This is a genomic window from uncultured Pelagimonas sp., from assembly GCF_947498515.1.
In the GTDB taxonomy this organism is placed as follows: domain Bacteria; phylum Pseudomonadota; class Alphaproteobacteria; order Rhodobacterales; family Rhodobacteraceae; genus Pelagimonas.
The window spans coordinates 1-210,135 of sequence record NZ_CANMKO010000009.1; the positions used below are offsets into that span (position 1 = coordinate 1).

Annotated in this window: 215 protein-coding genes; 101 read left to right on the plus strand and 114 right to left on the minus strand. The window is 56.3% G+C overall.

Annotated elements, in window-relative coordinates; genetic code table 11:
- Positions 1 to 1,640 (plus strand): calcium-binding protein (locus Q1A43_RS16670; RefSeq protein ID WP_299937036.1); only part of this gene is annotated, 1,640 nt, incomplete at its 5' end.
- Between the two features lie 109 nt (positions 1,641 to 1,749).
- Positions 1,750 to 2,793, plus strand: a complete 1,044-nt coding sequence (locus Q1A43_RS16675) for a TIGR03032 family protein (RefSeq protein WP_299937038.1) — start codon at positions 1,750 to 1,752, stop codon at positions 2,791 to 2,793.
- Positions 2,794 to 3,135: 342 nt separating this feature from the next.
- Here the strand turns inward: Q1A43_RS16675 and Q1A43_RS16680 are convergent, their stop codons facing one another.
- Entirely contained in the window at positions 3,136 to 3,768 is a 633-nt protein-coding gene (locus Q1A43_RS16680; RefSeq protein ID WP_299937041.1) for a glutathione S-transferase, read from the minus strand.
- Positions 3,769 to 3,774: 6 nt separating this feature from the next.
- Positions 3,775 to 4,701, minus strand: a complete 927-nt coding sequence (locus tag Q1A43_RS16685; RefSeq protein WP_299937042.1) for an MYG1 family protein — start codon at positions 4,699 to 4,701, stop codon at positions 3,775 to 3,777.
- Positions 4,702 to 5,013: 312 nt separating this feature from the next.
- Between Q1A43_RS16685 and Q1A43_RS16690 the strand changes: the two genes are divergently transcribed.
- Positions 5,014 to 5,790, plus strand: a complete 777-nt coding sequence (locus Q1A43_RS16690) for an HpcH/HpaI aldolase/citrate lyase family protein (protein ID WP_299937045.1) — start codon at positions 5,014 to 5,016, stop codon at positions 5,788 to 5,790.
- Here Q1A43_RS16690 and modC read toward each other — a convergent pair.
- Genes modC through modA form a run of 3 tightly spaced genes read right to left on the minus strand, consistent with a single transcriptional unit; the run spans position 5,787 to position 8,341 of the window.
- Positions 5,787 to 6,872 carry a molybdenum ABC transporter ATP-binding protein gene (gene modC, locus Q1A43_RS16695; RefSeq protein WP_299937048.1) on the minus strand — a complete coding sequence of 362 codons (1,086 nt, stop codon included), beginning with the start codon at positions 6,870 to 6,872 and terminating at the stop codon, positions 5,787 to 5,789. The two genes, Q1A43_RS16690 and modC, sit on opposite strands and share 4 nt — an antisense overlap.
- Positions 6,872 to 7,561, minus strand: a complete 690-nt coding sequence (gene modB / locus Q1A43_RS16700; RefSeq protein ID WP_299937050.1) for a molybdate ABC transporter permease subunit — start codon at positions 7,559 to 7,561, stop codon at positions 6,872 to 6,874. Before modB ends, modC begins: the two co-directional genes overlap by 1 nt.
- A gap of 3 nt (positions 7,562 to 7,564) precedes the next feature.
- Positions 7,565 to 8,341 carry a molybdate ABC transporter substrate-binding protein gene (gene modA, locus Q1A43_RS16705; protein ID WP_299937053.1) on the minus strand — a complete coding sequence of 259 codons (777 nt, stop codon included), beginning with the start codon at positions 8,339 to 8,341 and terminating at the stop codon, positions 7,565 to 7,567.
- Positions 8,342 to 8,526: 185 nt separating this feature from the next.
- Here modA and Q1A43_RS16710 point away from each other — a divergent pair, with 185 nt between their 5' ends.
- Positions 8,527 to 9,744: a threonine synthase gene (locus tag Q1A43_RS16710; protein WP_299937056.1), complete on the plus strand. Its 1,218-nt coding sequence runs from the start codon at positions 8,527 to 8,529 to the stop codon at positions 9,742 to 9,744.
- Positions 9,745 to 9,880: 136 nt separating this feature from the next.
- Positions 9,881 to 10,417 carry a hypothetical protein gene (locus Q1A43_RS16715; protein WP_299937059.1) on the plus strand — a complete coding sequence of 179 codons (537 nt, stop codon included), beginning with the start codon at positions 9,881 to 9,883 and terminating at the stop codon, positions 10,415 to 10,417.
- Positions 10,418 to 10,512: 95 nt separating this feature from the next.
- On the opposite strand, the gene ugpC is transcribed toward Q1A43_RS16715, so the two are convergent.
- Positions 10,513 to 11,571, minus strand: coding sequence for a sn-glycerol-3-phosphate ABC transporter ATP-binding protein UgpC (gene ugpC / locus Q1A43_RS16720; RefSeq protein ID WP_299937061.1), 1,059 nt, complete (start codon positions 11,569 to 11,571; stop codon positions 10,513 to 10,515).
- Between the two features lie 16 nt (positions 11,572 to 11,587).
- Positions 11,588 to 12,379: an IclR family transcriptional regulator gene (locus Q1A43_RS16725; protein WP_299937064.1), complete on the minus strand. Its 792-nt coding sequence runs from the start codon at positions 12,377 to 12,379 to the stop codon at positions 11,588 to 11,590.
- A gap of 151 nt (positions 12,380 to 12,530) precedes the next feature.
- On the opposite strand from Q1A43_RS16725, the gene Q1A43_RS16730 reads away from it, so the two are divergent.
- The 8 genes from Q1A43_RS16730 to Q1A43_RS16765 all read left to right on the plus strand — a co-directional run bounded on the left by Q1A43_RS16730 (position 12,531) and on the right by Q1A43_RS16765 (position 21,941).
- Positions 12,531 to 13,781 carry an ABC transporter substrate-binding protein gene (locus Q1A43_RS16730; protein ID WP_299922846.1) on the plus strand — a complete coding sequence of 417 codons (1,251 nt, stop codon included), beginning with the start codon at positions 12,531 to 12,533 and terminating at the stop codon, positions 13,779 to 13,781.
- 102 nt (positions 13,782 to 13,883) lie between these two features.
- Entirely contained in the window at positions 13,884 to 14,789 is a 906-nt protein-coding gene (locus Q1A43_RS16735) for a carbohydrate ABC transporter permease (RefSeq protein ID WP_299922848.1), read from the plus strand.
- A 14-nt stretch (positions 14,790 to 14,803) separates the two neighbouring features.
- Positions 14,804 to 15,652: a carbohydrate ABC transporter permease gene (locus tag Q1A43_RS16740; RefSeq protein ID WP_299922850.1), complete on the plus strand. Its 849-nt coding sequence runs from the start codon at positions 14,804 to 14,806 to the stop codon at positions 15,650 to 15,652.
- Positions 15,649 to 17,697 (plus strand): alpha-galactosidase, encoded by a 2,049-nt coding sequence (locus tag Q1A43_RS16745; RefSeq protein WP_299937066.1) that lies wholly within the window; start codon positions 15,649 to 15,651, stop codon positions 17,695 to 17,697. Before Q1A43_RS16740 ends, Q1A43_RS16745 begins: the two co-directional genes overlap by 4 nt.
- Positions 17,694 to 18,602: a 2-dehydro-3-deoxygalactonokinase gene (locus Q1A43_RS16750; protein ID WP_299937068.1), complete on the plus strand. Its 909-nt coding sequence runs from the start codon at positions 17,694 to 17,696 to the stop codon at positions 18,600 to 18,602. The genes Q1A43_RS16745 and Q1A43_RS16750 overlap by 4 nt, the downstream gene beginning before the upstream one ends.
- Positions 18,599 to 19,204: a 2-dehydro-3-deoxy-6-phosphogalactonate aldolase gene (locus Q1A43_RS16755; protein WP_299937069.1), complete on the plus strand. Its 606-nt coding sequence runs from the start codon at positions 18,599 to 18,601 to the stop codon at positions 19,202 to 19,204. The genes Q1A43_RS16750 and Q1A43_RS16755 overlap by 4 nt, the downstream gene beginning before the upstream one ends.
- Positions 19,201 to 21,135 (plus strand): beta-galactosidase, encoded by a 1,935-nt coding sequence (locus Q1A43_RS16760; RefSeq protein ID WP_299937071.1) that lies wholly within the window; start codon positions 19,201 to 19,203, stop codon positions 21,133 to 21,135. Before Q1A43_RS16755 ends, Q1A43_RS16760 begins: the two co-directional genes overlap by 4 nt.
- Entirely contained in the window at positions 21,132 to 21,941 is an 810-nt protein-coding gene (locus Q1A43_RS16765) for a shikimate dehydrogenase (protein WP_299937073.1), read from the plus strand. Before Q1A43_RS16760 ends, Q1A43_RS16765 begins: the two co-directional genes overlap by 4 nt.
- Here the strand turns inward: Q1A43_RS16765 and rlmN are convergent.
- Positions 21,931 to 23,121, minus strand: coding sequence for a 23S rRNA (adenine(2503)-C(2))-methyltransferase RlmN (rlmN, locus tag Q1A43_RS16770; protein WP_299937074.1), 1,191 nt, complete (start codon positions 23,119 to 23,121; stop codon positions 21,931 to 21,933). The two genes, Q1A43_RS16765 and rlmN, sit on opposite strands and share 11 nt — an antisense overlap.
- Positions 23,122 to 23,260: 139 nt before the next feature.
- On the opposite strand from rlmN, the gene Q1A43_RS16775 reads away from it, so the two are divergent.
- Both Q1A43_RS16775 and Q1A43_RS16780 read left to right on the plus strand, forming a co-directional pair.
- The gene (locus Q1A43_RS16775) at positions 23,261 to 23,566 is read left to right on the plus strand and encodes a hypothetical protein (protein WP_299922863.1); all 306 of its coding nucleotides are present in this window, start codon (positions 23,261 to 23,263) and stop codon (positions 23,564 to 23,566) included.
- Positions 23,567 to 23,573: 7 nt separating this feature from the next.
- Positions 23,574 to 24,278 (plus strand): YafY family protein, encoded by a 705-nt coding sequence (locus tag Q1A43_RS16780; protein WP_299937077.1) that lies wholly within the window; start codon positions 23,574 to 23,576, stop codon positions 24,276 to 24,278.
- A gap of 35 nt (positions 24,279 to 24,313) precedes the next feature.
- On the opposite strand, the gene Q1A43_RS16785 is transcribed toward Q1A43_RS16780, so the two are convergent.
- Entirely contained in the window at positions 24,314 to 24,850 is a 537-nt protein-coding gene (locus Q1A43_RS16785) for an invasion associated locus B family protein (protein ID WP_299922867.1), read from the minus strand.
- A 199-nt stretch (positions 24,851 to 25,049) separates the two neighbouring features.
- On the opposite strand from Q1A43_RS16785, the gene Q1A43_RS16790 reads away from it, so the two are divergent.
- Both Q1A43_RS16790 and Q1A43_RS16795 read left to right on the plus strand, forming a co-directional pair.
- Positions 25,050 to 26,063, plus strand: a complete 1,014-nt coding sequence (locus Q1A43_RS16790; RefSeq protein WP_299937080.1) for an asparaginase — start codon at positions 25,050 to 25,052, stop codon at positions 26,061 to 26,063.
- Between the two features lie 92 nt (positions 26,064 to 26,155).
- A complete protein-coding gene (locus Q1A43_RS16795) occupies positions 26,156 to 26,680 on the plus strand; it encodes a hypothetical protein (RefSeq protein ID WP_299937082.1) in 525 nt (174 codons plus the stop codon).
- 31 nt (positions 26,681 to 26,711) lie between these two features.
- On the opposite strand, the gene serB is transcribed toward Q1A43_RS16795, so the two are convergent.
- Both serB and Q1A43_RS16805 read right to left on the minus strand, forming a co-directional pair.
- A complete protein-coding gene (serB, locus tag Q1A43_RS16800) occupies positions 26,712 to 27,581 on the minus strand; it encodes a phosphoserine phosphatase SerB (protein ID WP_299937085.1) in 870 nt (289 codons plus the stop codon).
- Between the two features lie 139 nt (positions 27,582 to 27,720).
- Complete coding sequence (locus Q1A43_RS16805; protein WP_299937087.1) at positions 27,721 to 29,379, minus strand: DNA polymerase Y family protein; 1,659 nt, start codon at positions 29,377 to 29,379, stop codon at positions 27,721 to 27,723.
- Between the two features lie 100 nt (positions 29,380 to 29,479).
- On the opposite strand from Q1A43_RS16805, the gene Q1A43_RS16810 reads away from it, so the two are divergent.
- Positions 29,480 to 29,917: a cytochrome c gene (locus Q1A43_RS16810; protein WP_299922877.1), complete on the plus strand. Its 438-nt coding sequence runs from the start codon at positions 29,480 to 29,482 to the stop codon at positions 29,915 to 29,917.
- Positions 29,918 to 29,945: 28 nt separating this feature from the next.
- On the opposite strand, the gene Q1A43_RS16815 is transcribed toward Q1A43_RS16810, so the two are convergent.
- Positions 29,946 to 30,803, minus strand: a complete 858-nt coding sequence (locus Q1A43_RS16815) for an SDR family oxidoreductase (RefSeq protein ID WP_299937090.1) — start codon at positions 30,801 to 30,803, stop codon at positions 29,946 to 29,948.
- A gap of 19 nt (positions 30,804 to 30,822) precedes the next feature.
- Positions 30,823 to 31,389 carry a TetR/AcrR family transcriptional regulator gene (locus Q1A43_RS16820; RefSeq protein ID WP_299937092.1) on the minus strand — a complete coding sequence of 189 codons (567 nt, stop codon included), beginning with the start codon at positions 31,387 to 31,389 and terminating at the stop codon, positions 30,823 to 30,825.
- 145 nt (positions 31,390 to 31,534) lie between these two features.
- Between Q1A43_RS16820 and Q1A43_RS16825 the strand changes: the two genes are divergently transcribed.
- Together Q1A43_RS16825 and Q1A43_RS16830 are read left to right on the plus strand one after the other, a co-directional pair.
- Positions 31,535 to 32,647, plus strand: coding sequence for an S-(hydroxymethyl)glutathione dehydrogenase/class III alcohol dehydrogenase (locus tag Q1A43_RS16825; protein ID WP_299922883.1), 1,113 nt, complete (start codon positions 31,535 to 31,537; stop codon positions 32,645 to 32,647).
- 81 nt (positions 32,648 to 32,728) lie between these two features.
- Positions 32,729 to 33,217, plus strand: coding sequence for an N-acetyltransferase (locus tag Q1A43_RS16830; protein ID WP_299922885.1), 489 nt, complete (start codon positions 32,729 to 32,731; stop codon positions 33,215 to 33,217).
- Between the two features lie 3 nt (positions 33,218 to 33,220).
- On the opposite strand, the gene Q1A43_RS16835 is transcribed toward Q1A43_RS16830, so the two are convergent.
- Positions 33,221 to 34,198, minus strand: a complete 978-nt coding sequence (locus tag Q1A43_RS16835) for a DUF3137 domain-containing protein (RefSeq protein WP_299937095.1) — start codon at positions 34,196 to 34,198, stop codon at positions 33,221 to 33,223.
- Positions 34,199 to 34,279: 81 nt separating this feature from the next.
- A complete protein-coding gene (locus Q1A43_RS16840; protein WP_299922889.1) occupies positions 34,280 to 35,206 on the minus strand; it encodes an AEC family transporter in 927 nt (308 codons plus the stop codon).
- 110 nt (positions 35,207 to 35,316) lie between these two features.
- On the opposite strand from Q1A43_RS16840, the gene Q1A43_RS16845 reads away from it, so the two are divergent.
- The 6 genes from Q1A43_RS16845 to Q1A43_RS16870 all read left to right on the plus strand — a co-directional run bounded on the left by Q1A43_RS16845 (position 35,317) and on the right by Q1A43_RS16870 (position 40,658).
- A complete protein-coding gene (locus Q1A43_RS16845; protein ID WP_299937098.1) occupies positions 35,317 to 36,207 on the plus strand; it encodes a CPBP family intramembrane glutamic endopeptidase in 891 nt (296 codons plus the stop codon).
- A 76-nt stretch (positions 36,208 to 36,283) separates the two neighbouring features.
- Entirely contained in the window at positions 36,284 to 37,204 is a 921-nt protein-coding gene (gene accD, locus Q1A43_RS16850) for an acetyl-CoA carboxylase, carboxyltransferase subunit beta (RefSeq protein WP_299922893.1), read from the plus strand.
- Positions 37,201 to 38,475 (plus strand): folylpolyglutamate synthase/dihydrofolate synthase family protein, encoded by a 1,275-nt coding sequence (locus tag Q1A43_RS16855; RefSeq protein ID WP_299937101.1) that lies wholly within the window; start codon positions 37,201 to 37,203, stop codon positions 38,473 to 38,475. Before accD ends, Q1A43_RS16855 begins: the two co-directional genes overlap by 4 nt.
- Positions 38,476 to 38,605: 130 nt before the next feature.
- Positions 38,606 to 39,178: a rhodanese-like domain-containing protein gene (locus Q1A43_RS16860; RefSeq protein WP_299922896.1), complete on the plus strand. Its 573-nt coding sequence runs from the start codon at positions 38,606 to 38,608 to the stop codon at positions 39,176 to 39,178.
- A 16-nt stretch (positions 39,179 to 39,194) separates the two neighbouring features.
- Entirely contained in the window at positions 39,195 to 39,773 is a 579-nt protein-coding gene (locus tag Q1A43_RS16865) for a LysM peptidoglycan-binding domain-containing protein (RefSeq protein ID WP_299937103.1), read from the plus strand.
- Between the two features lie 207 nt (positions 39,774 to 39,980).
- A complete protein-coding gene (locus tag Q1A43_RS16870) occupies positions 39,981 to 40,658 on the plus strand; it encodes a LysM peptidoglycan-binding domain-containing protein (RefSeq protein WP_299922900.1) in 678 nt (225 codons plus the stop codon).
- 88 nt (positions 40,659 to 40,746) lie between these two features.
- On the opposite strand, the gene zapE is transcribed toward Q1A43_RS16870, so the two are convergent.
- Positions 40,747 to 41,817 (minus strand): cell division protein ZapE, encoded by a 1,071-nt coding sequence (gene zapE, locus Q1A43_RS16875; RefSeq protein WP_299937105.1) that lies wholly within the window; start codon positions 41,815 to 41,817, stop codon positions 40,747 to 40,749.
- 139 nt (positions 41,818 to 41,956) lie between these two features.
- Here zapE and Q1A43_RS16880 point away from each other — a divergent pair, with 139 nt between their 5' ends.
- Entirely contained in the window at positions 41,957 to 43,195 is a 1,239-nt protein-coding gene (locus Q1A43_RS16880; RefSeq protein WP_299937361.1) for an MFS transporter, read from the plus strand.
- Here Q1A43_RS16880 and Q1A43_RS16885 read toward each other — a convergent pair.
- The 6 genes from Q1A43_RS16885 to Q1A43_RS16910 all read right to left on the minus strand — a co-directional run bounded on the left by Q1A43_RS16885 (position 43,192) and on the right by Q1A43_RS16910 (position 47,637).
- The gene (locus tag Q1A43_RS16885; RefSeq protein WP_299937107.1) at positions 43,192 to 44,097 is read right to left on the minus strand and encodes an alpha/beta hydrolase; all 906 of its coding nucleotides are present in this window, start codon (positions 44,095 to 44,097) and stop codon (positions 43,192 to 43,194) included. The two genes, Q1A43_RS16880 and Q1A43_RS16885, sit on opposite strands and share 4 nt — an antisense overlap.
- Positions 44,094 to 45,002, minus strand: coding sequence for an ornithine cyclodeaminase (locus Q1A43_RS16890; RefSeq protein ID WP_299937110.1), 909 nt, complete (start codon positions 45,000 to 45,002; stop codon positions 44,094 to 44,096). The genes Q1A43_RS16885 and Q1A43_RS16890 overlap by 4 nt, the downstream gene beginning before the upstream one ends.
- Positions 44,999 to 45,619: an HAD family phosphatase gene (locus Q1A43_RS16895; protein WP_299922908.1), complete on the minus strand. Its 621-nt coding sequence runs from the start codon at positions 45,617 to 45,619 to the stop codon at positions 44,999 to 45,001. The genes Q1A43_RS16890 and Q1A43_RS16895 overlap by 4 nt, the downstream gene beginning before the upstream one ends.
- Positions 45,616 to 46,083, minus strand: a complete 468-nt coding sequence (locus tag Q1A43_RS16900) for a YaiI/YqxD family protein (protein WP_299922910.1) — start codon at positions 46,081 to 46,083, stop codon at positions 45,616 to 45,618. Before Q1A43_RS16900 ends, Q1A43_RS16895 begins: the two co-directional genes overlap by 4 nt.
- 66 nt (positions 46,084 to 46,149) lie before the next feature.
- Positions 46,150 to 46,980 carry an S-formylglutathione hydrolase gene (gene fghA / locus Q1A43_RS16905; RefSeq protein WP_299937113.1) on the minus strand — a complete coding sequence of 277 codons (831 nt, stop codon included), beginning with the start codon at positions 46,978 to 46,980 and terminating at the stop codon, positions 46,150 to 46,152.
- Positions 46,981 to 47,022: 42 nt separating this feature from the next.
- Complete coding sequence (locus Q1A43_RS16910; protein WP_299922914.1) at positions 47,023 to 47,637, minus strand: TetR/AcrR family transcriptional regulator; 615 nt, start codon at positions 47,635 to 47,637, stop codon at positions 47,023 to 47,025.
- Positions 47,638 to 48,016: 379 nt separating this feature from the next.
- On the opposite strand from Q1A43_RS16910, the gene mbfA reads away from it, so the two are divergent.
- Positions 48,017 to 48,988, plus strand: a complete 972-nt coding sequence (gene mbfA / locus Q1A43_RS16915) for an iron exporter MbfA (protein WP_299937116.1) — start codon at positions 48,017 to 48,019, stop codon at positions 48,986 to 48,988.
- Here the strand turns inward: mbfA and Q1A43_RS16920 are convergent.
- From Q1A43_RS16920 to Q1A43_RS16955, 8 genes are all read right to left on the minus strand, one after another.
- A complete protein-coding gene (locus Q1A43_RS16920) occupies positions 48,985 to 49,893 on the minus strand; it encodes a LysR family transcriptional regulator (RefSeq protein ID WP_299937119.1) in 909 nt (302 codons plus the stop codon). The two genes, mbfA and Q1A43_RS16920, sit on opposite strands and share 4 nt — an antisense overlap.
- A gap of 101 nt (positions 49,894 to 49,994) precedes the next feature.
- Entirely contained in the window at positions 49,995 to 50,468 is a 474-nt protein-coding gene (locus Q1A43_RS16925) for an Hsp20 family protein (RefSeq protein WP_299922920.1), read from the minus strand.
- Between the two features lie 128 nt (positions 50,469 to 50,596).
- Positions 50,597 to 51,331, minus strand: a complete 735-nt coding sequence (locus tag Q1A43_RS16930; protein WP_299922922.1) for a trypsin-like serine protease — start codon at positions 51,329 to 51,331, stop codon at positions 50,597 to 50,599.
- Positions 51,332 to 51,396: 65 nt separating this feature from the next.
- Positions 51,397 to 52,140, minus strand: a complete 744-nt coding sequence (locus Q1A43_RS16935) for a trypsin-like serine protease (protein WP_299937121.1) — start codon at positions 52,138 to 52,140, stop codon at positions 51,397 to 51,399.
- Between the two features lie 165 nt (positions 52,141 to 52,305).
- Complete coding sequence (glcF, locus tag Q1A43_RS16940) at positions 52,306 to 53,589, minus strand: glycolate oxidase subunit GlcF (protein ID WP_299937124.1); 1,284 nt, start codon at positions 53,587 to 53,589, stop codon at positions 52,306 to 52,308.
- A 1-nt stretch (position 53,590) separates the two neighbouring features.
- Positions 53,591 to 53,938 carry a hypothetical protein gene (locus tag Q1A43_RS16945; RefSeq protein WP_299922928.1) on the minus strand — a complete coding sequence of 116 codons (348 nt, stop codon included), beginning with the start codon at positions 53,936 to 53,938 and terminating at the stop codon, positions 53,591 to 53,593.
- A complete protein-coding gene (locus Q1A43_RS16950; protein WP_299937364.1) occupies positions 53,938 to 55,059 on the minus strand; it encodes an FAD-binding protein in 1,122 nt (373 codons plus the stop codon). The genes Q1A43_RS16945 and Q1A43_RS16950 overlap by 1 nt, the downstream gene beginning before the upstream one ends.
- Positions 55,060 to 55,121: 62 nt before the next feature.
- Positions 55,122 to 56,570, minus strand: coding sequence for an FAD-linked oxidase C-terminal domain-containing protein (locus tag Q1A43_RS16955; protein WP_299937127.1), 1,449 nt, complete (start codon positions 56,568 to 56,570; stop codon positions 55,122 to 55,124).
- A 119-nt stretch (positions 56,571 to 56,689) separates the two neighbouring features.
- On the opposite strand from Q1A43_RS16955, the gene Q1A43_RS16960 reads away from it, so the two are divergent.
- The 3 genes from Q1A43_RS16960 to Q1A43_RS16970 are packed head-to-tail and all read left to right on the plus strand — an operon-like array spanning position 56,690 to position 58,186.
- A complete protein-coding gene (locus Q1A43_RS16960) occupies positions 56,690 to 57,100 on the plus strand; it encodes a CopD family protein (RefSeq protein ID WP_299937129.1) in 411 nt (136 codons plus the stop codon).
- Positions 57,101 to 57,811 (plus strand): DUF599 domain-containing protein, encoded by a 711-nt coding sequence (locus tag Q1A43_RS16965; RefSeq protein ID WP_299937132.1) that lies wholly within the window; start codon positions 57,101 to 57,103, stop codon positions 57,809 to 57,811.
- Positions 57,812 to 57,847: 36 nt separating this feature from the next.
- On the plus strand, positions 57,848 to 58,186 hold the full coding sequence (locus Q1A43_RS16970) for a hypothetical protein (RefSeq protein ID WP_299937135.1): 339 nt from the start codon (positions 57,848 to 57,850) through the stop codon (positions 58,184 to 58,186).
- 10 nt (positions 58,187 to 58,196) lie between these two features.
- Here Q1A43_RS16970 and Q1A43_RS16975 read toward each other — a convergent pair whose 3' ends face one another.
- From Q1A43_RS16975 to Q1A43_RS16990, 4 genes are read right to left on the minus strand one after another with little or no spacing between them, the layout of a single operon-like run.
- Positions 58,197 to 60,236: a glutamine amidotransferase gene (locus tag Q1A43_RS16975; protein ID WP_299937137.1), complete on the minus strand. Its 2,040-nt coding sequence runs from the start codon at positions 60,234 to 60,236 to the stop codon at positions 58,197 to 58,199.
- Entirely contained in the window at positions 60,233 to 62,992 is a 2,760-nt protein-coding gene (locus Q1A43_RS16980) for a DUF4159 domain-containing protein (protein ID WP_299937140.1), read from the minus strand. The genes Q1A43_RS16975 and Q1A43_RS16980 overlap by 4 nt, the downstream gene beginning before the upstream one ends.
- Positions 62,989 to 63,867 (minus strand): DUF58 domain-containing protein, encoded by an 879-nt coding sequence (locus tag Q1A43_RS16985; RefSeq protein WP_299937143.1) that lies wholly within the window; start codon positions 63,865 to 63,867, stop codon positions 62,989 to 62,991. The genes Q1A43_RS16980 and Q1A43_RS16985 overlap by 4 nt, the downstream gene beginning before the upstream one ends.
- A complete protein-coding gene (locus Q1A43_RS16990; RefSeq protein WP_299937146.1) occupies positions 63,864 to 64,871 on the minus strand; it encodes a MoxR family ATPase in 1,008 nt (335 codons plus the stop codon). The genes Q1A43_RS16985 and Q1A43_RS16990 overlap by 4 nt, the downstream gene beginning before the upstream one ends.
- A 69-nt stretch (positions 64,872 to 64,940) precedes the next feature.
- Between Q1A43_RS16990 and Q1A43_RS16995 the strand changes: the two genes are divergently transcribed.
- Positions 64,941 to 65,522 (plus strand): DUF1285 domain-containing protein, encoded by a 582-nt coding sequence (locus tag Q1A43_RS16995; RefSeq protein WP_299937148.1) that lies wholly within the window; start codon positions 64,941 to 64,943, stop codon positions 65,520 to 65,522.
- On the opposite strand, the gene Q1A43_RS17000 is transcribed toward Q1A43_RS16995, so the two are convergent.
- Both Q1A43_RS17000 and Q1A43_RS17005 read right to left on the minus strand, forming a co-directional pair.
- Positions 65,519 to 66,445, minus strand: a complete 927-nt coding sequence (locus Q1A43_RS17000; protein ID WP_299937150.1) for a DMT family transporter — start codon at positions 66,443 to 66,445, stop codon at positions 65,519 to 65,521. The two genes, Q1A43_RS16995 and Q1A43_RS17000, sit on opposite strands and share 4 nt — an antisense overlap.
- A gap of 144 nt (positions 66,446 to 66,589) precedes the next feature.
- Entirely contained in the window at positions 66,590 to 67,348 is a 759-nt protein-coding gene (locus Q1A43_RS17005; protein WP_299937152.1) for an SDR family NAD(P)-dependent oxidoreductase, read from the minus strand.
- Between the two features lie 82 nt (positions 67,349 to 67,430).
- Between Q1A43_RS17005 and Q1A43_RS17010 the strand changes: the two genes are divergently transcribed.
- Positions 67,431 to 68,024 (plus strand): TetR/AcrR family transcriptional regulator, encoded by a 594-nt coding sequence (locus Q1A43_RS17010; protein ID WP_299922947.1) that lies wholly within the window; start codon positions 67,431 to 67,433, stop codon positions 68,022 to 68,024.
- A gap of 8 nt (positions 68,025 to 68,032) precedes the next feature.
- Here Q1A43_RS17010 and Q1A43_RS17015 read toward each other — a convergent pair whose 3' ends face one another.
- On the minus strand, positions 68,033 to 68,851 hold the full coding sequence (locus tag Q1A43_RS17015) for a sulfotransferase family protein (RefSeq protein ID WP_299937155.1): 819 nt from the start codon (positions 68,849 to 68,851) through the stop codon (positions 68,033 to 68,035).
- A 142-nt stretch (positions 68,852 to 68,993) separates the two neighbouring features.
- Between Q1A43_RS17015 and Q1A43_RS17020 the strand changes: the two genes are divergently transcribed.
- Positions 68,994 to 70,571 (plus strand): DUF5928 domain-containing protein, encoded by a 1,578-nt coding sequence (locus tag Q1A43_RS17020; protein ID WP_299937158.1) that lies wholly within the window; start codon positions 68,994 to 68,996, stop codon positions 70,569 to 70,571.
- A 64-nt stretch (positions 70,572 to 70,635) separates the two neighbouring features.
- Complete coding sequence (locus Q1A43_RS17025) at positions 70,636 to 71,010, plus strand: histidine triad nucleotide-binding protein (protein WP_299937161.1); 375 nt, start codon at positions 70,636 to 70,638, stop codon at positions 71,008 to 71,010.
- A gap of 147 nt (positions 71,011 to 71,157) precedes the next feature.
- On the opposite strand, the gene Q1A43_RS17030 is transcribed toward Q1A43_RS17025, so the two are convergent.
- The gene (locus Q1A43_RS17030; RefSeq protein ID WP_299937164.1) at positions 71,158 to 72,075 is read right to left on the minus strand and encodes an ABC transporter ATP-binding protein; all 918 of its coding nucleotides are present in this window, start codon (positions 72,073 to 72,075) and stop codon (positions 71,158 to 71,160) included.
- 76 nt (positions 72,076 to 72,151) lie between these two features.
- On the opposite strand from Q1A43_RS17030, the gene Q1A43_RS17035 reads away from it, so the two are divergent.
- Complete coding sequence (locus Q1A43_RS17035) at positions 72,152 to 72,331, plus strand: zinc-finger domain-containing protein (protein ID WP_299922957.1); 180 nt, start codon at positions 72,152 to 72,154, stop codon at positions 72,329 to 72,331.
- 134 nt (positions 72,332 to 72,465) lie between these two features.
- Positions 72,466 to 75,261 carry a DNA polymerase I gene (gene polA / locus Q1A43_RS17040; RefSeq protein WP_299937167.1) on the plus strand — a complete coding sequence of 932 codons (2,796 nt, stop codon included), beginning with the start codon at positions 72,466 to 72,468 and terminating at the stop codon, positions 75,259 to 75,261.
- Between the two features lie 163 nt (positions 75,262 to 75,424).
- Here polA and Q1A43_RS17045 read toward each other — a convergent pair whose 3' ends face one another.
- A complete protein-coding gene (locus Q1A43_RS17045; RefSeq protein ID WP_299937169.1) occupies positions 75,425 to 76,423 on the minus strand; it encodes an adenosine kinase in 999 nt (332 codons plus the stop codon).
- Entirely contained in the window at positions 76,420 to 77,064 is a 645-nt protein-coding gene (gene nth / locus Q1A43_RS17050; protein ID WP_299937172.1) for an endonuclease III, read from the minus strand. Before nth ends, Q1A43_RS17045 begins: the two co-directional genes overlap by 4 nt.
- A gap of 211 nt (positions 77,065 to 77,275) precedes the next feature.
- Between nth and Q1A43_RS17055 the strand changes: the two genes are divergently transcribed.
- The 4 genes from Q1A43_RS17055 to Q1A43_RS17070 all read left to right on the plus strand — a co-directional run bounded on the left by Q1A43_RS17055 (position 77,276) and on the right by Q1A43_RS17070 (position 80,548).
- Entirely contained in the window at positions 77,276 to 78,187 is a 912-nt protein-coding gene (locus Q1A43_RS17055) for a Hint domain-containing protein (RefSeq protein WP_299937174.1), read from the plus strand.
- A 74-nt stretch (positions 78,188 to 78,261) separates the two neighbouring features.
- The gene (locus Q1A43_RS17060; RefSeq protein ID WP_299922962.1) at positions 78,262 to 79,107 is read left to right on the plus strand and encodes a bifunctional helix-turn-helix domain-containing protein/methylated-DNA--[protein]-cysteine S-methyltransferase; all 846 of its coding nucleotides are present in this window, start codon (positions 78,262 to 78,264) and stop codon (positions 79,105 to 79,107) included.
- 125 nt (positions 79,108 to 79,232) lie between these two features.
- Entirely contained in the window at positions 79,233 to 79,889 is a 657-nt protein-coding gene (locus Q1A43_RS17065) for an OmpA family protein (protein WP_299922964.1), read from the plus strand.
- Between the two features lie 113 nt (positions 79,890 to 80,002).
- Positions 80,003 to 80,548 carry an NADPH-dependent FMN reductase gene (locus tag Q1A43_RS17070; protein ID WP_299937176.1) on the plus strand — a complete coding sequence of 182 codons (546 nt, stop codon included), beginning with the start codon at positions 80,003 to 80,005 and terminating at the stop codon, positions 80,546 to 80,548.
- Here Q1A43_RS17070 and Q1A43_RS17075 read toward each other — a convergent pair.
- Together Q1A43_RS17075 and Q1A43_RS17080 are read right to left on the minus strand one after the other, a co-directional pair.
- The gene (locus tag Q1A43_RS17075; protein WP_299937179.1) at positions 80,545 to 80,943 is read right to left on the minus strand and encodes a VOC family protein; all 399 of its coding nucleotides are present in this window, start codon (positions 80,941 to 80,943) and stop codon (positions 80,545 to 80,547) included. The two genes, Q1A43_RS17070 and Q1A43_RS17075, sit on opposite strands and share 4 nt — an antisense overlap.
- A 107-nt stretch (positions 80,944 to 81,050) precedes the next feature.
- A complete protein-coding gene (locus tag Q1A43_RS17080; protein ID WP_299937181.1) occupies positions 81,051 to 81,740 on the minus strand; it encodes a sugar transferase in 690 nt (229 codons plus the stop codon).
- 967 nt (positions 81,741 to 82,707) lie between these two features.
- On the opposite strand from Q1A43_RS17080, the gene Q1A43_RS17085 reads away from it, so the two are divergent.
- The 6 genes from Q1A43_RS17085 (at position 82,708) to Q1A43_RS17110 (ending at position 86,533) form a co-directional block, all read left to right on the plus strand.
- Complete coding sequence (locus Q1A43_RS17085; protein ID WP_299922971.1) at positions 82,708 to 83,322, plus strand: ribonuclease H-like domain-containing protein; 615 nt, start codon at positions 82,708 to 82,710, stop codon at positions 83,320 to 83,322.
- Positions 83,323 to 83,341: 19 nt separating this feature from the next.
- On the plus strand, positions 83,342 to 83,947 hold the full coding sequence (lptC, locus tag Q1A43_RS17090; RefSeq protein WP_299937183.1) for an LPS export ABC transporter periplasmic protein LptC: 606 nt from the start codon (positions 83,342 to 83,344) through the stop codon (positions 83,945 to 83,947).
- Positions 83,948 to 84,005: 58 nt separating this feature from the next.
- The gene (gene lptA, locus Q1A43_RS17095; RefSeq protein WP_299937185.1) at positions 84,006 to 84,440 is read left to right on the plus strand and encodes a lipopolysaccharide transport periplasmic protein LptA; all 435 of its coding nucleotides are present in this window, start codon (positions 84,006 to 84,008) and stop codon (positions 84,438 to 84,440) included.
- On the plus strand, positions 84,440 to 85,198 hold the full coding sequence (gene lptB, locus Q1A43_RS17100) for an LPS export ABC transporter ATP-binding protein (protein ID WP_299922977.1): 759 nt from the start codon (positions 84,440 to 84,442) through the stop codon (positions 85,196 to 85,198). The genes lptA and lptB overlap by 1 nt, the downstream gene beginning before the upstream one ends.
- 265 nt (positions 85,199 to 85,463) lie before the next feature.
- Positions 85,464 to 86,027 carry a ribosome-associated translation inhibitor RaiA gene (raiA, locus tag Q1A43_RS17105; RefSeq protein WP_299922979.1) on the plus strand — a complete coding sequence of 188 codons (564 nt, stop codon included), beginning with the start codon at positions 85,464 to 85,466 and terminating at the stop codon, positions 86,025 to 86,027.
- 41 nt (positions 86,028 to 86,068) lie between these two features.
- Entirely contained in the window at positions 86,069 to 86,533 is a 465-nt protein-coding gene (locus Q1A43_RS17110; RefSeq protein WP_299922981.1) for a PTS sugar transporter subunit IIA, read from the plus strand.
- Positions 86,534 to 86,600: 67 nt separating this feature from the next.
- Here Q1A43_RS17110 and Q1A43_RS17115 read toward each other — a convergent pair whose 3' ends face one another.
- The 8 genes from Q1A43_RS17115 to cysQ form a co-directional block, all read right to left on the minus strand.
- Positions 86,601 to 88,031: a sulfotransferase family 2 domain-containing protein gene (locus Q1A43_RS17115; RefSeq protein WP_299937188.1), complete on the minus strand. Its 1,431-nt coding sequence runs from the start codon at positions 88,029 to 88,031 to the stop codon at positions 86,601 to 86,603.
- Positions 88,032 to 88,040: 9 nt separating this feature from the next.
- On the minus strand, positions 88,041 to 89,741 hold the full coding sequence (locus tag Q1A43_RS17120; protein WP_299937192.1) for a beta-1,6-N-acetylglucosaminyltransferase: 1,701 nt from the start codon (positions 89,739 to 89,741) through the stop codon (positions 88,041 to 88,043).
- Positions 89,738 to 90,748 carry a glycosyltransferase family 2 protein gene (locus tag Q1A43_RS17125; RefSeq protein WP_299937366.1) on the minus strand — a complete coding sequence of 337 codons (1,011 nt, stop codon included), beginning with the start codon at positions 90,746 to 90,748 and terminating at the stop codon, positions 89,738 to 89,740. Before Q1A43_RS17125 ends, Q1A43_RS17120 begins: the two co-directional genes overlap by 4 nt.
- A 54-nt stretch (positions 90,749 to 90,802) precedes the next feature.
- Positions 90,803 to 91,984, minus strand: a complete 1,182-nt coding sequence (locus Q1A43_RS17130) for a glycosyltransferase family 1 protein (RefSeq protein ID WP_299937194.1) — start codon at positions 91,982 to 91,984, stop codon at positions 90,803 to 90,805.
- Positions 91,965 to 92,948, minus strand: a complete 984-nt coding sequence (galE, locus tag Q1A43_RS17135; RefSeq protein WP_299922990.1) for a UDP-glucose 4-epimerase GalE — start codon at positions 92,946 to 92,948, stop codon at positions 91,965 to 91,967. The genes Q1A43_RS17130 and galE overlap by 20 nt, the downstream gene beginning before the upstream one ends.
- A 4-nt stretch (positions 92,949 to 92,952) precedes the next feature.
- Positions 92,953 to 93,846, minus strand: a complete 894-nt coding sequence (gene galU / locus Q1A43_RS17140) for a UTP--glucose-1-phosphate uridylyltransferase GalU (protein WP_299922991.1) — start codon at positions 93,844 to 93,846, stop codon at positions 92,953 to 92,955.
- Positions 93,847 to 93,993: 147 nt separating this feature from the next.
- Complete coding sequence (locus tag Q1A43_RS17145) at positions 93,994 to 95,217, minus strand: glycosyltransferase (RefSeq protein WP_299937197.1); 1,224 nt, start codon at positions 95,215 to 95,217, stop codon at positions 93,994 to 93,996.
- A 3-nt stretch (positions 95,218 to 95,220) separates the two neighbouring features.
- Positions 95,221 to 96,018, minus strand: coding sequence for a 3'(2'),5'-bisphosphate nucleotidase CysQ (gene cysQ / locus Q1A43_RS17150; RefSeq protein ID WP_299937200.1), 798 nt, complete (start codon positions 96,016 to 96,018; stop codon positions 95,221 to 95,223).
- Between the two features lie 126 nt (positions 96,019 to 96,144).
- Between cysQ and Q1A43_RS17155 the strand changes: the two genes are divergently transcribed.
- From Q1A43_RS17155 to Q1A43_RS17165, 3 genes are all read left to right on the plus strand, one after another.
- Complete coding sequence (locus Q1A43_RS17155) at positions 96,145 to 96,975, plus strand: ABC transporter permease (protein ID WP_299922996.1); 831 nt, start codon at positions 96,145 to 96,147, stop codon at positions 96,973 to 96,975.
- Between the two features lie 90 nt (positions 96,976 to 97,065).
- Positions 97,066 to 97,665 carry an SH3 domain-containing protein gene (locus Q1A43_RS17160; RefSeq protein WP_299922999.1) on the plus strand — a complete coding sequence of 200 codons (600 nt, stop codon included), beginning with the start codon at positions 97,066 to 97,068 and terminating at the stop codon, positions 97,663 to 97,665.
- Positions 97,666 to 97,670: 5 nt separating this feature from the next.
- Complete coding sequence (locus tag Q1A43_RS17165; protein ID WP_299937203.1) at positions 97,671 to 98,288, plus strand: SH3 domain-containing protein; 618 nt, start codon at positions 97,671 to 97,673, stop codon at positions 98,286 to 98,288.
- Positions 98,289 to 98,302: 14 nt separating this feature from the next.
- Here Q1A43_RS17165 and Q1A43_RS17170 read toward each other — a convergent pair whose 3' ends face one another.
- Positions 98,303 to 98,932 carry an alpha-ketoglutarate-dependent dioxygenase AlkB gene (locus tag Q1A43_RS17170; protein ID WP_299937205.1) on the minus strand — a complete coding sequence of 210 codons (630 nt, stop codon included), beginning with the start codon at positions 98,930 to 98,932 and terminating at the stop codon, positions 98,303 to 98,305.
- Between the two features lie 206 nt (positions 98,933 to 99,138).
- On the opposite strand from Q1A43_RS17170, the gene dnaK reads away from it, so the two are divergent.
- The 3 genes from dnaK to radC all read left to right on the plus strand — a co-directional run bounded on the left by dnaK (position 99,139) and on the right by radC (position 103,196).
- Positions 99,139 to 101,064 carry a molecular chaperone DnaK gene (gene dnaK / locus Q1A43_RS17175; protein ID WP_299923005.1) on the plus strand — a complete coding sequence of 642 codons (1,926 nt, stop codon included), beginning with the start codon at positions 99,139 to 99,141 and terminating at the stop codon, positions 101,062 to 101,064.
- Positions 101,065 to 101,142: 78 nt separating this feature from the next.
- Complete coding sequence (gene dnaJ, locus Q1A43_RS17180; protein WP_299923007.1) at positions 101,143 to 102,303, plus strand: molecular chaperone DnaJ; 1,161 nt, start codon at positions 101,143 to 101,145, stop codon at positions 102,301 to 102,303.
- A 128-nt stretch (positions 102,304 to 102,431) separates the two neighbouring features.
- Positions 102,432 to 103,196, plus strand: coding sequence for a DNA repair protein RadC (gene radC, locus Q1A43_RS17185; RefSeq protein ID WP_299937208.1), 765 nt, complete (start codon positions 102,432 to 102,434; stop codon positions 103,194 to 103,196).
- Positions 103,197 to 103,236: 40 nt separating this feature from the next.
- On the opposite strand, the gene Q1A43_RS17190 is transcribed toward radC, so the two are convergent.
- The 3 genes from Q1A43_RS17190 to secA form a co-directional block, all read right to left on the minus strand.
- A complete protein-coding gene (locus Q1A43_RS17190) occupies positions 103,237 to 104,796 on the minus strand; it encodes a phosphate ABC transporter substrate-binding/OmpA family protein (RefSeq protein WP_299937211.1) in 1,560 nt (519 codons plus the stop codon).
- Positions 104,797 to 104,818: 22 nt separating this feature from the next.
- Positions 104,819 to 105,790, minus strand: coding sequence for a translocase (locus tag Q1A43_RS17195; protein ID WP_299923013.1), 972 nt, complete (start codon positions 105,788 to 105,790; stop codon positions 104,819 to 104,821).
- A gap of 129 nt (positions 105,791 to 105,919) precedes the next feature.
- A complete protein-coding gene (gene secA / locus Q1A43_RS17200; RefSeq protein WP_299937213.1) occupies positions 105,920 to 108,634 on the minus strand; it encodes a preprotein translocase subunit SecA in 2,715 nt (904 codons plus the stop codon).
- A gap of 174 nt (positions 108,635 to 108,808) precedes the next feature.
- Here secA and Q1A43_RS17205 point away from each other — a divergent pair, with 174 nt between their 5' ends.
- The 3 genes from Q1A43_RS17205 (at position 108,809) to mutT (ending at position 111,340) form a co-directional block, all read left to right on the plus strand.
- A complete protein-coding gene (locus tag Q1A43_RS17205; RefSeq protein WP_299923016.1) occupies positions 108,809 to 109,657 on the plus strand; it encodes a peptidylprolyl isomerase in 849 nt (282 codons plus the stop codon).
- Complete coding sequence (argJ, locus tag Q1A43_RS17210) at positions 109,658 to 110,878, plus strand: bifunctional glutamate N-acetyltransferase/amino-acid acetyltransferase ArgJ (RefSeq protein ID WP_299937215.1); 1,221 nt, start codon at positions 109,658 to 109,660, stop codon at positions 110,876 to 110,878. It abuts the gene before it with no gap.
- Between the two features lie 63 nt (positions 110,879 to 110,941).
- On the plus strand, positions 110,942 to 111,340 hold the full coding sequence (mutT, locus tag Q1A43_RS17215) for an 8-oxo-dGTP diphosphatase MutT (RefSeq protein ID WP_299937217.1): 399 nt from the start codon (positions 110,942 to 110,944) through the stop codon (positions 111,338 to 111,340).
- 348 nt (positions 111,341 to 111,688) lie between these two features.
- Here mutT and infB read toward each other — a convergent pair whose 3' ends face one another.
- The 6 genes from infB to Q1A43_RS17245 all read right to left on the minus strand — a co-directional run bounded on the left by infB (position 111,689) and on the right by Q1A43_RS17245 (position 118,307).
- On the minus strand, positions 111,689 to 114,178 hold the full coding sequence (infB, locus tag Q1A43_RS17220) for a translation initiation factor IF-2 (RefSeq protein WP_299923022.1): 2,490 nt from the start codon (positions 114,176 to 114,178) through the stop codon (positions 111,689 to 111,691).
- An 8-nt stretch (positions 114,179 to 114,186) separates the two neighbouring features.
- Entirely contained in the window at positions 114,187 to 114,837 is a 651-nt protein-coding gene (locus Q1A43_RS17225; RefSeq protein ID WP_299923024.1) for an RNA-binding protein, read from the minus strand.
- Between the two features lie 5 nt (positions 114,838 to 114,842).
- Positions 114,843 to 116,465 (minus strand): transcription termination factor NusA, encoded by a 1,623-nt coding sequence (gene nusA / locus Q1A43_RS17230; RefSeq protein ID WP_299937220.1) that lies wholly within the window; start codon positions 116,463 to 116,465, stop codon positions 114,843 to 114,845.
- A 2-nt stretch (positions 116,466 to 116,467) separates the two neighbouring features.
- Positions 116,468 to 117,049, minus strand: a complete 582-nt coding sequence (gene rimP / locus Q1A43_RS17235; protein WP_299923028.1) for a ribosome maturation factor RimP — start codon at positions 117,047 to 117,049, stop codon at positions 116,468 to 116,470.
- A gap of 297 nt (positions 117,050 to 117,346) precedes the next feature.
- Positions 117,347 to 118,051: a hypothetical protein gene (locus Q1A43_RS17240; protein WP_299923030.1), complete on the minus strand. Its 705-nt coding sequence runs from the start codon at positions 118,049 to 118,051 to the stop codon at positions 117,347 to 117,349.
- On the minus strand, positions 118,023 to 118,307 hold the full coding sequence (locus Q1A43_RS17245; RefSeq protein ID WP_299937222.1) for a hypothetical protein: 285 nt from the start codon (positions 118,305 to 118,307) through the stop codon (positions 118,023 to 118,025). The genes Q1A43_RS17240 and Q1A43_RS17245 overlap by 29 nt, the downstream gene beginning before the upstream one ends.
- Before the next feature lie 178 nt (positions 118,308 to 118,485).
- Here Q1A43_RS17245 and Q1A43_RS17250 point away from each other — a divergent pair, with 178 nt between their 5' ends.
- Complete coding sequence (locus tag Q1A43_RS17250) at positions 118,486 to 118,950, plus strand: hypothetical protein (protein WP_299923034.1); 465 nt, start codon at positions 118,486 to 118,488, stop codon at positions 118,948 to 118,950.
- 98 nt (positions 118,951 to 119,048) lie between these two features.
- On the opposite strand, the gene Q1A43_RS17255 is transcribed toward Q1A43_RS17250, so the two are convergent.
- From Q1A43_RS17255 to puuE, 4 genes are all read right to left on the minus strand, one after another.
- The gene (locus tag Q1A43_RS17255) at positions 119,049 to 120,407 is read right to left on the minus strand and encodes a nucleobase:cation symporter-2 family protein (protein WP_299923050.1); all 1,359 of its coding nucleotides are present in this window, start codon (positions 120,405 to 120,407) and stop codon (positions 119,049 to 119,051) included.
- Positions 120,408 to 120,468: 61 nt separating this feature from the next.
- Positions 120,469 to 120,954 (minus strand): ureidoglycolate lyase, encoded by a 486-nt coding sequence (locus tag Q1A43_RS17260; protein WP_299937224.1) that lies wholly within the window; start codon positions 120,952 to 120,954, stop codon positions 120,469 to 120,471.
- A gap of 50 nt (positions 120,955 to 121,004) precedes the next feature.
- Positions 121,005 to 121,823, minus strand: a complete 819-nt coding sequence (locus tag Q1A43_RS17265; RefSeq protein ID WP_299937226.1) for a bifunctional allantoicase/(S)-ureidoglycine aminohydrolase — start codon at positions 121,821 to 121,823, stop codon at positions 121,005 to 121,007.
- Positions 121,820 to 123,232: an allantoinase PuuE gene (puuE, locus tag Q1A43_RS17270; RefSeq protein ID WP_299937228.1), complete on the minus strand. Its 1,413-nt coding sequence runs from the start codon at positions 123,230 to 123,232 to the stop codon at positions 121,820 to 121,822. Before puuE ends, Q1A43_RS17265 begins: the two co-directional genes overlap by 4 nt.
- Before the next feature lie 149 nt (positions 123,233 to 123,381).
- On the opposite strand from puuE, the gene uraH reads away from it, so the two are divergent.
- Together uraH and Q1A43_RS17280 are read left to right on the plus strand one after the other, a co-directional pair.
- Complete coding sequence (uraH, locus tag Q1A43_RS17275) at positions 123,382 to 123,741, plus strand: hydroxyisourate hydrolase (RefSeq protein WP_299923058.1); 360 nt, start codon at positions 123,382 to 123,384, stop codon at positions 123,739 to 123,741.
- A gap of 79 nt (positions 123,742 to 123,820) precedes the next feature.
- Positions 123,821 to 124,009, plus strand: coding sequence for a hypothetical protein (locus Q1A43_RS17280; protein ID WP_299923059.1), 189 nt, complete (start codon positions 123,821 to 123,823; stop codon positions 124,007 to 124,009).
- A 27-nt stretch (positions 124,010 to 124,036) separates the two neighbouring features.
- On the opposite strand, the gene Q1A43_RS17285 is transcribed toward Q1A43_RS17280, so the two are convergent.
- The gene (locus tag Q1A43_RS17285) at positions 124,037 to 124,510 is read right to left on the minus strand and encodes a VOC family protein (RefSeq protein WP_299937230.1); all 474 of its coding nucleotides are present in this window, start codon (positions 124,508 to 124,510) and stop codon (positions 124,037 to 124,039) included.
- A gap of 51 nt (positions 124,511 to 124,561) precedes the next feature.
- Here Q1A43_RS17285 and smpB point away from each other — a divergent pair, with 51 nt between their 5' ends.
- The 4 genes from smpB (at position 124,562) to Q1A43_RS17305 (ending at position 127,564) form a co-directional block, all read left to right on the plus strand.
- Entirely contained in the window at positions 124,562 to 125,035 is a 474-nt protein-coding gene (gene smpB / locus Q1A43_RS17290) for an SsrA-binding protein SmpB (RefSeq protein ID WP_299923061.1), read from the plus strand.
- 103 nt (positions 125,036 to 125,138) lie between these two features.
- Complete coding sequence (locus tag Q1A43_RS17295; RefSeq protein WP_299923063.1) at positions 125,139 to 125,429, plus strand: hypothetical protein; 291 nt, start codon at positions 125,139 to 125,141, stop codon at positions 125,427 to 125,429.
- Positions 125,430 to 125,522: 93 nt separating this feature from the next.
- Positions 125,523 to 126,380 carry a 3-mercaptopyruvate sulfurtransferase gene (sseA, locus tag Q1A43_RS17300; RefSeq protein WP_299923065.1) on the plus strand — a complete coding sequence of 286 codons (858 nt, stop codon included), beginning with the start codon at positions 125,523 to 125,525 and terminating at the stop codon, positions 126,378 to 126,380.
- Complete coding sequence (locus tag Q1A43_RS17305) at positions 126,380 to 127,564, plus strand: amino acid aminotransferase (protein WP_299937232.1); 1,185 nt, start codon at positions 126,380 to 126,382, stop codon at positions 127,562 to 127,564. Before sseA ends, Q1A43_RS17305 begins: the two co-directional genes overlap by 1 nt.
- A 216-nt stretch (positions 127,565 to 127,780) precedes the next feature.
- On the opposite strand, the gene Q1A43_RS17310 is transcribed toward Q1A43_RS17305, so the two are convergent.
- The 5 genes from Q1A43_RS17310 to Q1A43_RS17330 form a co-directional block, all read right to left on the minus strand.
- The gene (locus Q1A43_RS17310; protein WP_299937234.1) at positions 127,781 to 130,726 is read right to left on the minus strand and encodes an error-prone DNA polymerase; all 2,946 of its coding nucleotides are present in this window, start codon (positions 130,724 to 130,726) and stop codon (positions 127,781 to 127,783) included.
- A 128-nt stretch (positions 130,727 to 130,854) separates the two neighbouring features.
- On the minus strand, positions 130,855 to 131,760 hold the full coding sequence (locus Q1A43_RS17315; protein ID WP_299937236.1) for a metal ABC transporter permease: 906 nt from the start codon (positions 131,758 to 131,760) through the stop codon (positions 130,855 to 130,857).
- On the minus strand, positions 131,760 to 132,956 hold the full coding sequence (locus tag Q1A43_RS17320) for a metal ABC transporter permease (RefSeq protein WP_299937240.1): 1,197 nt from the start codon (positions 132,954 to 132,956) through the stop codon (positions 131,760 to 131,762). Before Q1A43_RS17320 ends, Q1A43_RS17315 begins: the two co-directional genes overlap by 1 nt.
- Before the next feature lie 6 nt (positions 132,957 to 132,962).
- Positions 132,963 to 133,757 (minus strand): zinc ABC transporter ATP-binding protein AztA, encoded by a 795-nt coding sequence (gene aztA / locus Q1A43_RS17325; protein ID WP_299937242.1) that lies wholly within the window; start codon positions 133,755 to 133,757, stop codon positions 132,963 to 132,965.
- Between the two features lie 3 nt (positions 133,758 to 133,760).
- Positions 133,761 to 134,717: a zinc ABC transporter substrate-binding protein gene (locus Q1A43_RS17330; protein ID WP_299937244.1), complete on the minus strand. Its 957-nt coding sequence runs from the start codon at positions 134,715 to 134,717 to the stop codon at positions 133,761 to 133,763.
- Positions 134,718 to 134,936: 219 nt separating this feature from the next.
- Here Q1A43_RS17330 and deoC point away from each other — a divergent pair, with 219 nt between their 5' ends.
- From deoC to rlmH, 5 genes are all read left to right on the plus strand, one after another.
- Positions 134,937 to 135,941, plus strand: a complete 1,005-nt coding sequence (gene deoC / locus Q1A43_RS17335) for a deoxyribose-phosphate aldolase (protein WP_299937246.1) — start codon at positions 134,937 to 134,939, stop codon at positions 135,939 to 135,941.
- Positions 135,942 to 136,162: 221 nt separating this feature from the next.
- A complete protein-coding gene (locus tag Q1A43_RS17340) occupies positions 136,163 to 138,505 on the plus strand; it encodes an aldehyde dehydrogenase family protein (protein WP_299937248.1) in 2,343 nt (780 codons plus the stop codon).
- Positions 138,506 to 138,642: 137 nt separating this feature from the next.
- Positions 138,643 to 139,170 (plus strand): hypothetical protein, encoded by a 528-nt coding sequence (locus tag Q1A43_RS17345; protein ID WP_299923082.1) that lies wholly within the window; start codon positions 138,643 to 138,645, stop codon positions 139,168 to 139,170.
- Between the two features lie 155 nt (positions 139,171 to 139,325).
- Positions 139,326 to 139,700, plus strand: coding sequence for a ribosome silencing factor (gene rsfS, locus Q1A43_RS17350; RefSeq protein ID WP_299923084.1), 375 nt, complete (start codon positions 139,326 to 139,328; stop codon positions 139,698 to 139,700).
- Entirely contained in the window at positions 139,701 to 140,171 is a 471-nt protein-coding gene (rlmH, locus tag Q1A43_RS17355) for a 23S rRNA (pseudouridine(1915)-N(3))-methyltransferase RlmH (RefSeq protein WP_299937250.1), read from the plus strand.
- A 64-nt stretch (positions 140,172 to 140,235) separates the two neighbouring features.
- Here rlmH and Q1A43_RS17360 read toward each other — a convergent pair whose 3' ends face one another.
- On the minus strand, positions 140,236 to 141,039 hold the full coding sequence (locus Q1A43_RS17360) for an undecaprenyl-diphosphate phosphatase (RefSeq protein WP_299923088.1): 804 nt from the start codon (positions 141,037 to 141,039) through the stop codon (positions 140,236 to 140,238).
- Between the two features lie 226 nt (positions 141,040 to 141,265).
- Between Q1A43_RS17360 and Q1A43_RS17365 the strand changes: the two genes are divergently transcribed.
- The 4 genes from Q1A43_RS17365 to gltB all read left to right on the plus strand — a co-directional run bounded on the left by Q1A43_RS17365 (position 141,266) and on the right by gltB (position 148,587).
- Entirely contained in the window at positions 141,266 to 142,702 is a 1,437-nt protein-coding gene (locus Q1A43_RS17365; RefSeq protein ID WP_299937252.1) for an NAD(P)-dependent oxidoreductase, read from the plus strand.
- 234 nt (positions 142,703 to 142,936) lie between these two features.
- The gene (locus Q1A43_RS17370; protein ID WP_299937254.1) at positions 142,937 to 143,380 is read left to right on the plus strand and encodes a GFA family protein; all 444 of its coding nucleotides are present in this window, start codon (positions 142,937 to 142,939) and stop codon (positions 143,378 to 143,380) included.
- 225 nt (positions 143,381 to 143,605) lie between these two features.
- Complete coding sequence (locus Q1A43_RS17375) at positions 143,606 to 144,055, plus strand: GFA family protein (protein WP_299937256.1); 450 nt, start codon at positions 143,606 to 143,608, stop codon at positions 144,053 to 144,055.
- Entirely contained in the window at positions 144,052 to 148,587 is a 4,536-nt protein-coding gene (gene gltB / locus Q1A43_RS17380) for a glutamate synthase large subunit (protein ID WP_299937258.1), read from the plus strand. The genes Q1A43_RS17375 and gltB overlap by 4 nt, the downstream gene beginning before the upstream one ends.
- A gap of 359 nt (positions 148,588 to 148,946) precedes the next feature.
- Here gltB and Q1A43_RS17385 read toward each other — a convergent pair whose 3' ends face one another.
- The gene (locus Q1A43_RS17385; protein ID WP_299923098.1) at positions 148,947 to 149,168 is read right to left on the minus strand and encodes a hypothetical protein; all 222 of its coding nucleotides are present in this window, start codon (positions 149,166 to 149,168) and stop codon (positions 148,947 to 148,949) included.
- Here Q1A43_RS17385 and mtgA point away from each other — a divergent pair.
- The gene (gene mtgA, locus Q1A43_RS17390) at positions 149,167 to 149,784 is read left to right on the plus strand and encodes a monofunctional biosynthetic peptidoglycan transglycosylase (protein WP_299923100.1); all 618 of its coding nucleotides are present in this window, start codon (positions 149,167 to 149,169) and stop codon (positions 149,782 to 149,784) included. The genes Q1A43_RS17385 and mtgA overlap by 2 nt on opposite strands.
- A gap of 87 nt (positions 149,785 to 149,871) precedes the next feature.
- Positions 149,872 to 150,477, plus strand: coding sequence for a hypothetical protein (locus Q1A43_RS17395; RefSeq protein ID WP_299937260.1), 606 nt, complete (start codon positions 149,872 to 149,874; stop codon positions 150,475 to 150,477).
- 179 nt (positions 150,478 to 150,656) lie between these two features.
- Here Q1A43_RS17395 and Q1A43_RS17400 read toward each other — a convergent pair whose 3' ends face one another.
- Positions 150,657 to 151,388 carry a WYL domain-containing protein gene (locus Q1A43_RS17400; protein WP_299937262.1) on the minus strand — a complete coding sequence of 244 codons (732 nt, stop codon included), beginning with the start codon at positions 151,386 to 151,388 and terminating at the stop codon, positions 150,657 to 150,659.
- Positions 151,389 to 151,458: 70 nt separating this feature from the next.
- Between Q1A43_RS17400 and Q1A43_RS17405 the strand changes: the two genes are divergently transcribed.
- Complete coding sequence (locus Q1A43_RS17405) at positions 151,459 to 151,791, plus strand: hypothetical protein (protein WP_299937264.1); 333 nt, start codon at positions 151,459 to 151,461, stop codon at positions 151,789 to 151,791.
- Between the two features lie 97 nt (positions 151,792 to 151,888).
- Here Q1A43_RS17405 and tmpT read toward each other — a convergent pair whose 3' ends face one another.
- Positions 151,889 to 152,527, minus strand: a complete 639-nt coding sequence (gene tmpT, locus Q1A43_RS17410; protein WP_299937266.1) for a thiopurine S-methyltransferase — start codon at positions 152,525 to 152,527, stop codon at positions 151,889 to 151,891.
- Positions 152,528 to 152,696: 169 nt separating this feature from the next.
- Here tmpT and Q1A43_RS17415 point away from each other — a divergent pair, with 169 nt between their 5' ends.
- The 4 genes from Q1A43_RS17415 to msrA all read left to right on the plus strand — a co-directional run bounded on the left by Q1A43_RS17415 (position 152,697) and on the right by msrA (position 155,647).
- Positions 152,697 to 153,362, plus strand: a complete 666-nt coding sequence (locus Q1A43_RS17415; RefSeq protein ID WP_299923111.1) for a glutathione S-transferase family protein — start codon at positions 152,697 to 152,699, stop codon at positions 153,360 to 153,362.
- Positions 153,363 to 153,442: 80 nt separating this feature from the next.
- Positions 153,443 to 154,510 carry a tRNA epoxyqueuosine(34) reductase QueG gene (queG, locus tag Q1A43_RS17420; protein WP_299937267.1) on the plus strand — a complete coding sequence of 356 codons (1,068 nt, stop codon included), beginning with the start codon at positions 153,443 to 153,445 and terminating at the stop codon, positions 154,508 to 154,510.
- 193 nt (positions 154,511 to 154,703) lie between these two features.
- The gene (gene msrB, locus Q1A43_RS17425) at positions 154,704 to 155,153 is read left to right on the plus strand and encodes a peptide-methionine (R)-S-oxide reductase MsrB (protein ID WP_299923115.1); all 450 of its coding nucleotides are present in this window, start codon (positions 154,704 to 154,706) and stop codon (positions 155,151 to 155,153) included.
- Positions 155,150 to 155,647: a peptide-methionine (S)-S-oxide reductase MsrA gene (gene msrA / locus Q1A43_RS17430; protein WP_299923117.1), complete on the plus strand. Its 498-nt coding sequence runs from the start codon at positions 155,150 to 155,152 to the stop codon at positions 155,645 to 155,647. Before msrB ends, msrA begins: the two co-directional genes overlap by 4 nt.
- A 1,053-nt stretch (positions 155,648 to 156,700) precedes the next feature.
- Here the strand turns inward: msrA and Q1A43_RS17435 are convergent.
- Positions 156,701 to 158,734 carry an NADPH-dependent 2,4-dienoyl-CoA reductase gene (locus tag Q1A43_RS17435; protein ID WP_299937270.1) on the minus strand — a complete coding sequence of 678 codons (2,034 nt, stop codon included), beginning with the start codon at positions 158,732 to 158,734 and terminating at the stop codon, positions 156,701 to 156,703.
- A 274-nt stretch (positions 158,735 to 159,008) separates the two neighbouring features.
- Here Q1A43_RS17435 and Q1A43_RS17440 point away from each other — a divergent pair, with 274 nt between their 5' ends.
- Positions 159,009 to 159,419, plus strand: a complete 411-nt coding sequence (locus Q1A43_RS17440; protein ID WP_299937272.1) for a hypothetical protein — start codon at positions 159,009 to 159,011, stop codon at positions 159,417 to 159,419.
- On the opposite strand, the gene Q1A43_RS17445 is transcribed toward Q1A43_RS17440, so the two are convergent.
- On the minus strand, positions 159,391 to 160,008 hold the full coding sequence (locus Q1A43_RS17445; protein ID WP_299937273.1) for a class I SAM-dependent methyltransferase: 618 nt from the start codon (positions 160,006 to 160,008) through the stop codon (positions 159,391 to 159,393). The genes Q1A43_RS17440 and Q1A43_RS17445 overlap by 29 nt on opposite strands.
- A gap of 237 nt (positions 160,009 to 160,245) precedes the next feature.
- On the opposite strand from Q1A43_RS17445, the gene Q1A43_RS17450 reads away from it, so the two are divergent.
- Positions 160,246 to 161,478 (plus strand): lytic murein transglycosylase, encoded by a 1,233-nt coding sequence (locus Q1A43_RS17450; RefSeq protein WP_299923125.1) that lies wholly within the window; start codon positions 160,246 to 160,248, stop codon positions 161,476 to 161,478.
- Between the two features lie 151 nt (positions 161,479 to 161,629).
- Here Q1A43_RS17450 and Q1A43_RS17455 read toward each other — a convergent pair whose 3' ends face one another.
- Positions 161,630 to 161,932, minus strand: a complete 303-nt coding sequence (locus Q1A43_RS17455; protein ID WP_299937276.1) for an SH3 domain-containing protein — start codon at positions 161,930 to 161,932, stop codon at positions 161,630 to 161,632.
- A gap of 273 nt (positions 161,933 to 162,205) precedes the next feature.
- On the opposite strand from Q1A43_RS17455, the gene Q1A43_RS17460 reads away from it, so the two are divergent.
- Positions 162,206 to 163,339 (plus strand): ferredoxin--NADP reductase, encoded by a 1,134-nt coding sequence (locus Q1A43_RS17460; RefSeq protein WP_299937279.1) that lies wholly within the window; start codon positions 162,206 to 162,208, stop codon positions 163,337 to 163,339.
- Between the two features lie 123 nt (positions 163,340 to 163,462).
- On the opposite strand, the gene Q1A43_RS17465 is transcribed toward Q1A43_RS17460, so the two are convergent.
- A complete protein-coding gene (locus tag Q1A43_RS17465) occupies positions 163,463 to 163,894 on the minus strand; it encodes a MarR family transcriptional regulator (protein WP_299923130.1) in 432 nt (143 codons plus the stop codon).
- Between the two features lie 222 nt (positions 163,895 to 164,116).
- The gene (locus Q1A43_RS17470; RefSeq protein WP_299923132.1) at positions 164,117 to 164,356 is read right to left on the minus strand and encodes a hypothetical protein; all 240 of its coding nucleotides are present in this window, start codon (positions 164,354 to 164,356) and stop codon (positions 164,117 to 164,119) included.
- A 318-nt stretch (positions 164,357 to 164,674) separates the two neighbouring features.
- On the opposite strand from Q1A43_RS17470, the gene creD reads away from it, so the two are divergent.
- A complete protein-coding gene (creD, locus tag Q1A43_RS17475) occupies positions 164,675 to 166,159 on the plus strand; it encodes a cell envelope integrity protein CreD (RefSeq protein ID WP_299937282.1) in 1,485 nt (494 codons plus the stop codon).
- A 75-nt stretch (positions 166,160 to 166,234) separates the two neighbouring features.
- Positions 166,235 to 166,933, plus strand: a complete 699-nt coding sequence (locus tag Q1A43_RS17480; protein WP_299923136.1) for a hypothetical protein — start codon at positions 166,235 to 166,237, stop codon at positions 166,931 to 166,933.
- Between the two features lie 35 nt (positions 166,934 to 166,968).
- On the opposite strand, the gene Q1A43_RS17485 is transcribed toward Q1A43_RS17480, so the two are convergent.
- Positions 166,969 to 167,415: a DUF4399 domain-containing protein gene (locus tag Q1A43_RS17485; RefSeq protein WP_299923139.1), complete on the minus strand. Its 447-nt coding sequence runs from the start codon at positions 167,413 to 167,415 to the stop codon at positions 166,969 to 166,971.
- Between the two features lie 177 nt (positions 167,416 to 167,592).
- Between Q1A43_RS17485 and Q1A43_RS17490 the strand changes: the two genes are divergently transcribed.
- Positions 167,593 to 168,504, plus strand: a complete 912-nt coding sequence (locus Q1A43_RS17490; protein WP_299937284.1) for an AEC family transporter — start codon at positions 167,593 to 167,595, stop codon at positions 168,502 to 168,504.
- A 4-nt stretch (positions 168,505 to 168,508) separates the two neighbouring features.
- Positions 168,509 to 169,042, plus strand: a complete 534-nt coding sequence (locus tag Q1A43_RS17495; RefSeq protein ID WP_299937286.1) for a hypothetical protein — start codon at positions 168,509 to 168,511, stop codon at positions 169,040 to 169,042.
- Here Q1A43_RS17495 and Q1A43_RS17500 read toward each other — a convergent pair whose 3' ends face one another.
- Positions 169,043 to 169,579 (minus strand): dihydrofolate reductase family protein, encoded by a 537-nt coding sequence (locus tag Q1A43_RS17500; RefSeq protein WP_299937288.1) that lies wholly within the window; start codon positions 169,577 to 169,579, stop codon positions 169,043 to 169,045.
- 185 nt (positions 169,580 to 169,764) lie between these two features.
- Between Q1A43_RS17500 and Q1A43_RS17505 the strand changes: the two genes are divergently transcribed.
- Positions 169,765 to 170,670: a LysR family transcriptional regulator gene (locus Q1A43_RS17505; RefSeq protein WP_299923144.1), complete on the plus strand. Its 906-nt coding sequence runs from the start codon at positions 169,765 to 169,767 to the stop codon at positions 170,668 to 170,670.
- A gap of 151 nt (positions 170,671 to 170,821) precedes the next feature.
- Here Q1A43_RS17505 and Q1A43_RS17510 read toward each other — a convergent pair whose 3' ends face one another.
- Complete coding sequence (locus Q1A43_RS17510) at positions 170,822 to 171,295, minus strand: enoyl-CoA hydratase (protein ID WP_299937291.1); 474 nt, start codon at positions 171,293 to 171,295, stop codon at positions 170,822 to 170,824.
- Positions 171,288 to 171,833 (minus strand): cytochrome b/b6 domain-containing protein, encoded by a 546-nt coding sequence (locus Q1A43_RS17515; RefSeq protein ID WP_299923146.1) that lies wholly within the window; start codon positions 171,831 to 171,833, stop codon positions 171,288 to 171,290. The genes Q1A43_RS17510 and Q1A43_RS17515 overlap by 8 nt, the downstream gene beginning before the upstream one ends.
- 98 nt (positions 171,834 to 171,931) lie before the next feature.
- Here Q1A43_RS17515 and Q1A43_RS17520 point away from each other — a divergent pair, with 98 nt between their 5' ends.
- On the plus strand, positions 171,932 to 172,381 hold the full coding sequence (locus Q1A43_RS17520; protein ID WP_299937293.1) for a MarR family transcriptional regulator: 450 nt from the start codon (positions 171,932 to 171,934) through the stop codon (positions 172,379 to 172,381).
- A gap of 2 nt (positions 172,382 to 172,383) precedes the next feature.
- Here Q1A43_RS17520 and Q1A43_RS17525 read toward each other — a convergent pair whose 3' ends face one another.
- Genes Q1A43_RS17525 through Q1A43_RS17540 form a run of 4 tightly spaced genes read right to left on the minus strand, consistent with a single transcriptional unit; the run spans position 172,384 to position 175,414 of the window.
- Positions 172,384 to 173,313 carry an OmpA family protein gene (locus Q1A43_RS17525; protein WP_299937295.1) on the minus strand — a complete coding sequence of 310 codons (930 nt, stop codon included), beginning with the start codon at positions 173,311 to 173,313 and terminating at the stop codon, positions 172,384 to 172,386.
- Positions 173,285 to 173,854, minus strand: a complete 570-nt coding sequence (locus tag Q1A43_RS17530) for a peroxidase-related enzyme (protein ID WP_299923152.1) — start codon at positions 173,852 to 173,854, stop codon at positions 173,285 to 173,287. The genes Q1A43_RS17525 and Q1A43_RS17530 overlap by 29 nt, the downstream gene beginning before the upstream one ends.
- Positions 173,851 to 174,648 (minus strand): GNAT family N-acetyltransferase, encoded by a 798-nt coding sequence (locus Q1A43_RS17535; RefSeq protein WP_366944274.1) that lies wholly within the window; start codon positions 174,646 to 174,648, stop codon positions 173,851 to 173,853. Before Q1A43_RS17535 ends, Q1A43_RS17530 begins: the two co-directional genes overlap by 4 nt.
- A gap of 40 nt (positions 174,649 to 174,688) precedes the next feature.
- Complete coding sequence (locus tag Q1A43_RS17540) at positions 174,689 to 175,414, minus strand: molybdopterin-binding protein (protein WP_299937297.1); 726 nt, start codon at positions 175,412 to 175,414, stop codon at positions 174,689 to 174,691.
- A gap of 107 nt (positions 175,415 to 175,521) precedes the next feature.
- Here Q1A43_RS17540 and sfsA point away from each other — a divergent pair, with 107 nt between their 5' ends.
- Entirely contained in the window at positions 175,522 to 176,232 is a 711-nt protein-coding gene (gene sfsA / locus Q1A43_RS17545) for a DNA/RNA nuclease SfsA (protein WP_299937300.1), read from the plus strand.
- Positions 176,233 to 176,320: 88 nt separating this feature from the next.
- Here sfsA and Q1A43_RS17550 read toward each other — a convergent pair whose 3' ends face one another.
- The 3 genes from Q1A43_RS17550 to mutY all read right to left on the minus strand — a co-directional run bounded on the left by Q1A43_RS17550 (position 176,321) and on the right by mutY (position 179,658).
- Positions 176,321 to 177,241: a manganese-dependent inorganic pyrophosphatase gene (locus Q1A43_RS17550; RefSeq protein ID WP_299937303.1), complete on the minus strand. Its 921-nt coding sequence runs from the start codon at positions 177,239 to 177,241 to the stop codon at positions 176,321 to 176,323.
- A gap of 152 nt (positions 177,242 to 177,393) precedes the next feature.
- Positions 177,394 to 178,539, minus strand: coding sequence for an alkane 1-monooxygenase (locus Q1A43_RS17555; protein WP_299923160.1), 1,146 nt, complete (start codon positions 178,537 to 178,539; stop codon positions 177,394 to 177,396).
- A gap of 72 nt (positions 178,540 to 178,611) precedes the next feature.
- Positions 178,612 to 179,658 carry an A/G-specific adenine glycosylase gene (gene mutY, locus Q1A43_RS17560; RefSeq protein ID WP_299937306.1) on the minus strand — a complete coding sequence of 349 codons (1,047 nt, stop codon included), beginning with the start codon at positions 179,656 to 179,658 and terminating at the stop codon, positions 178,612 to 178,614.
- 86 nt (positions 179,659 to 179,744) lie between these two features.
- On the opposite strand from mutY, the gene Q1A43_RS17565 reads away from it, so the two are divergent.
- The 3 genes from Q1A43_RS17565 to Q1A43_RS17575 are packed head-to-tail and all read left to right on the plus strand — an operon-like array spanning position 179,745 to position 182,082.
- Positions 179,745 to 180,254 carry a DciA family protein gene (locus tag Q1A43_RS17565; protein WP_299923163.1) on the plus strand — a complete coding sequence of 170 codons (510 nt, stop codon included), beginning with the start codon at positions 179,745 to 179,747 and terminating at the stop codon, positions 180,252 to 180,254.
- A gap of 35 nt (positions 180,255 to 180,289) precedes the next feature.
- Positions 180,290 to 180,955 carry a DsbA family protein gene (locus tag Q1A43_RS17570; protein WP_299937372.1) on the plus strand — a complete coding sequence of 222 codons (666 nt, stop codon included), beginning with the start codon at positions 180,290 to 180,292 and terminating at the stop codon, positions 180,953 to 180,955.
- The gene (locus Q1A43_RS17575; RefSeq protein WP_299937309.1) at positions 180,952 to 182,082 is read left to right on the plus strand and encodes a CaiB/BaiF CoA-transferase family protein; all 1,131 of its coding nucleotides are present in this window, start codon (positions 180,952 to 180,954) and stop codon (positions 182,080 to 182,082) included. The genes Q1A43_RS17570 and Q1A43_RS17575 overlap by 4 nt, the downstream gene beginning before the upstream one ends.
- 99 nt (positions 182,083 to 182,181) lie before the next feature.
- Here the strand turns inward: Q1A43_RS17575 and Q1A43_RS17580 are convergent, their stop codons facing one another.
- The 3 genes from Q1A43_RS17580 to Q1A43_RS17590 form a co-directional block, all read right to left on the minus strand.
- On the minus strand, positions 182,182 to 183,309 hold the full coding sequence (locus Q1A43_RS17580) for a saccharopine dehydrogenase family protein (protein WP_299937310.1): 1,128 nt from the start codon (positions 183,307 to 183,309) through the stop codon (positions 182,182 to 182,184).
- Between the two features lie 3 nt (positions 183,310 to 183,312).
- Positions 183,313 to 184,368, minus strand: coding sequence for a saccharopine dehydrogenase (locus tag Q1A43_RS17585; protein ID WP_299937312.1), 1,056 nt, complete (start codon positions 184,366 to 184,368; stop codon positions 183,313 to 183,315).
- A 114-nt stretch (positions 184,369 to 184,482) separates the two neighbouring features.
- Positions 184,483 to 185,142, minus strand: a complete 660-nt coding sequence (locus Q1A43_RS17590) for a histidine phosphatase family protein (RefSeq protein ID WP_299923171.1) — start codon at positions 185,140 to 185,142, stop codon at positions 184,483 to 184,485.
- Positions 185,143 to 185,259: 117 nt separating this feature from the next.
- Between Q1A43_RS17590 and map the strand changes: the two genes are divergently transcribed.
- Positions 185,260 to 186,075: a type I methionyl aminopeptidase gene (gene map, locus Q1A43_RS17595; RefSeq protein WP_299937313.1), complete on the plus strand. Its 816-nt coding sequence runs from the start codon at positions 185,260 to 185,262 to the stop codon at positions 186,073 to 186,075.
- A gap of 69 nt (positions 186,076 to 186,144) precedes the next feature.
- On the opposite strand, the gene Q1A43_RS17600 is transcribed toward map, so the two are convergent.
- Positions 186,145 to 186,540, minus strand: a complete 396-nt coding sequence (locus Q1A43_RS17600; RefSeq protein ID WP_299923174.1) for a RidA family protein — start codon at positions 186,538 to 186,540, stop codon at positions 186,145 to 186,147.
- 88 nt (positions 186,541 to 186,628) lie between these two features.
- Between Q1A43_RS17600 and Q1A43_RS17605 the strand changes: the two genes are divergently transcribed.
- Positions 186,629 to 187,348 (plus strand): WYL domain-containing protein, encoded by a 720-nt coding sequence (locus Q1A43_RS17605; protein WP_299937315.1) that lies wholly within the window; start codon positions 186,629 to 186,631, stop codon positions 187,346 to 187,348.
- A gap of 65 nt (positions 187,349 to 187,413) precedes the next feature.
- Here Q1A43_RS17605 and Q1A43_RS17610 read toward each other — a convergent pair whose 3' ends face one another.
- The 3 genes from Q1A43_RS17610 to Q1A43_RS17620 all read right to left on the minus strand — a co-directional run bounded on the left by Q1A43_RS17610 (position 187,414) and on the right by Q1A43_RS17620 (position 190,230).
- Positions 187,414 to 188,391, minus strand: a complete 978-nt coding sequence (locus tag Q1A43_RS17610; RefSeq protein WP_299937317.1) for an MBL fold metallo-hydrolase — start codon at positions 188,389 to 188,391, stop codon at positions 187,414 to 187,416.
- Between the two features lie 79 nt (positions 188,392 to 188,470).
- On the minus strand, positions 188,471 to 189,028 hold the full coding sequence (rsmD, locus tag Q1A43_RS17615; RefSeq protein WP_299937319.1) for a 16S rRNA (guanine(966)-N(2))-methyltransferase RsmD: 558 nt from the start codon (positions 189,026 to 189,028) through the stop codon (positions 188,471 to 188,473).
- Positions 189,025 to 190,230: an FAD/NAD(P)-binding oxidoreductase gene (locus Q1A43_RS17620; RefSeq protein ID WP_299937320.1), complete on the minus strand. Its 1,206-nt coding sequence runs from the start codon at positions 190,228 to 190,230 to the stop codon at positions 189,025 to 189,027. Before Q1A43_RS17620 ends, rsmD begins: the two co-directional genes overlap by 4 nt.
- A 77-nt stretch (positions 190,231 to 190,307) precedes the next feature.
- On the opposite strand from Q1A43_RS17620, the gene Q1A43_RS17625 reads away from it, so the two are divergent.
- Entirely contained in the window at positions 190,308 to 190,796 is a 489-nt protein-coding gene (locus tag Q1A43_RS17625; protein ID WP_299937323.1) for a peroxiredoxin, read from the plus strand.
- 77 nt (positions 190,797 to 190,873) lie between these two features.
- On the opposite strand, the gene Q1A43_RS17630 is transcribed toward Q1A43_RS17625, so the two are convergent.
- From Q1A43_RS17630 to Q1A43_RS17660, 7 genes are all read right to left on the minus strand, one after another.
- Entirely contained in the window at positions 190,874 to 191,188 is a 315-nt protein-coding gene (locus Q1A43_RS17630; RefSeq protein WP_299937325.1) for a 4a-hydroxytetrahydrobiopterin dehydratase, read from the minus strand.
- On the minus strand, positions 191,185 to 192,378 hold the full coding sequence (locus tag Q1A43_RS17635) for a GNAT family N-acetyltransferase (RefSeq protein ID WP_299937328.1): 1,194 nt from the start codon (positions 192,376 to 192,378) through the stop codon (positions 191,185 to 191,187). The genes Q1A43_RS17630 and Q1A43_RS17635 overlap by 4 nt, the downstream gene beginning before the upstream one ends.
- Before the next feature lie 31 nt (positions 192,379 to 192,409).
- Positions 192,410 to 193,162 (minus strand): glycerophosphodiester phosphodiesterase family protein, encoded by a 753-nt coding sequence (locus Q1A43_RS17640; RefSeq protein WP_299937331.1) that lies wholly within the window; start codon positions 193,160 to 193,162, stop codon positions 192,410 to 192,412.
- Positions 193,159 to 193,623, minus strand: a complete 465-nt coding sequence (locus tag Q1A43_RS17645) for a RidA family protein (protein WP_299923191.1) — start codon at positions 193,621 to 193,623, stop codon at positions 193,159 to 193,161. Before Q1A43_RS17645 ends, Q1A43_RS17640 begins: the two co-directional genes overlap by 4 nt.
- Positions 193,624 to 193,721: 98 nt before the next feature.
- Positions 193,722 to 193,940, minus strand: a complete 219-nt coding sequence (locus tag Q1A43_RS17650) for a DUF6500 family protein (protein WP_299923194.1) — start codon at positions 193,938 to 193,940, stop codon at positions 193,722 to 193,724.
- Positions 193,940 to 195,244 (minus strand): HlyD family type I secretion periplasmic adaptor subunit, encoded by a 1,305-nt coding sequence (locus Q1A43_RS17655; RefSeq protein ID WP_299937334.1) that lies wholly within the window; start codon positions 195,242 to 195,244, stop codon positions 193,940 to 193,942. Before Q1A43_RS17655 ends, Q1A43_RS17650 begins: the two co-directional genes overlap by 1 nt.
- Positions 195,241 to 196,974, minus strand: coding sequence for a type I secretion system permease/ATPase (locus tag Q1A43_RS17660; protein WP_299923198.1), 1,734 nt, complete (start codon positions 196,972 to 196,974; stop codon positions 195,241 to 195,243). Before Q1A43_RS17660 ends, Q1A43_RS17655 begins: the two co-directional genes overlap by 4 nt.
- A gap of 201 nt (positions 196,975 to 197,175) precedes the next feature.
- Between Q1A43_RS17660 and Q1A43_RS17665 the strand changes: the two genes are divergently transcribed.
- A complete protein-coding gene (locus Q1A43_RS17665; RefSeq protein ID WP_299923200.1) occupies positions 197,176 to 197,904 on the plus strand; it encodes a VacJ family lipoprotein in 729 nt (242 codons plus the stop codon).
- Between the two features lie 2 nt (positions 197,905 to 197,906).
- Positions 197,907 to 198,503: a phospholipid-binding protein MlaC gene (locus tag Q1A43_RS17670; RefSeq protein WP_299923202.1), complete on the plus strand. Its 597-nt coding sequence runs from the start codon at positions 197,907 to 197,909 to the stop codon at positions 198,501 to 198,503.
- 86 nt (positions 198,504 to 198,589) lie between these two features.
- On the opposite strand, the gene Q1A43_RS17675 is transcribed toward Q1A43_RS17670, so the two are convergent.
- The gene (locus tag Q1A43_RS17675; protein WP_299937336.1) at positions 198,590 to 199,423 is read right to left on the minus strand and encodes a 1-acyl-sn-glycerol-3-phosphate acyltransferase; all 834 of its coding nucleotides are present in this window, start codon (positions 199,421 to 199,423) and stop codon (positions 198,590 to 198,592) included.
- A 100-nt stretch (positions 199,424 to 199,523) separates the two neighbouring features.
- Complete coding sequence (locus tag Q1A43_RS17680) at positions 199,524 to 201,710, minus strand: transglycosylase domain-containing protein (RefSeq protein WP_299937340.1); 2,187 nt, start codon at positions 201,708 to 201,710, stop codon at positions 199,524 to 199,526.
- Positions 201,711 to 202,004: 294 nt separating this feature from the next.
- On the opposite strand from Q1A43_RS17680, the gene Q1A43_RS17685 reads away from it, so the two are divergent.
- The 3 genes from Q1A43_RS17685 to Q1A43_RS17695 all read left to right on the plus strand — a co-directional run bounded on the left by Q1A43_RS17685 (position 202,005) and on the right by Q1A43_RS17695 (position 204,190).
- The gene (locus Q1A43_RS17685) at positions 202,005 to 202,343 is read left to right on the plus strand and encodes a P-II family nitrogen regulator (RefSeq protein WP_299923205.1); all 339 of its coding nucleotides are present in this window, start codon (positions 202,005 to 202,007) and stop codon (positions 202,341 to 202,343) included.
- 44 nt (positions 202,344 to 202,387) lie between these two features.
- Positions 202,388 to 203,710: an ammonium transporter gene (locus tag Q1A43_RS17690; protein ID WP_299923206.1), complete on the plus strand. Its 1,323-nt coding sequence runs from the start codon at positions 202,388 to 202,390 to the stop codon at positions 203,708 to 203,710.
- Positions 203,711 to 203,983: 273 nt separating this feature from the next.
- Positions 203,984 to 204,190, plus strand: a complete 207-nt coding sequence (locus tag Q1A43_RS17695; protein ID WP_097805225.1) for a cold-shock protein — start codon at positions 203,984 to 203,986, stop codon at positions 204,188 to 204,190.
- 155 nt (positions 204,191 to 204,345) lie between these two features.
- Here Q1A43_RS17695 and Q1A43_RS17700 read toward each other — a convergent pair whose 3' ends face one another.
- From Q1A43_RS17700 to pgsA, 4 genes are read right to left on the minus strand one after another with little or no spacing between them, the layout of a single operon-like run.
- A complete protein-coding gene (locus Q1A43_RS17700) occupies positions 204,346 to 205,113 on the minus strand; it encodes an FCD domain-containing protein (RefSeq protein WP_299937343.1) in 768 nt (255 codons plus the stop codon).
- A gap of 51 nt (positions 205,114 to 205,164) precedes the next feature.
- On the minus strand, positions 205,165 to 205,605 hold the full coding sequence (locus tag Q1A43_RS17705; RefSeq protein WP_299937346.1) for a molybdenum cofactor biosynthesis protein MoaE: 441 nt from the start codon (positions 205,603 to 205,605) through the stop codon (positions 205,165 to 205,167).
- Positions 205,606 to 205,608: 3 nt separating this feature from the next.
- Positions 205,609 to 205,854 carry a molybdopterin converting factor subunit 1 gene (moaD, locus tag Q1A43_RS17710; protein ID WP_299923209.1) on the minus strand — a complete coding sequence of 82 codons (246 nt, stop codon included), beginning with the start codon at positions 205,852 to 205,854 and terminating at the stop codon, positions 205,609 to 205,611.
- Position 205,855: 1 nt separating this feature from the next.
- Entirely contained in the window at positions 205,856 to 206,521 is a 666-nt protein-coding gene (pgsA, locus tag Q1A43_RS17715; protein WP_299923212.1) for a CDP-diacylglycerol--glycerol-3-phosphate 3-phosphatidyltransferase, read from the minus strand.
- Positions 206,522 to 206,624: 103 nt separating this feature from the next.
- Between pgsA and Q1A43_RS17720 the strand changes: the two genes are divergently transcribed.
- Complete coding sequence (locus Q1A43_RS17720; RefSeq protein ID WP_299937349.1) at positions 206,625 to 207,020, plus strand: META domain-containing protein; 396 nt, start codon at positions 206,625 to 206,627, stop codon at positions 207,018 to 207,020.
- A gap of 88 nt (positions 207,021 to 207,108) precedes the next feature.
- Here Q1A43_RS17720 and recO read toward each other — a convergent pair whose 3' ends face one another.
- Genes recO through era form a run of 4 tightly spaced genes read right to left on the minus strand, consistent with a single transcriptional unit; the run spans position 207,109 to position 209,494 of the window.
- Positions 207,109 to 207,840 (minus strand): DNA repair protein RecO, encoded by a 732-nt coding sequence (gene recO, locus Q1A43_RS17725; protein WP_299937352.1) that lies wholly within the window; start codon positions 207,838 to 207,840, stop codon positions 207,109 to 207,111.
- Between the two features lie 45 nt (positions 207,841 to 207,885).
- Positions 207,886 to 208,263 (minus strand): hypothetical protein, encoded by a 378-nt coding sequence (locus tag Q1A43_RS17730; RefSeq protein ID WP_299937355.1) that lies wholly within the window; start codon positions 208,261 to 208,263, stop codon positions 207,886 to 207,888.
- Positions 208,260 to 208,589, minus strand: a complete 330-nt coding sequence (locus tag Q1A43_RS17735) for a DUF1491 family protein (protein WP_299937358.1) — start codon at positions 208,587 to 208,589, stop codon at positions 208,260 to 208,262. Before Q1A43_RS17735 ends, Q1A43_RS17730 begins: the two co-directional genes overlap by 4 nt.
- The gene (gene era / locus Q1A43_RS17740) at positions 208,586 to 209,494 is read right to left on the minus strand and encodes a GTPase Era (protein ID WP_299923222.1); all 909 of its coding nucleotides are present in this window, start codon (positions 209,492 to 209,494) and stop codon (positions 208,586 to 208,588) included. The genes Q1A43_RS17735 and era overlap by 4 nt, the downstream gene beginning before the upstream one ends.
- Between the last annotated feature and the right edge of the window lie 641 nt (positions 209,495 to 210,135).

The window sequence follows — 210,135 nt, forward strand, 5'->3', positions numbered from 1 at the left end:
ACGGCAGCGGCGACGGATACATCACCGCCATCCGCTTTAACGACACAACCCCAACCGACTTCGCGGCCGCGAATTTCACCCCGCCGTACCCACCCGACGGCAGCGTCCCTTTAGGTGTTGTGCTGACTGGGACAGCTGGGGCTGACTCTCTGACGGGTACGATTGGGGCGGATACCATTATTGGACTTGAGGGCAACGACACGTTGACCGGGGCCGCTTCCGGAGATTCGATTGACGGTGGTACGGGATCGGATCGTCTCTTGGGCGAGGCTGGGGATGATGTTTTGCTCGGTGGTGACGGGGCGGATTCGCTTTATGGTCAGGACGGTGATGATGTCTTGGAAGGCGGTCTGGGCAATGACCGTCTGGACGGCGGTCGCGGTTCCAACGTGCTTCGCGGCGGCGACGGCGACGACTATATGAGCGGCTACAATAGCACCGGAAATCTGTTTGAAGGCGGGCTCGGCGACGATACGGTCTACGGATACAACGCAGGCGGCGACAACGTCGTTCTGGGTGGCGACGGTGACGACGAGCTACAGATTTATCACAACAACGGCACAGGCGGATCGAACCAAATGGACGGCGGCCTGGGCAATGACCAAGTCTATGCGAGCGGCGACAACAACACGATTACCGGCGGTGACGGCAACGACACGATTGGCGGCGGTGGTCTTGTGGACGGCGGGGCCGGTCATGACCAGATGTACGGCGGCACCAATGCGCAAGATACGTTGCTTGGCGGGACTGGAAATGACTCCATTTCCGGTGTCGGATCGCGCGCTTCCGACGTCGTGGATGCCGGTGATGGGAACGATTTGGTACAGCTCTCTGTCGAGGCCAATTACAACACTGTTTCGACCGTAACGCTTGGTGCCGGAGCAGATGTGGTGCGTTTGGACGGTTTGTATCAGAGCGGCACGGGGCATACTGTGATCACCGACTTTGATGTGACCGAGGATGTCATCGACATTGATCTCTACCTGACCGCCCGTTTGACAGGGTGGGACGGGGCGTCCAACCCGTTTGGGGCCGGGTTTATGCGCCTGCAGGCCGATGGAACCGACACCCTTTTGCAGATCGATACCAACGGCAGCGGCGACGGATACATCACCGCCATCCGCTTTAACGACACAACCCCAACCGACTTCGCGGCCGCGAATTTCCTTGTCGATGTGGCGACCAGCGAAGGCTATGAGCCCGATGGCAGTGGCATCTTTGGGAATACGGTAACTGGAACCGCCGCAGCGGATAACCTAGTTGGAAGCATAGGAGATGACCAACTAAATGGGCTTGCTGGCGACGACAGCATCGATGGTGGAAACGGTGCGGATAGTCTCTCTGGTGGCGGCGACAACGACACCCTTAGCGGCGGATTTGGCGATGATACCCTAACCGGGGGCAGCGGTTCTGATGTCTTCGTTTTCAACACCGGTACAGGGAACGACGTCATTACTGATTTCGATGAAACTGTCGATCTGGTTCAGCTAGCCGGTGGTGTAAGCATTGTCACAATGGGTGAAATTGATACCGACGGAATTGGCGGCAACGATGCAACGCTTGTGATGTTGTCGGATCAAAGTTCGGTGCTTCTGGAAAACGTCGTTGGCTTAGTGGATCCCGCAGATTTGCTCAGTTGAGACACTGGCTTTGGTCAGCGTCTTGCGGGCTGGCCTTGGGCGTTGCATTTTGTGAACCAATTGGTGTGCCCCATCAATCGGTTCACAAATGGAATAGGTGAAAAGATACATGGAATTCCACTTCTCGCGACTATTTCCGGCATGGCTAAAATCGCAAAGACTAAGTTTGGCGGTTTCAGCCTACCAAGTTGGCAAACTGTTGCTCATTGGGTCAACAGAAGATGGTCGTGTTTCCATATTTGACCGAAGTTTTCCGAGGTGCATGGGGATCAGCCTAACGCAAAATGGCTTTTTTGTTAGCACCCTGGCACATTTATGGGAGTTTTCAGACTTTGGGGCCGACCATGCCGTGACTGGTGGTTATGACACAGCCTATGTTCCATTGAAAACGCATCTAGTTGGCGATGTGGACATTCACGATGTGTGTACCACATCAGATAACAGCCCGCTTTTTGTTGTGACACGGTACAATTGTATTGCTGGACTCTCTGACACAAGAAATTTTGAGGTAAAGTGGACCCCACCATTTATCGACAAAATTGCCGCCGAAGACCGGTGTCATCTCAATGGGTTAGCTATTGATGAAGAAGGAGCCCGGCTTGTTACTGGATTGAAAATGTCCAACGTGTCCGATGGTTGGAGAAGAAAAAGATCAGGCAATGGATTTTTGATGGATGTCCAAAGCAATAAGATATTATTGTCTGATTTACACATGCCACATTCCCCAAGATTGCACGATGGGAAAGCTTACTTTCTGGAAAGCGGTCGTGGTACACTTTGCTCAATGGATTTGGAAACGCAAAAGGTTCAAAATATTTGCGCTTTTCCTGGGTTCCCAAGAGGGCTCGCTTTTCACGGCCGCTATGCGATAGTCGGAGTTTCTCGCGAACGTAGCGGCAGTGGTGGTTTTGGTGACTTGCCGCTGCAAGCTAAATTACAGGATGACGGCATTGAACAAGCGTGCGGTATTTTCGTCATTAATTTGCTAACGGGTGATATTGAGCACTCCATAGAGTTTTCGCAAGGTGTCGATGAATTGTTTGATGTGTGCCCATTGCCAGGGGTTCGGCAGCCGATGGCGTATGGAACCAACTTGGACGATTTGAGGCTCATTGTGAAACCAACTATTGGGTCGCAGTATTCTACAAAGTAGCGATTCAAGAATTCACCTTTGACTCATACACAAAGATTTGTTGGACGGTTCAGATTGTGCGTTTCCTCCGGTCTGAAAGCCACCCCAAAGCGGTGTCCCAAATACTCTTAGGAATTCAAAACCTGTGTCGGGCTTGGGTGCCTGCTAGCCGTTTGGCTGGCGATTAGTGCCGTTCCCCTTCCGATTGCGACTATTCGAAAACAACGCGGCTAAGATAGTTTTCCGCTTATCCCTAAGAATTTAACCGCGAGCGAAGCAGCCTCCGGATACAATATTCAAGTCGTGTTGCTGCAACCAAATTCTAAAACATTTTATTTTACACTGCATAAGAAACAAAGGCGCTTAAAAAGGTGGGAAAGTATTTCCCTGAGTATTTTCATGCCAAGGTGAGTGTTTTTGCATGATCCGAGAAAACTTTTCACTGGTTGTAAAACGGTCTAGCCAGCCGGCTACAGAGTGAAACTGACCATCTTGAAATTTCGCTATGTCGATATTCGCGAACTGTCTCACAAATGGTAAAATGGCGTAATCGGCCAAAGTTGGGCGGTCGAATATCCATGTGTCAATTTTCTCATCCAAGGCGGAGAGAAACTCATTGGCAAGGCGTCGTTCAATTGTTTCATCGGCATCTGGATAGCGAGTGATATACTTTGTTCGGTCCAGATTTTCTTTAAAGGGGCCGTCGCATCTTTCTATCCATTCAAACCCTTCATCAGGCATAATCAACCAGCTTTCTGGATCATGCTGGTTAAGAGACCACTTCATAATATCCAGGCTTTCGTCGATCACGCCTTTGTTGTGCACCAAACAAGGAACCGTTGCGGATGGTGACGCAGCCAAAAACGACGGCGGCTTGTCTCTTAGAACAACCTCACGCAATTCAGTTTTAACTTGTGAGCTGTCTATAGCGAGGCGTGCCCGCATTGCATATGGACACCGTCGAAAGCTGTACAAAATGGGTGTTTGGCTGGACATGTTAGTCTACTTGCTCAACACATTGTCTACAGCGATTTGAGCCATGGCCAATATGGCTTTTCTCGACGTTGCCGCCGCAATGAACAACCCGTTGTGACAAAAAGTTGCGCCTGTTACGCCCGACACACGTTCTAGGTCAATATTGGTCAAACCGCCCCATTCTTGTGGTAGGTTCGCACGTAATTCAAAGCTATCTTTTGTGGTTCGGATGCCGCCGAGAGCCCAATCCCCTTGGCCCCTTGGGTGGACAACGAACAACAAGTGTTCTGCTTTTGCACTATTAACCGCACTCCAAAAGGGCATGCCCTTAGGGAGTTCGAGAACGTGTTTCCCTTCGGATTCCTTTATCGCCAACTTCACGAGGTTTTCTGCCCGTAAATGAGCTGCGGCTTGTGAGACTTGGGCTTCGATGAAAAGTTTGGCCACTTTGACCGCGTCATGGAATGCCAAGTTTTCCCCTTCGGCCTTCTCTGAATCAAAGGTCGGTTTTAACGTTTCAAGAAGGTTGGGAAGTGTTAAAGGAGACAAAATATCGGCGACAGACGGGTCTATTGCGCCATTATCCAAAAGATCGATGGGGAGAACGAAACTGGTGTCGATGCTCTTGTGAACGATCTCTATTTGGTCGGTGGGAACGTTTTGTGTCCCAAGATACGCTCTCCCAAAATGCTCCCATATGAGCCCGAATGAGCTATAGGGTTGACCATCTTTGCGGAGGGGGGCCCCGCGTTGATGGTGGTCATAAGCATGAATAGACGCATCAAAAACGCCACCGACATCATAGACTATTTTGTCGGGAGACGCGGAAATCCACTCTTTCGAACGACTGCGAACTATCTTCGCACTCGGAAACAATGTGGACAGTACCGCAGTTGAACAAAGCTCATCTGCGTGAAAACCACCGGAGTGCGTAACTAGATATTCTGGGTTCATTTCGCCTCCGGCTTCGCTCAGGTTACTTTCTACAAGCTAAATGAGGATTAATCCCCTCAAAAAGTAACTTTCAACTGCTGCTTTTGTTTTAAACTGCCCGTCATAAGTTGCAGGGCGATTTTCGGTTCGAGAACGAAATCGTCGGATGATTTCAAACCGTCGACGAAAGGACTTGCCGAGCTGGACATCCCGCGTCAACACTTCCGCAAACCCGGTTTTCAGGTTGACTTGATCTGGGTGTCGCCGAAAAAGCGAAACAATACAATCTAGGTTAGATAAAACACCATCGTACGTTCGCTAGGAGAAACACATATGCCAGCCCCTCTTAATCCTCTTAAACAAGCGTTGAAAAGCAAGGAGCTGCAAGTTGGTTGCTGGGTTGGTTTTGGCAACTCCTATACAACTGAAATCATGTGTTCGGCGGGATTTGATTGGCTTTTGGTAGATGGCGAACACGCACCCAACGATTTGCGCTCGATCATGTCACAGCTGCAGGTTATCGATCCGTCGCCGGCCCATGCTGTGGTGCGGGTGCCTGTGGGTGACGTTGCATTGATGAAGCAGGTTCTTGAGATTGGGGCGCAATCAATCTTGGTTCCTATGGTTGAAAGCGTTGAACAAGCTTCCGAGTTGGTGCGATCGGTTCAGTATCCGCCGCGCGGCATTCGTGGCGTTGGTTCTGCTTTGGGACGCTCGTCAGGATTTGCAGCCATTCCGGACTATGCGACCACAGCGGACGATCAGATTTGCCTGATCTTGCAGGTCGAAAACCGTTTGGGTTTGGACGCCTTGGATGGGATTTTGGCGCTTGATAATGTCGATGCGGTTTTTGTAGGGCCTGCGGATCTCGCCGCCGATTTGGGCCATCTTGGCAACCCGTCGCACCCGGATGTTGAGGCGATCATCGCCGAGACCTTGCAAAAAATTACGGCCTCTGGGAAAGCTGCCGGAATCCTGACCACCGACTTGGCCGCTGCAAAGCGCTACGTCGATCTTGGGGCGACATTTGTTGGGGCAGGGATCGACGTGACTTTGTTCGCGCAGGCCGCCCGGGCGCTTGGGCAATCGGCCCAGAACCTCAAGGATTAAGCGCCACCTACATCTTGGGGGGCGACCGACACGGTTTTGACCACCGCATGACACGGGGTACCCTCGCGCAACTCCATGGCATTGGCGGAGCGCCGGGTCACACGTGCCAGTATTTTGCCCGCAGGTGTTACGAGCGACACGATCGCGCCGGGGCCATCTCCGGCGCGAATGGCTTCGATTGTCCCCGGCAGGATATTCAGGGCGGAAAGACCTTCGGGCCGGTGGCGGGACAAGATAACATCCTGTGCCGCAATCCGAACCCGCACCTCAGAGCCGATGGGTTTTGAGAGTTTAGGCAGAAACAAGGGAATCCCCCCGGCCGACAACTCGCTCAACCCATCCGAGTGGTGCGCCGTTATTTTGGCTTGCAAGATTGCCCCTGCGGCACGTACGCCGGTCGGCGTAAAGCTTGGGTCGCTCAACACATCAGCGGCGCTCCCCTGGCGGGCTATTTTGCCATTTTCCAAAGCGACGACCGTTGTGGCCAGACGGGCAACTTCGACGGCGGAGTGGCTGACATACAGAATGGGCACCTTTGTTTCGTCGCGCAGGGTCTCAAAATAGGGCAAAATCTCTGCTTTGCGGGCGTCGTCCAATGCGGCAAGGGGCTCATCTGCCAGAATTAATTCTGGACCCGCGAGAAGGGCGCGCCCAATGGCAATGCGTTGTTTTTCCCCACCGGATAGGCCCACTGGTCTTCGCTCAAGCAAATCACCAATGCCCAACATCTCAACAACCCGCGAAAGGCTTACCTTGCGCGCACCGCGGGGGGCAAACCATTGTCCGAACTTCAGGTTTTGGAGAACGCTAAGATGCGGAAAAAGCCGCGCGTCTTGGAAGACATAGCCAAGGCGACGTTTGTGAACCGGGAGGTTAATACCTGCCGAGCTGTCGAAAAGCATCCGATCATCGACTATGATCCGCCCTGTGTCGGGGCGCAACAAGCCGGCGACGGCGTTGATCACGGTCGTTTTGCCGGTTCCTGAACGACCAAATAAAACGGTCAAACCATCCGGAGCCTCAAAGCTTAGGTCGAAATGCGTGTCCCCAAGCCGATGTTGTATGTTGACAGACAGCCCCATCAGCGACCGATCCTTTGTGCCATCCGTCGGGCGAGAACTTCGGATAGGATCAACGCCCCAAGCGCAACGACAACTGAAATAGCGACCAAACGAAGGGCCGATGCCTCACCACCCGGCACCTGTAGGAACGCGTAAATTGCCGAGGGCAGGGTTTGGGTTTGTCCGGGTATGTTTGAGACAAAGGTGATGGTCGCGCCAAATTCCCCCATGGCTTTGGCAAAGGCCAAAATAGCCCCGGCAAGAACACCGGGAAGGATCAGCGGCAGGGTTACAGTCACAAAGACCCAAACCCGAGATGCCCCCAGCGTTGCGGCGGCTTCTTCCAATTTTGGATCGACCGCCTCTATCGACAATCGCATGGCCCGAACCATCAAGGGAAAACCCATGATCGCGGCGGCCAATGCTGCTCCGGTCCAGCGAAAGGCCAATGTAATGCCCATGTCATGTAGGATCGACCCGACCGGCCCACGAATGCCAAAGGTCAGCAAAAGCAAATAGCCGGTGACAACAGGCGGCAAAATAAGCGGCAGATGCACCAACCCGTTTAGGATTTGGCGCCCCGGAAAATCCCACCGGGCCAGCGCATAGGCGATGAACAACCCAAAGGGTAAGGCCAAAGCCGTCGCCCAAAGCGACACGCGCAAAGATAGGGCGACCGCGCTCCATTCTTCGGGGCTTAGCCAATCCATGGCTTATTCCACCAGCACGGAAAACCCGTACTTTTCAAAGATTGATTTGGCCTGTGCACCTTGCAGATAAGTCATCAGGGTTATGGTCGCGTCTTCGGTGGTGATGGCAACCGCCGGGTATTGAATGGCTGGGTGGCTATCACCGGGAATGCGCGCCGCAATGTGAACACGCGGATCGGCCAGTGCGTCGGTTGCGTAGACAATTCCAAACGGGGTCTCGCCAAGGGCGACCAAGGCCAAAGCGGCGCGGACATTGTCAACCTGAGCCGCCAAGGGCGCGATCTCATCCCACTGGCCCAAGTTTTCAATAGCGGCTTTGCCGTAAATCCCGGCTGGTACGGACTGTACCATGGCCATGGCCAACCGACCGCCATCCATCAGCGTGGCTAAGTCGATGGCCTTCCAATCAAGCGCGGCTTGAGGCGTATGAGAAATCAAAACCAATTGGTTGCCGAGCAAGTTTATCCGAGTATCCGCGCGTACCGCCCCTTTGCCTTCAAGATAGTCGACCCAATCGCTGTTGGCCGACACAAACACGTCAGCTGGGGCACCTAACTCTATCTGTCGCGCCAAGGCCGAAGACCCTGCATAAGACACGGTGGCCTTATGGCCAGTTTCCGCCTCAAAGCCGGCAACGGCCTCGTCCAACGCATTCTTGAGGCTGGCGGCGGCGAACACCGTAACGTCGTCGGCGCGCACAGGGGAGGCGAGCAAAAACACCAAAGCCGCCAGCCCAGCAAGCCAGCCGCGAAAGAATGATGTGATCTTGTTACCGGTCATTTGCCCAATTGAATGACATGTCGGCGCGCGCGCATCTAGCGCAAAAAGCTACACCCATGGTCGTACAGCAATTTTGCAGCGGTTAATCGGCGATTTGTGTTTTCTTTATCAGAGTTTCCAACCTTGCCGAGCCATGGGCCGCCCCCCTAGCAAAGCGTGAACCCGCGCGCGAAAGGACCACGCATATGAGCTTTGTTACCCATTTAGAATGTTCGCTGACTGGCAAAATCTATCCGGCGGGTCAGGTGCACGGGTTGTCCGAAGCTGGGCGTCCTCTTTTGGTGCGCTATGATTTGGAGGCGATGAAAGCCAAGCTCAGCAAAGAAGAATTGGCCACGTCCAAGGTCCCCGGTTTCTGGCGCTATGCCGATTTCTTGCCGGTTGCGGACGCCGAGAACAGGGTGTCGTTGGGCGAAGTTATGACACCGATTATACCACTTGAGCAAAGTGCGCATCATCTTGGCGCGCAATCGGGCAACGTTTTGGTCAAAGACGAGGGCCGCCTGCCAACAGGGTCGTTCAAAGCGCGCGGTTTGTGCCTTGCTGTGTCGATGGCCAAGGAGTTTGGGTTAAAGCATCTGGCGATTCCGACAAACGGAAATGCAGGCGCCGCGATGGCGGCCTATGCGGGGCGCGCCGGTATGAAATCAACCGTGCTCTGCCCGTCGGACACGCCAGACATCAACATCCGTGAAATTCAATCGCAAGGTGGTGACACCTATATGGTCAACGGCTTGATCAACGATTGCGGCAAGATCGTTGGGCAGGGCAAAGAAAGCGTTGGCTGGTTCGATATTTCCACCCTCAAAGAACCCTATCGGATCGAAGGCAAGAAAACGATGGGTCTTGAGCTGGCCGAACAGCTTGGGTGGCAGCTGCCAGACGTGATTTTCTACCCAACCGGTGGTGGCACTGGGTTGATCGGCATGTGGAAGGCCTTTGCCGAGTTGAAGGAAATGGGGTGGATCGACGGGCCAATGCCGCGCATGGTCGCCGTACAGGCCACCGGTTGTGCGCCCATCGTTAAGGCGTGGGAAGAGGGTGAGGAACACGCCCCATTGTGGGAAAACGCCCACACCGTTGCGGCCGGAATTCGGGTGCCGATCGCTGTCGGTGATTTCTTGATTATCCGCGCGGTGCGCGAGTCAGATGGGTTCGCGATTGCGGTCCCGGACGAAGAGATCATGGCCATGCGCGACGCAATTGCCGCCGATGAAGGGCTGCTTTTGTGCCCTGAAGGTGCTGCAACCGCAGTCGCTTATAAACAAGCGCTTGCCGCCGGTCAGATCAAGAAAACCGACAAAGCCGTGCTTTGGAACTGTGCGACGGGCCTGAAATACCCATTGCCCGAAGTGAGTGGTCGTTTGGATAAAGATGCAGACATCGATTTCGGTCAGTTTTGACCCCGATTTTTGTTAAATAGTATGAAAAAATGCGGCCTGCCCAAGGAGGAACCTTTGGGTAGGCAGGGAAATTGAAACGTTGCGCGCGTAAACTTTGGCGGCCGGAAGAAAACCGGTGGTTAAAGAGAAGTGTGTGATGATGATGATTCAAGGCGGTATGCCGCCAATGGGCATGATGGGGCAGGGCTCTGGCAGCCTTAGTAGCGATCAAAAACAAGGGTTGGATGACGTTCTCTCCAACTATGATACCAAAAACCTTTCATACGATGATGCCAAGGCCGTTGTTGAGGCGATAAAAGAGCTTGGCGTACGGCCGGGTCACGGGTTGGCCCAAGCGTTGAACGGGTTGGGCATTGATGCGCGAGAACTAGCCCAAAAGGCAGGTTTGGGTGCGCCCGGTGAGGGTGACCTAGGTGGTGGCAAAGGTCCGGGTGGCACCGGTGGTCCAAGCAGTGGTGGCGGGCCGGGTGGCCCCGGTGGTCCGGGCGGTAGTGGCGGCGCTCAAGGCCCTGATAGCGCAGCAGTCCAAACACTTCAGTCAGTTGTCGAACAGTTGCAAGAATCCCTGTCCGAAAGCGATGATGACACAACCGATTTCACCTCGCTGCTTTTGGAAAAACTGGATGAGGCGGGTGTTGATACCTCAGCCCCAATCGTAGATTTCCGCGTTTAAGACTAGGCTCCGATTTGCGTCGGTGCTTTAAATCTAAAGCAAAAAGACGCGCCGCTTGTGGCGGCACGTCTCTCTATATTAGACACTAACTGTAGTTAACGCAGGCGCTTTTCCGTTTCGCCGTCAAAGAACATGGTGTTCTCCAGGGCAAATTCGATGCTGACCTTGGACCCTTCGGCGATTTCTTCGTCACTGTCGGTCTCAACCGTGATTTTGTCACCCGCTTCGGTCAGCAGATAGTCATAGGCCACGCCGCCCAAACGTTCGCGGATGTCCAAAGTGAGATCATCCCCGGTCTCATCAATAGTGATGTGTTGGGGGCGAACGCCTACCAATACCGGTTTACCATCGGCGGGAAGGGTGACATTGGCCTCGATCGTGCGGTTCAGATCGGTTAGGCGAACTTTGCCGCCATCGACGACACCGCGCAAAAAGTTCATCGAAGGTGAACCGATAAAGCCTGCGACGAAGCGATTGTCGGGATTTTTGTAAAGCTCCATCGGAGAGCCAACCTGCTCGATCACCCCGGCGCGCAACACGACGATTTTGTCGGCCAAAGTCATGGCTTCGACCTGATCGTGGGTCACATAGATCATTGTCGCGCCGATTTCTTTGTGCAGGCGAGCGATTTCGACGCGCATATCAACACGCAACTCAGCGTCTAGGTTCGACAGGGGTTCATCAAACAAGAACACCTCTGGGCCGCGAACAATCGCGCGTCCAATGGCAACCCGTTGGCGTTGACCACCAGATAGCGCCTTGGGCTTACGTTTCAGGTAGTCATCAAGTTTCAAAATACGGCTGGCTTCACCCACTTTTTTCTGGATTTCGGCCTTTGGCACTTTGTTCATTTTCAGGCCAAAACCCATGTTTTCTTCGACCGTCATGTGCGGGTAGAGCGCGTAGGTCTGGAACACCATGGCCACGCCGCGATCGGCCGCATCCATTTGGGTCACGTCGCGCGCGCCGATGCTTATCTGGCCGCCGCTGGTTTCTTCTAGCCCGGCGATCATGCGTAGCAGGGTGGATTTACCGCAGCCCGACGGGCCGACAAATACACAGAACTCACCCTCTTCGATTTGCAGATCCACATTGTGGATGACCTGCGTGTCACCATATTTCTTCACAGCATTGTTTAGCGTGACGCCAGACATTGTGGTCTCCTTGGGTTTACGCAGGGAACTGCCAGGATTCGGCAGCCTCAGCGATCTTTTGTGCAGTTTCGGTCAGCGCGGGCCGCAGCGTTGTCAGCTCGTCCAGCGATTTGAGTTGCGTCGATGTGGTGATCGACATCGCCCCAAGGACCCGGCCGTTTGAGCCAAGGATCGGGGCGGAAATGCAAATGATGCCCGGTTCGTGTTCTTCGCGGTCAAAGGCGATACCGTCGGCGCGGATGGCATCCAGCTCGGCTCGAAAATCGTCGGCGTTTGCGATGGTACCGGGTGTATGAACAAAGAAAGATTGCCGTTGAATGGCGGCTTCGCGGGCCTCGTCATCAAGATGTGCGATCATCGCCTTACCAACGCCCGTACAATACCCGGGGCCAACCTTGCCCGCCGCAGAAAACATTTCGATTGGTTTCAGGGCATTGCGCTTGTCGACATAGAGAACTTGCCCTTCATCGAGTTGGGCAAGGTGGATGGTTTCGCCAACTTCGCGCGACAAGTCATCAATAAAAGGGCGGGCAATCGGGGCCAACGAGCTTTGCTGCCACGCGGCGTGGGCCAATCGAACCAAACGCAACCCCGGCGCGTAAGTTTGATGTGATTCGTCATAGGCCAACATGCCTTGATTGGTCAGGGTCTGAACCAAACGATACAGGGTCGCCTTGGGGTGAGGGGATTCGCTAAGCAATTCGCCAAAGCGTACTGGCCGACCTTTGGCTGCAACCAAATCGAGCACTTCCAATGCCTTGCCGACAGTTCCATCGGTAGATGCCTTGGGTTTTACCTGACTGTTCATAAGCGTCTCCTCCCGCGATCTCATTAGCAGGACCTAACGAGACTGTTGACAGTCCTAGCCCGAATCCGACATAGTTTCAATAGTTGGAAACTTGTTTCATTATTTGGAACCAAAAATGAAACGCCCGACAACAAGCAATTGGGAGGACACCATGCTTAAGAAATTCGCTTCGGTTGCAGGCGCACTGGCCCTGTCGACCGCACTCGTTACACCGGCCATGGCCGAGCTGAGCGGCAAACTTCGTATTATTTCGGATATGTCGAACCCGGCACCGCGCGCGATCATGGAAGGCCTGGCGGCTGACTTTGACGCAATGCACCCTGGCCTTGAGGTCGAAGTTGAGATCGTTGATCGTGAAGCTTGGAAAAGCCAGATCCGCAATGCTCTGACTGCAAATTCCCCTGACGTCATCAACTGGTATGCCGCCAACCGCATGGGCCCCTATGTCAACGCTGGCCTGTTCGAAGACATCTCGGACATGTACGCAAATGGCGACCTGCCGGGTCTGGATAGCGTCAAGGGCGCGATGACTTTGGACGGCAAGCAGTACGGCGTTCCCTACACATACTACCAGTGGGGTATCTACTACCGCGAAGACATCTTCAAAGAGTTGGGCCTGTCAGAACCAGCAACCTTTGACGAAGAAATGGCCAACTGTGCCAAAATCCTCGAATCCGGGCGCAAGTGCTACACCATTGGTTCCAAATTCCTTTGGACCGCTGGCGGTTGGTTTGACTACATGAACATGCGCACCAACGGCTTTGACTTCCACATGAAGTTGGCCACGGGCGAAGCATCGTGGACATCGGATGAAGTGCGCGAAACATTCGCAAACTGGCGCAAGCTGATCGATATGGGTGCCTTCATTGACGATCACCAGACCTACAGCTGGCAAGAAGCTCTGCCCTTCATGGTCAAAGGCGAAGCTGCAGCGTATTTGATGGGCAACTTCGTTGTGCCACATCTGCGTGAAGGTGGCATGACCGACGATCAGATCGACTTCTACCAGTTCCCAAAGATCGCGGATGTTCCGATGGGCGAAGATGCCCCAACCGACACATTCCACATCGCTTCGGGTGCTCAGAACAAAGAAGCGGCACGTGCCTTCCTTCAGTATGTGACGTCGCCTGACGTGCAGACCAAGATCAACGGCCCAGAAGGCCTTGGTCAGCTGCCAGTCAACGCGGGTTCGAGCGTTGCGGATGATGAATTCATCACGCAAGGCTTTGACATGCTGTCAAACAATGCAACTGGCGGTATTGCTCAGTTCTTTGACCGCGATTTCCCGGCGGAAATGGCCTCCATCGGTATGGAAGGTCTGCAGGAATTCATGGTGTTCCCGGACAACCTCGACGACATCCTGAACCGTCTCGAGTCTGCGCGTGAGCGTATCTACAAGTAATCCAGTTTGCGCCCTGCCACTTGGTGGGGCGCATTCCTTCGGGGCATTCGCAAGCAGTAGATGACTGTTTTCGCATTCGCCGGTTCTTTGGGAGGATAAGACATGAGCACAGCACATCAGAGCTGGGCCAAGCGAAATCGTATGACCCTGACCCCCCTGCTGTTCTTGCTGCCGGGGATCTTGTTTTTTGCGGCCTATGTGATCATTCCGATTTTTCAGAGCTTCAACATTTCGCTCTATGAATGGGATGGTTTGGGTGAGGCAACCTATGTTGGCACCCGCAACTACGAAGAGCTTCTGACCGATCGCAACTTCGAAATCTCGCTCTGGAACAACGTTAAATGGTTGGTCCTATACCTTCTGGCGATCCCGGCGGGGTTGTTCATCGCTCTGTTCTTGAACCAGACGGTTTTTGGCATCCGACTATACAAGTCGCTGTTTTTCTTCCCTTTCGTCATCTCTCAAGTTGTCGTTGGTCTGGTCTTCTCTTGGTTCTACCTCCCGCGCGAAGGTCTGCTTAATGCGGTTTTGACGACGCTGGGTATGGATACAATCAACGTTCTTGGCGACCCGACATTGGCGACCTACGGGATCATCGCCGCCGGTCTTTGGCCGCAAACGGCCTATTGCATGATCTTGTACCTGACCGGGCTCAATGCCGTTGATCCCGAACAAGTCGAAGCCGGGCGTTTGGACGGGGCGAAGGGGCTCAAAATGCTGTGGTATGTGATCTTGCCTCAGCTGCGTCCAGCTACCTTTATTGCCTTCGTTGTGACCATCATCGGCGCACTCCGCTCGTTTGACCTGATCTCGATCATGACGAACGGTGGGCCGTTTGGCTCAACGCGGGTCCTGTCGTTCTACATGTTTGAAAAGGCGTTGTCGGAATACGGATTCCGCATGGGCTACGGATCGGCCATCGCTGTTGTCTTGTTCTTTATCATGTTGTTCTTCATCGCTTATTTCTTGTGGTCAATGTACCGCGAAGAACGCCAATCGCGTCATTAAGGGAGGTATCAGACATGTTTCCGACACCTATTCAAAAACAATCCCGTGGCGCACAGATCGCCTATCAATCGCTGCTACCGGTGGCGTTGATCATGTGGCTGTTGCCATTGCTTGCGGTTGGTTTGTTCTCTGTCCGGCCGCTGGCCGATTTCACCAACGGTAACTATTGGGGTGTGCCCTCGTCGTTCGAGTTTGCGACCAATTACGGGAAGGTTTTCTTTGAATCGGATATGCCGCGTTACCTATGGAACTCGGTTCTGATCACTGTGCCGACGGTGATTGGTGCGGTTGCCCTATCTTGCATGACCGGTTTTGCGCTGGGCATTTATCGCTTCAAAGGCAACTTGCTGATCTTTTTCCTGTTCATTGCTGGCAACTTCGTACCCTTCCAGATCCTTATGGTTCCGGTGCGCGATCTGACCGTGTCCGCGGGCCTGTATGATACCAAACTTGGGCTGGTTTTGTTCCATATCGCCTTCCAAACCGGGTTTTGTACCTTGTTTATGCGCAACTTCATTCGGGCTCTGCCATTTGAGTTGATCGAAGCCGCGCGGGTCGAAGGTGTCGCAGAATGGCGGATATTTTGGTACGTGGTGCTACCGTTGATGCGCCCGGCGATTGCCGCGCTTTCGGTGTTGATCTTCACCTTTATCTGGAATGACTACTTCTGGGCGATCGTGTTGACCCAAGGCCCGGACTCACAGCCCGTGACCGCCGGTATCACCTCGTTCAACTCGCAATTTGTGGCGCAATACCACTTGATGAGCGCGGGATCGATCGTGGCGGCATTGCCACCGGTGGCGATGTTCTTCCTGATGCAGAAACACTTTATCGCAGGTCTGACTCTGGGGGCTGTTAAGTGAAGACTTGGCGGATTGATACACCTAGCCAAGCCTTGGTCTTGGCCTCTGATGGCGGCATACCTGCTGCCGTCTATTGGGGCCCGGCCCTGCCTGAATGTGATCTAAACGCCATTGCTGCACAGGCCGAAGTCGATGTGACAGGCGGGATGATTGACCGTTTGCCACCGATCTCTTTGTGTCCTGTCGAAGGCGATAGCCTGCATATGCAGCCGGGGCTGGTCGCCTATCGTGATGGTCAGGCTTTGCATCCGCAATTCAAGTTGATCGACGGGAATGGTCAGCACTTTACGGTGCGCGATGACGCGCTCGGACTGACCCTTTCTTTTGCCTTTGACGCCATAGGTGACGTGATCGAAGCGCAAACCGTGATCAAGGCGGATGACCCGATTACTCTGCATCACCTTTCTGCCCCTGTTCTTCCCGGCCCACAATCGGGGGATATTCGCCATTTCTCGGGCCGTTGGATCGGAGAGTTTCAGGCCGAGCGTAGCCCTTGGGGGCCGGGTGTTTTCAAACGCGAAGCGCGCTCCGGGCGATCGGGGCACGAACACCCGCCCTTGGCACTTTTCTGTGAAACGGGATGTACCAATACCCAAGGCACGGCCTTTGGGATGCACTATGGTTGGCCCGGTGGTCATGCCATGAGTGCCGAGGAATTGCCTGACGGTCGTCGGCAAATACAGTGGGGCCACACAACCGGTAGCCATGGCACAGGCCTACAGTTTGAAACCGGGCGGCTTGTCCTGTCGGTTTCGACCACCGGGTTAAACGGCTGTGCAACCGCCTTTCAGCGGCATATCCGAGACGATGTCGTCACCTGGCCAAAGCCGGATACGCCACGCCCGGTGCATTATAATTGTTGGGAAGCGATCTATTTTGATCACGATCTCGATACGCTTAAGGACATCGCGAAGCGTGCTGCCGATCTGGGGGCTGAACGGTTCGTCTTGGATGACGGCTGGTTTGGCAAGCGTGATGACGATACCTCGAGCCTTGGGGATTGGGACATTGATCCGCGCAAATGGCCCGACGGCCTAACCCCAATTATTGAGCATGTCCAAAGATTGGGCATGACCTTTGGCCTGTGGTTCGAACCGGAAATGGTCAACCTCGATAGTGATTTGGCCCGCGCCCATCCTGAATGGATTTTGGGTCGGGTTGATCAGATCGAAGGCCGCCAGCAGAGCGTGTTGGACATGGCAAATCCGGATGTTCGCGACCATCTGTTTGGTAAGATCAGCGCGGTACTTGGGTCGCATGACATTGACTATGTCAAATGGGACCACAACCGGTTGCTGCCGACCCCCGATGCCACGCAGGCGCATGGGACATTGGAGCTGATGGCGCGCTTACGGGCCGCCCATCCGTTGGTTGAAATCGAAAGCTGCGCCTCTGGCGGTGGTCGGATAGACACCGGAATTTTGCGCCAAACCCAACGTGTCTGGCTTTCGGATAGCAACGACGCGTTGGAACGATTGCGCATTCAACATGAGGTGGCGCTTTTGCTTCCGTCCGTGGTGACGGGCTCGCATGTCGGCCCGCGCAAGTGCCATACATCGGGCCGGGTGATGGATATTCGCTTCCGGGCGTGGGTGGCGGCGCAACGCCACTTGGGGTTTGAGATGGACCCACGCGAACTGACCGAGGATGAGGCAGAGATCCTTCGGGATGTCACATCGTGGTGGAAAGACAACCGCGATTGGATGTGCCGCGCCGATATTTTGCGCCTTGATAGCAATGATGACGCGGTGATTGCTGAACAGCAGTTGGCCGAGGATGGATCACGCTTTGTGGTCTTTGCCGGCAAGGCGACCAGCGGCACGCAAATTCTTCCGCGCCCACTTCGATTGACGGGGCTGACATCTGACGCGACCTATCGTATTTGCCTGCGCAACCGAGGGGAGGCACCGGGCCTTTCGCGCGCAAAACCGGCCTTAAAACAAGGGCCGGTCGAGTTGAGCGGTGAATTTCTTATGCGTCATGGCCTGACCCTGCCATGGAGCTTCCCTGAAACCATGTGGGTACTTGAGGGAGAGCTGTTGTGAGTGACCTTGCCTGGATCGCCGTGGATTGGGGAACATCGCATTTGCGCGTATGGCTGATGGATGGCGCGGGACGTGTTTTGTCACGATCCGAATCCGATAAAGGCATGAGCAAGTTGACAGCCGCCGATTATGAGGCCGCTTTGTTAGAGTTGGTTGGAATTGATCTTCCCAGCGATGTTCAAATTCCGGTTGTTTGTTGTGGCATGGCCGGGTCTCGCCAAGGGTGGTTTGAGGCCCCCTATGCCACCGCGCCTTGCGCCGCACCGACAATCGAACAAGCAACCCGCGTTTCGACGCAAGACAGCCGGCTGGATGTGCGTATCCTTCCCGGCATCAAACAGGACAAGCCCGCCGATGTGATGCGCGGTGAGGAAACCCAGATCGCAGGTTTTCTTGCGGCGGAACCCAAGTTTGATGGGGTGTTATGTTTGCCCGGAACCCACAACAAATGGGTGCACATCAGTGCCGAAGAAGTCGTAAGTTTTCGCACCTTTATGACCGGGGAACTATTCGCTCTGATCGGTGGTCAATCGGTTCTGCGGCATTCTCTTGGCGCGGATGGATGGGACGATGCGGCTTTTCTTGACGCCGTTTCCGAAGGCATGTCGCGCCCGGCGGCGCTCGGCTGTGATCTCTTTGCGTTGCGGGCTGAATCTTTGCTGCATGGGTTGGGGCCAGTAGCGGCGCGGTCGCGTTTGTCTGGGCATCTGATCGGCATGGAACTGGCGGCTGCGCGCCCCTATTGGTTGGGGCGGGATGTGGCCGTTTTAGGCGAAGATGGTATCGCCAAGGCGTACATGAGTGCCCTCAACGCTCAAGGCGCTATGCCCCGCGCCATCAATGCCGAAGACATAACTCTACGCGGTTTAACTGCCGCCTATACCTCCCTTAAGGATGCTCAATGACGCGCGAAATCATCGCCATTCTCCGTGGCCTAAAACCGTCCGAAGCGATTGAAATCACCGATGTTCTTATTGCCGCCGGGATCACCAAGATCGAAGTGCCGCTGAACTCGCCTGACCCGTTTGATAGCATCGCAGCAATGATCAAACACGCCGGAGATCGCGCCGTGATTGGTGCGGGAACGGTCCTTGAGGTTGCTCAGGTTGACAAGCTCGCCGTGATTGGCGCGCAAATGGTGGTGTCCCCTGATGCCTTCCCGGATGTGATCCGCGCGACCAAGGCGGCGGGCATGTTGTCCTACCCCGGTGTTTTAACCCCGAGCGAGGCCTTTTCGGCCTTACGCAACGGTGCCGATGGTTTGAAATTCTTTCCGGGCTTCAAGCTCGGAACCGAGGGCCTCAAAGCGCTCAAGGCTGTGCTGCCAGCCGGAACCAAAACCTATGCCGTAGGTGGCGCAGGGCCGGATAATTTTGGCGATTGGATTGCAGCCGGGGCCACGGGTTTCGGCATCGGCTCCAATATCTACAAGCCGGGCTATAGCGCCAGTCAGGTTGCGGATCTGGCAGCGGAGATTGTGGCGGCCTATGATGAGGCCAAGGCATGAAACGCACACTAGGCACCTGTTACTATCCTGAACATTGGCCCGAAGAGATTTGGCAACAAGATGCCGAGCGTATGGTCGAGGCGGGTTTGACATGGGTGCGCATTGGCGAATTTGCTTGGTCGCGGATTGAACCGACCCCCGGCGATCTACGGTGGGAATGGTTGGATCGTGCGATTGACGTGTTGGGCAAGGCGGGGCTTAAGGTGGTGCTGGGCACTCCTACTGCGACTCCTCCGCGTTGGGTCGTCGACAAACATCCCGATATGGTTGCGGTCGATGAAAACGGCAATCCACGCAAGTTTGGCTCGCGTCGGCACTATTGCTTTAGCCACACGGGGTATCTTGAGGAGTGCCGCCGGATTGTGACGCTGATGGCGGAGCGTTATGGCGCAAACCCATTTATCGCCGCGTGGCAAACCGACAACGAATATGGCTGCCATGGCACCATCGTGAGCTATTCCGACGCCGCCCGCGACGCCTTTCGCCTTTGGCTGTCCGAGAGATATGACTCGGTTGAGGCCATGAATGAGGCCTGGGGCAATATCTTTTGGTCGATGGAATACAATTCCTTTGATCAGGTGGATTTGCCTAACCTAACCGTGACCGAACCGAACCCAGCTCATAGCCTTGCGTTTCATCGGTTCTGCTCCGATCAGGTGGTGGTGTTTAACCGGATGCAGGTCGACATTTTGCGCGCCAATTCCAGCGCCCCGATTGCGCATAACTATATGGGGAAGATCACCGGATTTGATCACTATGATGTTGGCGCTGATCTCGATATCGCCAGCTGGGATAGCTACCCCCTTGGTTTCCTTGAGGATCGTTTGGGTGCTGAACGCGAGCATCAGATCGATTTTGCCCGCCAAGGAGACCCGGATTTTCAGGCCTTTCATCACGACCTGTATCGCGCCGTTGGGGCCGCCAAAGGCAATAAACCAGTCGAGCAGGGCCGTTGGTGGGTGATGGAACAACAACCGGGTCCGGTGAACTGGGCCCCGTACAACCCGGCCCCTCTGCCGGGGATGGTTCGTCTCTGGACGTGGGAAGCCTTTGCCCACGGGGCCGAAGCCGTGTGTTATTTCCGCTGGCGTCAGGCCCCGTTTGCACAGGAACAGCTCCACGCAGGTATGTTGCGACCCGATAGCAAGGATGCCCCGGCGATCCATGAGGCGCGCCAAGTACGTGACGAACTTGTTGGCGCGCCCGAGGTTCAGCCGAAGCAGGCCCCTGTCGCGTTGGTGTTTGACTATGTGTCAGACTGGATGTGGACGGTGCAACCGCAAGGGCAGGGGTTGAGCTATTTCTTTCTCGTTCTGGACACCTATCGCGCCTTGCGCCGCGCGGGGCTCACTGTTGACATCGTGCCTTTGCGCGCCGATGTGTTCGACGGCTACAAAGCCATCTTTGCGCCGGGCCTGATGCACTTGCCTGATGACATCAAAACGACGCTTGCCCAAAGCGACGCGCAGGTTGTCATTGGTCCACGCACCGGCGCGCGGGATGCGGATTTTGTGATGCCACATGCGCCGCTTCCACCCGCGATGCCGGGGATGGATGTGACTGTCTCACGGCTTGAAACTCTGCGTCCGGATATGCCTATTCCACTCGATGGTGGCGGTGCGATCACGCGCTATTTCGAAGAAATCGAAGGCAGCGGCGAAGTTGTGTTGCAGACCGAAACCGGCGCGCCAGTTGCCATGCGCGAAGGCCACATGACCTATATGGCGGGTTGGGGTGATAGCGATGCGATGGATCGCTTGCTTGCATTGATTGGCGGTGACGCTGGTCTGGAAATGCGCCAGCTTCCCAAAGGGTTGCGCACCCGAGAAACCGCAACGGAACGCTTCTGGTTCAACCACACAACGGACTCTATCGAGGTCGATGGCCATACTCTGCCGCCTGCGGGTGTGCTTCGGGTGCCATTGGCATGAGCATCAAGGTCGGGCTGATCGGGCAGGGGATTTCTGCATCGCGCAGCCCGGCCATGCACGAAGCCGAAGGTCGGCGGCAAGGGGTGGACCTTTGCTATGATCGCTTTGATACCAAGGACGATCACCGTTCTCTATCCGAACTGCTTACCACGGCGCAGGCCGATGGCTATGCCGGTCTCAATATCACCCATCCTTTCAAACAATCGGTGATTGGTCTCCTTGATCAAACCTCGGACGCCGCGCGGCAAATCGGGTCGGTCAATACGGTTGTTTTTGATGGCACCAAGCGTATCGGCCACAACACGGATTGCCCCGGTTTTGCTCAGGGATTCGGGGAGGGGCTTGCGGATGCTGCACTGGAGACGGTCACGCTTGTGGGCGCCGGTGGTGCCGGTCTGGCGGTTGGTTTTGCGCTGCGCGACCTTGGGGTGCAAAATTTGCTGATTGTTGATCGGGATCAGGGCATGGCACAAACATTGGCGGCCCGGTTGGGCACTATCGCCGAGGCCGTTCCGGACATGTCACACCCCACCCAAGGGTTTGTAAACGCGACGCCCATGGGCATGGCCTCCTACCCCGGTAGCGCCATTCCCGCCAACATTCTGACCCAAGACCATTGGGTCGCCGACATCGTCTATTTCCCGTTGGAAACCGAATTATTGCGCCATGCGCGGGCGCTGGGCTGTGCGACCTTGTCCGGGGCGGGCATGGCGGTGCATCAGGCGGCGCTAAGCTTTGAGCTATTCACCGGCCAAAAGGCCGATGCCACCCAGATGCGTGCGACTTTCGAAGCCTTTACGAATTAAGGCCCGCTTCTGCTTCAATTTGCTTGCGTGATTTGCGCGCCCGTTCGGTCGCCGATTTCAACTGACCACAGGCGGCCATGATGTCTTCGCCGCGGGTTTTGCGAATGGGCGAGGCATAGCCCGCTTGATAGATGATATTGGCAAAGGCGCGAATGCGGTTGTTCGAAGACCGTTTGTAGGGCGCACCGGGCCATTCATTGAACGGGATCAAGTTGATCTTGGCCGGAATGTTGTGGCTTTTGATGTGGTCAATCAGACGATGCGCATCTTCGTCCGTATCATTTACCCCATGCAGCATCACATACTCAAAGGTGATGCGCTCTGAATTTGACACTTTCGGATAGCTCGCCAAGGCACCAAGCAACTCCTCGATGTTCCAACGCTTGTTGATCGGCACAAGCTTGTCACGGGTTGCGTCATCGGTGGCGTGGAACGAAATCGCCAACAGACAACCGATTTCCTCGGCGGTGCGGGCAATCTCGGGGACAACACCAGAGGTCGACAGGGTAATCCGACGGCGCGAAAGTTGAATACCTTCGGGGTCCATGGCGATCTTCATCGCATCACGGACGTTGTCGAAATTGTACAAAGGCTCACCCATGCCCATCAAAACGATGTTGGACAGCAGGCGGGTTTCATCTTTGGGCGCGCCGGGGGTCGGCCATTCATCTAGATCATCGCGCGCCATCATGACCTGACCGATGATTTCACCGGCTGTCAGGTTGCGCACCAGTTTCTGGGTGCCCGTATGGCAGAACGTACAGGTAAGTGTGCAGCCAACCTGAGACGAAATGCACAGCGTTCCGCGACCCTCTTCAGGGATGTAAACGACCTCAACCTCATGACCGCCTGCAATGCGCACAAGGTATTTACGGGTGCCATCCTCAGAGACCTGCTTGGACACCACTTCGGGGATTTCGATCACAAATTGCTCGGCCAACATGGCCCGGTAATCTTTGGCCAGATTGGTCATGCTGTCGAAATCGCGCACGCCCCATTGGTAAATCCATTGCCAGATTTGCCCAACACGCATCTTGGCCTGTTTTTCCTTGGTCCCGGCCTCGATCAGCACGTCGCGCATCTGCGCCCGTGTCAAACCAACAAGGTTCTGCTTACCGCCCTCGGGCAGTTTGCGGGGAATGGTCAATACGTCCTGCGTGATTGGCGCGTCGGCGGGCATGGGTGAGTCTCCGGGAAAACAGAGGACGCGTCTACACGATTTTGCAGCAAAAGAAAATGCACTTGGTCATCAAGGTAACTGACAGGGTGTTGTCAGTTGGGGTGCGTCACAAGCGGAACAGACAAGTAAAGGAGAAAACATGTCAGTTCTTGAAGTTGTTCGCTACCGTGTCAAAGCCGGTACCACCCCAGAGCAAGCGACAGCAGCGTGGGAAAAATCCCAAAGCTTTGCCAAGGCCCAACCGGGTTTTGTATCGCGCAAATTGGCCCATACTGAAGACGGGCTATTTGTCGATATTGTCGAATGGGTCGACATGGCGGCGGCCAAGGCGGTGCTTGAGGAATTCAAGGTCGACAAATATCCCGAGCTGGGCGACCTTGTCGCGGTTTTGGACGAAGAGACGTTGGATATTCAACATTTCAGTGTCTTGGGGCGTGAAGGGTAGGAACCAAATGCGGCGGACCGACCGGCTTTTTGAGCTTATCCAGATTATTCGTGACGGGCGGTTGCACAAGGCGACCGACTTGGCCGAAGCTTTGGAAGTGTCGGTCCGCACCATCTATCGTGACATCGAAACCTTGGTCGGATCGGGCATTCCGATCGAAGGGGAGCGGGGCGTCGGATACATCCTACGTGCTCCGATTTTCTTGCCACCGGTTTCGTTGACCGAAGTGGAGCTGGAGGCGTTGCATTTGGGGGCCGCGTTGGTGCAACGCTCTGCCGATCCAGAGTTGCAACAGGCCGCCCGTCGGTTGGTGGACAAGGTCGACCAAGTCATGCCAGACGCGCGCAAACCTCCGAGCGATGGCTGGGGTCTGGCGATTTTTGGCATGGATTCGCTTCAGGCAAGCTTTGCCCACATGCCAATTGTTCGCGCCGCCATCCGTGAAAAACAAGTTCTAGAGATCGACTATGCCCGTGCCGATGGGCAGGGAAGCCGCCGATTTATTCGCCCCTTGCAGATGGAGTATTGGGGGCAGGTTTGGACCTGTACCGCTTGGTGCGAAACGCGCGATGATTTTCGGGTGTTTCGGATTGACCGGATGCGCGGAGTTCTTGAGGCGGGGCGGAGTTTTGTCGATGAGCCGGGAAAACGGCTACGCGACTATGTCCTACGCGAAGGGTTCGAACAGGCCCAAGAAAAAGGCGAGGTTTAAGCCCCGCCCCTTTCGATCAAACTTTTTGTCGAGCGTTAGTTGCAGCGCTTGCCCGCATCCTCAACAGCGGCGGTAAAGCCGAGAAGCGAGAATGTGTCTTTGGTCACGGTGCCGCGCCCGGATTTAGCGGTTAGAACCGCGTTGGCCCCACGTTTCATCGCTGTGATGATTTTGGCATCATCCTGTGGTGTTGCGGGCCAAGCCCATTCACCTTCGGTATAAAGCTCGAACTGGGTTCCGCTGATGTTCAAATTTACAGTGGAGCCTTTTGCAAACGGATATCCGCCAGTAAAGGCAAGCTGACCTTTGACACCGGCACCGGGGCGGTGAAACACCATCAACAAGATGTCGCCACGGGTTACCGCTTTGATGCGGCCCGACGAATCTGTGTTCACGCTTTCTTTGTAGGTAGAAACCGCCCAGCATTCTTTGGGACTATCCCCCTCAAAGACCGACCAATCGGTCATGGCATCTACACGGTTTGTGCTTGCTTCTTGCGCAGCGCCCACACCAGCGGTCAGCATCAGCGCAACTGCGCCGGCTCCGATCACCCGACCAAGACCTGAAATCATTCCTGCAGCCTCCAAGCTGTCTAGCCTCATCACTCATCGCTCGCCCATTCGTTGCTTTGAACTCGGTTCGTCCGAGCATTGTGTCAATCCAAGCAAAACGTCAGGGCGAAGTTTTTTATCTCGACGGCGCGACAATAGCCTGAAACAACCAAAAACGAAAAGCCCTGTTGGCAGAATATTGCTTAGCCCCGAGGAACATATGACACGCGCACCCGAACCAATGGTTGAAATTCATCGTGGTCCCTTTGTTGAAAGCCAACATATGGGGCATGCGGTGATCTGTGATAGCACAGGTGGTATAGTCGAGGCATGGGGCGACCCAGAGGCGGTGGTGTTGCCTAGAAGCTCCGCCAAGATGATTCAGGGCCTGCCTTTGGTGATGTCGGGTGCGGCCAAGGCCTTTGGGCTTGGACCGGATCGGCTGGCTTTGGCCTGTGCGTCGCATCAAGGCGCACCCGTTCATGTGCAGGCGTTAAACACTTGGCTTAGCGAATTGGGGCTGGGTGACGGTGATCTGATTTGTGGCACCGAGGCGTCGCGTGACAAGGAATTGCGCTTTGAGATGATCCGATCCGATCAAAGTCCCTGCCGTGTGCACAACAATTGCTCGGGCAAACATTCCGGCTTTTTGACCCTGACCAAGCATTTGGGTGCGGGTTCCGACTATGTTGACCCTACCCATCCGGTGCAAAAATCGGTGCGTGAGGCATTTGAAGAGGTCACAGGAGCCGAGAGCCCCGGCTACGGCATTGATGGTTGTTCGGCCCCAAATTTTGCCACCACCATGCACGGCATGGCCCGCGCGATGGCGTTTTTCGCCTCGGCGGGCGCGCGCGGCGATGGCATGTCGCAAGCGGCCGCGCAGTTGGTTGAGGGCATGATCGCCTTTCCCGAATTGGTTGCCGGTGAAAGCCGCGCCTGTACGCATTTGATGCGCGCCGCCAAAGAGCCTGTGGCGATCAAAACCGGGGCCGAAGGATATTTCGTCGCCATTTTGCCCCAACGCGACATGGGGATTTCGTTGAAAATTGCCGATGGGGCGACGCGGGCATCTGATTGCGCCATTGCCGCCTTGTTGGTGCGTTTGGGCGTGCTGGATGCCCAAGACCCACAGGTCAAACGCTTCCTTAACCCACCGATCAAGAACTGGGACGGTCTGGTCACCGGTGAAATTCGCCCGGTGGCGGGTTTGTCCGGACTAAAAACAGGATAAAACCCGAATAAACAGGCCGGGTTTTCGCCCTCTTTTTGCCGGTTTCGCGATCTATGCCTTGGCGTGCAGAGTAGCTAATTCGGGGGCTTGTTATGTGGAAATTCGCGGTTTTGATCGCAGCGATGTTTGTTGCGGCACCCGCCAATGCGCAACAGATTTTTCAGCACAAGGAATGGCGTGTGTCGCTGGTGCCGCCGTCCAATGGGTCGCCGGGATCTTGCGCCGCTGAGACCATCAATCGCCAAGGGCAGTCGTTTATCCTTGGGGCCAATGGCATGGGAAATGCTGTTGTGCTGTTTTGGGATCGTCGGTGGGATATCCCCGCGCGGCCGCTGAAATTCGTTTTGGACGTGGACTACGAGAGGTGGTTCATGACCGGAACGGGTGATGGCCAAAGTGTGCATCTTGCCTTGGATGGCAGTCAAAAAGCCGTTGAGCTTATCGACCAACTGGCCGCGGGGCGGGCGGTTGCGCTCTATAACACCGACGGGGCCAAGCTTGCGGTGTTTTCGCTGTCCGGCTCCAAAGCCTCTATGTTCAAGCTACTTGATTGCGCCCGCTCGCTTTCTGCGGCGAACCGTGATCCCTTCCAAAGCCGGGCTGACCCGTTTCGGTGACGGGCGGGGGCTTGGTCGTTACCGCTTGGACTTATTCAGAAACAAATTCGGCCTTTGGGTAGCCTTGCAGGTACAATAGCGCAGTTAGATCACCGTGATTGACCCGCAATGCACATTCCGCTTGCACGCTTGGTTTGGCATGTAGGGCCACGCCAAACCCGGCACGTGTCAACATGCCAAGGTCATTTGCTCCGTCGCCCACGGCCACGACATCGGCTTCGCTGATGCCGAGACGCGCGGTGATTTCCTCTAGCGCCTGCACTTTGGCCTCGCGTCCCAAAATCGGCAGGCCAACCTTGCCGGTTAATTTGCCGTCCTCGATCAACAAGCTGTTGGCGCGGTTTTCGTCAAACCCCAAAAGATCTGACACACGTGAGGTAAAAGCAGTGAACCCGCCCGACACCAGCGCGGCATAGCCGCCTTGGGCTTTCATGGTTGCCAAAAGGGTTTTGCCGCCGGGCATCAGGGTGATGCGGTTCTCAACCACGGTGTCGATGACACTTTCAGGCAAGTCTTTGAGCAAGGCGACCCGCTCGGTCAGCGCGCCATCAAAATCCAACTCGCCGTTCATGGCGCGGGCGGTGATGTCTTTGACAAAGGCCCCGACGCCGGCTTCTTCGGCCAACTCGTCGATGCATTCCTGTTGGATCATGGTGCTGTCCATATCGGCCAAGACCATGCGTTTCTTGCGATTGTCGTCAGGGAGGATGTTGAGATCGACCTGATCGACGAGCGAGGCGCGGACGTCGTCGACGTTGTCAGGGATGGCTGCCAGCGGAAATTCCGCCGCTTCGTCCATAGCCAGCCATGTCGCGACACCGCCGCCCCAGGCATTGCGCAGGTTGTCCACAAGGGCCGGGTCAAGGTGGCCGGGCTTAGCAATGAGCGAGACGATGGGCATGATGGTTTCCTCTGGGCGCGATTGCGGCGGGTTTTGGCACGGGGATGCCTGCTTGGCTAGGTGTGCGGGGGAGAGGGGCGAAAATTTTTGCAAAAATTTTGCGCCCAGACGCGCGGTTTGGTTGCTATCGCCATGGATGTTAGGAAAAGGACCCTTGGCAAAACCATCCCGAGGACATCGTCCCGCCATGGGCATAATAGAGCCAGAGCCGATCCCCGTGATCGGTGACAACGCGCCAATAATCCCGTGGACCGCTGCGCCAAGCCGGTTCGTCGAGCCACCATTCGGGGGCAATACGTTCGGGTCCCTTGGCGGTCAGCGTTTCAAAGGGTCGCCCGCGCCAGTGAAAGTGTTTGGGCGGGGTGGCCGTGTCCGGGGCGGTGACGGCTTCGGCTGGCCACATCAACAAGGGGCGCGGGGTTGGCGGTTCTGGCCAGTCCTGAGCCGGATCAGACCAGGCTGCCGCCAGAACGGTGGCGCATTTTTCCGGGATATGGCTGCTGGCGGGATGTTTGCGGGTGATGGCATCCATGCCGATCCGTGCCCCAATCCGCCCCAGTAAATCCTCCAGAGCCGCGCCTTGATCCTTGCGCTGTTTGCCACGGGCAGCGGCCACCGCGTGCCCGGCCATCCGCCTGTCTTGCATCGCGTCATGGCCCGTGGCCTCAAGGCGCAACATATCAATGCCGGGTCCGGCCTCGATCTCCGACAGTTTCATCCGCAAGAGAGGCATCAGCCGGTGTGTGTCACAGCTGGCCACAGCGGCGCTGACCTGTTGCCACTCCATTTGCCCGTCACAGCGGTGCGCTTCGATCCGCAATGTCCGCGCCCCACGCCCCTTGGCTTTTAGCTTGGTGCAGAGTTGATCGAGCATCCGGGCCAGCCCGGCGGCGACATCCTCTTCCAACCCGATCGGTTCGGGAAAGGAGAGCCGTACCGAAAAGCGTTCGGGCGGTTTGGCGGGGGATATGGGTTCCGGGGCGCTGCCAATCGCCTGATCCATCTTGTCCACCAGACCCCGACCAAAGCGCCGTGCCAATCCGGCGCGGGGTTGGCCAATCAAATCACCGACCCGACGCAGGCCCAGCCGGTTGAGCTGATCGACCAGTTGCGGATCGATCCGTAGCGCCGCCACCGGCAGGGGCGACATGACCTGCCATGTTTTGCCCACCGGGGCGATGCGATCTTGCAAGGATGGTGCGGTTCCATTGCGCGGAGCGGCGCCACCGCGGGTCCAATGTCGTCGCTTGCCGGCCCGCGAGCGCGTGGCGCGTGCCTCTTGGTCGATGGCATCGCCTGAGCGATGTGATACCCCGCCATCTTGTGCCGTAAACCGGGCCAAGGCCCATGCGGCCCCCAAGGTGTCGGCGATCCCCAATCGCACCGACAGCCCAAGATCGGCGCAATCTTGGGCGACCTGTTCGGCAAGCTGCTCTTCGCCGCCAAACAGGTGCGCGCAGCCGGTAAGGTCAATCACCAGCGCGTCGGGGGGCGCGGCGGCTACCCATGGCGAAAACTTGCCTGCCCAGCGATGCAACACGCCCAGAAACACCGCTTCTTGCCGTTCATTTTGGGGGCGGGTGATCAGCTCTCCGCACATGGCATAGGCATCGCGCAGCGGTTGGCGCAGGTGTAGCCCCAGCTTGGAGGCATCAGAGGAGAGCGAGGATAAAACCTGTGCCTGCCCCTCGTCGCGCACCACGGCCAGAGGCAAGCCCAGCAGATGCGGTTCGGCGCGGATCAGCCGTTGCGCACCAAGGCGCGGAAACCAGAGGGAGAGGATACGTCGATGGGGCATCAGATTCGCAAATTGTTCACTATTTGTTCTAGCGCGTCGCAAAGCTGTGAGTCGAGTCCGTGTTCAGATTGGGGTAGAGGGGGGAGGAGGGAGAAATGACATGCGATTCACCAAAACACTGACCCTGCTCTGTCTTGGGCTAGGCACCGCCGCTTTGGCACATGGCGGTGTTAAAAACCAAGCAGTCATGGAGCGGATGACTTTGATGACAGACATCAAAGAGGCGATGGCCGTGCTTGGCAATATGGCCAAGGGCAAAACGCCCCACGACGCAGCCCAGGCCGAGAAAGCGCGCAACGCGCTGGCCAAACATGCCGCTCAGATTCCGGAGCTTTTTGAAACACCCGCCAGTGATCCAAAGTCCGAAGCACGCCCAGATATTTGGTTGGATTGGCCTGATTTCATGGCCAAAGCAGGGGCGATGGAAGAGGCGGCAAAAGCGCTTGATCCAACAAACCTTGAGGCATTGCGCGCCGGGATGGGCGCGCTGGGCGGGTCCTGTTCGGGATGCCACAAGCCCTATCGGATCGAAAAATAGCCGGGTAAGGGGCACAGGCCCCCGCCCTTTATTCCCCGAGGAATTGGGACACAATTTTGGCCTGAAGCTTGGTGCCATCGGGGTCGAGGCCCGTTTTCAACTGGCATAACTCTTCACCCCAATCCGAGGTGCGGGTGCGCACCGGGGGGTGTTCGGCGGCGACAACGCCCATCACAACCGCCGCGACCTCATCCGGGGTTTGATAGACGTCCCCACCTTGCCGCGACGTCGCCCCAGCAATGTATTGCTGTAGAATTGGGGTGTATTCGTCATCCAACATGCCGCCAGAGGCCTCGATCTGTTTCAGGGCCGAGTTGGCAAATTCGGAGACGATGCCACCGGGCTCAACCGTGGTGAAATTGATGCCAAAGCTCGGGGTAATATAGGCGGCCATGGCCTCCATATAGCCTTCGACACCAAATTTCGCGCCGCAGTAGATTTCGTTGAACGGCTGGCCAACAAGCCCGCCAACCGACCCAATGGTGATCACATGCCCGGCGCGCGCCTTGCGCATATGCGGCATCACGGCTTTGGTACAGCGCACCACGCCCATGAAATTCACGTCCATCACCCAAGCAATGTCGTCCTCGGTGGCTTGTTCAGTCGAGCGCACATAGCCCGCCCCGGCGTTGTTGATTAACGTGTCAATCCGACCTTCCTTGGCGATGATTTCATCAACGGCGGCGGTGATGGTGGCGCTGTCTTGGACATCAAGCGCCAACAGGTTTAGCGAGACTCCTGCCTTTGTCGCAGCGGTATCCAAGGCGTCACGCTTGGCCAAATTGCGCATGGTGGCGTAAACCGTATGGCCCGCCAGAGCGGATTGAACAGCGAGTGAAATTCCCAGGCCGGTTGAGCAGCCCGTGATTAGGATAACTTTGGTCATGTTCGTGTCCTTGAAAACGTTAGGCGCGTAGGCCTAACCAAAGGGTTTCAAAAGTTGTTTCAATTTCGGCCGGGTCGGCTGTGCCTCCGGCAAGAGCATGGCGGCGAGCAAGCGACAAAGCCGGCCCCATGAGCAGGTCAATTGCCATCGTCAAAGGGATTGGGCGCATGGTCCCGTCATCCAGAGCTTTTTGGATCAACCCACTTACTTCGTCCTGAAGCGGTGCAATTTCGGCGCGCTGGGCGTTGGTCAGAAGTTGCGCAGCCCCGGCATATTCGAGGAAAAGCAATTCTTGTGGGCGCGCCTGAATAAAGGCAAAGAAGTTTGTCCAAAGCTGGCGGATCACTTGATCAGACGGGACATCGCCAACCCGCATCAAGTCACCATGATAGCGGTGTTTGATCTGCAAGTAGGTCTGTTGCAACATGTCTTCTTTGCTCTCAAAGCGATTATACAAAGTCCCGGCCGAGACCTTGGCCCGTTTGGCAATCGGCAACATCGCAACCGCACCGATGCCTTTTTCGGCAGTCTCGGCAACGATCGCATCATGAATGCGTTTGGACGTTTCGCCTTGGTCTTTTGGCATGGGTTGGGTGCACCTAGAATCAGTAATGAATATTCATTACTCTGATTATTGGCGCAAGCGCAACAGATGACGTCGCGTTTCAATCTTGCGCCAAACCGGCGAAACGCGCAGTGTCAAATCAACGAATTCCGACAGGAGAGACATGATGCGGACACGTGCAGCGGTTGCGCTTGAGGCGGGAAAACCCCTCGAAGTGATGGAAGTGAACCTAGAGGGGCCAAAGGCCGGTGAGGTTTTGGTCGAAATCAAAGCCACCGGCATTTGTCATACCGATGAATTCACCCTGTCCGGGGCCGACCCAGAAGGCATGTTCCCGGCCATTCTTGGCCACGAAGGCGCAGGCGTTGTTTTGGAAGTCGGCGAGGGTGTGACATCGCTTAAACCCGGTGATCACGTGATCCCGCTTTACACGCCGGAATGCCGCGAATGCGAATACTGCCTGTCTGGCAAAACCAACCTGTGTCAGGCGATCCGCGCGACACAAGGCAAAGGCGTTATGCCCGACGGAACCACACGGTTCAGCATGTTGGATGGCACGCCGATCCTGCACTACATGGGCTGTTCGACCTTTGCCAATCACACGGTGTTGCCCGAAATTGCATTGGCCAAAGTTCGCGAGGACGCACCATTTGACAAGATTTGCTACATCGGATGTGGCGTGACCACGGGGATCGGCGCGGTCATCAACACCGCCAAAGCCGAGATCGGGTGCCGCGCGGTTGTCTTTGGTCTGGGGGGGATCGGTCTCAACGTGATCCAGGGCCTGCGCCTTGCCGGTGCAGATCAGATCGTTGGCGTTGATCTTAATGACGACAAAAAGGCCATGGCCGAGCATTTTGGCATGACGGATTTTGTGAATCCTAAAAACGTGGACGGGGACATGGTTGCCCATCTGGTCGAACTGACCGGAGGTGGCGCAGACTATTCCTTTGACGCGACGGGCAATGTTGAGGTCATGCGCACCGCGCTTGAATGCGCGCACAAAGGTTGGGGCGAAAGTATCATCATTGGCGTGGCCGCCGCCGGTGCAGAGATTTCGACACGTCCGTTCCAATTGGTTACAGGGCGGGTTTGGAAGGGCACGGCCTTTGGTGGGGCCAAGGGGCGCACCGATGTTCCACGCATTGTGGATTGGTACATGGATGGCAAGATCGAAATCGATCCGATGATCACGCATACGCTATCTTTGGATGACATCAACAAAGGGTTCGACCTGATGCATGCGGGCGAAAGCATCCGCAGTGTGGTGGTCTTTTAATTAACTCTAAAGTGTGATGACCCTATTGGCGCGGTCTCTTAATCAGAGGCCGCGCTTTTGAGTTTATTTGGCGAGATGAAGATGACGGTTGCGATACGTTCTTATGAACCGCGTGATGCTGCGGCAGTGTTGGAAATAATTGCGCCGGTGTTTCAGGCCGGAGACACCTATGCCATCGACACGGATATGAGCGCCGAGCAGACGCTGGACTATTGGGCAGGCGGTGAAAAACACGTGTTTGTGGCCGAAGAGGACGGTGTTTTGCTAGGCACCTATTACGTTGTGCGCAACTTCAAGGGTGCGGGTAGCCATGTGTGCAATTGCGGTTACATCACCGCCGCCGCGGCGCGAGGCAAAGGTGTGGCGCGGGCGATGCTTGCCCACAGTCTGGTTACGGCCAAAGATCTTGGGTTTCGCGCGATGCAGTATAATTCCGTCATCGCCACAAACACCCGCGCCATCGACACATGGGAGCGGGCGGGTTTTGATGTGGTTGGGCGTTTGCCCGAGGCATTTAACCACCCCGAGCATGGGTTTGTTGACGCCTTGGTCATGTACCGGATGCTGTGATTTTTAGGTTTTGAGCAGGGTGATGATCCGCTTGACCAGTGAGAAATCCTCAAACACTTTGTTGATCTCGGTGCTAATCCCATCCAAGGGTTCATGCACGCCGGGCATCCGCAGAAACGGACGGCTGCGATCCAGCGCCAAAAGAAAATCGCGCCCATCAAAGGCCGCGCGCATCCCCTTTGGGCCGCCATCGGCGGTTGCGGCAATTTCCATAAGGTTGTCGAGGAAAGCACCCGGCAAATAGTCCAATGCCGCTTGGGCGTCGTCAGCATGCAATTCAAAGTGCCGCTCAAACTCCGGATGGTTGGTTTCAACCCGGGGCATGCCGCGCCCTTTGTTGCCCGAAAACATGCCGGCAAAGGTGTTTCCAACCTTGCCGTAATCACGGGTGATGAGAATACGGGTTGGCGAAGGGCTAGGTAGGTCGATCCGAAACAGCAGCCCTTTGAACACGGTCGAGGTGTTGCTGTCCCCATCTGAGTCAGTTGAGGTTTCGGTTAGCCTTGCCTCAACCATCGCATAGCGCACCCCATCCTGGGTGCCTTCGATCCGGTCTTCGAGGTAATCATCGTCATAGGAGCCAACGAGCTTGAGCTCTTTAAAACGACCAAGGGAGAAGCCTTTTTGAGCGTGGCGATCATATTGCGTGTCCCCCAAAAAATCACAAACCACCGGCATGATCAGATTGTTGACTGTTCCGGAATAGCCTCGGGTGGCTTTGCTCTTGGCCAATCCGGCCACGAATAGCCCGATGGCCAAACTGCCAATCACGGCGAAGAGCTGGTAATCATGGTCGCGAAGTAGGACATAAGCACCGATCGCGAACGCTATCCCAATCCCCATGATCAACCAAAACTTGCGTCGACCAGTGTCATGCATATGTTGGCGCTGGCCTTCGAGCATGTTCAGCTCTGGTTCGATGCGGTCGTAAAAAACTTCGGCGAACCCGGTCTCGATTGGGGATTTTTCGATATAATCCATGGTGGCAATGTCCCTGTCGTCAAAAAATACCTGAAAACCTAGCCGTGGCGGGCCCATCTGTCAGGGCAGAGATTCCTGACCCTAGACCGACACGGCAGAAATGATTGTGCTGACGGTTAGGATGCTGACGGCGGTCGAAACCAATATGGCGGCAGACACACGTTGCGGGGCGACGCCGTAGTGCTGGGCAAGGATAAAGACGTTGCCTGCAACCGGCAAAGCAGCGGCGGAAATTGCAACCGAGGCGGGGTAGGGATCAACCCGGAAAAACATATAGGCCGCGCAGGCGACAAACAGCGGATGCAAGATCAGTTTGGCAAAGCTAAGCCAAGCGGCCACATGAATGCGTTCGGCGGACTTGCTGGCCAAGGATGCGCCAATAGCAAAAAGCGCGCCGGGGGTGGCTGCATTGCCCAAGGTTGTCAGGAAGGAATTCACCACCTCGGGAATCTGCACTCCGGTTGCTGAGACGCATAGCCCAAGCGAGATTGACACAATCATCGGGTTTTTGAGTAAGCCGACACCAACTGTCTTTAGAACGGCCAGCTTGGAACGCCCTTCGCGGGACCCGGTGACAAGAATGACCAATAGCGAGGAAAACACGATCAAATCGATCGACAGGATCAAGATGATCGGGCCGATGGCCTCTTGGCCAAGTAGCAATGCCAACATCGGCACGCCAAGAAAACCGGTGTTGCCAATGGCCCCAACTTGCGCCTCAATCGCCGCCGTGGGCGTGTCGAGGCCGCGCCAAAAGGCGACAAACATCACCACACCGTAAACGAACCCGGTCCCCCACAAATAGGCGGCGGCCAAGCGCGGTTCGAAGATTTCAGAAAGCGACAGGTTGGCGGAAAAGCGGAACAGCATCGCCGAGAGCGCAAAATAGAACACGAATTTGGTCAGATGCGCGGTCGCGACTTCATCAAAGAATTTGCTCCGTGCTGCGCCATAGCCCAACCCGATCAACCCGAAAAACGGCAGTGTTTTGAGCAAAACCTCGATCATATTCGGTTGGTAGCATGCCTGTGCGTCGCGTCAATCGGTGGTGGTGCAGACAAACGTTGACAGCGGCCCCCTTGTGACGATCATGCAGCCACGGTCGAAAGAGTAATGCAATGAAATACGCCCCGTATGAGCGTTTGGTAATGCCCGCCCGGCCCTCTGCCGGGCTTGGGCGCTTGGCTATTGGCATTATTGTCATTGCATTTGTGCATTTCGCTTTAATTCAAGGGGTGTTTGCGGTTCTGCGCGCACTGATGTCCGCCGAAGGATATTTTGATCTTGTGAGCAGCATCCAACGCGCCGACACCGCCACGGCTTTGTTGGCCGTGTTGATTTTGACCGGAAGCATGGGGCTAGGTGCCATCGTCGCGAGCGAAATGGTTCATGGTCGTAGTTTCGCCAGCCTGATTGGGCCGCGAATGGCCATGTTGCGTCAATTCAAGTTGGTCTTGCGTCCTTTGGCTATTTTGCTGGCGATTTCGCTTTTGCTGCTCACTTTGGTCGGTGGGCGGGATCTCTTGCCCGGCGTGCCGTTTGGCACTTGGATGCAACTTTTGCCGCTGACCGTTTTGGCGCTGCTGATCCAAACCGGAGCCGAGGAGCTGGTCTTTCGCGGGTATCTACAATCGCAATTGGCGGCGCGCTTTGGCAATCCGGCCGTTTGGATTTTTGTGCCGTCTCTGATCTTTGCAGTTCTTCACTATCAGCCCGAGGTCTATGGCGAAAACGCCCGATTCTTTGTGATTTGGTCGTTTCTTTTTGGTGTGCTGGCCGCCGATCTAACGGCGCGCACCGGCACGTTAGGCCCGGCCATCGCCATTCATTTTGCCAACAATTTTACCGCGCTGGCACTTGTGTCGCTCAAGGGGGACATGTCCGGCCTTGCGCTATGGCAACTGCCCTATGGCCCCGAAGCCGTGGCCGCCATTCGCGCCCATATGCCGGGGGAATTCCTGTTTTTGGTGATTTATTGGCTTGCGGCCCGTCTGGCCTTGCGCGTGTGATTGCATTTTGTCGCAGTGAGGCTTAAGTCAGGCCAAATCGCCTTTTGGCATAAGACACAATTCGGCAGGGTGCCTCATGAACTGGATCTCCAACTACGTCCGTCCTCGCATCAACTCGATCTTTTCGCGCCGCGAAGTGCCCGAAAACCTTTGGTCGAAATGCGGTGAATGCGGCACCATGTTGTTCCATCGCGAAATCAGCGACAACCTGAATGTCTGCTCAAATTGCGACCACCACATGCACATCACACCGCGTGATCGTTTTCTGGCGCTCTTTGATGGCGGCGTGTTCAACGAAGTCGACGTGCCTGAACCCATCGCCGACCCGCTGCAGTTCAGGGATCAAAAGAAGTATCCCGAACGCATGAAGGCGGCGCAGAAAAAGACCGGCGAAAAAGAAGCGATGCTTGTCGCGACCGGAGACATTGGCCGCACGCCCATTGTGGCCGCAGCACAGGACTTTAGCTTTATGGGCGGGTCGATGGGCATGTATGTCGGCAACGCGATTGTCGCCGGTGCCGAAGAGGCCGCGCGCCTTGGCCGCCCGTTCATCCTGTTTTCCGCCGCTGGTGGCGCACGCATGCAAGAGGGTATTCTTGGCCTGATGCAGATGCCGCGTACGACCGTCGCGTTGCAAATTCTCAAAGAAAAGAACCTGCCTTACATCGTGGTTCTGACCCATCCGACCACGGGGGGCGTGACCGCGTCGTATGCAATGTTGGGTGACGTTCAGATTTCTGAACCCAACGCTTTGATCGGCTTTGCCGGGGCGCGTGTGATTGAACAAACCATCGGCGAAAAACTCCCCGAAGGGTTCCAGCGCGCCGAATACCTTTTGGAACACGGCATGTTGGACCGCGTCACCGATCGCCGTGCCCTGCGCGACGAGTTGATCGTGATTTGCCGCATGTTGATGAAGCAAACGCCGCCCACATGGGGCGATTTGCCGGCCCCCGGTCCCGAAGATCAAATCGAAAATCAGGCCGATAAAAAATGAGCCAAGCCAAGTCGGACATCATTCTGGATCGGATGATGGCACTTCATCCCAAAGTGATGGATTTGGTGTTGGACCGAGTTTGGCGGCTTTTGGCGGCTTTGGATCATCCTGAAAACGATTTGCCACCGGTCATTCATTTGGCCGGGACAAATGGCAAAGGGTCGACACAGGCGATGATCCGCGCTGGGCTTGAGGCGGCGGGCAAACGCGTGCATGCCTATACGTCGCCGCATTTGGCGCGGTTTCATGAACGCATTCGCTTGGCAGGAGAGCTGATTTCCGAAGAGGCCCTGACTGCTATTCTTGATGAATGCTACGCCGCCAATGGTGGTGAACAGATCACCTATTTCGAAATCACGACTTGTGCTGGGCTTTTGGCCATGGCGCGTACCCCTGCTGATTTCACGCTTTTGGAAACCGGGTTGGGCGGGCGTTTGGACGCGACCAATGTGGTGGAAAAGCCCGAGATGACGGTGATCACACCGATCTCGATTGACCATGAGCAGTTTCTTGGAAACACCTTGGCCAAGATCGCCGGTGAAAAAGCAGGCATCATCAAGCGCGGTGTTCCCTGCGTTGTTGGCCCTCAGCCTGACGAGGCGCTTGAGGTGATCGAAGCCCGCGCGCAAGCGCTGGGTGCGCCGCTTATAGCGCATGGTCAGCATTGGCATGTCTACGAAGAGCGTGGCCACTTGATATATCAGGATGAACGCGGGTTGCTTGATCTGCCATTGCCGAACCTACCCGGCGCGCATCAGTATCAAAACGCCGGAGCGGCCTTGGCCGTTTTGCGCCACCTTGATTTCGGTGAGACGGCGTATGAGGGGGCAATGACCGACGCCTATTGGCCTGCTCGCATGCAACGCCTGCGCGAAGGGCCTTTGGTTGAAATTGCACCGGATGTTGAATTGTGGCTAGACGGCGGGCACAACCCGGCAGCGGGCGAAGCCCTAGCCAAGCATTTGGCTGGATTGCCCGAGCGCCCGACCTATCTCATTTGCGGGATGCTCAATACCAAGGATGCGACGGGATACATGCGCCCCTTGGCGGCGCAGGCGCAACAGTTGACGGCGATTTCTATCCCCGGCGAGGCCAACACATTGCCCGCCGACGAAACGGCAAAGATGGCGCGCAGCGTCGGCATGACTGCGGAAACAGCGGATGATGTCACTCAGGCTTTGGCAGATATTGCAGCGTCAAACCCATCTGCACGGGTTCTGATCTGCGGCTCTTTGTACCTTGCGGGGCACGTTCTACGCGAAATCGGCTGAAATATGGCGGTTTCACTGGGAAATGACCCTTGTGTTCGGCCCCTGCATATTGACTGATTCGCACCTCGTGCCCTATATTTTGGAATAAGTATAACAAGTGACGGTCAAAAAACCGTCAGAGGACGAGCAGATGAACCATGGTCTTTTACTGACCGCAGTTGCCGCGATTGCGCTGGCTCTGCCGGTTAGCGCGCAAGACAGCCGTATTTCTGAAGACCGCGACCGGTTTCAGATGACGGTGAATGGTGCGTCTATCTCCATTACCCGGTCGGGCGTTGCCTGCCCCCCTGCCTGTTTGCAGCCCATGCAGGCCGCGCCGGGTGTTGTCACCATTGGCGAACTTGAAATGCTCGATTTCCTTGAGCTGTTTGTCGCGGGGGGCTCTGGCCTTTTGGTCGATACGCGCCTGCCCGAAGGCTACGCCGTTGGCACTATTCCTGGGGCTGTTAACGTCCCATCCGCAACATTGCGTCCTGGCAACCCTTATCGGGATGACTTGTTGAACGCTTTGGGGGTGCGCAACGGTGATTTTTCCGGTGCCTTTGATTTGGTTGTTTTCGGGACTGGCTCGGATGATCCAGAGGCTGCTGAATCTGTGCGCAGCCTACTTGAGGCCGGATATCCGGCAACCAAGCTAAAGTATTACCGCGGTGGCTTGAACGCGTGGGTGGGCCTTGGCCTAAGCACGGCGGCAAGTCGATGAGCGCGAGGAGTGAATTATGATTAGAATGGTTTTGTTGGCTCTCGGATTTGTCGTCGTAACGGTGGCATTGGTCGTGCTACAACCGGGGGCGGGGCGCCGCGCCGCGGACGAACCAATGCCGGAACCTATGGTTACACGCGCCGAACCGGCGCTCACCGCGAGCGAGCCAGTTCCCCAATCTGACACTTTGCTAACTCAGCAAATGCCACCAGCGGTCCTAGCGCCGCAACGTCCTGTTGCGATGGCCCTTCAGCAGGGTGATCTTGACGATCAGTCGCTGCGCAAAATGACGTGGCAAACCCTGTCTAGCTTGAACCACGCCACCGGGCGGGAAAGCGCGCCGGGTCAGCCGGGTAGCCTCTTGCACACGATTGTGCGCCGTTCATTGGATGAAACCCCGGTCGCGACATCAGCGCCTGCGGCGTCGGCTTCTGATATCTATGTTGTTCAAACCGGCGATAGCTTGGTTTCCATTGCCGAAAAGATTTACGGCGACGTCAACATGACCGGGCCTCTTTTCGCCGCCAACCAAGCTATTCTGAGCCGACCAGACGATTTGCGGGCCGGTCAGACGCTGGTTTTGCCTGCGAAATAGACCGCAACCCCTTGTGGTTGTTTACCTGTGCCATTCCTAGCACTTGACGAGCGTACTAAATGTTGACGCCGTTCAGGTGATTCGCCTATAACAAAGGAAATCGCTGAAAGCTGCCACTTTCAAAACGCGGTTCTTTGGGGGAATACACATGGTTTCGCAACGCTTCGCCGGCCAATCCGGCAACGCGCCCAGCCTTTGGGGGCGCGCATGATCCGGCTTATCGCTTTGTCATTTGGCACGGTCACTATGATCGGTGCTGTCCTTTGGGGCTTGGATGATCGATCCGGCACAGGGGACCGAGAGCTGAACGAAGTCAGCCGGTCAGAACCCGCAACCCTTAGCCTGCAGCCTGCTCTGGTGCAGTCGGGTGTTGTTCTGAACCAACCGGTTGCAACTGCTCCGACACCGGTACCCGTTGTTGCAGCCCTTGAAGTTGAAGTTGCGAAAATTCCACCTGTGCGCCCCGTTGCGCGCCCAGCCAATCTACGTCCCGCGCCCGCACCGACACCGGTTATTGTGCCTGTTCCCAAAGCCGCGGCCCCCAAGCCCGCGATCAAGGACGATGCCGTCACGGCCATGAGCTATGGCATCATCGGCGCGTTTCAGGCGCAGGGTGAAATTATGACGGGCAAGCCGATGGCTGCACCGCAATCGGCGGAACGGATCAAGGCCTTGGCCGATGAACAAACCGCTGCTGTCACCGCACCCAAAGCCAATGTGCGCACCTATACGGTTAAAGAGGGTGATAGCCTGCCAGGTATCGCGTTCCGCTTTTACGGCACAACGGTCGCCTACTTGCAAATCCTCAACGCAAACCAAGACGTTTTGGCCAATCCCGGCGATCTAACCGCAGGCATGACCCTGCGCATTCCGGAAACGAATTAAGAGATAATAAACCAGGCAGACAATAGCCAACGAGCAGTCTTCAGGGTCCTTCGGGACCCTGATTTTTTATCTGGCATCCGTTTTGGCGCTATTTGGCAAAGGCTTTGGCACCCCAGTCCGCACTTTGCATTTCGCGCAACCGGCTGGCGGTGCGTTCGAATTCAAAGCTTCCCGACCCTTCGACATAGAGCATCTCGGGGCGTGCGGCGGCAGAAGCAATCAGGCAAACGCCGCCTTCGTACAAAGCATCAATCAAGGTCACAAAACGCTTGGCCTCGTTGAAATTACGACGACTTAGTTGCGGAATGTCTTCGATGATTAGAACCCGGACGTTTTCCGCCAATTTTAGGTAGTCACCCGGGCCTAGCATTTTGCCACAGAGATCAAAAAACGGCGCACGGGCAACGCCGTTGTGATATCGCGGAAGCTCAACTTCGCGCCCCTTCACATGCAGCGTTAGCGGTTCTTCAAGCCCATGGGTCAACTCTTCCCAAAGCGTGTCAATGTCGGCCCGTGAAGCCGCATTCGCAGGGGTGAAATAGACCTGAGCCCCTTGGAGCCGATCCTGACGATGGTCCTTTTCAGAGATCAGTTCCTTGACCACCATTTTGTCTTTGAGCTGTTCAATGAACGGCAAGAACAGCTGACGGTTCAGCCCGTCTTTATAAAGGTCATCGGGAATGCGGTTTGAGGTGGTTACAACCACACAGCCAGCTGCGAACAGTTGTTCGAACAAGCGCCCAACAATCATGGCATCGGTGATGTCGGTGATCTGCATTTCGTCAAAGGCCAAAACACGAACCGCATCGCTAACCGCCTTGGCAACGGGTTTGATTGGATCTTCGACGCCGTCTGAGCGCAGACGGTGCATTTCGGTGTGAATTTCCTGCATGAAAGCGTGGAAATGCACCCGGCGCGCCGGGACATCTAGCGCATCGACAAACAAATCCATCAACATGGACTTGCCGCGCCCAACACCACCCCAAAGGTACAAGCCTTTTGGCGGCTCCGGTGCTTTTCGGAAAAATCCGCGTTTGACGGGTTTGGCCAATTCGTCACGAATGCGTTCCAACTCGGGCAAGGCCGCGAGCTGCGCGTCGTCGCTTTTGAGGGTGCCAGCGGCTACGCGGGCGTCGTAAATATCATGTAGGCTCGTCATAGGGCGGGCTTATCCAAAGTTGCGCCCAAAGTGTAGAGGACAAAGACGCATAAAATATCCTTATGCGATGCATGAAATAATTCGATTTGACCAGATTCCATCTGTTCTGCATCTTGCGTCGGCTAGAGGAGCGACAATGATGCAAACCCGTACCCCATTATTTACCCCCGTCCTTTTGGTAGGGTGCGTCATCATCCTTGTGTCCTTTGCGGTCCGAGCTAGCTTTGGCGTTTTCCAGATTCCTATCGCTGAGGAATTCGGGTGGATGCGGGCCGAGTTCAGCCTTGCCATCGCCATTCAAAACCTTGCTTGGGGGATCGGACAACCGTTCTTTGGCGCGATTGCGGAAAAGGTTGGGGACCGCAAAGCCATCATTTTAGGTGCGGTGATCTATGCCGCCGGGTTGGTGTTGTCGAGCGCGGCTGTAACGCCAGAAGCCCACCAAATGTATGAAATTCTTGTTGGCTTTGGCATCGCAGGAACAGGTTTTGGCGTGATCCTAGCGGTTGTTGGGCGCGCCAGTAGCGATGAAAACCGCTCCATGAGCCTTGCCATCGCAACGGCGGCGGGTAGCGCGGGCCAGATTTTCGGCGCGCCGGTCGCGGAATGGCTTTTGAGCGCTATGCCGTGGCAGCAAGTTTTCCTCGTTTTTGCCGCTGCGATCCTGTCGGTGCTGCTGTTGCTGCCGCTTATGCGCGCCCCTGCGGCCAGCAAACAAGAATTGCAAGAAAGCATGGGGGCCATACTGGGCAAAGCGGTGCGCGATCCGTCCTTTACCTTGATCTTTCTGGGCTTTTTCAGCTGCGGCTATCAGCTGGCCTTTGTCACAGCGCACTTTCCCGCCTTTGTTCGCGAAATGTGTGGCCCGATTATGGCGGGCGGCCTGTTGGACAGCATTGGCATTTCCACGACCTCCATGCTTGGGGCGGTCTCGCTTTCGTTTATCGGCGTGTTCAATATCATTGGCACGTTGTCGGCTGGCTGGCTTGGCAATCGCTATTCCAAGAAATACCTGCTGGCCGGGATCTACACCCTGCGTACCATTGTTGCCGCGGTCTTCATCCTCATGCCAATCACCCCAACAAGCGTCATCATCTTTTCGGCGGCTATGGGAGCGTTGTGGCTGGCAACGGTTCCGTTGACATCGGGGTTGGTCGCGCATCTGTATGGGCTGCGCTACATGGGCACCCTCTATGGTATCGTTTTCCTGTCTCACCAGATTGGCGGGTTCTTGGGCGTTTGGCTGGGCGGTCGGATGTACGACATCTATGGCGACTACACCTTGGTTTGGTGGATTGGGGTTGGCGTTGGGGCGTTTAGCGCGCTGGTTCACCTTCCGATCAAAGAGAACCGAGAGCCAACCGCGCAACCGGCCTAGTAGCCATCCGCCAGCGCGTCGGCGATTTCAACGGCGTGGGTATGGGGTAACCCATGCCCGGCCCCGTCAATCACAACCTGACGGGCGTTGCGGTTCCACTGAGTAAGTGTCCCCAAGGCCCGTAACGGAATAACAGTATCTTCCCGTCCCCAGATCGCTGTTACCGGCACGTTGGTTTGGGCCAACTTGCGGTGTGTTGCCTCTTGCTTGTGACGAAGCGTGCCACGCAGAGACGATAGAACCGAGCCAACAAACCCACGTGTTCCAAGCTCGGCCAATTGTTCGTCCAAAATGCTGACCGCTTTGGTGCCGCTTTCGGCGTCGCGTTTTAGGCTGTCGCTCATGTGGCGGGGATAGATCAGGTGAAAGGCCCAATCCCCGAGTAAAGGCGTCGCCATGGCCCAGCGTGTGGGACGGTCTGCAACCGATGTCATGCCCGCTGGGGCCAACAAAATCACCTCGCGAAACCGGTGTGGGTTTTGCGCGGCGAGGTGTGTGGCGATCACGCCACCCATCGAATAGCCAATGAGCGTGATGTCATTGGCAATGTCTTGATTGGCCATCAGCTCATTAAATTGCTTGGCGAAAAAATCTGGGGTCTGGCGGGCTTTGGGAGTTGATGAAGAACCACGCCCATAGAGGTCATAGGTCAACACTCGATAGCCCATCAAAACCAACTCTTGTGCCAACTCGTCAAACACGACTGATGGTGTGGACAAGCCATGTACACAAACCGCGACGGGGGCACCGGGATCGCCATACCATCGGTAGCGCGTCGCCCCCTGCGACAGTTGCGCCATAGGGGTGGCTTTGGGTTTGGGTTGGCGTTTTAGCTCTCGGTAAACCGGCAGGGCTCCGGCGCTAAACAAACCTGCGGCAACGACCAACCAAACAAACATCATACGGCGTTCCAACTATCCAGAATATAGCGGCTCACCATCAGGTCGAGATGCGCCCCGCCACCGTTTTTAAACAGAGTGATTTCGTCATCACTGGTTCGCTTAAAACCGTCGATATTGTAGTAATCTGCCAACACTTGATCGCGTGTGATCGCCCCCGTTGATAGCGGAGTTTTCAACTCGCCGATATGCTCGATCGTGGTGTCAAAGCTATCAACAAAAATGCGGGCGCGTTGCAATGCGCTATCATCGGCCTCACGCATATCTGGGCGATAGGCCCCAATTAAATCCAAATGCGTCCCGGGTTGGAGCCATTCACCGCGAATAAAAGGTTCTGACGCCATGGTGGCCGATGTCACAATGTCCGCCTCACCAATCGCGGTTTCAAGATCGGGTGCCCAATCCAGCCCCAGATCATCGGCCATCGCTTTACCCGAACCTTCGGAGCGGTTCCAAAGCATGAAAGACGCCTGCGGGAAGGCGGCAGAATAGGCGGCGTGCAGGGACCGGCCAACGGTCCCCGCCCCAACGATCAAGATGCGCTTGCTATTGGGGCGCGCCAGTTTGCGGGCCGCCAAAAGGCTATCTCCGGCGGTTTTCCATTTGGTCACCAGATGGAAATCGACCACGGCCTCAAGGCCCCCATGGCTATCGGAAAACAAGTTCACCGCACCATTGACCATTGGGTCGCCCTTGGCGGGATTGCCCGGAAAGATCGTTGCCGCCTTGACCGCCAACCCCAACCCATCAATCCACGCCGACCGGTTTAGCAAAGTGTCTTTGCCCCGGTACAAAAGCGTATCGGTTATCTCGGCTTTGGGAAGGGTGTGCCCGGCTTCAAGTGCGTCGGTCAAGGCGATCCAATTTAGCTTGGCTTCACCTTCGGCAAAGGGGATGAAGGTGATCATGTGGCTTGCTCCGGTGTCAAAAGCCCCTTGGCGACAAGACAATCGGCCCAACCTTGGGGCCCGTCGAAATGATGCACTTGCCATCCACGCGCTAGGGCGGCATTGATATTGTCGATCCGATCATCGGTGAACAACAACGCGGCGGGATCAAGACCACAGTCATCCTCGACCATTTCGTAAATACGTGCCTCGGGTTTGATCACTCCCATGTGCCCCGAGACATAGGCGTGATCGAATTCGTTGAGGAACTCATAGACCGGTGTCGCAATGGCCCATGTGCCGATGCCGAAATTGGTCAGCGCCAGAACCTTGATCCCTTGGGCGCGCAACTGACGCAAAAGGCGGACCGATTGCGGGATGGCGGGTTTGGCCAGTTCCAACCAATCATCGTGCCACATGCGAATTTCATCGCGAAACTCAGGGTATTCTTCGGCGGTAGCATAGATCGTGTCACGAAAATCCGCACCGCGATCGACCTGATCATTCATGCCATGCAAATCGACGGCGGCAAACATGGCGCGGCGGCGTTCTTCGCCAACTTTGGCATCGTAATACCGTTCGGGCTGCCATTCGATCAACACGTTGCCAATGTCGAAAATCACTGCTTCGGGTTTCATATCCCTGCCTCTTTCTTTGCCGCCCTGAGCGCACGTTCCAACGCATCCAAGAAGCGTGAACGATCCGCCTTGGAAAAGCTTTTGCCGCCGCCCTGACGGAACGGATCGGCGGAGCGCAGATCAGCCATCAGGTCACGCATCGCAAGCTGTTGCCCGATATTGGCCTGGGTCAGAGAGGAGCCATCGTGGCGCAAAACCTGTGCACCAGCCTCCACACATTTCGCCGCCAAGGGCATGTCGGACGTCACCACAACGTCGCCCTTTCCGGCGCGTTCGGCGATCCACATATCGGCCACATCCGGGCCATCGGGGACGATCACCGTTTCAACCAACGGATTGGCAGGCGGGCGCAATCCACCATTTGATACCAGCTTCATCGGGACCTTGTGGCGGGTGGTCACCCGCTCGGCCTCGGCTTTGACCGGGCAGGCGTCAGCATCAATATATAGGGTTGTTTGGGTCATCAATTTATCCGGTAACGCGGCCACGCCCAAGGACACATGCCGCGCTATGCAAGGTTGGTTTCTATGTCAGGCGTATAGGGCATTCGAATGAAAGGCCACGTGATCTTCCATGAAGGTCGAGACAAAGAAGTAGCTGTGATCATAGCCCTTTTGCATCCGAAAGGTGCCGTCCTGACGTTTGGCCGCCATAGCCGCGCTTAGGGCTTCGGGTTTGAGCAGGTCTAGGAATTGGTCATCCCCCCCTTGATCAATCAGGACCGGGCCGTCAAAGCCGGTTTCCTGCATCAAAAGCGTGGCGTCATGGCCGGCCCATGTTGTTTCATCGGTGCCCAAATAGGCGGCCAACTGTTTGCGTCCCCAATCACTGGCGGTGGGGTGGGCAATTGGCGCAAAGGCCGACACCGATCTGAAACGACCGGGCAAGGACATCGCAAGGGTGAGCGCGCCATGCCCGCCCATGGAGTGGCCGGTGATCGATTGACGCTCTAGATCGACGGCGAAGTTTTCTCCGAGGAGGGCTGGCAGCTCATCCGCGATGTAGTCCCACATGCGGAAATGCGGGACCCATGGGGTTTCGGTTGCATTGACGTAAAATCCGGCCCCTTGGCCAAGGTCATAGGCCTCGTCATTGGCCACATCATCGCCGCGCGGCGATGTATCCGGAAAAACCAGTGCGATGCCTTCTTCAGCGGCCCAAGCCTGAGCCCCGGCTTTGACCATAGCGTTTTCGTGGGTACAGGTCAGACCGGACAAGTACCAGAGCACCGGGACTTCGCCGAACTGCGCCGCGTCAGGCAGGAATAGGCCAAAGGTCATGTCACATGCACATGCCTTGGACGCATGGCTATAGACACCCTGCACCCCACCAAAACAGCGATTTTCCGAAACGACCTTCATGCATGTTCTCCAAGGCAAGTTGCGGCCTCAAACAGGGGCCGCTTATGCGCCGTAACGTGCCATGAAGGTCTCGACAGCGCCATCCACAATTCGCGCAATTTCATCGTCGCTAAAGGTGGTTTGGATGCCGAACATCAATTTGGGATGAAGATCCGCTTTGCACAATTCGGCAAACTGATCCGCCGCAAGAGCCATATCCTCGATCTGCAATTCACCGCGATCACGTGCGGCGCTTAAGTATTCGATGGTGGCATGGCGCATGATCATCGGCCCGCTGTGATAAAACTCACGGCCAATGTCGGGAAAACGATCCGCCTCTGCGACACAGATTCGAAACATGCGTTGGCCCATGTCGGAATAGATGAATCGCAAAAAAGTTTGACCGGCCATGGTCAGAACCTGCCGAGGCGGTGCCGTCAGGTCCATACTTGTCAACGCGTCTGATGCTTGCGCACGACATTGCGCCGAGGCAACCTCCATAAACAAAAGGCGTTTATCGGGAAAGTAGCTATAAAGCGTGGCCTTTGAAACACCTGCTTCTTTGGCGATGTCGTCAACGCTGGCCCCCTCGAACCCGTCGCGCAAAAACACTTCGCGCGCGCCATCGAGCACCTGATCAAATTTGCGTCCCTTACGAACGCCAGTATCAGCAGTCATGTTTTTTCCCCGAAATCACCGCCCCTTTATAGCGGCGGTGATTCGTTCGCGGCAAGGAACCAAGCGTCACTCGCAAACAATATCGCCCGACGCGAGGTTCGAGCACCCCTGAGTTACGTCACCAGTGGGGGCGGGAAATGTCAAATCGGGCAGAGAAAAGGTTGGCAAAGCCATGGCAGCTGCGCCGGTTGAAAGAACCAGGAGGGCGGCAAGAGCTACGGAGCGCATCGTTTTAGATCCTTCTAAACTGTTTCGTTTAGATAACTAAACCAATCGGTTCAGTTTGCAAGTGAAAACTGAACTAAAGCGTTTAGTTTTCTGCATTGCGGCTATGAAATTTTCGCCTACATTAGACTCATTCTAACTTGGAGAGCCATGGATGCGCTTTTTGACCCACCGACGCGGCTTTGATGATTTGTCCGAGCAAGAAATTCTCGCGCTAGCGATTTCGTCCGAAGAAGACGACGCACGTATTTATCGGAGTTACGCAGAGCGATTGCGCAGTGAATACCCGGAAACCGCCAGCGTGTTTGATGGTATGGCCACCGAAGAAGACACACATCGTGCATCGTTGATTGGTTTACATCAAAAACGGTTTGGCGATGTCATCCCCCTTATTCGGCGTGAACATGTTGCGGGCTACTACGCGCGCCGCCCGGTTTGGCTTGTTGAAAACCTGTCGCTTGAAAAAATTCGCGAAGAAGCCGCCGCGATGGAGCGAGACGCCGAACGGTTCTACCTTTCTGCTGCGCAACGGAGCAGTGATGCCGGAACCCGCAAGTTGCTTGGTGATTTGGCGGCGGCAGAGGCCGGGCACCAAAACGCGGCAGAAAACATGACATCGGGTCTATCCGACGAGGCGTTGGACGACGAAGAAGCGACTGAAAAACGTCAATTCTTGCTCACTTGGGTCCAACCGGGATTGGCCGGGTTGATGGATGGGTCGGTGTCGACCCTTGCCCCGATTTTTGCCACCGCATTTGCAACACAAGACACTTGGACGACCTTTTTGGTAGGTCTCGCGGCCTCGGTTGGGGCCGGGATTTCGATGGGCTTTACCGAAGCGGCGTCGGATGATGGGCAATTGTCCGGACGTGGGTCGCCATGGAAACGCGGATTTGCCTCTGGCATCATGACCACGCTTGGCGGGCTTGGGCACGCTTTGCCCTATCTCATCCCGGATTTCTGGACCGCGACGACTTTGGCGTTGATCATTGTTTTTGTCGAACTTTGGGCGATTGCTTGGATCCAGAACAAGTTCATGGACACCCCGTTTTGGCGCGCAACCTTCCAAGTTGTGGTCGGCGGAGCGCTTGTGTTTGCCGCCGGGGCGCTGATCGGATCGGGCTAGTCGGTTTCCCCGGTTAGCAACCCGGGGAGCTTGTCTGCGATTACATCCCACACCAAACGAATGCGCGGGTTGGTGCGCAGCTCTCTGTGCGCGACCAACCAAACGGGGTATTCAAATTTCGGCTCATCCGGCAGAACTCGGTACAAATCCGGGTCGGCGTCACCCATGGCACAAGGGCCGACACCAATGCCAACCCCCTGTTTTGCCAACATCCAATGCGCATAGTGGGACGCGGTGTTGGTTTTGAAATTGGCCTCGGTCACTGGGATACCAAATTCCCGAAACGGGGTGATGATGTCATCGTTTTCACCCAAGCCGATGAACTCGGCCCGCCCGAGATCGCCAAGGCCAGAGAACGGGCCGAGCCGGTCCAAATATGCGCGAGACGCAAAAAAAGTTCCGGTATCGGTTGCTATCAGTTTACCAAATAGGTCCGGGTCCTCGGGGCGGGCATTTCGGATGGCAATATCCGCCTCGCGGCGACGTAAATCGCTGACCAAATTTGACGAAACTATATTGATTTTGATACCGGGCGCCTGGACGCGCAAATGTTCAATGATTGGCGGCAGCACCCAGACCGAATAGAGTTCGGTGGCCGAGATGCTAACAGTGCCCTCAAGCTCTTCGGACTGACCGCTGGCTACTAGGGAAATCTCAAGCGCTGCGTCGCCCATCGCCTTGGCATGGGTCAGCAATTCATGCCCGGCTTGGGTCAGCTCAAGCCCACGTCCAACCCGTTCAAACAGGGTCACGCCCAGCTCTTCTTCAAGTCCGGCGACCTGGCGGCCCAACGTGGGTTGCGCCATACCAAGGGCACGCGCCGCCGCCGAAAGCGAGCCTTCCTCGGCGGTGACCAAAAAAGCCCGCGCTCTGTTCCAATCGAAATTCACTGATCGCCAATCCATAGGCTAAGGCATAAATCAGCCGCGCCAACAGTCAATGACAAACGCAAATGGCCCCGGCGGAGGAGATGCCGGGGCCATCGAAACACAGACTGAAAAGGGGGTTAGTTTACCGCCTGTGCGTCAACCACATCCTGTTCGGTCGACGCCGATTCAGGTTTGGAAATGGCGATACGGCGCGGTTTTAGCGCCTCGGGGATTTCACGGGCCAGATCAATGTGAAGCATCCCGTCCGAATGAGAGGCCCCGACAACGCGCACGTGATCGGCAAGGTGGAAACTCCGCTCAAACGCGCGGGTAGCAATGCCACGATGCAGGTAGGTCTTACCCTTGTTCCCGTCCGCTTTTCGCCCGGTCACAACCAAAGACTGTTCTTTGACGTCAATGGTCAAATCCTGATCCGAAAACCCGGCGACGGCCAAGGAAATGCGATAGGCATCGTCCGATGTTTTTTCAATGTTATAAGGGGGGTAACCCTGTTGCGGGGCATCATTTTCCAGCACTCGGTCCATCATGTCTGCAATCTGGTCAAAGCCAATAGATGCACGGTGCAGGGGGGCAAAATCAAAATGTCGCATGGAATCCTCCGTTGAGCGATCCTTGTTGAAACCTTCCCATTTGGGACAGGCATTTGTTCGATCTCAGGGCCCAGCGTTAGGCACCCTGATGACACTGAGATGGGGAGAGGAAAATCGGGTTTCAAGCCCTAGGGTTTGACAAACCGTGCGCCGCCAGCGTCGCGTTGTCCGATGGTTATTCGTTTGGCACCTTTGCCCGGTTTGAGGCGTGAGGCATCATTTCGCAACTTGGCCATTAGCGTGGTAACCAATTCAGATGCAGGAGCCGCAAACGCGATTTTTTGGCCATTCCGGCCTTTTCCGCCGGCTGATACCACTGCTAAAATTCGTGACCGCCCGCCATCACGGACAAAGACCGGTGCGCCAGAGGAGCCGGAGGTTGTGTTGCAATCCATTCCAAGAACGCCGCCAACATAGACTTGGACGATATTGCACTTGGCCTCTCGGGACAGAACTTCGTCGCGGCCTTTGCCATAGGAAACAACACTGACGGTGGTGCCGAGCGGAACTTCGTCTTGAATTTTGAAAGGGTCGGCTTCGGAGCTGACAATCTTGTAGTCAAGTTTGAGCAAAGCCACGTCATGGGACATCAGGTCTGTTGTTACGCGACCGTCTTTTCCATGTTTGTAGCCAGGAGCGACAACCCATTTGGTCACTTTGCGGACGGCAATGGCCTTGCCGTGGTGATACCCTGCCTTGAAATGGAGTTCGCTGGCAGGAATAGGGCGGCCCGATCGCCTGTGAACACAGTGTCCAGCTGTTAAAACCACATCGCGGGCAATCAAAGTGCCGGTGCAATACCCCCGACCGTTATCAACCCGACCAACTGCTTCCCAGCCCAACAATTCACCGCGGCGATCCATGACGTCAAAGGCGAGGGCGGAATGAACACATGCAAACAAAACCACTGCAATCGTTAAAAAATATTTCATGGCTTAATAAATTTAGCTCCTGTTTCGCGGCGGCTTCCGGCGGCCATAGTCGATAGGCCGACCCCCTTTTCTCCCGCGTTTTCCAATTCAATAATCAATGTGTCGAGCAATCCGTTCAAAGGCGCAGCAAGAGACACGGGTTGTCCGTTGGCCTGCGCCTTGGCAGAAACGACGGACACGATGCGCGGCGTTCCTTCGGCATCAAACGAAAACACAGGGGACCCCGAAGCCCCGAAATCAACCGCGCAGGACAGCACCAACATACCATCCTGTTGCGCCATCACTTGACACAACTCCTGCAATGAGGGCGCTTCGGATCGGTCATGTGCATAAGAAACAACGCCAACGCGCGCGCCTTGATTGGGGCGGATGTCGGTTTCAAACGGATCAATCGTTGTATTTCGAATAGGATGTTGTAGCTCGATTAGCGCTAGATCGTTGCGCACGCGCGTGGTGTTGGACGAAGCCGCAAAGTCATATTCAGGGAGCGGGACCGCCTTGCGTACCCGGCGATAGGCCGCCGCGCGCCCGTTGCGCCAACCGGCCAGAAACTGGATTTCCTCAACCGGAACGCGGGTGCCTTCGACAGGGTCAAACAAACAATGAGCGGCGGTCAGAACCAATTCCGGGGCAATCAACGCACCTGTGCAAAAGGCTTGCCCCGAAATTTCAAGGCGCCCGACGGCCTCCCATTTGCGGCCGTCTTGGTTGCTATTCAGCGAAAAAAGCCCCTGTGCCAAAGCACAGTTGCCCCATAAAATCAGACAGATCGCAAATATCGCGCGCACAGATCAATCCCGTTTTGCCACTGGGTATCCAAAGGATGCGGCAAAATTAGGGCAAAATGATCAATTCACCGAGCAACGTTTTCCGAATTCGAGATTTTCGCCCGAACGGTGGTGCAATTAGGCAAGCGCCGGTGGTTTTGGCCCGCCAGTCGCCCAGTCCAACAGCTCAACAGTGTGGACAATTGGCGTGTTCGTGCCCGATCCAATTTGCATCATACACCCGATATTGCCCGCCGCGATGACATCGGGCTTCTTGGCTTCGAGGGTTTTCACTTTGCGTTCCTTGAGTTGCCCGGAAATTTCAGGCTGCATAAGGTTATAGGTGCCCGCCGATCCGCAGCAAAGATGACTATCAGCCGGTTCAACGACCTCAAACCCCACGCGCTTCAAGAGGTCTTTGGGGTAGGTTTTGATCTGTTGCCCATGCTGCAAGGAACACGCCGCGTGATAGGCAACGCGGAGGCCTTTGGCGGACCCTTCGGGCAAGTCCAGTTTCATGAGGACTTCGCTGATATCCATGGTGATATCGGACACCGCTTTGGCCCCATCGGCAAGGTTGTCATTGCGGAACATATAGCCGTAATCCTTAACCGTCGTGCCACATCCGCTGGTGTTGATAACAATTGCATCTAGCCCGTCCCTGGACATTTCTGCGCCCCAAGCGGTGATGTTTTTGGCGGCGGCGGCGTGGCTTTGGTCGTCTTTCCCCATGTGGTGGGTCAACGCGCCACAACATCCGGCCCCTTTGGCGACCACCACCTCACACCCCAACCGGGTCAGGAGGCGAATGGTGGCATCATTGATATCGGTATTCAGCGCCTTTTGCGCACATCCCGTCATCAAGGCCACGCGCATTTTGCGCGAGGTTTTTGCGGCAAAGCTTTGCGGATCGTCATTGCGGCTTACTGGTGGAATGGATTTGGGAGCCATAGCGAGCATGGCTTTCAACCGAGCATCGGGCATCAAGAATGCAAAGGGACGACCGATTTTGGCCCCTAATAGTGCAAGGCGAAACCGGGTCGGATGTGGCAGGATTTTCGCCAATACCCAGCGCAGCATGCGATCAGACAGCGGGCGTTTATAGGTCTTTTCGATGTAAGACCGCGCGTGATCAACCAAATGCATATAGTGCACACCGGATGGACAGGTCGTCATACAGGCAAGGCAGCTTAGGCAACGATCAATGTGTTGGACGGTCTTTTCATCCGGCACCCGCTCATTTTCCAACATGTCTTTGATGAGGTATACCCGACCGCGCGGACTATCCAACTCATCCCCCAGCACCTGATAAGTGGGGCAGGTGGCGGTGCAAAACCCGCAATGCACACAGCTGCGCAAAATCTCATTGGCACGCGCCGTGGCGGGGTCTTTCAACTGCTCGTCGGTAAAGGTCGTTTGCATATCAGGCCATCATTTGCGCCGTGGCCAATCCGAACCAAGGCAGAGTGGTTGCCAAAATGGCGGTAAGGGTGATGCCGCGTCGAACGCGCGGATGATCAATACGGTGCAGCAATGCCAATCCAACCATGCTAACCCCCAACACCCAAGCCAGCCACATGGCGGCCAAGGCTTCGACCGCCCCGTTGGCGGAGGAGGTTTGAAAATGATGGGCGGCCCAAATCGCGGCAACCAAGGCCACGCCTATTGTCGCCATTGTTCGCAAGCCAGCCGGTAGGCGCAATAAAACAGCGCATAGAACCGGCCCAACGCCAAAAGTGACACCAAAGGCGACGAGCGAGTTGAGTTCCATCAGTCCATGATCCCGGAGTTCAGTATTCCCTTGGGGTCAAACTTGGCGCGTAAAGATTTGGAAAGCGTTGCCAGCGCTGCCGGTTCTGGATGAAATGTCGGGGGTGTTGCCCCGGATTTTGACGCGCGGACCAAGGTCGCGTGGCCGCCGAAATCTCCCAAACGCTTGCGGGCATCGCTTCCTTCGCCCATCAAGGCCCAGATCAAGCCGCCGCCCCAATCGTACAAGAGCGACGTGGCCTTTAGCCGGTGCGCCAATTCTGGCGCGTCCGATGGTTTGCACGAAATGCGCCAAACGTCGCCGGGCTTGTCCTGCATCAACGCGACATCACGGACCCAACGCCAGCCGTCTTTCAACCGGTCCGGTGATCGCTCAATCGCAACATCCTTGTCGGAGAACATTTTGCGGAGCTCTTCGGCCCGATAGCTGACAGAGCCTTCAAACCCTTCGATCCGCAACATGGTGACCGGATGGCCATCTATTCCGGCGGGGGCGTGCGCGGCCCCGGTGATTTCATAGGGCGACCCCAAGGCGCGTGACATGGCGGTCACCGCCTCACTATCGCTTAACCCATTGATCAAAATGCAGGCTGCCGTTTCCGGCAAAGGCTGGGTTTTCAAGCTGACCTCGGTCAGCACGCCAAGGGTGCCCCAACTTCCGCTCAACAATTTGACCAGATCATAACCGGTGACGTTTTTCATCACCCGGCCGCCATTTTTCAAAACGGTTCCGGTGCCATCAACAAACCGCGTGCCAAGGGTGAAATCACGGCAGGCCCCGGCTTGAATTCGCCGCGGTCCACTGCTGTTGCTCGCTACCACGCCACCGATGGTGGATTGCCCCGTTGTACCCAATAACCCACGCAAATCCTGTGGTTCAAAAGCCAATCGTTGCCGCTCAGGGAGCAAGGCCGCCTCGATCTCGGCTAAGGGGGTCCCGGCCTGCGCCACCAAGGTCAGCGCACCGGGTTCGTAAAGAGAAATACCCGAAATTCCGGTGGTTTCCAGCGTTGTGGCGGCGTTAATCCGACCGATTGACCGGGTGCCGCCACCTTGAATGTGCAACGGCCCTTGGGCGGAGGAAATGCACTCTGCCAGCTCGGCTTCTGTTTGTGGGGACAGTGTCTTCATCTTGCCAAATAAACTCCGGGGTGAATGCGCCTTGGTGCAATGGGGCTGGCCCCTTACTCTGCTGCGATTTTGCCTGTGCGACGGGTTTCAGACGACGCCAAAGGAAAAACCTTGGCCGGATTCAGCAACCATTTTGGATCAAACACATCTTTGACCGCCATCTGCACTTCCAAATCCTCGGGGGTAAACTGATCAACCATCAGATCACGTTTTTCGATGCCAACCCCGTGCTCCCCGGTGAGGCATCCACCGACCTCGACACATAGCTTAAGCACCTCGGCCCCCATCTGCTCACAGAGTTCAAGGTCGCCGGGTTTGTTGGCGTCAAACATGATCAAAGGGTGCATATTGCCATCCCCTGCGTGAAATACATTGCCAACACGCAAGCCATATTTGGTCGACAGCTCGGAAATGCCATTCAGAACGCGGGGCAGTTCGGAGACCGGGATCGTGCCATCCAAACACATGTAATCCGCGACCTGGCCGACCGCGCCAAAGGCCGATTTGCGGCCAAGCCATATGCGGGTGGCATCGTCGCTATCTTGCGCCTCGCGGAGCTCAACCGGGTTGTGGCGGCGCGCGATGTCCAAGATCTTGGTCAGCTGTTCATCAATCTCCGCGTCTGACCCTTCGACTTCGACGATCAAAAGCGCTTCGCATTCGGGATACCCCGCCTTGGCAAAATTTTCGGCAATTTCCAGAATAGGGCGATCCATGAACTCAATGGCAACCGGCAATACACCGGCTTTGATAATGTCGCTGACGCATTCCCCGGCGACTTCATTGCTGTCAAAGGCCATCAAGACCGGACGTGCGCCTTCGGGTTTGCGCAAAATGCGCAATGTGGCTTCGGTCACAACGCCCAACTGTCCTTCGGACCCACAGATGAGCCCCAAAAGGTCTAGGCCGCCGGCATCAAGATGCGCGCCACCAATTTCCACCACTGTGCCATCCATTTGAACCATGGTCACACCCAGAAGATTGTTGGTGGTTACCCCATATTTCAAACAATGCGCCCCGCCTGAGTTCATCGCAATGTTGCCTGCAATGGCACAGGCCAACTGCGACGACGGGTCAGGGGCGTAAAAGAAATCGTTTTCTTCGACCGCTCCGGTCACCGACAGGTTGGTTCGCCCGGTCTGCACCCGGATAAACCGGTTGTCGTAGTCGGTTTCCAGAACCTCGTTCATGCGCGCCACGCCCAAGATGACGCAATCCGCGGTTGGAAGCGCGCCACCGGCGAGCGACGTGCCGGACCCACGTGGCACAACGGGCACCCCTTCGGCATGGCAGACCTTCAACACGGCGCTGACTTCTTCGGTGTTGGCGGGAAGCACGGCGACCAAAGGTGGACAGCGATAGGCCGTCAACGCGTCGCATTCATAGGCGCGTGTTTCTGCCTCATCCGAGATGACCGCCCCTTGCGGTAGAACGGCCTGCAATTGGGCAACGATCCGCGCCTTTCGGGCCAATACGCTGGCATCGGGTCTCGGCATTTGCATAGGGCACCTCACAGTAATTGGTAAACTAATATAACCAAAATTCAGAAATAGCGAGCATAATTTTGAGAGGCAGGCAGTCTCGCCTTGCACTTTGTCACCGAGATAGGTCATTTGCAGCTATGGAATGGGTGAAAATCATACACTTGCTATGCGTCATGGGATGGATGACCTCCATCTTTGCCGTGCCGCGCGCGCTGATCTATTGGAAGCGTGAATGGGACCGATTGGGTGAATTTGGCCCCCTTGGGGACTTGACGATCCGGCTCTATCGATTTTCCGCCGGGCTTGGGGTGATCGCCTTGATCACCGGGCTTTGGATGGCGCACGATTTGGGATGGCCCGCTTGGGTGCATCTGAAATTGACGTTGGTGGCGGCACTGGCCGCGCATTATGTCTGGACTGGGCGGCTGGTTCTGCGCGCCCGCAAAGGCGTGTTCACCGAATCCGAAATGTTCCTGCGTATCTTTAACGAGGTGAGCGTCTTCGGGGCCATCGCCATTCTCTGGGCCGTTGTGGTCAAACCCTTCTAGATGGGCTGGGACACGGTCATTGCCGCTTTGACGCCGCTTGATCTTGCTGCGGTTGGTGTGTTTTTGGTGTTTTGGTTGGGGATCAGCCACATCATCGAACACCCGCCCAAGCGCCGCCCCTCCACGTCGCAGCTGATGGCGGAATATCGTCGCATTTGGATGCGCGAATTCGTGACCCGCGAACCGCGCATTTTTGACAGCCAGATCGTTGCGAGCCTTCGTCAAGGAACCGCGTTTTTTGCCTCGGCCAGTATGATCGCTATTGGCGGTGGGCTTGCTTTGTTGGGAAATGCCGATCAGCTGCGCGGCGTAGCGCAGGATTTGACCGCAAGTGCCGATCCTGTGGTGGTGTGGGAGCTCAAGCTCATTCTGATGCTGATCATGGCGGCGAATGCCTTTTTGAAATTTGTCTGGTCACACCGGTTGTTTGGATACTGCTCAGTTTTGATGGCGGCGGTGCCGAATGACGCGTCGGACCCCGTTGCGATGCCGCGCGCCATGAAAGCTGCCGAAGTCAATATAACCGCGGCCCGCGCCTATAATCGTGGCTTGCGCGCGGTTTATTTCGGCATCGCCTCGGCGGCCTGGCTTGGTGGGGCCATTCCTTTGCTGCTAGCAACGGTGTTTACCGTTGCCGTCATCATCCGCCGCGAATTTGCGTCGGTCTCACGCGAAGTCCTGTTGGATACCAGCGACCGCACAAGCTCGTGACTTTGCGGGCGCACTTTCCCTGTTAAGTTGGCTGGCATGAAATATGTGATTCCTTTCCTGTGCCTTGCGACCCAAGGCTTGGCTGATGCCCCCGTCGTAACCGCCGCCGAAATAAGCCCCGATGGCCGCGTGTCCGTGACCTTGACCCACCCTGATACCGGGTGGGATCATTATGCCGACGGGTGGCGGGTCGAAGATGCGGATGGCACAGTCCTTGGCCTGCGCGTTTTGGCGCATCCGCATGTGAACGAACAACCCTTCACCCGGAGCCTTTCCGGCGTCGCGGTTCCCGACGGGGCTAAAAGCGTGTTTATTCGCGCACGGTGTTTTGTAGATGGGTGGTCGGACGAGGTGTTTGAGTTAGAGCTTAAATAGACCTATCGGATTAATTCCGCCCTTCTCGCAACCACGCTCCGACAATCATCCCAGCGGCCAAAAGCAGAACCAACCACGCCGGTAACAAAGGCGTTTGACGCACATCCAATGTTTCAAAGGCTTCGCGTGGCGTGACACCCACCCAACCACGTCCTGCGGCGGGGCGACCCGAGCGCACCGACCTGATTTGCGGCAAACCATCTTGCAACGGCATGACGCCGCCACGCCGGGTGGCTATCAACTCGGCCATCGGGGTGCCGCTGGCGATTGTTTTCTCAAACTCCTTTGGGGCGGCGGGGCCAAGGCCGATAACGGCCTCCAGTTTGCCTTCGGCCAAACGGTACAAGCCAATCTCTGGCCCATCATAGAGCGCTTCAAAGCGACCCGGGCTGGTTTCGCTCAGTTGAACCTTTTCCTGAGATCCGTCCGGCCGTGTTATGGTCACTGAACCAACATCGGCTTTGAGAGAGCGTCGGATGATCCGCATGGTTTGCCCCGACGGTTCCGCCCATAGCGCTTCTTCTTCGAGCTCCGGCTCTTTCATCATCCAATGTGACAGGCGGCGCAGCAGGTCCAGTTGCGGACCGCCACCTTCAAAACCGCGGCTCCAAAGCCACGCCTGATCGGACGCCAAAAGCGCCACGCGCCCTTCGCCAACACGATCAAGAACCAAAAGCGGCTTGCCGTCATTGCCTTCCATAACCGTGGTTCCGGTGTTGGGCTCAACCTCGATCTGGCGCATCCAGCGGCCCCATTCCTCGGCCCCGGTTAGGCCGGCGGTCACCGGATGACGCAGGCCGAGTTCAGTGACCTTGGGTTGGAAAGGCAAATCAATGACCCGCGCGGTGGGTTCCGCCGGCAACACATCGCCCAAAGGCGAGCGATAGAGCGAATCCGCCGAGGCAAAATCAGGCCCCGCGGCGACCAAAACCGCACCACCGCCTTCGATGTAATTACGTACATTGTCGAGATAGATCGACGGTAAAATCCCGCGTCGCTTGTAGCGGTCAAAGATGATCAGATCGAAATCGTCAATCTTTTCCAGAAAGAGTTCGCGCGTCGGAAAGGCGATCAGTGACAATTCGTTCACCGGCACGCCGTCTTGTTTTTCAGGCGGACGTAGGATTGTGAAATGCACCAGATCAACCGAGCTATCCGATTTCAGAAGGTTGCGCCATGTGCGCCCGCCGGCATGAGGTTCGCCGGAGACCAGCAAAACCCGCAAACGGTCGCGCACGCCGTTGATCTGCACAAGCGCGGTATTGTTGCGATCGGTCAACTCACCCTCGGCGGTGGGGACGGTGAATTGGATCACATTCATCCCGCCATGGGGCAATGTGACGGGCATCTCCAAATCTTTGCCAATCGGCACGGAAAAGCGTTGCGGATCGGCCCCGTCAACGGAAATCAAGATGTCGGTTTGCGCGTCATTTGGCGCAGCGCCGTCATCATCGATCCGTAGGGTCAGCTTCACCTCTTCCCCCAGAATGGCAAAGCCGGGGGCGTTGCGCACGCTCAGGCGGCGGTCCCAATCCGTGTCGCGCCCGGTGAGCAAAAGGTGCAGCGGGGCGGGCAAATCCGGTGCGCGTTCAAGGTCATGCAAACGACCATCAGAGAGAATGAATATCCCGGCGATGCGCCCACGCGGCTCTTCGGCCAAGACAGAGGAGAGCGCCGTCATCAGCTCGGTCCCGGCGTTGCCAGATCCGTCGGGGACCGAGATGCGGCGGATTTCTGTGTTCGGGCGGGTGGCAAGCCGCGCCTCAAGCTCTTGGGCGGCAGAGGCCGTGACACCAGCCCGATCCGCAAGCCGTTGTGAGGCGCTTTCATCCTCAAGGATCAGCATGATATCGGCCAGTGCGGCGCGATCTTCGATTTGATAGGACGGTTGCGCCAAAGCGGCGATCAAGACAATCGCGGCCAGCAAACGCAAAGCCCACCCGGACAGCCCCCGCCAAAGCGCGAGAATGACACCGGCCACGGCCAACGCCGCCAGACCCGAAATCACAGCCCATGGCAAAAGCGGGTCAAAAACGATTTGTCCGGTCATTGGCCCAGCCTATCCAAAAGTGCAGGCACATGAACCTGATCCGATTTGTAGTTTCCGGTCAGCACATGCATCACCAAGTTAACACCAAAACGATTGGCGATCTCGCGTTGGCGCTCACCGGTAAAGCTCCGCCCAAGCGGCACAAGCGGTGATCCAGTTTGATCAACGGCCCAAGCCGAGGCCCAATCGTTGCCGCCAATCACCACCGGGGTGACGTTGTCATTCAAGTTGCGAAACGGCATGCCCTCGACCAATTCGGCATCTGGCGGGGCGGCTTCGACCCAAACGTCCCGGCCCGTGTAGCGCCCAGGGAAATCCTGAAGCAGGTAAAAAGTCCGGGTAAGAACGTGGTCTTCGGGGATGGGTTCCAACGGAGGAATATCCAAGCGCGCGGCCAATGCCTGCAATTTGCGCCCGTTTGGCGTGGCAGTGCCGAACCCGGCAATATCGGCATCGCGGGTGTCAAACAGGATCATGCCACCCGAGCGCAGGTATTCATTCAGCTTGGCATAGGCTGCATCCGAGGGAATGGCCTGATCCGGTGAAATCGGCCAGTAGATAAACGGGAAAAACGCCAACTCATCTTCTTCGAGATTAACGGCCATGGGCAGGGCGGGTTCAACAGATGTCCGAAAGAATAATGTGTCCGACAGGCCGCGCATCGCCGCCCCGGCCAATTGATCAAGCTTGGCATCGCCGGTTAGGACATGGGCAAAGACCACTTCGGACGTGGCGGCAATCGCCAGTTGATCATCGGGGCCTTGCGCCCGGCTTTCGACGGGCAAGGCCAAAACGAGGATCAGCCCAGCCGCCGCGCGCGCACCGACCAAGCGGCCAGACAAAGCCAAAGACGCAATGACATCTGCAAGCAGCAGGGCAATCGCACCGCCGAGCAACCATCCGCCAAGAGGGGTCTCTTGTGGGCGGCTCAATCCTTCGACTGCGATATGGTCGGGCCAGATCATCAGGGCCAATTCGGTGTCTGCGGCAATCACATTTCGGGCCAAACTGCGGTTTTCACCCTGATACAATCCGGGACGTAGCTCTGTGTTCAATTCTTCATCGACAAGGTCAACACCATCGACACCGGGCAATGTTTCGCCATCACGCAGCACACCAAAGGCGTCAAGAACCGAGATCGGTTGCCACGTTGTGCCATCCATGGCCTCTGCTTCGACGGCCCCTGCGCTCGAGGAAATAGCCAGCCGTTCCAGCATCTGAACGAAAAGGCCCGACAAAGGTAGCGTCGACCATTCGGCATTGGCCGTCACATGGACAAGAACCACCTGACCTTGGCCGACCAATTTGCGTGTCACCAAGGGGGTGCCATCGCTCAGTTGTGCAATCACACGCTCGGCCAAAGCCGGGTCTGGTTGCGCCATGACTTGGCTGTTTACGGTGATCTCATCCGAAGTATTCAGCCCGGCAAAGGGGCTGTCTTCGTCAAAAGGCGCTAGGGTTTTGGGTTCGCCCCAACTCATCGCGCCGCCAACCGTGCGGCCGCCCGCGCGTAGGCGAACAGGCATTAGCGGGTCTTCGGTGCTTCGGCTGACATCACTGGCGGCAAGGCGCGGACCAGCAAAACGGAGCAACAAGCCCCCTTTGTCGAGCCATTCCAAAACAGCGGCTTCTTCACCGGGGGCGAGGGTTGCGACATCGACCAAAACGATCACGTCGGGATTGGCCAACAAGACCTCGCTGAGTGATCCATTTAAAAGATCGGCCGTAGGGGCCAGCGCTTTGACCAAGTAATGCAGCGGGTCGAGCAATTGCAGCCCTTCGCGCCCCTCGCGTCCTGCGATCAAAGCGACTTCGCGACGCCGCAAGCTGTCATCAGGAAGTGTCACGGCTCCGGCGCTTCGCGTGCCTGCGATTTCAAATCGGGTGATGCGGGCGCGCATTTCTGCCGGCAAAGCCTGCTTGGTTTCGGTCGTCAGCGCGTTCTCGGCAAATGTCACCGGAGCTTGAAACAGCACAGCGGGATTGCCCGCCGGATCGGTTCCGTGCCCAACCAACGAAACCTCGACTTCTGGTCCGGGGCGCAGACGGTGCAAGGTGAGGTTGAGCGCCCCATCTGCCAAGGTCGCGGGGCCCAAGGCATATAGAGCGCGCGGGTTTTCAAAAACTTGCACGTCCCCTTTGTTCTCTAAAAGGCGCAGCAAACCGTTGCGGCTCTCTCGGTCTAAGCCATCAGACATCCAATAGCTGTCAAAATCATCCTCGGGTAGGGCCGCAATGGCTTGGGTCGCGGTGGTCGAACCGGGTTGCCATGGTTCCGGTTGAATGCCGGAGAGGCGGCTGCGCAGCACATCGGCGCTAGAAAACTGGACGGGTTCGGGGTTGCTTAGGCGCAACAAAGCAACGGGGCGTTCGTCGCGTCCGGCCTTGGCCAGCAAACCATCCAAGGCCCGCATCCGCGCCCGCCAATCGCTGGCCGAGGCCCAGCTTGCATCCATCACAACCAACAGGGGGGCATCACCCGCGGCCTCTTGTTTGGGTTCAGGATTCAGGATCGGGCCAGCAAGCCCAACGATCACCGCTGCGACGGCCAACATGCGGAGCAAAAGTAGCCACCAAGGGGTGCGATCGGTGACCTGATCATCATCCTTGAGTCCCAAAAGAAGGACCACACCGGGAAATAGCCGCCGCACAGGCGCAGGCGGTACAGCCCGCAAAATCACCCAAAGGATCGGCAGCGCCAGCAAAGACACCAACAACATTGGTGTGGTGAAACCAAGTACGCCAAACAGGGTCATCCGTGTCCTCCGTCCAGCGCCCGATAGAGCCACAAAAGGGCCGATTGCGCGCTGTGATCCGTGTGATGACAGTAAAATTGCCAGCCCGTCAGGCGGCAGAGTGTTTCAAGCCGGTCTTTGCGCTCTGCCAAGCGTTGCAGATAGCGGTCGCGCAACTCTCCGGCCTTGAGGGTCTCATGCGCCAGCGATTTGCCGACGCTTTCAAAGATGGTTCGGCCCTGGAAAGGGAAGGCCTCTTCGCTGGGGTCGAGAACCTGAACCAACACGCCGCGTACACCGCGATCGGCGGCTTTGGTCAGGGCGGCTTCGATTGGCGCAATGTCGGACATGAAATCCGAAATGAAAAGAGACCGGGCATGGGGAAGCATGCCGCGTGCCTCGGGTTCGGCGTAATCAGTAGTGTCTTCGCGGCTGAGCATTTCGGCCAGTCGCAGCACCTGTGCCTCGCCGCGTCGAGGGGGGAGGTCCCAACCGGTCAGGCCAACCCGTTCACCGCCCCGGATCAATAAAACAGCCGCTGCGAGGGCGATGAGCTGGGCGCGATCGGCTTTGGTCGGCAGGTCCTTTTGCGACGAAAACCGCATCGAGGCACCGGGATCGACCCAAAGCTGTACACTTTGCGCGACTTGCCATTCCCGTTCGCGGATGAATTGATCATCACCTTTGGCAGAGCGTCGCCAATCCACCCAGCGCAGGCTATCACCGGCCCGCATCGGGCGGTATTGCCAGAAATCATCGCCCAAACCCGCGCGTCGGCGACCATGTTCGCCTAGCAAAACCGTTCCGGCCAATTGCTCTGCACGGGCAAGCAGCGCTGGAAAGCGGCTGGCCTCGTCTTGGGCGCGGCTTTTGAGTTGGGCGGTTGTTTGGGTCACGCAGCCGCCTCAGTTCGGGCAACACCCGACGCGACCTCATCAATCAATGCCCCAAGGTCTTCGCCTCTGGCGCGGGCCGAGAAGGATAGCGCCATTCGATGCGTCAAAACCGGGCGGGCCATGTTGATCACATCCTCGGGGGATGGGGCCAAACGCCCTTGCAACAAGGCGCGGGCGCGCACGGTCAACATCAATGCCTGGGCGGCGCGCGGGCCGGGCCCCCAAGCAACCAACTCGCGTACGCGTTCGGGGGCGGAAGGGTCTTCGGGGCGGAAGGCGCGGACCAAATCAAGGATCATCTCAACCACCGCATCGCCAACGGGCATCCGCCGGAGCAGGGTTTGAGCATCAATCAGCTCTTGCGCGGTAAAGACCTGATGAGCCTCGGCTTCTTCGGTTCCGGTTGTTGCCAATAGAATATCACGCTCGGTCTCGCGATCCGGGTAATTCACGTCGATCTGAACCAAAAAGCGGTCTAATTGCGCCTCGGGGAGCGGATATGTCCCCTCTTGTTCAATCGGGTTTTGCGTTGCCAAAACATGGAACGGCGCATCAAGGGTTCGGGTTTCTCCGGCGACGGTCACTTGCTTTTCCTGCATCGCTTGAAGCAGGGCGGATTGGGTGCGCGGGCTGGCGCGGTTGATTTCATCGGCCATCATCAGCTGGCAAAATATCGGGCCGGGGATGAATTTGAACGCCCGGCTGCCATCCGCCCCGGTTTCCAAAACCTCTGAGCCAAGAATATCGGCGGGCATTAAGTCCGGCGTAAACTGAACGCGGTTGCCATTTAGCCCCATAACGGTGCTCAACGTTTCGACAAGGCGGGTTTTTCCAAGGCCAGGCAGACCAATGAGCAGCCCGTGACCACCACACAAAAGCGCCGACAAGGTGAGCTCAACAACCCGTTCCTGTCCGATAAAGCGCGCATTGATCGATTGCTTGGCCTGCGCCAGTTTCTCTTCCAGCGCCTCAATATCAGCGACCAGATTTTCGGCGTCAGCCATGTGAACTCTCCATTGCAATCAATCGTGTTAGATATGAATGTATCGTGTGAGTTGGAAATGGCAAAAGATATGAGCGAACAAAATCTTGTGACACCATCGGCCGAAGGTATCGTGGCCTCGGTTAAAGCGACAAAAGGCAAGGGTTTGCCCCCGGTTCACAAGTGGAATCCGCCGTTTTGCGGTGATTTGGACATGCGGATCGCACGGGATGGCACGTGGTACTACCTTGGTACACCCATCGGCAGATTTGAGCTTGTGCGGCTTTTTTCATCGATCCTGCGCAAGGATGACGACAAATATTTTCTTGTGACCCCGGTCGAAAAGGTCGGAATCACCGTCGATGATGCCCCGTTTGTGGCGGTGGATTTCGAAAGCGAAGGGGAGGGTGAGGCGCAAACCCTGACCTTTCATACCCATGTCGGCGATCAAGCGATTGCCGGCCCGGACCATCCCATTCGTGTGATCCGTGATCCGGAGACGGGTGAACCATCTCCCTATGTCTTGGTGCGTGCCAACCTAGAGGCGTTGATTGATCGCAAAAGCTTTTATCGGCTCGTCGATCTTGGGGCGCATCACGATGGTTGGTTTGGGCTTTGGTCCTTGGGTCAATTTTTCCCGATCATCCCGTCGTCGGAGCTGGAGGGACTTTAAACGCCTGTCGCGCTTCCCTTTTGGGCAAAGACCACGCCAAAGGCTACGATTCCTGCGCCCAATGCGGCCTGTAGGTCCCAACTCCCGCCAAGGGCATAGACCAAAACCATCACGTAAAATGGCGCGATGTTGATGTGAAACGAGGCGACTGCAACACCGAGTCGACCAACAGACGCCACCCACATCACTTGGCTAAGGGCCATGCCCGCAAAGGCATAGAACAAGATCAACTGAATCTCCGGCAGGTCGACGGTGGAAGTTGGTCGAACGTCCACGCCCCACATATGTAAGCCAAGCGTCAAAGCCCCCATCGATAAACAGCCACCTGCGAGGGTAAGGGTCGATCGCCCGATTGGGCTTAGGGATGGAAAGTCGCGGACGGTCAAAAAACTTCCCCAGCAAAAAAGAAAGCACGATCCGGTGGCCGCCAAGGCCCCAAGGCCCAAGGCCATGCTGCCACCCCCCGTGGCAACCAATCCACCGATCAGGGTTGCGAAAAGACCAACGATGAAACCTTTGGTTAAACGCCGGCCTTCACAGACCATTTCGATGATCACCGCGGCCAAGGGGCAGGTCGAGGCAATAATGGCGACGGTCACCGCATCGGTTATGGATTGCGCCAAAACCAAAAGGTAGGTGCCAAATCCAAAGGCAATGCCGCCAACCAAAAGACCCCGCCCCCAACGGGCCCCCATGACGGCGCGCGGCCCGTCGATAAGCACCCACAAAGGCAGCAGTATCGCGGTGACAACGGCCAACCGCAGGGCGACAAGGGATTGCGCCGGCCAACTTTGCAACAGGATGTCAGCGGCCGGAAACCCCATCGACCACGCAATCATCGACCCCATGGCCAGCATGTTGCCAGACACAATCGTGCTTCGGTTGCTGGCGGGCACCAGCAAGGGATCAGGCACCTGCGACACGCGGCGGACTCCTGTAGATATAACATGTGAAAAGGGTGGCTCCTAAATGGGGCCACCCTTGGACTTTGCAAATTGAGTCGGAATGATCTGGCCTGTTTTCGACATCGCGTCGCTTATGAGCGAACAGGTCGAAAAAATTTGCGCCTAGGCCTGCATATTGCGCATCAACCCAAAGCAAAGGCGCGGTGACAGACGCATCAATGGCGGGAGCAATCGCGCCTTGCCAATCCAAACCTCAGAGCGCCGATCCGCGACACCTTTCAAAATGTGGTGAGCTGTTTCTGCGGGGGACATTTTCTTTTCCGGGCGCCCTCGGGATAGGGTTGTATCGACCACCGGGGGCAAGGCTTCGGTGACACGAATGGGGAGGGCCGCGTCTTCGATTTGATAGCGCAATGTTCTGGTGAAACTCCGCAACGCGGCTTTTGTCGCGCAATAGACCGGGGCTTCGGCCTTGGGGGCAAGGGCCAATCCCGAGGTGATGTTGACAATTTGCGCCTCGGGGTGGTCGGCCAACACGGGCAAAAGACCGGCGCAGATTTGCATGGGGGCCGCCAGATTGATTTGAACCTCTGCGGCGATGTTCGGCAGATGTGACCGGGCAGGTGTGGTCAAAACCGGATAGGTCATGACGGCGGCATTGTTGAAAACCGCGCTGCAATCTGGGTGGGCATCGCTCACCCAATTCACAACTGCGCGGGGCATTTCAGGGTCGCTTAAGTCCGCAGCAAGCACGTCGACAAGATTCCGAAATTGAATTTGCATTTGATCGAGTTGGGCCTGATTGCGCGCCACGGCGATGACACGCGCGCCTTTTGACATCAACTGCCGGGTGAGTTCGGCTCCTATGCCCCGAGTTGCACCGGTGACCAATATTTTGCGACCTTGCCAAAATGCATTCATCACAGCTCTCCTTGAAAATCTGTTCGCTGATGTCAAAATGCGAGCAAAAGCTCAGATTTCATACTCGCATTGGAGAGACAGGGTGCCGGACACGCTATTGCCCCGAAAAACACCGCGCCAAGGCCGGTCGCGCGCCTCATATGAAGCGATCCTGATGGCGGCTGCTCAGGTTTTGGAGCGTGGGGGAATGGCGGCGCTCAACACGAATCTTATTGCCGAAAAGGCGGGTGTTAGTGTTGGGACGCTGTATCAGTATTTTCCCAACAAAGAGACTATTGCCGCCGAGCTGGTGCGCCGCCTTCGGGCGGAAATGCGCGCTGACATATTGCAGGCGGTTGCCGCTACACAAGGGAGCAACATCCACGACACGGCGCTTGCGATGGTAAGGGCCTCAATCAAACACCATACTCGTGCGCCCGGATTGGTGCGGGTTCTAGAAGCCGCCGAGGCGGAGTTGCCATTGGATGAGGAGGCGCGCCACGCCAAGGCGCAGGTTCACAAGGATTTGGTTGCGGTGCTAGTGGCGCATGACATTGACAGGCCAGAGATCGCATCGGTTGATTTGGCAGCCATGGCAGAAGGTATGGTTCATGCCGCCATTCAGCGCGGCGAAGAAGACATAGACGATATCACCGCGCGGGTGTTTCGCGCGGTGTGTGGGTATTTGAACATTTAGAGCCGGGATTAGTCGCCAAGCTTGGCGTGCACCTCGTCAAGATCTATCTCGCCAATCGGCATCTTGTTGGCCGGATTGTCAAAATCGTATTTGAACAATGCAAAGTCGCGGTGAAAGATTTCCTTGATCAAGTGCATCGACATGTCGTCGAAATATTCCTCGACCGGATGCGCCCGCTTGGGGCCATGTCCTTCGGATTCGTTGAAACGCGGGATATTGGCGAGATCAACCTCATGCGGAGTGTTAACTGCATCCAAAACGCTTTGCATGCCCTCGTTGAACTTTTCCGTCCAAAAGATGTTGTTGTAGCGACCACCATTCACGATGAAGGTGCTGACATGGCCGGACATGGCCGACCAATGAATGTCGGGCTCCATCGGGCGGCGCCAGCGGATGGTATCACGCGTGAAAAGCAAGAAACGGCGAAAGCTCTTGATCTGATCAAACTCTTGTTTGCCGTCATCTCCGCCAACTTCGATCCCATATTTTTGAATCAAGAGCGGAACAAGGTTGCCCCGATAGCGCCGACCATTGCGTTGAATCCCGCAAATCTTGTCAAAAAAGCTCGACAAAATGCGCGTGTAGGGATTGCGGACGCAGGTATAGGCATAGCTGGTGCGCGTTTTGACGTTTGCCTTGATTGCGGGCTGGCTTTCTTCGCGCGCCCACTTGTGCAAACCGTCAGTGGCATCATGGATGTCACCGTCAAAAAACTCTCCGTGATCGGAGTAATACATAATTTGACCGATCGTCGAACAGGCGCATTTCGGAACAACCCGATACACCATGCTTTGACTTTCGGTCATCCAGGTTCCCGGAAAACCCATAACTCGCTGCCTCCAGCTGCCGCGTCATCTTGTTTTTGACGCCCTTTGCGCCCTAAAAAGCAAAATAATCGGCTTTATTCAACGCCTGTTCATGTCTATCAACATAAACAATCAGGCAAAAATAGGGCAGATGGTTTCCTAAATGGCAAAAATCGCCTTCATCCTGCTGTGTCATAAAGACCCAGAAGCGATCATAAAACAGGCGCAAAGCCTTACCGCCGTGGGCGACTATATGTCGATCCACTTCGATGCGCGTGCGAATCCGGATGATTTCAAAAAAATTCAGGAGGCGCTGGGCGACAACCCGAATGTGACCTTTGCCCACAAGCGAATCAAATGTGGATGGGGCGAATGGAGCCTTGTTGAAGCGACGATCTACGCGGTGCAATCCGCGGTTGATGCATTTCCACGCGCAACGCATTTCTACATGCTGTCGGGCGATTGCATGGCGATCAAATCGGCGGAATACGCGCATGAGTTTTTGGACCGCCGCGATTGCGACTACATCGAAAGCTACGACTATTTTCAGTCCGACTGGATCAAGACCGGTTGGAAGGAAGAGAGACTTATCTATCGGCATTGGTTCAATGAACGCACGCAAAAACGCCGGTTCTATGCGATGTTTGAAGCGCAAAAGCGTCTTGGCCTAACCCGTGAAATTCCAACCGATCTTGAGATCATGATTGGATCGCAATGGTGGTGTTTGCGCCGTCGAACGGTCGAATGGGTTTTGGATTTCATCAAGAAACGCAAAGACGTGATGCGATTTTTCCGCACCACATGGATTCCGGATGAGACGTTTTTTCAGACCCTGGTGCGCCATCTGGTTCCCGGTCATGAAATCGAATGCCGGACGCTGACGTTCTTGATGTTCACAGACTACGGCATGCCAGTGGTGTTTTATAACGACCATTATGACCTCTTGTTGAGTCAGGATTTCCTATTCGCCCGCAAGATCAGCCCCGAGGCAACCGAGCTGCGCCGACGGTTGGGGGTGCTTTACTCCTCCGAAGGACAGCGTTTCAAAATTTCGAATGAGGGACGGTCGCTCTATAAATTCTTGTCCAACAAAGGGCGGATTGGTCGGCGGTTTGCCTCGCGTTTCTGGGAAAAGGAAAGCTCGCTTGGGCGAGAACGTGAGCTGATGATTGTTGTCTGCAAAAAGTGGCACGTGGCCAAGCGGTTGCTTGAACGTATCCGGCAGATGACGAACATCCCCTGTATCGAATATCTGTTCAACGAGGATAGCTGTGAGCTTCCTGATCTGGGCGGTATCCAATCGACTATGGGCAAACGGCACAGACATCGCCGTGCCTTGATGCGGATGCTGTTTGATTACTATGAAACGGATCGTTTGATCGTTTGTATGGATCCGGCCAACCTTGACCTGTTGGAGGATTTCGGTCGCGACCGATCGTTGACCCGTATCCTAGAAGTCGAAACGCAGTTTTCGGATGAATACCTTATCGGTCATGCGATGCGTGTTGGCTTGGCTGGTGAGCGCACGCCGCCAGAGACCTTGCAGCGCCTGTTGCCCACGGTGCGAAACGACATGGTGCATGAAAGCGACCGAATTCGGGACGCAAATTTCGCCAATTTACTCCGCATGCGCGAGATTGAGACCATCGATACCAATGCCGCCACCGTCGCGAACTTTTTGTCGGTGTCGCAAGAGCAAGCGCGTCAAATCATTGACCACGATCATTTGTATGCGGATTGAGGCCCTTGGTTTTTTGCGCGATACCTATGCGTGAAACGATATTTGCGGCTGGGAGCTGAGATCAATGGGTTACGTTTACGACGAGCAGAACATTTTTGCGAAAATACTGCGTGGGGAAATTCCGAACAATACTGTGCTGGAAACCGAGCATAGTTTGGCGTTTCGTGACCTTTATCCGCAGGCACCAACGCATGTTTTGGTGATCCCCAAAGGGCCCTATGTCTGTTTTGATCACTTTGCTCAAAACGCGAGCGAGGCAGAGGTGATTGATTATGTTCGCGCGGTTGGCGAAGTTTGCAAATCCGAAGGCGTTGAAGCGGACGGGTTTCGGCTGATTTCAAACGCGGGCAAAGACGGCGTTCAGGAAGTGCCTCATTTGCATGTGCATGTTTTGGCAGGTCGGCCATTGGGTAGAATGCTGGCGCGCGCGCCGGAGTAAGGGTTCCCAAAAGGTGCAGGCCAGTGGCCTGCGCTTTTTAATTCAGCAAAAGCCTTTTGGCTTTTGCTTCAACGCTAGCCTCACTGCGACAATAGAATTTGCTGTCTTAACGGCCTTGTCGTGGGACAGGTCACTTTCTATCGGGGGCTAGGTTTTGTTGGTCAGGGATAAGAAGACGTCCTCAAGATCGGCCTGTTCTGTTCGGACGTCGCGGATGCGAATTCCTGCGGCATGTACAGCGGTTAGCACATCTTCGGCGCGGGTCTGTTTGGCGTTGTAGCTAACGGCAACAGAGCCATCAGGCCGGGTGTCCACCGTCAAACCGGGGCCGGCGGGAAGTGATTCTGGAACGTGTTCTGGTGTGATCAGCATGGTTTTTGCATCCAGCTGCCCCAGCAAATTCGCGGTACTGTCGCGCACCACAAGATTACCTTGGTCAATGATTGCAATCTCGTCACACATTTCCTCGGCTTCTTCGAGGTAGTGGGTGGTTAGGATGATGGTCATCCCGCGTTCCTGGTTCAGTTTGCGGATGTTTTCCCAAAGCATTTGACGCAGTTGGATATCTACACCGGCGGTTGGTTCATCCAGAACAAGGATTTGTGGATGATGAACAAGGGCTTTTGCCAGCAATAACCGCCGCCTCATTCCGCCCGACAACGTACGCGCATAGGCGTCGCGCTTGTCGGAAAGCCCAACCATTTCAAGAATTTCATCGCTTTTGCGCTGGGATTTTGGAACGCCATACAAGCCGGCCTGCACCTCGAGTGCGCCATGGGGGGAAAAGAACGGATCGAGGTTGAGTTCTTGTGGCATGACGCCAATGGCAGCGCGGGATTGGCGCGGGTTTTTATCCTGATCCCATCCCCAAATCTCGGCCTTGCCAGCGGATTTCACCACCAATCCGGCAAGAATGTTGATGAGGGTGGATTTGCCAGCCCCGTTTGGCCCCAAGAGGCCAAAGATAGACCCGGCAGGCACCGCGAGATCAATTCCCTTGAGGGCTTCTTTGCCGCCTTCATAGGTCTTTTGCAGATTGCTGATACGTATCGCATCCTGTGTCATTGCGCGTGCTTGCTCCTGCGGCTGGCTTGGCTCATAAGGCTGTTAAGCCAGTGTTCGAAAAAAGGGAACCAAAGCCATGACGATTCAGGCACCCGAAACAAAGATTGTCGACAAATTCCGTGTCGCTTGTGATGGCGGCGAGGGTGCTTTGGGTCATCCGCGGGTCTGGTTGCAGATGCCGACAGAACACGGTTGGGTCGAATGCCCCTATTGCGATTGCAAGTATGTCCACAAGGACTTTGAAGGCAAGGTCTGATATCTGGCCGGGTTCCAACAGGTCAAAACTGTCAGGACACACTCCATTTCTTGCGGCTTCTGTCTTTGCTGATCTGGCAATCTGACCGGGCTTCGGGCATGTTGGCGACGACGCGAACATGAGGGGAACAGGTCATGGGTTTTGGCAAAGGATGCCATCTGCATCTGATTGACGGATCGGCATTTATCTTTCGGGCGTATCATGCGCTGCCACCTTTGACGCGCAAATCCGACGGCTTGCCTATTGGGGCCGTCGCCGGTTTTTGCAACATGTTGCAGCGCTATGCCGAGGGGAATTCGGGCCCGGATGCTCCCACGCATGTTGCTGTTATCTTTGATCATTCCGGAAAAACATTTCGCAATGATCTATATGACCTATACAAGGCCAACCGCCCGCCCGCCCCAGAAGATTTACGCCCGCAATTTCCGCTAACACGCGATGCGACGCGCGCCTTTAACATCGCCTGTTACGAGGTCGAAGGCTTTGAGGCCGATGACATCATGGCGACGCTGGCCTGTCAGGGGCGCGAGGCGGGTGGCCGCGTGACAATTGTCAGTTCCGACAAAGACCTGATGCAATTGGTTGGCGATGGGGTCGAAATGCTTGACCCGATGAAGAACAAGCGGATTGATCGTGACGGAGTGCACGAGAAATTTGGCGTTGGGCCGGAACGTGTTGTGGATGTTCAGGCCTTGGCCGGGGATAGCGTTGACAATGTGCCCGGCGCACCGGGAATTGGCATTAAGACAGCGGCGCTTCTGATCAACGAGTTTGGGTCTCTCGAAGAGCTGTTGGATCGTGCCGAAGAGATCAAACAACCCAAACGCCGCCAGACCTTGATCGACAAACGCGATCAAATTGAGATGTCAAAACAGTTGGTTCAACTGGATTGTGGGATGTCGCTGGATTTCACCATTGATGAGATGGAAGTGCGAGAGCCAGAGGCGGAGACCCTTTTGGGGTTCCTTGCCGAGATGGAATTTCGCACGCTCACCAAACGTATGGCCGCGTCTTTGGGGGCCGAAGCCCCGGTAATTGCCGATGCGCCAGCAGGGGCCGAAGAGGTTGCCGAGCAAGAGCAAGCGCCGATTGATCCGGAGAAATACGAATGCGTTTCTGATCTCGACGCGCTGGCGAAATGGGTCGCCAAGGCGCAGGCCACAGGTTGGGTTGCTGTCGATACCGAAACCACCGGCCTTGATGAAATGCAGTGCGACTTGGTCGGTATTTCGCTTTGCGTCACGGCGGGTGAGGCTTGCTATATCCCGCTCATTCACCGCGCCGCGGCAAGCGATGACTTGTTTGGCAATGATGATCTGGCCGACGGGCAAATTCCGCTTGAGGCTGCGTTAGATGCGATCAAGCCGATGCTCGAAGATCCAAGCATCATCAAAATTGGTCAAAACATGAAATATGATGCCAAGGTTTTCAAGCGCTATGGCATTGATATCAATCCGATTGATGACACCATGCTGCTAAGTTACGCGCTTCATGGCGGCTTGCACAATCACGGCATGGATGCGCTTTCGGATCGCTATCTGAACCACACGCCCATTCCGATCAAATCGTTGCTGGGCACCGGTAAAAGCGCGATCACCTTTGACAAGGTTCCGGTGGTGGATGCGGTGAAATATGCCGCCGAGGATGCCGATATTACCCTGCGCCTCTGGCAGATGTTCAAACCTTTGCTGCATCGCTCCAAGGTCACACGCGTTTACGAAACGCTCGAACGTCCTTTGGTGCCTGTGCTGGCCAAGATGGAGATGGACGGGATCAAAGTTGATCGCGATGTTCTTTCGCGCATGTCCAACACATTTGCCCAGAAAATGGCGGGTTTTGAGGCTGAATTGTACGAATTGGCCGGACGTGAGTTCAACGTGCAAAGCCCGGCCCAAGTTGGCGCAATCCTGTTTGAGGAAATGGGCCTTGAGGGCGGTAAGAAAACCAAAACCGGCCAATGGTCGACCCCGGCGGATGTATTGGAAGACCTAGCGGCGGAGCATGATTTTGCCGCGCGGGTGTTGGACTATCGTCAGCTGCAAAAGCTGAAATCGACCTATACGGACGCGTTGCAGGAACACATTCATCCCGAAACCGGCCGGGTTCATACGTCTTATTCTATTGCCGGTGCAAACACGGGGCGCTTGGCCTCGACCGATCCAAATTTGCAAAACATCCCGGTACGCACCGAAGACGGGCGCCGCATCCGGGAGGCGTTTATCGCCCCTAAGGGTAAGGTGCTGGTCTCGCTCGACTATAGCCAAATCGAACTGCGGGTTCTGGCGCAGATGGCGGGGATTGATGCGCTTAAAGAAGCCTTCAAGCAGGGGCATGACATTCACGCGCTGACGGCCTCAGAAATGTTCAACGTCCCCTTGGACGAGATGACGCCTGACGTTCGTCGTCAGGCCAAGGCGATCAACTTTGGGGTCATTTACGGAATTTCGGGCTTTGGTCTTGCACGCAACTTGCGGATTCCACGTAAAGAGGCACAGGGCTTTATCGACCGCTATTTTGAACGTTTTCCCGGCATTCGTCGTTACATGGATGAAACGGTGGAATTCGCCAAAGAGAACCTGCGTGTTGAAACCTTGTTTGGCCGTGTGATCCATATGGCTGAAATCAACGCCAAGGGGCCGCGCGCCGGATTTGCCAAACGCGCTGCTATCAATGCACCGATCCAAGGGACTGCGGCGGACATCATCCGCCGGGCGATGATCCGCATGCCAGATGCCATCGCCAATCTACCCGCCAAAATGCTTTTGCAGGTGCATGATGAGCTGCTTTTTGAGGTCGAGGAAAGCGCGGTCGACGATCTGATTGACGTAGCACGTGGGGTGATGGAGGGCGCAGCGGACCCGGTAGTCAAGCTTGACCTGCCGTTGGTTGTTGACGCGGGTCAGGGCGCGAATTGGGCCGAGGCGCATTAAAGTGTGATGCAACTTGGCTTGAGCTTTGTGGGGGGCGCTGCCCCGCCTCAGCAGAGCTAAGACTCCCCGGGATTTTTTGGGAAAGAAGAAGCAAAAGGACGTGGTGAAACGGCTTTGCGTCTAAGAGGAGTGAAACCGGGGAATTCCCCGGTTTCTTTTTGTTTCAAGCGGGTTGCAAAAGGCCGTGTTGACGGAAAAGCGCCTGCATATTGGCTTCTGGGCGCGGACCCATATGGCTAATGACTTCGGTGGCGCAAACGCAACCCATGCGCCCGGCGGTGTCCATGTCTGCACCGGTTGCAAGGCCGAATAGGAACCCGGCAGCGAATTGATCACCCGCACCGGTCGCATCAACAGGTACAACTTTTTCAACCGGAATATCGTAACGTGTGCCGTTGTGAATGATGGTCACGCCGTCGCCAGATCGAGTGCAAACCACCAATGGACATACTTCGGCCACGCGGGCCAAGTCTTTTTCAAGGCTGTCATCTTGGTAGAGAGAGCGGATCTCTTCTTCGTTCCCGATGACAAAATCCATTTCATTGGCGATGAGTTTCAAAAAGTCTTCGCGGTGGCGCTCAACACAAAACGGATCGGAAATGGCGATGCCAGCTTTGCCACCCGCCGAACGACAGGTGCGCGCCGCGCGAAGGAACGCGTCCTTACCTTTGTCTTTGTCAAACAAATAACCTTCGAGGAAAATAATCTCTGCTTGATGGGTCACATCATCGGAAACGTCATCCGGCCCAAGTTCGGCTGAGGTGCCCAAATAGGTGTTCATCGAGCGCTCGCCATCTGGTGAAACAAAGATCATCGAACGCGACGTTGGCAAATCGCCGTCTTTCATCGGTGCATTGACGAAATCAGTGCCACCTTTTTCCATCGCTTCGGCATAGAAATGACCAAGCGCGTCGTCGTGAACGCGGCCTATAAAGGCCGTGGGGAGACCCAAGTTTCCAATCCCGGCCAAAGTGTTTGCAACCGATCCACCCGGGGCTTCAACGCGGTCATTCATTGCGGCATAAAGGGTTTCGGCGCGATCACGTTCAACCAGTTGCATAATGCCTTTTTGAATGCCCATCAGGTCAAGAAACGTGTCCTCAGAGCGGGTCAGAACGTCAACAACGGCATTCCCGATGCCGACTACTTGGTATTTCTTCATTCGGTCTTGTCCTCGAATTGGCAGAGGTCGTTTATGTGACACGCCTTGCATTTTGGTTTACGCGCCACACAAATGTAGCGCCCATGCAGGATCAGCCAGTGATGCGCATGGTTTTGAAAATCAACGGGTATGTGGTCTTCGATCGCCCGTTCAACTGCGACGACATCTTTGCCGGGGCAAATGCCAGACCGGTTTCCGACGCGGAAAATATGGGTGTCTACGGCCTGGGCCGGGTGCCCCCACCACATGTTCAACACCACATTGGCCGTTTTGCGGCCAACCCCAGGCAAGCTTTCCAAAGCAGCACGGGAATTGGGAACCTCGCCATCAAATTTCTCGACCAGAATGCGGGCGGTTTTGATGACGTTTTTAGCTTTTTGACGAAAAAGGCCGATTGTTTTGATGTGCTCGATGACCCCGTCTTCGCCAAGGTCGAGCATCTTTTGCGGCGTGTCCGCGACCTGGAAAAGCTTGTCCGTCGCTTTGTTCACACCGGCATCTGTGGCTTGGGCGGACAGGGCGACCGCCACAACCAATGTATAGGCATTGGTATGGTTCAGCTCACCTTTTGGTTCCGGCTCGCCTTGTTGAAAGCGCGTGAAAATCTCACGCAGGGTTTTGTAATCCATCTGCTTGGCCATAGCCGGGGTATGCCCGGCTTTGCCCATGAGGTGCAAGGGTATCAGCGTCGCGGTTAATCACATGGAAAGTGATTTGTGCGACGACGTTGGACAACTGAGATGAAAGAAGTTGATGCCGACCGTTATTGGATATGCACCCAATGGCATTGTTTACACGCCTGGGTCAAATTCCTGGAGCGTGCAGGTCGGCTTTGATCCTCGCCTGCATCGGGTGGAATTTTCTTTTGTTGATGGGGTTATATGTCAGTTTGATCATCGAACAGGCCAAAGTAGCTTGTCCGGGCATGTTGCAAAGACTGCGGACGGGGGCGGGCATGTCATCGCGCGTGGTCGCATTTGCGCGGACAGTTATTATGAGGTTGAGGGGCCAGGCGGTGATCTCATCTATCTGGATTGCGTTGAAATTGACGGTGTCCATGTTGGCTACATCACCTCTGCGCCTCTGCAACCGGGGGTCTCCTATCCTTTGTTGGGCGCGCGTAATGTGACAGATGCCCATGCAACGTCTCACTTGGATCGCTGCGATGTGCCCTGTTTTGGACCCAATAGCCGGGTAATGACACAAAAGGGGGAGGTGCCAATCGCTTGGCTTAGTCGGGGTGACAAGGTTTTGACCCGCGACTATGGGTATCAACCGCTTCGTTGGAGTGGTCGGTTTCAAGTGCCGTTGTTGCGTATGCGGCGCAATACGCGTTTGGCTCCGGTGCGCATCTGGTCCAAGCTTGTTGACCCCGAGGCCCCGTTTGGTTTTGTCGAGGTGTCGCCCGATCATCAGGTTCTGTTGGGAGGTGCAGATGTTCAATTGTTGTTTGGCGAAGATGAAGTTTTGGCTCCGGCGCGCTTCCTGTCAAAGCCGAGAGTTCCGGCGGTTTCTCAAGCTGGATATGTGTACCATCACCTCCTCTTCACGCGCCATCAGGTGATCCAAGTGAATGGCATTTGGTCCGAGAGCCTGTTTGTGCCGCCGCCGGACCCGCTGCATTTGCCCGAAACTGGTCTCTATCCGCCACGCGGTGTCTTTCATTCCCAAGCCGCCCGTCCCTGTTTGACCCGCGCACAAGTGGCGTTGTTGATGGCAGAGCGTCGCCGTCGAGGCGGGGATATGCAAAAGCACCGCGCCTGAGCTTTTCGCAAAATCCGGGTCGCAGTGGGGCTGGCGCATCGCTAGATTGGTGTGGACAGCAAAGGACACACGCCATGCCCGAAGATCTACCTCAGGACGGATATCATTTCCAAGTTATGCGCCGTGCGATTGAGATGATCGACGGTATGGGGGAGCATGCAACCCTTGATGAATTGGCCTCTGCCATGGGAATGAGCCCGGCTCATTTTCAACGGATTTTCACACGCTGGGCCGGTGTGTCTCCAAAACGTTTTCAACAATATCTGACACTGGGTCACGCCAAGGTGCTTTTGGCCGACCGTTTCACCACCCTTGAAACCGCTCATGCGACGGGCCTGTCCGGAAGTGGACGATTGCACGATTTGTTCTTGCGGTGGGAGGCGATGAGCCCGGGTGACTATGCCAAAGGCGGGGCCGGCTTGACCATTTTCTGGGGCTGGTTCGAAAGCCCGTTTGGCCCGGCCTTGGTGACTGGCACAGCCAAAGGTATTTGCGGAATCGCCTTTGCCTCGGAAAGCGGCGAAGACGCTGCTTTTGAGGACCTTCTCTCGCGTTGGCCCAAAGCTGATTTTGTCGAGGATCCGATGTTTTTGCGGCCTTGGGTTCTTAACGCCTTTGGGGTCCAACAGGAGGGTGAGGTGCCGCTATACTTGATCGGCTCGCCCATGCAGATCAAAGTATGGGAGGCTTTGATGCGTATCCCGTCGGGGCATGTCACAAGCTATTCTGAATTGGCGGGAAGTATAGGCAAGCCCAAAGCGGTGCGGGCCGTGGGCACAGCCGTCGGACGTAATCCGATCAGTTTTCTCATCCCGTGTCATCGGGCTTTGCGCAAATCCGGTGGGCTTGGCGGCTATCATTGGGGGATACCGGTCAAACGGGCTATCCTTGCTTGGGAGGCGGCCCGCGTCGAAGCGTAATGGGTCCGTGATGGGCAGCAAATCGCCGATTTCCCCGTGACAACAGTGCGCTCAGACCTCATGATATTGTATATCAGCAGTGAATGACCCCATTCAACGGGGCGATAACACGAAAGAGGCATATCATGATCCGGGCAACTTCCCCGATTTTTCTTGCGGCTGCGGCCGCGCTTGGCCTAACCGCCTGTACATCTGGTCCGGTTTTCGAAGAAACCGACCCGAACCGCAAAGCCAAATCTGGTGCCCTAATTGGCGCCGGCTTGGGCGCTGTTGCTGGTAACCTGGCAGGTGGTGGCGACACGGCCGCAACGGTTGCGGGGGCGGTTGTAGGTGCGGCGACCGGTGGCCTAATCGGCAACCAACTTGATAAACAAGAGGCTGAGCTCCGCCAGCAGCTTGGCAATAACGTAGGCATTCGCAACACGGGTGACCGCCTCATTGTGACCATGCCACAGGATATTCTGTTTGCGACAGACAGTGCAGAACTGCGCCCGACATTGACGTCAGATTTGCGTGATGTGGCTCAAAGCCTTTTGGCCTATCCGGACACCACGGCTCAGGTTATTGGACATACCGATAGTGACGGTGAAGCCGCTTATAACCTTGACCTGTCTGAACGTCGGGCGCGTTCTGTCGCCAGTGTTTTGCTCTCTGAAGGTGTGCCGTCAGGTCGCGTTCAATCGATCGGTCAGGGTGAAGATCAACCGATTGCGTCGAACCTGACGCCGGAAGGCAAAGCGCAAAACCGTCGTGTTGAGATCGTCATTCTGCCGAACGCTTAATTTCATTTTTCGCACTTTGGTGCGAAAATGCACATATACTATGGGAACGCCGCGAATAGACGCGGCGTTTTCTGTTTTCTATGTCTAACACAACAGTTTGATAGGAGATGAAGATGGCAGAGCTCAAGCTTGTCGGGATTAGCGGTGCCTTGCGCGTCGACTCAACCAATACGAAATTTGTCAAAGAAGCAGCACGGCTCTTTGGATCAGCTGAGTTCTCTCTCGCAGACATCCGCTTCCCGCTCTACGATGGTGATCTGGAGCAGGCCGAAGGCGTACCAGAGACTGTGCAGTCCACTGCAGATCTGATTGCTGCGGCGGATGCGATCATTGTCTCTACTCCCGAATACAACAAGTCCATTCCTGGCGTCCTAAAGAATGCCTTTGATTGGATTAGCCGGGTCGAAGGTAACCCATGGCAGGACAAGCCCGTCGTGATTATTTCGGCTGCAGCGGGTCGTGCAGGTGGGGAGCGGGCCCAAGTTGCCACGCGTGAGGCCCTTGTCTATTCGCAGCCGCGCTTTGTGATTGGTCCTGAAATCGGACTGGCACAGTCCTTTAAGCAATTTGATGATGAAGGGCGATTGACCAACGACCTTACGTTGGAAAACCTGCAAGTCCTGATGACCAAATTGCGTACCGCAGCCGAGCGGAGTTAAGCACGGTTCGAAATCTCGATCAGGTTGTGATCGGGGTCACGCACATAAAGTGATAGAATTGGCCCTGTTGCCCCGGTTCGGGGCACGGGGCCTTCTTCTATTTGCACCCCATGGGTGGCCAAATGGCCCTGCCATTCGCTTAGTGGCTGATCGGACAGAAAGCAAAGGTCGGCGCTGCCCGGTGTTGGTTGGTTGGATTTTGGGTCAAACTCGCCACCGACCGGGTGCAAGTTGATCTTCTGTGCTCCAAAGCTTAACGCCCAACGCGTTGAACCATCCGCCGGATTGAACTCTATCGCATGCATTCCAAGCACAGTTTCGTAAAATTGGATGGTCGTTGGGATGTCTAAGACGGTCAGAACCAAATGATCCAAAAACAAAACGCTAGGGGGCATGCCAACTCCTTTTGTGCGCGCTTAACATGGCCAAATGGTTTCTCAACGTCAAACACAGAGAAGCCCCGCCAAAAGGACGGGGCCAGTCATGGTTGGATGGGATGCGATCAGCAGCCAGTGCCGCGAACAACAACCTTGAATGTCTTCAGGATGGTTTTCACATCAGTGATAAAGGACAGCTCACGCAGGTAAGCGGTGTCGAAAGCAGCGCGCTCAGAGAAGCTCGATTCATTGCGAACCGAAGTCTGCCAGAAGCCAGTGATACCAGGACGCAGAGCATAATATGCGGTGCCAGGATAGATTTCTTGCTGGCAAGGCATCATTGGGCGCGGACCAACCAAAGACATGTCGCCACGCAAAACGTTCCAAAGCTGTGGCAGCTCGTCGACCGAAGTCTTGCGGATCAGCTGACCAATTTTGGTGATGCGTGGGTCATGGCTCAGCTTTTGAAAGCGGTCCCACTCAACACGAGCGGCAGGATCAGCGGCCAGATGCTTGGCCAGCGCTTCGTCAGCGTTGGTAACCATCGAGCGCAGTTTCCACATGCGGAAGATGCGACCGTTCTGGCCGACACGTTTTTGCATGTAGAAAGGTGATTTGCCATCCAAGGCAACCAGAGCAGCAAAAACCAGTACGAAGAACAGAACAGGTAGGGCTGCGATCAGAACCAGCGTAACGTCCAAGGTGCGCTTGAACATGTCACGGTAAGAAGACGCGCTCGACTTTGCGAACAGGGCTTCGTCAATCAGGGCATCGATTGTTGCCGTGGGCAGCGGCTGGCGAATGTGCAGTGTCAAGTTGACCTCCCTTGAGCCAATCGTGACGGAAGCATGTTCAGGACCCGAAGCGGTTCTGGCTAGGTTCAGGCAAAACTTGACCGCCGCTCCGAGCAGACGGAACGTTGAAAGGTTTCGGCGAAATCGCCTCAAGTTTTACAGATCTAGGCGCAGTTTAAAGCAGCAGACTGACCATTTACTCCCGAAGTGAAGCACTAACCCCCAAGTGCCGGTTTGTGCGAAATGTGACGTGAATTTGTCATATCCGCTCGACCTCTTTGTTATGACAATGAGGCGCTTCTGCGTCAACATCGTCGTTTCAACACACGTTTTGGTTGAAATGTGCTGTGGAATGAATGGGTTGCACTGTCCCAAAATCGTGCGTTTTCATATATGCGACACCTCGGGTTTTATTCCCCGTAAGGCGGCCTTGATGCTAATTGGCGTCAGATTTGGAGCCTATAGGGCTCGTCCTAAGAGAGTTTGGGTGCGGAAACAGTAATATCAAAACTGCCGAGGCATTGTTGCGGGGGCAGAAACGATTTTGCGTTCGGAAAGGTAAGCGGACGTGAAAGATGGCGCCATCACGGCGACGCAAGCGCGATTATACGTTGAAACGGAAACAGTAATTGCCAACAAAACAAGGCCAAGTACTGGGTTTGCCGAAGCTAATGAGATTTGCAGCAGGGGAATACTCCGAGGTTCCCGCCTGTTGGGTTTGTCACAACGCGAACAATCTACGCACGAAAACACCTCATCACGGAATGTTACAATTTTCGGAAAAGCGTGAGGGTCGCGTCCGAATCGAGGCATGTCTTTGACACATTTGTGCCCAATTTCGCCCGAATCTGGTCTGAATTGGGACGCAAGACGGCGAAATGTGGCGCAGGTGCCTAAGTCGGTGAGTTGAAAGCCCGCCTTTCGGTGGATATGTCGGGCTCAGACCTGAACGGATCAGGTGACTCAGGTAACAAAGAAAGGGGCATTCGTGGCCAATCACGTGTATCAGGGCGATTTGCCGGATGATTTGGACTTGGGCCAAATTGTGGCCATCGATTGTGAAACTATGGGTTTGGTTCCCCAGCGTGACCGGTTGTGTGTTGTGCAACTGTCGGGTGGTGATGGGAACGCTCATTTGGTTCAGATTGCCAAAGGTCAAAAGTCAGCCCCAAACCTTGAGCGCGTTTTGACTGATCCGACGGTCCTCAAACTCTTTCACTATGGGCGTTTTGACATTGCGGCGATGTATCATGCCTTTGGGTCTCTGACGGCACCGGTCTATTGCACCAAAATAGCTAGCAAGATGGTGCGCACCTATACGGACCGGCATGGGCTCAAGAACCTGACGCAGGAGTTGATCGGCGTCGACATTTCCAAACAACAGCAATCCAGCGATTGGGGAGCCCAAGACCTCACCAAGGCACAGGTGGATTATGCGGCGTCCGATGTTTTGTATCTGCACCGGTTGCGTGAGGCGCTGAACGACCGCTTGGCGCGGGAAGGTCGCACAGACATGGCGCAGGCGTGTTTTGATTTCTTGCCGACGCGCGCGTTGCTTGACCTCGAAGGTTGGCCAGATAGCGATATATTTGCTCATGCTTGATGAGAGAAAGGGCTGATCCATGGCCCGATCCCAGGGGCTCTACTCCAACGTTATTGCCTGGCTGAAAATCCTGCTGCCTGTTGTGGCGTTGGGGTTGTTGTCGACGATTTTCTTGTTCTCACGCAGCAGCGACCCTGTGAACGAAGTGCCGTTTGCAGATGCCTTGCAGCGGGCGGGGGACGCCGTGACCGAAATGGTCAGCGCCCCCTATTATGCCGGAACAACTGAGCGGGGTGACATGGTCACAATGACCGCGCGATCAGCTTTGCCCAAGCCGTCCGGTGAAATCGAAGCCGAAGAGGTGTCGGCACGATTGCAATTGCAGGACGGCTCCGAAATCCGCCTCAAAGCCGAGCGGGCCACGTTGCAAGATGGTGATCAGCAGGTCACGCTGCGCGATGGGGTCCAGATCGAAAGCTCAACTGGCTACGTTTTGACCACGCAAACACTTGTGTCCGGGATCGATCGGATCGAAGCCGAAAGCGAAGGTGCGGTGCGCGGGCAGGGGCCCTTGGGGACCCTCGAAGCGGGAAAAATGAGAATTGAAACTGTTCCGGGCGGCGAAGACATACAAATGTTGTTCACGGGCGGTGTAAAGCTGCTATATCTGCCACAAAACAAGTGAGTGCCACCGCATGACCCGATTGATTGCCGTTTTCTTTGCAGCTGTATTGCTGCCCGTTATGAGTTTGGCTCAGGGGGCGCAGGTGTCTTTTGGTGGGAACCAAGACACCAAGGCCCCGGTCGAAGTCACCGCAGATTCCTTGTCGGTAAACCAAAAGGACGGCACGGCTCTTTATACTGGCAACGTGATTATTGCGCAGGGTGAGATGCGCTTGGCGGCACCACGGGTCTTGGTGGTCTATTCCGAGGCGGCCCAGAAAATCCAGCGGATGGAAGCCACCGGCGGCGTAACCATGGTCAGTGGCACCGAGGCGGCCGAGGCGGAACGTGCCGATTACTCCCTTGAAAAGGGCGTTGTCATTATGACGGGCAACGTCTTGTTGACCCAAGGGACCAGCGCGCTGACCTCGCAAAAGATGACTGTCGATCTTGAGGCCGGGACGGCCCAGATGTCGGGGCGGGTGAAGACGGTTCTCAATCAGGACGGCCAGTAATGGCGGATCCAAAGTTAACAGTAACTGATGGTCAGGCCGGTTTGGTCATTGAGCATCTGCGCAAAAGCTATGCCAAACGAGTGGTGATCCGTGATGTGTCGCTACGTTTGAACCGAGGTGAGGCGGTTGCACTTCTTGGCCCGAATGGATCGGGGAAAACCACGTCCTTTTATGCCATTGCCGGGCTGGTAAACCCCGAAGGCGGGCAGGTCATGATTGATGGGCGCGATGCGACCTATCTTCCGATGTATCGCCGTGCTCGCATGGGGATCGGCTATCTCCCACAGGAAATGTCGATCTTTCGCGGCCTGTCTGTTGAGGACAACATCGGCGCGGTTCTGGATATCGCAGAGAAAAACCGGCACCGCCGTCGCGAGCGCCTCGAAGAATTGCTGGGTGAGTTTTCGATCGAACATCTGCGGCGTGCGCCGGCGCTTGCCCTTTCGGGTGGCGAACGGCGTCGCGTTGAAATCGCGCGTTGCTTGGCGGCTGATCCCAAATACCTTTTGCTGGATGAGCCTTTTGCCGGGGTCGACCCTATTAGTGTGGGCGACATTCGCCATCTAGTTGCCGACCTTAAAACGCGCGGTTTGGGCGTTTTGATCACAGACCATAACGTACGTGAAACTCTCGAGATCGTTGACCGTGCTTACATCCTCCATGATGGTCAGGTTTTGATGTCTGGAACCCCCGAAGAAGTGGTTCGCAACGAAAATGTACGTCGCGTCTATTTGGGCGACAACTTTCGCATTGGTTGAGTGCCATTAAGGTTTTGCCTGCGACGCTTTGTTAGGCAGTTGGCCTAATTTTCTTGATCGTTGTCATTGACTCTCCCCTACTTTCCGCCGTCAAATAGGGCATGGCATTTTGGTTTGCTGGATCTTTGTCTGACCGTTGTTTCCGCTTTAGGGGACGGGTTTTGACAAGCCGGTGCCAAGTGCCTTTCCTGAAAAGCGACTAACCGAACACCTGGCCTTGGCCAGCGCGTATCGTCTTGGTTGCCAAAAACAAAAAGGATTCAACATGCGCTATCAAATCACGGGAATGCACATCGACATTGGCGACGCCTTGCAAACCCACGTGAAAGACGAACTAGGGACTGTCTTACAAAAGTATTCACAGCGACCTACAGATGCGAATGTTATCTTCTCCAAAAGCGGGCACGAATTTGTCTGTGAAACTACGGTTCATTTGTCGACCGGGCTGACAGCAGCAGCCAAAGCACATGCGACTGAAATTTACGCAGCCTTTGATGACTGTGGTGAAAAATTGGACAAACAGCTGCGTCGCTACAAGCGTCGGTTGAAAGACCACCACAAAGATAGAACAGAGCCCGTTGAAATATTCGGTGCATCCTCGTATATCCTCGCCAGCGATACGGATTCGGAAGCACAAGAGCCTGAATCGCTGCAGCCCATTATCGTGGCTGAGATGGAGACAAAAATCCCATCTCTCACAGTGGGTGAAGCCGTGATGCAGATGGAATTGGCCGGAGCGCCGGTTCTGGTGTTCCGCAACGAGAAAAAGGATGGCGTGAACGTCGTGTATCGACGTGAAGACGGCAATATCGGCTGGATCGATCCATAAAGCCGGAGTGTCGCGACAAGCGCTCTGAATACAGGTAGACTATGAAATTCGCTGATCTCATTAAGCCTGAGGCCGTAAAGACTATTGCGTCGGCTTCTAGCAAAAAGCGACTTATGCACGAGGTCGCCGATCTGGCGTCTTCGGCGTATGGTCTGCCATCGCAAGAGATTGTCGATGCATTGATGGAGCGTGAAACGCTTGGACCAACTGGTGTGGGGCAGGGTGTAGCCTTGCCACACGCCCGTATCGCCGGGCTGGAATCGGTTGTCGGGGCCTTTCTGGTATTGGAAAAGCCGGTCGATTTTGATTCAGTTGACCGTCAGCCAGTCGATCTGGCCTTTGCTTTGTTTGCCCCTCAAGACGCCGGTGTGGAACATCTCAAGGCGCTCGCTTTGGTATCGCGCAACCTGCGTGAGGCAAACCTCTGCGCCAAGCTTCGGGCGAACCCGGATCCGATAACGCTTTATACTATCCTGACAGAAACGGAATCTGTCAAAGCGGCCTGACTGGCGCGGGGCTGATGCGCGCAAAATGCGTATCCGTTCCTATGCGGGTGTCAGGGCCATCTGGTTTTCACGCCCAGTTGTCGAACCCAAACATGATGTAGTCGCGCATGTACGCCTCACGGGCCAAGGCTTCTATTTGGTCATCATAGATTTGTGCAAGCGCATAGGGCGCTGAATTTGGGTTTGCCGTTGGTTCTGGCGGGGCTGTGTGTCCGACCTGCATAGCCAATGCCGGCAAGTAGAGAGCCATTTCATCCTCACGAATGATCATATCCGGCAATGTAAACTCGGACATGCCCTGGATGCACTGTGCCTGTGTCGCCCAATGCCCGTCGACCCGAACCGCCGTTTGCCCCAACAAGTTGGCCTTGGTCCATGCCAAATAGGACGTAAAGGCCGTGCGATGGGCATCAACTGTGTACTCGTCGTCGGGTTCACCCTCTGGAATAGGCAGATTATGCGCGCGACGTAGAGTTTTGCGGATACCCGCGAAACTGCCCTTTTTGGTGGTCAAGATTTTCGAACAAAATGCTTCATGCGCACGTGCCAACGGATGGCGGATCACGGTAAAACTACGGTGGCCGGGTCGTTGACGTTTCCAAGCCCGAAGCGTGTTTTGCTTGAAATTGCGTTCAAGCGCGTTGTCGTCAACATCGTCCAAAGAAGACAACCATTGGCAAACCGCGGTTTCTGGACCTGAGCGGATCGGCATGTACAAAAGCGGCGTTTTCGCAGCCGCAACATAGGACGGTACAACCGGCCCTCGACGGGGTTCAAAATTTGGGGTGCGAGTCAGATTGAACCGGTCAAGCCGCGCCAAAGACCCTTCCATTTCGTCGAAATTTTTAACCTTCTCGGAAACGGGCTGCGGGTTTTGCCGCTTCAACGCTGTGTTCAGGCTGTCCAAATGCGACGAGGCACCAAGCCACTTTGCCAGGCCGTTCATGATGTCGACGTCTTGAAGGTCCTCGTAGGCAACATAAAACGCGGTCTGTGCACTGCGTTGCAGCGTATTCATGATCTGCACTTGGAAGGCCTGTAGATCGGCGAGGTGCTGTTCAAACTCAGTCGCGTCAAACTGTGCCTGCCCGTCTTTGCGCCGTTTGACGTTGGTCAGTTTCCACTGGCCGGTTGCTTGAGCGATCTTCCAGCTAACATAGCTGTCGACGGGATTTCGGGTCAGAATGATCTTACCGATCTTGGGGTCGGTCAGCAAGCTGTTCAGTATTCGCGGATCATGATCATGGAAATAGCGAAACCCTCCAATGCCACTTGGTGTTGCCTTGCGAATCTGGCCGAGCAGCCGAGTTGGGTCAACGTCACGTTCATCTTGCGTGATGCCAAGGATGTCTTCTGAATTTGGGTAGCCAATGAAATGCGGGTTAAAGGCCTCACCATGGCAGGTGATGCCATCAAAAGCGTTTAAATTGGCCTCCAGGAAATTGGACCCGGTGCGCATTTCGGCGAACACCACGAAACAGTCGAAACGATCAGACATTCAAAGGGCCTATTTCTTGATCAAGTAAGGTTTACGATGGCCACCGGGAAGGTTGCGCGGGGCAGGGTCCACCGGGAAGTCGCCCATCAAATATGGGTGCATCCCTTGGTTTTTCAGGTTTTGCAAGAATTGCCCAAATCCGGCCAGATCTTCCAAACGCGGTGCTTCAGAAAGGCGGCGTAGGCTTTTCTGACCAATTTCGTCAATGATCACCTGCAGGGGTTCCATCGGCGCTTCGATAAACTCGGCCATGGTCCAGATGCGCACCCTCGCCTTGACGTCAGGACTGCGCAATTCATCGAGCATCTTGCTCTCGATCTTTTGCAAGGCGGCGGCTTCGGCCCGAATTTCCGCGAAATTGGCGTTGGATTTGAAAAGAGGTACAGCCCAAGCGCCCGATATCACGCTGATCTGGGCATTTGGGTCGCGCGACATGTGCCAGTTGATTTTGGGATTGTCATGCGGTCCGTATTGAAAACACTGCCGTTCGCCACGGGTGTTCCAAAGAAGGTTGGTCAGAAATGCCCGCGGGTTGGCATCACGAAGTCTGGCGTTATTGGACAAAGCCCCATTGATGACCGTCTGCCCGCCAGAAAATTCGGCGCAATCAGGGCCGTAAAGGTGGCCATGCACTTGTGCGCCGGTGGCGCGGGCAAGCCAGCTTTCAAAATCTTGAAACAGCTCTGCAAACCCTTGGAATACGGAATAGCGCCCGGCCGTAACCCCATTTTCCCAGCCCAAATTCGGGAAACGACTTTGCATGAAAAGGCCCGGGCGTCCACGTGTCCGTCGATCGACCGCTTTGGCAAAAATGCGGTCAATTTTGCCGGGGTTTGGCTCTTGCTGCGACATGGCCCCGTTGGGGTCTGTCAAGAACGCATCATAAAGACGCGCGGCTTCGGGCCAGATTTTGCGCGCAACAAAACAGTCAGACCGCCGAAGCAATTGCAGGTGATCGTCGTAGAAAATATGCGGTTTGCCCTGAAAGTCGAACTTAGAGAGTGTCAGAGATCGGCTTTCGATGTTTGTGGAATACAAACGCGCCAAAGTTTGAAAGTAGCTTTCGTCAGGAATCCAGACGTGGCGAAAATAGCGGTCAAACTTTTCACGTTCTGGATCTTGAAGGATCGCGGTAAGTGTTTGCCGGGTCAGACACCACCATTGGCTCCCCATGTGGGGGATCAAGCCGCGTGGAATGCGGCGTTTATACCCGACGGCGCGTTGAAATTCGACAAGCTTGTCAAAGAGGTATCGGTTCTTTCGCCAACTGAACGGGAAATGCATCGTAAACCGTTCTTGATCCAACCCACCGACGGTCCAAGGAACATCGGCGGTTGTGGCGCTTTCGATAAAATCGGTGCGCGGGCGTTGTTCTAGGTAATCAACAAGCTCTTCAACAGGGCGTAGCGGCAAGCACGACCCGGACGACAGATAAACATGGCGCACCTCTTCGAACTTTTCGAGCAGGAGTTCCGATGCGTCTTGAGAGGCAGCCACAAGTCCCCAAGTGCCCCATTCGCACCGGTGACGCTTGGAAAACAACACCATTGGCGTATCGGAAAGCCGCGCGACAAAGGCGTCATAGGTCTTGCGAGGCACCATTTTGTCGACATGGATCACAACCGGGCAGCCGCCCCGTGTCCAATGACGTGCAACTTCTTCGGCTCGGTCAAGCGCGGTATGAACGAGCATGACGATCCCGACGCTCATGCCCAGTTCCCCTTGGACATCAGGCCCAAAATCTCCAGCTGGCGCCAGTTGATGTATTTTTCAGACCACTTGCACCAGAGGTCGGGATTGTCCTTAACGCCCTCTGCGTAGGCGATGTATTCTCGGCTGGCCCCGTAATGTTGATTTCGAGCCAATTCCTCTTCGGCTTTGACTGCAAATGTGTCGAGAAATTTGGTGTGAAGCAGAATGCCGCTGGCTTTTTCACCACCCCACTCATCGTAAACCTGATTTAGTCCACGCGGCAGGAGGTTGTGGGTCGAGCTTACATAGGCATATTGCCGGTTCCATTTGACCAGTGGAATTTTGTTCAAGGCCGGAGCCAACTTGGGTTTGTCCTGAAAGAACATCCGCGCTCGTGGGCCGCCTTGAATCCACAAATTTCCGAACTGCTTGTTCTTTTCAACCGTATAGTTGCCAGCATCAAACCAAGACGCGATTTCAAGCGGGTCTTGCCCGACTTGATAAGGTTGCGCGTCGATCCGTCCCTTGGGGTACATATCTAGTAGCATGGCGCTAAAGGACTTGATTGACGAAGCGTCAAGCCAATCGGTTAGGGCACGCAAAGGTCGCGTATCGCAAAAGGGATACAAAAACAGCTCATCCGGATCGACGGTCAACGCCCAATGATCATGCGCATATTTCAGCGCCAACCAGTTCAACCAATCCACCCCAAAGCGGGATCGTTTATAGCTAGCCTGGGTGGTCCAAACCGAAACATCCGGTTGTTTGGCGAGATAGTCGAGGGAGCCATCGGTGCTGTCGTTGTCGACAAAGAAAAAGTGGTTAACCCCCATGTCCCGATAGTATTTCAGGAACCACGGAAGGCGCACGCCCTCATTCCGTTGAGTTGAAAACAGAAGGATATCAGACGGGGCAATATCGGCAGTACGATTGGCGACGGGGCGCAAATCGCGTCGCTTGCGAAATGCACGGATGCGCCAGCGCTTTCGCTGAACCCGAAGTCGGTATGACTGCCATGCGCCCAATCGTGTGCCCTTGTCCAAGCCGGTTGACCGGCCCCTCGTTATAGATGCCAGCTATCAGATCAAGGTTAATACGGTCTTGAAATGTTCATCCCAAGAGGGAGGAATAAACGCTTGAGTACCACTTAAACCTGTTCTTTGCTGGTCAGCCATCTCTATTATCGTTGTTTGCCAAAGATACCTGTCAGAAGCGTCTGCGTAAACGGGAATATTTCCCAGAACTTCCCTGAAGATGGGCAGATCATTGCAAAGTACTGGAACGCCGAGCGCGGCGGCTTCGATTGGGGGGAGGCCATAGCCTTCGGCGAAGCTGGGGAAAAGCAATCCGGCAGAGCCTTGAAGGAGGGCAAATAGTTGATCGTCAGGCAAGTCGTGCAGTTCATGGATGCGCTCTGGTTTTGAGTCCAGTCGCCTGAAAACATCATGATTTTCCCACCCACGATTGCCGCAAATCAACAGATGTGCATCCGGGATGTCAGGCCAAATATCAAGCAACAAGGCATGGTTTTTACGTGGCTCAATCGTGCCTAGACACACAAAGTATGGACCGTTCCATGGCCCCTTTGGGGCGTTTCCCGTGTGCGGAATCGGAGCTCCGAGATGGGCAATGACTCTGTCCGGTAGGGGGCCCGGGACGTGACGACCAATATCGTCAGCCGTTTGGCGGGAGTTGCACAGGATCACGTCCGCATGGGCACAGGTGCGGCCCAAAAAAGCGCGAAATGGCGCAATGGTTTCAGGGCGTTGGTATTCAGGAAAATCCAGTGGGATCGTATCATGAATCATGACAGCCACCCGCGCTTTACGAAGCCGTAAAGCCGACAGTACCCGTTCGGTTAGGTTCGAATGACCAGTGTTGAGGTAATGAACCCCCATGGGCAAATGGCGCGCCAGCATGCGAGATAAACGCAGTGGCAAACATCGGTCATGGCAAATAATGCGCAGGTAAGTTTCGGCCTGACGACGTACCGGATGTCGACCTTTGCGCAGTTTCGACAGCCGGTCCGCAGGGCCCCAATCCTGATCGAGAATTCTTTCTCGCAACGCGGCGCAACCGGCTTGGTCCAGCAGGACATACCCCAGTGAGCTTCGGACCAACCCCCACAGGTCGCCATGTTGTAACAGGTTGTCGAGATATGCGAATTCAACCCGATCGACGCCGGTCATAGGACGGCCAGCGCGGCTGACCAATCGCGTCAGGTCGAGAAGTCGGGTTGGTTCAGGCGTCGTAATGGCCATTTTTATGCCACCGCCATGCATCTGCTATCATCTGTGCCATTGTGGATCGAGCCGGGCTCCAACCTAGCTCCTCGCTGGCGCGTGATGAGCCGGACACCAATTTGGTAGCATCACCGGCACGGCGCGGCCCTTCGGAACAAGGGACTTCCTGATTGGTGACGGTTCCAGCCGAGGTGATAACTTCTTTGACCGAAAAGCCACTGCCAGTCCCGAGATTGAAGACCTGGCTTCCGTTTCCATCTTGCAACCATTTCAAGCCAAGAACATGGGCATCAACCAAGTCACAGACATGCACATAATCGCGGATGCAGGTGCCATCGGGTGTTTCATAGTCCGTCCCGTGAATGGTTAACGCCGGGCGCTTGCCATCGATCGCTTCAAGCATAACAGGGATGAGATGGGTTTCGGGGCGATGGTGTTCGCCGACCTCACCCTCAGGGTCGGCACCGGCCACGTTGAAATACCGAAAGATCACATGACGCAATCCATAAGCGGCCTCAAAGTCGCGCAGGATATTTTCCACGGCGCGCTTTGATGCGCCATAGGCGTTCAGTGGTTCTTGTGGAGTGTTCTCATCAAGAACAACGTTGTCGTGTTCGCCGTAAGTCGCGCAGGTCGATGAGAACACAAAGTCGAGGCAGCCCGCAGCAACAGCGGCCTCGATCAATGTTAGCGACCCTTCAACATTGTTGCGCCAATACATGCCGGGTTTGGCCATGGCTTCGCCAACCTGACTGAGCGCTGCAAAATGCACCACGGCGACCGGTTGCCATTTGGCAAAAACTTCGTCCAACCGTGTGCGGTCAGAAAGATCACCCTTTTCAAAGGGGCCGAATTTTACGGCGTCTTGCCAGCCGGTGCTCAGATTGTCGAAGGTCACAGGTGTATACCCGGCGGCCTTAAGTGCCTTGCAGGCGTGGCTACCGATATAGCCAGCGCCGCCCGTCACAAGAACATGCGCCACGGGTTTATTCCGCGGCTTTTCGGGCAGACATGATTTCGTGCAGATATCCTTCGAGATCGTCTTTCAGGTCATCGCGCGACAGGCCAAAAGCCACGGTCGCTTGCAAGAAGCCACTTTTGGAGCCGCAATCAAAGCGTTGGCCCCGGAAACGATAGCCGTAAACGCCGTTCCCTTCGGTGATCTCACGTGCAATCGCGTCGGTTAGTTGGATTTCACCACCGGCACCCGATTTGATCTTGTTAAGATGGCGGAAGACATCAGGCGACAAGATATAACGGCCAATGACAGCTAAATTGGAGGGAGCTTCGTCAGCTGGCGGTTTCTCGACCATGCCTCTGACTTTGACCATGCTGCCCATGTCTTCTTCGACATCCAAGACACCATAGCTCGAAGCTTTCTCGGCGGGGACTTCCATCGCCGCAACCATGTTTCCGCCTGTCTCTTCGTAGGCTTCAACCATCTGTTGCAAACAAGGTTTCTCAGCTGCGATGACATCGTCGGGAAGCATAACGGCAAACGGTTCGTTGTGGATCAGGCGACGGGCACACCAAACAGCGTGACCAAGACCCAAAGCGCGGTGTTGACGAATATACGCGATTTCACCTGAGTCCATGTTGGTGGACTTCAAAATATCAAGAAGCTCGTCTTTGCCTTTTTTCCGGAGCTCTTGTTCAAGCTGCGGGGCGTGATCAAAGTAGTCTTCCAGTGCGCCCTTACCGCGAGAGGTCACAAAAATGAACTCTTTGATGCCGGCGGCGCGTGCTTCGTCAATGGCGTATTGGACCAGCGGACGATCAACCAAAGTCATAATTTCTTTGGGAACCGATTTTGTTGCCGGAAGAAAGCGGGTTCCCATTCCTGCGACGGGAAAAATGGCTTTCGTGACCTTCTTGCGCATCGGTCTGCTCCTACTCTAATCTTTTGACAGCTTATCGCATGTGGTTTTGATGGTAGCCACCAAATTTTGATACGATAAGCCGAATAAACGGGTATTGTTTCGAATTCGTTGTAGTTCTGCTGTGAAACAGATCATTGTGAATAAAAATTATCCGCGAACGTCCGAAATTCGGGCGACTTCCTCCTTAACGCGTGTCGAGAACCGGCGATAGTGGGAAAGGCGTTGATTGCGCTCACTGCGGCCAAACCTCCCACCAAATTGTTCCCAATAGCCTCCGTTTTCAAACGAAACTGTATGAAATCTCGGGCTTGGCAGCAAAATGAACAAGCTAACAATGCTGCCACTTTGAGCCAATTTTGCGGCGTCTCGTCGTAGCCTGCGGGCTTGCCATATCCGACCTGCCAATACCACGCGCGGGGCGTTGGGGCGGCCGGGAAACGCCTGAAATGCCGGGGAAACCGCGACAAATGGCGATAGCGTTTTGATCGGGCGCGTTAATCCTTCGGCACCACCGTCTTGCAGGCCGCGTAGCAATTGCGCCATCTGTGTCGCGTTTAGTTGGCGCTTTTTGGCAAATCGAAACAGCCGCAACCGCTGCTCTTCGCAAAAGGCCATCCAAGCGCGATCTTGATCCGGTTCGGGACAGTATTTCTTAAGGAATACACGCTGCGATGCGCCAATTTGCGTTAGATCCTTGGGGACACGTGACGCATCTCGTCGCTCGCTTTCGGCGAAACCGTGATGCACTTGAGCCAGAGGAGCAATCGCGGTTTTCTGACCACTTTGGGCAAGCCGCATGTTTAGGTCGGTTTCATCCAGATAGAAGCGAAACTGGGGGTCAAACCCTCCCAATTCCCTAAGAATGGACCGCCGAAACGCCATGTTTGTTCCCTCGGTCTTGAGGGCATGGCCATTGGGGATACTTGGTACAGCCGGTTTTGTGTCCGGAAGAGGGTAGGGGGACGGAGTGCCGGTGCAATCAATCGTCCGGGCTTGCCACTGAAATGAAATGCCATTGCGTCCAATGACATAGCCGCCGGCGGCCGAGACATCGGGTTGCTCGAACGGACCCGTTAAATGTGTAAGCCAGAGCGGTTCGGGAACTGCGTCATCGTCAATAAACGCGACAATATCACCTGCGGCCTGTTCTATGCCTAGATTTCTGGCCGCTGAGATATTGGGTTCGTCATAGCCAACAAGCTTGAAGAATGACGCATCCGGTCGGGCGCGCACGATGGCTTCGCCATCCGGGCAAGTCACGACAATCACTTCGAACGGTGCGTAATCGAGTTGGGCCAAACCCATCAGGCAGCGGGCAAGGGCCTGGGGGCGGCCCCGGCTCACGACCACGACACTGACGGGCAGGGCCATAGACTAGGCCTTTTTCAGCTCAACGCCCGGGGCGTAGGCGATAAAGAACGGGTTTGCGAAACCGTCTTTGCCATAGACCAACGGGCTGTGATCGTCGAAACGCACAACTTTGCCACCAGCACCGTGCAACACGGCCTGACCTGCGGCGGTGTCCCATTCCATCGTGCGGCCAACGCGTGGGTACAAATCGGCCTCACCTGTGGCGACAAGGCAAAACTTCAACGACGATCCGGCGCTTTTGCTGTCTTTGGTGGCATATTTGGCGATGTAGTCTTCGGTGGCTTGGTCACGGTGCGATTTGGACGCGACCAACATCAACGCGCTGTTGTCAGGTGTGCTGACAGAAATGGCTTTGGTTTCGCCGGCGGTGTCTTTGTCAAAGGGGCCCATTTCTTCGACGGTTGATCCATCTGCCAGAGTATAGAACATCCGTTCGCGGGCCGGGGCATAGACCACACCGCGCACCGGCACACCGTCTTCGACCAAGGCGATGTTGACGGTGAAATCACCGCGACGCTTGATGAACTCCTTAGTGCCATCCAACGGATCAACGATCAAAAAGGTTTTGGCATCAACACCATGGCTATCGGCTTGTTCTTCGGTGACAAGGGCGACATCGGGAAAAGCGGCTCGCAATCCGGCCGAAATGATCGCGTCTGCGGCTTCGTCCGCTTCAGTCACGGGGCTGTCGTCGGATTTCACTTTCACGTCAAAATCGTCAGAGTTGTAAATCTCCATGATCTTATCACCGGCTTCTAGTGCCAGCTTGCGGATCACTGTTGTCAGTTCCGAATAGTCCACGAAATGTCCCCTTCCCGGCAAAGTGTCGGGTTTTATTGATTTGAAAGCCTTTGCGTCTTATGGTGCCATTCAACAAGAACGGCAAGAATGCCGAAAGTATCAGGCCGCATATCGGAGCAGCGTCCCATGTTTCAGATGACTACACCCCGGTCTCGGCTGGGTTCTGCGATTTATATTGCCGAACTGATTTACCACAACTCTGTTCGCTCGGTCCGCAAATCCCACGGAAACGCCTTTATGGCGATCTTTATGAACATGCTTCAGACGATCGTTTTCGTCATGGCCTTCTATGTGATGTTCCAAATTCTGGGCCTGCGCGGAACGGCTTTGCGTGGCGATTTCATGGTTTACATCATGACCGGGATTTTCCTGTACATGACGCATTCCAAGACATTGGGCGCGGTGTCCGGATCCGAAGGGCCAGCCAGCCCAATGATGCAACACGCCCCGATGAACACCGCGATTGCGATTGCGGCGGCGATGGTCAGCACGCTCTACATTCAGCTCCTGTCTCTTTTTGCGATCCTGTTCATTTATGATGCCGCCTTTGCGCCCGGTGTTTTACTGGAGATTTTTGATCCCATCGGATGTTTGGCGATGATCTTGCTGGCGTGGTTCTCTGGTGCGGCGATTGGTATGGTGTTTCTGGCAGTCAAGCCGTGGTTCCCGACGCCGGTTGGTATCATTTCAACGGTCTATCAACGCGCTAATATGATTGCATCGGGCAAGATGTTCGTTGCCAATACCCTACCACCCTACATGCTAACCATGTTTGATTGGAATCCATTGTTCCACTGTATCGATCAATCACGTGGTTATGCGTTTCTTGACTACAATCCACGCAATTCCAGCTGGGAATACGCCTTTTACCTGTCGATCGTCCTGATCATGATTGGCCTGATGGGTGAATTTTACACCCGCAAACACGCCTCGGCCTCTTGGGGCGCACGTCGCTAAAATCTGCCGGTATTCCGGACTATGGAATACCGCACTTTGGCAAAGCCGCCGTACCGCATAGTCTTGGGTCAATTGACCAAGGAGTTTCCTATGCTAATCCGCGCCCTTGCCCTAATGCTTGCTACCGCAACGACGGCGATTGCCGAAGATTTGCCAGCCCTGTTTGATGTGACCGGTGTCGCGTCGGATGACGTATTGAATGTACGCACCCGCCCGATGGGCGGAGCCAATATTATTGGCACCTTAGCCTATGACGCGAAGTCGGTCGAAGTTGTCGAAGTTCAAGACAATTGGGGCCGGGTGAATGTTGATGAAGGGTCGGGCTGGGCGTCGATGCGGTTTCTGACAGCACAACCTGACACCGCGCTTCCAAACGCAACGCATTTCAATTGTTTCGGGACCGAACCGTTTTGGTCGCTTGATGTCCAAAATGGTGGCCCGGCGGTTTTGTCGACACCCGAAGGGCATGACCGCGCGTTTCATATGGGGCTCGCCCGTGCCGCCAATGCACGCCCGGCTCCTTTTGCTATTCTGGGAAGCGCGCAGGGAGAAAACATCGCCATTGTGATGGACAAAGAAATTTGTTCCGACGGCATGTCCGATCGGCTGTTCGGCCTGTCCGGCACCGTTGTGCTCAACGGATATAATATGGAAGTCTTGTCGGGCTGCTGCTCGATCCAATCGGAGTGACTTGGATGCTACGACTGCTGATAGTGATGATGAGCCTATCAAGCGCCGCCTGGGCGAACGGATTTCCGGCCCTTTATAACATCGTTGATGTCGCAGCAGACGATACGCTGAACGTGCGGTCCAAGCCGAGTTCAAAAGGTGATGTGATCGCAGAGCGGGCTTTTGACGAGACCTATATTCAAGTGTTGGAGATGGACCCGAGCGGCAAATGGGCCTTGGTCAACAACGGTGAGGCCGGTCAGGGATGGATCTATGCCCGGTATCTCGAACCGGTGCCCGGCGGCTCGTTTCCCGACTGGCCGCATATGTATTGCGGTGGCAGCGAAAGCCCTTGGGGTGTCACCTTTACACAAGGTGGCCCGGCGGAGTTTCGTCAGTATTACGAGCCAGATGGCTATGCTCTTACCGCAGGAAGTTTTAAAACCGGGTCCGAGCATCTGACAGATCACGGTATTCGCGCCACAAGCGACGCGATGCAGGTCTTGATTTCGGTGCGTCGCGAAACCTGTCAAAGTACCATGATTGATGCCGCATTTGGACTGATGTCTTCGGTGTTCATCACCGGCAAGGAAGACGGTTTTCAACAAGGGTGCTGTTCTCTCATCGCCCCTCCCGGCAATTGAACCCGCGGCCTCGCTTAGGTCACCATCCGAAGCGTCAAGTTGATCCGCCCACCTTGCGGCAGCAGGGTTGATGACCCGAACCGGAGCCGGTCAACACCGTGATGCGCCAGCCGCGCGTCACCACCCATCACAACGACATCGCCGGATTTCAGCCAGATCGACTCGGTGTTGCCGCCACGTTCCACATTACCCATTCGAAACAGCGCCTCGTCGCCAAGGCTGATCGACACCACCGGGTAGTCGAAAGCCGCCTCGTCGCGATCTTGGTGAAGTCCCATTTTCGCGTCTTCGCCATACCAGTTGATCAAACAGCATTCCGGGTCGCGTTTGGGGAGGTGTTGACAGCTGTCAACTTTATACCAAATTTTAAGAATTGAGGCTGGGATGGCGGGCCATGCTGCGCCATTTGGATGCTGCTTTTCATAGCGATAGCCGCGCCTGTCGCTGATCCAGCCAAAATCACCCGCCGCGCTCATCCGCACCGACATCGGTTTTCCCCGCGCGGTCACCGGCTGAACCAACGGCGCGACACGCAAAATCCCGCGCAACTCTTCGACAAGCGATTCTTGTTCGGCCCGATCCAGAAATTCGGGATGAATGACAAAGCCCTTTTGGCGGATCATGGGTGAATTTGCAGGTTTCATGCCCCTTTCTTTCGCGATTCCTAACGTTAGCCAAGCAATTCTGCACATTTGCTGTGTTGCAGGTGCTTGCAGGGACAAAAGCGGCTCCTTATATACCGTCCGAACGCGCCGGATCCGGCCGGACCGGCGTTCCTGCCATACGGGGCACCGGATGCCGTTACGGGTCCAGCGCCACGTGATATCGCCTGTTAAGAAAGGGATCGAACATGGGTAAAGTGATCGGTATCGACCTCGGTACAACGAACTCTTGTGTTGCCATTATGGACGGCTCTGCCGCCCGCGTCATTGAAAACGCCGAAGGCGCACGCACAACTCCTTCTATCGTTGCATTTGCTGACGACGAACGCCTTGTTGGCCAGCCAGCCAAACGTCAGGCTGTTACCAACCCAGAAGCCACCGTTTTTGCGGTGAAGCGTCTGATTGGCCGCCGCGTCACCGATGCAGAAGTCACCAAGGATCAGGACATTGTTCCATACGCCATCGTTGATGGCGGCAATGGCGATGCATGGGTTGAGGCCAAGGGTGAGAAATACTCTCCGTCGCAAATCTCTGCCTTTATCCTCGGCAAGATGAAAGAAACCGCCGAGAGCTATCTTGGCGAAGAAGTCACTCAGGCGGTTATCACCGTTCCTGCGTACTTTAACGACGCCCAGCGTCAGGCCACCAAAGACGCCGGTAAAATTGCCGGTCTCGAAGTGCTGCGGATCATCAACGAACCGACAGCGGCGGCTCTGGCCTATGGTCTGGACAAGAAAGAAAGCAAAACCATCGCGGTCTATGACCTTGGTGGCGGTACTTTCGATGTGACCATTCTGGAAATCGACGACGGTCTGTTCGAAGTGAAATCGACCAACGGCGACACTTTCCTTGGTGGTGAAGACTTTGACATGCGCATCGTCAACTACCTCGCGGACCAGTTCAAAAAAGAGCACGGTGCCGACCTGACCAAAGACAAGATGGCCCTGCAGCGTCTGAAAGAAGCCGCTGAAAAAGCCAAAATCGAACTGTCTTCGGCCACTCAGACCGAAATCAACCAGCCGTTCATCACCATGGACCCGGCCACAGGCGCACCTTTGCACCTGGTTGTGAAACTGACCCGTGCCAAACTGGAAAGCCTTGTTGGTGATCTGGTCAAAGCGTCTATCAAGCCTTGCCAAGCCGCGTTGAAAGACGCCGGCCTGACCACGGCTGACATCGACGAAGTCGTTCTGGTTGGCGGTCAAACCCGTATGCCGCGCGTCTTTGACGAAGTGACCAAGTTCTTTGGCAAAGAGCCACATAAGGGTGTGAACCCTGACGAAGTTGTTGCCATGGGCGCGGCCATTCAGGCCGGTGTTCTGCAGGGTGACGTCAAAGACGTTGTTCTTCTCGACGTAACACCTCTGTCGCTTGGTATCGAAACTCTGGGTGGTGTCTTCACCCGTCTGATCGACCGCAACACCACCATCCCGACGAAAAAGTCTCAGGTCTTCTCGACCGCCGAAGACAACCAGTCGGCTGTGACCATCCGGGTTTTCCAGGGTGAGCGTGAGATGGCGGCTGACAACAAGATGCTCGGCCAGTTCAATTTGGAAGACATCCCACCGTCGCCACGTGGCATGCCACAGATCGAAGTGACCTTTGACATTGACGCAAACGGCATCGTGTCCGTTGGTGCCAAGGACAAAGCCACCGGTAAAGAGCAGCAGATCACCATCCAAGCCTCGGGCGGTTTGACGGATGAGGACATCGAAAAGATGGTCCAAGAAGCCGAAGAAAACGCCGAAGCGGATAAAGAGCGCAAAGAGCTGGTCGAAGCCCGCAACCAAGCCGAGAGTCTTGTGCACTCAACCGAGAAATCGGTTGAAGAGCATGGCGACAAGGTCGATCCGTCCACTGTTGAGGCGATCGAGCTGGCTGTTGCAGCGCTGAAAGACGATCTGGAGAAAGACGACGTTGCAGCTGAGAAGCTCAAGGCCGGCATCCAGAACGTGACCGAAGTCGCAATGCGCCTTGGTGAAGCGATCTACAAAGCCCAAGCCGAAGAAGCCGGCGAAGAGCCCGCAGCTGCGGATGCTGAGGGTCCTGCTGGTGCCGACGATGATATCGTTGACGCCGACTTCGAAGATCTGGGTGATGACAAACGTGGCTAAGGCCGGTTTGTGACACTGATCGGGGGCCGGTCCGGTAGCCGGACTGGCCCTTTTCCTTTCCTGGAAAGGAGGACGTAGATGTCCAAAAGTGATTATTATGATCTGCTAGGAGCCTCCAAGGGGGCCTCTGCGGATGAGCTCAAGAAGGCCTATCGCAAGAAGGCCAAAGAACTGCACCCGGATCGCAATTCGGACAATCCAAACGCAGAGGCGCAATTCAAAGAGATCAATGAGGCCTATGATGTCCTCAAAGATCCTGAGAAGAAAGCAGCCTATGACCGCTATGGTCATGCCGCATTCGAAGGCGGCATGGGGGGTGGCGGTGGTCGACCCGGTGGCGGGTTTGGCGGCGGTGGTCCCGGTGATTTCGGCAGTGCCTTCTCTGATGTGTTCGACGATCTATTTGGCGACTTTATGGGCGGCCAGCGCGGTGGTGGTGGGCGTCAGCGCGCCTCACGCGGGGCGGACTTGCGCTATAACCTGCGGATCACTCTCGAAGACGCCTTCGCCGGAATGCAGAAAACCATCAATGTTCCAACTTCGGTGCAATGTGGTGAATGCGAAGGGTCCGGTGCCGAAGGTGGAGCAGAACCGACAACCTGCCCAACCTGTTCCGGTATGGGTAAGGTGCGGGCAACACAGGGTTTCTTTACGGTTGAGCGAACTTGCCCAACCTGTTCTGGCCTTGGTCAGATCATCAAGAACCCATGCAAATCCTGCGGTGGAAATGGCCGTGTTCAAAAAGAACGCGCGCTGTCTGTGAACATCCCGGCTGGTGTTGAAACCGGCACACGCATTCGTCTTGCAGGCGAAGGTGAGGCGGGCATGCGCGGTGGCCCTCCGGGTGATCTCTACATTTTCATTGAAGTTGAAGAGCACAAGATTTTCGAACGCGAAGGCAGCGAGTTGCATTGCCGAGTGCCGGTGTCGATGACCTCTGCTGCATTGGGTGGCGATATCGAAGTGCCGACCATAGATGGCGGTCGTTCGCGGGTGAAAATCCCATCGGGAAGCCAATCTGGCCGCCAGATGCGGTTGCGCGGCAAAGGCATGCCAGCGCTGCGCGGCGGTGGCACCGGTGATATGTTCATCGAACTTGCCGTCGAAACACCGGTGAACCTGACCTCTCGCCAGAAAGAGATCTTGCGCGAGTTTGAAGGCCTAGCCGAAGACAACAACCCCGAAAGCTCGAGCTTTTTCTCGTCGGTCAAAGGGTTCTGGGACAGTATGAAAGGGTAGCACCGCCTTCTGAAATCCTGGTTTTCTACAAAAGACGGCACCCGGTTGGGTGCCGTTTTTGTTTTCCTTTGTGGGAACGGAGTGACAACATTTTCCATTCGTTCACCATGCTTCAGCAAAGATGAGGCATGACACAGGGACCACATTTTTCAGATTCACAAGCGGCATTGTTCGACTTGGACGAAGCTCCGGTGCAACCGGTGCCCGATTCCAAGCTGTTGCCATCCTATATCAAGGATCATCGTGCCCGGTTGCGTGAGCGTTTTCGGATCGGTGGGGCGGACGCTCTGCCCGACTATGAGCTTTTGGAGCTGGTCCTGTTTCGCGCCATTCCTCGCCAGGACGTTAAACCGCTCGCTCGGCAGTTGCTTGAACAGTTTGGAGATTTCAACGGCGTTATCTCTGCACCTGCGATGAGATTGGCAGAGGTGATAGGTGTCGGTGATGCGGTTGTGACCGAACTCAAAGTCGTTGAGGCGGCGGCACACCGATTGGCACAAGCCAAGGTTTTAAAACGGCACGTGGTGAGCAGTTGGGATGCCTTGCTGACCTATTGCCAAACAGCAATGGCACATGGTGAGGTCGAACAATTTCGAGTGCTGTATTTGGACCGCAAGAACGTTTTGATTGCCGATGAAGCGCAAGGGCGTGGCACGGTCGACCACGTACCCGTTTATCCGCGCGAAGTTGTCAAACGCGCCTTAGAGTTGAACGCGACGGCGATGATCCTTGTGCACAACCATCCGTCAGGGGACCCAACACCCAGCGGGGCAGATATCGAAATGACCGAACAAATTCGAGAAGCTGCCGAAGTGCTTGGGCTGACCTTGCATGACCATTTGGTGATCGGCAAATCGCAGGAATTGAGTTTTAAAGCCGAAGGGTTGCTCTAGTCGCCCAAATTCCGTGCACGGAATTTGCCACCGCAGGCCTTTAGCGCACCCAGACCTCGACCCGCCGGTTCACCTGACGCCCCCAGGACGTTTCATCGCAAGCCATGGGCATGGCCTCACCAAAGGCATCGGTCAGCACTTCAATTTGATCCAAATCCGCTGTTTCAGCGGTCTGTTCAACTGCGCGACGCACGGTTTCGGCGCGTTTTCGGGCAATTGTCAAATTCCCCTGAGCCGGACCAACCCCGTCCGAGAACCCAACAAAGACCAGCTTTCGTCCGTCATAAATCCCGGCCTCGAGAGAGCGCGCGAGTTGTTGAACATTTGAACGGGATTGCGCATCTAACCGGGTCGATCCGGTTTCAAACCGAAAGGATGTGGTAAGGCGGCGCATTTCTGACAGGGTTCGTGTCAGGCGTTTGAGCTCCTTTAACGAGTTGTCGCCATCTGTCACGAGCACCGCATTCGTGAACCGGTTTCCCTGCAAATCGACGGGGATTTCCTCGGGAGCTTGGTCAACAAATCCCGCTCTCCGGATGACAATTTGTGCCGGTGGTGTGCGCGTAAATGTCAAAAACTCACGGGCCAAAGCCGGGAGGCGGCGGGCTGGAACATATAGAAACATAGGTGCGGTTAATGGGAAATCTTCGGTTTTGATCGAGCGACGCGCAGCGCGCAACGAGAAGCCACAATTCCCGCCGATCAATAAAGGCTTGGCGTTTCCGATGTCAGAAAAACTGGCGATGCCAATGCCAAATGGGTCCCTCGCGACGGCATCCGCCAATTTTGCGTTCGTATTGTAACGCTCCGCAGAAGCGGTCAACGTTGTCTGAGCCGGGTGTAGGATTTTGTCTTCTAGCTCCTGCGACAGGCCCGAGTTGGCATCGCGGACATGGACGGTGACCGGGGCATCGGGGCCTCCTAACTCTCGCCAATTTGACAGTTTGCCTGAGAGGACCCTTGCTAGATCAGTTAGCGAAATCTTGTTAACCGGATTGTTGGCCGCGACCACAGGCACCAATGCATCCAAAGCCAAAACACGCGCGCGATTGGGGGTTTCGAGATTGCCAAGGCCCGCCTCTCGCGCCAGCGCGATTTCTGAAGGGCGGATTTCGCGCAGTGACATGACGATATCCGCTTCTCCGGCCAACAGGTCGGCGAAACCCTCGTCGGTGTTGGTTACGCGAAAGGTAAAAATCCCGACCATTTTACCGCTACGCGTATCGCTGAGAATATAGGCAAAGCGGTTTTCACCAATCGTCTGTCGTTTGGCATTTAGCCCGTTGCGCAAAGCAAAAGATTCCAACAATGCAGGCATCAAAACCGAGCCAACAGTAGCGGACCCAGACACCGAGAGTTCGGCGACATAGTCCGTGAGCGATGGGCAAGACGGTCCGTCGCACAGCACACCAGAGCTATCGACGGTTAGCTCGCCAAATTTGGTATCGATACGGTAAAACTCGCCGTCAAACCCAAGAAAGGTGCCGGTCAATTCGATCGCGCCATCGCGGGACCGGAGGGTGATGTCTTGGGCAAACGCCGAAGACACGATCCCTAAAATGAAAAGTGCGGCGAATATCGCCGCACGCCAAATGTGCATATCTTGTCCTGCCTGGCGCGAATTACCTCGCGGCGATTGTCAGGTCTTGGACAAGATTATTCAACACCAGAAAGTCACCTGTGCTGTCGCAGCCCGGAATTTCTAACGTCATGTCGCGAACACGCAGGTCAGAACCGGCTGTCATCTCAAATGTTTGCGCCTCAACACGGGTTTCGCAATTGGCACCTGTGACCTCGGCCTCAACCGACAAGGCGATATCGCCGCTGCGTTTGGTCGTGCCGCTCGGGTAAGAATAGATTTCCGCCAAAAGGGCTTCGGGCGAGTCGGATTGACCGAGCCGGGTCAAGAAACCACCTTCGCCGCGGGCCGCTGCGGTCAAATCGCCAGCTGTTGAGGCCCAAACGTGGCCATCTCCGAAATAGTCGGCGTTGAATTCACGGGCATGTAATTGCAGGCCTGCATCGCCTTTCCACTGCAACACGACACGGTCGTAGAATGGCATTGAGGTAACGTCTGCTGTTGCCATTGCACCGTCACCGCTTGCAAAGGACGCCATGAAGACGGCCGCTTCGGCAAGGGCTGGCACGGATACGTCAAGGGACCCGTCGGGTTGCATGACTTCGGTGAACACCATTCCTTGGTGATGGATTGTGACGCGTTCGCTGGCGTGACAGGCCGATGACAGCGAAAGGTTAACCATCGCACCAGCGGCAGGGCTTGCTTCCATGCGAACGTCACAGCCAAAGCTTTCAGCGCTGTTTTCTTGTGGCAATTCGGTGCCAGTCAAACCGGCATCGGCGGCCGCAAGTTCAACAGATTGACCGGGCATTTCAATATCAAACTGCAAATCAGTTGGCGGGATAGGAATGGCGGTCGCCGAGGACACTTCGGTGATGTCCGAGACTTCCAGCGGGCCGACCTGAGCCGATTTACCCTGACCCGGAAGGGCGAGGCCGAATTGCATGACGTAGCCAATACCCAAGGCGCAGACCAAGGTTGTACCAGCCAGTAGATAACTCTTGAGACGCGCCATTTTGGCCTCCTGTCTATTTCGATCAGGAGGCAGGTTGGCAGCTAAACGTGGCAGGTCTGGGGCAGGGGGGCGGAGTCATTTGGGCATTTCTGCGCGGTAAATCTGACCGCTGACTCCGCGTGCTGTTTCTTAGGCGATGCGACCGTGGCAGTGTTTGAACTTGTTGCCAGAGCCACATGGGCATTGATCATTACGCCCGGGATTGCCCCAGGTTGATTGATCGTTTTCATCAAAACCGGCGATGAGCGGTTCCGGGGCATCGGTGGGTTGTGTCGGTGCTGATGACGCATCTGCGGCTTGCTGAACGGCTTGTTGTTGCGCCATTTGCTGCTGCATCATCTCTGCCATCATCGCCTTTTGCTCATCTTCCGTCATCGGACGGACCTGAGCCAATTGGGTGGTGACAGTTTCACGCAGCGATTCGAGCAAGTTTTCAAACAGCTGGAACGCCTCGGTTTTGTATTCGTTCAGCGGATCCCGCTGGGCATAGCCCCGGAACCCGACAACCGAACGGAGGTGTTCAAGCGTCAACAGGTGTTCACGCCACTTGCCGTCGATGGTTTGCAACAGGAACTGTTTTTCGATCTGGCGCATGGTGTCCGCGCCAAAGGCCTCGGCCTTTTCGGCCATCAATGTGTCGCTGGCCTCTTCAAGACGTTCGCGGATCACGTCCTGATCCACGCCATCTTCATCGGCCCAGCCGATCAGCGGCAGATCAAGCCCCAGCTTTTCAATAGACGCAGCATATAGGCCCTGCATGTTCCATTGTTCGGCATAGGTTTTGTCAGGCGCGTAGATGTCGACCAACTCGTCGATCACTTCGTGACGCATGTCCTGTACGATTTCCGACAGGTCCTCGGCTTCCATGATTTCACGGCGCTGCGAGAAGATCACCTTACGTTGATCGTTCATCACGTCATCGAATTTCAAAAGCTGCTTACGAATGTCAAAGTTGCGGCCTTCGACTTTGGCTTGGGCGCGCTCCAGCGATTTGTTCACCCAAGGGTGAATGATCGCCTCGCCTTCTTTCATACCAAGGCTGGACAGCACTTTATCAAGCCGTTCCGACCCAAAGATCCGCATCAGGTCATCTTCGAGGCTTAGGAAGAAGGACGAGCGGCCCGGGTCACCCTGACGGCCAGATCGGCCGCGCAGCTGATTGTCGATCCGACGGCTTTCGTGGCGTTCAGTCGCCAACACATAAAGGCCACCGGCCTCTTTGACGGCGGCTTCGTCGGTGGTGTGCTCTTCTTCGATCCGCAGACGGATCGCCTCTGGGTCACCTTCAGGATCGGCGGCAATGGCCTCCATGATCTTGAACTCAACATTGCCACCCAATTTGATGTCGGTCCCCCGACCCGCCATGTTTGTGGCGATGGTCACGGTCCCAAGTTTACCTGCATCGGCAACGATTTGGGCTTCTTGTTCGTGCTGACGGGCGTTCAGAACGTTGTGCGGCAACTCAGCAGCCGTCAACATTTGGCTTAGCATCTCGGACTTTTCGATCGATGTGGTGCCAACCAAGACCGGCTGACCTTTCTCATGAGAAAGCTTGACCTCTTCGACAATCGCCTCGAACTTTTCGCGCGCGGTGCGGTACACTTTGTCGTCGTCATCAATCCGAGCGATGGGGCGGTTGGTCGGAACTTCGACAACGCCCAGCCCATAGATTTCGGCAAATTCTTCGGCTTCTGTCGCCGCTGTACCGGTCATGCCGCCCAATTTGTCATAGAGGCGGAAGTAGTTCTGGAAGGTAACCGAGGCCAAGGTGACGTTCTCGGGCTGAATGTTGCAGCCCTCCTTGGCTTCAATCGCCTGATGCAACCCTTCGGACAAACGGCGCCCAGCCATCATACGGCCGGTGAATTCGTCGATCAGAACAACTTCGCCATCACGAACGATGTAGTCTTTGTCCTTGGTGAACAAAACATGGGCACGCAGACCTTGGTTTACGTGGTGAACAAGGGTTGTCGATTCCGGATCATAGAGCGACTGACCTTCGGGGAGCAAACCGCGGGCGTGGAGATGCTGTTCAAGGAAGTCGTTGCCGTCGTCGGTAAAGGTGACGTTCTTGGTTTTTTCGTCCACCGCATAGTGATCTTCTTGCAGATCGGGGATCAGCTTGTCGACTTGAACATAAAGCTCGGAACGATCCTCGGCAGGGCCGGAAATGATCAGCGGTGTACGCGCTTCGTCAACCAAAATCGAATCGACCTCATCGACGATCGCGAAATAATGATCGCGCTGGCTCATCTGGTTGAGCTCAGATTTCATATTGTCGCGCAGATAGTCAAAACCCAGCTCATTGTTGGTGGCATAGGTGATATCGGACGCATAGGCGGCTTGCTTTTCCTCGTCAGGCTGACGGGGGTAGACAACACCGGTGGTCATCCCAAGTGTGCCGTAAACCTTGCTCATCCATTCGGCATCGCGTTTGGCGAGGTAGTCGTTCACCGTCACAACATGCACACCGCGCCCGGTCAGAGCGTTCAAATAAGCGGCAAAGGTCGCCATGAGGGTCTTACCCTCACCGGTCTTCATTTCCGAGATATTGCCTTGGTGCAGGAAAATCCCGCCCATCAGCTGCACATCAAAGGCGCGCAGGCCCAAGGCGCGTTTCGCGGCCTCGCGGCAGTTTGCAAACGCCTCTGGCAGCATATCATCAAGCTTTTCGCCATCGGCGATTCGCTTTTTGTATTCTGCGGTTTTAGCGATCAGGCCAGCATCGTCGAGCTTTTCAAACTCGGCCTCCAGCGCGTTGATCTTTTCCACCAGCGGGCGGGTGGCCTTGATCTTGCGGTCATTCGGGGTGCCGAACACCTTCCGCGCGAGTTTTCCAAACATGCTTGATCTACCTGTTTCATCTAACGTCTTGAGGCATCTGCTTGCCCGGCGCGCATACAGCCCATATGACGGAAGGAAACGACCGGCCCAAACAAAGCCCTATCGGCATGTAAGGGCCGTACCATTGAGTGTCAACGCCGCGGAGGTCGCGGCCTGTCTGGAAGGACCAAAACGATGTTAAAATCCCGCAATTTCTTGGGTGCAGCGGCGCTGGCGTTCACCTTTGCCATTCCTGCGCAGGCCGAAGAGCTGGGCGTCGATAGTGTTATGGCGTCTGTTGACGGTGTCGACATCACGCTTGGTCACATGTTGATGGTGCGCGCGCTGTTGCCAGAACAGTACCAACAACTTGGCGACGATGTGTTGTGGGACGGTATCTTGGATCAGTTGATCCAGCAGCAGGTACTGTCAGCTGACTCAATGGCCGTTGAAACACCCCGCGTCCGTATCGCGTTGGATAACGAGCGCCGCACGCAGCTGGCCTCGGTTGTGATCGCGACCTTGGCAGACAAGGCCGTCACCGAAGAGGCGGTGAAGGCTGCCTATGAAGCGGAATACATGAACGCCGATCAAGGCAAGGAATACAACGCCTCGCATATTTTGGTGAACACCGAAGAAGAGGCGCAAGCGCTTGTGGGTGAGTTGAGCACTGGCGCAGATTTCGCCAGCTTGGCCAAAGACAAATCCACCGGTCCATCGGGGCCAAATGGTGGGTCTTTGGGTTGGTTTAGCAAGGGTATGATGGTTGCCCCCTTCCAAGACGCGGTTGAAAAGCTTGAGCCCGGCGCCGTGGCGGGTCCGGTCAAAACCCAATTCGGTTGGCACGTGATCAAGCTCAACGAAACCCGTATCAAAGAAGCACCTGCTCTCGATTCTGTACGTTCGGCGCTCGAAGCCCAGATTCGCCAGCAAGTGGTCGCACAGAAAATCGACGAATTGGTGGGGATGGCGAATGTGACCCGGACCAAAAAGGAAGAGGTCGACACCTCTGTCTTGTCCAAAATCGATATGTTGGAGAACTAAATGTCACTGCCCCGGTCACCACTTGCCCCCCCAAGTTTCCCCGATCTTCCCGTCATCAAAGGCGCACGTTTTTCTGCCGTTGCAGCCGGGATTAAATATCAGGGTCGAACCGATGTGATGTTGGCTCAGCTTGATCCTGGGTCGGTGGTGGCCGGGGTGTTTACCCGCTCGGCGACCCGATCATCGAACGTGTTGGATTGTCAGTCGAAAATTCAACTGGATAGCGAAGACGGAGCAGCGATTGTCGTCAATTCAGGCAATTCCAATGCCTTTACCGGCAAGGCCGGCGACGGATCGGTTGCGGCGATTTGCGCGGCCGTTGCACAAGCGACCGGACTGCCGGAAACCCGTGTCTTCACCTCGTCAACGGGCGTGATCGGTGAACGCTTGCCCCATGATCGGATCACCGCCAAGCTCGGCGATCTGGTTGCGGGTCTATCGGATACAGCGGCCAAAGACGCCGCCGCAGCGATCATGACGACTGATACTTTCCCCAAGGGGGCGTCAGCCGAGGTCGAGATTGACGGTAAACCTGTGCGTATTGCCGGATTTGCCAAGGGCTCGGGCATGATTGCACCGGATATGGCCACCATGTTGGTCTATATCTTCACCGATGCTAAAATCGCCCGTTCTGATCTTCAAGAATTGGTTAGTGGGATCAATAATCGCACCTTCAATTGCATCACGGTGGATAGCGACACCTCGACGTCGGACACGTTGTTGATGGCGGCAACGGGCGCGTCCGGTGTTGATGTCACCGGCAACTCTACGTTTGTTTCAGCGCTACACGAGGTGTTCCTTGACCTCGCGCATCAAGTGGTCCGCGACGGGGAAGGCGCAACCAAATTTGTAGCGGTGACAGTCACGGGGGCCGCAAATGATGCCGATGCTCGAACGCACGCCTTGTCCATCGCAAATTCGCCACTGGTGAAAACCGCTGTTGCTGGCGAAGATCCGAACTGGGGGCGGATTGTCATGGCCATCGGGAAATCCGGGGCTGCCGCGGATCGCGATCTCATGTCGATCAAGTTTGGTGACGTTTTGGTTGCCGAAAATGGGTGGGTTGCAGAGACGTATCGCGAAGAAGACGGTGCCCGTTTGATGAAAGAGCAAGAGATCGACATCACCGTCGATATTGGTCTGGGTAGCGGCACATCCACCGTTTGGACATGTGATTTGACCCATCAATATATCACGATCAATGCCGATTACCGATCCTGATCCGCTCTACACTTTTCCAACTGAACTCCGGCTACTAACCGTGAAAATAGGATTGAGACACCAATGAAAACCGTACTGGTCTCTGCTGTGGCCCTGATTGATCGCGATGGCCGTGTGTTGCTTGCTCAACGTCCCGAAGGCAAATCCATGGCAGGCCTCTGGGAGTTTCCGGGGGGTAAAGTAGAGGCAGGGGAGACGCCTGAAGTTGCCCTAATTCGCGAGTTGCAGGAAGAGTTGGGGATCGATACGTGGGCAAGCTGCCTCGCCCCTCTGACCTTTGCCTCACACAGCTATGATGACTTCCATCTCCTGATGCCGCTTTTTGCCTGCCGAAAATGGGAGGGCATCCCCCAAGCGCAAGAGGGGCAAACCCTGAAATGGGTGCATGCAAATGAGTTGCGTGACTACCCAATGCCACCTGCGGACATCCCTTTGATCCCGATTCTTCGGGATTGGCTGTAACCCACCCCGACTAGGCAAAAAGTTAAGAGCGATTTTTCCACGTTCAGCATTTTGCTGACCCACCGGACGCCGGTTGAAGGAATTGTTAACCATTCTTACCTAACTTCTCCCCCACAGGTATCTTTGGGGAGAACTGCCATGCTCAGAACAATAACTCTCGGAAGCTGTGTCTCAGTTCAGGGGCACTATGAGAAAACTCTACCAGATGGGCGTATTTGCGTCCGGGTTGGTGAACGCTTTTATTCAGGCCATCCGGTCAAGCCGATAGCGAAAGCCGCTTAAAGCAATTTTGGAACAAAAAAGCCCGCCGAATTTCGGCGGGCTTTTTTCATTTAGAGGTCGGGATGATTAGTCCAACGTCCGTGTGATTTCTTCACGTTCGAAGATTTCGATCACGTCATCAGCGCGAATATCATCGTAGTTCTCGAACGCCATACCACATTCCTGACCCGACTGAACTTCGGCGACTTCGTCTTTGAAGCGCTTGAGCGTTTTCAGCGTGCCTTCGTGGATCACAACGTTGTCGCGTAGCAGGCGTACACCGGCCGAACGGCGTGCAACGCCTTCGGTGACGATACAACCTGCAACCTTGCCAACGCCGGTAACCTTGAACACGTCCTTGATGGTCGCGTAGCCAATGAAGTTTTCGCGGATCTCTTTAGAGAGCAAGCCAGAGGCCGCCGCTTTGACATCATCCACAAGGTCATAGATCACGCTGTAATAGCGGATTTCCACGCCCTTTTGGTTGGCCGAGTTACGCGCCGATGCGTTTGCACGAACGTTAAAGCCAATGACCGGACATCCGGAGGCTTCAGCAAGGCTGACATCGGATTCGGTGATCGCACCAACACCAGAGTGCAGGACACGAACGCGGACTTCGCCGTTGCCGACTTTTTCCAGCGCCTGAACGATGGCTTCCGAAGAGCCTTGAACGTCTGCTTTGACCAAAACGGGAAGTTCGGAAACATCCTCGTCTTCTTTGGCCTTCTGCATCAGCTGTTCCAAGGTGGTTGCGGCACCCGCTGCGGCGCGCTTTTCCTTGGCAAGGTTGGCACGATACTCGGCGATTTCACGCGCCTGTGCATCGGTTTCAACCACGTTCAAAACGTCACCGGCTTCGGGTGTGCCATTGAGGCCAAGAACCTCACAAGGTACGGACGGGCCAGCTTCTTTGATGCGCTCGCCTTTGTCATTGATCAGCGCACGAACCTTACCGTACTGCTCACCCACAACAAAGATATCGCCCAATTTCAGCGTACCTGTCTGAACCAGAACCGTGGCAACAGGGCCGCGACCCACATCAAGCTTGGCCTCAATCACCGCGCCTTCGGCGTTGCGATCTGGGTTGGCTTTCAGTTCAAGAATCTCAGCCTGAAGCGCGATTGCGTCGAGCAATTCATTGAGGCCCTGACCAGTGATTGCGGACACTTCAACGTCCTGAACTTCACCGGACATCTGCTCCACGACAACTTCGTGTTGCAGAAGGTCTGTGCGCACCTTGGTTGGGTTCGCTGCAGGGCGGTCGATCTTGTTGATCGCCACGATCATCGGAACACCGGCGGCTTTGGCGTGGTTGATCGCTTCGACGGTCTGCGGCATCACCGCATCGTCCGCCGCAACAACCAGAACCACGATATCCGTGACCTGAGCACCACGTGAACGCATCGATGTAAAGGCTGCGTGGCCCGGAGTATCGAGGAAGCTCAACACGGACCCACTACTGGTCGTGACCTGATACGCACCGATGTGCTGAGTGATCCCACCAGCTTCGCCAGCGGTTACTTTGGCGTCGCGGATTGCGTCCAGCAAAGATGTCTTACCGTGGTCAACGTGGCCCATGATGGTGATGACAGGTGGGCGAGATTTCAGATCCTCGTCCTTGTCTTCAACCGTTTGGATCACGTCTTCGACGTCCGCGTCAGAAACGCGGGTGATCTTGTGGCCGAACTCTTCGATGATCAATTCTGCGGTGTCCGCATCGATCGACTGGTTCTGAGTCGCCATGATGCCGCTATTCATCAGCGCCTTGATAACGTCGCCGACTTTTTCAGTCATCCGGTTTGCCAATTCGGCAACCGTGATTGCTTCTGGCAACTGAACGTCACGAACAACCTTTTCACGCTGCTGCTGACCACCCATCGCTTTTTGACGAGCGCGCTCTTGCTTCCGCTTCATCGCGGCCATGGATTTGTGACGGTTGCCGCCACCACCCAATGCCTGATTTAGCGTCAATTTGCCGGACCGACGGTTGTCATCGCGGCTACGTGTGTTGCGCGCGTTACGATCTGTGCGATCGTTCCCACGGTCATCACGGCGCGGTGTCGCCTCTTTGGGTTTGTTGCGATTCGGTGCTTCTTCGCCGCGTGCCGGAGCAGGCGCAGGTGTCGCAGCCGCGCGCTTAGCCGCCTCGGCCGCTTCTTCCGCTTTGCGCTTCTCGTCCTCGGCCTTTTTGCGGGCGCGCTCTTCAGCTTCGGCCGCTTCTTTGGCTTTGCGTTCCTTTTCGGCACGCATGCGCTCACGCTCTTCAGCGCGGGCTTTTTCCTCAGCAGCGCGCTTGGCTGTCTCTTCGGCTTCACGGGCTTTAGCAGCCTGTAACGCCTTGAGACGACGATCCATTTCAGCATCAGTGATGCCCGCAGGACGCTTGCCGCCTGGGCCAGATGGACCTACGCCCGGACCTCTTCCGCCGCCGGCACCCGGCTTGGGTACCACAACGCGTTTGCGCTTGGTTTCCACCACGACGTTCTTGGTGCGCCCATGGCTGAAGCTCTGCTTCACGTTGCCCGAACGGGCCCCACCACGCAAACCCAATGTCTTTTTGCCGTCGTTATCGCTCATGAAGCTTCTTATCCTTTCCGGCGGCCGCTGCCGCCGCGATCCGTGCTTTTCGTCCCAGATTTGGACGCCTGAGCACGCATACCCTTCAATCTTTGGGCTTCCTCTACAACACGTGAGGCCAGACCACCAGTGCCAAGCGCCGCATGTATCACAGATTGACGTCCAAACGCCATTCCCAACTCATCTGCAGACAGCCACCCAATGTAGGTTCCACCATAAGGTGTGCTGAGCTTGGACTTGCCACGCTCAGAGCCGTCATTCGCCTGGATCAGCACGCTGGCCTCTTCTTTACCCAGCCAATCCTTAACCTTCTCATAGCCTGCAACCGCGTCACCAGATTTCCGGGCAAGGCTGATCAAATCGATCACCCGCCGCGACAACATCTGCTCAAGCAGGTCCAGCATCCCATCGGGAACCTGAACCGGCTGTTTCAGTGACCGCTGGAACAAACCCTTTTTCAGGGCCATTTCCAGCGCCGTGCGGTCAGAACTTACATATACGCCCCGACCGGGCAGTTTTCCAGCAAGATCGGGCACAATTCGCCCATCGGGACCCAAAACAAAGCGAATTAGGCCGCATTTCGGCTGTGTCTCGCCTGTGGCGATGCACTTACGCTCCGGCCCGTCTTCACGGTTTTTGTTGTGGCCACCTCTGGACATCAGTTTCAGACCTCTTCGTCAGTCGAGTCGCTGTCTTCGCCTTCGGCCTCTTCGGCGTCGGCTTCCAAATCAGCGGGGTCAACCCAACCCAACAGGATACGGGCGGTCATGACCATGCTCTGCGCGTCTTCCAACGAGACATCGAATTTCTCGAGCAGACCGTCATCTTTGACGCGCTGACCATCAACGGTCGTCCAGCCACCGGCAAGTTCCCAGTCGGCGCAGGTCGCAAAGTCTTCGAGCGACAAAACACCGTCTTCTGCCAGAGCTTCGATCATCTGAGGCGTCATGCCTTCGAACCCGATCAGGTTCTCCTGCACACCCAGTTCATGAGCACGGGCAAGCGCCTTGCGGGCTTGTTCTTCTAGGAACTCACGGGCACGGGTCTGAAGCTCGTTGGCGGTGCCTTCGTCAACACCGTCAATGACCAAGAGTTCATCCTGCTCAACGTAAGCAACTTCTTCGAGGTTGGTGAACCCTTCGGACACCAACAGCTGGGCAAAGAATTCGTCGACGTCCAGTGTTTCCATGAACAGCTTGGTGCGCACTTCGAATTCGGCCTGACGACGCTTGGATTCTTCTTCCTCGGTCATGATGTCGATATCGAGAGCGGTCAGTTGTGACGCAAGACGCACGTTTTGACCACGACGACCAATCGCCAAAGACAGCTGTTCGTCGGGAACAACAACTTCGATGCGCTCGGCTTCTTCATCCAGAACAACCTTGGTCACTTCTGCGGGCTGCAATGCGTTCACAAGGAAGGTTGGAACATCTTCGTTCCAAGGGATGATGTCGATCTTTTCGCCCTGAAGCTCGTTTACAACGGCCTGAACGCGCGATCCGCGCATACCAACACAGGCCCCAACAGGGTCGATGCCGCCGTCATAGGAAATCACGGCAATCTTGGCGCGCGAACCGGGGTCACGGGCCACGGCTTTGATTTCGATGATGCCGTCATAGATTTCCGGCACTTCCATCTTAAACAGCTCTGACATGAATTCAGGCGCGGTCCGGCTCAGGAAAATCTGTGGGCCACGGGTCTCGCGACGGACATCTTTGATGTAGCAGCGAATACGATCACCGGGGCGATAGCTTTCACGGCCAATCTTTTCATTGCGGCGCAGGATGGCTTCGCCACGACCGACGTCAACGATGACATTGCCATATTCTTCGCGCTTGACCGACCCATTGATAATGGTGCCGTTGCGATCTTTGAATTCGTCGTACTGACGATCACGCTCTGCTTCGCGGACTTTCTGAAGGATAACCTGCTTGGCGCTTTGCGCAGCAATACGACCAAGTTCAACCGGGGGAACTTCTTCGACAAAGGTCTGACCAACCTGAGGATCGGCCATATATTGCTTGGCTGACTCAACGGTCATTTCCGCTTGATAATTCTCAAGCTCTTCGTCCTCGACCACGGTGCGAACACGGGTAAAGGTTGCCTTGCCGGTCTTGCGGTCGATCGACACGCGAATGTCCATCTCCGCGCCGTAACGCGACTTGGCCGCCCGTGCGAGCGATTCTTCCATCGCTTCGACAACCAGACCGGGGTCGATCATCTTTTCGCGGGCCACGGCCTCGGCGGTTTGCAACAGCTCAAGCTGGTTGGCAGAGGTGATTGCCATGTTCAGTCCTCCTGAGGGCCGTCTTCGGCCTCGATCTCGTCAAACTTGGTTTCATCCACGGCCTGCGCTTTGCGCGCCCGCAGCATTTCTGTAACCAGCTCGTCGGTCATGACGAGCTTGGCTTCGGACAGCCAGTCATAATTCAGACCAACTGTGATGGTTTCTCCGTCCTGATCCAGATTGATCAAAACATCTTGCTCTTCAACACCGGCCAGAATGCCGCGAAACCGCTTGCGCCCGTCAATCAGGTCGCTGGTTTCTAGCTTGGCTTCATAGCCTTCAAAATTGGCAAAGTCCTTGAGGCGGGTCAAAGGACGGTCGATTCCGGGGCTGGACACCTCAAGGGTATAGGCCTCAACAACCGGGTCTTCGACATCCAAAATGGCACTGACTTCGTTGGAAATCTTGGCGCATTCGTCGACTTCGATGCCACCCTCGGGGCGTTCGGCCATGATCTGTAGGGTCTTGGTGTTGCCGCCCATCAGGCGAATGCGCACCAGCTCAAACCCCAAATCCTCGATCACCGGGGCGATAATGTCAGCCAGACGCCGATCCATGGCGGATTTGGCGATTAGATCACTCATGTGTTCTGCCTTTCAGGCATTGGATGCAGGCATGTTTCCTGCGGGCATAAAAAAACGGGCCAGCGGCCCGTGCGTATTGTCCGGTGGGTGATGGGTTTGGCCCCCAGCACTCCGCTGTTGAGGGGGATATAGGGGAGCAATGCGATTTTAGCAAGGGGATTCGCGCAGGTTCTCCGGTTCACCACAGGGGAAGCCATTCGGGCACCAACCGCCTCCGCCCTTCATCTTGCCAAATGAACTCTGGGGATCTGGGGCAACGCCCCCGCCGGTCGCAGCGCTAAGGCACTGCGAAATCCATCACGATACTTCAATCACGCTTTTGTCGATTGAAAGAACATAGCCACGCCGCGCAATGTTCTTGACCAAAAGTTCCGAGACCAACTGATTGCCTAACCCATCACGCAACCGCTTGATGCGTGTCGCACCCGCGGCCTCTTCACAATCGGTTTCATTGCGCCCCGAAATCACCGCTTCGATCTGGGCCCCGGTCATGATGTCATCATCCATCCGCGCCTCGGCCAAAACCGCCATGGTTTCCATCATCGCGTCGGTTAATTTGAACCCCATCGTATTCAGGTACACTTTGTTCTCTGCCCGCGAGATCACCAAGGAACTGACTTCGATGCCCGACCGCTCAATTGTCGCCATGCGCCGGTTTAGCGCGACCAGCATCACAAGAAACACCATTGCGGCGATCAACATGGCGGCGGCGAAAATCAACAAAACAAAGATCACCATGCGATAGCTTGTCAGCGTGTCGCCAAAGGCGGTGCCGCTTTGGGCCAGAATCTCCAACAGTTTCACCACGGGTTGGGCGGTGAGGTTATCGTTTTCGACAAAGATCTTTTCGACCCGCGCATTAAACGCGTTGGCGTCGGGCAGGGTTAACAAAAGCATCACACCAGACAGCACAAGGATCGCCACGATGACGGCGATCCCAATAGTGACGATCCGGTTGCCTGCGCGCAGGCTGTCAGTAACGGAGGTAGTACTCACCAGCATTTGCCTTTTTCGCGCCCGAAGGCGGGTTTTGTGACAGACCCACAACATTCAGCAAGGTCCAACCACCGGCAGACACCCGCCGGCTTGCCAATCCTGCGGCTTGTCCCGCGCTTGGGCAAGACCCCCGAAGTGACAGGATGCCGTAGTGAAGGCGGAGGGGATTATCCTTTTTGGCTTTGTATTCGACAAAGCAATCGGCCATCGCTCCGGTGGGAAGGGCGAGCGCGATCAGAAGGGGGGCTATGAAATGTCTCATGTCCCCAACCTGCTCCGAGCGGCGATGAAATTCAATAACACGCAGCAACGATGAGCTTTTTCAGGGCGGATATTTGATAACCAAGCGCTGTTATTGCCCGATTTCGAGGGGGAAGGGCAGGGTTGGTCTATCGGCGCTGATCTGCAGCGCAAGGATTTAAACCCGAGAGGAGAACAACATGTCTGCCAAGTTCATAACCGGTGTTTTGACCGCCGCTGCCCTGATCACGGCGCTCGCCGCCGCCCCAGCCCAAGCGCGCAATAACAATGATGCCTTTAAGAAAGTGGTGATCGGCGCGACGACCTTTTACTTACTCAACGAATTGATCCGCGAAGCCGAACGCAACAATGGCGGCAAGGTTATCATTGGCCACGGGCGCGATAACGGACGCGGTCATGGTGGCCACGGTGGGTACAAAACCAAAAAGCCGCCGATTCCCAAACATTGTATCCGCTCAACCCACGGCAAAAAGTCAGACCGCCGCCGGGTCGCGACGCGCAATTGCCTCAAGCATAATTATCGTGGGTTCAAGCGGTTGCCCAAAGCCTGCAAAACATCGTTCTGGCAGCGTGGCAACAAGCGCAAAGGTTATGGCGTACGCTGCCTGCGCAACCACGGTTTCCGCGTCTCCGGTCGTCGGTAACGTCTAAAACGAGCAGTCCCTCGCATGGGCGAGGGATGGGGGCCTGTCCCGCCCCTGCGTGAAGGGCCCCAGATCTTGGGGCCCTTCTTTGTGTTCGGTCAGTCCAAGTTTTCGGGCAAAACCAAGTTCAGGATGATCGACAGCGCCGCAGCAGGAAGCAGGCCGGAGGTCATCAGGATTTTTGCCGTTGCAGGCAAGTGCTGCAATGCATCGGGTTCCAGTTGCAGGCCAAGGCCAACCGCCAAGGATACCGCGAAGATCACCATGTTGCGACGATCCCAGGTCACGTCCGACAACATGTTGATACCTGCCGCCGCGACCATGCCGAACATGACAATCACTCCACCGCCAAGAACATTGATCGGAACGGTGCGGATGATCGCGCCAATCATCGGCACACAACCCGCAAGGATCAAGAAGATCGCGCCGATTGTGACCACATGGCGGCTCATGATGCCGGTCATGGAGATCAGGCCGACGTTCTGGCTAAAGGAGGTGTTGGGAAGACCGCCAAACAGACCGGCGATGGTTGTGCCAAGACCGTCCGCAAAGGTGGCCCCGGTGATTTCCTTGTCGGTGGCTTCGCGACCTGCGCCGCCTTTGGTGATGCCGGATGTATCACCCACAGTTTCGATGGCCGAGATTACCGCCATAAAGCACATGCCGATCACGATGGCCCAGTTGATCTCCCAACCCCATTTAAACGGTTCGGGAAGGGCAAAGAGCGCGGCTTTGCCAACATTGCCGAAATTCACCTGACCCATGGCCAGTGCCACAACATAGCCAACGATGATGCCGACCAGAACGGCGGCGACGGAGAGCATGCCTTTGGTAAAGAATTTCAGCGCCAGTGTGACGACAATCACCACGATGGCCGGGAACCACATGGCGAGCGTGCCGTATTCGGGTTTGCCTTTGAGAGGCACACCACCAGCAGAATACTGAATGCCGACTTTGACCAAGGCCAAGCCGATCATCAACACGATCAGGCCGGTGACAAGTGGCGGCAAGGCAAAGCGGATTTTGCCGATGACCGTACCAAGGATGAAGTGGAAGATGCCGCCGATAACCACACCGGTCATCAAGGCCCCCATGGCCCCGGCTCCTTGGCCCGCCACGGCGGGGATCATCACAGGCAGGAAGGCAAACGAGGTGCCTTGGACGATGGGCAAACGTGCGCCAACCGGACCCATGCCGATGGTTTGAAACAGGGTTGCGATGCCCGCAAATAGCATCGACATTTGGATCATATAGGTCATGTCAGGGAAACCGAGTGCCCCCTGATCCGAGCCAAAGCCAAAGCCCGCGGCCCCGGCGATGATAATAGCGGGGGTGACGTTTGAGACAAACATCGCCAGCACGTGTTGAATGCCCAGTGGCACGGCCTTTGCCAAAGGCGGGGTAAAGTTGGGATCGGCCAGCTGTTCTGGCGTCCCTAGCGCGTTTCCGGTTGTCATTTAATGTCCTCTCGGTTGGGGTGGCGGCCTTTCTTTTGGAGCCGTCCACCATGGGGTGGCCTTATGGGCCGGTGATGAGCACAGGCTCCTCCATCCTGTGTTCGACTAGATTGGTGGTGTTGCCGATCCGATCGAGGACGGCAAAAAGACCGGGGGCGTGCAGCGGGGTCAAAACCCCATGCCACGTGCCCCGGTGAAAGTTGATCGCCTGACCGGGTTCGGCCAGAAAGGCGTGGATTTTTCCGGGCGTGTCACCGGCGTCGGCGGTGATGACCAGCCAAGGGTTTTGATGCATCGGAATAAACGCCTGAGAGCCTTCGGGATGATGTTCAAGCAGGTCGAGCGTGTAGGGTAGGCTACGCGGTTCGGCGCTAAATATATTGAGCCCCGCGCGCCCCTCAGGCCCGAAATCCAAAGTCGCCCGATCGTGAAAGCGCCTACACATCCCCGCATTGATAATCTTGTCCGGCGCGCCCGAGCAATCAAGCACGTCGCCAAACGGGGCGAAAGCGGCGGCCGTTAAGGGCAAGGCTTGGATCGTTTGCATGATGTTTCCTATATCGGGGCGAGGGGTCAGCCTCTCGCGCTCCTCATCGTTTATTTGGCGAGATGAAGGGCGGGGTGGCGGTTGACGTCTTTGTAAAGAAGGTAACGGAACGGTTCGTCGCCGGTGGCAATGCAGGCCTGTGGGCAAAAGGCGCGCAACCACATGAAATCACCCGGCCCGACCTCGACCCAGTCTTTGTTAAGCAGATAGCGGGCGGTGCCTTGGAGCACATATAGCCCATGTTCCATGACATGGGTCTCGGCAAATGGGATTAGCCCGCCGGGTTGGAAGGTGACGATATTGACGTGGCAGTCGTGGCGTAAATCATCGGGTTCGACAAAACGGGTGGTGCCCCATTTGTCGGTATTGGCCATCAGGTTGATGGGTGTTTCTTGATCAGATGCGACGAAAGCCGTCGGTTTTTCGATGCCGGGGGCCGGTTCCCATTGTTTGCGAACCCAGTGGAATTTAAGCGCTGTGTCGGCGGGGTTGGTGAGGGCCCATGTGCTACCCGCCGGGATATAAGCGTAGCCGCCGGACGATAGGGAATGGGACGCGCCGTCGATGGTCAGCGCCATCGTGCCATTGGTGACAAACAAGATGCCTTGGGCTTGCTGATCGGGTTCGGGGCTGTCCGACCCGCCGCCGGGGGCGACTTCGACCGCATATTGCGCAAAGGTTTCTGCGAATCCGGTCAACGGGCGCGCAATGATCCAAACACGGGTGTCGCGCCAGCCGGGCAAAAAGGACGTCACGATATCGCGCATGGTGATCGCCGGGATCACGGCATAAGCCTCGGTGAAAATGGCGGTGCCTTCGGGGTTTTGCGATTGATCGGGAAGCCCGCCGGGCGGAAACGCGTAACTCATATCATGTCCTCAAGGCGCAGGCGCGCGATGCGTTCGACCTGTTTGCAGGCCTCGTTGAATTCAGTTTGTGTTGGATTGGCGATGCGGCGGTCAAAAGCGGCGAGAATGCCGGCTTTGTCGTAGTCACGCACCGCAATGATAAATGGAAAGCCATGTTTTTCGGTGTAGGCGGTGTTGAGCTCCGTGAACCGGGCGCGCTCGGCATCGGTCAAGGCATCAAGGCCAGCACCGGCTTGTTCCGATGTGCTTTCGGCCGTTAGGCGCTGGGCCTGCGCCAGTTTTCCGGCCAAATCCGGGTGGGCGCGCAAGACGCCAAGGCGTTGTTCGTCGCTGGCGGTACGGAAAATACGTGCCAAGGCATTGTGGACCCCGGCAGCGCGGTCATGGGCCGGGCCAAGCTCAAGGTCCCAGGCCCCTTCGGCGATCCATGGAGAATGTTCAAACACGCCGCCAAAGCGGGCGACGAATTCTTCGCGTGCCATTTGGGATGGGCGGTTCTGGGGTTTGGGCGGGTGCGCGGCGGCCCAGTGGTCGGCAATGTCGATCCGGCGTGGCGTCCAGACATCATCATGTTTTGCAATGTGATCGAGGAACTTTTTCAGGCCTGCGATTTTGCCGGGGCGCCCGATCAGACGGCAATGCAAGCCCACTGACATCATCGAGGCTTGGCCTTCGACCCCTTCGGCATAAAGCGTGTCAAAGGCGTCAATCAGGTAGTCACCAAAGTCACCCCCCGTGACCCAACCCGGCGCACCGGAAAACCGCATGTCATTGGCTTCGAGCGTGTAAGGAATGATCAGCTGATCGCGCCCGCCAATTTGCGACCAATAGGGGAGGTCGTCATCATAAGTGTCTGAGATATAGGCAATCGCGCCGGTTTCGGCCACCAAGCGGACCGTGTTCATGCTACACCGTCCGGTATACCAACCGCGCGGTGGTTCCCCGACAACTTCGGTGTGCAGGCGGATTGCCTCGGCGATCTGGGCGCGTTCGTCGGCCTCGGGCATGTCGCGATGTTCGACCCATTTCAACCCGTGGCTGGCGATCTCCCAATCGGCGGCTTTCATCGCCTCTACTTGTTCGGGGGACCGCGCCAAGGCCGTGGCTACCCCGTAGATTGTGACCGGGATATCGCGCCCGGTGAACAGGCGATGCAACCGCCAAAACCCCGCCCGCGCGCCGTATTCATAGATCGATTCCATGTTCCAATGGCGCTGATTGTCCCAAGGCTGGGCACCGGGAATATCAGACAAGAACCCTTCGGACCCGCCGTCCCCATGCAGCAGGCAGTTTTCACCGCCTTCTTCATAGTTCAGAACAAATTGCACAGCGATTTTAGCGCCGCCGGGCCATTGCGGATCGGGGCGATTGGGGCCGTAGCCAACCATATCGCGGGGATAGCGGTTCATATTTACTTTACTCTCCCTAGGGGTATTAATCCCATAGACTATCCGAATAATCAGATAGGATTTTCAAGATTTTCCGAAAAGACTTGTAGACGCAAACTGCGCAAGACTTGGTCGGAAATGGCAGTAAATGTCGAAAAGGAGGGCAGGTTATGGCCAATGGATACCTAACTACGCATGTTTTGGACACCGCGCGCGGTGTGCCCGCCGCAGGGGTCAAGATCGCGCTTTATCGCGTTTCGGGTAATTCGCACCGCAAGATTGCCGAAACGGTGACCAACGACGATGGGCGAACCGATGCGCCGATTCTGCCGGTCGAAGATTTTAAAACCGGGACGTATGAGCTGATCTTTTTCGCCGGTGATTACTTGCGCGCGACCGGGCAGGACGGGGATGACCCGCTGTTTCTAGATCAAATCCCAATCCGCTTTGGCATGTCGGATGCAGACGCCCATTACCATGTGCCCCTGCTTTTGTCGGCCTATGGCTATTCGACCTATCGCGGGTCGTAACCTGCGGCGATGAATGTCGTGGTAATTTCATTTTGGCGGGCTAGGGTGGGGTTAGCCTGCCTCGAAAGGGATGATTGCCATGAAACATGTGCCCAAAGACACCACCGATGATGCGCTTATTCAGGAATTTCTGAAAAAAGGCGGCAAGGTCACCAAAGGCAAAACCAAACCGCCAAAGCCCGAGCTGGGATTGTCAAAAGGGACATGGGGGCAAACCCTCACCAAGGAAGAAAAAGCGGCGCGGGATAAGAACAAAGACAAGACGTAAAGTGTCGAGACACATCACCGTCTACGTCTAGACGGTCTTTGGTGTAGCAAGCCACCAGACATTGCCGCTCGGGTCCTTGATCCCGGCCATGCGATCGCCATGGGGCCGGGTGTTCGGGGCCATGAGGGATGTTGCCCCCGCTGCCAGAGCTGCTTTGCAACAGCTATCGGCATCATCCACATAAAGATGCATTTGTGAGGTGTTGGCCGGGTAATCCTCGTTTGCTTCGTTCAGCATGAGAATTGAGGTGCCAACACATAGGCGGGCGTGTTGGATGCGACCGGTTTCATATCGATCATCTTTGATGACTTTGGCGCCAAAAACGGTCTTAGCAAATTTTATGAACGCGTCGGCATCGGGCACGGTAAAATACGGTGTGATTGATCCATAGCCTTCGGGAATGATTTCGCGGGTCATAGCGGTCTCCTGAAAACACTTTGAAATGAGGGTCGGGCCAAAGATGGCTTTGCGCAAGTCAGTTTTGGCATCGCGATGTGGCATTGGGTCGGGCAACGGATGGACATGGCTTAGTGCAATGACTATCTACGCGCTATGGCTAAGAAACCCGTATCAGACCCGAATTACAAAGTGATCGCCGAAAACCGGCGCGCGCGTTATGACTATGCGATTGCCGATGACATCGAATGCGGCATCATCCTGTCGGGCTCTGAGGTGAAATCCCTGCGGGTGAACTCCGCCAATATCGCCGAAAGCTATGCCGCCGTCGAAGAGGGTGAGCTGTGGCTCGTGAACTCTTATATCGCACCCTATGACCGGGCGATGTTTAGCCATGAAGAGCGCAAGCGCCGCAAGCTATTGGTGTCGCGCAAAGAGATGTCGCGCCTGTGGAATGACACCCAGCGCAAGGGGATGACCCTTGTGCCGCTGGTTATGTATTTCAACCACAAGGGCATCGTGAAGATCAAAATTGGCATCGCTAAGGGTAAGAAAAACCACGACAAACGCGAAACCGATGCCAAGCGTGATTGGGGCCGCCAAAAGGCGCGTTTGCTTAAGCAAAGCTAAAGGGGGAACGCCGCCGCGTTCTTCCCGTACCGCTGTTAGCGCCCAATCTGTACGTTCTGCGCCGTAACCCCGATCAATTCGGGACGGTGTGGAGGGAACACTCATGGAAATGATTATTGGTCTGATCTCAGGCGCGATTGGTGGCAACGCCGCTGGTGGTTTGTTTAAGAACCTCAACCAAGGCGTGCTTATCAACTCGCTTGCCGGGATTGTCGGCGGTGGCCTTGGTGGCACGATTCTATCGGCGCTGGGCGTTGGCGGGATGGAAGGCGCGGCCGGGGCGATGGGCTCGTTCGATGTTGGCTCGATCCTCACCCAAGTTGCCGGTGGCGGCGTAGGTGGTGGTGTGGTTCTGGCGATTGTTGGGATGATCCGCAACAAAATCACCGGCTAAAGCGCATTTTAAGCAGCTGTTTGCGCTGTCTGACTTGCATGACGCTGCCCCCGGGCCTATGGACACAATGATCCATCACACCGGGGGTATGCCATGTCTTACGACGATCCCAAAACCCTTGTGTCGACCGAATGGTTGGCCAAGCATATCAAAGACCCCGATCTGCGCATTCTTGATGCCAGCTGGTATCTGCCCGCCATGGGCCGCGATCCCAAGGCCGAATATGACGCCGCGCATATTCCCGGCGCACGCTTCTTTGACATTGATGACGTGTCTGACAATCGGTCCGATCTGCCGCATATGGCTCCGACGGTTGAAAAATTCATGTCACGCCTGCGGGCAATGGGCGTTGGTGATGGCCATCAGGTTGTTGTCTATGACGGTATGGGTCTGTTCTCGGCGGCGCGTGTTTGGTGGTTGTTCCGTTTGATGGGGCAAGACAACATTGCGGTTCTGGATGGCGGTTTGCCGAAATGGCAGGCCGAAGGGCGTGAGGTCGAAGACCTGCCCCCGGTGATCCGAGATCGCCACATGACCGTGCGCCGTCAGGCCCATTTGGTCAAAGATGTCACCCAAGTGTCGGCGGCCTCTAAGCTGCGCGATTATGTGCTCATTGATGCGCGTGGGGCTGGCCGCTTCCGAGGTGAGGAGCCAGAGCCGCGTGAAGGCATGCGGTCGGGCCATATTCCCGGCGCTAAAAACGTCCCCTTTGGGATGCTATTGACTGAAAATGGCACGATGAAAGACCCAGACGGATTGCGCGCGGCTTTTGCTGCGGCGGGTGTTGATCTTGGTAAACCTGCCATCACATCCTGCGGGTCTGGTGTGACCGGAACCATTATCAACCTAGCGCTTGAGGTGCTGGGGAAGCGGGATCATTCCCTTTATGACGGGTCTTGGAGCGAATGGGGGCAGTTCCCCACTCTGCCCGTCGCCACCGGAGAAGACTGATGTTCGAAACTCTCAAAGAGCAACCTGCCGATAAAATCCTGCAGTTGATGCAGCTTTTTCGTGAAGATCCGCGCGAGGATAAAATTGACCTCGGTGTTGGCGTCTACAAGGATGCAACGGGCAAGACGCCTGTGATGCGCGCGATCAAGGCAGCGGAAAAGAAGCTGTGGGAAGAGCAAGACACCAAAGCGTACACCGGTCTTGCCGGTGATCCGGCGTTTGGCGATGCGATGATCAATCTGGTTCTGTCTGATTCAGTTGCCCGTGAGAACGTCGCCGCTGTGGCAACACCCGGCGGCACCGGTGCCGTGCGTCAGGCGTTTGAGCTGGCCCGTCTGGCGAAATCCGACGTGCGGGTTTTCGTGTCTGATCCGACTTGGCCGAACCACGTGTCGATCCTGAAATACCTCGGTATCGAAACCGTGGCCTATCGCTATTTCGATGGCGAAACCCGCGGAGTGAACTTCGACGGTATGCTGGAAGATCTGGCTAAGGCCGGCCCTGGCGATATCATTTTGCTGCATGGCTGCTGCCACAACCCAACCGGGGCAAACCTGAACCTGAGCCAATGGCAAGAGGTTGTCGACCTGTTGAACAAAACCGGTGCGGTTCCGATGATCGACATCGCCTATCAGGGCTTTGGTGACGGTCTGGAAGAAGATGCGGCGGCGGTGCGTTTGGTGGCGTCATCCGTGCCCGAATGCCTTATCGCGGCCAGTTGCTCCAAGAACTTTGGCGTGTATCGCGAACGCACTGGCTTGTTGATGTCGGTTGCGGCAGATGCGTCCAAAACCAAGCTCAACCAGGGCACATTGGCGTTTTTGAACCGCCAGAACTATTCCTTTCCACCAGATCACGGCGCGCGCGTTGTGACCATGGTTCTGACTGATCCAGTGCTGCGCGCGGATTGGGCGAAGGAGCTGGAAGAGGTGCGGACCTCGATGCTGGGCCTGCGTGAACAGCTTGCCGCCGAGCTACAGCGGGCGTCGGGTTCGGATCGGTTTGGTTTCATTGCGCAGCACCGTGGCATGTTCTCGCGTCTCGGGGCGGCTCCTGAACTGGTGCAGAAATTACGTGAAGAGCACGCGATTTATATGGTCGGTGACAGCCGCCTGAATATCGCTGGTTTGAACAAGCAATCGGTTCCAATTCTGGCGGATGCGATCATCAAGGTCGGTATCTGATTGAACTGTCAAAAGGGGCGGGCCAAGGCCCGCGCTTGATGCCTCAGCCCCCGCCTTGTGCGGGGGCTTCGCGTTGGCGCACTTGGCACATGTCGCGTTCAACAAAGAAAGTATTTGCTTGGATATGAGGTTGCCTCCGGCGGTGATATTTGAGGAAAGAAGAAGGCTTACTGATGGTTTCTTCTTTCGCTAAATATCCTGGGGGTGAGTGCGGGTTTACCCGCAGAGGGGGCCAGCCCCCTTGCCAGCAGTTTGTGCTTCGGGTGTTAGGATGGGTCTCAACAAGCCAACAGGATGGTTTTGCAGAGACAGTCTGGTGGCGACGTAATCTTCGACCACAGCTTCCCCAAACGTCATTTCGGGTAGGTTGGCGGTTGGTTCGGCGATGGCCTCCCCATCCATATCCAGAGCAAAGAGCGGGAGTTCAGGCCCTTTGGTTAGGGCGCGGGTGTCCCATTGGGCGTCACGGCGGTTTTGGCCGGTACTGGTGAAGGCGTTGGCCTCGGCGAGGCGGGTGAGGATGTCCGGCCCCAGCCCGGCCTTGCGCCAGACATCGCGTACCGATTGATAGCCATTGCCGCGTGCAGCGGTGATCCATCCCGCGTCTTCTTCGCTAAGCCCTTTAATCTGGCGGAAGCCGAGCCGTAGGGCCAGCCCGCCATCGTCGTCAGGTTCCATCATATTGTCCCAAAAGCTGGCATTGATGCAAACCGGGCGCACCTCGACCCCATGTTCGCGGGCATCGCGGACGATTTGCGCGGGGGCGTAAAAGCCCATGGGTTGGGAGTTGAGCAGCGCGCAGGCAAAGATGCCGGGATGGTGGCATTTGATCCAAGCTGAGGCATAGACCAAGAGCGCAAAACTGGCGGCGTGGCTTTCGGGAAAGCCATAGGAGCCAAAGCCCTCGATCTGGGAAAAGCAACGGGCGGCAAAGTCTTCCTCATAGCCGTTTTTGCGCATACCACGCATGAAGAGGGTACGAAATTCCGAGACGTTGCCGTGTTTCTTGAAAGTGGCGAGCGAGCGGCGCAATCTGTCAGCTTCGGAGGGGGAAAACCCGGCCCCGATGATGGCGATTTGCATGGCTTGTTCCTGAAACAGCGGCACGCCCATGGTTTTTCCCAGCACCGCACCAAGGGCGTCGGAGGGGAAGCTAACCTCTTCTTCGCCATTACGTCGGCGAATATAGGGGTGGACCATGTCCCCCTGAATCGGACCGGGGCGGATGATGGCGACCTCGATGACCAGATCGTAGAAATTGCGGGGTTTCATCCGCGGCAGGAAGTTCATCTGTGCGCGGGATTCGACCTGAAACACCCCGATACTGTCGGCTTGGCAGAGCATATCGTACACGCGCGGATCCTCTTGCGGGAGGTTGGCGAGCGTATGCGATGGGCCGTGATGGCGAGTGATGAGATCGAAAGCTTTGCGGATGCAGGTGAGCATGCCCAAGGACAAAACATCGACCTTGAGAATGCCAAGCGCGTCGATGTCATCCTTGTCCCAGCAAATCACGGTGCGTTCATCCATGCTGGCGTTTTCGATGGGGACCAGCTCATCAAGGCGGCCTTCGGTGATGATGAAACCGCCAACATGTTGGGACAGGTGGCGGGGGAAGCCGATGATTTCATAGACCAGTTCAAGGGTGAGTTGCAGCTGGCGATCATTGGGATCAAGGCCGATCTCACGCATGCGGCTTTCTTCTAACCCTTTGGCAGAGAAGAAGCCCCAAAGTTGGGAGCTGAGCGCGCCGATGGTGTCTTGGGATAGGCCCATGGCGGTGCCGACTTCGCGGATGGCACGTTTGCCACGATAGTGGATCACCGTGGCACAAAGCCCGGCGCGGTGGCGGCCGTAGCGTTCGTAGATATGTTGTATGACCTCTTCGCGGCGCTCATGTTCGAAATCAACGTCAATGTCGGGCGGTTCATCGCGGGCCTCTGAGACAAAGCGTTCAAAGACCATCGTGCCGATTTCGGGACTCACCGAGGTCACTCCAAGGCAGTAGCAGACCACGGAATTGGCCGCAGAGCCGCGCCCTTGGCACAGGATGTCGCGGGATCGGGCAAAGGCGACGATGTCGCGCACGGTGAGGAAGTAGGGTTCGTATTTCAGTTTGCCGATCAGGGTGAGTTCATGTTCGAGCATGGCGCGCACTTTGTCCGGTGCGCCATGGGGATAGCGCCAGCGCAGGCCGTCTTCGGAGAGGCGTCGCAAGCGGCCTTTGGGGGTTTCATCGTCGGTGATTTCAGAGGGGTATTCATAGCGCAGGCTGGCAAGATCAAATTGACAGCGTTCGGCGAGTTGGGCGGCGCGTGTCACGGCTTCGGCATGGGGGCTATGGGGGCCGAGGATTTTGCGCATCTCGGTTTCTGAACGCAGGCGTTGTTCGCCATTGGCGAGGCTGTTGCGGCCAAGCCGATCAACGCGGGTGCCGGTACGAATGGCCGTGAGAACATCGGCAAGGCGACGGCGGCGGCCATGATGCATACGCGGCGCGGCGCTGGCGACGGTGGGGATGTTCAGGGTTTGGGCCAGTTCGGCGTGATGGTCAAAGCGCTGGGGGTCTTGTCCGTCATATTGCGGCGACAGGGCGAGGTATGTGTTCTGGGGGAGGCGGCGCGTCAGCTGTTGCGCCTGTTGCAGCCACATGTCCGCGCCGCGCGGCGGCTGTTGCATTTGTGGAGAGGGGTGCAGGATCAGGATCAGCCCGCTCAGATCATCGGGAAGGTCGGACATATGGAGCGTGCAGCTGCCTTTTTCCGCCCGCAACCGTCCTGTGGAGAGCAGTCGACACAGGGTCGCCCAGCCTTGACGGGTGGCAGTGAGGGCGGTGGCCTCGATCCCGTCGGTAAAGCACAGGCGGGCCGCGGGGATGAGGCGGGGCACATTGGTGATGGGAAGTGAGGCTGGTTTGGCCAGATGCTTGGGGGCCGGTGGGCCAATGGGGCCATCGCGGGTTTCAAGGTCGATCCGTTCGCGAACCTGTCGGGCGATGTCACGCATTTTGGTATGGGCGCGCACGATCCCGGCGACGGAGTTCACATCGGCAATGGCAATTGCACTGAGCCCGATCAGGGCGGCACGGTCCATGTAGTCCTCGGGGTGGGAGGCCCCGGTGAGAAAGGTGAAGTTGGATGTGATGCTAAGTTCGGCAAACATGGGGGTAGCATATTCACGTTTCGTTCTAATTTGGAGTCCTGAGTTTCCTAAGTGTCAGAGAGTGATTTTCCCATGAAAAAGCGGGCCTTTGGGGGGAGATTAACGGGCAAGGTGAAAGGGACCGGACCCTAAGCGTGTCGGTGGGGCGCGAAAAGCGCCGCGAGGGTGAGAATCAAGCCCGACACCGTGGCGATCATACCTGCAGCGGAGACAGAGGCGGAGGCTCCGATCCAAAGCGGGCCATAACCAGCAAAGATATATCCGAGGATGGCCGATGCGCAGGCAAAGATCAGCGACCACGCGATCTGCGTTTCAAGCCGATTGGTCATGAGGCGCGCGGCCGCCGGGGGGCAGATGAACATCGCAATCACAATGATAGACCCGACGGCGTCAAAAGCCGCCACTGCGGCCAAGGCCGCCATCACAACGACGCCGAGGCTGATCAGAGTGGTTGGTAGGCCGAGAGAGCGGGCAAAACCTTCGTCGAAGGTTGAGAGCTTCAGCGGGCGCCAGAACAGCCATGTCAACGCGCCGACAATCAGCAGAGCAAAGCCCATGCGGAACAGTTCCGGCGGCAAACCCGCCAAAGCGGTTGGATCAACGAGGGAGGACCAGCCGACCGCGTCAAGCCAGATCAGGCTTTCGAGATTGCCGTAAAGGGCGTGTTCGACATCAAGGTGCACGCCGGATGTATCGGATTGCTCCAACAGCAACACACCGGCGGCAAACATGGCGGTAAAGACCACGCCCATGGCGGCCCCGGGTTCGACTTTGCCAAGGCGGCGGATGGCCTCGATCAGGACCACGGCAACAAGCGCCGCGCCCGCCGCGCCAAACATCATTGGTAGCGTAGTGATGGCCCCGGTGATGAGAAAGGCCACAACAATGCCGGGAAGAACGACATGGGAAATGGCGTCTCCAATAAGGGATTGACGGCGCAAGAGCAGGAAGTTGCCGGGCAAGGCGCAGGCCATCGCGGCCAACATGCCAATCACCATCGGCGGTAACGACAGGGCGACAAATTCATATCCCATCACACGGCTCCTTGGGGGCTGAGGCGGGTGTCGATTAACTTGACCTGATCGGAGGTTAGCACTTCGTCGATACGGGTCAGGCCGTCATCACGAATGGCGAGGCTGGCGAGTTCTTCGATACGGCGCAGTTCCTGCCAGCGGTTTTCATCCAAAAGCGCTTGGGCGGCGGCATTGCGGCCTTCGTCGGTTGGGACGCCATCGGCGCGCATCAAGCCCCGGCCGCGCAGCATGCGCTGGGTCATGGTTTCATATACCGGCTGCCCGTGGGCGAGGGCCAAAAGCCCCTGACGCAGGTGGACTTCGTGTTGCAGGCGGCGGTGACGCAGAGCGGATGCAAGGACACCGCGCGACGGGGCGAAAAGCAACGACAAAGCAAAGAGCGCAAAGGCGACCAAGACGATGATCGGGCCAGTGGGGAGGTCAGGGGCCGTTGCAGACAGGGCCGCGCCGACATAGCCCGATAACCCGCCGAACAGCGCGGCAAGTTGCGCAACGCGGCTTGCGTTTTCGGTCCAAAACCGGGCGGCAACGGCGGGAATGATCAGCATCGCGACAATCAGGATGAGGCCGACGATTTTGAGGCCAACAACCGTGACGGCCAAAACCAGCACCATCAGCGCCATGTCGATGCGCGCCGTATTAAGCCCTTGAACTTGCGCATACCCCTCGTCAAAGGCGGTCATCAACATCGGGCGGCGTAGCAACATCGTGGCCAGCAAAACCAGCGCCCCGCCTGTGGCGATCACCAGGGCGTCGGCACGTAACATGCCGGCGGTCGAGCCGAGCAAGAACCCTTCTAACCCGGCTTGGCGACCCGATTGCATGGTTTGGATCACAGTGAGCAACACGATCCCGAACCCGAAAAAGACTGACAAGACAGCACCAATGGCCGCGTCTTCGGGGAGGCGGGTTTTGCGGGTGATCCAGCTTACCACATAGAGGCCAGCCCAGGCCGACAGGGCCGAACCAAGCATCAGACCGGGCAAAAACCGCCCTTCGCCACCAAGCGCAACCATGACCAAAAAGGCCAGTGCCAGGCCGGGAAGGGTCGCGTGGCTAATCGCATCGGACACAAGGGCGCGTTTGCGCAGATAAAGAAACGCCCCAACCGCACCCGCCGCCACGCCCAAAGCCGTGGAGCCAAGCGTCACCAATACGGCGTTATAGCCGAGCTGAAGTGTCAGAGCCTCAAGCATGTGGCTTTATCCTGTGCGGGCAATCAACCCGTCGCCCAAACGGCCGCCATAGGTGGCGTGCAGAGCGTCTTGGGTAAAGGCATCGGCGACCGACCCTTCGCCCATGCGACGGCGATTGATCAGGAACACGCGGTCAAAATAATCTTCGACGGTTGATAGATCGTGATGCACGGCGACAACGGTCTTACCCTCATCACGCAGCTCTTTGAGCACGGCGATAATGGCGGCTTCGGTGGCGGCATCAACCCCGGCAAAAGGTTCGTCGAGTAGGTAAAGATCGGCCTCTTGGGCCAAAGCGCGGGCCAAGAAAACCCGTTGCTGTTGGCCGCCAGACAATTGACCAATCTGACGGTCGGCAAAATCTTGCATCCCGACCCGCGTCAGGCACTCCATCACTTTGTCATGATGCTTGGCGCGCACCCGGCGCAACAAGCCAAGTTCGCGAAACAGACCCATCATGACCACGTCACGCACCTGTGTCGGGAAATCCCAATCAATGCTGGCGCGTTGTGGCACATAGGCAATGCGCTGGCGCTGGGCGTCGAGCGATTTGCCCCATGTCGTCACACGGCCCGCGAGTGGTTTGACAATGCCAAGCGCGGCTTTCAATAGCGTTGATTTCCCAGCACCATTCGGGCCGATAATCGCGGTCATTGTGCCGGTTTGGATGGTCATGTCGACGGAAAAAACCACCGGCTCATTGCCATAGGACACCGTGACCCCGCGCAACGCCAAGGGGCTGTTGTCGAGGTTTTCGGCAATGGTCTGGCCATTTTCGGCGGCGAGTTCAATCGCGGTCATCTTTTATACCCCATGGCTCAGCTTGCCATCCATGCCGCCGGTCGGCACGTCGGCCCCTAAAGCACCAGCAATGACAGAAACGTTGTGGTCGATCATGCCGACATAGGTGCCTTCATAGCTGCCCGGTTCGCCCATCGCGTCCGAGAACAGCTCGCCACCAATTTTGACGTCGTGACCTTGGGCGGCGGCCCCTTCGATCAACGCGCGAATGTTGCGATCGGACACCGAGCTTTCGACAAAAACAGCGCCGATTTCGCGGGTGACGATCTCGTCGACAAGTGTGCGGATGCGCAGCAATCCGGCTTCAGAATCGGTGGAAATGCCTTGGATACCCATAACCTCAAAGCCAAACTGGCGGCCGAAATAGCCAAAGGCATCATGCGCCGTCACCAACACACGGGCCTGATCCGGCACTTGCTCTGTCATCTTGCTGGCATAGGTGCCAACGCGGTCAACCTCGGCCAGATAGATGTCGGCATTGGCGGCAAACACGGCGGCGTTTTCGGGGCGCTGGGCAATCATCGCGTCGCGTATGGCCGCAACCGTATGGTGCCAAAGCTGCGGGGCCATCCAGACATGCGGATCGGGGCGATTTTCATAGTCGGCGTGGTGAAGCAACTGATCCTTAGGGGTCGCTTCGGCCACGGCGGCGACAGGCACACGCTTGGAGAGTGTTTCGATGAAATGCTCAAGCTGCGCTTCTAGGTAGAGGCCGTTCCAGAGCAACAAATCGGCGCGGGTCATTGCGACAATGTCAGAGCGGGTTTGGCGATAGCCATGCGGATCAACGCCGGGGCCCATCAGGGCCTGAACTGTCACCAGATCACCACCAATGGCGCGGGCGGCATCGGCAATCATTCCAGTTGTGGCAACCATGCTCAACGGCCCAGCGGCAAATGCGCCTGTTCCAATCAACGGTGTTGCGGCCAGCCCAGCCAGAATCGCTCTGCGAGAAAGCATAAAAGTCTCCCTTTCGAACCCTGAATATGATAATCATTCGCAAGAAGTCAATGTTCTTGCGACTTATTCGCAATAAGAGTTCGGCAATTTGCCGTGTATTGCCTAGAAAATGAACATTACCGAACGTTTCAAAATCTGACTATTTGGTCAGAATAGCTTGAAACCTAGCCCGAGTGGGGGCTAGGGTGCGGTTTGCCTTTCGCTCTTTCGGAGGACATTATGGCGCAGTTAACAACGCAAGCCGGGGCCAGTTTGGACACACATCAGCTTCCTCAGACGATCGAACCTCGTAATCCGGGGATGGATCTGGACATGGACCGCGTCATGCATGCGCGCGCCAATCGCTCGGCCATTGAGCGCCGGGCCAAAACACTGCCCGGACGGCGGTCGGTCAAAAAGGACTATCAGGCCGCGTGGTTGGCGCGGGCGATTTCCTGTATCGACCTGACCACTTTGGCTGGGGATGATACCGCCGGTCGGGTGCTGCGTCTGTGCGCCAAGGCGAAACAGCCGGTGCGTGCCGATCTGCTAGAGACACTAGGTCTTGAAGGGCTGACCACCGGGGCGGTTTGTGTCTATCACGACATGATCCCCCATGCGCTCAGAGCCTTGGACGGAACCGGCATTCCGGTTGCTGTGGTGTCGACCGGGTTTCCGGCGGGTCTATCGCCGTTTCACCTGCGCATTGCCGAGATCGAAGAAAGCGTCAAAGCCGGTGCCGAAGAGATCGACATCGTGATCTCTCGCCGTTTGGTTTTGAACGGCGATTGGCAGGGGCTTTATGACGAAATGAAAACCATGCGCGCCGCCTGTGGTGATGCCCATGTCAAAGCGATCCTTGCGACCGGTGAACTTGAAACTCTGCAAAACGTCGCGCGCGCCTCGCTTGTCTGCATGATGGCCGGTGCGGATTTCATCAAAACCTCGACGGGCAAGGAAAGCGTCAATGCGACCCTGCCGGTCAGCTTGGTGATGATGCGCGCCATTCGTGAATATTACGAAGAAACCGGTTTCCGCGTTGGCTACAAACCGGCTGGCGGGATTTCCAAGGCCAAGGATTCGATCAACTATCTGGCTTTGGTCAAAGAGGAACTTGGGGATCGCTGGCTGCGCCCCGATCTGTTCCGCTTTGGGGCCTCTTCGCTTTTGGGTGATATCGAACGCCAGCTCGAACACCACGTCACCGGGGCCTATTCAGCCTCTTGGCGTCATGCGGCCGGATAGGTGATACATATGCGGCGATCCCTCGCCCGGCCCTGTGCCAGGCAGCGCCGGACCGCCCCCACACGGGGCGGCGTTTTCCCTATCCGTCAGCTTGTTACTGACACTTTGAATGTTCCACAGCCGGCTGGCCTGCCCTTGAATCGCACCACGCGGTCGGGCGCGGCCCTTTGTGGCCCAATCACGCTTTCACAACGCATCTTTGCATGCGGGAGACCTCCAAAATGACCATCAAGGACATCTTCGAAACCATGGACTACGGCCCAGCCCCTGAATCCGCAGGCGACGCATTGGCTTGGATCGTTGATCAAGGCAGCAAGTTCGGCCATTTCATCGACGGCAGCTTTACCGCTCCCGGCGACGGGTTTGATAGCCGCAACCCGGCCACCGGCGAAGTATTGGCGACATTGACCCAAGCCACCCAATCCGACGTCGATAGTGCCGCCGCCGCCGCGCGCAAGGCGCAACCGGCATGGGCGAAGCTTGGCGGGGCTGGTCGTGCGCGATACCTTTATGCCTTGGCGCGGTTGCTGCAAAAGCATTCGCGCCTTTTTGCGGTTCTCGAAAGCCTTGATAACGGCAAACCGATCCGCGAGGCGCGTGACATCGACGTGCCCCAAGCCCAGCGGCATTTTTATTACCACGCGGGCATGGCCCAGCTGATGGACAGCGAACTACCCGATGCCGAGGCGTTGGGTGTTTGCGGTCAGATCATCCCGTGGAATTTCCCTCTGTTGATGCTGTCATGGAAGATCGCTCCGGCGCTGGCCATGGGCAACACCGTGGTGCTGAAACCGGCGGAATGGACGTCGCTCACCGCCCTGTGCTTCGCAGATATTTGCCGTCAGGCGGGTCTGCCCAAGGGGGTGGTCAATATCGTCACTGGTGACGGCGCCGTGGGCGAGATGATCGTCAAATCCGACGTCAACAAAATCGCCTTTACCGGATCGACCGCTGTTGGCCGCCGCATCCGCGAAGCGACCGCCGGAACCGGCAAGGCGCTGACTTTGGAACTGGGCGGAAAATCCCCCTACATCGTCTTTGAAGATGCCGATATTGACTCCGCCGTCGAAGGATTGGTGGACGCGATTTGGTTTAATCAAGGGCAGGTGTGTTGCGCCGGATCACGTCTCTTGGTCCAAGAAGGCATTTCCGAGAAATTCCACGCCAAACTGCGCGCCCGTATGGACAAGCTACGCATTGGCAATCCGCTGGATAAATGCATCGACGTTGGCGCCATCGTAGACCCGGTTCAGCGTGATCGCATTGCGGCGCTGGTCGATGCCCATGGCGGTGAAGGCGAGGTCTATCAACCGGCCTGTGACTTGCCCGTGGGTTGTTTTTACCCGCCAACTTTGGTTTCCAACCTCGCTTCGGCTTCGGCATTAATGCAGGATGAAATCTTTGGTCCGGTTCTGGTCTCAACCACCTTCCGCACCCCGTCCGAAGCCGTCATGTTGGCCAACAACACCCGCTACGGCCTTGCGGCGTCGGTTTGGTCGGAAAACATCAACGTTGCGCTGGATATGGCCCCGCAGCTGGTTGCCGGAATCGTGTGGATCAACGGCACCAATATGATGGACGCCGCCGCCGGATTTGGCGGCGTGCGCGAAAGCGGCTTTGGTCGCGAAGGTGGTTGGGAAGGGCTCAGCGCCTACACCAAACCCAAAGGCAAAGCCAAAGCCTTGAAGCCGGTTGAAGCCTTCAAGGGGGACACGGCCGAACCACAGCCGGTGGATCGCACCGCCAAGCTCTATGTTGGTGGCAAGCAGGCGCGCCCCGATGGCGGCTATGCCCGCAACGTTTTTGACAAAGCGGGCAAGCTGATCGGGCAGGCCCCGATTGGCAACCGCAAAGATGTCCGCAACGCCGTCGAAGCGGCCCGTGCCGCCAAGGGATGGACGGGGGCAACCGCGCATAACCGCGCGCAGGTCTTGTATTTCCTGGCTGAAAACCTTGCGACTAGAAAAGAGGAATTCGCCAGCCAGATCAACCGCCTGACCGGTGGCAAAACCGGCGCAGCCGAGGTTGATGCCTCGGTTGATCGGCTGTTTACCTATGCGGCTTGGGCCGACAAGTTTGATGGCCAAGTGCGCCAAGTGCCGATGCGAGGTGTGGCCTTGGCCATGCGCGAGGCCTGCGGTGTGATCGGGGCGCTTTGCCCGGATGATGTACCCTTACTTGGTTTGGTCTCGGTCATGGCCCCGGCCATTGCCATGGGCAACCGTGTGGTGCTTGTCGCGTCTGAACCCTTCCCATTAGTCGCAACCGATTTCTACCAAGTGCTTGAAACATCTGATGTTCCGAGCGGTGTCGTAAACATCCTGACCGGCAATCACGCCGAACTTGCCCCGGCACTTGCCACCCATATGGATGTCGAAGCCGTCTGGTCTTTCTCGGGGGCGGATGTGTCGGCGGCCATCGAGGCCGGCGGCGCGGGTAACCTGAAACGGACGTGGGTCAATAATGGTTTGGCGCGTGATTGGATGGGGGCTGAGGGCGCTGGCCGTGACTTCCTTGATGCTGCGACCGAAGTCAAAACCGTTTGGGTGCCCTACGGCGCATAACGCTGGTGGCGCGGGGGCTCCCTCGCGCCTTACCTCATCCATTGGCGACGACGGACAAAAATATCATGGGGCATCGCGTTGTAAATCGATGTTTGTTTGACGTAAGACGGTAACAAGTTTTCCATAAGGGGATTTTAATGGGGCGCATTTGGGTTTTGGCATTGGCTTTGGCCGGTTGTACCGCAATTGATGTGGCAACCGTGAATAAGCTCAATCAACTTGACCCGATCGAAGCCGATCCGGCGGATTTTGAGATCATTGCCCACCTGCCCAAAGGGTTGGAGCTTGTTCCCGAGAGTGCGCGATTGAAGATCGAGGCCAGCAATGGCAGCGATTCTTTGGTTGAGAAATACCTATTGGATCAGGTTGCCGAAAATGGCCGCTATTCGCTTTCGTTGACGGACGAAGATGTCGAGCGTATGCGCGAATTGCAGACCGAAGCCCGCGCATGGGAAGAGCAAAGCCCCGATGACACCAAAGGTAGTTTGGGTGTCGACGTAGGCGTTTGTTTGCGCGATGACGGGCCAGATTTACAAGAACCAGTCTCGATCGACATCTCGGTTGGGTCGTTTGGTGTTCTGCCCCTGCTGCACCCGATCCCCGCTGAACTCTACCTGCAAGAGTTGAAATCAGCCGGACAACCGGTTGGTCCTTGCCTGTTTTAGGTCCTGACTAAGGCCCCTCATTGAGATTTTACCTTTGCGGTGTTATCTTGGAGTCGTTGCCCTGCGCCGGGGCTGTGACGGCGCGCTACGAATAGGAGGACAATGTCCTGTCATCTTTGGCAAATGCGGGTGATACCGCTGAGCAGGGGAACCCCATGAGCGGCGCACCCCAGGTTAACGCGACAAGTGAAGATATCCTTGCCGCAACTCTCGAAATTCTCGACGACAACAAAGCCGAAGACGTTGTGCAGGTTAACCTGCGCGGCAAATCTTCTGTGTGCGATAGCATGGTGATCTGTTCTGGTCGTTCTTCGCGTCAGGTGTCTGCGATTTCCGATAAACTGGTCGAAGAGCTTAAGCATCGTCTTGGCGTTCTGTCCAAGATCGAAGGCAAAGACACCGGCGATTGGGTTTTGATTGATGCGGGTGACGTGGTGGTTCATGTGTTCCGCCCTGAAGTCCGCGAGTTCTATCAGCTCGAAAAAATGTGGGTGCCCTTGTCCAAGGGTGTGGCCCCAACAGCGCAGTAAATGCGCGTCCATCTTTGCGTGGTGGGGCGGCTTCGTGCCGGCCCCGAACGCGATTTGATCGACGATTATCTAAAACGCTTTGACAAAACCGGGCGGGCCCATGGCCTTGGTCCGGTTTCTGTTCATGAGGTCGAAGACAAAAAAGGCGGCGGGATGGCCGCCGAAGCCGTTTTGTTGCGACGTGTCGTGCCCAAAGGCGCGGTGATCTGTGCGTTGGATGAGCGGGGGGAGGTCATGACCTCACCCGATTTTGCCGGGCGCATGGAACGCTGGCGCGATAACGGGGCACAGGACTTGGCCTTTGTCATCGGAGGGGCCGATGGAATTGAGCCCTCGTTACGGGCAGATGCTGACCGGTTGCTAAGCTTTGGCAAAATGGTTTGGCCGCATATGCTTGTGCGCGTGATGCTGTCAGAACAGCTTTATCGCGCGGCTAGCATTCTGGGCGGAAGCCCCTATCATCGGGTATAAAGGGGCGCTGCCCCCGCCCGCAAGCGGGCTTACCCGGGGATGTTTTTAGAAAGAAAAAGCCGAATTAGGAGTAGGCGATGATCAAAAGGACCACGCCAAGGATGACACGGTAAATGACGTAGGGCGTGAAGCTGACTGTCTTTAGGAGGCGCATCATCAGGGTCAGAGCTGCGAGCGCCGAAACAAAGGCCATCGCGGCAGCAATGGCCCCGTCGCGGGCGGCTTGAGCGTCGGCTGTGCTGGCGACTTCTAATCCCAGAAGTGTGCCCGAGGCGATGATGGTCGGGATCGACATCAACATCGATAGTTTGGCGGCGTCATGGCGTGTGTAGCCAAGTTTGCGCGCGCCGGTAATTGTGATGCCTGAGCGGGACGTGCCGGGGATGAGCGCGACGGCCTGCCATAGGCCCATAATCATCGCGTCTTTGAGGGTCCAATCAGTCTCGGTCTTGATTTCGGGTCCGGTGCGGTCGGCCCAGTAAAGAACAAGACCGAATCCCAGCATGGTCCAACCGATAACCGCGGTTGAGCGCATCATATCGTTAAGCCCTGTGAGTTTCAGGAACAGCCCAGCGAGAATGACGGGAATGGTTGCTATAATCAAAAGGAAGGCGAGCCGCGCCCCCGGGGTGTCTGCTTTGCCGACTAGGAGCCGGGGCAGGCCAAGTAAAACTTGTTTAACATCCGCCCAAAAGTAGAGGATGACCGCGAACAACGTGCCGACGTGGACGGCGACATCGATGACCTGTCCTTGGTCCTGAGCGCCAGTGAGATTCGGAAGAAGAATCAGGTGCCCAGAGGAAGAAACCGGTAGAAATTCGGTAATACCTTGGATCAAAGCGAGAATTAGCAAATAGGTATAGGTCATTGGCTTAGCCCAAAGCTACAATTTCGCATGTGTATAACCTATTGTATTCTTTTGGAAAGCTTTATGTTAAGTCCGAATGGGACCTTTAAAGCGCATCTAAACCTAGGTTTGAACTGTGATGTCCGTGTGACAAAGTGAATAAGGGTCAGCTTTACTGACTTTTATTCACTTTCAGGCTTGTATATGCAGGCCCGACCCAAGTTCTTTCGAGAAAGAGGCAATGCCGATGGCCAAGCAGCCGATGCTCAAGTTTGTGAATGTAGATCGTGATATGCCGGAGAAGCGGGATGCTGATCTGCGCAACCAGGATTTCGATGAGATCTATGCGGAGTTCGCCGCGGCGAAAGCTGAGGAGCAGGCGAGCCGCTGTAGCCAATGTGGTGTCCCCTATTGTCAGAGCCACTGCCCGCTGCACAACAATATTCCTGACTGGCTGCGCCTTACGGCGACCGGCCGTTTGGAAGAGGCCTATCAGGTCAGCCAAGCCACCAACACCTTTCCGGAAATCTGTGGCCGTATCTGCCCACAGGACCGTTTGTGCGAAGGCAACTGCGTGATCGAACAGTCCGGCCACGGCACTGTGACCATCGGGTCGGTTGAGAAGTACATCACTGATACTGCTTGGGAAAAAGGCTGGGTCAAGCCTGTGACCCCCACCCATGAGCGCACCGAAAGCGTTGGCATCATCGGCGCTGGCCCCGGTGGCCTTGCGGCGGCGGATATGCTGCGCCGCGCCGGTGTGCAGGTCACGGTTTATGACCGCTATGACCGCGCAGGCGGCCTTCTGACCTATGGTATCCCCGGCTTTAAGCTGGAAAAAGACATTGTCATGCGTCGCAACAAACAGCTGGAAGACAGCGGTGTTGAGTTTGTGATGAACTGCGAAATCGGCAAGGACGTGTCCTTTGCGGAGCTGCGTGAAAAGCATGATGCGATCATCGTCGCCACAGGCGTTTACAAGAGCCGTGACCTTGGTGGGCCGGGTGCCGGTGCCACGGGTATCGTCAAGGCGATCGACTATCTAACTGCTTCTAATCGTGCAGCAAATTTTGGTGACACGGTTGCGGAATTTGAGAGCGGCGAGCTTAATGCTGAGGGCAAAAAGGTTGTTGTCATCGGTGGGGGTGATACGGCGATGGACTGTGTGCGCACAGCCATTCGTCAGGGCGCGACAAGCGTCAAATGTCTCTATCGTCGTGACCGCGCCAACATGCCGGGATCGCAGCGCGAAACCCAAAACGCCGAAGAAGAAGGCGTTCAGTTTGAATGGCTGACCGCGCCCAAAGGTTTCAAAGGTGACGCAGTTGAAGCGGTGATCGTTGAGAAAATGCGCCTTGGGGCCCCGGATGCGTCGGGCCGCCAAAGCCCTGAAGTTATTGACGGTTCTGAGTATGATGAGCCTGCTGACCTTGTGATCAAGGCGCTTGGCTTCTCCCCCGAGGACCTGCCAACACTTTGGGATCAACCCGAGCTGGAAGTGACCCGTTGGGGCACCATCAAGGCCGAGTTCACCACAGGCCGCACGGCAATGCCGGGCGTCTATGCCATTGGCGATATCGTGCGTGGCGCGAGCCTTGTTGTCTGGGCGATCCGCGACGGGCGCGACTGTGTCGAGGCGGTGTTAACCGACCTTAACGCCAAGGCCGCCGTCGCCGCTGAGTGATCTAGGGACGGGCAATCAGTCCAAAACCCATCGTCGATGGGGGAGATTGCCCCGCCCAAAATCCGGCCCCCACGTGGGGTGATTTTGGCAATCTGTGCAAAACACCCCGCGTTTGGGGGAGATTGCCCCGAAACCAAGCCGCAGCCCCGGATGGGGGGCGATTCAAGATTAACACAGCTTAAGCGGCAGAGGGGTTGACCCAAACACCGCCAAACCTTGCGAAAGGGTAAAGCAATGACAGAGAAGATGGGAGGATGCATGTGCGGAGCGGTTCGTTTCACGGCGCGTGATGTGCCGACCAAATTCGGGGCCTGTCATTGTGAGATGTGTCGCCGCTGGACCGGATCGGCCTTGCTTGGGGTGACGGTGCCCGAGGGTAATGTCAGCTGGGATGATGAAACGCATTTGAAGCGGATCACGTCGAGCCATTGGGCCGAGCGTGGGTTTTGTGACCAATGCGGGTCGGGGATGTTTTTCCGGGTGACGATGCAAGGCGAGTGGTCGGGCAACCTTGAGTTTCCGATTGGCGTGTTTGACGACCCAAATGGGTTTGAGATGAGCAACGAGATTTACATCGACCACAAGCCCGACAGCTTTGCCTATGCGGGCGAGGGGCGGACGGTTTTGACGCGGGCGGATTGTGTCGCGAAGTTTGGTGTTTTGGATGAGGGGGCGTGAGGATGATCACTGAGGGACGCGCCCGAGCCTGGGTGGGCGCTTGTGACGGTGTTTCATCGAGAAGCATCTCGGTCGTGCCTAACTTTGATTGGCTATCCAGCATCGAGAATGCGCCCTCCCGTCACGCGAAAAGCGTGCCGACGACTTTGGCGCACCTTTGGGTGCGACGGGACGGTCGGGCGCGGCCCGGCCTGAAGGCCGGGCGGTACGATGCGGAGGTCCGTTATGTCTGAGAAAACCGGACAATGCCTCTGTGGTGCTGTCAAATTGACGGCGAAGAATGTGCCGAGCACGTTCAACATCTGCTATTGCGACATGTGCAAACGCTGGGCCGGTGGCCGCTGGATGGGGCTTCATGTTCCCAAAGGTGACTTGGCCGTGACGGGCATGGATGCGGTCACGACGATTGTCTCTTCGGACTGGGCAGAGCGCGCGTTTTGCAACACATGCGGCAGTTCGCTTTGGTACAAACTGACCGAGGGGCCATATGCGGATGCTTGTAGCATTAGCGTTGGCCTTTTGGATGACACCAGCGATCTGACGCTGAAGAACGAATATTACACTGATCGAAAAACCTGTGCTTACGATTTCCCCAAAGGGCGTAAGCAACTGACCGAGGCGGAAGTGCTAGCACTGTTTGCGCCCACTGACGCCGAAGAAGGAGAGCCAGAATGACCAAATATGATGAAAATTGGGTCGCAGCCGAGAAAGCCAAGCGCGCATGGATGGCCGAAAACGGCCTTTATGACGAAAGCGAAGAGCATTCGTCTTGTGGTGTTGGTTTGGCGGTGTCGATTGATGGCAAGCCGAGCCGCAAGGTGGTTGAGGCCGGTATCACTGCGCTGAAAGCGATTTGGCACCGCGGCGCGGTTGATGCCGACGGCAAGACCGGTGACGGCGCGGGCATTCACGTGCAAATCCCGGTGAATTTCTTTTACGATCAGGTCGAGCGCACAGGGCACCGCCCGCGCAAAGATGAGCTGATTGCGGTGGGGCAGGTGTTCCTGCCACGTACCGATTTTGGCGCGCAAGAGACATGCCGGACCATCGTGGAAACCGAAGTTCTGCGCATGGGGTACTACATTTATGGCTGGCGCCATGTGCCGGTGCATGTGGCGTGCTTGGGTGAGAAGGCCAATGCGACCCGCCCTGAGATCGAGCAGATTTTGATCTCGAACTCTAAGGGTGTGGACGAAGAGCAGTTTGAGCGTGAGCTTTATGTGATCCGTCGCCGGATTGAAAAGGCGGCTGCGGCTGCGGCCGTGGGTGAGCTTTATATTGCGTCGCTGTCGTGCCGGTCGATCATTTACAAGGGCATGATGTTGGCCGAGCAGGTGGCGGAGTTCTATCCCGACCTGCAGGACGAGCGGTTTGAATCGTCTTTCGCGATTTATCACCAGCGGTATTCGACCAACACCTTCCCGCAGTGGTGGTTGGCACAGCCGTTCCGCATGTTGGCGCATAACGGCGAGATCAACACGCTTAAGGGCAACGTCAACTGGATGAAATCGCACGAGATCCGCATGGCGTCGGCGTCGTTTGGTGATTTCGCAGAAGACATCAAGCCGATCATTTCCAACGGCGCGTCGGATTCGGCGGCTTTGGATGGGGTGTTTGAGGTGCTGGTGCGCGCGGGTCGTAGCGCCCCGATGGCGAAAACCATGTTGGTCCCTGAAAGCTGGTCCAAGCAGGCGGTGGAATTGCCGCAGGCGTGGCGCGATATGTATAGCTATTGCAACGGTGTGATGGAGCCATGGGATGGCCCGGCCGCCTTGGCGATGACCGATGGCCGTTGGGTTTGTGGTGGTCTTGACCGGAATGGTCTGCGCCCGATGCGTTATGTTGTGACCGGTGACGGGATGCTGATCGCCGGGTCGGAAACCGGGATGGTGCCGACCGATGAGGGCACGGTTCGCGAAAAAGGCGCGCTTGGGCCGGGTCAGATGATTGCGGTCGATATGAAAGACGGCAAGCTCTACCACGACACTGAAATCAAAGACCGCCTGTCTTCGGCGCTGCCGTTTGGCGAGTGGGTTCAAAAGATCACCGAGCTTGACGGGCCATTGGGTGCGTTGACCGAGAAGGCGATGTTTGAGGGCGCGGAATTGCGCACCCGTCAGATCGCCGCCGGCTATAGTGTTGAAGAGCTTGAGCAAATCCTTGCGCCGATGGCCGAGGATGGCAAAGAAACGTTGGCCTCGATGGGGGATGACACCCCAAGCGCGGTTCTGTCGAAGAAATACCGCCCGCTGAGCCATTATTTCCGTCAGAACTTTAGCCAGGTGACCAACCCGCCGATCGATTCATTGCGCGAATATCGCGTCATGTCGCTTAAGACGCGGTTCGGAAACCTCAAGAACGTTTTGGATGAAAGCAGCGCGCAGACCGAGATTTTGGTTCTGGACACGCCGTTTGTTGGCAACGCTCAGTTTGATGAGCTGCAAAAGCAGTTCAACTCGCCCTGTGTGACCATTGATTGTACCTTTGAAGCGGGTTCCGGTGCGCTTCGCGAAGGCTTGGATCGTATCCGTTCGGAAGCCGAAGACGCGGTGCGCTCGGGTTCCGGCCACATCATCCTAACCGACGAAAACGTTGGCGCGGACAAAGTGGCGATGCCGATGATCTTGGCCACCAGCGCGGTGCATAGCCATCTGACCCGCAAGGGCCTTCGGACCTTCTGTAGCCTCAACGTGCGCAGCGCCGAATGTATCGACCCGCATTACTTTGCGGTTCTGATCGGCTCGGGTGCGACCGTGGTCAACGCCTATCTGGCCGAAGACAGCCTTGCCGACCGGATCAATCGCGGGTTGCTTGACCTGACCTTGACCGAAGCCGTTGCGAAGTATCGCGAAGCGGTGGATCAGGGCCTTCTCAAGATCATGTCCAAAATGGGGATTTCGGTGATTTCCTCCTATCGTGGTGGTTTGAACTTTGAGGCCGTTGGCCTGTCGCGGGCGATGTGTGCAGAATTCTTCCCCGGCATGATCAGCCGTATTTCTGGCATCGGCCTTGGCGGTTTGCAGAAAAAAGCCGAAGAAATCCACGCCTTGGCCTATGCCAATGGTCAGGATGTCTTGCCGATTGGTGGTTTTTACAAAGCGCGTAAATCCGGTGAAACCCACGCGTGGGGCGCACAGACCATGCATTTGCTGCAATCGGCCTGTGACCGTGCCAGCTATGAGATGTGGAAGACCTATTCCAAAGCGATGCAGGCCAACCCGCCGATCCATCTTCGCGATCTGTTGGCGATCAAGCCCTTGGGCGAGCCGATCAACATCGAAGAAGTGGAAAGCATCACTTCGATCCGCAAGCGTTTCGTGACGCCGGGCATGTCCCTTGGCGCGCTGTCGCCTGAGGCGCATAAAACGCTTAACGTGGCGATGAACCGGATCGGTGCAAAGTCGGATTCCGGTGAGGGCGGCGAAGATCCGGCACATTTTGTACCGGAGCCAAATGGCGACAACCCGAGTGCGAAGATCAAGCAGGTGGCCTCGGGTCGGTTTGGTGTCACAGCCGAATATCTGAACCACTGTGAAGAGCTTGAGATCAAGGTAGCTCAGGGCGCGAAACCCGGTGAGGGTGGTCAGCTTCCGGGGATGAAAGTCACCGATCTGATTGCGCGTCTGCGCCATTCGACCAAAGGCGTGACGCTTATTTCGCCGCCTCCGCATCACGACATCTATTCGATCGAAGACCTTGCGCAGCTGATCTATGACCTTAAGCAGATCAACCCGCGCTGTAAGGTGACGGTGAAATTGGTGGCGTCCTCGGGCGTTGGCACAATTGCCGCCGGTGTGGCCAAGGCCGAGGCCGATGTGATCCTGATTTCGGGTCACAATGGCGGCACAGGTGCCTCGCCTGCGACCTCGATCAAACACGCCGGTTTGCCATGGGAAATGGGTCTGACCGAAGCGCATCAGGTTCTGGCGATGAACAAGCTGCGCGACCGGGTGACATTGCGGACCGATGGCGGTTTGCGCACCGGGCGTGACATTGTCATGGCGGCGATGCTGGGGGCCGAGGAGTATGGTATCGGCACCGCGGCGCTGATCGCGATGGGCTGTATCATGGTCCGTCAGTGTCAGTCCAACACCTGCCCGGTTGGGGTTTGTACGCAGGATCAAGACCTGCGCGACAAGTTCACCGGTTCGGCGGATAAGGTTGTGAACCTGATCACCTTCTACGCACAAGAAGTGCGTGAGATTTTGGCCTCGATTGGTGCCAAAACCTTGGACGAAGTGATTGGCCGTGCTGATCTGTTGTCTCAGGTGTCGCGTGGGTCCGAGCATCTGGATGACCTGGATTTGAACCCGTTGTTGATCCGTGTCGATGGGTCGGATGACATCGTTTATGACCGGGATCGTGGTCGTAACGAGGTGCCTGATACGCTAGATGCGGAGATCGTGCGCGACGCGGCCCGCTTCCTTGAGGATGGGGAGAAGATGCAGCTGTCTTATGCGGTGATGAACACCCATCGGACCGTGGGCACACGGACATCGAGCCACATCGTGCAGAAGTTCGGCATGCGCAACGCGTTGCAGCCCGATCATTTGCACGTCAAGCTGACCGGCTCGGCGGGTCAGTCGTTGGGGGCCTTTGCGGCACCGGGGCTGAAGATCGAAGTGTCGGGTGATGCGAACGACTATGTTGGCAAGGGCCTTTCGGGGGGCACGGTTGTTGTGCGTCCACCGTTGGTGTCGCCGCTGACCGCGTCGGAAAACACCATCATCGGCAACACGGTTTTGTACGGTGCGACAGACGGTTACCTGTTTGCAGCGGGCCGCGCCGGTGAGCGTTTTGCGGTTCGGAACTCGGGTGCGAGCGTGGTGATTGAGGGCTGTGGCAGCAACGGTTGTGAATATATGACCGGTGGTGTTGCGGTGATCCTTGGCTCGATCGGGGCGAACTTTGGCGCGGGGATGACCGGCGGCATGGCGTATCTTTATGACCCTGAAGGTTTGGCCGATGATCTGATGAACATGGAAGGTTTGGTAACCTGTCCGGTGGTGACGCCGGAATGGGAAGCCCAGCTTTTGGGATTGATCGAGCGCCATGTGGCCGAGACCCGGAGCCGCAAGGGTGAGGAAATCTTGCAGAACTGGGATCTTGAGAAGGCCAATTTCGTGCAGGTTTGCCCGAAGGAGATGTTGGACAAGATCAAGCACCCGCTTGGGATTGAGGATCAACTGGCCGTTCCTGCGGAGTAAGTTAGAGCCTGTTCAGTTCAAATGAATTCACCTAGCAGAGCGAACGCGTTGTGCTTTGCAAACGCTGCCTCGCGCTGCTGAGTGAATGCTTGAATCCGATCAAACTGAACACGCTGTAGACGGGTGCGGCGCTATTTGCGATGCAAAGGCGCCCCGCCCACCGTCCCATTTGGCGCTAAAGATAAAGCCCCGCTGACTTTGGTCGGCGGGGTTTTGCATTACGCAGGGTAAATTACCTTGATTTTGCCACAAATCCGGCACGCCTCCGGCAGGATTGGTGAGCAGGGTTAACGTATTGCAAAAGTGTGGGTGACGAGTGACCCAGTATTGTTTGAAAATGTTGCCCGGATGCCCCTGGTTTATTCAGTCCGGGATAGGGCACCCCGCGTCTGTGGGGTGCCGCGCTTTTCAGGTTTTGAGTCTGGTGTGTGGGCGGTATAGAACGTGATTATGGCAGCAAAGAAGACATCCCCAAAGAGCGGTAAAACGGCGGGTAAACCGCGCAAAGCGAAACCAGCGGCTCGGTTTCGGCCGATCCGATGGTTGATACGCAAGGCGATTTGGGCAGGAGTGATTGGCATGGGCATTATGATGTTGGCCGTGGTGATTTACGCCGGGCTTAATCCGCCGACGACCCATACGATGTGGTCCGAGGGCAAGCGTTTGGGCCATGTTGATCAGCATTGGGTCGATGTGGATGAGGTTGCGCCGGTGATGTTGCGGTCGGTTGTTGCGGCGGAGGACGCGAATTTCTGCAACCACTGGGGGTTTGACATGGATGCGATCCGGGCGGCGATTGCCGAAGGCGCGCAGCGTGGGGGCAGCACGATTTCCCAGCAGGTGGTGAAGAACGTCTATTTCTGGCAGGAGCGCAGCTATGTACGCAAAGCGCTGGAAGGGGTGATGACGCCGATGGTGGAAGCGGTGTGGAGCAAGCGGCGGATTTTGGAAGTTTACCTGAATGTGGCTGAATTTGATCAGGGTGTGTTTGGGGTTGAGGCGGCGGCGCAGCATTATTTTGGCGTGGCCCCGGATCGGTTGAGCGCGCGTCAAGCGGCGTTGTTGGCGGCCGTTTTGCCAAGCCCGAAAAAGCGCAGCGCCTCGCGCCCCTCGACATTTGTGAGCAAACGCGCGCGGGTTATTCAGGACGGCGCGGCGACGATCAAACGGGATGGGCGCGCCGATTGTTTTGAGTGAAAACAAGGTGTTGGCTTGGATTTTCGACGGCTCCAGGTTTTGTATGATTTAAACGCCGCCGCTCAAAGCATGGGCCGGAGCGCGATATTGGATCTTGATGATCTATCGGGGATGTCTGGGCGGTGGGATGCCGAGTTCAACGACGATGTGTGGGGTGACGCGGTTGGGGCGGAGGATGATCCCGACGGTTGTCTTGTGGCGTCGCTACAGCTTTTGGCGGGCGCGGTTTTAGGGTCGGACAAGGCGCAGGGGCTGGATTGGCTTTGGGACGAGAACCGCGATTTTTATCACGCGGCCCCGGTGATGGTGCGCGCGGCGATCATGCAGGCGCTGGGTTGGGTTGCCCGGTATGGCGGGCAGGTGTTTGAACCGATGCCCAATGCAGAGGCGCGTTTGTCGCGGGATTTGCCCGAGGTTGAAGCGCAACTGATTGCGGTGGCCAAGGCGATGACGGCGGAGGAAGTTGATGCCGTTACCAGGGTTGTTTGGTGCGATGACTGGCGAAGGCATAAGGCCGCTTTGCAAGGCATGTTGGCGAGTGCCGATGTGGCCTATCCGGCAGAGGACAAGACCTGGTATCCGGCAGAGGCGGTGGAATCGACCGCGCATATGCCTAAGTCTGTGGGATATGCCCCTTGTTTGGCAATTGTAGTTTTGATGCGGTGCGCGGCGGCGATGTGCGCGACTTTTTGATGGGCAGCTTTGGGCAGATTGTTCGGACGGCTCGTGAATTTCCGACGGTCCAACGGCGCGCAGTGATGGCTGGTATGCGGTATCTTTACGAGAGCAACTCCGATTGGGGCCCCGGATCAGAGATTCAGGTTGGTCTGCGGTCCTGTCTGGACAGCGCAATCATTTAACCATCCGAGCGGCTAAATAAGGGTGTTCGCCTCGATCGTGTCCTTGAAACGGTCCTGAGGGAGCAATTTGAAACGGTCTTCGGTTCCAGTCGCCGAAATGATCCGGTCGCATCGAAAGGTGCGCGGCGATTTGCGCAGGTGGTCAAAAGCGAGAACGTACCAGATCGGGTAGTTGAGCAGCAGGTAATGCGGTTCGATTGTGCGAGTAGAGGGTGTTGTGTCTTCGCGTTGATAGCGGATTGTGAGCGCGGATTGATCGAGAAAGGCCTGATGCAGGCGCTGAACGGCGCGAGGCGGGGCGCTTGCCTTTGTGGATTGAACATGGGGTGAGGCCGATGTGCCGATCAGGATACGGGATTTCAACCGCGCCACCCGCGCCCGTTTGTCAGGGGAAAACGAGGCGATCAGCTGGCGGCGGACCGACCCGAGCTTGGCCAGAAAAAGCGGCGATTGCATTTGTTCGGCGACGGCAAGGGAAATGAGCAAATCCACCGCTTCGGGGTAAGACAGGTTGAGCCGCCCAACGCCCCAGTGATGGTCAAGACGCACTCCGCCACCGCGGCCACGATCAGCCTCAATCGGGAGACCTTGGTCGCGCAGAATTTGCAAATCACGGGTGAGCGTTCGGTTGCTGACGCCGTGTTCCTTTGCCAGATCGGCAATGGTGTGCGGGCGATCCTGTTTCAGGGTGGCGGTCAGGCGATCCAGCCGCTCCAATCGGGTTAGGGCAGAGCTACGGGGCATTAAACAAATAGGTCATAAAATGACGTATTTAGCAATATCTGATGATCATCACAGGAATAGGAGATGACAGATGGAAAACGTCACAGTTTTTGCCCCGATCCGCTTGGCCCAAGGTAAAACCGAAGCAGATTTGCTTGCGGCGTCAGCGGTGTTTCAACGGGAGTTTGTGGATTTAGAACCGGGCGTTTTACGCCGAGAGTTGGTGCGCAAGCCGGATGGGAGTTATTTGGATATCGTGCAGTTTCGCAGTGCACAGGATTACGAAGAGGTCACGCGCAAAGAAATGCAATCGCCTGTTTGCGCTGCGTTTTTTGCGGTGATGGATATGAGCACGGCGGAGGAAGATATGGCGGCGATGGAGGTTATGGTCTCGCTTGAAAGCCATGTACGCGGGGCAGGTTAAAGAGAGCCGCGCAAGGCGGGCGCGTCTAAAATCCATCCATGGATTTTGCAAATTCCGTGCACGGAATTTGGATGCGCCCGGTCTTTGCGAGATCGCCCTATTTTCGGGTCAGGAGCCAGGTTTCTTCGAGGCCTTGGGTGCGTTCGCCGAGCGGGCCATCCAGCGGGTGTTGTGCCAGTTTGGTCAACGCGTAGGTCGCGGCGTAGTGGTTTATCAGCTCTGGCTGAGGGACAGAGAAAGGTGGGCCATCCGATAGGGTTTGGTCGTAGTCAAAGCTTATCAGAAGCTGGGGCGCGGATTGGGTGATTTCGGTGATATGCGCCGCGTATTGTTGGCGCGTTTCCGGGGGCAGGGCAACGATGGCGGCCCGGTCATAGATCGCATTGATAGGGCTGAGGAAGTCGGCGGTGAGGTCAAAAATGTCGCCGCAAAAGAGGGTGAGGTTGCCGGCAGATGTCCGGGTGAGCGCGCCGATGTTTTGTCTCTCGGGGATGAGGTCGAGACGATCAAAGACCTCATCGACGGCGTCTTGATGGAATTCGATGCCAATGACATGCAGGTCGCGGGACAGAAGCCAATCGAGATCGAGGCTTTTGCCGCAGAGCGGTACAAATACCGTGTCGCCGGGGCGCAGGTTGAGGGTTTTAAAATGGGTGATGAGCAAGGGGTTTGCCGCCGGTTCGTGAAAGCCTATCCGACCCTCTTGCCAGCGCGCTTGCCAGAATGATTTTTCCATAGGTGCCTCGTTTGCGTAATGATCAACGCGATGATTTGTAGAACTTGAAGTGTGATTTAGGTCAAGCGCCAAAATGCCGAAGTTGGATTCCCCCTATCAGGGGAGTTGAAACCCATGCGGTTTCGCGGATATTAGGGCAGTGTTTCCCGTATCAGGATAAGTGTCGCACATGGCCAAGCTCTATCACGTTCCGCTCTCTCCGTTTTGCCGCAAGGTACGCTTGTCGCTGGCGGAAAAGAAGATTGAATGCGAGTTGGTCGAGGAGCGCTATTGGGAGAAAGACGCCGATTTTCTGCGCCGCAATCCGGCGGCCAAGGTGCCGGTTCTGAAGATCGACGGCAAGACCATGGCCGAAAGCGCGGCGATTTGCGAATGGGTTGAGGAAAAGTACCCTGAGCCGAGCCTTATGCCGAAGTCGGCGGATGCGCGGTACGAGGTGCGTCGGATTGTGAGCTGGTTTGACGATAAGTTTCATAATGAGGTGACGTCGAAGCTTCTCTATGAGCGGGTCAACAAAAAGATCATGAAAGCCGGGTTCCCCGATAGTGGCAATGTCAAAGCCGGGGCCAAGGCGGTCAAATATCACCTCGACTATATGTCCTGGCTTTTGGATCATCGCCGTTGGTTGGCGGGGGATTCCATGACCTTGGCGGATTTTGCCGCCGCCGCGCATTTGTCATCGCTCGACTATATTTCGGATGTGGATTGGAACCGCTCTGAGGTGGTCAAGGATTGGTATGCCAAGATCAAGTCGCGTCCGGCGTTTCGGGCGATTTTGCAGGATCAGGTGCCGGGTTTCCCGCCGCCTGCGCATTATGCCGATCTTGATTTTTGATGTGGCGTTAGGGAGGGGCGCGGCCCCTCTTGGCCCATGCGGGCCAATTCACCCCGGGATATTTGGGGAAAGAAGAAACCATGAGTGGTGATCTCAAGGCGGCTTTGGTTGCAGAGGCCGAGGCGGTTGGATTTGCCGATTGCCGGGTCTGTCGCCCCGATGCGGTGCCGCAGGTTATGGAGCGGTTGCAGGCCTATTTGGACGATGGGCGGCATGGGCAGATGGGCTGGATGGCGGAGCGGGTGCATTGGCGCGGGGCACCAGATGCGCTTTGGCCCGAAGCGAAATCGGTCATCATGTTGGCAGAGAATTATGGCCCCGATGTCGATCCACGCGCGGTTTTGGAGCAGCGGGATTGCGGGGCGATCAGCGTTTATGCCCAGAACAAGGATTACCACGACGTTGCCAAAAAGCGGTTGAAGCGGTTGGGACGCTGGTTGATCGAGGCGGCGGGCAAGCAGGGGCAAGAGGCGCAGATCAAGGTGTTTGTCGATACCGCTCCGGTGATGGAAAAGCCGCTTGGCATGGCCGCCGGGTTAGGTTGGCAGGGCAAGCACAGCAATCTGGTCAGTCGCAAACTGGGATCGTGGTTTTTCCTTGGGGCGATCTTTACGACTCTGGAGTTTAAGCCAGATGAGGCGGGGGTGGATCGCTGTGGTCAATGCCGCGCCTGTTTGGATGTCTGCCCGACAGATGCCTTTCCGGCCCCCTATCAGGTCGATGCGCGGCGCTGTATTTCCTACCTGACGATCGAGCACAAAGGACCGGTGGATCTGGGGCTGCGCAAGGGATTGGGCAATCACATCTATGGCTGTGACGATTGTCTGGCCGCTTGCCCGTGGAACAAGTTTGCGCAGGTGGCCTCGGAGATGAAATACCATGCCCGTGATGAGTTGCTTGCTCCGAAGCTGGCCGAGTTGGCGGTTTTGGATGATGCTGGGTTCCGGGCGTATTTCGCCGGGTCACCGATCAAGCGGGTTGGACGCGATCGATTTGTGCGCAACGTGTTATACGCCATCGGGAACTCGAATGATCCCGCCTTGCGCCCCGTGGCGCAGAGCCTATGCGAAGATGAGGATGACACCGTCGCCGAGGCGGCGCGTTGGGCGGTGGCCGAGCTGGATCACTCCGGAGCGGCAGGCAGCTAGAGGGGCGTCAGGCTGCCATCCCGACGCCCCAGGTAATAGCCTAGTTCTTGGGAGAAATAGGGCTGTCACCCGCCGTTTACATAGGTGAACCGAGCGAATTTTGCGAGTCTTTCTCAAGCCTTCGTGAGCGATGTGACGCAAGGGTTTGCATCCGGGCCACGACGCCCTTTATCTAGGGGGTAGGAGAACGCGCATGACAAAATATGAGAAACGGGCCGAGGTGATTGAGACACTGACGCCGGAACAATTCCGCATCACGCAGCAAAATGGCACCGAACGCCCCGGCACGGGCGCCTATTTGGACAACAAAAAGACCGGTATTTATGTAGATATCGTATCGGGTGAGCCGCTTTTTGCCTCGGCTGCCAAATACGAGAGCGGCTGTGGGTGGCCGAGTTTTGTCAAACCGATTGAGCCGGACAATATCGTCGAGCTGCGCGACACCAGCGCCGGGATGATCCGCACCGAGGTACGCTCGCGCCATGGCGATAGCCATCTGGGGCATGTCTTTCCCGATGGGCCGATGGATCAGGGCGGGATGCGCTATTGCATCAATTCGGCCGCGCTTCGGTTTATCGCCAAAGAGGACATGGAAGGTGAGGGCTATGGCCAATACCTACACCAAGTGGAGGATGTGACATGAGCGAACGCGCGGTTCTGGCCGGTGGCTGTTTCTGGGGCATGCAGGATTTGATCCGCAAGCTTCCCGGTGTGGAAAAGACGCGGGTTGGCTATACCGGTGGCGATGTCGAAAACGCCACCTATCGCAACCACGGCACCCACGCCGAAGGGATCGAGATTTGGTTTGACCCGGCCAAGACCAGCTATCGCAAGCTGTTGGAGGTGTTTTTCCAGATTCACGATCCGACCACGGTCAACCGGCAGGGCAATGACGTTGGCATGTCGTACCGTTCCGCGATCTATTTCGTGACGGATGATCAACGCGCCGAGGCGATGAACACCATTGCCGATGTCGATGCCAGCGGGCTTTGGCCCGGCAAGGTGGTCACCGAAGTCGAACCGGTTGGGGATTTCTGGGAAGCAGAACCCGAGCATCAGGACTACCTTGAACGGTTGCCAAACGGCTATACCTGCCATTTCGCGCGGCCCGATTGGGTGTTGCCCAAGCGCGGGTAACGCAGATCGCCAAAACGCTTTGCTGAACCCATCATTGCCGTGCCCGTTTTGCGTTTTGGCATTGAGGGTTTTGGTGGCACGATAAAGAAGCCCCCGAATTGGTTTTCGGGGGCTTTTTGGCGCGTTGCCGATAGCGGCATTTTTTAGCGCCTTACGGGCAAGTTGCTCGGGCTATGCCAGCCCGGCCAGCATGAGCCGTGAAAGCCAAGATGCTGCGGTTATCATGAAGGTCTGCTACTCAAAGGGGCCAGACCCTAGGGACCTGAAAGGCATTCATGAGGTCATTGAGTGATTGTTGCGACAAGTTTCTAGATGAGTGGCCTCGGCTCCCCAATGTCCACGACGACATGATGAAAGAAGCCCGGTGCAAGTTGCGCGGATCGCTGGAAGATTGAGCTTGGCGTCGTGAAGCGTTTGAACACCCCAAAAAAACGGTGGTTCGTTATCAGCTTGTTTTCAAAGCATCCCGTCCCAAAGCGGCTTCTGCGATGGTTGCGACTGAGGGTGACGTCGATAACCCATCGACAAACAGGCGGTTGCAAGAGATGCACTATACTGGGTGCGCTTTGCCCCCAGAAACCAAGAGCTTTCCAAAGAACGTGTGTTGCTAACAACTCGAACAGATTTTGGACGAGGATGACCCGCTATTTTGGAGGTGTACGGCGAAAGCCCGCCTTCAAAAAGGTGGCCACACACTGCATCGAGTTAAGGTACAATTGGACGAGTCTAACGGGCTTCTTCGGATGCTTCTCTGGCGAAACGCGTGATCATGTTATGACGTCCTGAGCAACAGCAGACATTTTGACCTATACCGCGACTGGCAGCTAAATCACGCACTGTTGGCATCTCCCCGAGTGGTTCAGGCAAGGTTTCTCAATGACCGGCTTTCGCGGGAATGGCTATGTGAAATTGCACTGTGGGTGATTTGCGCTGGCTTGGTGGGCCAGCGTGATTTCGTTTTTTCGAGGGGTCTCACAAGGCCAGTGTTTTGCCCCGGTGAATCCTAGTTTGCCGGTTTGAACCGAAGCACAAAACCGGCAAGAGGCTGTTTTCTTAGGCGTCGACAAAGCCAACGGCCAGACGGACGCCTTGGTCGATGGCGCGCTTGGCGTCGAGTTCGGCGGCAACGTCGGCCCCGCCGATGACATGCACGGTTTGCCCAGCGGCCTCTAAGGCGTCGGCCAAGCTGCGCTCAGACAGCTGACCGGCACACAAAATGACGTTGTCACAGGCGATCACCTCGGGGTTTTCACGCGCCTCGCCATAGGAAATATGCAGGCCGTCATCGTCGATGCGTTCGTAATTCACACCCGCCTTCATCTGCACGTTTTTCATCTGAAGCGCGGCGCGATGGATCCAGCCGGTGGTTTTGCCTAACCGCTTGCCGGGCTTCTCTTTCTTGCGCTGCAACACCGTGACCTCGCGGATGGCGGCGTCTGGTTGCGGGCCTTCGGGTGCCAGCCCACCACGGGCGTCGGCCGGGTCGGTGACGCCCCATTCCTTCATCCATTCCGGTAGGTTTTCGGTCGGGCTTTCGTCCGTTACAAGAAATTCGGCGATGTCATAGCCAATGCCGCCGGCACCGATCACAGCGACCTTTTTGCCGACTTCGGCCTTGTGGCGTAGCACGTCGATATAGCTCAACACCTTTGGGTGATCTTGGCCGTCAATGCCGGGATCGCGCGGGGTGACGCCGGTGGCAATCACCACCTCATCATAGCCCTGCAACATCTCGGCCGTCGCCTCGGTGCCAAGTTGAACGTTCACGCCGGTTTCCTTGACCATGGTCGCAAACCAATCAACAAGGCCCCAGAATTCCTCTTTGCCCGGCACCTGCTTGGCCATGTTCAACTGACCGCCAAGCTCTTTTGCGCGATCGATCAATGTCACATCATGGCCGACCTGCGCCGCGGTCATTGCCGTTGCCAAACCCGCCGGTCCGGCCCCAACCACCGCTACCTTTTTCGGCGTGGCGACGGGGGATAGGTCGATCTGCGTTTCATATGCGGCGCGCGGGTTGACCAAACAGGTCGAGACTTTGCCCGCAAACGTGTGATCCAAACAGGCTTGGTTACAGGCGATACAGGGCGCGATGGTGTCGGCCCGACCCGCCGCCGCCTTGGCGACGAAATTCGCATCGGCAAGGAAGGGACGCGCGAGCGACACCATATCGGCACAGCCTTCGGACAAAACATCCTCGGCCACCTCGGGCGAATTGATCCGGTTGGAGGTGATCACCGGAATGCCAACCTTGCCCATCAGCTTTTTGGTCACCCAAGCAAAGGCGCGGCGCGGCACGCTTGTGGCGATGGTCGGAACCCGCGCTTCGTGCCAACCAATGCCGGTGTTCAAAATCGTCGCCCCGGCCTTTTCGATTTCCTGCGCCAGCTGCACAACCTCGTCGTGGGTCGAGCCATTGGGAATCAGGTCGATCATGCTCAGCCGGTAGATCACGATGAAATCGGGGCCAACCGCCTCGCGCACCCGTTTGACCACCTCAATCGGCAGACGCATGCGGTTTTCATAAGAGCCGCCCCAACGGTCTGTGCGTTTGTTGGTATGGGTAACAAGGAACTGGTTGAGGAAATAGCCCTCGGACCCCATGACCTCAACGCCGTCATATCCGGCGCGCTGCGCCTGGGCGGCGGAATGGGCGATATCGGCGATCTGCTTTTCGATGCCCTCTTCGTCTAACTCTTTGGGAGGGAAGGGGGAAATTGGCGATTTCACCGGACTGGCCGACACACATTCCGGCCCATAGGCATAGCGCCCGGCGTGCAAAATCTGCATCGCGATCTTGCCGCTCGCGTCATGAACACGGTCGGTAATCACCTTGTGATTGGCGATATCCTTGTCGGTGAAAAGCCCCGCCGCACCGGGAAAAACGCCGCCTTCCATGTTGGGGGCCATGCCGCCGGTCACGATCAAACCAACATCGCCGCGCGCCCGCTCTGCATAGAATTCGGCCACTGCGTTCCAGTCACCGCGCTCCTCAAGGTTGGTGTGCATTGACCCCATCAACACGCGGTTTTTCAGCGTGGTGAATCCCAGATCCAGCGGGGCTAGCATATGCGGGTAGTGGCTCATTTTGGCTCCTCCGTAAGCGCGCCGCCCGACGCTTTGAACCCTGTCACTGGGACCAAGTCCAAAGGGGGCGGCTTTGCCATCAGATCACACGATCCGCTTTACGTTGTCACCGCCTACGTCACGTCAGGAGCTTATTCAAACCTTACGTTACCTTAACCTAAGTCAAGGTAAGTTATGCTACAACGCATACATAACGTTTACCTTACTGATACATATTCTTACGAGTGATATGCTGACATTTGATCCAAGTTACCTTTTGGAACACTTCCCGAAAGTGTTTCAGAAAAAGGGCCAGTTTCGGGATGCCTTTTATGGCAAACTGCTTGAGCAGACGCCCGAGCTGCAGCCGCATTTTGACCGCTATCCAATTGCCAAAACCCATATGATGGAACGGTTTATGATGGATTTGGTCAAATCCGCTTCGACCGGCACCGGCATCGCCGATCTCGCGACCAGCTTTGCCGCCTCACATGGCAAGTTTCACCTTGTGGATCGCCATTTTACCGCCTGTGAAATCGCCATGAAACATGCGTTTTCTGAGGTCAGTCAGGACCAATCATCAATCCCCTCCGATGCGGAACTCAACTTCCATATGTTCTTGGAGATTGTCTTTCATGAATTGCGCAAAGCCGGTCAGAGCGCAGGGGAAGCCCCCGCTACCCTGACCGCTTACGCGCGACGATAAAGCGGCTGATGTTCTGCTTGGGAAAGAACATCATCTCTTCTACGTCGAACCCGGCGTCTTCCAACATCGCTTTCAATCGGTTTGGTCGCAAGGAATGAACCGGTTTGGGCGCTTTGCCGACCAGCTGCATTAACGCGATCAATGGGATGAACCATGGCTTATTGCCCAAACAGGGGGTCTTGGAAATGAACAGTCCGCCTTCGGGCAATTGGCTATGCACATGGGCCAGCGTCGCCTCGGGATCGGCGACCAGATGGATCAGGTTGAAAGCCAGAACTGCATCATAGTGGCCCGGCGCACGCCCGGCGTCGGCCACGTCAAAGGTTAAGTTCTCGACGCCATCCCCGACACGCTTTTCGTTGGCGATTTTGATCATTTCGCTCGAAATATCCGTGCCCGTATAGTGCCCCGCCGCATCGGCGAGTTTGAGCGCGGTTGTCCCGGTACCACACCCGATCTCCAGCACCGACATGTCGGGCGTGATCAACTCGCGCACCCGCGCCAGCGTCGCCTCATAGGCGGGCATGTTGCCAATTGGGTCATTGGCGTATTTGCGGGCGATCTTGTCCCAAAACTGTGCGTGTTCCATCGGGTTGTCCTATGCGCTGTGTTCAAATCTGACTGGGGCATAGTTAGGCGCCCTGCGTGGGTATTGAAATTGCCGCATTTGGCAGAGGGCCCATGCAATTCTGCATGTATCACCGCACAGCTGTCCAAAACCGGCCAATCCCCGCCACCGCGTTGCCCTACTCCTTAAAACCTCTGGCAAAACTGGCCAACCTGTTCACAATGGGGAAAAATCCCCTGTTTTGGAGCCTCATTGGTGATGCGTTTTCTCATTCTTGTCCTCTGCCTGACCGTCGTCCCGGCCATGTCTTCGGCCCAGGATCGCAAGGCCGTTGAGCGGCAATTCCAAACTTGGCTGCAACAAACCATTTGGCCCGCTGCGCGCAAAAAGGGCGTGTCGCGCGCCGTCTACGAGGCGTCTTTGTCTGGTGTGTCCTTGAATTGGAAATTGCCCGGCCTTGTGCCGCCGGGCGCAAAATCCGTACCGCGTCAGCAATCGCAGGCTGAATTTGGCGCGCCATCGCGCTATTTCCGCCGCCAATCTATTGATGGGGCTACCCGTGGTGGACGCCAAATGGCCAAGGTCCACGCCAAATCCTTGGCGGCGGCGGAACGCAAAACCGGGGTGCCGGGGCGGATTATTCTCGGCATTTGGGGGCGTGAAAGCGGGTATGGCAAGGTGCCGATACGCCACAACACCTTTGAAGTCCTTGCAACCAAAGGGTTTATGAGCACCCGCAAACCCTATTTCACCGGCGAACTCATCGCGGCGCTGCAAATCGTGCAGGCCGGGCATATTCGCGGTCAAAACATGAAAAGCAGCTGGGCGGGGGCCCTTGGTCAGCCGCAATTCATGCCCTCCAGTTTCCTCAAATATGCCGCCGATGGGAGTGGCGACGGACGCGCCGATATTTGGGGCTCCGAAGCCGATACCATCGCCTCGATTGCCAATTACCTCAAACGCCATGGTTGGCAAAAGGGTCGCGATTGGGGGTTCGAAGTCACGGTTCCCGCGACGGTCTCATGCGCGCTCGAAGGGCCGGATCAGGGCCGCAAATTCCGGGATTGGGCCAAGATGGGGGTGCGCCGCACATCTGGAAAACCGTTTCCAGACAGCGAGTTACGCCGCGATGGTTTCTTGCTAATGCCTGCCGGTCGTCACGGCCCGGCCTTTGTTGTCACGCCCAATTTCTACGTGCTGAAAGACTACAACACCAGCGATCTCTATGCGCTTTTCGTGGGCCATGTCGGGGATCGTATCCAATACGGTATGGGCGATTTTAGCGCGTCTTGGGGTAAGATCGACAAGATGCTGCGCTCGGACATCGCCGCGATGCAACGGGGTCTTGAAGCGCGTGGACATGATGTGGGCGGGGCCGATGGCCTTCCCGGCTACAAAACCCGCCGATCAATTGGACGCTGGCAAGAGGCCAACGGCCAAGCAGCCACCTGTTTCCCGCGCGCCAAAATGAAAGCCCAATTGGCGCGCTAAAGCGTAAACGAGGCCATGCCGACCAAGCGCCAATGGTGCCGTTTCGGTCAAAGTGATTGGGGGTTGAATCGTTCGAAGGGCAGAGACACCCTTGGCGGCTTATGCCGTTGGGTTGGCCGCTTTGTCATGGTCGCGCATGTCTGGCACCGCGTTACATTTTGCGCAGGTAAGCCCAAGAGACATGTCCTTTTAGCCCTCTGGCGCCCTTTAAGGATACACGACACCAACGCGTGCTACCGGTTTGTTGGCAGCTGTGGACCCGCAAGACGGTGCCGTTCGGAAGGCCAAGGATGACTTTGTAACCCGTCCCAGGGCCAGCCCGCATTTTCAACATATCGTCGTTCTCGACGCCAAAGACCTCATAAGCTCCGAGCGAGGCCGCCATTGCCGGTTTTGGGTCCAAGGTGGCCCCCAAGGTCATTGCGATCAACGCGACAAGGATAGCTTTGCTCATCGTTCTCTCCTGTGTCCTGTTTTTTGAAAGATGTAGTCGTTCAGGCCATCGCGCACAAACGGTTGTTGGGGGGCACAGGTTGTCGTTTTGCACAAACCGAAGGTCCGGCGCATTCCAGACAAGTGCCATTGGGCCAACGCCACGGTGTAGTTTGATCAAAGCCACCACACGATCTTGGTTGGGATCATTCGAATGAAGCACTCAGCATTTGCATTGCGTGCTATGTAAATGTATATAGCTTGCAATGTAAATGGAATCACTTTGGAGACAGCCATGAAAACCCGTGTCCATGCAATCGCAGGAGCACTTGGCCTTCTGACAATTCTCACCTTCTGGACCTCGACCATCATATCCGAGGTTTTTGGGTCCTATGAGACCATCGCCATGGTGAAGGGGATGATCCTAAAGGGGATGTTTATCCTGATCCCGGCGATGGCCATTGTCGGAGCATCGGGCGCGTCGCTTGGCAAAGGCCGACGTGATGCCTTGGTCTCAGCAAAAATGAAACGGATGCCGATCATCGCGGCCAATGGCCTGTTGATCTTGGTGCCCATGGCCTTTTTGCTGGAAGCCCGCGCTTCGGCCGGGACGTTTGACGGTCTGTTCTATCTGCTGCAGGGGGTTGAGCTTGTTGCCGGTGCCGTGAACCTGACTTTGATGGGTTTGAATATGCGTGACGGCATCCGCCTAAGTGGCAAAGGCACATCACAGGACGGTGTCAAACTGACCGGTCGTGAAACGGTTGCCGAGGGCACAATGGCCTTTCACATGACCAAACCTGAGGGGTTTGATCATAAGCCCGGTCAATGGATTCGGATGACTCTGCCGAACAATGGAGGTTCTCGTGTGCTTTCGATCGTCAGTGCACCGCACGAAGCGCAGCTGACCGTGGCAACCCGTATGACCGACAGTGCCTTCAAACGGGGTCTAAAAGACCTGCCCGAGGGGGCCGAATTGAAGATCGCCGGTCCCAGTGGCAATTTCACCTTGCATGAGGACGCGGCCGGCCCGGTGGTCTTTATTGCCGGTGGCATCGGGATAACGCCCTTTCTGTCGATGATCCGCCACGCGGCACAGACCAACTCAGCCCGCAACATGAAGCTATTCTATTCCAACCGTGATCCGTCCGCCGCGGCGTTCCTTGCTGAATTGGAAACCCTGGCAGCGGCCAATCCAAATTTCCAATTGGTCGCAACCATGACCGGGCTTGAGGCGGGCACTTCGGCATGGAACGGCGAAACTGGCCTTGTTGATCTCAAGATGTTGGCCCGGTACCTGCCTGATCCCAAGGCCCCGGTTTACTACTGCGTTGGCCCTGCTGGGATGGTCTCGGGGACCAAAGAGATGCTTGCGGGGGCCGGAATCGCCAATGATCGGATCGTCGTTGAAACCTTCACCGGTTACTAACGAAAGACTTCAAGTGATCCGCAGATGTGAGGCCCCTGTTCCAAAGGATCGGGGGCTTTTCCCGTGCAGATGTGTTCGGAAAATCAAGCGCCAGTCCAAAAGCTCGGATGACACAGCGACGATTTAGTCTTTTTGCAAAGCCTCAATTGTGCGTTGCATGAAGTTCACGAACTGCGTGCGCTCTTCTGGTGACAAGGCGACCAAAGCTTTGTCATTGACCATCGAAGCCGCTGTGTAGGCTTGGTCCCGAACCGCGCGGGCCTTTTGAGTCAGGCAGATGGTTTTTGCCCGCCGGTCCGTTGGATGATCCTTGCGTTCGATCAACCCGTCCCGCTCCATCCGGTTAAGTGTGTTGGCCATGGTTGCCTGTTCGACGTCGAGTTTTTCGACCAATTCCCGTTGCGTTTGCCCGTCTTGTTGCCACAGGGCCAGAAGCGCCGGAAATTGCCCGGGCACGATACCCAAGGGGTCAATTTCTGCGCGCAGTTCTTCAAAGAACAGCCGGGCCATATGGTTAACGAGATACCCGGCGGACGTGGTGTGATCGAAAGTCATGGGGGCAATTTATAATTGCATAGCAAGGAATGCAACTGGTTGCGGGCCGCGCGATCCTCTCACCGTTGCAGTTGTGTTTTCTGTGCAGTCACAGCAGTTTAATCGCCTTCAAAACCCGCTGCACGGGGTTTGCCGCGCCTGACGGTTTGCCCGCCCACATTTTGACAACGCCGTCCCACCGCGGTGGTCAAACTTTGCGATAGGGCAAAAAAAAGAGGCCGATTAATCGCCTCCGTCGCCGTCTCCATCATTGTCCCATTCGCCTCCGGGGTCAGAGGGGTCGGTGTCTGAGCGCCGCTCGCCGCCGTGCCATTCGACCCAGACGTAGGTGCCGTCGGCGTCTTGGCGTAGTGTTTTGCGCCGGACGCGATCCCGATAGATCGAGAAGGCGAATATGGCAATGACGAAGGCCCATTGGATAGGATCGAAATCCGAACCAGTGTCCCAGCTGAAGCTTAGCATCGCTAAGTCCTTTGTGTTGTTGTGGAAGGTTAGACGCAAAGCGTTTGCGGGGATGATCCGACGACAAGGGTTTGTTCCACCCGCGCCTCTTATCAATCCTGTTCAATCGAAACTGCTTCATGTCTGGTTATTTGCTAGCACGGGCAATGTAACAGAATTGCGACGCAGGCTTGTTTGTCCAAAACGCGTGCAAGGCGGAAACATGCCGGGCTGGTATTTTTACCCCTCGCGCCTGCGCAAAATCTGCACATCTTATGCGCAAGGTCTTTGCCGCCCGCGTGTCACAACCGGGGCGGAATTAAAAAGTAGGAGAGAGTGATGCTCAAATCCCCCGGTCGCCGGTTCATTATTGTCGGCATTCTTGTTTTATTGATGTTCATCCCGCTGTTTTTCGCAGCCGAAGTGATCAATTCACGCAAATTCTATTCCCAAGACACCATTCGCAATGTCGGTATGGAATGGGGCGGGCAACAGACCCTATCGGGACCGTTTTTGGTTATCCCGGTAGAGCGCGAGGTCACAACGTTGAAATCACGCCCCAAGATTGACCCCGACACCGGGTTGGTGATGACCCACCCGGACACCGGCGAAGAGCTTAAGGTGCGCTATGAGGAAACGGTGATCAAATCCGGGCCAAGCGTCTTTTTGTTGCCGCGCAAGTTTGATGCCGATTTGGCAACCCAAACCCAGATGCGGGCGCGCGGGATTTTTCAGGTCCCGGTTTATACGGCACAGGTGGGCATGGCGTTTGATTTCGACACAAGCGCGGCCGAGCCGTTGCTTGCCAGCAATGAGACCCTGTTGTGGGACAAGGCGCGGATCGAGGTCGAGGTTTCTAACAACAAAGCGTTGCGCGGCAAGGCCGAGATGTTGGCGGATGGAGAGTCCTTACCTATGGCGCCAATGGCCGGACGGCACGGGTTTACGGCCACCACGGGCGACCCGCGCGGGCGTGGCGAATACAATCTGGCGCTGGGCCTAAACGGGGCGCAAAGCCTTATGGTGACGCCGGTTGGGCTAACCAGTCAGATCAGCATGACAAGCGATTGGCCACACCCATCGTTTAGCGGTGCGTTTTTGCCCGATGGCCATGAGGTGAGCGAAAGTGGCTTTACCGCGAATTGGACAATCCCACATCTGGCGCGCCCTTTGCCGCAGGCGGGGCGCGAAGACGTGGCCGCCTCGGCGCGGCAGGTGTCGGGCTTTGGGGTGCGTTTGATCGAGCCGAATGATTTCTACCAAAAGGCCTATCGCGCCGCCAACTATGGCATCTTGTTTATCGCACTGACATTCCTGACGATCCTGTTGATCGAACGCGGCGCGGGCAAACCCGTCCATGCGGTGCAATACATATTGGTCGGCCTGACCCAATCGGTCTTTGTGCTATTGATGGTGGCCTATGCGGAACAGATCGGCTTTGCCGCGGCCTATGCAGTGTCTGCGGGGGCGGTGATCGCCTTGTTGACGATGTTTGGGTTTATGGCGCTGAAACTGGGGCGGCGGGCCTTGGTTTTGGGCGCGGTATTGGTTGTGGTCTATGCGGTGCTATACCTGATTCTGGATAGCGCGGATTACGCTTTGTTGGCCGGATCGACCTTTGCGTTCTGTGCGATTGCGTTGACGATGTTTGCCACCCGAAATGAGGATTGGTTTGGCCCCGAAAAGGAAAAAGGCCCCGGTTTGATGACGCGGATGTTTGGCCCGACGCGGCCTGTTGCGCCAGTCACTCCGCCAGTCACTCCGGTGGTTGGGCCTCCGAGCACTGGCCAAACCCCGCCTAAGGACCCGCCCAGGGACAGGTAAACCCCCATGGGCGAAGTCGCGCGCTTTTGCTATACTTATGGCGGAGCGCGCGACACCCTATGAAAGGACATCGCCATGGCAAAAGCCTCGACAAAAACCCAAGCCGAGAAGACAAAACCGGAATCGGTTCCATCGGCCTATCAGCCCTATTTGGACGGCGATCCACGCACCCGCGATCCGATGATTTTGCCGGAAGTGGATGGGTTGATGTTGTCCCTTCAAGGTGGCGTACGCAGCACCGTCGGCGATGATTTCGATTTGGCCGATGCGCCGGTGCCAATTGATCCGAAAACACTTAACCGCCATTTGATCAGCTGCACCGCCTTTACCCGTGACGTGAAGGGCAATGTCAGTTTCTTTTCCTCGCTGTTCAAAGCCGAGGCCGAGGGCAAAAAGGTTGGCGTGGTTCAAGAAGCCAAGGTGTTTTTCGTCAAGACGGATAGCAATGGCGTGGCGGTTGAGCATGGCGTCGCGGTGCGGTTGCAGGTGGATGCGTCTAAGTTCAGCGCCGAGGCCAATGTCTCGATCCCCAATATCGCCGCCGAAGCCCAACTTGGCATGAGCGATGCGCAGATGGAGATTAGCGTGCGCGGGTTTTCCGGGTTTTTGGGCGCTCTGTTGCCCGCACCCGATACGGTCAACCTAACCAGCTATGCCGCCTATATGGAGGCGTTCCAGAAGATACAAAAACACGTGTTTTGCGAAGAAAACGCCGAATATTTGGTGCCGGTGGTCTTGGGTAAGCACAAGCCGGTGGAACAGCTCGCTTCATAATGAAGGGCCCCGGTTTGCGCCGGGGCCTTTTGGGTTTACTCTACGGTGATGGTGATGACCTCGGACACGATGGGCGTGCTATGGGGCACATGTCCGGCGTCGCCCATAACCAATTGCAAGGTGTGCATGCCGGGAGAGAGATCAAGCGTGACCTCGGTTTGCCCGCCGCCGAAATGGCGGTGATGGTCATCCGAGGGCAGGCCCATCATCATTTCCTCTTTGCCATCTTCGCCCATGCCAAGCGGCGGGCGATCAATCAAAAGATGGTGGTGACCGGTGTTTTCTTGTTCGACACCAGCGGGCGCAACGCCCATCCCCGAGAGACCAAAGATCACAATCACCGGATTGGTCACCGTGTCACCATCGGACATATTGGCGAAATAGACATAGGCCCCGTCGGGCGCCGGGGTTTCGCCACCCTCGGCCCAAAGCGGCGAAGAGAGCATCAATGAGGTGGCAACAAGCGCAGTTCGAAAAAACATGTTTGGCTCCAGTTTGATGGAATCGAATAAGGTGAGCGTAGCATGACTCTTTTGTTTCCCTAGCGTCAATTTTGCGGGCTTGCGTGTGACCGGGCTTTGGTGTTTTCAGAACGGGCTACGTGCGCGGCCTCTTGGCCGGGTCGGTTTTGCGCAGGTCATTTCTGAAATGGGGCCACGATGATTTTCACCACAATCCTACTTGGCCTGCTGCCGTCGTTTTTGATGGTTATCCTTGGTGGTTTGCTGCGCAATCGGCTAAGCGAGAATGCTTGGCAGGGGTTGGACAAGCTGAACTTTGAAATCCTGTTTCCGGCGCTGATCTTTGTTGCGGCCTCGGGGCGACCCATTGCCGTGGCGGATGTGTTTCGCATCGCCCCAGCGGTCTGGGCGATCTTAGCGGCGGGCATGGCGCTTGGCTATTTGGCGCGCCGCTATGGGCCCGAGCGGTTCTTGGATTTCGCCGGCGGCTGGCAAACCGCGTGGCGGTTCAACACGGCCATGGGGTTTATCGCCGTGGCGGTTTTGCCGGGGGCCGATTTGGGGATTTTGGCGGTCGCCGTGGGCATGGCGATCCCGATGGCGAATTTGATGGCGGTGACGGCCCTGTCGCGCGGCGGCAGTTTGGGGTTGGGCGCGACGTTGAAAAAGATCGCGGTGAACCCGTTTTTATTGGCCTCGGTCTCGGGGGTTTTGGTCGGCCTGTCGGGGCTGAAAATCCCGGCCCCGGTTTTGGCCCCGGTTGAGATGTTGTCGGCGGCGGCAATCCCGGTGGCGTTGATTTCTATCGGGGCAACGATGGATTGGCGCGCTTTGGCGCGGCTGGATCGGTTCAGCGCGATATTATGTGGTGTGAAGTTGATTGCCCTTCCGGCGCTGACCTTTGCGGCCTGTGCCGCTTTGTCGGTTGAGGCCAGCCTTATGGGCGTGTTGGTTGTATTTGCGGCGTTGCCAACGGCGTCGGCGGCGCATGTTTTGGCGGCCGGGTTTGGCGCGGATCGCCGGTTGGTGGCGACATTGATCGCGCAAAGCACCTTGCTGGCGGCGCTGACCCTGCCATTATGGATCGCGGTTGTGATGTTGGTGGGGTAGGTGCATGCGCGGTTTGGTTCTGGTGGTGTTGTTTTGGTGCAGTGCGGCGGCGGTGGTGGCGGCGGATGACCGGATGGAGCGGCTGCGCAATGGTCAGGCGCTGGAGTGGATCGAGGCAACCGGCCATTGGGACGTGACCTTTTCGGATCGCCAGATGGTGATGATCTGCACGACATGTGATGGGATGGTTGAGGTCGTGTTGGAGGCTCTGCCGTTTCTATCAAACGACCGGCTCTGGCATTGGGAAGCCGATTACATGGCGGAGCGGAAACGGTTTTGTTCATCGCTTGTGCAAGAGGGCGGGCGTTGCCTTGGAACCGACAATTCGGGTTTCAGGGGCAGGGCACTGCGTGGGTTTCAGTCATCGCACGACCATCAGGGTGTCAAAACAACTGATGTCATTTGGTACAACAATAGCCGAGAATACGGGCCGGAGTTACTACGTACTCGGGTCAAAGCCGAACAGGGTCACGTGGCCCCAGAAGGAACCGCCAATTTGATCTATTCGGCCATGGCCCAACTGACGAATTATTGGTGACTAGCTGCGATCACGTCGATAGTGGCGTTTGACCATTTGCCGAAGCAGGATTTGGACATTGTCGAGCTCAAAGGCCAATTCGTGATCCAAGAGATCAAATAGACGGGTGCCGCCGCCAAGCAAGATTGGGATTTCGGTGAGGATCATCTCGTCGATCAGATCGGCATCCAGAAACCGGCGGATTGTGGCTCCGCCATCTATATAGAGGTTCTTGTGGCCAAGCGCGTCGGCCTTTTCCACGATGTCAGCGGGTTTGCCGCGCATCAGGGTGACGTGATCCTCAAACCCCTTGGGCACGTCGCTTAGGGTGCGGCTAAGGACAATCCCCGGTTTGGGATAGGGCCAGCCGATGCCGAAGCCCTGAACCGCTTCAAAGGTGGTGCGCCCCATCACCACCGCATCAATCTGCGTCATGAAATCGGCAAAACCCAAATCATCGCCATCCGGGTTGGGCACGCGGCTTAGCCACTCAAGCCCGCCGTTGCGATCAGTGATATAGCCATCAAGGCTTGTGGCGATGTAAACGGTGTTGGGCATGGCTGATTATTCCTGATTTCAAGCTCTGTTTATCAGACGTTCGGTTGGATGGCATAGGGGTTTGCCCGTTTCCAGAACAAAAACAGAGACCAATAAAACCCCGATATTGTCGCGGGCCTGCCCCAGTCCTGCCTGATTGTCCCGGCAAAACTCATCACAAGAATTAGATGAAGAGGGACCCGAGCATGGATCGCCTGACGGAAATGGAAGCGTTCGCCACAGTGGTGGATCAGGGTGGCTTTACCGATGCCGCCAAGAAGATGGGGATTTCAAAATCCGCTGTCTCGAAACACGTGTCATCACTAGAAGCGCGCCTTGGCGCACGGCTTTTGAACCGCACCACACGCCGGGTAAGCCCGACCGAAATTGGTCTTGCTTATTATGACCGGGCGCGTCGGGTTTTGAACGATGCAGGTGAGGCGGATGCCCTTGTCACATCGATGCAAAGCGCGCCGTCTGGCTTGTTGCGCATTTCGGTGGCCACCGATTTTGGTGTGAACCACCTGAGCCCGCAATTGGGCGATTTCCTTGCCGAATTCCCCGATATTACGGTGAATATGGTGCTCAACAACCGCTATGTTGAGCTAATCTCGGAAGGGTTTGACATGGCGATCCGCATTGGGGAGCTTGAAGACAGCACCCTGCGGGCCCGCAAGCTAACCGAAACAAGCAAGCGCATGATCGCCTCGCCCAAGTATTTTGAGCAATATGGCCGTCCGCAGCGCATTGACGATCTTAACGAACACAAGCTTTTACATTATTCGAACCAGTCTTCGGGCAATGTTTGGAAGCTGACCGCGCCATCGGGTGAAAAACGCCAAGTGCGCACCGCCGGTTGGTTGACGGTGAATGACGGGCAGTCGCTCTTGAATGCTTGTGTTGCCGGTCTCGGCATCGCCTACCTGCCGTCTTATTTGTATCACGAAGCCATGGAGCAAGGGTTGGTCGAGGATGCGATCCCCGATCTGCCGCAGGAAACCCAAGGCATCTACGCGGTCTACCCACCCGGCCGCTTTACCCAGCCCAAAGTGCGCGCCTTTATCGATTACCTGGTGCATGCCTTTGCGGAAAAAGGCCCGAACGCCTGGTGATCGGACCCTTTAACCTTCTTCCATAGCCCGTTGGATCGGGCCACCTTTTGCCCGGGCCATTTGGTCCGGGTTTTTCCGTTTTTGGACCGTTGGGTTCGGGTCAAGTAACTAGTGTCTAATGATTTAGACCCGATGACTTAAGCCTGATGATTTACATCCGACGCTCCCCAAAGAGTTTGGGCTTGAAGGCCCCAATGATCAGTTCGGTCAAAAGCGGCAATACGTTTGTTTGCCCAATCAGCGCTTCGGTGGCTTCGAGGTCATGAAACGCTTGCGGTAACGGCGCGCTTGCAGCGGCGGCGGCGGCCATGGCGCGCAGTTCCGGCATCATCGGCACCAAAAAGACAAAGGCGTTGATGGCCAAAAGGACCTGAGCCCCCAATTTGATCTTCATCCAGTGATCGCGAACTCCGTAGCCGTAGAACAGTGTCAGGTCGCAGGCCAGTTTGAGCGCCAATCCGGGCAAGATGAGGATATAGGCGCTAAGCTCTTTGTAGGTATAAACATTGAGCGCGGTTTGCCCATCAGGTGAGCCGAGAACAGCGCCAATAACGATGTGGCTAAGGATGCCGCCGACATACATGATGCCGGCGATTTCGTTAACAAAATCGAGGGTTTTACGCATTTCCGCCCCCGGAACGCTTGTCAAACCACATCCGGGACAACAGCCCGTCGCGGCGCACAAATTGGTGATAAAGCGCGGCGCCAACATGGCCAAGGATGGTGAGTCCTAACAAGGTCGCCAGCAGGCCATGTGCGGCACGGGGCGGGAAGGCCGAGAAATCAGCGGGCAGTGGCGCACCAGATCCGCCAAACACGATGTCAGGCAGGCCAGCCATCAGGGAAATGCCAATGCCGGACGCAACCATGCCAAACACCAAGGCATAAAGCCCCCAATGCGCGGCCTGTCCTAATTTGTTGAGCGTGGCGTTGCCGATATCGGCATGGGGTGGCTTGGTCGTGAACAACCTGGTGCCAAGGCGGATGAGCGTCAAAACCCCAATCACCATGCCCAATGACATGTGCATTCTTAGGGAAAACAATTTGGCAGGGTCAGTGTTGGCGGTTTGGGCCAAAACGCGGCCGCCCATGACCAGTCCGACAATAACCATAAGGGCGAGGATCCAATGCAGGGCAACAAGTAGCGGGTGATAACGAGTCATGAGGGTCTCCAATCTGTCTAATTGAGGTATAGATTGCACTGGCAACTGTTGCAAATGCAAATGTTGCACGTATGTTGTGCGCTAAATAGGAGGTGGCCATGACTTTGCAAGACGAAACGCGCGCCGTTCGGTTGTCTAGCTTTGGCTGGATGGCCCAGAGATTGGTGGCAGACCTAGACCGGCAGATGGCGGTGGAGTTGGAAGAACTCGGGCTGACCATGGCGAAATTTCCGCTGATCATGATGGTGAGCGAGCTTGGACCCGTGACGCAAGCCGACATTGCCCGCCGGTTCAGCCGACCGGCTTATTCGATCAGCCGCAGCCTTGATTATCTGGTCAAAGATGGTTTGCTTGAGCGCCGACCCCATCCGACATCTCGGCGCGCCCATGAAATTGTCGCGACACCAAAGGGGCAAGCTTTGGCCCCTAAACTGCATGATATTGTGCGCCGGGTGAATGCGCGGGTTTTGTCGCCGCTCTCGCCGGAGGAACAGCAACAGATCACCCTATTGATGGAAAAACTGGTCCCGAACGAAGACCGATATTAGCCCTATTCGGTGGAGATCAGAACCGCTTCGATCCGACGATTGGCTTCGCGGCCTTCGGGGGTGAGGTTACTGGCAACAGGGGACAAATACCCAACGCCATTCGCGCCGATTTGATCGGCTGGGATGTTGTGGCGGTTGCGCAGATAGGTCACCGCAGCCGAGGCGCGTTTGCGCGACAATGCTTGGTTGCCCTCAAGCGAACCAACTGCATCGGTGTGACCGACAAAGAGAATGCGGCGGGTCGGGTTGGTTTTCAGGTAATCGGCAATCGCATCAAGCGAGGCCGCCGGACCATCCCCCAAAGACGACGACCCGGTTCGAAAAACCAGATCGGCCAGAATGGCATGGCCGTCTCGCTCCAATTGACTGGCAATATCGCTATTGGTGACAACGCTTGGCGTGATCGCTTTGGCGGTGGCCTGCACGGTGCCGCGTGCATCGCCAGCGCGGATGATTTGCACAAAACCCGCCGTCTTGTCCTTGCTTGCCAAAAGCGAAATCGCCTCGCCTTTGGGGCCGGTGGCGGCGACAAAGTGGTAGTCCGTCAGGCTGACAAACATATCCGGACCCGGAAGCACAAAGGTTTGAAAGCGAAAATCAAACCCGCCGCAGGCATCCGCGATACAGTCAAATTCAACGTCAAAACCCCCGGCCTGCAACTGATCTCGCAAGGGGGTTAGCAATTGCAGCGAGGTGAGACCGGTTGCGTCAATGCGCCAAGCCTGAACCGAAACGGCCCCCTCGATCCGGCGCGTTGGCAAGCCGCCTTCTTCGGTCCACGGACCAATAGGAAGCGCATAGGCCCCATTGCGCTGTGACACCTCGCGGGTCAGCTTGGCCCCCTTGGGGAGGGCCAAATCTTGCGCCGCAAGCGGGCAGGCCCACAGCGCACAAACCGCCGCCTTAGCGAGATTGCGCGTGATAGTCATCATTGGGGCGCATATCAGTGGCACTTGCTACTCGGTTTGTCATGTTGAAGAAACCCGCCACATTGGCGATGTCCCAGATATCGCGATCGGTAAATCCGGCGTCGCGGAGCGCTTGGCGATCTTGTTCCATGATCTCGGCGCTGGCTTTGGTCATCTTTTCGGCAAAGGTCAGCATGGCGAACTGGCGCTCCGATAGGTCAGCCACCCGCCAGTTCATCACCATCATTTCGCCAAGCATAGGGTCGCCGGACAACTCACGCACCGCCGCACCATGGGCGGTCAGGCAGTAAAAGCATTTGTTGATCGAGGAAACGACCACGGCAATCAGCTCGCGCTCAAGCTTGCTTAGCCCGCTATCGGCCAGCATCAGATCGTTATACAGCGTGGTAAAAGCGTTGAGTTTGTCGATGTCAAAGGCATAGGCGCGCAAGACATTGGGCACCATGCCCAGCTTGTCCTGACAAATGTCGAAATACTTCTGGGTGTCCGCCGGAAGAGGATCGGCCATCGGCAGGTTCAGGGCGGTGGGCAAATCTTGGGTCACATGTCCTCGCTTTCGGCATCTCTGAGGATGCGGTAGTGATATTGACCAACGGTATTCAGGTTCAGCGACGCATATAGCCCGTTGGCATGATCATTGGCTTGGGTCACTAGCGCGCCAATCCAACGCGCACCCTTGCGTTCGGCCCAGATGGCGGCGCAGCGCATCATCCACGCGCCAAGCCCCTTGCCGCGATGTTCCTCGCGGATTTCCAAGGCATGAACAAGCGCGATCCCATCATGAATGGCGCAAAAACCCGATCCGGCGGGGCGGTCGCTTACCCGGCCAAACAACCCGGTTTTCGGGGCGGCGCAACGTTCCATCACGTTTAGGCGCGCCGGGTCCAACCCGCCTTCGTCCCAAATCTCGTGCATAACGGCCAGTGGTTCCCAAACGGAAAAAGCCGTCACCGGAGGAAGCGCGCGGTCGGTCAGCGTGTCGATTGGGGCAAGGCGAATATTGGTGGGATCAACCGCATCATAGTCGCGCGCCAAAAGGGTTTGATCAAGCAGATCATCGCCTTTGCGGATCATGAAAAGCGGGTCTTGCCCCATCAAACGCATGGCGCTTTCGGCGGCGGCCACATCATCGGGGAGCCACGGGCCGCGAATGGTCGCTGCCGACACCCGTTTTCCTCCGCCGCGCCCTTCGCGCAGCAACCAAGGGCCTGCCTCAACCAGTGCGGCGGCGGGCCATGTGCCATCAACCGCAGCAAAAAGGCGCTCAGCGGTGGGCATGTCCAAATTCGAATATGTCGTCACGCCCTGTTTATGGCGCGGCGCGGCACCACTGTCCATGATCGCGATGCGCTTTGGCCGGTTTGACGCGGAGGATTGTTCAGTCCTGCGGGAAAAGTGCCGCCAAAGCCGACATGGCCTTGTCCACTTGGTCCCCATCGGCACCACGGATCACAATGTTGGCCCCGTAAATGCCATCCTTTTGAAACGGATAGGAGCCGATGGACAGAACGGGGTATTCTGCGGCCAGTTTGCCAAGCGGTTCGGCGATTTCGCCCTCGCCCCGGTAAATGCGCAAGGATTGGCTGAGCAATGGGGCACCGCCGGTCAGGTTGGGTAGAAGGCTAGCCACCATGGCCTGAAACACCGCCGGGACACCGGCCATGACATGAACGTTTTCGATGCTAAAGCCCGGTGCGATTGAGACCGGATTGTCGATCAAACACGCCCCGTCGGGAATGCGCGCCATGCGCAAGCGCGCGGCGTTAAGCTCGGTGCCCTGACGGTCATAATGGGCCTGCAAAAGCGCGCGCGCATCATCGCGAATATCGATGGGGACGCCAAAGGCCTTGGCGACACAATCGGCAGTGATGTCGTCGTGGGTGGGGCCAATGCCGCCCGATGTCACCACAAGATCATGGGCGGTGCGCAACGCGGTGATCGCGTCGACAATGGCATCCGGATCATCGGAGACCACCCGCACTTCTTTGAGGTCAATGCCATGTTTGGTGAACTCACCGGCAAGATAGTACATATTGGCATCGCGGGTCCGCCCCGAGAGGATTTCATCCCCGATGACAAGCATGGCGGCGCTGGGATTGGTCATGGGATGTCTCCTTCGTGCTTGTGGTCAAGATAGCGGGCATGGGCGTGGCTGCAAGCGCGGCTTTTCATATGCTTTTCTTATACCGGGGCGCGGGCTATTGCTGGGGCATGAAGTTTGACACGCCCCTGATCCCCGCCACGCTGATCCGCCGCTACAAACGCTTTCTTGCCGATTGTCGGCTTGAGGATGGGCGCGAGATCACCGCCCATGTGGCCAATCCCGGCTCGATGCTGGGGCTCAAGGACGAAGGGTTGCGGATCTGGCTCGAACCCAATGACGACCCCAAGCGCAAGTTGAAATTCGGCTGGCGGCTGGTCGAACATCCCGGCGGGCATTTCACCGGAGTTGATACCGGTGTGCCCAATAAAATGCTCAAGGCGGCGTTGATGGCCGGACAGGTGCCGGGGTTGACGGGCTACGATCTGGTCCGTCCCGAAGTCAAATACGGCGAAAACAGCCGGATCGATTTCCTGCTAAGTGGCGGTGGCAAAGCGGATTGCTATGTCGAGGTCAAATCCGTGACCCTATCGCGCCAGTCCGGATTGGCTGAATTCCCCGATAGTGTCACAGCACGAGGCACCAAACATCTGGGTGAGCTGGCCGAGGTTGCGCATTCTGGTGGGCGGGCGGTGATGCTCTATCTGATCCAACGCACCGATTGCACGTCGATGACGCTCGCGGCGGACATAGACACGAAATATGCCGTCGCCTTTGCCAAGGCGACAGCAAGCGGGGTTGAAACCCTTTGTTTTGATTGCAAGCTTTCGCCCGGTGGGGTGGAGCTTGGCACAGCGGTGCCTTTCCAAAGCCCTATCTAATAGAAAAAGAGGCGACATTCCTGCCGCCCCTTCTTGATCTTGTTTGATAAACTCCGGGGGGCTGGCCCCCGTCTCAATTGATCTGAGATCAGACTTTGAGGTTCGGAATGATCTGCTTTTTGCGGCTCATGATGCCGGGAAGGACAACGGCGTCCCCGTCAACAGTCGCGCCAAAGCTCTTTTCCGCAACGCCTTTGATCACGTCGTTAGGAACCAAAAGGGTGGCTTCTTCTTTCAGAATGTCGACAACAAACAACAACACCTGATCAACGCCATCTTCCGCCTGAACGGAGGCATAGGTTTCCATGATCGACGCCTTGCGGTCCAAGGGGATCTCAGGCGCAGTGGTTTCCAGAACGGAAACGCGGAATTTCACACCGTCGACTTCGTATTCCTTGCTGTCCATGCGGATCAGTTCGGCGTCGGAAAAGGCCGAGACGTCGGATTTCGCGGCGAACATTTCGGCGGCGTATTCGGTGACATTGATGCCCAGATCAGCGGCAAGAGCAGCGACGACTTCGCGATCGCGGTCGGTTGTGGTCGGCGAGCGGAATTCAAGCGTGTCCGAGAGGATACAGGTCAGCGCCGCGCCTTTGATGTAATCGGGCATCTTGGCAACATCGTTGCCCATCAGGTCATACATGATGGTGGCGGTACAGGCGAGCGGACGGATGGTGATGTCGATGGGGCCTTTGGTTTCCAGACCACCGACCAGCTTGTGATGGTCAATGATGGCCTGAACGTCGGCACCGTTGATGTTGGCAGGCAGCTCGGCGGGGTTGTTGGTGTCAACAATCACACAGGTCTGGCCGTCTTCAATATCGGAGATGATGCGTGGCTTGGGCAGGTCCCAACGGGTCAGCATCCAGGCCGCTTCGGTGTTGGGCTCACCCAACAATACCGCTTCGGCGGAGCCGCCTTTGACTTCGTTCATGTACCACGCCCAGATGATCGGGCTGCCGGTGCTATCGGTGTCGGGGGATTTATGGCCAAATACCAGGGTCGTCATGATGCATTCCTTGAACAAAAGGTCCTGTTTGCGCGCCTTCTAGCGCCCAGAGCGGCCCTTGTCACCCTGTACGAACTGGGGTGCGACCCTAAAGGCCTGCGCCCCAAATTTCATCGATGAAATTTGCAAATTCCGTGAACGGAATTTTGCGCTCATCTCGGCATTGGCGTTTTTAGCTTGTTGTAGTCGGACCAATCGGTGACTTCGGGGTAATACATTTGCCGCCAGCGTTTCACTTTGGGGTTCATGACCTTTTTCCACAGCGGCGGCATCATCGCGCAAACCGACATGAACGGATAGCCATAGGGCAGTTGCGGGGCCTCGGCGTCGGAATAGTTTTGCAACAAAGGAAACCGACGGTCCGGTTTGTAGTGGTGATCGGAATGGCGTTGCAGGTTGATCATCAACCAATTGGTGGCCTTATGCGCGGCGTTCCAGCTGTGATGAGGTTTCACATGTTCGTATTTGCCGTCGCCAAGGTGCAAGCGGGTTAGACCATAGTGTTCAACGTAGTTGACGACTTCAAGCTGCCAGATTGCGACGCTTGCCTGGAAGATGAACAGCAAAACCCCAAGCCATCCGCCGACGACAAAGGCGCAGAGCATCATCACAAGCTGAAGCCCCCAATAGCGCCAGAAGGGGTTGGATTTGTGATGCCAAGGTAGGTTTTTGCGGGCCAGCATATCGCGTTCGGCTTTGAAGGACGACGTCAGGCTTTGCCACAATACGCGCGGATAAAAGCGGTGAAACCCTTCGTTGTAGCGCGCGGTGACCGGGTCGCGCGGGGTGCCGACATAGCGGTGATGCACCAAAAGGTGTTCAGAACGGAAATGCGAGTAGAGCACCATCGCCATGAGTAGATCGCCCAGCAGGCGCTCAAACTTGTTCTTCTGGTGCATCAGCTCGTGACTATAGACAATACCCACCGTGCCGCTCATCACGCCAACACCAAACATCACCCCAAAGACTTCCCAACCGCCAAGATGTTCGGCGCGAACGGTGTAGGCGATCAGCCCCATCATCGTCAGGAATTGCAGCGGCACCCAAATTTGGGTGAGCAGTTTGTACCAATAAAGCTGATCCTCGGTGGTTTCCAAATCGGCGTTTTCGGTGTTGAGCCCGACCAGCAGGTCAATCGCCGAAAACAGGTACCATGTGACAAGCGGTGTGATCACCACCCACCAGCCGCCCAAAAGCGCCCCGGTCCAGACCAAGGGTATGAGGATAAAGGACAAAAAGAACGGCAAGGCCGATGTGAATTTGGCGATTTTTGCGGCGGGGATCATTGCTTGGGTCATGTGACGCGCTCTTGCATTTGGTTTGGCGCAGCGTGGCCCTATCGCGGCGCTAAGGCAAGGCCAAGCGCTGCGTCATTCGGTTTTGGCAAGATCATAGGCTTTGCGCATCACAGTGGGCAGGTTGTCGCGATCAAAGGTTTCCGCGTCGACAAACTCTCCGCGGGTGGGGGTGCGATCCATTGGCACAAGCGCGGTCAAAATCCGCAGGCGCAAATGGAAATGGGTAAAGGTGTGGCGGGCTTCGCCAGCAATCTCTTTCCATTCGGCGCGAATGGGTGGAGCCTCGGCTGGATCATCGCCCCATTCGGAACCGGGCCAGCCGAGCATCCCACCAAGCAAGCCCTTGTCGGGGCGGGTTTCGAGCAACCATGCGCCATCAACGCGCCGGGCGAGATAGGCGATGCCCAATCGGGTTGGCTTGCGCTTCTTTGGGGTCTTCTTGGGGAGGTCGGTTGCGGTCCCGGCCAGCCATGCGGCGCAATTGCCCCGCCAAGGGCACAACCCACAGGCAGGATTCTTGGGTGTGCAGATCGTCGCGCCCAAATCCATCACTGCCTGAGCGTAGTCACCGGGGCGCTGTTGTGGGGTCAGTTGGGCGGCATAGGCGTGAAACACCGGTTTGGCCGCGGGTAGGGCGGTATGATCATCGAAAATCCGCGCCATCACCCGTTCGACATTGCCATCCAACACCGTTTCGGGCGCATCAAAGGCGATCGAAGAGATCGCCGCCGCCGTATAGGGGCCGATGCCGGGCAATTGCAAAAGCGCGTCATGGTCGTTGGGAAAGCTGCCGCCATGCTCGGCGGCGACAACCCGCGCACATTTCAGCAAGTTGCGCGCACGGGCATAATAGCCAAGCCCGGCCCAAGCCGCCATGACATCCGCATCTTCGGCATTGGCGAGATCGGTGACGGTGGGCCAGCGGGCGGTGAAGGCTTCGAAATAACTTTTGACTGCAACAACAGTGGTTTGCTGCAACATGATCTCGGACATCCAGACCCGGTAAGGATCGGGATCAACCCCGGCCAAACGCGCCTTTGGCGGCACACGCCACGGCAAATCGCGGGCGTGGCGGTCGTACCATGTCAAAAGGTCGTCTGATTTCGGCAAGTCACGCAATGGTGAGTTTCCTTTATTTCATCATATCGGGGCTAGCACCCATTGTCCGGACAGATACAATAGCGCCCGTCAAAGGGATTCACACTATGCCAAAGCGCAAGACAACCACATATGGCTTTGCCCGCACGTCAAACCTGCTGCAAAATCAGGTGCGCAAGGCATCCGAAAGCCGTGGTTTCGCGCAAAGCCGGGTGTTGACCCATTGGGAAGAGATCGTCGGCGAAGACGTCGCCGGCATGTCGCGACCGGTTGACATTAGCTATGGGCGGGGTGGATTCGGCGCGACGCTGTCGGTTTTGACCAACGGGGCCAATGCGCCGCTGTTGCAGATGAAACGCGAAGAAATCCGCACGCGTATCAATGCGGTCTATGGCTATAATGCCATCGCCCGTATCCGCGTGACCCAAACCGCCAAGACCGGATTTTCCGAAGGGCAGGTGGATTTTACCCACCGCAAAAAGCCACAAAAACCCGCGCCAAGCCGCGAAACAATTGCCAAAGCCCAAGAGGTTACGCATGAGGTTGCTGATGACAGCCTTCGCGCGGCGCTTGAACGCTTGGCAACAAACGTCATATCGAAAAGCAACCGGGCCTGACCCGGATCGCCACCAAAGAGGAAGAGGCAAGAATGATGAACAAGATCCTTCCGGCGGGCGCAGTTGCGCTGGCCCTGATCGCAGGCGGTGCCTGGTATATGACCCAAGGGTCAACCCCCGGCACTTCCGCACTTCCTGGCGCTGCCAACGCACAGGCGTCTGATGTTGATACTTCGGCTGTGATCGAGATGGTCGAAGGCAATGCCGATGCGTCGGTTCAGGTGATTGAATATGCGTCCTTTACCTGTCCGCATTGCGCCACGTTCCATGAGAACACCTACAAGCAGCTCAAGGTCGATTATATCGACACCGGCAAGATCGGCTTTACCTTCCGCGAAGTCTATTTCGACAAGTTCGGCATGTGGGCGTCGATGATCGCACGCTGTGATGGACCCGAGAAGTTCTTTGGCGTGACCGATCTGATGATGAAAGGTCAAAGCACCTGGGCGCGCGCCGGTTCCGAAGCCGCGATTGCCGATGAGCTGCGCAAAGTGGGCCGTTTGGCCGGTATGGAAAGCGACCAGATCGAAGCCTGTCTGACCGATGGTGACAAGCTGCAAACACTGGTGGCGTGGTACCAACAGAACGTGACCGAGCACGACATCGAGTCGACGCCGTCGTTCATCATCAACGGCGAAAAGTTCTCAAACATGAGCTATGCCGATTTCAAAGCGGTTTTGGACGAGAAACTCGGCGAATGATGCCAAGATCGGTTTCGGCCCCTAACGGCCCGCTTGAAGGTGTGAAAGTCATTGAATTGGCGCGCATTCTGGCTGGCCCATGGGCTGGTCAGACCTTGGCCGACCTTGGGGCCGAGGTCATCAAAATCGAAGCCCCGGCGGGGGATGACACCCGCCAATGGGGCCCCCCCTTTATTGAGCGCGAGGATGACACCTCGGCGGCTTATTTCCATTCCTGTAACCGTGGCAAAGCCTCTGAGGTGGTTGATCTGACCTCAGACGCGGGGCAAGCGCGGATGCGGGAGTTGGTTGCCGATGCGGATATCCTGATCGAGAATTTCAAGCTTGGTGGGTTGAAGAAATACGGTATGGACTATGAGAGCCTGTCGGCGCTCAACCCGCGCCTGATCTATTGCTCGATCACCGGATTTGGCCAAGATGGGCCTTACGCCCATCGCGCCGGGTATGACTACATCATCCAAGGTATGAGCGGTTTCATGTCGATCACCGGTGACCCGGATGGTCAACCACAACGTGCCGGTGTCGCCATTACCGATTTGTTTACAGGGCTTTATTCGGTATCGGGTATCCTCTCGGCGCTTTATCAACGCGAACGCACCGGCAAGGGGCAGCATATCGATATGGCGCTGCTTGATTGTGCGGTATCGGCGATGGCGAACCAATCCTTGAACTACCTCAGCACCGGAACACCTCCTGGCCGCACCGGGAACTACCACCCGAACCTGACACCTTATCAGGTGTTTGATTGCGCGGATGGTCACATCATCATTGCCACGGGCAATGATGGGCAATACCAGCGGTTATGTGGTTTGCTGGGCTTGGATGACATGGCAACCGACCCGGATTACCTGAAAAACGCCGATCGCGTCGCCAATCGTGATGCTATGATAGCCCGGCTATCGGCGGCAACTGCGACGATGACCAAGGCCGATTTGCTATCCGCTTGCGAAGCCCAAGGGGTTCCGGCCGGACCAATCAATGACATGGCTGATGTCTTTGACGACCCACAGGTTCAAGCCCGAGGGATGCAAATCACCCCCGATGGCATTGCCGGTGTGCGTAGCCCGTTCAAGTTTTCAGATGCTGAGCTGGTTTTGGACCGATCTGCGCCGAAACTGGGTAAATAATCGAACGGTCAAACTGGCTTCTGAGTCATTTGTTTCAGAGTCTTGCTGAAAGTGCGAGGGGCTAGCCCCTCGCACCAAAGATCGTGACGCGCCCGATTCTTAAAGATGATCGACGACCATGACATGCTGGGCCAAAATCTGGACTTCGTCCATCCAGCGGGTGATCAGTTTTGGATCGGAAGGAGCGGCCATGACGCCAACGGGCACTTCGCGGTTCAACACCGCCTCGACCGCCAAGGACACTGGCACCGACACCAAACGCGCCATGGCTGTGCCGCGCGCATCGCCCCATGCGTCCATGGTGTAGGTCTTGTGCCAGACCGGAACACCGTCTTTTTCCGCCAAGAAGGACACGCACATGATCACGCGGTCGGGTTCGCCTTCGTCATAGGCGTTGTCCTTGAGAAGTTGATCGGCGATTTCGGTCAGACGCTCATCAGTTGCGGTGCCTGCTTCGGCAAAGATGTCTTTCCACGCTTCGGACCAGCCGTTCAGGCGTAGGGTGCCACGGACGAAATCTTTGATCGGCCATTTGGGATCAAAGTTGTATTCTTCCATAAACGGGATTGAATCCCGATTTGGGTAAACCTCAAAGCTTTCCGGTGTCGCCAGTGGCGCGTCATAACGGGTGATCGCATCCCAAGGTTTGGAGACGTTGAGTTCGGAAAAATGCCGAATGGAGCGTGATGGCGAGCGCAAGGCTTTGAGCACGCCAACCGGGGCCCAGCTGAACTTGTAACGAAACGCATTGGCGATTTTCGGAACACCGCCGCAATAGGAGGTGAAGCTAATGGCGTTGTCGGCGTCATAGGCGGGTGATGCCTTGTAGTCGGCAACCAAGGCGTGGGCCATCAGGTGGTCGATGCCCGGATCGAGGCCAACTTCGTTGATCACCCGAACCCCTGCGGCGCGTGCTTTGCTATCCAGATCGCGCATCTCCGGCGCGATATAGGACGATGACACAAAATGCGCACCGGTTTTGATGGCCAGTTCCGCCAAAGGCACATGCCAATCACCGGGCAACATCGAGACAACGATGTCCTCTGCCTTTAGATCGGACTCTAACGCGTTAATGTCAAAGGTCCGGATGTCTTTGGTTAGGTCGCCGACTGCCTCTTCGGCCTTAGCAATCGTGCGGTTCCAGACAGTCACGGGATGACCGGCTTCGATTAGGCGACGCAGGCCGGGGATGGCCGAAAGGCCGGTGCCACACCAATGGATTGTCATGTCTTAAACCTCGGGCTTGTGCTGAGAATAGGTGTCAAAGGCGCGGCCCCATACGCCGCCGTCCAGATCGTTCAGGGTTTCCAGATGGGGGAGCAATTGACCGGCGAAATCTTCGGAAGATTCAAGGGGCAAGAGCGAGGGCAGGTTGTCGATTGCCATCACATCAAGCGGCGGCGCGTCATAGGCGCGGGTCACCGGATGGGTCCAAGTGGTTTCTAGGTCATAGACCTTGACCGGGGAAAATTCGCTTTGTGGATCGCAGGCAATGTCGCCAATCACCGCCAAACGGCGCAGATCGGTTTTGGCCGATGCAGGCACAAAGACCGGGCAGCCGGGAGCGGCGAGGATACAGTTAAAGAACAAGTCATGTTCCAAGATTTGCGGGAAGGGGCCGCCGGATGCGGTTTCGGCCATATCCCAATCCGTTGTGACAACACCCATCTGTTTGCAAAGATCGCGCGCGCCGGTGCCGACGCGACCCATCGCGCCAATAACGATGGCGTTGGGTCGTTCACTGCTGGCGCGGTCAAGCGCGGCTTTCAACTCGGTTTGCAAGCTCTCGGAATTGGGCCAAGTCGAAACAGGGGGACAGGTGCCACCCTGTTTTTGCGCCGCCCACGCAAAGAGCGATACAGCCGCGCCAGCGTAGCCCGCCCAATAGCCAAAGGCGGCAACACGGCGACCGTTTTCCTCGACCAGATATTCCAAATCATAAAGCGCGCCACCGCCTGCGGCGAAACGTTGTAGCAAACGCGCGCCGGCCTCTTGGCCCTTGTAGGCATGGCCAAACATGATGTGTCGATGGATCAGCGGCGTGTCGGCTTCGGGGAGTTCTTTGAGGCCAAAGATGATCGCATCCTGCGGTGCTTCGGGCCAGCTGCCCTCTTCGGCCAACTTGGCCCCGGCGGCAACAAAAGGGGCGCTTGGCATGATGCGGGTTGCGCTATCCTCAATCGTGACACGAAAACCCTTGGCGACCAGCTTGGCGACCCCTTCGGGGGTGATGCCCACTCGTTCTTCGTTGGCGCGGCTTTCGGCGCGAATCCATAGATGGGTCATTGCCTCTCCCTCATTGCAATCACAACGGATTGGTCATTTCACACCCGTGCGACCGGGCGCAAGAATTTTCCAAAATTCTTGTAAAATTCGTGCACGAATTTTGGGCGGTGCCCTTTAGAGGTGCGTGCGGGCAAAGGCGCGCTCCGGGGTATCCAGATGTGGGATCGCGTTGAATTGCGTCATAACGAGGCCCGTCGACATCGGCTGGACCCGGTGCAGAGAGCTGTTTTCGATCGACAAGCACATATGCGACAGTGCTTCGATATCGAGCCGCAGGATCAGGCGCATTGCCATGCCGATCAACCCGCCCGAGGTCACAACCAAGGCCCGTCCGTCACCCTCAGCAATCTCATGCAGGGCGTCACGCACCCGCGCTTCGAACTCGGAAAACCGTTCTGGCACGTCTTCGATTTTGTCCTGCTGCCAATAAGTGAATAGCTTGGGCAGGTGTTCGATAAACCCCTCGCGCTCACCGGGAATGGCAAGCCCGTGTTGTTCCTCAAGGCGCTGGGCGACGTCGAAATAGCTCATCTCGTTCAGGCGGGCATCGTGCACCATCTCAACCGGACAATCCGCATCAATCCCCTGCGCGGTTTCGATGTGGCGGGTCAGGGTGCCGGTATAAACGCGGGCAAAGACCTCGCCGGTTTGACGAAAGTGATCGCCAAGCCAACGCGCCTGCTGCCAGCCCAGATCAGAGAGTTTGTCGTAGCTGATCTCATCGCGGGCTTCGGTGTTGGCCTGACCGTGGCGAACAAGGGTGATATGGGACATGTGCGCACTCCTTTAAGCCCGTCTTAGGGGGAATGTGTGACCGGGAAAAGAGGCGTTTGCTCTGGTCTTGGCCCCTCAAAGCCCCTAAGTAACGGCAAAGTTTTGATGGAGCGTTTCGTGATGAACGATAAAGGACGCGTGACCCGCGACGGAATTCGGATTTACCAGCCCGGTGATTTTGCCGGAATGCATGCGGCCGGGCAAATCACGGCGCAGATCCTGGATGAAGTTGCAGAACATGTCTTTGTTGGCCAAACCACGGGCGCAATTGATGATTTTATCCGTAAACGGGTTGAAGAGCTTGGCACCACGTCGGCCACTATCGGCTATAAGGGCTATCAGCACGCCAGCTGTATCAGCGTCAACCACGTGGTGTGTCATGGTATTCCGGGCGAGAAAAAGATCAAAGACGGCGACATTTTGAACATCGATGTCACGGTGATCAAAGACGGCTGGTTTGGTGATTCATCGCGCATGTATGTGGCCGGAAAACTGTCACGCAAGGCCGAGCGGTTGATCCAAGTCACCCATGACGCGTTGATGATGGGGATTGATGCGGTCAAGCCGGGCAACACCTTTGGCGATATTGGCCACGCGATCCAAACCTATGCGGAAAGCCAGCGCATGTCGGTTGTGCGTGATTTCTGTGGTCATGGCTTGGGGCAGGTGTTCCACGCGCCGCCCAATGTGTTGCACTATGGCCGGGCTGGCACGCGCGAGGTGCTTGAGGAAGGCATGTTTTTCACCATCGAGCCGATGATCAACCTAGGCCGCGCCGAAACCAAGGTTTTGGCCGATGATTGGACCGCCGTGACGCGGGATAAATCCCTTTCGGCGCAGTTTGAGCATTCTATTGGTGTAACTGCGGACGGGTGTGAGATTTTCACCCTCTCCCCCGGCGGGATGTTTCACCCGACCTATAGCAAGGGGTGACGTAACGGCGAACCGCGGCCAACCGGTCACTCGATTAGACGCGTCGAATGACCGGTGCTTTGTTGTCCTTTAGCTGTTCGCAGTTGCTTCGATTTCAAACAGCAGGCTTGGGATCGCCAAACGAGTCACACCCAAAAGCGTCATCGGTGGCGCGACTTGGTGGGGGCCAAATCGCATCCCCATCAGGTCAAAGTTTTTTAGCGCCTCATCGACATCTGTCGCATAGACGACAAGACGGGTGACATTGCTGAGGTTCATCCCGGCTTCTGTCAACACGGCCTCAAGGTTGTCCAAAGCCAGAGCGATCTGAGCGCGCATATCGCCGGGATGTTGTGGGATGCCTGCTCCGTCGACGGCGGTTTGACCGGCGCAAATGACCTGACGCGATGCGCCTTCGATCACCTCGGCTTGATTGTAACCAAGCTTCAAAGACCAGTCCCAGGGGTTAACAGCCGTGCGTTTCATGAGGTGTTTCTCCTTTTTGCGTATCGTTGAAAAAGGCTTAGAATGAAATAGTGCCAAAATATGGCACCATTTGTGCTATGCTTGCAAAATGACTGTTCGACTAAGACATGATGCCATCGTGCGAAGCCTCCGCCGCAACGGAACCTCAACCATTGATAAGTTGGCGGAGGAAGTCGGCGCGTCGCGCCGCACGGTGCTGCGCGATATCAGCGCTCTTCGGGATGAGGGCTTTGTCATTCACTCTGATGTGGGGCGTGGCGGCGGCCTTCAGCTTGACCCACTTTCGATGCAAACCACCGCTCGGCTTTCGGTGCCCGAGGTTTTTGCTCTGTTGATCAGCGTTGCCGCGATGCGGGCGGCGGGAAACCTGCCCTTCTCTGACCTTGCGGATACAGGGTTGGCCAAGATCGAAAAGGCTTTGCCGCGCGAGAAGGTGAGAGATTTGCGCTCTTTCCTTGCCTGTCTCCATATTGGCCAGCTTTCGCCGCTACAAAACCTGTCAGATGTCGGAAAAATGGATTCCGAGCTTTTGACTGTTTTTGAGATTTGCTTTTTGAAGCAGCACTACATTCACTTTGAATATCGCGACGCAAAGGGCCGCAAGACCAAGCGAGAGGTCGAGCCTCAAGCCATGCTGATCTTGCCGCCACTTTGGTATCTCGTCGCGTGGGATCCGACACGCGACGATTTTCGCCATTTTCGGATGGATCGGATAAGCAGCCCTGTGGCGGTGGACACACGCAGCTTTCGCCGCCGTCATGTGCCTTTCGAAGATGACGTATGCCCTTACAGCGATCTGGTTCCTTGACGTCCTTTTAACAACGATATTTGCCGGTGCTTAAGTCGCGCTCCAAGAGCTGGAATAGATTTGGGTCACCATTTCCAAAGTGCGGGCACAAACCGATAGGTACCGCCGTCCTTCATCACGTTGCCCACGCCCGGAAACGGGAAGTGGTAGCCCAGAACGGCGATGTCATCGGCAACGGCCATATCAAGTAACCGGCGGCGGGTGGCGGCGGTTTGGTCGCCGTCCATGTCAAAGCCGTTGACCCAATCGGGATGGGCAAAGTTCATCCAAGCGTGGTTCATCGCGTCGCCCACAGCCATCAATTGCTGGCCATCCGATTCAACCACCACGGCCATATGCCCCGGTGTGTGGCCCGGCGTGTCGATGACGCGGATGCCCGGAGCGATCTCGCCGTCATTGGACATAAGCTGCCATTCGGCCCCGTCGACATTGATCGAGTTCTGTGCCCCAACGATGAATTGCTGGGCCTCGGGCGGGGCAGAGGCGAGCAGATCGTCTTGCATCCAATGGGTGTGTTCAGTGCCGCCGATGAAATATTGCGCGTCGGGAATGATCGCCTCGTCGAAATCATCGCGCACGCCCCAGATGTGATCGGGGTGGGCGTGGGTGATGACCACATGGGTGATGGTGCTGGCGTCGATCCCGGCGGATTCGAGATTGCCCATCAAGCGCCCGGCGGTATCAAGAAACCGATCCCCAGAGCCGACATCAACGAGGACTTTGGCATCGCCTAGCTCGATCAAAAGGTGGTTTGTGTGGCTGTAATTCGTTGTCGTGGACAGGAAATGCGCCTTGAGAAAGGCTTGAACCTCGGCCGGGTCGGCGTTGACACCAAGCCCGTTGGTCGGGGTGGCAAGATGCCCGTCGGAGACAACGGTCAGTTTGGCTTGCCCAAGGGTGAAGCTAAAATGACTGGGGTTTGGCGTGGCCGGCGCGCCAAGATTTGCCCGCGCGATGGACGGCGCAAAAGCGGGCAGGGTGAGCGCAGGCATAGCGGCGGCCATGCTAAGGATGTCGCGGCGGGTCGGGCGAAAAACGGACATGGAGCCTCCATCATGCATTCATTTGAATGTGATGATACGATGTCAGGCCGAAAAATCCAGTCGCGTTTTTGACCTGCGGCTATTGGGCCTCAAGAAAGGTAATCCATGTGTCGCCGTAGCGTTTGTGATCGAGAAGGTCAAAACCGTCTGGGGCCTCTTGGGCGCTGCTTTCTTCCCAAACGATCAAAGCCCCGGAGGCGATCCAACCGTTTTGATGCGCGGTCAAAAGGGCTTTTTCGCCCAACTCTTTGCCATAGGGCGGATCAAGAAAAATCAGCTGGCAGGCGGTGTCAGCTTGGGGCAAGCGGGTGGCATCGCGGCTGATGAGCTTGGTCTCGGCTTTGCAGCCCAGCGTCGCGATGTTGTCGCGGATCAGCTTCCCCGCCGCGCGACCATCATCGACAAAGGTGACATGCGTCGCCCCGCGCGATAGTGCTTCTAGCCCCAGCGCACCGGTGCCAGCAAAAAGGTCGAGGACATGCACATCCTCAATAGGCTCGCCAAACCGTCCGCCACTGAGCGTGTTGAACAGGCTTTCGCGCACCCGGTCGGTGGTTGGACGCAAATGCGCCCCGGCGTCGCCTTTGCCCACCGAGGCGAGCCTGCGACCGCGAAACTCTCCGGCGATGATCCTCATGCCTTCAGCAGGGCCTTGAGGTCGGTTTCCGGATCGGCCACCGCATCCGGAGCGGGGGATTTTCCAGCCTCGATCAGACGTTTACCGACCATGTAACCGCGCGGGTCATTCATGGCATCGACCGCCAAAAGAGTGTCACCGGCGTAGTACCAATGTGACCGTGCGCCGTTGTTGTCGCGCACAACCACGCGGTCATAGCCGGAGTTTAACCCGGCGATTTGCAGTTTCACATCGTATTGATCGGACCAGAACCATGGCTTGGCGGTGTAGGTCCCTTCGCCACCCATGATGTTGTCGGCGACCAACTCGGCCATGTCGACGGCATTGCCGACGCTTTCAAGACGCATTTGCCCATCGGCACTCGGAAAGGAAGCGCAATCCCCGGCGGCCCAAATGCTTGGGTCGGATGTTTGTCCCAAGGCATTGGTCCTGATGCCGTTATCGAGCGCGAGACCGGCGGCTTCGGCCAATTCGCTCCCCGGTGTGATACCGACGCCGACGATGACGAAATCCACCTCAAGCGAGCTGCCGTCGGTGAGGTCCGCTCCGCTCACGTGGCCGTCGCCGGTGAGTTTGACCAAACCACAGCCTTCGCGCAGGTCAACCCCGTGTGATTTGTGCAAGTCACGGAAATAGGACGAGGTTTCAGGCGCGGCGACACGTTGCAAAATCCGCTCTGCGGCTTCGACCAAGGTGACTTTGAGGCCGAGTTTGGCGGCAACCGCCGCGGCTTCGAGCCCGATATACCCGCCGCCGACAATCAAAACCCGCGCTCCTTTGGTGCAACGTGGGGCCATGTCATCGACATCCGCCAAGGTGCGCACGACGCTGACGCCAGCAAGGTCGCCGCCAATTGCAGCCGGAAGTCGGCGTGGTTCAGAGCCGGTGCAAAACACCAGATGGTCATAGGGTACGGTCTCGCCTTCGGCGGTAACAGTTTTGGCAGTGCGATCAACGCTATCGACCCGAACACCGGTGCGCAGGTCGATGTTGTTGTCCGAGTAAAAACTCTCGGGGCGTAAAAACAAGCGCTCGAGTGTCATGTCACCAAGAAGATAGGCTTTGGACAAAGGCGGGCGTTGATAGGGGGGCTGTGGTTCGTCTCCGAAAACGGTGATGTCACCTTCAAACCCCTTGCCACGGAGCCGCGCCACCAGAGATGCCGCCGCTTGTCCGGCCCCGATCACAACAACCTTGGTCATCTTTTCATCCTTGCCTTTGCTTGTCGGCAACCTATCGTTTTCACGGGACGAAACGCAATCGCAAGGACGATACGATTATGACGATTTCCGTTGGGGATAAGTTGCCAGAGGCACAACTTGGTCGGATGGGGGGCGAGGGCCCTGAGTTATTGGCGCTAAGTGGCCTCACCAAGGGGCGCAAAGTTGTGATATTTGGGCTTCCGGGCGCGTTTTCGCGCACCTGTTCAGCCTCGCATTTACCAAGCTTTATGCGGTGCGCGCAGGCGTTTGCCGAAAAAGGTGTTGAAGAGATCATTTGCTTGTCGGTCAACGATCCCTTTGTGATGGCCGCCTGGGATGAGGCCAGTGGAGCCAGCGAGGCGGGTGTGACCTTGCTTGCTGATGCGGGAAGTGAATTTACCAAGGCGATAGGTATGGCGTTCACTGTCCCTGAGATCGGGTTCTACGATCGTTCGCAACGTTATGCGATGTTGGTGGACGACGGTGTTGTTTCCGTTTTGCAAACCGAAGAGAAACCCGGCGTCTGCGAGCTAACCGTTGGCGAAACGTTGTTGGACGCGATCTAAGCGCAAGGTCGGGCGCGCCCAAAATCCATGCATGGATTTTGTAAATTCCGTGCACGGAATTTGGGTGTGGTCCCTTGTTAGGTGGTGTGTGGTTCCTGTCCGGCGAGACAGTCCATTTTACGGGCCAATTTGGCGTCCAAAGCCGACAGGCCATCCACATCGTGGGTGGTCAATTTGACGTCCACAGTTTTGTAGACATTGCACCATTCCGGGTGGTGGTTCCATTTCTCGGCATACATGGCGACACGTGTCATCCAGCCGAATGCCTCGGTGAAGTCTTTGAAAATGAACCGTTTCGTTAAGGCATCGCGCCCCTCGACCATCGCCCAGCCATTGGCGAACAACGGCTCTAGCACGGTTTTGCGCGCCGTCTCAGATAATCGTTCACTCATTCCTGTTCCTCCCGTACTTCGCGACGAAATGGACCATATGACGTGAGGATTTCGATATCCTCATCAATGGCGGCGCGCTCGGCCTCTAGATAGCGTGCCACGGCTTCGGAAAAGCCGGGATTAGCCAGCCAGTGCAACGAATGAGTAGCCACTGGCAGATAGCCGCGCGCCAGTTTGTGTTCCCCCTGCGCCCCGGCTTCCACACGTTCCAATCCTTGCGCGATGGCGAAATCGATGGCCTGATAATAGCACGCTTCGAAGTGCAAACATGGATGATCTTCGACACAGCCCCAATAGCGGCCAAAAAGCGCCGCGCGTCCAATGAAATTCAGCGCCCCAGCAACGGGTTGCCCATCGCGGGAACAAAGGACCAGCGCGATGTCGTCACGCAAAACCTCATGCGCAATGTCAAAAAAGCCGCGTGTCAGATAGGGGGTGCCCCATTTGCGTGACCCGGTGTCTTGGTAGAACTGCCAAAACGCGTCCCAATGCTGTGGTTGTATTTGATCGCCAGTCAGGGTTTCAATCTGACCGCCAAACCCATGGGCGCGGGCACGTTCCTTGCGGATATTTTTGCGTTTGCGCGACGAGAGATTGCCCAGAAATGCGTCGAAATCGGCGTAGTTGTCATTCACCCAATGGAACTGTTGGCTGGTGCGGCGCAACAGACCCATTTCTGCCCCGGCAATCGCCTCGGCTTCGGTGCAAAAGGTGATGTGAAGCGAGGAGAGTTCATTGTTCGCACCAAATTGAACCGCGCCTTGAATCAAAGCGGACATACCGGCCGCCTCGTATCCGGGGCGGGTTAGGAACCGCCGTCCCGTTGCAGGGGTGAAGGGCACGGCGATTTGCAGTTTGGGGTAATAACTGCCGCCGGCTTGTTCCAGCGAATGGGCCCAATTGTGATCAAAGATGTACTCGCCCTGACTGTGGCTTTTGGCAAAAAGCGGTGCGACGGCAATCGTCAAACCGTTTTGTTCGGCCACCAAATACCGCGGATCCCAACCGGTGCCATGCCCAACCGACCCGCTGTCTTCGAGCGCTTTGAGAAAACGATAGGTGGTAAAGGGGTCGTTGGGCCGGCCGTCTTGGGCCTCGGGACAGGCACAGGCATCCCAATCTGACGCCGCGATTTGATCAAGCGACGTCAGAATAGTGATGGTGATTGTGCCGCTGTCGCCCTGATCCATGCCGTTCAATTTGGCATGTTTATACAGCGGTTCAAGCGGTGTAGCCCTCAAAGGTCACATTATCTGCCACTTTTCGCGCCTCTGCCTCTTGTTGTGCCGAACGAACGGTCCAGCACAGGATTGGAAATCCCGCTTCATGACGCTTTGCGACATGGCGTGATCCGAGATCATCTACGTTGTGGCTGATGAAGCAGGCCCCGACGCGGTCGATATCCGGGAGGCTGCGCAATTCATCCAGACGCTCTTGTTTGATGGCAAGCCAATCTTCGCGCAGGAAGCCGCACGTGGTTAACCCGCGTGGGCGATCTGGGGCAAGACGCGCCAGCTCGGCCACCATGTGCGGGTTGAAGGACATCAAGGCGACATCGCCAGAATAACCTTCCAACGCCTGTGCCGTCGCGGTTTCCAGCGCGCCCACAGCGGTGCCAAGCCCGCCATCTTGATCCTTGAGTTCGATCAAAAGCGGGACTTTCCCGGCGACGAGATCAAGAACCTCGGGCAGGGTTGGCACGGTTTCATCACCGCCCAAGATCGGGATTCCGGCCAGATCTTGGGCACTGCGCATTTGCACGGGGCCAGATTGCCCAGTTAGGCGCCGCATGTCGTAATCATGAAAGACAATCGCCTGTTTGTCGCGCGACATTTGTAGGTCAATCTCGATCGGATACCCGGCCTCAATCGCCGCACGAATGGCCGCGCGCGAGTTTTCAGGTATCCCTTGGTCAAGATTGTGCAGACCCCGATGGGCAATCGGGCTGCTTAGAAGGCTATCGGGCAGCATCATGCGATCTCGAAAATGCCTTCAATTTCAACGGCAACGTTAAAGGGCAGCGCCGCTGCGGACACGGCTGAGCGCGAATGACGCCCGGCGTCGCCCAAAACCTCGACCATTAGGTCAGAGGCCCCGTTGATCACCTTGGGTTGGTCGATGAAATCGGCGGGCGAATTCACAAAACCGGTCAGTTTAACCACCCGTTTCAAGCGGGTCAGGTCACCGTCACAGGCGGCACGCACCTGTGCCAACAGGCTTAGCGCACAGGCTTTGGCCGCCTCGGCCCCTTGCTCAACCGTTAGGTCAGCGCCAACTTTGCCGGTGATAAACCCATCCGACCCCATGCTGATCTGACCAGACACAAACAGCTGATTGCCAGATTGCACAAAGGGCACGTAATTCGCCGCCGGGGCCGGGGCATCCGGCAGGCTTAGCCCAAGTTCTGATAGGCGCGATTCGATTGCATTTGTCATGGTGCGTTTCCTTCCCGTTTGGTCGGGACGCTAGTGGCGCAACGCGCAAATGAAAAGGGGCCGTCGCCGGCTAAAGCAAATCGAAATCGCCGTTTCGATTATTGACCAGAGGCAATCATGTCCCGCACTTTGACGGCCTTTTCAAAGTGATCCAATTTGTGATGCTTGATCCACCATTCGGCAGCCTCCATCAACAGGTCCGGATCGTCATTCTTGTTGGCAAAGAATGCGTAGAAGGACAGGCCAACCCCGTCCCCCTTTTTGGCAATTTTGGCGTTACAAATGGCGATGGCCTTTTCTCGCAAGCTGTCGCGCATCAACTTTCCCGGAACGCTTTGGCGAAATAATCGGTGAAGGGTTTTACCAGATAGGCCAGCGGCGTGCGGTCCTCTGTCCGAATAAAGGCCTCGACCGGCATGCCGGGGATCAGTGTGGACCCCTCTGGGATACGGTCGATTTCGCCGTCGTTAAGCACGATTTCAGCCCGGTAATAGCGAATGCGCGAGGTTTGATCTTCAAACGCGTCCGCTGAAATCTGTACGACCCGGCCAAAGAGCTCCGGTGTCTCGCGCTGATCCAAAGAAGAAAAGCGGAGCGAGACTTCTTGATCGATGAAAAGCTGGTCGATGTGGATCGGTTCCACCTGCGCAGCAATGACAAGGGGGCGATCTTGAGGGACAAGATACAGGACCGGATCAGCCGGGCGAATGACCGATCGCGGTGTGAAGACCGTCAAACCATAGACCACGCCAGAAACCGGTGCTGTGATGTCCAGCCGGTTGAGGCGTTCGCGCAAGGCGCGGCGTTGTTCGGCGATCTCACGTTCGCGAAACTGGAGATCGCGCAGCGTGGTGATCGCCTCTTCGCGGCGCTGGTTTTCAAGGCTGAGAATTTGGATGTCGATTTCGGTAATCCGCCCTTCGGCCTGTGCCTTTTGCGCCGTTAACTCACCAACCTGCCCGGCAATGCGGGCCTGTTCCCGTTGCAACGACAACACGCGGCTGGCTTGAGCCAACCCTTTGTCCAATAGGTCTTGTTGATCTTTTAGCTCTTGCTCAATCAAATCTAGCTGGGTCGCTAGGGCGCTTTTCTGGGCGTTGATCCCAACGACCTGATCCGCGATCTGATCTTTGCGTTTGCCAAGCTGTTCGACTTCACGCTCTGATGTCTCTCGGCGGGCGGCAAATAGGTTGCGCTGACCCGTCACCAAGTCCAGCACTTCGGGGTTTGTTTTCGCTTCTGTAAGGATTTCGGCGTCAAAAACGATCTCATCGTTTTTGTCACGTTCCGCTACCAATCGGGCACGGCGCGCGCCAAGTTCAAAGAATTGGCCGTCAGCTATGGCCAACTCTGAATTAATCAGAGTTGGATCAAGGCGTAGCAAAACATCGCCAGTTTTTACCGTGTCGCTTTCGTCGACAAGGATGTCTTGGACAATGCCACCGTCAATGTGTTGGACAATCTGGCGGTTTTGATCCACCTCGATCGATCCGCTGGCAATGATGGCCCCGGAAATGTTGGTGGTCGCCGCCCAAGTGCCGAAACCGCCCAATAACACGGCCAATGCGATCAAGCCGATAACCATGGGAAAGCGCATCGAATATGTTGCGTGTTCGCTCATCTTACACCTCCCGGGTTGGGGCTTTTCTGGATCTGTTGGTGGTTCTTAACCATCTGTCGCAGCACTTCTTCTTTGGGGCCAAAGGCGGCACGAGTGCCGTTTTCAATCATCAGCAACAAGTCGCATTCCTTGATGGCGGCGGGGCGGTGCGCCATAATGAGCACCGATTTACCTTGTTCTTTGAACCCTTTGATCGCCTTGTTCACGGCTTCAGACCCCTCGTTGTCGAGGTTCGAGTTGGGTTCGTCCAATACCAAGAGCACCGGATCGCCATACATCGCGCGGGCAAGCCCGATGCGTTGCATTTGTCCGCCAGACAAACGCCCACCGGCTGCGGTGACGCGAGTATCATAGCCATCGGGCAGCTTCAGGATCATTTCATGCGCATCGGCTTTCTTGGCTGCTTCGACAACTTTTTCTGCATCCGGTTGTTGCGATAGACGCGCAATGTTTTCAGCAATGGTGCCGTCAAACAAAGTGACGCGTTGGGGCAGATAGCCGACATGTTGGCCCAGAACATCCGCGCCATATTGGTCGATTGAGGCCCCATCGAGGCGGATTTTACCGCCAGCAGGGCGCCAAATGCCGGTTAAGGCACGCGCCAGCGTCGATTTACCTGATCCCGACGGGCCGATCACACCGACGGCTTGGCCGGGATCAAGGTTAAACGACACCAATCGCAAGGAGGCTTGTTGCTCTCCGGGGGGAACAACAGTGAGCTGTTGCACTTCGAGTTTTGCACGCGGGCGTGGCAATTCGGTGCGTTCAGGTTCTGGTGGAATTTCACTTAGCAATTGGCACAGGTTATCCCACCCTTTTCGGGCCCGTTCCACGGCTGCCCATTGGCCAATGGCCAGTTCGATCGGGGCCAAGGCCCGTCCCATCAGGATGGATCCGGCGATCATGGCACCCGGAGTAAGTTCCCCCAAAAGCACCAGATAAGCGCCAAGACCAAGCATCGCGGATTGCAGCAACAGGCGGAAGGATTTGGTTAGGGTTGAGAAAAACCCGGTCAGGTCCGAGCTGCCGATCTGACCCGAGAGGGCCTGACCGCGCGCCATCATCCAGCGGGTAAAGGCGTTGCCGCGCATCCCCAAGGCCTGCACCATTTCGGCTTCGGATTGAATTTGCTCGGCCGATTTTTCCGCAATCATAACCGCCATGTTGGACTTCAGGGTCGGAGTGCGGGTGACCATCTGGTTGACGATCGTGACGATGATCAGAAAGCCACCACCAGCAAGCGCTAAATAGCCGAGCCAAGGGTGGAAGACCATAATGCCGAGGATGAAAAACGGCGTCATCGGGATATCGAACAGGGCTAAAGTCACGGGGGAGGCCATCAGCCGTTGGATGGATTCCAAATCCTTTAAGCCGGTTTGTGATAGCGAATCCGGCTTGATCGCGGCACGGCGAACAACGGCGTCAAACACCCGGAGATCCAAAGCCGATTGAAAACGGGCCGCAACGCGCCCCATCACCCGGCCACGAACAAAATCCAGGATGCCCATCATGCTGTATAAAAAGATAACCAATACGGACAACGCGATCAGAGTCGCCTCGGACCGAGAGCCTAGGACGCGGTCGTAGACCTGCATCATGTACATCGGCCCGGTCAGCATTAGGATGTTGACACAGATGCTGAAAATCGCGACGAACCAATAATACGGTCGACTTTGCCGCCGCGCGGCCAGCAATTCGTCGCGGCCTGGCTTTGTTTGAGATGCGCTCATATGGTAAAATCTACTTCGTTTATTCGTGTTTAGCCCGTCGGGCATTTAAATCATTCTAGGCGGCATGTCGCCAATGTGCCACATGGCAGTTGAAACAGGGTGACTGCATTGGGTCTTATGACAAAAGTTACTAAGTAACCTTTTATGGAAGCTTGTCGGCTTCCCCAAGATTTTTGAAGGGATTTGACGCGGATGGGTCTGATGCGTGCGTCTTTGGCCACTGTTGCTTTGATTTTGGTAGCGGCATGCGCCAAGTCACCGCCCACCAGCGCGGTGTATGATCCCTATGAGGACGCCAATCGCAAGATGCATGCGTTTAATACGCAGTTCGATGACAAAATGGTGCGCGGTGCGGGCACCGGCTACAACGATGTGGTTTCCGAACCGGTGCATCAGAATATCGTCAATTTCGCCGAAACCGTGGGCCTGCCGCGGACTGTGATGAATCAAATCCTTCAGGGTCGGCTTGAGGATGCCACGCGCAACACATTGCGGTTCGGTATCAATGCCACGATGGGCATTGGCGGCCTCGCGGATGTCGCAGGCGACCTTGGGTTGGAAAAGAAAGACACCGATTTCGGCGAAACCCTTGCGGTTTGGGGCGTTCCCGAAGGAGCCTATATGGTTTTGCCTTTCCTTGGGCCATCGACCGAACGGGATACTGCGGGCATGATGGTGGATTGGTTCTTTAACCCGCTCAACTATTTGGGCCTTGGCCCTGAAACCTATCTGGGCACCGCTGCCCAAATTGCGGAAGAGGTCGGTGATCGTGGCCGTTTCGCGGATTCTTACGATTCCGTGATCCACGAAAGCGCGGATTCCTATTCGCAAGTTCAGCTGATATACCTGCAAAACCGTCGTTACGAGTTGGGTGAAGCGCCTCCTGAGGATGATATTGACCCGCTCGCGCTGGATACAGAAGGATTTTGACAATGATGCACTTTTTGACCCGCCGGTCCTTTGTGTTGGGTACTGCAGCCGTTGCCACTCTGCCCGCTCAGGCCTTTGCGTTGAACGAAAATCAGGCGCGCAGCTTGGTTGATGGACTGGTCGGAGAGATCAACCGTGTCATCGATTCCGGTAAATCGGAAAAGGCGATGATCAAGGAATTCGAGAAGATCTTTAAGAAATACGCGGATCTTCCATACGTAGCAGCCTATGCCATGGGGGCCGATGGCCGCCGGGCCAGCAACTCGCAAAAGAAGGCGTTTACCAAAGCCTTTACCGGATACATGTCGCGCAAATATGGCCGCCGCTTCCGGGAGTTTGTAGGTGGGCGTTTGGAAGTGTCCAAGGTGCGTAAGGTCAAGAATTACTACGAAGTGACAACGATCGCCTATCTGCGGGGTGAATCACCCTTTGATGTGTCTTTCCATGTCTCTGATCGCTCGGGCAAGAACCTGTTTTTCAACATGTTCATCGAAGGTGTGAATCTTCTGCTGACCGAGCGGGCCGAGATTGGTGCGATGTTGGACAAGCGTCGTGGCGATATCGACGCGATGATCAGTGACCTGAAAAAGGCGGGCTAGGCGTCGACAAGGGAGGGGCGCTGCCTCTCTTGGCTTTTGGCCAATCCACCTCGGGATATTTGGGGAAAGAAGAAGATAGGCGCAGGCTAGAACGTGGTTTTTTCGCCGGTGGCGGCGTCATAGCTGGCAGCCATAGCGTGGCGCAGGACGGCGACGTTTTCGTCTGTGCCTAGGTTTGGGTCTGGTTCGATCTGATCGAGAATGTCGATGGTGATCGTACCGGCCTTGGGCAAGAACGCCCCGCGCGGCAGTAGTTTATCAGACCCAATAATGACAAACGGGCGAACGGCGCGATCTGTGGCCTGAGCAATCAATACGGCACCGGGTTTGAACGCGGGTAGGCCGGGTGTACGGGCGCGGGTCCCTTCGACGAACAAGATAGGGGAACGGCGACGCGGCATGTCGGCCACCGCTTCGGTCAAGGATTCTAGCGCATGGCGGCCGTTTTCGCGGTCAATCTCAAGCAGGCCAGCGCCCTGAAACCCGCGTTTCAACAAGGCGGCGCGGCACAATTCCTTTTTGGCCCCAAATGTCACCCATTTTTCATCCGGGATAACATGTAACATGCAAAATCCGTCCAAGTGGCTGCGATGATTGACGGCGATGACGCTGTTTTCATCCTCGGCCAATGTGCGAATGGCGGCCTCGCTGATCTCAACTTTGACATCGAGGAACCACAACAACCAAGAGCAGCTGCGCGAGACTGTGCGCCAGAACCAGCCGCGAAATCCGCGTCGTTTGCCACAGATCGCCGGGACAAAGGCCACAAAAAGGAAGATCAAAGGCCCGACAAAAACCAAAGCGATGCGTTTCAATAGTCGCAAGAACATATCAGGCCCTTTTCGGTTTGGGTGGTGTCCCAGCTCGGCCTGACCTGACACATCTGTCGACCTTGCAGAGGTCCGGGTTCTATGAGCCATCTCAGCGGTGTAAAGGCAAGCCCGAACAGGGCGGGCTTGGCGTTCATTGGTATAGCGATATGTCGCGGCCCCGTGTTGTGACCCGAAGTTTCAGCCGAGATCAGTTGCCGCCAAGAATATCGCGCAGCACCTGATTAAGGATGGAATCGCGGACCTTTTTGTTGGGTCGGCTGTCGTCGCGGCGATTGTCGACCTGAGGCGCGGGTTGCGGTTCTGGCTCTGGGGCAGGAGCGACTGGGGCCTGTGCCGGCAAAGGTGTAATCGGAAGGCCATCGTGAACCCGAACCATGACTTCGCGCCAGATTTCAGCAGGCAGACCGCCACCGGTCACCCCCGAAAGCGGTGTGTTGTCGTCATAGCCCATCCAGACCCCGGCCACATAATCGGCTGTAAATCCGACAAACCAAGCATCACGGGCCTCTTGGCTGGTGCCGGTTTTGCCCGCGGCGGGACGGTTGCCCAATCGCGCGCGCGCGCCGGTGCCTTCGGACACGACCTTTTCCATCATCCAGATCAATTCGCCAGCGGCGCGGGGTTGAATCACCCGCTCGCCAATACCGCCGCCTGCGCCCATCAACGGCGTGTCATCCCCGCGCAGGCGCAGTTCGGTTAGCCCGTAGGGTGTCACCGAGGAGCCGCCATTCAAAATACCGGCATAGGCCCCGGTCATCTCAAGCAAGGTCGCCTCGGAGGTGCCAAGCGCCATGGCTGGGGTGTTTTGAAGATCGCGGTGAATGCCAAAATCGCGCGCGACCCGCATCACCAGTTCGCGCCCGACGGATTCGGAGATTTTGACCGCTGGGATGTTCAAGGAATGCTTGAGCGCATCGGTTAAGGTCACCCGGCCTTTGAATTTTTTTGTGTAGTTCTTGGGGCACCATTCGCCGGAACCGGGGATGTTCATGCAAAATGGTTCGTCCAGCACGGTGTCGAGTGGGCCGTACCCAAGTTCAAGCGCTGTGGCGTAGATAAAGGGTTTGAAGGCTGACCCGGTTTGGCGCACGGCCTGAGATGCGCGGTTGAACAGACCCGACGCGTCGGTATCACGCCCACCAATCATCGCCCGCACCGCACCATCGGCAGACATCACCACAACGGCGACCTCGGCCTTGGACCCTTTGCGGACCTTCTCGGCAAAGACCTGTTCCACCGCTGCGGCGGTTGCGGCCTGAAGGCGTGGATCAAGCGTTGTGCGGATAAGAACGTCTTCGGTGGTGTCGCGGGTGAAGAACTCAGGCCCGGACCGCATCACCCAATCGGCAAAATAGCCGCCCGCCGACATCGTCGCTTCGGCGGCCAATGTAGCCGGGTTGCGTTGATAGTGACGGGTTTCCTCGTCGCTCAACAATCCTTGTTCGTTCATCAGGCGCAAAACCGTCGCGGCGCGGTCTTGGCTACGTTTCAGGTTGGCCGTGGGGGCCATACGGGTTGGCGCGGTGAGTAGACCAGCAATCATTGCTGATTCTGCTGGGGTCAACACAGCGGCGGTTTTGTTGAAATAGCGCTTGGCGGCGGCTTCGGCCCCATAGGCCCCACCGCCCATATAGGCGCGGTTCATGTAGATCGAGAGAATCTCGTTTTTGGTGTATTTACTCTCCATCGCCATCGCATAGATCGCTTCTTTGATCTTGCGAGACAGCGATCCGCGGCGGCAATCGGCGACATATTCGGCTTCGTTTTTCCAATCGGCCGGATCAAAAACCACACCAAGACAGAGCAGTTTCGCGGTCTGCTGGGTCAAGGTTGACCCGCCGTGACCCGATAATGGTCCGCGTCCTTCGCTCATGTTAATGCGCACCGCGCTGGCGACACCGCGCGGGCTAATTCCGAAATGGCTATAGAAACGTTTGTCTTCGGTGGCGACAATGGCGTTGCGTAGGTGGGGGGAGACGGTTTCGGCATTGACCGCACCACCATATTGATCACCGCGACGCGCATAGACCGCCCCGTCACGATCGAGCAAAGTCACCGACCCGCGCGCGCGCCCATCCACCAATTCGGACACATCTGGCAAACCGCTGCGCACATAAAACACCGCTGTGCCGATCACCATGGCCATCACCAGCGAGGCAAAAACCGTGGTCCGCCAAACCAGCCGCCAGATCCAGCGAAAGATTCCGATAAAGAAGGCCGCGATTGGATTGCGCTTGCGCGTGGTTTTGCGTTTCACCGGTTTTCGGCGTGGGGCCGGTTTTTTAGCGGCCGGTTTCTTTTTCTTGGTCGTGGTGGGGCGCCCATAGCGCTTGTCAGCCACAAGCTTGCCTGGCTTACGTCCTGAGGTACTCATCAATTCTGCCCGCCTGATTGGGCCCATCCGGGCCTGTTCGCGTTTTGCTTTTGCGCGATTCTATCTGGTTCTTTCCCGAATGTTGACCACCCCAAATTGCCATATGCACTTTTTGTTTAGGTTAAAAAATAGGCATTAACCCCGATATGCGCAAAAAATGTGCGCTTGCGCCGGGTTTCTGCCCGTTTTTGTGGCTCAAAGCTTCAAAACGCGCCGCCCTCAGGCTTTTTCTGCAGATGCGAAATACGCGAGGGGTGCTGGGACGCGACCCCGGTGAGACGAAAGGGACATACGGTGAAACTGATCATTGCAACGATCAAGCCATTCAAGCTCGAAGAGGTGCGCGAAGCGCTGACCGATATCGGCGTGCGCGGCATGATGGTAACGGAAATCAAGGGCTTTGGCTCTCAGTCCGGCCATACCGAAATCTATCGCGGCGCGGAATACGCCGTCAACTTTGTACCCAAGATCAAGCTGGAGATCGTCGTTTCGGCCTCCATGGCGGATCAAGTGGTCGAAACCATCAAATCCACTGCTCAGACAGGCAAGATCGGCGACGGCAAGATCTTTGTTCTCGATGTGGCACAGGCCGTGCGGGTGCGTACCGGCGAAACAGATGCGGACGCGCTTTAACGCGCTCCTCTCAGATATCTCCTGATAGTTAAGGGACGAAAAGAATGACAAATTTCAAGACACTCGCTGCGGCGGCTGTTCTGCTCGCGGTGCCAAGCCTAGGCATGGCCCAAGAGGCAGACGTAACGCCCCCCAACTCCGAAGTTGGGTTCATCTTTACCACCTTCATGTTCCTGGTCGCCGGTTTCCTGGTGTTCTGGATGGCGGCTGGTTTCGCCATGCTCGAAGCGGGCCTCGTGCGGTCCAAGAACGTTACGATGCAGCTGACCAAAAACATCGCGCTATTCTCGCTGGCCGCGATTGCTTACTACGTTGTTGGCTACAACCTGATGTACCCGGGCGACGGTTGGTCGGTTGATGGTATCCTTGGTGCCTTCTCCATGGCCTCGCTCGAGCCTGTTGGCCTTGAGGGCGCTGAGCCTGATCTGACCTACGCGTCGGTTGGTTCGGACTTCTTCTTCCAGCTGATGTTCTGTGCGACCACGGCGTCGATCGTCTCGGGCACCTTGGCCGAGCGTATCAAACTGTGGCCCTTCCTCGCTTTTGTTATCGTGCTGACCGCGTTCATCTACCCAATCCAAGCCTCTTGGAAATGGGGCGGTGGTTTCCTCGACGCCGGTGGTTTCCAGGATTTCGCTGGTTCGACTGTTGTACACTCGGTTGGTGGCTGGGCGGCTCTGGCTGGCGCGCTGATCCTTGGTCCGCGTATCGGTAAATACAAAGAAGGTCGCACCATTCCATTCATGGGTTCGAACCTGCCATTGGCAACTCTGGGTACGTTCATCCTGTGGCTCGGTTGGTTTGGTTTCAACGGCGGTTCGCAGCTGTATATGGACACAGCCGGCAACGTTGCTGACATCAGCCGCATCTTCTCCAACACCAATACTGCCGCCGCTGGTGGTGCTGTTGCAGCCCTTCTGCTCACCCAAGCTCTGTACAAAAAGGTCGACCTGACCATGGTACTGAATGGTGCACTTGCTGGTCTGGTTTCCATCACAGCCGAGCCGCTGACCCCAACATTGGGTCAAGCCACTCTGATCGGTGCCGTTGGTGGTGTGATCGTGGTCTTCGCGGTTCCAATGCTCGACAAGCTAAAAATCGACGACGTGGTTGGTGCGATCCCTGTTCACCTTCTGGCCGGTATCTGGGGCACCATCGCGGTTGTGTTCACCAATGACGCGGCTTCACTTGGTCAGCAGCTCTATTCGATCGTTGTTGTCGGTGCCTTCACCTTCGTGGTTAGCTTTGCAGTCTGGTACATCCTGAAACTGACCGTAGGCATCCGGGTTGGCGAAGAAGAAGAGATCACGGGTCTCGACATGGCCGAACTGGGCATGGAAGCCTACCCTGAGTTCTCCAAGAGCTAATTCTTGAAAACCAGTAAAAACTGAAAAGTCCGGGTGGAAACGCCCGGACTTTGTGCATTTTTGGTGGGCAGGTCGGCGAAAAGTCACCACAAATGCCCGTCTTTGGTGAAAATTGACAGATTCTCCTTTCCTTTTTCGCCCGCAGCCCCTAGCTCCATGGTGCGACGTTACTTCTTTCGGCTTCTTTGCTCTTTGTGGCTCAGTTCTCGATACATGACTGACATTGCCGCGCTGCCAAGTTTCTTGGGCAGATAACTTATAGGAGAAGATCAAATGGCCAATGGCACCGTAAAATGGTTCAACACAACTAAAGGCTTCGGCTTCATCGCACCGGACGGCGGCGGCAAGGACGTGTTTGTACACATCTCTGCTGTTGAACGCGCTGGTCTGACCGGCCTGTCCGACAACCAGAAAGTGACTTTCGACATCGAGCCCGGCCGTGACGGCCGTGAGAGCGCGTCGAACATCGCTCTGGCATAAGCCAGCGGCCCTAACGGGCGCTAGTTGAGACATTCTAAAGGGCTCACCGATTTCGGTGGGCCCTTTTCTATTGAGGGACTGAACTCTCGGCTGGGCACCCAAAAGTTTTGCAAAACTTTTGAAAATTCCGTGCACGGAATTTGGGTGCGTCTAGGTCAACGGTTGTGTTCCCGTTCGAGTCGTTGCTTGGCGATGACTTCGTGCTGCTCGGTCTTGCGATTGGATTCCAGTGATTCTTCGACAAAGCTTAGATGGTCTTGTACGGCTTTGCGGGCTTCGGCCGGCTCACGCGCCTGTAGGGCGTCGTTGATCCGTTTGTGCTGCTCCAAAAGCTGATCACGGGTGGTGCGTTGCCGGAACATGATGGTGCGGTTGTAAAACACCCCTTCACGCAGCAACTGATACATCGACCGCATCATATGCAGCATGATCACATTATGGCTGGCCTCGATAATGGCGAGGTGGAAATCCGCGTCCAGATGCGCTTCGTCCGCCGGATTACGTTTGGAATGCACGGCGCACATCTTGTCATAGATTTTTTGAATCACTTCCAGATCGGTGTCTGACCCGTGTTTGGCGGCGCGCTCTGCGGCCAGGCCTTCCATGTCACGGCGAAAGGACAGGTAATCAAACACCGCTTCGTCGTGATTGGCGAAGAGTTGGGTCAGTGCCTCAGAGAAGGCGGACCCCAAGAACTCGGTCACGAAAATCCCGGCGCCGGCTTTGGTTTCGACAAGGCCGCGATCCTGCAATGTGGCAATCGCCTCGCGCAAACTTGGCCGCGATACACCCATCCGTTCCGAAAGCTCTCGTTCCGAAGGCAGCCGTTCACCGGGGCGTAAAATGCCGCGTAGAATCAGCAATTCAATCTGATCTATGACAGCCGAGGAAAGTTTTTCGGGTTTAACGGGGGTAAAGGGCATGGGGCGCTCGTGTTGAATTGGTAAGATGAGCTTACCAACGCCCCGCGCAAATTACCAGCGATCCAGCGCGGCCTCGTCTTCATCCTTGGCCGCGACCCAACCGGCGTCTTGTGCGGTGTGTTCTTTCTTCCAGAACGGCGCACGGGATTTCAGATAATCCATCAGGTATTCGGCAGCCTCAAACGCGTCTTTGCGATGACGCGCCGCCGTCGCGACCATCATGATTTTTTCGCCCGCGCCCATGCGGCCATAACGGTGAATCACCAAGGCATCGCCAAGCGACCAGCGGTCAACCGCCTCGGCGGCGATCTTCTTTAGCGCTTTTTCGGTCATGCCGGGGTAATGCTCGATCTCCATGACGTCGAGACCACCGGCAATGTCGCGCACGATCCCGGCAAAGGTCACGATCGCCCCCATGTCGTGGCGGCCATCGGCAAAGGCTTCGGCCTCTTTGCCATAGTCAAAAGGGGCGTCTTGGACCACAACGCGCATGGCTTAGCCCCCGGTCATCGGCGGGAAAAACGCCACTTCGCGCACGCCCTCCAGCGGGGCGTCAAATTCTGAGAGCTCTTGATCCAAAGCAACACGCAGGGCGGTCAGATCGGCAAAGGCGGCGTCATAACGCTCTTCTCGGCCGCGCAGTTCGGAAATCAAGTCGTTGACGGTGGCCGCGGTGGTTTCGATTTTCTCTTTGGGTACGCCAATGCGTTCGCGCACCCATGCGAAATACAAAACGTCCATCTCAGCTATCCTCTTTCAACAGCGGTATCGCCTTGCGAAAGTAATCGGCCCCAGTGATCAGGGTCAGAGCCGCCGCTATCCAGAGCAAGCCAACCCCAATGTCCCCCGACCAGATCATGCCAGTGTACTTCCAACGCAGGCCAAGCACGTCTTCTTCGGTGCCATCTAGTATTGACTGAAATAGCGCCTGATCCATGCCGATGGCAGACATACCAAGGTAGTGTTCAAACACCCCTTGCGCAAAAAGGACGGCAATGGCGACCATTTGGGCGGTTGTTTTCCATTTCGCCAATTTGGTCACTTTGAGGGTTCCGGCCACGTCACCTAGATATTCCCGCAAGCCAGAAACAAAAACCTCGCGGAACAAAATGAATGTGGCGGGCAGGACAAGCCATGGCGACATCGACGAATAGCCAACAATCACCATTAACGCGATGACCACCATAGCCTTGTCGGCAATTGGGTCTAGCATGGCTCCCAGTTTGGTTTCCTGCTTCCATGTCCGGGCCAGATGGCCGTCAAACCAATCGGTCACAGCCGCCGAAACAAACAGGATCAGCGCAGCCCAATCTGCAAAGGGGCGCGAAAAATAGAGGAACATCAGCGCGAGCGCTGGGGCGGCGACAAGGCGCATGGCCGTCAGTATATTTGGTATCGTCCAGGTCATTACGCCCTTCCTATCGTGGATTGCAAGGCAGCGAAAGAGAGCTTAGGCCGCTTGTCCAATGGGTCGCGGCATCACATGTATGACAAAAGCACAGGGGTTAAAGATGCGAAAGTTTGGAATTGGGCTGATTTTGGTGCTTGCTGGTTGCACCGGAGACGAGGGCGTGCGGGCGTTTGGAGCGGCGGATATGGCTTGGAATTTGAAGAGTATCGATGGGACCGCCTTTGATGCCAGAGCGACGCTGGAGTTTCCCGAAGCCGGGCAGGCCACTGGAATGGGCCCCTGTAATCGTTGGTCAGCGTCTCAATCCGCTCCATACCCTTGGTTCAAGCTAGGCCCAATCAGATCGACACGCCGGGCGTGCCCCGACATGGACGCCGAGCAGCGCTTTTTCATGGCCTTGGAAGATATGACAATTTCTGAAGTGTCCGGAAATGTTTTGGTGCTAAGCAATGACGCCGGGCGGGAGATGATTTTTCAGGGCAAAGCGATTGAGTAGAGGGACAGGGGGCAGCCGCCTCTGAAGCTGTCAGCGTCTTTCAGCCCGAGGTGTTGAGGAACAGAAAAAACCTTTGGTCGGATTCTGGTCAAGGGTGGGTCATAAGTTCCACACGGTCGACAAACGCGGCGCGTGCCGTTGGCAGGGGTTTGTTGCCTAGGCTGGTGGCAAGGTGGTTTTCAATGAAATGCCCAGTGGTTTTCAAGGCCGTCAGGATTTCGAGTTCGTCGCGCGGGCTATCCCCCAGCATAACCGGGGGCAGGGGCAGCAATTTATCGACCCATTCACCGGCACCCGAAGCCGTTACCGCGCGACCGGTGCGCGGTGAGATAAAGGCGAGATGATCATTGGCCCCGGTCACAGCGCAGGCATTGAGGTCAAGCCCAAAGCCCATCTGTTCCAAGAGGGTCATTTCCCAGCGTAAATACGCCAGAGGCCAGATGTCGGTCTGGCCGAGCAGGTCTAGTAAGTCTTCGGTCTGTTTGTAGAGGGTGGGGTAGGGCGCGCGATCGGGGAGGCAAAACCCCAAAAGCGCAACAACCGCGTTGAGACCGGCGAGGGCAAGCCGGTCCGCCATCGCCACCGCCGCCCGTGAGCGCAATGGCTCAACCGTATAGATGCCAAGCTGATCTTCGAGCCGGGCACGCCAGCTTAGGTCAAGCTGCCCGCCGGGTTGCAGATGAGGGGTATGTTTGCGCGATACACCCCCGCGCAGCACGCCGGCATGGCGCCCGTGATTGGGGGTGAAGGCATCCAAAATCAACGAAGTCTCGCCATGTTTTCGGGTGCTAAGCAAGATGCCAGTATCGCGCCATTCCATTGCTATATCGTGACGCCTGTTTTGCTTGGATACAAGAGGTCGGCGCTAGCTGTCGCGCCAGATGGCTCGGGCCTGCACCGTGAGGGCAAGCCCCTGTGCCAAAGCGCCAAGCAGTAAGCCTTCGACCGGGGTGGCGTAGCCTTGATAGACCCCGCCAACCATGGCGATCAGGATGATGAGTGTAAAAGCGAAGACGTGTAGACCACGCGCTGCGGATACCGGTGCCTCAAGTACGCGCATTACAAGTAGGGACAAAAGCGCCGTCGCCGTTGGGAAAAAGCCCAGCATCATGACGTTTTGCAAAAGCGGGGAACCGGGCAAGGCATAGGCTGCCAAAGCCGCCCCGGCATAAAAACTTAGGACCGTCGCTAATAGCCCGCCCACAACAAAAGACAGGCGCGGGTTGAGCAACAGATACATCATGCCAGCCCCTCCTCATCCAAAAGGTGTCGTCCCATTCGGTCTTCGACTTCAATCACCCAGAGATCGGGATCAAACCCGCGCTGTTTTGCGATGCTGTTGTCGACGTCGGCTTCGGGGCCAGAGGCCAGTTCGGCCCAAACCCGTTCGCCGCTCATCAAATCAAAGCTGCGTGTAAAGGCGCGGGCGCTTCCGTCAAGTGTGTTGAGCTTGATCAGAACCGACCCGGCGGTGTCGTCCCCATGGGACACAACAAACGCCGGGATGTCCTGAAAGCGCAGTCGCGCCAGATAGGCATCCACCCAAAACCGGGCAGTCAGTCGTGTCATTTGTTGCCGTCTTTGAAATTCAAACCCATTTCCGAATAACGCTCGGCCTCATCAAGCCACTTTTCGCGGACTTTGACTTGAAGGAAGAGGTGAATGCGACGACCAAGAAACTCTTCAAGCTCTTCGCGGGCCGCTTTGGAGATCGCCTTGATCGATTCACCCTTGTTGCCAAGGATGATTCCCTTGTGTCCATCACGCGCTACATAGACCACCTGATCAACGCGGGCCGAGCCGTCTTTGCGCTCCTGCCAGCTCTCGGTTTCGACGGTCAGCTGGTAGGGTAATTCTTGGTGTAGGCGCAGAGTGAGCTTTTCACGGGTCATTTCGGCGGCGATCATCCGCATGGGAAGATCGGCAATCTGATCCTCGGGGTACAACCATGGCCCTTCGGGAAGTTGACCGGCAAGCCATGTGCGCAGCGCGTCAACACCGTGGCCCTTTTCAGCAGAGATCATAAAGGTCTCGGCAAAATCGTAGCGTTCGTTAAGATCCTTAGACAACGCCAGAAGGACTTCGGCTTTGACACGGTCAATCTTGTTGATTGCCAAGGCAATGCGCCGGCCTTTGCCAATGTCCTCAAGCCCTTCGAGAATGCGTTTAACGCCATCGGTCACGCCGCGATGGGCTTCGATCAGCAACACGACAATGTCTGCATCCGCCGCGCCACCCCAAGCCGCTGCCACCATGGCGCGATCCAAACGGCGTTTGGGTTGGAACAAGCCGGGGGTGTCCACAAAAACCAGCTGGCTCTCACCTTCAATGGCCACGCCACGAATGCGAGCGCGCGTGGTTTGCACCTTATGTGTCACGATCGAGACCTTGGCCCCCACCATACGATTGGTCAGGGTGGATTTGCCCGCGTTGGGCTCTCCGATCAGGGCAACGAATCCGGCGCGCGTGGTCATGGCTTGTGATTACTCCGTAAAAGCAGACGCTGTGGGATAGCCTAAGTCCGCGCCTTTGCAAAGGCGGCAGAGTCGCGACCGCAGGGCATACATATATATGACCGCAAAAATCGACGTATGAAACGCGGGGCATGGGAGGCGGCAAGGGGCGGGGATTCCCATTTGGCGACTCAATTGCGGTGCTTTGAGGGCTGCGATTCCAGTAGGTTTGTGGATAGTTTTGTGGGTAACTCTGTGGGCGCATCAATATGTGGTAAACGCGGTCCTCACGTTCGACTGGTTTTGTTGTGTGCGGGCAAGCCAAGGTGATCCGACCTCACAAACCCTCTCCCTCTATCTAATTGAAATTGTTTAATTTTCGATGTTTTTTGAAAAAAGGTGATGGTTTTGTAAAAAAGGGGTTGCGGGTGTTGGGAGTTGGAACTAGAACCCCCTTCACCGGCGGCGCTGAGGCGCTAACGGGACGCTGGCAAGGCGGACGGAGCGAGGCTCTGGAGGGTTTGTCGGCACACAATCTGAGGTGATTGAGGCGGGGCGCGCCGAAGGAATTTGGCGCTTCTGGTCGATTTTGTCTCTGGAGCTTTATGGTTCCGCGTTATTTGACATAGTGACTATCTGAAGAGATATGTGGGCGGTTTTGG

Bases quoted from the DNA above. Each gene is read 5' to 3' on its own strand.
- Q1A43_RS16675 (WP_299937038.1), top strand. From the start codon at position 1,750: ATGGAATTCCACTTCTCGCGACTATTTCCGGCATGGCTAAAATCGCAA.
- Q1A43_RS16680 (WP_299937041.1), bottom strand. From the start codon at position 3,768: ATGTCCAGCCAAACACCCATTTTGTACAGCTTTCGACGGTGTCCATAT.
- Q1A43_RS16685 (WP_299937042.1), bottom strand. From the start codon at position 4,701: ATGAACCCAGAATATCTAGTTACGCACTCCGGTGGTTTTCACGCAGAT.
- Q1A43_RS16690 (WP_299937045.1), top strand. From the start codon at position 5,014: ATGCCAGCCCCTCTTAATCCTCTTAAACAAGCGTTGAAAAGCAAGGAG.
- modC (WP_299937048.1), bottom strand. From the start codon at position 6,872: ATGGGGCTGTCTGTCAACATACAACATCGGCTTGGGGACACGCATTTC.
- modB (WP_299937050.1), bottom strand. From the start codon at position 7,561: ATGGATTGGCTAAGCCCCGAAGAATGGAGCGCGGTCGCCCTATCTTTG.
- modA (WP_299937053.1), bottom strand. From the start codon at position 8,341: ATGACCGGTAACAAGATCACATCATTCTTTCGCGGCTGGCTTGCTGGG.
- Q1A43_RS16710 (WP_299937056.1), top strand. From the start codon at position 8,527: ATGAGCTTTGTTACCCATTTAGAATGTTCGCTGACTGGCAAAATCTAT.
- Q1A43_RS16715 (WP_299937059.1), top strand. From the start codon at position 9,881: ATGATGATGATTCAAGGCGGTATGCCGCCAATGGGCATGATGGGGCAG.
- ugpC (WP_299937061.1), bottom strand. From the start codon at position 11,571: ATGTCTGGCGTCACGCTAAACAATGCTGTGAAGAAATATGGTGACACG.
- Q1A43_RS16725 (WP_299937064.1), bottom strand. From the start codon at position 12,379: ATGAACAGTCAGGTAAAACCCAAGGCATCTACCGATGGAACTGTCGGC.
- Q1A43_RS16730 (WP_299922846.1), top strand. From the start codon at position 12,531: ATGCTTAAGAAATTCGCTTCGGTTGCAGGCGCACTGGCCCTGTCGACC.
- Q1A43_RS16735 (WP_299922848.1), top strand. From the start codon at position 13,884: ATGAGCACAGCACATCAGAGCTGGGCCAAGCGAAATCGTATGACCCTG.
- Q1A43_RS16740 (WP_299922850.1), top strand. From the start codon at position 14,804: ATGTTTCCGACACCTATTCAAAAACAATCCCGTGGCGCACAGATCGCC.
- Q1A43_RS16755 (WP_299937069.1), top strand. From the start codon at position 18,599: ATGACGCGCGAAATCATCGCCATTCTCCGTGGCCTAAAACCGTCCGAA.
- Q1A43_RS16760 (WP_299937071.1), top strand. From the start codon at position 19,201: ATGAAACGCACACTAGGCACCTGTTACTATCCTGAACATTGGCCCGAA.
- Q1A43_RS16765 (WP_299937073.1), top strand. From the start codon at position 21,132: ATGAGCATCAAGGTCGGGCTGATCGGGCAGGGGATTTCTGCATCGCGC.
- rlmN (WP_299937074.1), bottom strand. From the start codon at position 23,121: ATGCCCGCCGACGCGCCAATCACGCAGGACGTATTGACCATTCCCCGC.
- Q1A43_RS16775 (WP_299922863.1), top strand. From the start codon at position 23,261: ATGTCAGTTCTTGAAGTTGTTCGCTACCGTGTCAAAGCCGGTACCACC.
- Q1A43_RS16780 (WP_299937077.1), top strand. From the start codon at position 23,574: ATGCGGCGGACCGACCGGCTTTTTGAGCTTATCCAGATTATTCGTGAC.
- Q1A43_RS16785 (WP_299922867.1), bottom strand. From the start codon at position 24,850: ATGATTTCAGGTCTTGGTCGGGTGATCGGAGCCGGCGCAGTTGCGCTG.
- Q1A43_RS16790 (WP_299937080.1), top strand. From the start codon at position 25,050: ATGACACGCGCACCCGAACCAATGGTTGAAATTCATCGTGGTCCCTTT.
- Q1A43_RS16795 (WP_299937082.1), top strand. From the start codon at position 26,156: ATGTGGAAATTCGCGGTTTTGATCGCAGCGATGTTTGTTGCGGCACCC.
- serB (WP_299937085.1), bottom strand. From the start codon at position 27,581: ATGCCCATCGTCTCGCTCATTGCTAAGCCCGGCCACCTTGACCCGGCC.
- Q1A43_RS16805 (WP_299937087.1), bottom strand. From the start codon at position 29,379: ATGCCCCATCGACGTATCCTCTCCCTCTGGTTTCCGCGCCTTGGTGCG.
- Q1A43_RS16810 (WP_299922877.1), top strand. From the start codon at position 29,480: ATGCGATTCACCAAAACACTGACCCTGCTCTGTCTTGGGCTAGGCACC.
- Q1A43_RS16815 (WP_299937090.1), bottom strand. From the start codon at position 30,803: ATGACCAAAGTTATCCTAATCACGGGCTGCTCAACCGGCCTGGGAATT.
- Q1A43_RS16820 (WP_299937092.1), bottom strand. From the start codon at position 31,389: ATGCCAAAAGACCAAGGCGAAACGTCCAAACGCATTCATGATGCGATC.
- Q1A43_RS16825 (WP_299922883.1), top strand. From the start codon at position 31,535: ATGCGGACACGTGCAGCGGTTGCGCTTGAGGCGGGAAAACCCCTCGAA.
- Q1A43_RS16830 (WP_299922885.1), top strand. From the start codon at position 32,729: ATGACGGTTGCGATACGTTCTTATGAACCGCGTGATGCTGCGGCAGTG.
- Q1A43_RS16835 (WP_299937095.1), bottom strand. From the start codon at position 34,198: ATGGATTATATCGAAAAATCCCCAATCGAGACCGGGTTCGCCGAAGTT.
- Q1A43_RS16840 (WP_299922889.1), bottom strand. From the start codon at position 35,206: ATGATCGAGGTTTTGCTCAAAACACTGCCGTTTTTCGGGTTGATCGGG.
- Q1A43_RS16845 (WP_299937098.1), top strand. From the start codon at position 35,317: ATGAAATACGCCCCGTATGAGCGTTTGGTAATGCCCGCCCGGCCCTCT.
- accD (WP_299922893.1), top strand. From the start codon at position 36,284: ATGAACTGGATCTCCAACTACGTCCGTCCTCGCATCAACTCGATCTTT.
- Q1A43_RS16855 (WP_299937101.1), top strand. From the start codon at position 37,201: ATGAGCCAAGCCAAGTCGGACATCATTCTGGATCGGATGATGGCACTT.
- Q1A43_RS16860 (WP_299922896.1), top strand. From the start codon at position 38,606: ATGAACCATGGTCTTTTACTGACCGCAGTTGCCGCGATTGCGCTGGCT.
- Q1A43_RS16865 (WP_299937103.1), top strand. From the start codon at position 39,195: ATGATTAGAATGGTTTTGTTGGCTCTCGGATTTGTCGTCGTAACGGTG.
- Q1A43_RS16870 (WP_299922900.1), top strand. From the start codon at position 39,981: ATGATCCGGCTTATCGCTTTGTCATTTGGCACGGTCACTATGATCGGT.
- zapE (WP_299937105.1), bottom strand. From the start codon at position 41,817: ATGACGAGCCTACATGATATTTACGACGCCCGCGTAGCCGCTGGCACC.
- Q1A43_RS16880 (WP_299937361.1), top strand. From the start codon at position 41,957: ATGCAAACCCGTACCCCATTATTTACCCCCGTCCTTTTGGTAGGGTGC.
- Q1A43_RS16885 (WP_299937107.1), bottom strand. From the start codon at position 44,097: ATGATGTTTGTTTGGTTGGTCGTTGCCGCAGGTTTGTTTAGCGCCGGA.
- Q1A43_RS16890 (WP_299937110.1), bottom strand. From the start codon at position 45,002: ATGATCACCTTCATCCCCTTTGCCGAAGGTGAAGCCAAGCTAAATTGG.
- Q1A43_RS16895 (WP_299922908.1), bottom strand. From the start codon at position 45,619: ATGAAACCCGAAGCAGTGATTTTCGACATTGGCAACGTGTTGATCGAA.
- Q1A43_RS16900 (WP_299922910.1), bottom strand. From the start codon at position 46,083: ATGACCCAAACAACCCTATATATTGATGCTGACGCCTGCCCGGTCAAA.
- fghA (WP_299937113.1), bottom strand. From the start codon at position 46,980: ATGAAGGTCGTTTCGGAAAATCGCTGTTTTGGTGGGGTGCAGGGTGTC.
- Q1A43_RS16910 (WP_299922914.1), bottom strand. From the start codon at position 47,637: ATGACTGCTGATACTGGCGTTCGTAAGGGACGCAAATTTGATCAGGTG.
- mbfA (WP_299937116.1), top strand. From the start codon at position 48,017: ATGCGCTTTTTGACCCACCGACGCGGCTTTGATGATTTGTCCGAGCAA.
- Q1A43_RS16920 (WP_299937119.1), bottom strand. From the start codon at position 49,893: ATGGATTGGCGATCAGTGAATTTCGATTGGAACAGAGCGCGGGCTTTT.
- Q1A43_RS16925 (WP_299922920.1), bottom strand. From the start codon at position 50,468: ATGCGACATTTTGATTTTGCCCCCCTGCACCGTGCATCTATTGGCTTT.
- Q1A43_RS16930 (WP_299922922.1), bottom strand. From the start codon at position 51,331: ATGGATCGCCGCGGTGAATTGTTGGGCTGGGAAGCAGTTGGTCGGGTT.
- glcF (WP_299937124.1), bottom strand. From the start codon at position 53,589: ATGCAAACGACCTTTACCGACGAGCAGTTGAAAGACCCCGCCACGGCG.
- Q1A43_RS16945 (WP_299922928.1), bottom strand. From the start codon at position 53,938: ATGGAACTCAACTCGCTCGTCGCCTTTGGTGTCACTTTTGGCGTTGGG.
- Q1A43_RS16955 (WP_299937127.1), bottom strand. From the start codon at position 56,570: ATGCAAATGCCGAGACCCGATGCCAGCGTATTGGCCCGAAAGGCGCGG.
- Q1A43_RS16960 (WP_299937129.1), top strand. From the start codon at position 56,690: ATGGAATGGGTGAAAATCATACACTTGCTATGCGTCATGGGATGGATG.
- Q1A43_RS16965 (WP_299937132.1), top strand. From the start codon at position 57,101: ATGGGCTGGGACACGGTCATTGCCGCTTTGACGCCGCTTGATCTTGCT.
- Q1A43_RS16970 (WP_299937135.1), top strand. From the start codon at position 57,848: ATGAAATATGTGATTCCTTTCCTGTGCCTTGCGACCCAAGGCTTGGCT.
- Q1A43_RS16975 (WP_299937137.1), bottom strand. From the start codon at position 60,236: ATGACCGGACAAATCGTTTTTGACCCGCTTTTGCCATGGGCTGTGATT.
- Q1A43_RS16980 (WP_299937140.1), bottom strand. From the start codon at position 62,992: ATGACCCTGTTTGGCGTACTTGGTTTCACCACACCAATGTTGTTGGTG.
- Q1A43_RS16990 (WP_299937146.1), bottom strand. From the start codon at position 64,871: ATGGCTGACGCCGAAAATCTGGTCGCTGATATTGAGGCGCTGGAAGAG.
- Q1A43_RS16995 (WP_299937148.1), top strand. From the start codon at position 64,941: ATGAGCGAACAAAATCTTGTGACACCATCGGCCGAAGGTATCGTGGCC.
- Q1A43_RS17005 (WP_299937152.1), bottom strand. From the start codon at position 67,348: ATGAATGCATTTTGGCAAGGTCGCAAAATATTGGTCACCGGTGCAACT.
- Q1A43_RS17015 (WP_299937155.1), bottom strand. From the start codon at position 68,851: ATGGGTTTTCCGGGAACCTGGATGACCGAAAGTCAAAGCATGGTGTAT.
- Q1A43_RS17020 (WP_299937158.1), top strand. From the start codon at position 68,994: ATGGCAAAAATCGCCTTCATCCTGCTGTGTCATAAAGACCCAGAAGCG.
- Q1A43_RS17025 (WP_299937161.1), top strand. From the start codon at position 70,636: ATGGGTTACGTTTACGACGAGCAGAACATTTTTGCGAAAATACTGCGT.
- Q1A43_RS17030 (WP_299937164.1), bottom strand. From the start codon at position 72,075: ATGACACAGGATGCGATACGTATCAGCAATCTGCAAAAGACCTATGAA.
- Q1A43_RS17035 (WP_299922957.1), top strand. From the start codon at position 72,152: ATGACGATTCAGGCACCCGAAACAAAGATTGTCGACAAATTCCGTGTC.
- polA (WP_299937167.1), top strand. From the start codon at position 72,466: ATGGGTTTTGGCAAAGGATGCCATCTGCATCTGATTGACGGATCGGCA.
- Q1A43_RS17045 (WP_299937169.1), bottom strand. From the start codon at position 76,423: ATGAAGAAATACCAAGTAGTCGGCATCGGGAATGCCGTTGTTGACGTT.
- nth (WP_299937172.1), bottom strand. From the start codon at position 77,064: ATGGCCAAGCAGATGGATTACAAAACCCTGCGTGAGATTTTCACGCGC.
- Q1A43_RS17060 (WP_299922962.1), top strand. From the start codon at position 78,262: ATGCCCGAAGATCTACCTCAGGACGGATATCATTTCCAAGTTATGCGC.
- Q1A43_RS17065 (WP_299922964.1), top strand. From the start codon at position 79,233: ATGATCCGGGCAACTTCCCCGATTTTTCTTGCGGCTGCGGCCGCGCTT.
- Q1A43_RS17070 (WP_299937176.1), top strand. From the start codon at position 80,003: ATGGCAGAGCTCAAGCTTGTCGGGATTAGCGGTGCCTTGCGCGTCGAC.
- Q1A43_RS17075 (WP_299937179.1), bottom strand. From the start codon at position 80,943: ATGCCCCCTAGCGTTTTGTTTTTGGATCATTTGGTTCTGACCGTCTTA.
- lptC (WP_299937183.1), top strand. From the start codon at position 83,342: ATGGCCCGATCCCAGGGGCTCTACTCCAACGTTATTGCCTGGCTGAAA.
- lptA (WP_299937185.1), top strand. From the start codon at position 84,006: ATGAGTTTGGCTCAGGGGGCGCAGGTGTCTTTTGGTGGGAACCAAGAC.
- lptB (WP_299922977.1), top strand. From the start codon at position 84,440: ATGGCGGATCCAAAGTTAACAGTAACTGATGGTCAGGCCGGTTTGGTC.
- raiA (WP_299922979.1), top strand. From the start codon at position 85,464: ATGCGCTATCAAATCACGGGAATGCACATCGACATTGGCGACGCCTTG.
- Q1A43_RS17110 (WP_299922981.1), top strand. From the start codon at position 86,069: ATGAAATTCGCTGATCTCATTAAGCCTGAGGCCGTAAAGACTATTGCG.
- Q1A43_RS17115 (WP_299937188.1), bottom strand. From the start codon at position 88,031: ATGTCTGATCGTTTCGACTGTTTCGTGGTGTTCGCCGAAATGCGCACC.
- Q1A43_RS17120 (WP_299937192.1), bottom strand. From the start codon at position 89,741: ATGAGCGTCGGGATCGTCATGCTCGTTCATACCGCGCTTGACCGAGCC.
- Q1A43_RS17130 (WP_299937194.1), bottom strand. From the start codon at position 91,984: ATGGCCATTACGACGCCTGAACCAACCCGACTTCTCGACCTGACGCGA.
- galU (WP_299922991.1), bottom strand. From the start codon at position 93,846: ATGCGCAAGAAGGTCACGAAAGCCATTTTTCCCGTCGCAGGAATGGGA.
- Q1A43_RS17145 (WP_299937197.1), bottom strand. From the start codon at position 95,217: ATGGCCCTGCCCGTCAGTGTCGTGGTCGTGAGCCGGGGCCGCCCCCAG.
- Q1A43_RS17155 (WP_299922996.1), top strand. From the start codon at position 96,145: ATGTTTCAGATGACTACACCCCGGTCTCGGCTGGGTTCTGCGATTTAT.
- Q1A43_RS17160 (WP_299922999.1), top strand. From the start codon at position 97,066: ATGCTAATCCGCGCCCTTGCCCTAATGCTTGCTACCGCAACGACGGCG.
- Q1A43_RS17165 (WP_299937203.1), top strand. From the start codon at position 97,671: ATGCTACGACTGCTGATAGTGATGATGAGCCTATCAAGCGCCGCCTGG.
- Q1A43_RS17170 (WP_299937205.1), bottom strand. From the start codon at position 98,932: ATGAAACCTGCAAATTCACCCATGATCCGCCAAAAGGGCTTTGTCATT.
- dnaK (WP_299923005.1), top strand. From the start codon at position 99,139: ATGGGTAAAGTGATCGGTATCGACCTCGGTACAACGAACTCTTGTGTT.
- dnaJ (WP_299923007.1), top strand. From the start codon at position 101,143: ATGTCCAAAAGTGATTATTATGATCTGCTAGGAGCCTCCAAGGGGGCC.
- radC (WP_299937208.1), top strand. From the start codon at position 102,432: ATGACACAGGGACCACATTTTTCAGATTCACAAGCGGCATTGTTCGAC.
- Q1A43_RS17190 (WP_299937211.1), bottom strand. From the start codon at position 104,796: ATGCACATTTGGCGTGCGGCGATATTCGCCGCACTTTTCATTTTAGGG.
- Q1A43_RS17195 (WP_299923013.1), bottom strand. From the start codon at position 105,790: ATGGCGCGTCTCAAGAGTTATCTACTGGCTGGTACAACCTTGGTCTGC.
- secA (WP_299937213.1), bottom strand. From the start codon at position 108,634: ATGTTTGGAAAACTCGCGCGGAAGGTGTTCGGCACCCCGAATGACCGC.
- Q1A43_RS17205 (WP_299923016.1), top strand. From the start codon at position 108,809: ATGTTAAAATCCCGCAATTTCTTGGGTGCAGCGGCGCTGGCGTTCACC.
- argJ (WP_299937215.1), top strand. From the start codon at position 109,658: ATGTCACTGCCCCGGTCACCACTTGCCCCCCCAAGTTTCCCCGATCTT.
- mutT (WP_299937217.1), top strand. From the start codon at position 110,942: ATGAAAACCGTACTGGTCTCTGCTGTGGCCCTGATTGATCGCGATGGC.
- infB (WP_299923022.1), bottom strand. From the start codon at position 114,178: ATGAGCGATAACGACGGCAAAAAGACATTGGGTTTGCGTGGTGGGGCC.
- Q1A43_RS17225 (WP_299923024.1), bottom strand. From the start codon at position 114,837: ATGTCCAGAGGTGGCCACAACAAAAACCGTGAAGACGGGCCGGAGCGT.
- nusA (WP_299937220.1), bottom strand. From the start codon at position 116,465: ATGGCAATCACCTCTGCCAACCAGCTTGAGCTGTTGCAAACCGCCGAG.
- rimP (WP_299923028.1), bottom strand. From the start codon at position 117,049: ATGAGTGATCTAATCGCCAAATCCGCCATGGATCGGCGTCTGGCTGAC.
- Q1A43_RS17240 (WP_299923030.1), bottom strand. From the start codon at position 118,051: ATGCTGGTGAGTACTACCTCCGTTACTGACAGCCTGCGCGCAGGCAAC.
- Q1A43_RS17245 (WP_299937222.1), bottom strand. From the start codon at position 118,307: ATGAGACATTTCATAGCCCCCCTTCTGATCGCGCTCGCCCTTCCCACC.
- Q1A43_RS17250 (WP_299923034.1), top strand. From the start codon at position 118,486: ATGTCTGCCAAGTTCATAACCGGTGTTTTGACCGCCGCTGCCCTGATC.
- Q1A43_RS17255 (WP_299923050.1), bottom strand. From the start codon at position 120,407: ATGACAACCGGAAACGCGCTAGGGACGCCAGAACAGCTGGCCGATCCC.
- Q1A43_RS17260 (WP_299937224.1), bottom strand. From the start codon at position 120,954: ATGCAAACGATCCAAGCCTTGCCCTTAACGGCCGCCGCTTTCGCCCCG.
- Q1A43_RS17265 (WP_299937226.1), bottom strand. From the start codon at position 121,823: ATGAGTTACGCGTTTCCGCCCGGCGGGCTTCCCGATCAATCGCAAAAC.
- puuE (WP_299937228.1), bottom strand. From the start codon at position 123,232: ATGAACCGCTATCCCCGCGATATGGTTGGCTACGGCCCCAATCGCCCC.
- uraH (WP_299923058.1), top strand. From the start codon at position 123,382: ATGGCCAATGGATACCTAACTACGCATGTTTTGGACACCGCGCGCGGT.
- Q1A43_RS17280 (WP_299923059.1), top strand. From the start codon at position 123,821: ATGAAACATGTGCCCAAAGACACCACCGATGATGCGCTTATTCAGGAA.
- Q1A43_RS17285 (WP_299937230.1), bottom strand. From the start codon at position 124,510: ATGCCACATCGCGATGCCAAAACTGACTTGCGCAAAGCCATCTTTGGC.
- smpB (WP_299923061.1), top strand. From the start codon at position 124,562: ATGGCTAAGAAACCCGTATCAGACCCGAATTACAAAGTGATCGCCGAA.
- Q1A43_RS17295 (WP_299923063.1), top strand. From the start codon at position 125,139: ATGGAAATGATTATTGGTCTGATCTCAGGCGCGATTGGTGGCAACGCC.
- sseA (WP_299923065.1), top strand. From the start codon at position 125,523: ATGTCTTACGACGATCCCAAAACCCTTGTGTCGACCGAATGGTTGGCC.
- Q1A43_RS17305 (WP_299937232.1), top strand. From the start codon at position 126,380: ATGTTCGAAACTCTCAAAGAGCAACCTGCCGATAAAATCCTGCAGTTG.
- Q1A43_RS17310 (WP_299937234.1), bottom strand. From the start codon at position 130,726: ATGTTTGCCGAACTTAGCATCACATCCAACTTCACCTTTCTCACCGGG.
- Q1A43_RS17315 (WP_299937236.1), bottom strand. From the start codon at position 131,760: ATGGGATATGAATTTGTCGCCCTGTCGTTACCGCCGATGGTGATTGGC.
- Q1A43_RS17320 (WP_299937240.1), bottom strand. From the start codon at position 132,956: ATGCTTGAGGCTCTGACACTTCAGCTCGGCTATAACGCCGTATTGGTG.
- aztA (WP_299937242.1), bottom strand. From the start codon at position 133,757: ATGACCGCGATTGAACTCGCCGCCGAAAATGGCCAGACCATTGCCGAA.
- Q1A43_RS17330 (WP_299937244.1), bottom strand. From the start codon at position 134,717: ATGCTTTCTCGCAGAGCGATTCTGGCTGGGCTGGCCGCAACACCGTTG.
- deoC (WP_299937246.1), top strand. From the start codon at position 134,937: ATGGCGCAGTTAACAACGCAAGCCGGGGCCAGTTTGGACACACATCAG.
- Q1A43_RS17340 (WP_299937248.1), top strand. From the start codon at position 136,163: ATGACCATCAAGGACATCTTCGAAACCATGGACTACGGCCCAGCCCCT.
- Q1A43_RS17345 (WP_299923082.1), top strand. From the start codon at position 138,643: ATGGGGCGCATTTGGGTTTTGGCATTGGCTTTGGCCGGTTGTACCGCA.
- rsfS (WP_299923084.1), top strand. From the start codon at position 139,326: ATGAGCGGCGCACCCCAGGTTAACGCGACAAGTGAAGATATCCTTGCC.
- rlmH (WP_299937250.1), top strand. From the start codon at position 139,701: ATGCGCGTCCATCTTTGCGTGGTGGGGCGGCTTCGTGCCGGCCCCGAA.
- Q1A43_RS17360 (WP_299923088.1), bottom strand. From the start codon at position 141,039: ATGACCTATACCTATTTGCTAATTCTCGCTTTGATCCAAGGTATTACC.
- Q1A43_RS17365 (WP_299937252.1), top strand. From the start codon at position 141,266: ATGGCCAAGCAGCCGATGCTCAAGTTTGTGAATGTAGATCGTGATATG.
- Q1A43_RS17370 (WP_299937254.1), top strand. From the start codon at position 142,937: ATGACAGAGAAGATGGGAGGATGCATGTGCGGAGCGGTTCGTTTCACG.
- Q1A43_RS17375 (WP_299937256.1), top strand. From the start codon at position 143,606: ATGTCTGAGAAAACCGGACAATGCCTCTGTGGTGCTGTCAAATTGACG.
- gltB (WP_299937258.1), top strand. From the start codon at position 144,052: ATGACCAAATATGATGAAAATTGGGTCGCAGCCGAGAAAGCCAAGCGC.
- mtgA (WP_299923100.1), top strand. From the start codon at position 149,167: ATGGGCATTATGATGTTGGCCGTGGTGATTTACGCCGGGCTTAATCCG.
- Q1A43_RS17385 (WP_299923098.1), bottom strand. From the start codon at position 149,168: ATGCCAATCACTCCTGCCCAAATCGCCTTGCGTATCAACCATCGGATC.
- Q1A43_RS17400 (WP_299937262.1), bottom strand. From the start codon at position 151,388: ATGCCCCGTAGCTCTGCCCTAACCCGATTGGAGCGGCTGGATCGCCTG.
- Q1A43_RS17405 (WP_299937264.1), top strand. From the start codon at position 151,459: ATGGAAAACGTCACAGTTTTTGCCCCGATCCGCTTGGCCCAAGGTAAA.
- tmpT (WP_299937266.1), bottom strand. From the start codon at position 152,527: ATGGAAAAATCATTCTGGCAAGCGCGCTGGCAAGAGGGTCGGATAGGC.
- Q1A43_RS17415 (WP_299923111.1), top strand. From the start codon at position 152,697: ATGGCCAAGCTCTATCACGTTCCGCTCTCTCCGTTTTGCCGCAAGGTA.
- queG (WP_299937267.1), top strand. From the start codon at position 153,443: ATGAGTGGTGATCTCAAGGCGGCTTTGGTTGCAGAGGCCGAGGCGGTT.
- msrB (WP_299923115.1), top strand. From the start codon at position 154,704: ATGACAAAATATGAGAAACGGGCCGAGGTGATTGAGACACTGACGCCG.
- msrA (WP_299923117.1), top strand. From the start codon at position 155,150: ATGAGCGAACGCGCGGTTCTGGCCGGTGGCTGTTTCTGGGGCATGCAG.
- Q1A43_RS17435 (WP_299937270.1), bottom strand. From the start codon at position 158,734: ATGAGCCACTACCCGCATATGCTAGCCCCGCTGGATCTGGGATTCACC.
- Q1A43_RS17445 (WP_299937273.1), bottom strand. From the start codon at position 160,008: ATGGAACACGCACAGTTTTGGGACAAGATCGCCCGCAAATACGCCAAT.
- Q1A43_RS17450 (WP_299923125.1), top strand. From the start codon at position 160,246: ATGCGTTTTCTCATTCTTGTCCTCTGCCTGACCGTCGTCCCGGCCATG.
- Q1A43_RS17455 (WP_299937276.1), bottom strand. From the start codon at position 161,932: ATGAGCAAAGCTATCCTTGTCGCGTTGATCGCAATGACCTTGGGGGCC.
- Q1A43_RS17460 (WP_299937279.1), top strand. From the start codon at position 162,206: ATGAAAACCCGTGTCCATGCAATCGCAGGAGCACTTGGCCTTCTGACA.
- Q1A43_RS17465 (WP_299923130.1), bottom strand. From the start codon at position 163,894: ATGACTTTCGATCACACCACGTCCGCCGGGTATCTCGTTAACCATATG.
- Q1A43_RS17470 (WP_299923132.1), bottom strand. From the start codon at position 164,356: ATGCTAAGCTTCAGCTGGGACACTGGTTCGGATTTCGATCCTATCCAA.
- creD (WP_299937282.1), top strand. From the start codon at position 164,675: ATGCTCAAATCCCCCGGTCGCCGGTTCATTATTGTCGGCATTCTTGTT.
- Q1A43_RS17480 (WP_299923136.1), top strand. From the start codon at position 166,235: ATGGCAAAAGCCTCGACAAAAACCCAAGCCGAGAAGACAAAACCGGAA.
- Q1A43_RS17485 (WP_299923139.1), bottom strand. From the start codon at position 167,415: ATGTTTTTTCGAACTGCGCTTGTTGCCACCTCATTGATGCTCTCTTCG.
- Q1A43_RS17490 (WP_299937284.1), top strand. From the start codon at position 167,593: ATGATTTTCACCACAATCCTACTTGGCCTGCTGCCGTCGTTTTTGATG.
- Q1A43_RS17495 (WP_299937286.1), top strand. From the start codon at position 168,509: ATGCGCGGTTTGGTTCTGGTGGTGTTGTTTTGGTGCAGTGCGGCGGCG.
- Q1A43_RS17500 (WP_299937288.1), bottom strand. From the start codon at position 169,579: ATGCCCAACACCGTTTACATCGCCACAAGCCTTGATGGCTATATCACT.
- Q1A43_RS17505 (WP_299923144.1), top strand. From the start codon at position 169,765: ATGGATCGCCTGACGGAAATGGAAGCGTTCGCCACAGTGGTGGATCAG.
- Q1A43_RS17510 (WP_299937291.1), bottom strand. From the start codon at position 171,295: ATGCGTAAAACCCTCGATTTTGTTAACGAAATCGCCGGCATCATGTAT.
- Q1A43_RS17515 (WP_299923146.1), bottom strand. From the start codon at position 171,833: ATGACTCGTTATCACCCGCTACTTGTTGCCCTGCATTGGATCCTCGCC.
- Q1A43_RS17520 (WP_299937293.1), top strand. From the start codon at position 171,932: ATGACTTTGCAAGACGAAACGCGCGCCGTTCGGTTGTCTAGCTTTGGC.
- Q1A43_RS17525 (WP_299937295.1), bottom strand. From the start codon at position 173,313: ATGATGACTATCACGCGCAATCTCGCTAAGGCGGCGGTTTGTGCGCTG.
- Q1A43_RS17535 (WP_366944274.1), bottom strand. From the start codon at position 174,648: ATGGACAGTGGTGCCGCGCCGCGCCATAAACAGGGCGTGACGACATAT.
- Q1A43_RS17540 (WP_299937297.1), bottom strand. From the start codon at position 175,414: ATGACCAATCCCAGCGCCGCCATGCTTGTCATCGGGGATGAAATCCTC.
- sfsA (WP_299937300.1), top strand. From the start codon at position 175,522: ATGAAGTTTGACACGCCCCTGATCCCCGCCACGCTGATCCGCCGCTAC.
- Q1A43_RS17550 (WP_299937303.1), bottom strand. From the start codon at position 177,241: ATGACGACCCTGGTATTTGGCCATAAATCCCCCGACACCGATAGCACC.
- Q1A43_RS17555 (WP_299923160.1), bottom strand. From the start codon at position 178,539: ATGACCCAAGCAATGATCCCCGCCGCAAAAATCGCCAAATTCACATCG.
- Q1A43_RS17565 (WP_299923163.1), top strand. From the start codon at position 179,745: ATGCCAAAGCGCAAGACAACCACATATGGCTTTGCCCGCACGTCAAAC.
- Q1A43_RS17570 (WP_299937372.1), top strand. From the start codon at position 180,290: ATGAACAAGATCCTTCCGGCGGGCGCAGTTGCGCTGGCCCTGATCGCA.
- Q1A43_RS17575 (WP_299937309.1), top strand. From the start codon at position 180,952: ATGATGCCAAGATCGGTTTCGGCCCCTAACGGCCCGCTTGAAGGTGTG.
- Q1A43_RS17580 (WP_299937310.1), bottom strand. From the start codon at position 183,309: ATGACAATCCATTGGTGTGGCACCGGCCTTTCGGCCATCCCCGGCCTG.
- Q1A43_RS17585 (WP_299937312.1), bottom strand. From the start codon at position 184,368: ATGACCCATCTATGGATTCGCGCCGAAAGCCGCGCCAACGAAGAACGA.
- Q1A43_RS17590 (WP_299923171.1), bottom strand. From the start codon at position 185,142: ATGTCCCATATCACCCTTGTTCGCCACGGTCAGGCCAACACCGAAGCC.
- Q1A43_RS17600 (WP_299923174.1), bottom strand. From the start codon at position 186,540: ATGAAACGCACGGCTGTTAACCCCTGGGACTGGTCTTTGAAGCTTGGT.
- Q1A43_RS17605 (WP_299937315.1), top strand. From the start codon at position 186,629: ATGACTGTTCGACTAAGACATGATGCCATCGTGCGAAGCCTCCGCCGC.
- Q1A43_RS17610 (WP_299937317.1), bottom strand. From the start codon at position 188,391: ATGTCCGTTTTTCGCCCGACCCGCCGCGACATCCTTAGCATGGCCGCC.
- rsmD (WP_299937319.1), bottom strand. From the start codon at position 189,028: ATGAGGATCATCGCCGGAGAGTTTCGCGGTCGCAGGCTCGCCTCGGTG.
- Q1A43_RS17620 (WP_299937320.1), bottom strand. From the start codon at position 190,230: ATGACCAAGGTTGTTGTGATCGGGGCCGGACAAGCGGCGGCATCTCTG.
- Q1A43_RS17625 (WP_299937323.1), top strand. From the start codon at position 190,308: ATGACGATTTCCGTTGGGGATAAGTTGCCAGAGGCACAACTTGGTCGG.
- Q1A43_RS17630 (WP_299937325.1), bottom strand. From the start codon at position 191,188: ATGAGTGAACGATTATCTGAGACGGCGCGCAAAACCGTGCTAGAGCCG.
- Q1A43_RS17635 (WP_299937328.1), bottom strand. From the start codon at position 192,378: ATGGATCAGGGCGACAGCGGCACAATCACCATCACTATTCTGACGTCG.
- Q1A43_RS17640 (WP_299937331.1), bottom strand. From the start codon at position 193,162: ATGATGCTGCCCGATAGCCTTCTAAGCAGCCCGATTGCCCATCGGGGT.
- Q1A43_RS17645 (WP_299923191.1), bottom strand. From the start codon at position 193,623: ATGACAAATGCAATCGAATCGCGCCTATCAGAACTTGGGCTAAGCCTG.
- Q1A43_RS17650 (WP_299923194.1), bottom strand. From the start codon at position 193,940: ATGCGCGACAGCTTGCGAGAAAAGGCCATCGCCATTTGTAACGCCAAA.
- Q1A43_RS17655 (WP_299937334.1), bottom strand. From the start codon at position 195,244: ATGAGCGAACACGCAACATATTCGATGCGCTTTCCCATGGTTATCGGC.
- Q1A43_RS17660 (WP_299923198.1), bottom strand. From the start codon at position 196,974: ATGAGCGCATCTCAAACAAAGCCAGGCCGCGACGAATTGCTGGCCGCG.
- Q1A43_RS17665 (WP_299923200.1), top strand. From the start codon at position 197,176: ATGCGTGCGTCTTTGGCCACTGTTGCTTTGATTTTGGTAGCGGCATGC.
- Q1A43_RS17670 (WP_299923202.1), top strand. From the start codon at position 197,907: ATGATGCACTTTTTGACCCGCCGGTCCTTTGTGTTGGGTACTGCAGCC.
- Q1A43_RS17675 (WP_299937336.1), bottom strand. From the start codon at position 199,423: ATGGCTCATAGAACCCGGACCTCTGCAAGGTCGACAGATGTGTCAGGT.
- Q1A43_RS17680 (WP_299937340.1), bottom strand. From the start codon at position 201,710: ATGAGTACCTCAGGACGTAAGCCAGGCAAGCTTGTGGCTGACAAGCGC.
- Q1A43_RS17690 (WP_299923206.1), top strand. From the start codon at position 202,388: ATGACAAATTTCAAGACACTCGCTGCGGCGGCTGTTCTGCTCGCGGTG.
- Q1A43_RS17695 (WP_097805225.1), top strand. From the start codon at position 203,984: ATGGCCAATGGCACCGTAAAATGGTTCAACACAACTAAAGGCTTCGGC.
- Q1A43_RS17700 (WP_299937343.1), bottom strand. From the start codon at position 205,113: ATGCCCTTTACCCCCGTTAAACCCGAAAAACTTTCCTCGGCTGTCATA.
- Q1A43_RS17705 (WP_299937346.1), bottom strand. From the start codon at position 205,605: ATGCGCGTTGTGGTCCAAGACGCCCCTTTTGACTATGGCAAAGAGGCC.
- moaD (WP_299923209.1), bottom strand. From the start codon at position 205,854: ATGGACGTTTTGTATTTCGCATGGGTGCGCGAACGCATTGGCGTACCC.
- pgsA (WP_299923212.1), bottom strand. From the start codon at position 206,521: ATGACCTGGACGATACCAAATATACTGACGGCCATGCGCCTTGTCGCC.
- Q1A43_RS17720 (WP_299937349.1), top strand. From the start codon at position 206,625: ATGCGAAAGTTTGGAATTGGGCTGATTTTGGTGCTTGCTGGTTGCACC.
- recO (WP_299937352.1), bottom strand. From the start codon at position 207,840: ATGGAATGGCGCGATACTGGCATCTTGCTTAGCACCCGAAAACATGGC.
- Q1A43_RS17730 (WP_299937355.1), bottom strand. From the start codon at position 208,263: ATGATGTATCTGTTGCTCAACCCGCGCCTGTCTTTTGTTGTGGGCGGG.
- Q1A43_RS17735 (WP_299937358.1), bottom strand. From the start codon at position 208,589: ATGACACGACTGACTGCCCGGTTTTGGGTGGATGCCTATCTGGCGCGA.
- era (WP_299923222.1), bottom strand. From the start codon at position 209,494: ATGACCACGCGCGCCGGATTCGTTGCCCTGATCGGAGAGCCCAACGCG.